The sequence below is a fragment of the Micromonospora matsumotoense genome (assembly GCF_050951065.1).
Lineage (GTDB): Bacteria > Actinomycetota > Actinomycetes > Mycobacteriales > Micromonosporaceae > Micromonospora > Micromonospora matsumotoensis.
This window is the reverse complement of the sequence record NZ_CP192025.1, coordinates 3,997,433-4,228,118: the sequence shown is the minus strand read 5'-3', so window position 1 is coordinate 4,228,118 and position 230,686 is coordinate 3,997,433. Positions and strand designations below refer to the sequence as shown.

Annotated in this window: 190 protein-coding genes and 1 pseudogene (2 of these 191 cut by a window edge); 97 read left to right on the top strand and 94 right to left on the bottom strand. The window is 73.1% G+C overall.

The window, feature by feature from the left end; genetic code table 11:
• The 11 genes from aroA to ACQP1S_RS18520 form a co-directional block, all read left to right on the top strand.
• Positions 1-671, top strand: partial view of a 3-phosphoshikimate 1-carboxyvinyltransferase gene (gene aroA / locus ACQP1S_RS18570; protein ID WP_432896955.1) — the end only. The gene continues 2,647 nt to the left of window position 1, outside the view; 671 of the gene's 3,318 nt are visible here — the last part of the coding sequence; its start codon lies off the left edge, out of view; it ends in the stop codon at positions 669-671.
• Entirely contained in the window at positions 668-1,816 is a 1,149-nt protein-coding gene (locus ACQP1S_RS18565) for an acyl-CoA dehydrogenase family protein (protein ID WP_432896952.1), read from the top strand. Before aroA ends, ACQP1S_RS18565 begins: the two co-directional genes overlap by 4 nt.
• The gene (locus ACQP1S_RS18560; protein ID WP_432896950.1) at positions 1,813-2,607 is read left to right on the top strand and encodes an SDR family oxidoreductase; all 795 of its coding nucleotides are present in this window, start codon (positions 1,813-1,815) and stop codon (positions 2,605-2,607) included. Before ACQP1S_RS18565 ends, ACQP1S_RS18560 begins: the two co-directional genes overlap by 4 nt.
• The gene (locus ACQP1S_RS18555) at positions 2,604-4,715 is read left to right on the top strand and encodes an FAD-dependent oxidoreductase (protein WP_432896948.1); all 2,112 of its coding nucleotides are present in this window, start codon (positions 2,604-2,606) and stop codon (positions 4,713-4,715) included. The genes ACQP1S_RS18560 and ACQP1S_RS18555 overlap by 4 nt, the downstream gene beginning before the upstream one ends.
• Positions 4,712-6,721 (top strand): ABC transporter ATP-binding protein, encoded by a 2,010-nt coding sequence (locus ACQP1S_RS18550; protein ID WP_432896941.1) that lies wholly within the window; start codon positions 4,712-4,714, stop codon positions 6,719-6,721. Before ACQP1S_RS18555 ends, ACQP1S_RS18550 begins: the two co-directional genes overlap by 4 nt.
• A complete protein-coding gene (locus ACQP1S_RS18545) occupies positions 6,718-8,613 on the top strand; it encodes an ABC transporter ATP-binding protein (protein ID WP_432896938.1) in 1,896 nt (631 codons plus the stop codon). Before ACQP1S_RS18550 ends, ACQP1S_RS18545 begins: the two co-directional genes overlap by 4 nt.
• Before the next feature lie 31 nt (positions 8,614-8,644).
• Entirely contained in the window at positions 8,645-9,901 is a 1,257-nt protein-coding gene (locus ACQP1S_RS18540; RefSeq protein WP_432896934.1) for a cytochrome P450, read from the top strand.
• Between the two features lie 32 nt (positions 9,902-9,933).
• On the top strand, positions 9,934-11,661 hold the full coding sequence (locus ACQP1S_RS18535; RefSeq protein WP_432896931.1) for a condensation domain-containing protein: 1,728 nt from the start codon (positions 9,934-9,936) through the stop codon (positions 11,659-11,661).
• 141 nt (positions 11,662-11,802) lie between these two features.
• Entirely contained in the window at positions 11,803-13,083 is a 1,281-nt protein-coding gene (gene fabF / locus ACQP1S_RS18530) for a beta-ketoacyl-ACP synthase II (protein ID WP_432896928.1), read from the top strand.
• Positions 13,080-14,165, top strand: coding sequence for a branched-chain amino acid aminotransferase (locus tag ACQP1S_RS18525; protein ID WP_432896925.1), 1,086 nt, complete (start codon positions 13,080-13,082; stop codon positions 14,163-14,165). Before fabF ends, ACQP1S_RS18525 begins: the two co-directional genes overlap by 4 nt.
• Positions 14,165-15,778 carry a polyketide synthase gene (locus ACQP1S_RS18520; RefSeq protein ID WP_432896922.1) on the top strand — a complete coding sequence of 538 codons (1,614 nt, stop codon included), beginning with the start codon at positions 14,165-14,167 and terminating at the stop codon, positions 15,776-15,778. Before ACQP1S_RS18525 ends, ACQP1S_RS18520 begins: the two co-directional genes overlap by 1 nt.
• 109 nt (positions 15,779-15,887) lie before the next feature.
• On the opposite strand, the gene ACQP1S_RS18515 is transcribed toward ACQP1S_RS18520, so the two are convergent.
• From ACQP1S_RS18515 to ACQP1S_RS18490, 6 genes are all read right to left on the bottom strand, one after another.
• Positions 15,888-16,352 carry a PaaI family thioesterase gene (locus ACQP1S_RS18515; protein WP_432896919.1) on the bottom strand — a complete coding sequence of 155 codons (465 nt, stop codon included), beginning with the start codon at positions 16,350-16,352 and terminating at the stop codon, positions 15,888-15,890.
• A 115-nt stretch (positions 16,353-16,467) separates the two neighbouring features.
• Positions 16,468-18,003, bottom strand: coding sequence for a family 43 glycosylhydrolase (locus tag ACQP1S_RS18510; protein ID WP_432896916.1), 1,536 nt, complete (start codon positions 18,001-18,003; stop codon positions 16,468-16,470).
• Between the two features lie 90 nt (positions 18,004-18,093).
• Positions 18,094-20,139: a family 43 glycosylhydrolase gene (locus tag ACQP1S_RS18505; RefSeq protein WP_432896913.1), complete on the bottom strand. Its 2,046-nt coding sequence runs from the start codon at positions 20,137-20,139 to the stop codon at positions 18,094-18,096.
• 86 nt (positions 20,140-20,225) lie between these two features.
• Complete coding sequence (locus ACQP1S_RS18500; RefSeq protein WP_432908129.1) at positions 20,226-21,338, bottom strand: cellulose binding domain-containing protein; 1,113 nt, start codon at positions 21,336-21,338, stop codon at positions 20,226-20,228.
• 525 nt (positions 21,339-21,863) lie between these two features.
• Entirely contained in the window at positions 21,864-22,862 is a 999-nt protein-coding gene (locus ACQP1S_RS18495) for an acetylxylan esterase (protein ID WP_432896910.1), read from the bottom strand.
• A 15-nt stretch (positions 22,863-22,877) separates the two neighbouring features.
• Positions 22,878-23,915, bottom strand: a complete 1,038-nt coding sequence (locus ACQP1S_RS18490; RefSeq protein WP_432896907.1) for a LacI family DNA-binding transcriptional regulator — start codon at positions 23,913-23,915, stop codon at positions 22,878-22,880.
• Between the two features lie 281 nt (positions 23,916-24,196).
• Here ACQP1S_RS18490 and ACQP1S_RS18485 point away from each other — a divergent pair, with 281 nt between their 5' ends.
• The 9 genes from ACQP1S_RS18485 to ACQP1S_RS18445 all read left to right on the top strand — a co-directional run bounded on the left by ACQP1S_RS18485 (position 24,197) and on the right by ACQP1S_RS18445 (position 35,699).
• Positions 24,197-26,581 carry a glycoside hydrolase family 3 N-terminal domain-containing protein gene (locus tag ACQP1S_RS18485; protein ID WP_432896904.1) on the top strand — a complete coding sequence of 795 codons (2,385 nt, stop codon included), beginning with the start codon at positions 24,197-24,199 and terminating at the stop codon, positions 26,579-26,581.
• Between the two features lie 10 nt (positions 26,582-26,591).
• Positions 26,592-27,578: an ABC transporter permease gene (locus ACQP1S_RS18480; protein ID WP_432896901.1), complete on the top strand. Its 987-nt coding sequence runs from the start codon at positions 26,592-26,594 to the stop codon at positions 27,576-27,578.
• A gap of 89 nt (positions 27,579-27,667) precedes the next feature.
• Complete coding sequence (locus ACQP1S_RS18475; protein WP_432896898.1) at positions 27,668-28,516, top strand: carbohydrate ABC transporter permease; 849 nt, start codon at positions 27,668-27,670, stop codon at positions 28,514-28,516.
• A 58-nt stretch (positions 28,517-28,574) separates the two neighbouring features.
• Complete coding sequence (locus ACQP1S_RS18470; protein ID WP_432896895.1) at positions 28,575-30,212, top strand: ABC transporter substrate-binding protein; 1,638 nt, start codon at positions 28,575-28,577, stop codon at positions 30,210-30,212.
• An 85-nt stretch (positions 30,213-30,297) separates the two neighbouring features.
• Positions 30,298-31,851, top strand: coding sequence for a GH39 family glycosyl hydrolase (locus ACQP1S_RS18465; RefSeq protein WP_432896892.1), 1,554 nt, complete (start codon positions 30,298-30,300; stop codon positions 31,849-31,851).
• Positions 31,848-32,531, top strand: coding sequence for a hypothetical protein (locus ACQP1S_RS18460; protein WP_432896889.1), 684 nt, complete (start codon positions 31,848-31,850; stop codon positions 32,529-32,531). The genes ACQP1S_RS18465 and ACQP1S_RS18460 overlap by 4 nt, the downstream gene beginning before the upstream one ends.
• Positions 32,528-34,663, top strand: coding sequence for an alpha-glucuronidase (locus tag ACQP1S_RS18455; protein ID WP_432896886.1), 2,136 nt, complete (start codon positions 32,528-32,530; stop codon positions 34,661-34,663). Before ACQP1S_RS18460 ends, ACQP1S_RS18455 begins: the two co-directional genes overlap by 4 nt.
• A 171-nt stretch (positions 34,664-34,834) precedes the next feature.
• On the top strand, positions 34,835-35,278 hold the full coding sequence (locus ACQP1S_RS18450; protein ID WP_091243186.1) for a helix-turn-helix transcriptional regulator: 444 nt from the start codon (positions 34,835-34,837) through the stop codon (positions 35,276-35,278).
• Positions 35,279-35,288: 10 nt separating this feature from the next.
• On the top strand, positions 35,289-35,699 hold the full coding sequence (locus ACQP1S_RS18445) for a VOC family protein (protein ID WP_432896883.1): 411 nt from the start codon (positions 35,289-35,291) through the stop codon (positions 35,697-35,699).
• A gap of 15 nt (positions 35,700-35,714) precedes the next feature.
• On the opposite strand, the gene manD is transcribed toward ACQP1S_RS18445, so the two are convergent.
• Positions 35,715-36,923 (bottom strand): D-mannonate dehydratase ManD, encoded by a 1,209-nt coding sequence (manD, locus tag ACQP1S_RS18440; protein WP_091243182.1) that lies wholly within the window; start codon positions 36,921-36,923, stop codon positions 35,715-35,717.
• Positions 36,924-37,306: 383 nt separating this feature from the next.
• On the opposite strand from manD, the gene araB reads away from it, so the two are divergent.
• The 12 genes from araB to ACQP1S_RS18380 all read left to right on the top strand — a co-directional run bounded on the left by araB (position 37,307) and on the right by ACQP1S_RS18380 (position 51,986).
• The gene (gene araB / locus ACQP1S_RS18435) at positions 37,307-39,004 is read left to right on the top strand and encodes a ribulokinase (RefSeq protein WP_432896880.1); all 1,698 of its coding nucleotides are present in this window, start codon (positions 37,307-37,309) and stop codon (positions 39,002-39,004) included.
• Complete coding sequence (locus tag ACQP1S_RS18430; protein WP_091243175.1) at positions 39,001-39,678, top strand: L-ribulose-5-phosphate 4-epimerase; 678 nt, start codon at positions 39,001-39,003, stop codon at positions 39,676-39,678. The genes araB and ACQP1S_RS18430 overlap by 4 nt, the downstream gene beginning before the upstream one ends.
• Positions 39,679-39,850: 172 nt before the next feature.
• Positions 39,851-40,864, top strand: coding sequence for an ABC transporter substrate-binding protein (locus tag ACQP1S_RS18425; RefSeq protein WP_432896877.1), 1,014 nt, complete (start codon positions 39,851-39,853; stop codon positions 40,862-40,864).
• Between the two features lie 62 nt (positions 40,865-40,926).
• Positions 40,927-42,474 (top strand): sugar ABC transporter ATP-binding protein, encoded by a 1,548-nt coding sequence (locus ACQP1S_RS18420; RefSeq protein WP_091243171.1) that lies wholly within the window; start codon positions 40,927-40,929, stop codon positions 42,472-42,474.
• A complete protein-coding gene (locus tag ACQP1S_RS18415) occupies positions 42,471-43,541 on the top strand; it encodes an ABC transporter permease (protein WP_091243167.1) in 1,071 nt (356 codons plus the stop codon). Before ACQP1S_RS18420 ends, ACQP1S_RS18415 begins: the two co-directional genes overlap by 4 nt.
• Complete coding sequence (yjfF, locus tag ACQP1S_RS18410) at positions 43,538-44,530, top strand: galactofuranose ABC transporter, permease protein YjfF (RefSeq protein ID WP_432896873.1); 993 nt, start codon at positions 43,538-43,540, stop codon at positions 44,528-44,530. The genes ACQP1S_RS18415 and yjfF overlap by 4 nt, the downstream gene beginning before the upstream one ends.
• Before the next feature lie 31 nt (positions 44,531-44,561).
• Positions 44,562-46,067: an L-arabinose isomerase gene (gene araA / locus ACQP1S_RS18405; RefSeq protein WP_432896870.1), complete on the top strand. Its 1,506-nt coding sequence runs from the start codon at positions 44,562-44,564 to the stop codon at positions 46,065-46,067.
• Between the two features lie 6 nt (positions 46,068-46,073).
• Positions 46,074-47,096: a LacI family DNA-binding transcriptional regulator gene (locus tag ACQP1S_RS18400; RefSeq protein WP_432896867.1), complete on the top strand. Its 1,023-nt coding sequence runs from the start codon at positions 46,074-46,076 to the stop codon at positions 47,094-47,096.
• Between the two features lie 310 nt (positions 47,097-47,406).
• Positions 47,407-49,674, top strand: coding sequence for an FAD-dependent monooxygenase (locus ACQP1S_RS18395; RefSeq protein ID WP_432896864.1), 2,268 nt, complete (start codon positions 47,407-47,409; stop codon positions 49,672-49,674).
• A complete protein-coding gene (locus ACQP1S_RS18390; RefSeq protein ID WP_091243149.1) occupies positions 49,671-49,991 on the top strand; it encodes a putative quinol monooxygenase in 321 nt (106 codons plus the stop codon). Before ACQP1S_RS18395 ends, ACQP1S_RS18390 begins: the two co-directional genes overlap by 4 nt.
• Positions 49,988-51,277, top strand: a complete 1,290-nt coding sequence (locus tag ACQP1S_RS18385; RefSeq protein ID WP_432896860.1) for a cytochrome P450 family protein — start codon at positions 49,988-49,990, stop codon at positions 51,275-51,277. The genes ACQP1S_RS18390 and ACQP1S_RS18385 overlap by 4 nt, the downstream gene beginning before the upstream one ends.
• 16 nt (positions 51,278-51,293) lie before the next feature.
• Complete coding sequence (locus ACQP1S_RS18380; protein WP_432896857.1) at positions 51,294-51,986, top strand: TcmI family type II polyketide cyclase; 693 nt, start codon at positions 51,294-51,296, stop codon at positions 51,984-51,986.
• A gap of 57 nt (positions 51,987-52,043) precedes the next feature.
• Here ACQP1S_RS18380 and ACQP1S_RS18375 read toward each other — a convergent pair whose 3' ends face one another.
• Together ACQP1S_RS18375 and ACQP1S_RS18370 are read right to left on the bottom strand one after the other, a co-directional pair.
• Entirely contained in the window at positions 52,044-54,479 is a 2,436-nt protein-coding gene (locus tag ACQP1S_RS18375; RefSeq protein ID WP_432896854.1) for a M14 family metallopeptidase, read from the bottom strand.
• 384 nt (positions 54,480-54,863) lie between these two features.
• A complete protein-coding gene (locus tag ACQP1S_RS18370) occupies positions 54,864-56,096 on the bottom strand; it encodes a PucR family transcriptional regulator (protein WP_432896851.1) in 1,233 nt (410 codons plus the stop codon).
• A gap of 222 nt (positions 56,097-56,318) precedes the next feature.
• Between ACQP1S_RS18370 and ACQP1S_RS18365 the strand changes: the two genes are divergently transcribed.
• The 11 genes and pseudogenes from ACQP1S_RS18365 (at position 56,319) to ACQP1S_RS18315 (ending at position 72,509) form a co-directional block, all read left to right on the top strand.
• Positions 56,319-57,236 (top strand): dihydrodipicolinate synthase family protein, encoded by a 918-nt coding sequence (locus ACQP1S_RS18365; RefSeq protein ID WP_432896848.1) that lies wholly within the window; start codon positions 56,319-56,321, stop codon positions 57,234-57,236.
• A 297-nt stretch (positions 57,237-57,533) separates the two neighbouring features.
• Positions 57,534-59,537 carry a M6 family metalloprotease domain-containing protein gene (locus tag ACQP1S_RS18360; protein ID WP_432896845.1) on the top strand — a complete coding sequence of 668 codons (2,004 nt, stop codon included), beginning with the start codon at positions 57,534-57,536 and terminating at the stop codon, positions 59,535-59,537.
• Positions 59,538-59,613: 76 nt separating this feature from the next.
• A complete protein-coding gene (locus ACQP1S_RS18355; RefSeq protein WP_432896842.1) occupies positions 59,614-60,066 on the top strand; it encodes a hypothetical protein in 453 nt (150 codons plus the stop codon).
• A complete protein-coding gene (locus tag ACQP1S_RS18350) occupies positions 60,063-60,641 on the top strand; it encodes a TlpA family protein disulfide reductase (RefSeq protein ID WP_432896840.1) in 579 nt (192 codons plus the stop codon). The genes ACQP1S_RS18355 and ACQP1S_RS18350 overlap by 4 nt, the downstream gene beginning before the upstream one ends.
• A gap of 460 nt (positions 60,642-61,101) precedes the next feature.
• Positions 61,102-62,214 (top strand): sugar phosphate isomerase/epimerase family protein, encoded by a 1,113-nt coding sequence (locus ACQP1S_RS18345; RefSeq protein WP_432896837.1) that lies wholly within the window; start codon positions 61,102-61,104, stop codon positions 62,212-62,214.
• 453 nt (positions 62,215-62,667) lie between these two features.
• Positions 62,668-65,886: a ThuA domain-containing protein gene (locus ACQP1S_RS18340; RefSeq protein WP_432896834.1), complete on the top strand. Its 3,219-nt coding sequence runs from the start codon at positions 62,668-62,670 to the stop codon at positions 65,884-65,886.
• 237 nt (positions 65,887-66,123) lie between these two features.
• Positions 66,124-67,413, top strand: a complete 1,290-nt coding sequence (locus ACQP1S_RS18335) for a glycosyltransferase family 4 protein (protein ID WP_432896831.1) — start codon at positions 66,124-66,126, stop codon at positions 67,411-67,413.
• A gap of 65 nt (positions 67,414-67,478) precedes the next feature.
• The gene (locus tag ACQP1S_RS18330) at positions 67,479-68,978 is read left to right on the top strand and encodes an O-antigen ligase family protein (protein ID WP_091243124.1); all 1,500 of its coding nucleotides are present in this window, start codon (positions 67,479-67,481) and stop codon (positions 68,976-68,978) included.
• 11 nt (positions 68,979-68,989) lie between these two features.
• Entirely contained in the window at positions 68,990-70,066 is a 1,077-nt protein-coding gene (locus ACQP1S_RS18325; RefSeq protein ID WP_432896828.1) for a Wzz/FepE/Etk N-terminal domain-containing protein, read from the top strand.
• Between the two features lie 78 nt (positions 70,067-70,144).
• Positions 70,145-71,482: pseudogene (locus ACQP1S_RS18320) on the top strand (oligosaccharide flippase family protein); the annotation flags it as partial.
• Positions 71,483-71,663: 181 nt separating this feature from the next.
• Positions 71,664-72,509, top strand: coding sequence for a sulfotransferase family protein (locus tag ACQP1S_RS18315; protein WP_432896825.1), 846 nt, complete (start codon positions 71,664-71,666; stop codon positions 72,507-72,509).
• Positions 72,510-72,569: 60 nt separating this feature from the next.
• Here ACQP1S_RS18315 and ACQP1S_RS18310 read toward each other — a convergent pair whose 3' ends face one another.
• From ACQP1S_RS18310 to ACQP1S_RS18300, 3 genes are read right to left on the bottom strand one after another with little or no spacing between them, the layout of a single operon-like run.
• Positions 72,570-74,072 (bottom strand): hypothetical protein, encoded by a 1,503-nt coding sequence (locus ACQP1S_RS18310; RefSeq protein WP_432896822.1) that lies wholly within the window; start codon positions 74,070-74,072, stop codon positions 72,570-72,572.
• Positions 74,069-74,977: a sulfotransferase gene (locus ACQP1S_RS18305; protein WP_432896819.1), complete on the bottom strand. Its 909-nt coding sequence runs from the start codon at positions 74,975-74,977 to the stop codon at positions 74,069-74,071. Before ACQP1S_RS18305 ends, ACQP1S_RS18310 begins: the two co-directional genes overlap by 4 nt.
• Positions 74,970-75,905: a hypothetical protein gene (locus ACQP1S_RS18300; protein WP_432896816.1), complete on the bottom strand. Its 936-nt coding sequence runs from the start codon at positions 75,903-75,905 to the stop codon at positions 74,970-74,972. The genes ACQP1S_RS18305 and ACQP1S_RS18300 overlap by 8 nt, the downstream gene beginning before the upstream one ends.
• Positions 75,906-76,144: 239 nt before the next feature.
• On the opposite strand from ACQP1S_RS18300, the gene ACQP1S_RS18295 reads away from it, so the two are divergent.
• From ACQP1S_RS18295 to ACQP1S_RS18280, 4 genes are all read left to right on the top strand, one after another.
• Positions 76,145-77,389: a glycosyltransferase gene (locus ACQP1S_RS18295; protein ID WP_432896813.1), complete on the top strand. Its 1,245-nt coding sequence runs from the start codon at positions 76,145-76,147 to the stop codon at positions 77,387-77,389.
• Positions 77,386-78,390 (top strand): sulfotransferase family protein, encoded by a 1,005-nt coding sequence (locus tag ACQP1S_RS18290; protein WP_432896810.1) that lies wholly within the window; start codon positions 77,386-77,388, stop codon positions 78,388-78,390. Before ACQP1S_RS18295 ends, ACQP1S_RS18290 begins: the two co-directional genes overlap by 4 nt.
• 3 nt (positions 78,391-78,393) lie before the next feature.
• Positions 78,394-79,305: a sulfotransferase family protein gene (locus ACQP1S_RS18285; protein WP_432896807.1), complete on the top strand. Its 912-nt coding sequence runs from the start codon at positions 78,394-78,396 to the stop codon at positions 79,303-79,305.
• A 160-nt stretch (positions 79,306-79,465) separates the two neighbouring features.
• Entirely contained in the window at positions 79,466-81,361 is a 1,896-nt protein-coding gene (locus tag ACQP1S_RS18280) for a CocE/NonD family hydrolase (RefSeq protein WP_432896804.1), read from the top strand.
• 158 nt (positions 81,362-81,519) lie between these two features.
• Here the strand turns inward: ACQP1S_RS18280 and ACQP1S_RS18275 are convergent, their stop codons facing one another.
• From ACQP1S_RS18275 to ACQP1S_RS18260, 4 genes are all read right to left on the bottom strand, one after another.
• On the bottom strand, positions 81,520-83,616 hold the full coding sequence (locus ACQP1S_RS18275; RefSeq protein ID WP_432896801.1) for a cellulose binding domain-containing protein: 2,097 nt from the start codon (positions 83,614-83,616) through the stop codon (positions 81,520-81,522).
• 280 nt (positions 83,617-83,896) lie between these two features.
• The gene (locus ACQP1S_RS18270) at positions 83,897-84,595 is read right to left on the bottom strand and encodes an SDR family NAD(P)-dependent oxidoreductase (RefSeq protein WP_432896798.1); all 699 of its coding nucleotides are present in this window, start codon (positions 84,593-84,595) and stop codon (positions 83,897-83,899) included.
• A gap of 268 nt (positions 84,596-84,863) precedes the next feature.
• Entirely contained in the window at positions 84,864-85,946 is a 1,083-nt protein-coding gene (locus tag ACQP1S_RS18265) for a hypothetical protein (protein ID WP_432896795.1), read from the bottom strand.
• Positions 85,947-86,373: 427 nt separating this feature from the next.
• Complete coding sequence (locus ACQP1S_RS18260; protein ID WP_432896792.1) at positions 86,374-87,732, bottom strand: extracellular catalytic domain type 1 short-chain-length polyhydroxyalkanoate depolymerase; 1,359 nt, start codon at positions 87,730-87,732, stop codon at positions 86,374-86,376.
• Between the two features lie 222 nt (positions 87,733-87,954).
• On the opposite strand from ACQP1S_RS18260, the gene ACQP1S_RS18255 reads away from it, so the two are divergent.
• Entirely contained in the window at positions 87,955-88,941 is a 987-nt protein-coding gene (locus tag ACQP1S_RS18255; protein ID WP_432896789.1) for a LacI family DNA-binding transcriptional regulator, read from the top strand.
• A 170-nt stretch (positions 88,942-89,111) separates the two neighbouring features.
• Here ACQP1S_RS18255 and ACQP1S_RS18250 read toward each other — a convergent pair whose 3' ends face one another.
• Together ACQP1S_RS18250 and ACQP1S_RS18245 are read right to left on the bottom strand one after the other, a co-directional pair.
• The gene (locus tag ACQP1S_RS18250) at positions 89,112-90,071 is read right to left on the bottom strand and encodes a hypothetical protein (RefSeq protein ID WP_091243075.1); all 960 of its coding nucleotides are present in this window, start codon (positions 90,069-90,071) and stop codon (positions 89,112-89,114) included.
• A 174-nt stretch (positions 90,072-90,245) separates the two neighbouring features.
• Positions 90,246-91,613 carry an FAD-dependent oxidoreductase gene (locus ACQP1S_RS18245; RefSeq protein ID WP_432896786.1) on the bottom strand — a complete coding sequence of 456 codons (1,368 nt, stop codon included), beginning with the start codon at positions 91,611-91,613 and terminating at the stop codon, positions 90,246-90,248.
• A 285-nt stretch (positions 91,614-91,898) separates the two neighbouring features.
• On the opposite strand from ACQP1S_RS18245, the gene ACQP1S_RS18240 reads away from it, so the two are divergent.
• The gene (locus ACQP1S_RS18240) at positions 91,899-92,897 is read left to right on the top strand and encodes an alpha/beta fold hydrolase (protein WP_432896783.1); all 999 of its coding nucleotides are present in this window, start codon (positions 91,899-91,901) and stop codon (positions 92,895-92,897) included.
• A gap of 167 nt (positions 92,898-93,064) precedes the next feature.
• Here the strand turns inward: ACQP1S_RS18240 and ACQP1S_RS18235 are convergent, their stop codons facing one another.
• The 9 genes from ACQP1S_RS18235 to ACQP1S_RS18195 form a co-directional block, all read right to left on the bottom strand.
• On the bottom strand, positions 93,065-93,997 hold the full coding sequence (locus ACQP1S_RS18235; RefSeq protein WP_432896780.1) for an aldo/keto reductase: 933 nt from the start codon (positions 93,995-93,997) through the stop codon (positions 93,065-93,067).
• A 254-nt stretch (positions 93,998-94,251) separates the two neighbouring features.
• Entirely contained in the window at positions 94,252-94,626 is a 375-nt protein-coding gene (locus tag ACQP1S_RS18230; RefSeq protein ID WP_432896777.1) for a DUF4260 family protein, read from the bottom strand.
• Positions 94,623-95,192, bottom strand: a complete 570-nt coding sequence (locus tag ACQP1S_RS18225) for a TetR/AcrR family transcriptional regulator (protein WP_432896774.1) — start codon at positions 95,190-95,192, stop codon at positions 94,623-94,625. The genes ACQP1S_RS18230 and ACQP1S_RS18225 overlap by 4 nt, the downstream gene beginning before the upstream one ends.
• Entirely contained in the window at positions 95,185-96,021 is an 837-nt protein-coding gene (locus tag ACQP1S_RS18220) for an alpha/beta fold hydrolase (RefSeq protein ID WP_432896771.1), read from the bottom strand. Before ACQP1S_RS18220 ends, ACQP1S_RS18225 begins: the two co-directional genes overlap by 8 nt.
• Before the next feature lie 259 nt (positions 96,022-96,280).
• Positions 96,281-97,027 carry an SDR family NAD(P)-dependent oxidoreductase gene (locus ACQP1S_RS18215; protein ID WP_432896768.1) on the bottom strand — a complete coding sequence of 249 codons (747 nt, stop codon included), beginning with the start codon at positions 97,025-97,027 and terminating at the stop codon, positions 96,281-96,283.
• Positions 97,027-97,266 carry a ferredoxin gene (locus tag ACQP1S_RS18210; protein ID WP_091243062.1) on the bottom strand — a complete coding sequence of 80 codons (240 nt, stop codon included), beginning with the start codon at positions 97,264-97,266 and terminating at the stop codon, positions 97,027-97,029. Before ACQP1S_RS18210 ends, ACQP1S_RS18215 begins: the two co-directional genes overlap by 1 nt.
• Positions 97,267-97,316: 50 nt before the next feature.
• Positions 97,317-98,558, bottom strand: coding sequence for a cytochrome P450 (locus ACQP1S_RS18205; RefSeq protein ID WP_091243060.1), 1,242 nt, complete (start codon positions 98,556-98,558; stop codon positions 97,317-97,319).
• Between the two features lie 112 nt (positions 98,559-98,670).
• On the bottom strand, positions 98,671-99,498 hold the full coding sequence (locus ACQP1S_RS18200) for an alpha/beta fold hydrolase (RefSeq protein WP_218108181.1): 828 nt from the start codon (positions 99,496-99,498) through the stop codon (positions 98,671-98,673).
• 8 nt (positions 99,499-99,506) lie between these two features.
• The gene (locus tag ACQP1S_RS18195; protein WP_363668025.1) at positions 99,507-100,796 is read right to left on the bottom strand and encodes a nucleotide disphospho-sugar-binding domain-containing protein; all 1,290 of its coding nucleotides are present in this window, start codon (positions 100,794-100,796) and stop codon (positions 99,507-99,509) included.
• A 404-nt stretch (positions 100,797-101,200) separates the two neighbouring features.
• Here ACQP1S_RS18195 and ACQP1S_RS18190 point away from each other — a divergent pair, with 404 nt between their 5' ends.
• Entirely contained in the window at positions 101,201-101,620 is a 420-nt protein-coding gene (locus ACQP1S_RS18190) for an SCP2 sterol-binding domain-containing protein (RefSeq protein ID WP_245722413.1), read from the top strand.
• A gap of 145 nt (positions 101,621-101,765) precedes the next feature.
• On the opposite strand, the gene ACQP1S_RS18185 is transcribed toward ACQP1S_RS18190, so the two are convergent.
• Positions 101,766-103,433 (bottom strand): (2,3-dihydroxybenzoyl)adenylate synthase, encoded by a 1,668-nt coding sequence (locus tag ACQP1S_RS18185; protein WP_363668027.1) that lies wholly within the window; start codon positions 103,431-103,433, stop codon positions 101,766-101,768.
• A 368-nt stretch (positions 103,434-103,801) separates the two neighbouring features.
• Between ACQP1S_RS18185 and ACQP1S_RS18180 the strand changes: the two genes are divergently transcribed.
• The 6 genes from ACQP1S_RS18180 to ACQP1S_RS18155 all read left to right on the top strand — a co-directional run bounded on the left by ACQP1S_RS18180 (position 103,802) and on the right by ACQP1S_RS18155 (position 114,067).
• Positions 103,802-109,240 carry a type I polyketide synthase gene (locus tag ACQP1S_RS18180; RefSeq protein ID WP_432896762.1) on the top strand — a complete coding sequence of 1,813 codons (5,439 nt, stop codon included), beginning with the start codon at positions 103,802-103,804 and terminating at the stop codon, positions 109,238-109,240.
• 225 nt (positions 109,241-109,465) lie between these two features.
• The gene (locus ACQP1S_RS18175) at positions 109,466-109,948 is read left to right on the top strand and encodes an SgcJ/EcaC family oxidoreductase (RefSeq protein ID WP_357897437.1); all 483 of its coding nucleotides are present in this window, start codon (positions 109,466-109,468) and stop codon (positions 109,946-109,948) included.
• 31 nt (positions 109,949-109,979) lie between these two features.
• Positions 109,980-110,435 carry an SgcJ/EcaC family oxidoreductase gene (locus tag ACQP1S_RS18170; RefSeq protein WP_363668031.1) on the top strand — a complete coding sequence of 152 codons (456 nt, stop codon included), beginning with the start codon at positions 109,980-109,982 and terminating at the stop codon, positions 110,433-110,435.
• Positions 110,436-110,562: 127 nt separating this feature from the next.
• Positions 110,563-111,045, top strand: coding sequence for an SgcJ/EcaC family oxidoreductase (locus ACQP1S_RS18165; protein WP_091243030.1), 483 nt, complete (start codon positions 110,563-110,565; stop codon positions 111,043-111,045).
• A 171-nt stretch (positions 111,046-111,216) separates the two neighbouring features.
• Positions 111,217-112,794 carry a GMC family oxidoreductase gene (locus tag ACQP1S_RS18160; protein WP_091243890.1) on the top strand — a complete coding sequence of 526 codons (1,578 nt, stop codon included), beginning with the start codon at positions 111,217-111,219 and terminating at the stop codon, positions 112,792-112,794.
• An 85-nt stretch (positions 112,795-112,879) separates the two neighbouring features.
• Entirely contained in the window at positions 112,880-114,067 is a 1,188-nt protein-coding gene (locus tag ACQP1S_RS18155; protein ID WP_091243026.1) for an acyl-CoA dehydrogenase family protein, read from the top strand.
• 89 nt (positions 114,068-114,156) lie between these two features.
• Here ACQP1S_RS18155 and ACQP1S_RS18150 read toward each other — a convergent pair whose 3' ends face one another.
• The gene (locus ACQP1S_RS18150) at positions 114,157-114,528 is read right to left on the bottom strand and encodes a YciI family protein (RefSeq protein ID WP_091243022.1); all 372 of its coding nucleotides are present in this window, start codon (positions 114,526-114,528) and stop codon (positions 114,157-114,159) included.
• A gap of 114 nt (positions 114,529-114,642) precedes the next feature.
• Between ACQP1S_RS18150 and ACQP1S_RS18145 the strand changes: the two genes are divergently transcribed.
• Entirely contained in the window at positions 114,643-116,220 is a 1,578-nt protein-coding gene (locus ACQP1S_RS18145; RefSeq protein ID WP_432896754.1) for a DHA2 family efflux MFS transporter permease subunit, read from the top strand.
• A gap of 282 nt (positions 116,221-116,502) precedes the next feature.
• Here ACQP1S_RS18145 and ACQP1S_RS18140 read toward each other — a convergent pair whose 3' ends face one another.
• The 12 genes from ACQP1S_RS18140 to ACQP1S_RS18085 all read right to left on the bottom strand — a co-directional run bounded on the left by ACQP1S_RS18140 (position 116,503) and on the right by ACQP1S_RS18085 (position 131,576).
• Positions 116,503-117,738: an acyltransferase family protein gene (locus tag ACQP1S_RS18140; RefSeq protein ID WP_432896751.1), complete on the bottom strand. Its 1,236-nt coding sequence runs from the start codon at positions 117,736-117,738 to the stop codon at positions 116,503-116,505.
• 322 nt (positions 117,739-118,060) lie between these two features.
• Complete coding sequence (locus ACQP1S_RS18135; protein WP_432896748.1) at positions 118,061-119,278, bottom strand: RNA polymerase sigma factor; 1,218 nt, start codon at positions 119,276-119,278, stop codon at positions 118,061-118,063.
• Complete coding sequence (locus tag ACQP1S_RS18130; protein ID WP_091243009.1) at positions 119,275-119,646, bottom strand: YciI family protein; 372 nt, start codon at positions 119,644-119,646, stop codon at positions 119,275-119,277. Before ACQP1S_RS18130 ends, ACQP1S_RS18135 begins: the two co-directional genes overlap by 4 nt.
• 216 nt (positions 119,647-119,862) lie before the next feature.
• Positions 119,863-121,167, bottom strand: a complete 1,305-nt coding sequence (rfbH, locus tag ACQP1S_RS18125) for a lipopolysaccharide biosynthesis protein RfbH (RefSeq protein WP_432896745.1) — start codon at positions 121,165-121,167, stop codon at positions 119,863-119,865.
• A gap of 20 nt (positions 121,168-121,187) precedes the next feature.
• Positions 121,188-122,456, bottom strand: a complete 1,269-nt coding sequence (locus tag ACQP1S_RS18120; RefSeq protein ID WP_432896742.1) for a nucleotide disphospho-sugar-binding domain-containing protein — start codon at positions 122,454-122,456, stop codon at positions 121,188-121,190.
• Between the two features lie 159 nt (positions 122,457-122,615).
• Positions 122,616-124,187 (bottom strand): ABC transporter substrate-binding protein, encoded by a 1,572-nt coding sequence (locus tag ACQP1S_RS18115; RefSeq protein ID WP_363668050.1) that lies wholly within the window; start codon positions 124,185-124,187, stop codon positions 122,616-122,618.
• A gap of 48 nt (positions 124,188-124,235) precedes the next feature.
• A complete protein-coding gene (locus ACQP1S_RS18110; protein WP_432896739.1) occupies positions 124,236-125,093 on the bottom strand; it encodes an oligopeptide/dipeptide ABC transporter ATP-binding protein in 858 nt (285 codons plus the stop codon).
• Positions 125,090-127,102, bottom strand: coding sequence for an oligopeptide/dipeptide ABC transporter ATP-binding protein (locus ACQP1S_RS18105; RefSeq protein ID WP_432896736.1), 2,013 nt, complete (start codon positions 127,100-127,102; stop codon positions 125,090-125,092). The genes ACQP1S_RS18110 and ACQP1S_RS18105 overlap by 4 nt, the downstream gene beginning before the upstream one ends.
• Entirely contained in the window at positions 127,099-128,040 is a 942-nt protein-coding gene (locus tag ACQP1S_RS18100; protein WP_363668056.1) for an ABC transporter permease, read from the bottom strand. The genes ACQP1S_RS18105 and ACQP1S_RS18100 overlap by 4 nt, the downstream gene beginning before the upstream one ends.
• A gap of 215 nt (positions 128,041-128,255) precedes the next feature.
• Entirely contained in the window at positions 128,256-129,182 is a 927-nt protein-coding gene (locus ACQP1S_RS18095; protein WP_432896732.1) for an alpha/beta fold hydrolase, read from the bottom strand.
• Between the two features lie 111 nt (positions 129,183-129,293).
• Positions 129,294-131,297, bottom strand: a complete 2,004-nt coding sequence (locus ACQP1S_RS18090) for an acyltransferase family protein (protein WP_432896729.1) — start codon at positions 131,295-131,297, stop codon at positions 129,294-129,296.
• A 99-nt stretch (positions 131,298-131,396) separates the two neighbouring features.
• Entirely contained in the window at positions 131,397-131,576 is a 180-nt protein-coding gene (locus ACQP1S_RS18085) for a hypothetical protein (RefSeq protein ID WP_357775574.1), read from the bottom strand.
• 426 nt (positions 131,577-132,002) lie between these two features.
• Here ACQP1S_RS18085 and ACQP1S_RS18080 point away from each other — a divergent pair, with 426 nt between their 5' ends.
• On the top strand, positions 132,003-133,523 hold the full coding sequence (locus tag ACQP1S_RS18080) for an FAD-dependent oxidoreductase (protein ID WP_432896726.1): 1,521 nt from the start codon (positions 132,003-132,005) through the stop codon (positions 133,521-133,523).
• A gap of 467 nt (positions 133,524-133,990) precedes the next feature.
• On the opposite strand, the gene ACQP1S_RS18075 is transcribed toward ACQP1S_RS18080, so the two are convergent.
• The 3 genes from ACQP1S_RS18075 to ACQP1S_RS18065 all read right to left on the bottom strand — a co-directional run bounded on the left by ACQP1S_RS18075 (position 133,991) and on the right by ACQP1S_RS18065 (position 137,326).
• Positions 133,991-135,061: a carboxymuconolactone decarboxylase family protein gene (locus ACQP1S_RS18075; RefSeq protein ID WP_432896723.1), complete on the bottom strand. Its 1,071-nt coding sequence runs from the start codon at positions 135,059-135,061 to the stop codon at positions 133,991-133,993.
• A gap of 61 nt (positions 135,062-135,122) precedes the next feature.
• Complete coding sequence (locus ACQP1S_RS18070; RefSeq protein WP_357775567.1) at positions 135,123-136,760, bottom strand: GMC family oxidoreductase; 1,638 nt, start codon at positions 136,758-136,760, stop codon at positions 135,123-135,125.
• Positions 136,757-137,326, bottom strand: a complete 570-nt coding sequence (locus ACQP1S_RS18065) for a DUF5987 family protein (RefSeq protein ID WP_425413146.1) — start codon at positions 137,324-137,326, stop codon at positions 136,757-136,759. The genes ACQP1S_RS18070 and ACQP1S_RS18065 overlap by 4 nt, the downstream gene beginning before the upstream one ends.
• Before the next feature lie 427 nt (positions 137,327-137,753).
• On the opposite strand from ACQP1S_RS18065, the gene ACQP1S_RS18060 reads away from it, so the two are divergent.
• Positions 137,754-138,749: a DUF1702 family protein gene (locus tag ACQP1S_RS18060; protein WP_091242967.1), complete on the top strand. Its 996-nt coding sequence runs from the start codon at positions 137,754-137,756 to the stop codon at positions 138,747-138,749.
• Between the two features lie 58 nt (positions 138,750-138,807).
• Here ACQP1S_RS18060 and ACQP1S_RS18055 read toward each other — a convergent pair whose 3' ends face one another.
• Positions 138,808-139,554, bottom strand: coding sequence for a TIGR03084 family metal-binding protein (locus ACQP1S_RS18055; RefSeq protein WP_245722445.1), 747 nt, complete (start codon positions 139,552-139,554; stop codon positions 138,808-138,810).
• Between the two features lie 466 nt (positions 139,555-140,020).
• Here ACQP1S_RS18055 and ACQP1S_RS18050 point away from each other — a divergent pair, with 466 nt between their 5' ends.
• The 9 genes from ACQP1S_RS18050 (at position 140,021) to ACQP1S_RS18010 (ending at position 152,787) form a co-directional block, all read left to right on the top strand.
• Positions 140,021-141,076: a carboxymuconolactone decarboxylase family protein gene (locus ACQP1S_RS18050; protein ID WP_432896718.1), complete on the top strand. Its 1,056-nt coding sequence runs from the start codon at positions 140,021-140,023 to the stop codon at positions 141,074-141,076.
• A 135-nt stretch (positions 141,077-141,211) separates the two neighbouring features.
• Complete coding sequence (locus tag ACQP1S_RS18045) at positions 141,212-142,186, top strand: DUF1702 family protein (protein WP_432896715.1); 975 nt, start codon at positions 141,212-141,214, stop codon at positions 142,184-142,186.
• Positions 142,187-142,353: 167 nt separating this feature from the next.
• Entirely contained in the window at positions 142,354-148,113 is a 5,760-nt protein-coding gene (locus tag ACQP1S_RS18040; protein ID WP_432896712.1) for an SDR family NAD(P)-dependent oxidoreductase, read from the top strand.
• A gap of 2 nt (positions 148,114-148,115) precedes the next feature.
• A complete protein-coding gene (locus ACQP1S_RS18035; protein ID WP_091242950.1) occupies positions 148,116-148,559 on the top strand; it encodes an acyl-CoA thioesterase in 444 nt (147 codons plus the stop codon).
• Positions 148,560-148,575: 16 nt separating this feature from the next.
• Positions 148,576-149,112 (top strand): flavin reductase family protein, encoded by a 537-nt coding sequence (locus ACQP1S_RS18030; protein ID WP_091242946.1) that lies wholly within the window; start codon positions 148,576-148,578, stop codon positions 149,110-149,112.
• Positions 149,109-150,467 carry a cytochrome P450 gene (locus ACQP1S_RS18025; RefSeq protein WP_432896707.1) on the top strand — a complete coding sequence of 453 codons (1,359 nt, stop codon included), beginning with the start codon at positions 149,109-149,111 and terminating at the stop codon, positions 150,465-150,467. Before ACQP1S_RS18030 ends, ACQP1S_RS18025 begins: the two co-directional genes overlap by 4 nt.
• 378 nt (positions 150,468-150,845) lie before the next feature.
• Positions 150,846-151,481: a MerR family transcriptional regulator gene (locus tag ACQP1S_RS18020; protein WP_432896704.1), complete on the top strand. Its 636-nt coding sequence runs from the start codon at positions 150,846-150,848 to the stop codon at positions 151,479-151,481.
• A gap of 140 nt (positions 151,482-151,621) precedes the next feature.
• Positions 151,622-152,203, top strand: coding sequence for a hypothetical protein (locus ACQP1S_RS18015; protein WP_091242936.1), 582 nt, complete (start codon positions 151,622-151,624; stop codon positions 152,201-152,203).
• Positions 152,200-152,787: a copper resistance CopC family protein gene (locus ACQP1S_RS18010; RefSeq protein WP_432896700.1), complete on the top strand. Its 588-nt coding sequence runs from the start codon at positions 152,200-152,202 to the stop codon at positions 152,785-152,787. Before ACQP1S_RS18015 ends, ACQP1S_RS18010 begins: the two co-directional genes overlap by 4 nt.
• Positions 152,788-153,208: 421 nt before the next feature.
• Here ACQP1S_RS18010 and ACQP1S_RS18005 read toward each other — a convergent pair whose 3' ends face one another.
• Positions 153,209-153,994, bottom strand: coding sequence for a helix-turn-helix domain-containing protein (locus ACQP1S_RS18005; RefSeq protein WP_432896697.1), 786 nt, complete (start codon positions 153,992-153,994; stop codon positions 153,209-153,211).
• 838 nt (positions 153,995-154,832) lie between these two features.
• Between ACQP1S_RS18005 and ACQP1S_RS18000 the strand changes: the two genes are divergently transcribed.
• On the top strand, positions 154,833-156,740 hold the full coding sequence (locus ACQP1S_RS18000) for a CRTAC1 family protein (RefSeq protein ID WP_432896694.1): 1,908 nt from the start codon (positions 154,833-154,835) through the stop codon (positions 156,738-156,740).
• The gene (locus tag ACQP1S_RS17995; protein WP_432896691.1) at positions 156,737-157,774 is read left to right on the top strand and encodes an enediyne biosynthesis protein; all 1,038 of its coding nucleotides are present in this window, start codon (positions 156,737-156,739) and stop codon (positions 157,772-157,774) included. Before ACQP1S_RS18000 ends, ACQP1S_RS17995 begins: the two co-directional genes overlap by 4 nt.
• 341 nt (positions 157,775-158,115) lie before the next feature.
• Here the strand turns inward: ACQP1S_RS17995 and ACQP1S_RS17990 are convergent, their stop codons facing one another.
• Positions 158,116-158,790, bottom strand: coding sequence for a helix-turn-helix transcriptional regulator (locus ACQP1S_RS17990; RefSeq protein WP_245722410.1), 675 nt, complete (start codon positions 158,788-158,790; stop codon positions 158,116-158,118).
• Between the two features lie 527 nt (positions 158,791-159,317).
• Between ACQP1S_RS17990 and ACQP1S_RS17985 the strand changes: the two genes are divergently transcribed.
• Together ACQP1S_RS17985 and rfbA are read left to right on the top strand one after the other, a co-directional pair.
• Complete coding sequence (locus ACQP1S_RS17985; protein ID WP_432896688.1) at positions 159,318-159,500, top strand: hypothetical protein; 183 nt, start codon at positions 159,318-159,320, stop codon at positions 159,498-159,500.
• Between the two features lie 54 nt (positions 159,501-159,554).
• On the top strand, positions 159,555-160,430 hold the full coding sequence (gene rfbA, locus ACQP1S_RS17980) for a glucose-1-phosphate thymidylyltransferase RfbA (protein WP_091242917.1): 876 nt from the start codon (positions 159,555-159,557) through the stop codon (positions 160,428-160,430).
• On the opposite strand, the gene ACQP1S_RS17975 is transcribed toward rfbA, so the two are convergent.
• The 10 genes from ACQP1S_RS17975 to ACQP1S_RS17930 all read right to left on the bottom strand — a co-directional run bounded on the left by ACQP1S_RS17975 (position 160,385) and on the right by ACQP1S_RS17930 (position 169,027).
• The gene (locus tag ACQP1S_RS17975; protein ID WP_432896684.1) at positions 160,385-161,494 is read right to left on the bottom strand and encodes a sensor histidine kinase; all 1,110 of its coding nucleotides are present in this window, start codon (positions 161,492-161,494) and stop codon (positions 160,385-160,387) included. The genes rfbA and ACQP1S_RS17975 overlap by 46 nt on opposite strands.
• Complete coding sequence (locus ACQP1S_RS17970) at positions 161,487-162,182, bottom strand: response regulator transcription factor (RefSeq protein ID WP_363668096.1); 696 nt, start codon at positions 162,180-162,182, stop codon at positions 161,487-161,489. Before ACQP1S_RS17970 ends, ACQP1S_RS17975 begins: the two co-directional genes overlap by 8 nt.
• Before the next feature lie 80 nt (positions 162,183-162,262).
• Positions 162,263-163,000, bottom strand: a complete 738-nt coding sequence (locus tag ACQP1S_RS17965) for a zf-HC2 domain-containing protein (protein ID WP_091243877.1) — start codon at positions 162,998-163,000, stop codon at positions 162,263-162,265.
• Positions 163,001-163,116: 116 nt separating this feature from the next.
• Positions 163,117-163,854 carry a RibD family protein gene (locus ACQP1S_RS17960; RefSeq protein WP_432896681.1) on the bottom strand — a complete coding sequence of 246 codons (738 nt, stop codon included), beginning with the start codon at positions 163,852-163,854 and terminating at the stop codon, positions 163,117-163,119.
• On the bottom strand, positions 163,854-164,510 hold the full coding sequence (locus ACQP1S_RS17955) for a GTP cyclohydrolase II (RefSeq protein ID WP_432896678.1): 657 nt from the start codon (positions 164,508-164,510) through the stop codon (positions 163,854-163,856). The genes ACQP1S_RS17960 and ACQP1S_RS17955 overlap by 1 nt, the downstream gene beginning before the upstream one ends.
• Positions 164,511-164,522: 12 nt before the next feature.
• Positions 164,523-165,494, bottom strand: a complete 972-nt coding sequence (locus ACQP1S_RS17950; protein WP_432908125.1) for a lysylphosphatidylglycerol synthase domain-containing protein — start codon at positions 165,492-165,494, stop codon at positions 164,523-164,525.
• A 136-nt stretch (positions 165,495-165,630) separates the two neighbouring features.
• Positions 165,631-166,611: a class I SAM-dependent methyltransferase gene (locus ACQP1S_RS17945; protein ID WP_432896675.1), complete on the bottom strand. Its 981-nt coding sequence runs from the start codon at positions 166,609-166,611 to the stop codon at positions 165,631-165,633.
• The gene (locus ACQP1S_RS17940) at positions 166,608-167,642 is read right to left on the bottom strand and encodes a glycosyltransferase family 4 protein (protein WP_432896672.1); all 1,035 of its coding nucleotides are present in this window, start codon (positions 167,640-167,642) and stop codon (positions 166,608-166,610) included. Before ACQP1S_RS17940 ends, ACQP1S_RS17945 begins: the two co-directional genes overlap by 4 nt.
• Before the next feature lie 3 nt (positions 167,643-167,645).
• The gene (locus ACQP1S_RS17935; RefSeq protein ID WP_432896669.1) at positions 167,646-168,044 is read right to left on the bottom strand and encodes a 6-pyruvoyl trahydropterin synthase family protein; all 399 of its coding nucleotides are present in this window, start codon (positions 168,042-168,044) and stop codon (positions 167,646-167,648) included.
• The gene (locus ACQP1S_RS17930; RefSeq protein WP_432896666.1) at positions 168,032-169,027 is read right to left on the bottom strand and encodes a zinc-dependent alcohol dehydrogenase; all 996 of its coding nucleotides are present in this window, start codon (positions 169,025-169,027) and stop codon (positions 168,032-168,034) included. The genes ACQP1S_RS17935 and ACQP1S_RS17930 overlap by 13 nt, the downstream gene beginning before the upstream one ends.
• Before the next feature lie 93 nt (positions 169,028-169,120).
• Here ACQP1S_RS17930 and ACQP1S_RS17925 point away from each other — a divergent pair, with 93 nt between their 5' ends.
• Both ACQP1S_RS17925 and ACQP1S_RS17920 read left to right on the top strand, forming a co-directional pair.
• Positions 169,121-169,960 carry a CDP-alcohol phosphatidyltransferase family protein gene (locus tag ACQP1S_RS17925; RefSeq protein ID WP_432896663.1) on the top strand — a complete coding sequence of 280 codons (840 nt, stop codon included), beginning with the start codon at positions 169,121-169,123 and terminating at the stop codon, positions 169,958-169,960.
• A gap of 62 nt (positions 169,961-170,022) precedes the next feature.
• Positions 170,023-171,792: a sulfatase-like hydrolase/transferase gene (locus tag ACQP1S_RS17920; protein ID WP_432896660.1), complete on the top strand. Its 1,770-nt coding sequence runs from the start codon at positions 170,023-170,025 to the stop codon at positions 171,790-171,792.
• Between the two features lie 62 nt (positions 171,793-171,854).
• On the opposite strand, the gene ACQP1S_RS17915 is transcribed toward ACQP1S_RS17920, so the two are convergent.
• From ACQP1S_RS17915 to ACQP1S_RS17900, 4 genes are all read right to left on the bottom strand, one after another.
• Positions 171,855-172,142, bottom strand: a complete 288-nt coding sequence (locus tag ACQP1S_RS17915) for a BON domain-containing protein (protein ID WP_432896657.1) — start codon at positions 172,140-172,142, stop codon at positions 171,855-171,857.
• On the bottom strand, positions 172,136-172,744 hold the full coding sequence (locus ACQP1S_RS17910) for an STAS domain-containing protein (RefSeq protein WP_432896654.1): 609 nt from the start codon (positions 172,742-172,744) through the stop codon (positions 172,136-172,138). The genes ACQP1S_RS17915 and ACQP1S_RS17910 overlap by 7 nt, the downstream gene beginning before the upstream one ends.
• A gap of 106 nt (positions 172,745-172,850) precedes the next feature.
• On the bottom strand, positions 172,851-173,120 hold the full coding sequence (locus ACQP1S_RS17905) for a GlsB/YeaQ/YmgE family stress response membrane protein (protein WP_432896651.1): 270 nt from the start codon (positions 173,118-173,120) through the stop codon (positions 172,851-172,853).
• Positions 173,117-173,515 carry an STAS domain-containing protein gene (locus tag ACQP1S_RS17900; protein WP_432896649.1) on the bottom strand — a complete coding sequence of 133 codons (399 nt, stop codon included), beginning with the start codon at positions 173,513-173,515 and terminating at the stop codon, positions 173,117-173,119. Before ACQP1S_RS17900 ends, ACQP1S_RS17905 begins: the two co-directional genes overlap by 4 nt.
• 149 nt (positions 173,516-173,664) lie before the next feature.
• Between ACQP1S_RS17900 and ACQP1S_RS17895 the strand changes: the two genes are divergently transcribed.
• From ACQP1S_RS17895 to ACQP1S_RS17885, 3 genes are read left to right on the top strand one after another with little or no spacing between them, the layout of a single operon-like run.
• Positions 173,665-174,351 carry a response regulator transcription factor gene (locus ACQP1S_RS17895; RefSeq protein WP_091242866.1) on the top strand — a complete coding sequence of 229 codons (687 nt, stop codon included), beginning with the start codon at positions 173,665-173,667 and terminating at the stop codon, positions 174,349-174,351.
• Positions 174,348-175,703 (top strand): sensor histidine kinase, encoded by a 1,356-nt coding sequence (locus ACQP1S_RS17890; RefSeq protein WP_432896646.1) that lies wholly within the window; start codon positions 174,348-174,350, stop codon positions 175,701-175,703. The genes ACQP1S_RS17895 and ACQP1S_RS17890 overlap by 4 nt, the downstream gene beginning before the upstream one ends.
• A 23-nt stretch (positions 175,704-175,726) precedes the next feature.
• Positions 175,727-176,302, top strand: coding sequence for a GerMN domain-containing protein (locus ACQP1S_RS17885; protein ID WP_432896643.1), 576 nt, complete (start codon positions 175,727-175,729; stop codon positions 176,300-176,302).
• Here the strand turns inward: ACQP1S_RS17885 and ACQP1S_RS17880 are convergent.
• Genes ACQP1S_RS17880 through ACQP1S_RS17870 form a run of 3 tightly spaced genes read right to left on the bottom strand, consistent with a single transcriptional unit; the run spans position 176,275 to position 179,247 of the window.
• Positions 176,275-177,063 carry an ABC transporter ATP-binding protein gene (locus ACQP1S_RS17880; protein ID WP_218108179.1) on the bottom strand — a complete coding sequence of 263 codons (789 nt, stop codon included), beginning with the start codon at positions 177,061-177,063 and terminating at the stop codon, positions 176,275-176,277. The two genes, ACQP1S_RS17885 and ACQP1S_RS17880, sit on opposite strands and share 28 nt — an antisense overlap.
• Positions 177,064-177,106: 43 nt before the next feature.
• The gene (locus ACQP1S_RS17875) at positions 177,107-178,177 is read right to left on the bottom strand and encodes a FecCD family ABC transporter permease (RefSeq protein WP_432896640.1); all 1,071 of its coding nucleotides are present in this window, start codon (positions 178,175-178,177) and stop codon (positions 177,107-177,109) included.
• Positions 178,174-179,247, bottom strand: a complete 1,074-nt coding sequence (locus tag ACQP1S_RS17870) for a FecCD family ABC transporter permease (RefSeq protein WP_432908122.1) — start codon at positions 179,245-179,247, stop codon at positions 178,174-178,176. Before ACQP1S_RS17870 ends, ACQP1S_RS17875 begins: the two co-directional genes overlap by 4 nt.
• Positions 179,248-179,318: 71 nt before the next feature.
• Here ACQP1S_RS17870 and ACQP1S_RS17865 point away from each other — a divergent pair, with 71 nt between their 5' ends.
• Positions 179,319-180,353 carry an ABC transporter substrate-binding protein gene (locus ACQP1S_RS17865; RefSeq protein WP_432896637.1) on the top strand — a complete coding sequence of 345 codons (1,035 nt, stop codon included), beginning with the start codon at positions 179,319-179,321 and terminating at the stop codon, positions 180,351-180,353.
• Positions 180,354-180,532: 179 nt separating this feature from the next.
• Here ACQP1S_RS17865 and ACQP1S_RS17860 read toward each other — a convergent pair whose 3' ends face one another.
• Complete coding sequence (locus tag ACQP1S_RS17860) at positions 180,533-180,751, bottom strand: hypothetical protein (RefSeq protein WP_245722405.1); 219 nt, start codon at positions 180,749-180,751, stop codon at positions 180,533-180,535.
• A gap of 202 nt (positions 180,752-180,953) precedes the next feature.
• Between ACQP1S_RS17860 and ACQP1S_RS17855 the strand changes: the two genes are divergently transcribed.
• The 3 genes from ACQP1S_RS17855 to ACQP1S_RS17845 all read left to right on the top strand — a co-directional run bounded on the left by ACQP1S_RS17855 (position 180,954) and on the right by ACQP1S_RS17845 (position 184,427).
• Positions 180,954-181,505 carry a PadR family transcriptional regulator gene (locus ACQP1S_RS17855; RefSeq protein ID WP_091242844.1) on the top strand — a complete coding sequence of 184 codons (552 nt, stop codon included), beginning with the start codon at positions 180,954-180,956 and terminating at the stop codon, positions 181,503-181,505.
• Between the two features lie 53 nt (positions 181,506-181,558).
• Complete coding sequence (locus ACQP1S_RS17850) at positions 181,559-183,280, top strand: acyl-CoA dehydrogenase (RefSeq protein WP_432896633.1); 1,722 nt, start codon at positions 181,559-181,561, stop codon at positions 183,278-183,280.
• Positions 183,281-183,587: 307 nt separating this feature from the next.
• Positions 183,588-184,427: an ATP-grasp domain-containing protein gene (locus ACQP1S_RS17845; protein WP_432896630.1), complete on the top strand. Its 840-nt coding sequence runs from the start codon at positions 183,588-183,590 to the stop codon at positions 184,425-184,427.
• Here ACQP1S_RS17845 and ACQP1S_RS17840 read toward each other — a convergent pair.
• From ACQP1S_RS17840 to pgi, 4 genes are all read right to left on the bottom strand, one after another.
• On the bottom strand, positions 184,420-185,043 hold the full coding sequence (locus ACQP1S_RS17840; protein WP_432896627.1) for a lysoplasmalogenase: 624 nt from the start codon (positions 185,041-185,043) through the stop codon (positions 184,420-184,422). The genes ACQP1S_RS17845 and ACQP1S_RS17840 overlap by 8 nt on opposite strands.
• A 191-nt stretch (positions 185,044-185,234) precedes the next feature.
• Entirely contained in the window at positions 185,235-186,062 is an 828-nt protein-coding gene (locus ACQP1S_RS17835; RefSeq protein WP_432896624.1) for a sterol desaturase family protein, read from the bottom strand.
• A gap of 187 nt (positions 186,063-186,249) precedes the next feature.
• The gene (locus ACQP1S_RS17830) at positions 186,250-186,951 is read right to left on the bottom strand and encodes a FadR/GntR family transcriptional regulator (protein WP_432896621.1); all 702 of its coding nucleotides are present in this window, start codon (positions 186,949-186,951) and stop codon (positions 186,250-186,252) included.
• A gap of 151 nt (positions 186,952-187,102) precedes the next feature.
• Positions 187,103-188,740: a glucose-6-phosphate isomerase gene (pgi, locus tag ACQP1S_RS17825; RefSeq protein ID WP_432896618.1), complete on the bottom strand. Its 1,638-nt coding sequence runs from the start codon at positions 188,738-188,740 to the stop codon at positions 187,103-187,105.
• Positions 188,741-188,978: 238 nt separating this feature from the next.
• Between pgi and ACQP1S_RS17820 the strand changes: the two genes are divergently transcribed.
• Together ACQP1S_RS17820 and ACQP1S_RS17815 are read left to right on the top strand one after the other, a co-directional pair.
• Positions 188,979-190,919 carry an ABC transporter ATP-binding protein gene (locus tag ACQP1S_RS17820; protein ID WP_432896615.1) on the top strand — a complete coding sequence of 647 codons (1,941 nt, stop codon included), beginning with the start codon at positions 188,979-188,981 and terminating at the stop codon, positions 190,917-190,919.
• 238 nt (positions 190,920-191,157) lie between these two features.
• Positions 191,158-192,528, top strand: a complete 1,371-nt coding sequence (locus ACQP1S_RS17815; RefSeq protein ID WP_432896612.1) for an endo-1,4-beta-xylanase — start codon at positions 191,158-191,160, stop codon at positions 192,526-192,528.
• A gap of 69 nt (positions 192,529-192,597) precedes the next feature.
• On the opposite strand, the gene ACQP1S_RS17810 is transcribed toward ACQP1S_RS17815, so the two are convergent.
• The 6 genes from ACQP1S_RS17810 to ACQP1S_RS17785 are packed head-to-tail and all read right to left on the bottom strand — an operon-like array spanning position 192,598 to position 197,347.
• Positions 192,598-192,732: a hypothetical protein gene (locus ACQP1S_RS17810; protein WP_432896609.1), complete on the bottom strand. Its 135-nt coding sequence runs from the start codon at positions 192,730-192,732 to the stop codon at positions 192,598-192,600.
• Positions 192,733-192,757: 25 nt separating this feature from the next.
• A complete protein-coding gene (locus ACQP1S_RS17805; RefSeq protein WP_432896606.1) occupies positions 192,758-193,393 on the bottom strand; it encodes a hypothetical protein in 636 nt (211 codons plus the stop codon).
• A complete protein-coding gene (locus ACQP1S_RS17800; protein WP_432896603.1) occupies positions 193,390-194,808 on the bottom strand; it encodes a selenium-binding family protein in 1,419 nt (472 codons plus the stop codon). The genes ACQP1S_RS17805 and ACQP1S_RS17800 overlap by 4 nt, the downstream gene beginning before the upstream one ends.
• A 15-nt stretch (positions 194,809-194,823) precedes the next feature.
• Positions 194,824-195,576 carry an ABC transporter ATP-binding protein gene (locus ACQP1S_RS17795; RefSeq protein ID WP_091242805.1) on the bottom strand — a complete coding sequence of 251 codons (753 nt, stop codon included), beginning with the start codon at positions 195,574-195,576 and terminating at the stop codon, positions 194,824-194,826.
• Positions 195,549-196,382, bottom strand: coding sequence for an ABC transporter permease (locus ACQP1S_RS17790; protein WP_091242801.1), 834 nt, complete (start codon positions 196,380-196,382; stop codon positions 195,549-195,551). The genes ACQP1S_RS17795 and ACQP1S_RS17790 overlap by 28 nt, the downstream gene beginning before the upstream one ends.
• Entirely contained in the window at positions 196,379-197,347 is a 969-nt protein-coding gene (locus tag ACQP1S_RS17785) for an aliphatic sulfonate ABC transporter substrate-binding protein (protein ID WP_091242798.1), read from the bottom strand. The genes ACQP1S_RS17790 and ACQP1S_RS17785 overlap by 4 nt, the downstream gene beginning before the upstream one ends.
• Positions 197,348-197,476: 129 nt before the next feature.
• Here ACQP1S_RS17785 and ACQP1S_RS17780 point away from each other — a divergent pair, with 129 nt between their 5' ends.
• A complete protein-coding gene (locus tag ACQP1S_RS17780; RefSeq protein WP_432896598.1) occupies positions 197,477-198,637 on the top strand; it encodes an LLM class flavin-dependent oxidoreductase in 1,161 nt (386 codons plus the stop codon).
• Between the two features lie 108 nt (positions 198,638-198,745).
• Here the strand turns inward: ACQP1S_RS17780 and ACQP1S_RS17775 are convergent, their stop codons facing one another.
• The 7 genes from ACQP1S_RS17775 to ACQP1S_RS17745 all read right to left on the bottom strand — a co-directional run bounded on the left by ACQP1S_RS17775 (position 198,746) and on the right by ACQP1S_RS17745 (position 204,310).
• Positions 198,746-199,255, bottom strand: coding sequence for an NUDIX domain-containing protein (locus ACQP1S_RS17775; protein WP_091242791.1), 510 nt, complete (start codon positions 199,253-199,255; stop codon positions 198,746-198,748).
• A gap of 11 nt (positions 199,256-199,266) precedes the next feature.
• Entirely contained in the window at positions 199,267-199,881 is a 615-nt protein-coding gene (locus ACQP1S_RS17770; RefSeq protein ID WP_432896594.1) for an NADAR family protein, read from the bottom strand.
• Between the two features lie 80 nt (positions 199,882-199,961).
• The gene (locus ACQP1S_RS17765; RefSeq protein WP_432896591.1) at positions 199,962-200,603 is read right to left on the bottom strand and encodes an SRPBCC family protein; all 642 of its coding nucleotides are present in this window, start codon (positions 200,601-200,603) and stop codon (positions 199,962-199,964) included.
• On the bottom strand, positions 200,600-200,971 hold the full coding sequence (locus ACQP1S_RS17760) for an ArsR/SmtB family transcription factor (protein ID WP_091242777.1): 372 nt from the start codon (positions 200,969-200,971) through the stop codon (positions 200,600-200,602). The genes ACQP1S_RS17765 and ACQP1S_RS17760 overlap by 4 nt, the downstream gene beginning before the upstream one ends.
• A 36-nt stretch (positions 200,972-201,007) precedes the next feature.
• Positions 201,008-201,730, bottom strand: a complete 723-nt coding sequence (locus ACQP1S_RS17755; protein WP_432896588.1) for a peptidoglycan recognition protein family protein — start codon at positions 201,728-201,730, stop codon at positions 201,008-201,010.
• 33 nt (positions 201,731-201,763) lie between these two features.
• Positions 201,764-202,540, bottom strand: a complete 777-nt coding sequence (locus ACQP1S_RS17750; RefSeq protein ID WP_432896585.1) for a lysozyme — start codon at positions 202,538-202,540, stop codon at positions 201,764-201,766.
• Positions 202,541-202,972: 432 nt separating this feature from the next.
• Positions 202,973-204,310, bottom strand: a complete 1,338-nt coding sequence (locus tag ACQP1S_RS17745; protein ID WP_432896582.1) for a flavin monoamine oxidase family protein — start codon at positions 204,308-204,310, stop codon at positions 202,973-202,975.
• An 811-nt stretch (positions 204,311-205,121) separates the two neighbouring features.
• Here ACQP1S_RS17745 and ACQP1S_RS17740 point away from each other — a divergent pair.
• Positions 205,122-205,952 (top strand): DUF559 domain-containing protein, encoded by an 831-nt coding sequence (locus ACQP1S_RS17740; protein ID WP_432896579.1) that lies wholly within the window; start codon positions 205,122-205,124, stop codon positions 205,950-205,952.
• 434 nt (positions 205,953-206,386) lie between these two features.
• On the opposite strand, the gene ACQP1S_RS17735 is transcribed toward ACQP1S_RS17740, so the two are convergent.
• Positions 206,387-206,770 (bottom strand): MarR family winged helix-turn-helix transcriptional regulator, encoded by a 384-nt coding sequence (locus ACQP1S_RS17735; RefSeq protein WP_432908118.1) that lies wholly within the window; start codon positions 206,768-206,770, stop codon positions 206,387-206,389.
• A 327-nt stretch (positions 206,771-207,097) separates the two neighbouring features.
• On the opposite strand from ACQP1S_RS17735, the gene ACQP1S_RS17730 reads away from it, so the two are divergent.
• Complete coding sequence (locus tag ACQP1S_RS17730; protein ID WP_432896576.1) at positions 207,098-208,900, top strand: ABC transporter ATP-binding protein; 1,803 nt, start codon at positions 207,098-207,100, stop codon at positions 208,898-208,900.
• Positions 208,901-209,030: 130 nt separating this feature from the next.
• Positions 209,031-209,732, top strand: coding sequence for a VOC family protein (locus ACQP1S_RS17725; protein WP_432896573.1), 702 nt, complete (start codon positions 209,031-209,033; stop codon positions 209,730-209,732).
• Between the two features lie 29 nt (positions 209,733-209,761).
• On the opposite strand, the gene ACQP1S_RS17720 is transcribed toward ACQP1S_RS17725, so the two are convergent.
• Positions 209,762-210,184 (bottom strand): hypothetical protein, encoded by a 423-nt coding sequence (locus tag ACQP1S_RS17720; protein WP_432896570.1) that lies wholly within the window; start codon positions 210,182-210,184, stop codon positions 209,762-209,764.
• Positions 210,181-210,450, bottom strand: coding sequence for a DivIVA domain-containing protein (locus ACQP1S_RS17715; RefSeq protein ID WP_363668160.1), 270 nt, complete (start codon positions 210,448-210,450; stop codon positions 210,181-210,183). Before ACQP1S_RS17715 ends, ACQP1S_RS17720 begins: the two co-directional genes overlap by 4 nt.
• 313 nt (positions 210,451-210,763) lie before the next feature.
• Here ACQP1S_RS17715 and ACQP1S_RS17710 point away from each other — a divergent pair, with 313 nt between their 5' ends.
• From ACQP1S_RS17710 to ACQP1S_RS17690, 5 genes are all read left to right on the top strand, one after another.
• Positions 210,764-211,003: a winged helix-turn-helix domain-containing protein gene (locus ACQP1S_RS17710; protein ID WP_432896566.1), complete on the top strand. Its 240-nt coding sequence runs from the start codon at positions 210,764-210,766 to the stop codon at positions 211,001-211,003.
• Between the two features lie 325 nt (positions 211,004-211,328).
• The gene (locus ACQP1S_RS17705) at positions 211,329-212,183 is read left to right on the top strand and encodes a hypothetical protein (RefSeq protein WP_432896563.1); all 855 of its coding nucleotides are present in this window, start codon (positions 211,329-211,331) and stop codon (positions 212,181-212,183) included.
• Between the two features lie 441 nt (positions 212,184-212,624).
• Positions 212,625-213,848: a cellulose-binding domain-containing protein gene (locus ACQP1S_RS17700; protein WP_432896560.1), complete on the top strand. Its 1,224-nt coding sequence runs from the start codon at positions 212,625-212,627 to the stop codon at positions 213,846-213,848.
• Positions 213,849-214,063: 215 nt separating this feature from the next.
• A complete protein-coding gene (locus ACQP1S_RS17695) occupies positions 214,064-214,543 on the top strand; it encodes a ribonuclease domain-containing protein (RefSeq protein ID WP_432896557.1) in 480 nt (159 codons plus the stop codon).
• Positions 214,544-214,604: 61 nt separating this feature from the next.
• Positions 214,605-215,045 (top strand): barstar family protein, encoded by a 441-nt coding sequence (locus ACQP1S_RS17690; RefSeq protein WP_432896554.1) that lies wholly within the window; start codon positions 214,605-214,607, stop codon positions 215,043-215,045.
• A 139-nt stretch (positions 215,046-215,184) separates the two neighbouring features.
• On the opposite strand, the gene ACQP1S_RS17685 is transcribed toward ACQP1S_RS17690, so the two are convergent.
• The 3 genes from ACQP1S_RS17685 to ACQP1S_RS17675 all read right to left on the bottom strand — a co-directional run bounded on the left by ACQP1S_RS17685 (position 215,185) and on the right by ACQP1S_RS17675 (position 217,025).
• A complete protein-coding gene (locus ACQP1S_RS17685; RefSeq protein ID WP_432896551.1) occupies positions 215,185-215,901 on the bottom strand; it encodes an HD domain-containing protein in 717 nt (238 codons plus the stop codon).
• 60 nt (positions 215,902-215,961) lie between these two features.
• Entirely contained in the window at positions 215,962-216,465 is a 504-nt protein-coding gene (locus ACQP1S_RS17680) for an ATP-binding protein (protein ID WP_432896548.1), read from the bottom strand.
• A 257-nt stretch (positions 216,466-216,722) separates the two neighbouring features.
• Entirely contained in the window at positions 216,723-217,025 is a 303-nt protein-coding gene (locus ACQP1S_RS17675; RefSeq protein WP_091251114.1) for a helix-turn-helix domain-containing protein, read from the bottom strand.
• Positions 217,026-217,091: 66 nt separating this feature from the next.
• Here ACQP1S_RS17675 and map point away from each other — a divergent pair, with 66 nt between their 5' ends.
• A complete protein-coding gene (gene map / locus ACQP1S_RS17670) occupies positions 217,092-217,862 on the top strand; it encodes a type I methionyl aminopeptidase (RefSeq protein WP_432896544.1) in 771 nt (256 codons plus the stop codon).
• Between the two features lie 124 nt (positions 217,863-217,986).
• On the opposite strand, the gene ACQP1S_RS17665 is transcribed toward map, so the two are convergent.
• The 6 genes from ACQP1S_RS17665 to ACQP1S_RS17640 form a co-directional block, all read right to left on the bottom strand.
• Positions 217,987-218,919 carry a pectate lyase family protein gene (locus ACQP1S_RS17665; protein ID WP_432908115.1) on the bottom strand — a complete coding sequence of 311 codons (933 nt, stop codon included), beginning with the start codon at positions 218,917-218,919 and terminating at the stop codon, positions 217,987-217,989.
• 449 nt (positions 218,920-219,368) lie between these two features.
• Positions 219,369-220,640, bottom strand: coding sequence for a Gfo/Idh/MocA family protein (locus tag ACQP1S_RS17660; protein WP_432896541.1), 1,272 nt, complete (start codon positions 220,638-220,640; stop codon positions 219,369-219,371).
• Entirely contained in the window at positions 220,637-222,127 is a 1,491-nt protein-coding gene (locus tag ACQP1S_RS17655) for a mannitol dehydrogenase family protein (RefSeq protein WP_432896538.1), read from the bottom strand. Before ACQP1S_RS17655 ends, ACQP1S_RS17660 begins: the two co-directional genes overlap by 4 nt.
• Positions 222,118-223,422 (bottom strand): enolase C-terminal domain-like protein, encoded by a 1,305-nt coding sequence (locus ACQP1S_RS17650; protein WP_432896535.1) that lies wholly within the window; start codon positions 223,420-223,422, stop codon positions 222,118-222,120. Before ACQP1S_RS17650 ends, ACQP1S_RS17655 begins: the two co-directional genes overlap by 10 nt.
• The gene (gene uxaC / locus ACQP1S_RS17645; protein WP_432896532.1) at positions 223,419-224,843 is read right to left on the bottom strand and encodes a glucuronate isomerase; all 1,425 of its coding nucleotides are present in this window, start codon (positions 224,841-224,843) and stop codon (positions 223,419-223,421) included. Before uxaC ends, ACQP1S_RS17650 begins: the two co-directional genes overlap by 4 nt.
• 138 nt (positions 224,844-224,981) lie before the next feature.
• Positions 224,982-226,310 carry a Gfo/Idh/MocA family protein gene (locus ACQP1S_RS17640; protein WP_432896529.1) on the bottom strand — a complete coding sequence of 443 codons (1,329 nt, stop codon included), beginning with the start codon at positions 226,308-226,310 and terminating at the stop codon, positions 224,982-224,984.
• Between the two features lie 240 nt (positions 226,311-226,550).
• On the opposite strand from ACQP1S_RS17640, the gene ACQP1S_RS17635 reads away from it, so the two are divergent.
• The 4 genes in view from ACQP1S_RS17635 to ACQP1S_RS17620 are tightly spaced (at most 35 nt apart) and all read left to right on the top strand, a layout consistent with a single transcriptional unit that may run on beyond the window.
• Positions 226,551-227,669 (top strand): LacI family DNA-binding transcriptional regulator, encoded by a 1,119-nt coding sequence (locus ACQP1S_RS17635; protein WP_091251128.1) that lies wholly within the window; start codon positions 226,551-226,553, stop codon positions 227,667-227,669.
• A 16-nt stretch (positions 227,670-227,685) separates the two neighbouring features.
• Complete coding sequence (locus tag ACQP1S_RS17630; protein WP_432896524.1) at positions 227,686-229,026, top strand: ABC transporter substrate-binding protein; 1,341 nt, start codon at positions 227,686-227,688, stop codon at positions 229,024-229,026.
• 35 nt (positions 229,027-229,061) lie between these two features.
• Positions 229,062-230,039 (top strand): carbohydrate ABC transporter permease, encoded by a 978-nt coding sequence (locus ACQP1S_RS17625; protein WP_091251132.1) that lies wholly within the window; start codon positions 229,062-229,064, stop codon positions 230,037-230,039.
• Positions 230,039-230,686, top strand: partial view of a carbohydrate ABC transporter permease gene (locus tag ACQP1S_RS17620; RefSeq protein ID WP_432896520.1) — the 5' portion only. It continues 234 nt past the right edge of the window; only the first 648 of its 882 coding nucleotides appear in the window; its start codon is at positions 230,039-230,041; its stop codon lies off the right edge, out of view. Before ACQP1S_RS17625 ends, ACQP1S_RS17620 begins: the two co-directional genes overlap by 1 nt.

The following is a 230,686-nucleotide window of genomic DNA, read 5'->3' as shown; positions in this document are numbered from 1 at the left end:
CCGAGCACGCCACCCGGACCCTGGACGCCGCCGTCTGCGGCGCGTGGGGCTCCACCGAATCCTGCCTCGGCACGCTGTCCGCGCCGACCGACGAACCGGCCCGGGCCTGGGGCACCGACGGGCGGGCGGTGCAGGGGGTCCGGATCAGGATCACCGACGACGCCGGGACCGTGCTCGGCCCCGGTGCCGAGGGCAACTTCGAGGTGACCGGGGACTGTCTGTTCGCCGGCTACCTCGACCGCCCGGACCTGACGGCGGCGGCCCTCACCCCGGACGGCTGGTACCGCAGCGGTGACCTGGCCACCATCGACGACGCCGGGTACCTGCGGATCACCGGCCGGGTGACCGACGTGGTCAACCGGGGTGGCGAGAAGATCCCGGTGGCGGAGGTGGAGCAGCTGCTGCACACCCATCCCGCCGTCCGCGAGGTGGCGATCGTGGCGATGCCCGACCCCCGCCTCGGCGAACGGGCCTGCGCGTACGTGGTGACCCGGGAGGCGTTCACCTTCGCCGAGATGCAGCGGTTCCTCGACGCCCAGAAGCTCGCCAAGCAGTACTGGCCCGAGCGGCTGGAGATCGTGGCCGCGCTGCCCCGCAACGTGGTCGGCAAGGTGCAGAAGTTCGTGTTGCGTGACCAGATCAGCGCAACGATCGGCGAGGAGGCAGAGTGACCCAGGCCGATGGCACGTCGTTCGCGACGTTGGCCCGTGAGGTCGAGGCGTTCGTCCGTGGCCCCGGCGAGGCGTACGCGACGGCGATCGAACGTGACCGCAGCGTCCCCGCGCAGCTCTGGACGGACCTGCGTGATCGGGGCTACCTGCGGCTCGCCGCGCCGGTCGACTACGGCGGTGCCGGCCTGTCCTTCACCCAGTACCTGCACCTGCTCGAACTGTTCTCCATGTCGCACGCGTCGCTGCGGATGATCGTGCACGTGTGCAACGGGGTGTGGCGCTCCATCGACCAGTTCGCCTCCGACGAGCAGCGCAAGAAGTTCGTGCTGCCGCAGGTCGCCGGGGACCTGCGGGTCGCGTTCACGCTCACCGAACCGACCGCCGGCACCGGCGCGGACCTGCGCGCCAGCGTGACCCGCGACGGCGACACCTACCTGCTCAGCGGTGAGAAGCACCTGATCACCTTCGGGGTGAGCTGCGACTACTGGCTGCTGTTCGCCCGGTGCGAGGGCAGCACCGGCAAGGACGGCACGGTGGCGCTGATGGTGGACCGGCACGTCGACGGCGTCCGGGTCACACCGATGCCCGACACCATGGGCGTACGCGGCACCGACCACGCGCACCTGACCTTCGACCGGGCGCCGGTGCCGGTGGCCAACCGGCTCGGCGGGGAGGGCGACGGACTGACCGTCGCCCTCGGCGGCTTCCTCACCCCGAGCCGGATCGGGGTCGCGATGACCTGCGTGGGGCTGGCCCGTCGGGCCCAGGAGCTGGCGGTCGAGCACGCGGGCAACCGGGTCACCTTCGGCAGGCCGCTGGCCGCCCGGCAGGCGGTCGCGTTCGCGCTCGCCGAGAACGCCGCCGACATCGAGGCCGCCCGGCAGCTCACCCTGCACGCGGCCCGCCGGTGGGAGGCGGGCGAGAGCGACGCCGGGGCGCTGTCCTCGATGGCCAAACTGGTGGCGGTGGACATGCTCACCCGGGTCACCGACAAGGCGCTCCAGGTGCACGGCGGCATCGGCTACTGGGAGGGCAGCACCATCGAACGGGTCTACCGCGACGCCCGCGCGCAGCGCTTCGAGGAGGGCACCAACGAGATCCAGAAGACCGTGATCGCCCGGGAGATCCTGGCGGCCGGCCGATGACCGGCTACCAGGGGCGTACCGCCCTGATCACCGGCAGCTCGCGGGGCATCGGCCGGGCGCTGGCGCTCACCCTGGCCCGGGGCGGCGGCTCGGTGGTGGTCAACTACAAGAAGAACGCCGAACTCGCCGAGCAGGTCCGCAAGGAGATCGAGCAACTCGGGGGCCGGGCCGTCGCGGTCGCCGCCGACGTGGAGCAGCCGGAGGAGATCGAACGGCTCTTCGCGGTGGTCGCGCAGGAGTTCGGCACCCTCGACTACTTCGTGTGCAACGCGGCGGCCAGCTCGTTCAAGAACATCATGGACCTCAAGCCGCACCACCTGGACCGCTCGTACGCGATGAACATGCGCGCGTTCGTGCTCGGCGCGCAGCAGGCGGTGCGGCTGATGCCCGACGGCGGCCGGATCGTCGCGTTGTCCAGCTACGGCAGCATCCGGGCCTATCCGACGTACGCGAACCTGGGCGCCGCCAAGGCCGCGATCGAGGCGTGGGTGCGCTACATGGCCGTCGAGTTCGCCAGCCGGGGCATCAACGTCAACGCGGTCAACGGCGGCATCATCGAGACCGAGTCGTCCGGCTACTTCTACGACGTGCCCGGCATGGCACCGCTGTCCGGGGTGCTGCCGCTGATCCCCAAGCAGCGGATGGGCACCGCCCAGGAGGTCGCCGACGTGGTCGCCTTCCTGCTCTCCCCGGCCGCCGAGTACATCACCGGACAGACCCTGGTGGTGGACGGCGGTCTGTCGATCGTCGCGCCACCGTTCACCCGGGACCTGAGTGGTCCGCTGGCATGACGACCGGACTGGAACGGGTGCTGCGTCCCGGCCGGATCGGTCGGCTGCCGCTGCCGCACCGGATCGTGATGGGGGCGATGCACCTGGGCTGGGAGAACCGGGACGACGACGGCCGGGCGCTGGCCGCGTTCTACCTGGCCCGGGTCACCGGCGGCGCCGGGCTGATGGTCACCGGCGGCGCGGCGGTCAGCGCGGCCGGTGCCGACGTACCCGGCTACGGGGTGCTCGACGACGCCGCCTTCCGGGCCCGGCTGCGTCGGGTCGCCGGGGAGGTCGGCGTGGCCGGTGGCCTGCTCGCCCTCCAGCTCTTCCACGCCGGCCGGTACGCCCGGCCGGCAGCCGGCGGCCCCCGCCCGGTCGCCCCGTCGGCGGTGCCCAGCCCGATCTCCCGGCTCACCCCGGACACGTTGTCCGCCGCGGGGGTCAGCCGGATCGTCGAGGACTTCGCCCGGGGCGCGCACCATGCCCGTGAACTGGGCTTCAGCGCGGTGGAGATCATGGGCTCCGAGGGCTACCTGATCGACCAGTTCCTCTCCCCGCTGACCAACCGGCGCGACGACGAGTGGGGCGGCGATCCGCAGCGCCGGATGCGGTTCGGGGTGGCCGTGGTGCGGGCGGTCCGCGCGGCCGTGGGCACCGACTTCCCGGTGGTGATGCGGATGACCGGCGACGACCTGCTGCCCGGCGGCACCGACCGGGACACGGTGGCGGAGTACGCCCGCGCGCTCGCCGCCGCCGGCGCCGACGCGTTGAACGTCGGGGTCGGCTGGCACGAGTCACCGACCCCGACGGTGCAGGCGGTGGTGCCGCCGGGGCACTGGGTGCCGGTGGCGTCGGCGGTCAAGGCCGCGGTGGGCGCGCTGCCCGTACTGGCCAGCAACCGGATCAACCGGCTGGCGCAGGCCGAGGCGATCCTGGCCGGCACCCCGCTGGACCTGATCTCGATGGCCCGACCGTTCCTGGCGGACCCGGCGCTGATCGAGCGCAGCCGTGCGGGCCGGCCGGTGAACATCTGTGTGGCCTGCAACCAGGCCTGCATCGACCGGTCGCTGGTCGGTGCGGCGGTGTCCTGCATGGTCAACCCGCTCGTCGGCCGGGAAGCCGACCCGGAGTTCGAGGCTGAGCGGGAAGACCGGGCCGCGCCGCCGGCCCGGGCCGCGCCGGCGACTCAGGCCGAGCCCGGCGTCCGGGCCGCGCCGTCGGGGCAGGTCGGATCGGTGGTGCGGGTCGGGCCCGTGGCGGTGCGGGAGCCCCGGACGGTGGCCGTGGTCGGTGCCGGTCCCGCCGGGCTGCGCGCCGCTCGCGACCTGGCCCTGGCCGGGCACCGGGTCACCGTCTACGAGGCGGACCGGGAACCCGGCGGGCAGTTCCGGCTGGCCTGCCGGGTGCCCGGCAAGGCCGACTACGCCGAGACGATCCGGTTCCTCACCGCCGAGCTGACCCGGCTCGGCGTGGTGCTGCACACCGGCCGGCCGGTCGCCGGGGCCGACGAGGGTCTGCTGCGCCGCTACGACGGGGTCATCGTCGCCACCGGGGTGGTGCCGAGGCGGGTGGACCTGCCCGGCGGCGCGCTGCCGCACGTCCGGGACTACGGCTCGGCCTTCACCGACGACGCGCTCGGGCCACGGGTCGCCGTGATCGGTGGCGGCGGCATCGCCGTGGACCTGGCCCACCTGGCCAGCCAGCCGGACGCCGGCCCACCCCGGCAGGTCACCGTCCTGCTGCGGGGTGAGCGGCTCGGCCCCCGGATGGGGCGTTCCACCCGGTGGGCGGTGCTGGCCGAGTTGCGCCGCCGGCAGGTGGCGGTGGTGTCGGGCGTCCGGGACCTGCGCATCGACACCGACGCCGTGCACCTGGTCGACGGCACCGGCGCGGCCCGGTCCGTACCCGCCGACACGGTGGTGATCGCCGCCGGTCAGCTGCCCGCCGACGGGCTGGTGCGGACGGTACGCCGGGCCGGGGTCTGGCACCGGGTGGTGGGCGGTGCCCGGGACACCACCGGGTTGGACGCGGTCCGGGCGTTCGCCGAGGGGCACGCCGCCGCGCTGGCGTTCCAGCGGGCCGCCCAGGGCGCCGGCCGGACCCTGCGGGTGGGGGAGCCGGCATGAGCGCCGACGGGACGGCCCCCGACACCGTGGCCGGTGTGCTGCGGCGGACCGCCGAGGACCGGTGGCGCATCGTCGGGTTGCTGCCCCGGGCGGGTGGCCCGGCGGTGTGCGCCGCCGTCGTGGTCAACCTGCTGCTCGCCGCCGCGCCGGTGCTGTTCGTCGTCGCGACGAGCCGGATGATCGGGTGGCTGCCGCCGGCGGTACGCGACGGCGTCGACTCGCCGGCCTTCGGGCACCTGGTGACCGCCTTCGTGGTGGCGGCAGCGGCGCTCAGCGCCCAGCAGTTGCTGGCCCAGCTCCAGGTCGCCACGGGTCTGCTGGTGCAGCGGCGGATCGACGGGTGGGTGGCCGACGAACTGATGACGGCCGCACTGGGCAGCGTCAGCACCACCCCGCTGGAGGATCAGGCGCTGCTCGAACAGCTCACCGAGGCGTCCCGCGAGGTCGAGCACGGCATCCAGAGTCCGGGGGCGGCGGGCGCCGGGATGCTGGCGCTGCTCGCCCGCTACGGGCAACTCCTCGGGTACGCGGTGCTCGTCGGGCTGGCCTTCGCCTGGTGGGCGGGGCTGGGTCTGCTCGTCGCCGTGCTGGCCTTCCGGCACGGGCAACGCGGCGGCCTGCGCCGGTACGCGGCGATCTACGGTGCGGTGGTCGCCCGGGTCCGTCGGCTGACCTACTTCCGGGGCGTGGCGATGGGCCGGCCCGCGGCCAAGGAGATCCGCATCTTCGGCCTGCTGCCGTGGCTGCGCGAGCAGTACCGGGAGGCGTACCTGAACTGGATGCGCCCGGTGTGGGCGCAGCGGCGGCGGGTCTACCTCAAGCCGTACTTCCTCTACACGGCCGTCGGGCTGACGGCGCTCGTCGCGGTGCTCGCCGCGCTGGGCCTGGCCGGTGGCGACGGGCAGGTCGGGCTGACCCGGCTGGCGCTGGTGATCCAGGCCGTGCTCGCGGCGGTCCAGCTCGGGGAGTTCTATCCCGAGGCCGACGTGCAGACCCAGTTCGGCATGAACGCCTACCGGGCGGTCGGCGAGTTCCGGACCGGGATGCGCGAGCGCACGTCCACCGGGGACGTGGCGACCGGCCCCACGGTCGCGCCCCCGCCGGGGCGGGTCGTCGACCGGCCGGCCGGCCCGGCGGACATCCGCTTCGAGGCGGTGTCCTTCCGTTATCCGCACCGCACGGCGCCGGTCTTCACCGATCTGGACCTCACCCTGCCGGCCGGTGCGTGCACCGCGATCGTCGGGCTCAACGGCGCCGGCAAGACCACCCTGGTCAAGCTGCTGGCCCGGCTGGCGCTGCCCGACGCGGGCCGGATCACCGTCGGCGTCACCCCGATCGACGACCTCCCGCCGGCCGACTGGCGACGTCACCTGGCGGTCATCTTCCAGGACTACCTGCGGTACGAGACCAGCGCCGCCGACAACATCGCGCTGGGCGCGATCGCGCACGCCGACGACCGGGACGGCATCCGTGCCGCCGCCGACGCCGCGGGCATCCTCGACGCCCTCGACGCGCTGCCGCTCGGGCTGGACACCCCGCTGACCGGTCAGCTGCGCGGCGGGGTGGACCTGTCCGGCGGGCAGTGGCAGCGGGTGGCGATCGCGCGGGCGTTGTTCGCCATCCGGCACGGCGCGTCGGTGCTGGTGCTCGACGAGCCGACGGCCAGCCTGGACGTCCGGGCCGAGGCACGGTTCTTCGACGAGATCATCGCCGCCACCACGGGGGTCACCACGGTGCTGATCTCGCACCGGTTCGCCACCGTCCGTCGGGCGGACCACATCGTCGTACTGGCGCAGGGGCGGGTGGTCGAGCAGGGCTCGCATGCGGAGCTGCTCAGCCTGGGCGGCCGGTACGCCCGGCTGTTCTCCCTCCAGGCGCAGCGCTTCGCCACCCGCTCCGACACCGACCTGTCGGACGGCGACCTGTCGGACACCGACCTCGGCGGCGGTCCGGTGGATGCCGACGGCATGCCGGTGGACGTCGGGTCGCCGCGGAGCGCCCGATGAGCCGCGGCCTGCTCTCCGCCGGGTGGTCGCTGTGGCGGACCTCGCTGCGCCAGGATCGGCGCAAGGCGCTGACCGCGCTGGTCCTGGTCGTCGCCGGGGCGGTGGCGTGGCCCCTGGTGGCGGTGCTGCTGCGGGTACTCTTCGACGCCGTCAACGCCGGCCGGCCGGTCACCGCGAGCCTCGCCGGGGTCGCCGTGGCCGTCGGATTGATCGCCGGGCTGACCTTCGGTCACTTCGCCCACATCGCCTACTTCGAACTCGCCGAACTCGACGTCCTGCACGTGCACCAGGAGCTGATGGAGGCCACCAACGGGTCGTCCGGGATGGCGCACTTCGAGCGGTCCGAGTTCGCCGACAAGATCACCGTGCTGGAGCAGGACGTCGAACAGCTCCGGGTCGGCCTCCAGGCCGTGCTGACCGGCGTCGGCCTGGCCGTGGCGATGACGCTGACGACGGTGGTGCTGGCCGTACTCCATCCGTTGTTGTTGCTGTTGCCGTTGGCCGCCGTGCCGCCGCTGCTGGCCGGGCGGTGGGCGGAGCGGATGGTGAACCGGGCGCGGGAGGCGGGCGCCGAGTCCACCCGGCGTGCCGTCGGGCTGTTCCGGCTCAGCACCGACGCCGCCGCCGGCAAGGAGCTGCGGATCTTCGGCCTGACCGACGAGGTACGGCGGCGGCACCGCAGGCACTGGCAGGACGCCACCCGCCGGTTGTGGCGGGCCCAGCTGGTGGCGAGCCTGGTGCGGATGACCGGGCAGTTGGCGTTCGCGGCCGGTTACATCGGGGCGGTCCTGGTGATCCTGCGCGACGCCGTCGCCGGCCGGCGCGGGGTGGGCGACGTCATCCTGGTCGTCACCATCGCGGCGCAGGTCAACCAGCAGGTGGCGGCGGCGGTCGGGGTGTTGCAGGACCTCCAGCGGCTGCGCAGCGTCTACCGCCGGCTCGACGAGGTGCACGACCTGGTCGGCGTCGCCGACCGTCCCGCGTCCCCCGGTCACCGCACCCCGGTCGACCGTCCCACGTCGGTCGACGCCCCGCTGGCTGCGGCCGGCGACCCGGGGTCCTCCGTCGAGGCCGCCGACCGGCCCACCGGGGGCGGTGGTGTGCCGCCGGCCCGGCTGCGTGAGGGCATCCGGCTGGCCGGGGTCGCGCTGCGCTACCCCGGCGGGTCGCGACCGGTGGTCACCGGCCTCGACCTGCACCTGCCGGCGGGCACCACGGTCGCCGTCGTCGGCGAGAACGGCGCCGGCAAGACCACGGTGGTCAAACTGCTCTGCGGCCTGCTGGCACCGACGTCCGGCCGGATCCTCGTCGACGGTGTCGCGCTGGGTGAGCTGTCCCTGCCGCGTTGGCGCGAGCGGATCGCCGCCGGCTTCCAGGACTTCGTCCGGTTCGAGCTGCCGGCCCGGCACACCGTCGGCATCGGTGACCTGCCCCGCCACGACGACGACCCGGCGGTACGGGCGGCGCTGGGCCGGGCCGGGGCGGAGGACCTGGTCGGGCAGCTCGACGAGGGGCTGGACACCCCGCTCGGGCGCAGCCACACCGACGGGGCGGAGCTGTCCGGCGGTCAGTGGCAGAAGCTCGCCCTCGGCCGGGCGTTCATGCGCGACGACCCGCTGCTGGTGGTGCTGGACGAGCCGACCGCCGCCCTCGACGCGGAGGCCGAGCACGCGTTGTTCGCCCGCTACCGCGACCAGGCGCGTGAGGTGGCCGCCCGGACCGGCGCGGTGAGCGTGTTCGTGTCCCACCGGTTCTCCACCGTGCAACTGGCCGACCTGATCGTGGTGCTCGCCGACGGCGGCGTCGCCGAGGTCGGCAGCCATGCCGACCTGCTCGCCGCCGGCGGCCGATACGCCGAGATGTTCGCACTCCAGGCCAGGGCGTACCGGTGACCGGCCCCCATCGATTCCGGAGGACATGGCAGTGACCAGCGCGACGCGTACCGAAGAGTTCGATCCCTTCTCGCCCGAGTCCATGGACGACCCGTACCCCGCCTACGCGGACCTGCTCCGCGCGGAGGAACCGCTCTACCTGGCACAGCGCGACATGTGGTTGGTGATCCGGTACGACCACGTCCGGCTGGCGGCGAAGAACCACACCGGACTCTCGTCGGCCGACGGGATCGCCTACCACCGTTCCAAGCTGCCGGTGCTCTTCGGGCTCGACCAACCGGACCACACCCGGCTGCGCGCCCTGATCCGGCACGACTTCTCCCCGCGCGGGGTGCAGTTCTGGCGGCCGTTCATCGAGCAGGTCTGCGGCGAACTGCTCGACGAGGCCGTCGCCACCGGCGACATCGACCTCGTCCAGCAGGCGATCATCCTGCAACCGGTGAAGGTGATCACCACCATCGTCGGGGTGCCCGACGACAACCTCGCCAAGCTCAAGCTCACCGCCGGTGTGCTGGAGAGCTTCATCGCCAACGCGAAGGTCGGTGAGGACGCCCCGGAGGACCCGGCCGAGAACGCGCTGCGGTTGCAGGCCGCCAAGGCCGCCCTGTCGTCGATCGCCGGCCTCTCCGGCTACCTGGGCAACCTGCTCACCCGGCGGCGGACCGAACCGGCCCGCGACGACGTGGTGTCGAAGTTGTTCGCCGCGGCGGCCTCCGGCGGGGTGACCGCGAACGAGATCCTCTGGCTGTGCCTCACCCTGCTGGTGGGCGGGCAGGAGACGATGACCCACTTCCTGGGCAACATGCTCGACGCGCTGCTCAACCACCCCGACCAGCTCCGGCTGGTGCGGGAGCGGCCCGAGCTGATCGCGTCGACGATCGAGGAGACCGCCCGGTTCTACCCGCCGGTGCAGAACGTCTTCCGCACCGCCACGACCGACGTCGTCGTCGGCAACACCACCATCCCGCAGGGCGCCCGGGTGGAGTTGTCCTTCGCCGCCGGCAACCGGGACCCGCGCAAGTTCCCCGACCCCAACGCCTACCGGATCGACCGGGTGACCGACGGCCACCTCGGTTTCGGGGCGGGCATCCACACCTGCGTCGGCGCGCACCTGGCCCGCCTCCAGGCCACCACCTTCCTGCGGATGCTCATCGAGCGCACCGACGACATCGCACTCATCGGCGAACTGGTCAAGGTGCAGAGCCCGGCCTTCCGGGGGCTCGACCACCTGCCGCTGCGGCTGACCCCGAGGTCGTCCGGTCCGCTCGCGTCGGCGCAGCGCGCGTAGTGCGTACCGACGATCGTCCGGAGGGGGACCGGGTGAGTGACGCGACCACCGACGTCGGCACGGTCAGCCTGCCGTTCGCCACGGGTGAGGCCGCGGCCGGGCCGCTGACCTGGGCGCAGAGCGTGATGTGGGGGCCGATGCAGTGGTTCGGCAAGGAGGCGAACCAGTTCAACATCGGCGAGGCCCTGGTGCTCCCCGCACCGGTCGCGCCGGCCCGACTGCACGCCGTCCTGCGGACCCTGATCGAGGCGCACCAGACCCTGCGGACCCGGTACGTCGACCGTGCCGACCAGCCGCAGCAGCAGGTCGCCGCCGCCGGGGCGTACGACATCGTGGTGGTCGACGACCACGGCGACCCGGCACGGGTCGGTGCGGAACTCGTCGCCACGTTGACCGCTGCGGCGTTCGACCACGAGGCCGAGTGGCCGCTACGGGTCGGCTGCGTCCGGGACCGGGCCGGCCGGATCAGCGCGGTCGCCCTCGTCGGCTCCCACCTGGCGTTCGACGGCTGGGCCTTCAACACCCTCACCGCGCTGCTGCGCGGCCGGCTCACCGACGCGCCGTCGCCGCAGGAGACGCCGACCGCCGGGAGCGGGGCGCAGCCGTTGGCACAGGCCGCCTTCCAACAGTCGACGGCCGGCCGGCAGCAGAGCCGGCTGGGGCTGCGGCACTGGGAGCAGGGGTTGTCGGCCGCCCCGCCCTCGATGTTCGACCTGCCGCGCGCGGCGACCGGCGACCAGCCCATCGAACGGCACCTGCTGGACTCCACGGCGGTCACCGCGGCGGCGACGGCGCTGGCCACCCGGACCCGTACCTCCTTCTCGACCGTGCTGCTCTGCCTGACCACGCTGGTCCTGACCGCCTACAACGGGCACCGCACCGGGGTGTTCAAGCTGATCGCCGGCAACCGCCTGGACCGGGACAGTCGTGACCTGATCGCCCTGAACACGTTGGACGCCCTGCTGGTGCACCGGGTCGACGAGGACGCCGACCTGCTCACCGCCATCCGGCAGCTGCACCGGCCCGCGTTCGACGCGTACCGCCGAGCCCCGTGCGACCCGGCCGGGGTGCGCACGGTGGTCGAACAGGTCGGCCGGCGGCGCGGGGTGGCGTTCGACCTGTCCGCCTACTTCAACAACGGGCACCGGGGCAGCGACTGGGCCACGGCCGACCCGGACCCGGGATCGGAGCGCCTCGCCGTGCTGCGCCGGGACTCCCGATACTCGCGGCTGGAGCCACTGTCCAAGAGCGACATGCGGTTCTATGTCGCGGCCAGCAACCTGGGTGACGGTCGGTGCCGGCTCGGGCTGCTGGTCGACACGGCCTACCTCCCCGGAGGGCTCGGCGAGACCATCATCCGGGGGATCGAGACGCTGCTGTGCCAGGCGGTCACCGGCGCGGTCCGGGTCGCCGAGATCGCCGACCGGATCGGCCTGACCCCGGCCCACCGGGGCCCCGACTGGGTGTCCACCCCGGCCGGTTGGGTCCGTCCGCACACGGTGGCGGAGCTGGTCGGCGAGGTCGCCGGGGCGGCGGCCTTCGCCGAGCCGTCGGCCGACGGCGGGGTCACCGCCTACGTGTCCGGTTCCTGCTCGCCCGAGGAGTTGCACCGGCGGGTCCTCGACGCGCTGCCCGGCCGACCGGGGCTCGTCGCGCCGACCGAGTACGTGATCTGCGGGTCGGCGCCGCCCACCGGGGCCGGGGCCGACGCGTGGCGTGCCGGGCCCGTGCTCGCCCGGGGGACGGGGCGCGATGCGTAGGGCGCTGCGGCCGGTCGACGGGATCGACCAGGGCGGCCGTCCGCGCGCGGCACGCGGTGCGGTGGACGGCTGCCGGACGTCGATGGTGACTGATAGTGTTCTATCGGTCGTTCAGTGGCGGGAGAGCGGAGCCATGGCGGGATGCTGGGGGGCGACGGCGAGATGGTGACCGACGACGTCGTCATCACCGGCATCGGCGCCGTCACGCCGCTCGGTCTCGACCGCGACAGCACCTGGCAGGGCCTGCTGGCCGGCAAGTCGGGCGTCGGCCCGGTCACCGCCTTCGATGCCGCCGCGCTGCCCACCCGGATCGCCGCCGAGGTGCGGGGCTTCGCGCCGGCCGAACACTTCACCGGCAAACAGCTGCGACGGATGGCCCGGTTCAGCCAGTTCGCGGTGGTCGCCACCCGCGAGGCGGTCGCCGACGCCGGGCTCACCGTCGACGCCGGCAACGCCGCCCGGGTCGGCGTGGTCGTCAACGCCGCCGTCGCCGGCTTCGACACCGTCGAGGCCACCGTACGCGGGCTGCTCGCCCCCGACCCGACCGCGCCCCTCTCGCACTTCGTGCCCTCCTCCCTGACCAACATGCCGGCCTGCGAGGTGGCCATCGAGGTGGGCGCGCACGGGCCGGTCAACGCCAGTGCGCTGGCCTGCGCCAGCGGCGCGTACGCGCTGCTCGACGCCCGCCGGCTGATCCTGGCCGGCGAGGCCGACGTGGTCATCTGCGGCGGCACCGACGCGGCGATCACCCCGGCCATGTTCGCCGGCCTGGTCAGCATGGGGGCGATGTCCCAGCGCAACGACGACCCGACCGGCGCGAGCCGGCCGTTCTCCGCCGACCGGGACGGCTTCGTCTTCGGTGAGGGCGCGGTGATCCTGGTGCTGGAGTCCGCCGCGCACGCCCGTCGCCGGGGCGTCACCCCCTACGCCACCGTCGCCGGTGGCGCGTTGACCAGCGACGCGTTCCACGTGAGCGCGCCCCGCCCCGGCGGGGTCTACGCGGCCGAGGCCATCCGGCAGGCGCTGGACCGCGCCGGGGTGCGCCCCGACGACGTCGACTACGTCTGCGCCCACGGCACCTCGACGAAGGCCAACGACCTGACCGAGACGGTGGCGATCCGGGCGGCGCTCGGCGCGGCGGCCGACCGGGTCGCGGTCAGCGCGCCGAAGTCGATGCTCGGCCACCTGATCGGCGCGGCGGGCGCCCTCGGCGCGATGGTGTGCGCGATGGCGATCCGCGACGGCGTCGTCCCGCCGACGGTCAACCTGCACCAGCCCGATCCGGACTGCGACCTGGACTACGTGCCCCACCAGGCCCGGGAGATGCCGGTGCGGGCGGCGCTCACCAACGCCTTCGGCTTCGGCGGGCAGAACTGCGTCGTCGTGTTCACCGAAACCCCGTCGCGAGGAGAGCCCGGATGACCGCGCAGTTCCCGTTGGTCCCCACCGACCACCCGACCCCGCCGCAGACCCGGGAGGAGATCCTCGCCGACCCGGGATTCGGCCGGCACTTCACCGACCACATGGCGACCGCCGTGTGGTCGCCGGACGCCGGTTGGCACGACCAGCGGGTGGGCGCGCTGGCGCCGTTCACGATGCACCCCGGCGCGGCGGTCCTGCACTACGCGCAGGAGATCCTGGAGGGGCTCAAGGCGTTCCGGCACGCCGACGGCAGTGTCTGGCTGTTCCGCCCGGAACTCAACGCCCGCCGGTTCGCCGCCTCGGCCCGCCGGATGGTCCTGCCCGAGCTGGACGAGGAGACCTTCGTCGAGAGCGTGGCCGCGCTGGTCCGCGCCGACGAGGCCTGGGTGCCGCCGTACGGGGGTGAGCAGAGCCTCTACCTGCGACCGTTCATGTTCGCCTCGGAGGCGTTCCTCGGGGTGCGTCCCGCCCAGCAGGTCACCTACTGCGTGCTGGCCTGCCCGGCCGGGTCGTACTTCCCCAACGGGGTCACCGGTGTGACGCTCTGGGTCAGCACCACCTACAGCCGGGCGTCGATCGGTGGCACCGGCGCGGCCAAGTGCGGCGGCAACTACGCGGCCAGCCTGGCCCCGCAGCGGGAGGCCCTCGGGCACGGTTGCGAGCAGGTGCTCTACCTGGGCGGCGAGGGGCGGCGCAGCATCGACGAGTCGGGCACCATGAACGTCTTCTTCGTGACCCGCGACCACCAACTGCTCACCCCCGGGTTGGGCACCATCCTGGACGGGGTGACCCGGGACAGCGTGCTGACCCTCGCCGCCGAGCACGGGCTGGAGCCGGTGCAGCGCACGATCGACCTGGACGAGATGCGGGACGGGTTCGCCGACGGGTCGATGACCGAGGCGTTCGCCGCCGGCACGGCGGCGGTGATCACCCCGATCATCGGGCTCAAGAGCGACGACTTCGCCCTGACCATCGGCGACGGGGCGCCGGGCAAGTACACCCAGCAGTTCCGGGAGCGGCTGCTCGACATCCAGTCCGGCCGGGCTGCCGACACCCACGGCTGGATGCGTCGGGTGCTGTAGTGCCCACCCCGATCGCGGTCGTCGGGATGGCGGTCCGCGCACCCGGCGGGGTGTCGAGTCTCGACGCGTACTGGTCGGCGATCCTGGCCGGCCGGGACCTCACCGGCGAGCTGCCCGACGACCGCCGGGCCGGGTTCGGCGCCCAGTGGGACGGCATGGTGACCCGGGGCGGCTACTGCGACGCGGTGTTCGACTTCGACCCGAAGTTCTTCGGCATCTCACCCCGGGAGGCGCGGGTCCTCGACCCGCAGCACCGGCTGCTGCTCGAGGTGGTGTGGGAGGCGTTCGAGCACGCCGCGATCCCGGTCGCCGCCGTCGCCGGGGCGACCGGTGTCTTCGTCGGGGTGACCGGGCGGGACTACCGGCAGTGGCTGACCGGCGATCCGAACTCGTACTGGACGATCGGCAACGGGCACAGCTTCACCGCCGGCCGGATCGCGTACACGCTGGGGTTGCAGGGGCCGGTCTTCGCGCTGGACACCGCCTGTTCGTCGTCGCTGGTGGCGGTGCACACGGCGGGTCGGGCGTTGGCGGCCGGTGACTGCGACACGGCGGTCGCCGGCGGGGTCAACCTGATCCTCGCGCCGAGCACCACCCGGTCGGTGGCGCAGACCGGCGCGTTGTCGCCGGACGGCCGGTCGCGTCCCTTCGACGCCGAGGCGAACGGGTTCGTCCGGGGCGAGGGCTGCGCGATGCTGGTGCTGAAGCGGTTGGCCGACGCGCACCGCGACGGTGACCGGGTGCTCGCGGTGCTGCGCGGCACCGGGATCAACCACGACGGGCGGACGGCGACGTTCACCACGCCGAACGTGTCGGCCCAGTCGAGGCTGATCGACGCGGTGCTGGCCGCCGCCGGGATCGCCGTCCGGGACGTCGGTTACCACGAGGCGCACGGCACCGGCACCCCGCTCGGCGACCCGGCCGAGATGGCGGCGATCGTGGCGGCGCTGGGTCGCGCCGACGGCCCGCCGCTGTACGTGGCCTCGGTCAAGGGCAACCTCGGCCACACCGAGTCCGCCGCGGGGGTGCTCGGGCTGGTGAAGGCGGTGCTCTGCCTGCAACGGCGCACCATCGCGCCGCAGGCCAACTTCCGGACGTTGAACCCCCGGATCGATCTCACCGGCACCGGCGTCGACATCCCGGTCGCCCCGGTGCCCTGGGACGACCGGCTCGGGGCCTGCGCCTCGACCAGCTCGTACGGGATGAGCGGCACGAACGCCTTCGCGGTGCTGTCACCCGCCCCGCCGGTCGCGTCGTCTGCGTTGCCGGCGGCGGACGGGTTCCCGGTGTCGGCGGCCACCGGGCCGGCGCTGGCCGTGCTGGCCCGGCACTACGCCGACCGGCTGGCGGTGCTGCCGGCGGCGGACTATCCGGCGTTCGCCACCACCGCCGCCGGGGGGCGTACCCGGCTCGCGCACGCGGTGTGGGTGCGGGCGTCCGGCCCGGCGGACGCGGTGGCGGCGTTGCGCGCGGTGGCGGCCGGCACCGCCCACCCGGACGTGCGGGTGCTCGGCCCGGACGAGCCGGTGCCGACGCCGTCGGGCCGTGCGGTGGTCGACCTGCCGACCTATCCATGGCAGCGGCGCACCTGTGTGGTGGACCGCCCGCAGTGAGCCGGCGCGGTGACCCGCGTCGCCGGGTGACCCGGTGGTCGGGTGACCCGGTGGTCGGGTGAGCCCGTCGTCGGGTGAGCCCGTCGGCGGCCCGGCCCGGCCGGGTGGGTCAGCTGCTGGCCTGGGCGGCGTGCTCGGCGCGCAGGGCCGCCCGGGCGGCCCGGGACGGCAGGGCGAAGTGCAGGGTGGCTGCGGCGACCAGACACCCCCGGTGGTCACTGGCCCGGGCGTCCACCACGGCCGACCGGCTGGCCAACTTGATCACCTCGGCGGTGACCCGTAGCGCGCCGGGTTCGGCGGGTTCGAGGAAGCTGATGCTGCTGTGTGCCAGGACCATCGCGGGCGCCGGACCGATCAGCACGGTGACCGCGACGAAGCCGGTCAGGTCCATCGCCCAGAACATGGCCGGCCCGGAGATCGTGCCGTCGAGGCGGAGCTCCAGGCAGTCGGGGCCGGCGACCGCCACCACCTGAGCGCCGTCCACGGACTCCAGGCGCAGCCGGTCGGCACCGGAGATGACCTCGGCGAGCCAGGCCCGCGCCTCATCGACCGACATCACCGCTCGGCTAGCCATGGAGGCTACTATAGGCCATGATCGGGTAGCGCTCCGTCCCTGAACGGTCGTCGTCGATCACGGGTGCCGACCGGCCTGCCGGGCCACCCGTGCGGGCGGCCCGGCAGGCGTGGGGTCACTCCAGGACGAAGGTGGCGTCGGCGTTGCCGGTGGCGTCGGTGACGGTCCGCAGATAGAGCAGGCCGCCGCTGTGCCGCAGGTACTGGCCGGGATAGTTGATCGCCTCGAACGACACCCCGACGGAGTTCGACAGGCCGGTCCGTTGCGCGAAGCTGGCATCGGCGCGGTACGTCGAGGAGGCGTCGTCGCGCTCGACCCACACCTCCCAGTTGCGGTGCCGCAGGTAGTAGCCGGGGAAGTTGGTGGACTCCAGGGAGACCGTGTTGCCGCCGGCCAGGCCGGGCACCAGGCGGAACTGCGAGTCGGCCAGGTTCGTCACGTTCGCCTCCAGCCGGGCCCGGTACTCCCAGTGCCGGACGAACCGGTCGGGCTGGTTGTCCGACCGCAGCCGGACCGGGGTGACGCCGTCGGGCACCGGGATGCCGAAGTTCGGGGTGCCGTCGGCGTTCCAGTAGACCTTCTGGACCCGGGTCCGCCGGTTGGGGTCGCGCAGCGGGTCCCCGCTGATGTCCCGGTAGTTGCGGTCGTGGTAGACGAGGATGTCGCTGAGCCCGTCCTCGGAGACGGTGAACGAGTTGTGCCCCGGCCCCCACTGACCGGTCGCGGCGTTGCTGGTGAAGACCGGTTGCGGCGACTTCACCCAGGACGACGCCTGGAGCAGGTCACTGCCGGCCGACGCGGTGAGCAGGCCGAGGCAGTAGTTGGCGTCGGTGGCGCTGGCCGAGTAGGTGAGGAAGATCCGGCCGTTGCGTTGCAGCACGGTCGGCCCCTCGTTGACCTTGACCCCGCCGCGCATCTCCCACTCCAGGGTGGGCACGGCGATCCGGGTCGGGGTGCCGCTGAGCGTCCACGGGTTCGCCATCCGGGCGATGTAGAGGTTGGAGTTGGTGGCGATGCCCGGCTCCCCCTGCGCCCAGATCAGGTAGCGCACGCCGTTGGTGACGAACGTCGACGCGTCCAGGGCGAAGGTCTCCCAGGGGGTACGGATCTGACCCTTCTCCGCCCAGCTCGCGGTCAGCGGGTTGGCCCCGGTGCCCTCCAGGACGTACATCCGGATCGCCCAGACGTTGTCGGTGGCCCCGGCGGCGAAGTAGACGTACCACCGGCCGTCGATGAAGTGGATCTCCGGGGCCCAGATGTGCGCGCCCATGATCCCGCTGCTGTGCCGCCGCCAGATGACGGTCTCCGGGGCGGTGGACAGGCCCTGCAGGGTGGTGGCCCGGCGCAGCACGATCCGGTCGTACTCGGGGGCGGTGGCGGTCATGTAGTAGTAGCCGTCGGTGTGCCGGACGATGTGCGGGTCGGCGCGCTGCGCGACCAGCGGGTTGGTGGCCCGGACGGCGGGGGCCGCCTGGGCCGGGGTCGCGGCGGTCAGCATGCTGGCCAGCATCGTCAGGACCAGCAGCACCGCCGTCCGGGTCCGGCCGGCGCGGGGCCCGGCCGGGGCGGCCGTGGCGTGCGCCGGCAGGCCGGTGCGGGGTGTGGACGGGTGAGGTGGGACGGTGGCCCATCGGGTGTGTGAGGCGGGCACGGTGAGGCTCCTTGCGCGGGGTGGTGGGTGGGACGCGGTCCGCCGCCCGAGCACCCGGAGGCGGTCGGACGGCGGACCGGGAACGGGGGCCTACGACTTGGCGAGGTCGAACTTCTTGACGGTCACCGCGCCACCGAGGGAACTGGTGGCGTAGTTGAACATGGCGAACCGGTAGCCCATGAAGAACTGCCAGGCGTTGTTGAGGGTGAAGGCCGGGCCGAGCGAGGTGAAGGTGACCCCGTCGGTGCTGTAGGAGAAGCGGGCCTGCCGACCGGAGCCAGGGCTGATGTCCGCGTTGATCCGCAGCCAGATCTTGCCGCCGGAGATGCCGGCCCCGGCGACCTCGGTGCCGGTGTTGGTGGTGTTCCAGTTGCTGTCCATGGTCAGGTTGTTGACCACGGCGACCCGGGTCGCGCCGTTGTCGCGGCGCACGCCGATCCAGGCCGACTGGTCCCGTAGCATCGCCAGGCCGCTGCGGTCACCGTCGCGCATGGTGGAGTAGTCGAGTTCGATGGTCGCGGTCGACCGGGGACCCTGGATGCGGTGGGTCAGCGTGTTGCGGGCGTTGTAGAGATCGTTGGTCACCGTGGCGGTCTGCAACCGCAGGCCGTCGTTGACCGACCACTTGGTGTTGTCCGGGTTGTGGTTCCACTCGTACTGCGGGCCGAGGGTGGTGCCGGCGAAGGTGTCGGTGCCGGTCATCGGTTTGACGGTCCGTGGTGGTCGCGGCACGTTCGGGTACGGGTACGAGCCGCCCCAGGTGTTGTTGACCGTCTGCAGGACGGGCCAGCCGCTGGAGTTCCAGGTGACCGGGGCGAGCACGGGCACCCGGCCGCCGGGGTAGGCGTCCACGAACCCCATGTAGTACCAGTCACCGTTCTGCGTCTGCACCATGCCGCCCTGGTGCGGCACACCACCGCCGGCGATGGGTCCGGGCAGGTTCAGCAGCACCTGTTGCATGGTGTACGGCCCGAACGGGTTCGACGCCTTCAGGATGTACTGACCGTTGGCCGGCCGGGTGAGGAAGATGTAGTAGCTGCCGTTGCGCTTGTAGAACCGGGCCCCCTCCAGGGTGCCCACGCTCGACGGGGTGCTGAACACCTGCTGCGACCGGACCTGGGTCTTCCCGTCAGCCGACAGTTGGGCCACGCTGATCTGCGTGTTGCCGTACGCGACGTACATGGTGTCGTTGTCGTCGACCAGCAGGCCGGCGTCGTAGTAGCACTGGTCGAGCGTGGTGTGCCTGGTCCACGGTCCCTCGGCCGACGGGGCGGTGTAGATGTAGGTCTTGTTGAAGTCGATGCAGCCGCCCCAGTAGAACGTCTTGTTGCTCTTGCGGTAGCCCAGGAACGACGCCCAGATGCCCCGGACGTAGCCACGCCCGCCGGTCATGTCGTACTTCTGGCCGAAGTCCAGCTTGGGCACCGAGTGACCGGCGAACTCCCAGTTGACCAGGTCGTAGGAGCGCAGCACCGGCGCGCCGGGGGAGTAGTGCATGGTCGACGCCGAGTAGTAGTAGGTGTCGTCCACCCGAAGGATGTCGATGTCCGCGAAGTCCTGCCAGAGCACCGGGTTGGCGAAGGTGGACGACGGCGGCCACTGTCCCGGCGGGGTGGTCGGCGGCGGCGTCGTGGGCGGCGGGGTGGTCGGCGGCGGCGTCGTCGGTGGCGGCGTGGTCGGTGGCGGCGTCGTCGGCGGGGGTGTGGTGGGCGGCGGGGTGGTCGTGCCGCCGGTGCAGGTGACGCCGTTGAGGGTGAAGCTCGTCGGCTTCGGGTTGCTGCCGTTCCACGAGCCGTTGAACCCGAACGACACGTTGGCCCCGGTGCCGATGGCGCCGTTGTAGCTGACGTTGCGGGCGGTCACCTGGGCGCCGGACTGGGTGACGGTGGCGTTCCATGCCTGGGTGACCTGCTGCCCGGCCCCGTACGACCAGGTCAGGGTCCAGCCGTCGATCGGGTCGCCCAGGTTGGTGATGGCCACGTTCGCGCCGAAGCCACCGCCCCACTCGGACGAGACGGTGTAGTCGACCGTGCAGCCGGCGGCCGCGGCCTCGGCCGGCAGGGCGACCGCTGTTCCGGCGGCGATCAGACCGGCGGCCAGGACCAGCCGTGCCGGCAACTTTCTGGTGAGTGGCATGCGGTACTCCTACTGGGGGTGGTGGGAGTCGGGTGGTCGGGAGGCGTCCGGCACCGGTGCGCACGCACACCGGTGCCGGACGGCGGTCAGGCGACCGTGCAGGCGGTGCCGTTGAGCGTGAACGAGGCCGGTCGGGCCGTGTTGCCGGTGTGCGTGGCCTGGAAGCCGACGTCGACCGAGGTGTTCGGCGCGATCGTGCCGTTGTAGGAGACGTTGCGGGCGGTCACCGCCCCGCTGGTCGGCGCGTAGCTGGCGTTCCAGCCGCTGGTGATGGTCTGCCCGCCGGGCAGGGTGAACGCCAGCGCCCAGCCGTCGACCGCCGTGCCGCTGGTGTTGGTGACGCTGATGGAGGCGGTGAGACCGGCGTTCCAGGCACTGACCGTGTACCCGACCCGGCAGCCGGCCGAGGGCGGCGGGGTGGTCGGCGGCGGGGTGGTCGGCGGCGGCGTGGTCGGCGGCGGCGTGGTGGGCGGGGCGGTGGTCGGCGGGGTGGTCGGCGTGTTGCCACCGAGGCTGCCGGGCACCGCCCGCAGGGCGTTGTACCAGGTGTTGGCCATCTTGCGATAGCCGGTGGCGTTCGGGTGGAGGCCGTCGGCCAGGTCGGCCGTGCCCACCGCGCTGAACATGTCCACCAGGTGCACCCGCTTGCCGGCGCTGACCTTGCTCTGCACGATGCCGGGGATCGCCGCGTTGAACGTGCGTACCGCCGACTCGGTGCCGTTGCGCGGGATGATGGTGGCGACGAAGACGTCCGCGTTCGGTGCGGTGTTGGTGATCTTGTCGATCAGGGTGGAGAGCCGGGCCGGGGCGCCGGAGGCGTTGTACATGTCGTTGGTGCCGATGTGCAGCAGCACCGTCCGGGGGGTCGTCGTCCGCAGCCAGTTCACCACGTTGGCGTCGACCTGGGAGATGGTCCACCCGGAGTGGCCCTCGTGGTCGTGGTCGCCCAGGTTGGACGGGCCGTTGAACATCGAGCCGACGAAGTCGACCCGGTAGCCGTCGGCGACCAGCCGCTGCCACAGCTCGATCCGGTAGCCGCCGGGGACGTTGAAGCCGTCGGTGATCGAGTCGCCGAGGGGCATCACCCGTACCCCGCCGTTGGACTCGGCGCTGGCGGGTGCGGTCACCACCGACCCGGTGGCGACCACGGCCACCAGGGCGGCGGTGGCCAGGCCCAGCAGGCGCAGCCCCCGGCGCATGGTGGGCAGCCGTCGCCCGGCGGGGGTGGTGTCGACGAGGCGTTGGCGGTCGGACGGGGGTGGCCCGGCATTCGGGCAGCTCGTGCCGCTCATGGAGACTCCCTGGGGTGGCGGTGCGGACCGGTGCGGCGCGGCGACCGTCCCGGGAGGTCGCCGCCTCGTCCGGTGGGTGGACGAAGAGGTGCGTCGGCACGCCACCCGGACGTCGGCTCGCGGGCGACCGAGCACCGCTTACCGGCGGGTTTCCCTGAGGTGATGGGCGGACGGTGCGCCACGCGCAACGACCAGGAAGCCGGACTCGTCACTGGTCGTGGACGCCGTGCGGTGCCGGTGGTCACCGACCCCGAAGTGGACGAACCGGTGATCCACAGCCGGAGCGTGCCCTGCGCTCCCGCCGGGATGCACCATATCGTGTTATCGCTAACATCGGCAACATCGGTGAGCGACGATGCCCAGGTGACCTGCCGGACGGACGACCCACCGGGAGCACGAATGGGGACCGGAGTCGACCCTGCCGGCCGCGAGTCACCCCACCGCCTGGTCGGTGGCCGGTCGCAGCAGCGCGTCGAGCCAGCGCAACTGCCGCGCGACCTGCCAGGCCTCGCCACCCTCGTGGCCGTTGAACGGGTAGGTGTGCAGGTGCCGGGAGGGTGCCTCGGGGCGGCCGTTCGCCGCGCCGTACTGGTTGTAGGCGGCGAAGCCGGTGCTCGGGGGGCAGACGTTGTCGCGCAGGCCGATGCCGAAGTGCGCGGGCGCGATGGCCCGCCGGGCGAAGGTCACCCCGTCGACATAGGACAGCGTGTGCCGGACGGCCTCCTCGACCTGCCGGTGCACCGCCAGGTACCGGGCGATCTCGCCGTACGGGGCGGCATCGGTCAGTTCGATCCCGCGTTGGACGTCGCAGAGGAACGGCGCGGTGGTCAGCAGCGCCGCGAGGTCGTCGCGCAGCCCGGCGACCGCCAGGGCGAGTCCGCCACCCTGGCTGTTGCCGACGGCGGCGACCCGGGCCGGGTCCACCCCGGGCAGGGCGTGGACGGCCTCGACCGCCCGGACCGCGTCGGTGATCAGCCGGCGGTAGTGGTAGTCGTGCGGGTCGAGGATGCCCCAGGTGGCGGGCCACGGCCCACCGGAGACCCCGTGCGGGTCGGGGGTGTCGCCCGCGCCGTGCAGGCCGGACTGACCGCGGTTGTCCATCAGCAGGTGCGCGTACCCGGCCACCGGCCAGGTCAGCCGCTCGTGCGGCAGGCCCCGGCCGCGCCCGTAGCCGGCGTACTCGACCACGGCGGGCAGTGGGGCGTCGACCCCCGCCGGGCGGGTGTACCAGGCCCGCACCGGGTCACCGTCGAAACCGGCGAAGGTGACGTCCCAGGTGTCGACCAGGCGCAGGTCGGTCGGGTGCGGGCGGACGTCGACCAGCACCGGCCGGGTGCGCGCCCCGTCGAGGGTGGTACGCCAGAACGCATCGAAGTCGACGGGCTCGACGACGGTCGGCGTGTACCGCCGCAGGTCTTCGGTGGCAGCCATGGGTTCCTCGGGGGGTCAGGGGCGGGTGGTGGGTGGCGCGGTGCTCTCCCGGACGACCAGTTCGGTCACCAGGTCGATCCGGCTGGTCGCCACGGCGCCGCCCCGGGCCAGTTCCAGCAGTATCTGGGTGGCGGTGCCGGCCATGTCCCGCAGCGGCTGGTGCACGGTGGTCAGCGGCGGGTCGGTCCAGCCGGCGACCGGCAGGTCGTCGTACCCGATCACCGAGAGGTCCTCGGGCACCCGCAGGCCGAGCTGGCGGGCGGCCCGGAGCACGCCGATGGCCTGGAGGTCGGAGCCGGCGAAGATCGCGGTGGGCCGGTCGGGCCCGGTCAGCAGCTCCAGCCCGTGGGCGTGCCCGCCGTCGACGTAGAAACTGCCGTAGCGCACCAGGTCGGCGTCCAGGGTCAGCCCGACCTCGTCGTGCGCGGAGCGGAAGCCGGCGGCGCGGGCCTGGCTGCACAGCACGTCCCGGGGCCCGGAGATGACGGCGATCCGCCGGTGCCCCAACTCCATCAGGTGTCGGGTGGCCAGCAGGCCGCCGTTCCAGTTGTTCGAGCCGACGGTCGGCACCGAGGCCGAGGTCGCGCTGTCGGTGTCGACCACCACGAACGGGATGCGGTGCTCGGTCAGCAGGAGCTGCTGCGGCGGGGTCGGGTGGCAGAGCACGAAGAGCAGGCCCAGCGGCCGGCGGGCGATGAGGGCGTCCAGCCGGCGCGGTGCGGGTCGGTGCTCCCCGTCGAGCTGGGAGATGGCGATGCCGAGCCCGGCGGCGGTGGCCACCGCCTCCACCCCGCTCATGATCTCCATCGCCCAGCCCGAGTTGAACTCGTGGAAGACCACGTCGATCTGGTCGATGCCGAGCGACTGCCGACGGATGCGGCGACGGTACCGGTGGCGTTCGAGGCTCTCCTCGACCCGCGCCCGGGTCTCGGCGGCGACGTCCGCGCGCCCGTTGAGCACCTTCGAGACGGTCGCCACGGAGACGCCGACCTCCTCGGCGATGGTGGCGATGGTGGCCGAGGACTGTGGGGTGATCGGGCGGGACGCGGTCATCGAAGCCTCACCAGGCACTTCCGAAAGTTTCGGAGGACTCTAGCACGTCCGCTGCGAAACGGGGATCGACATCGATACGGTATTTCGACAGGGGTGAATGCGCCTTGCGAGAAGAGTGTTAATGTATATCCCATTTGGGACCCTTGACATGTCCCGTGGATGCCTCCTAAGTTGCCCGAAAAAGGTAACCCGCTGTTTACGAAATTTTCGAACCCTCCGCCGATACACCGCGTCGATCCGTGCGGCGCGGGTGGGGGAGCGGTCGAGGTGAGAGGTGTGGCATGAGAAGTCAGGTGCCCGTCGACGACGGCCCGGCGCCCCAGGACACCCAGCCGTGGCGGGACCCTCGACGCTCACCCGCGCAACGGGCCGACGCGTTGGTCCCGGTCATGTCGCTGGAGGAGAAGATCGCCCAGCTCGTCGGGGTCTGGGTTGGCGCGGAAGCCTCCGGCGAAGGGGTCGCCCCGCACCAGTCCGACATGATCGACGGTGCCCCGCCGTGGAGCACCATCATCCGGCACGGGCTCGGCCAACTGACCCGACCGTTCGGCACCGCGCCGGTCGACCCGGTCGTCGGCGCCCGCTCGCTGGCCGCCTCCCAGGCGCAGATCGCCGCGGCGAGCCGGTTCGGCATCCCCGCCCAGGTGCACGAGGAGTGCCTCACCGGCTTCGCCGCCTGGCGGGCCACGGTCTATCCGACCCCGTTGGGCTGGGGCGCGTCCTTCGACCCCCCGCTGGTCGAGGAGATGGCCGGTCGGATCGGCCGGTCGATGCGGGCCGCCGGCGTCCACCAGGGACTGGCCCCGGTGCTCGACGTCACCCGGGACTACCGGTGGGGGCGCACCGAGGAGACCATCGGCGAGGACCCCTACCTGGTCGGGACGACCGGAGCGGCGTACGTGCGGGGCCTGGAACGGGCCGGCATCGTCGCCACCCTCAAGCACTTCGCGGGCTACTCCGCCTCCCGGGGCGGCCGGAACCTCGCCCCGGTGTCGATGGGCCGCCGGGAGCTGGCCGACGTCATCCTGCCGCCGTTCGAGATGGCGCTGCGCCTCGGCGGGGCCCGCTCGGTGATGCACTCGTACGCCGAGATCGACGGCCTGCCCGTCGCCGCCGACGAGGAACTGCTGACCGGCCTGCTGCGCGACGAGTGGGGCTTCACCGGCACCCTCGTCGCCGACTACTTCGCGGTGCGGTTCCTGGAGACCCTGCACGGGGTGGCCGCCGACGCCGCCGACGCCGCCCGGCTCGCCCTGCGCGCCGGCATCGACGTGGAACTGCCCACCGTGGACGCCTTCGGCGCGCCGCTGGTGGCGGCGGTCCGGGCCGGCGAGGTCGACGAGGCGCTGATCGACCGCGCGCTGCGCCGGGTGCTGATTCAGAAGATCGAACTGGGGCTGCTCGACGAGGGCTGGCAGGAGCTGCCCGAGGACGTGGCGAACCTGCGGCTCGACGACGAGACCAGCCGGGACGTCGCCGTACGGCTGGCCCGCGAGTCGGTGGTGCTGCTGCGCAACGACGGCGTGCTGCCGCTCGCCCCCGACCTGCGGGTCGCGCTGGTCGGTCCGGTCGCCGACGACCCGATGGCCCTGCTCGGCTGCTACTCCTTCCCCAACCACGTCGGCGTCCGCCATCCCGAGCACGGGCTGGGCCTGGAGCTACCCACGCTGCGCGACGAACTCGCCCGACGGGTCCCGGGACTCGTGCACGAGCCGGGCTGCGCCATCACCGACGGGGACACCTCGGGCATCCCGGCGGCGGTCGCCGCGGCGGCGGGGGCCGACGTGTGCGTGCTCGCCGTCGGTGACCGCGCCGGCATGTTCGGTCGGGGCACCTCCGGCGAGGGCTGCGACGCCGACGACCTGCGGCTGCCCGGCGCCCAGGCCGAACTGGTCCGGGCCGTGCTCGACACCGGCACGCCGGTGGTCCTGGTGCTGATGACCGGCCGGCCCTACGCGCTCGGCCCCGAGTACGACGGCGCCGCCGCCGTCGTCCAGGCGTTCTTCCTCGGCCAGCGTGGCGGGCAGGCGCTCGCCGAGGTGCTCACCGGCGCGGTGAACCCGTCCGGGCGGCTGCCGGTCAGCGTCCCCCGCGACGCGGGCGGCCTGCCGGGCACCTACCTGACGCCGCCGCTGGGTCGACGCTCCGAGGTCTCCTCGATCGACCCCACCGCGGCGTACCCGTTCGGCCACGGGTTGAGCTACACCACCTTCGCGTGGACCGACCCGGTGGCGTCGGGCACCGGGGAGTCCGGCGGGCCGCCGGCCTGGCCGGTCGACGGCGAGGCGACGGTACGGATCACCGTGCGCAACACCGGGCAGCGGGCCGGCACCGAGGTGGTCCAGCTCTATCTGCACGACCCGGTCGCGCAGACCACCCGACCCGTGGTCCGGCTGGTCGGCTTCGCCCGGGTGCCGCTGGACCCCGGTGCGGCGGCGCACGTCAGCTTCACCGTGCCGGCCGACCTCACCTCGTTCACCGGGCGCGACGGCCGGCGCATCGTCGAACCCGGCGAGGTCGAACTGCGGTTCGGCCGGTCCAGCGGCGAACCGGCGGCCACCCTGCCGCTGCGACTGACCGGCGTGGAACGCCAGGTCGGCGTCCGCCGGCACCTGCTCACGTCGGTACGGGTCGAGCCCGCCGCGACCGGCCCGCACGCCGGATAGGAGGCCGAGAATGACATCCGAGACGCTACGGCCGCCCCCACCGGCGCCGGGGCGGGCTGCGGCGGCCCCCGCCCCGACACCGCGCCGACGTCGCCGGCATCCCTGGCGGCGGGCCCTGAGCCGGGACTGGCAGCTCTATTCGCTGGCCGTCCTGCCGCTGCTGTTCTTCCTGGTCTTCCGGTATCTGCCGATGATCGGCAACGTGATCGCGTTCCGCCGGTTCAGCCCCGGCGGGAGCGTCTTCGGCGAGTACTGGGTGGGCCTGCGGTACTTCCGGCTGTTCCTCGCCGACCCGACCTTCTGGCAGGTGTTCACCAACACCCTGGTGCTGGGCACGCTGACCCTGCTGTTCTGCTTCCCGCTGCCGATCGTGCTGGCGCTGCTGCTCAACGAGGTCCGGGCCCGCCGGCTCAAGCGGTTCGTCCAGTCGGTGTCCTACCTGCCGCACTTCCTGTCCATCGTGATCGTGGCGGCGATGGTGATGCAGTTGCTGTCGATGGACGGCTCGGTCAACCAGGTGGTCCGGGGCATCGGCGGGGACGGCGTGGCGTTCCTGCAACAGCCGGGCTGGTTCCGGGCCGTCTACGTCTCCTCGGAGGTCTGGCAGACCGTCGGCTGGGGGACGATCCTCTATCTGGCGGCGCTCACCACCATCGACGAGAACCTGTACGAGGCGGCCCGGATCGACGGTGCCAACCGCTGGCGGCAGACCTGGCACGTCACGTTGCCGGGCATCCGGCCGACGATGGTGACCCTGCTGATCCTCAACATCGGCACCTTCATGGCCGTCGGGTTCGAGAAGATCCTGCTGCTGTACAACCCGTTGACGTACCCGACCGCCGACGTGATCTCCACGTACCTGTTCCGGTTGGGCTTCGAGTCCAGCAACTTCAGCTACGCCGCCGCCATCGGCCTGTTCGAGGCGGTGATCGGGCTGGTCCTGGTCCTCGGGGCGAACACCATCTCCCGGCGCACGGTCGGGACGAGCCTGTGGTGACCGTGGCCCCCGGCACGGCCGGCCCGAAGACGACGGATCCCGTGCGGGCCCGCCGGCCGCGGGGAATCCGACCCACCCGAGGCTACCGGGTGTTCCAGGCGGTCAACGGGGTCGTGCTGACCCTCGTGGTGATCGTGACGCTCTACCCGTTCGTCAACATCGTGGCCCGGTCGCTCAGCGACGAGGCGCCGATCATCGCGGGCAAGGTCAACCTCGTCCCGCAGGGCTTCAACCTCACCGCCTACCGGTTGGTGATGTCCGACCCGATGTTCTGGACGAACTACCGCAACACCGTGGTCTACACCGTCGTGGCCACCGCCATCTCGATCGTGTTGACCACCTGCTACGCGTACGTGTTGTCGAAGCACCAGCTCAGAGGGCGTGGGGTGCTCGTCGGGATCGCCGTGTTCACCATGTTCTTCTCCGGCGGGCTGATCCCCAACTACGTGCTGATCACCAGCCTGGGGATGAAGAACAGCATCTGGGCGGTGGTCCTGCCCAACGCGATCAACGTGTTCAACCTGCTGGTGATGAAGGCGTTCTTCGAGAGCCTGCCGGTCGAGCTGGAGGAGGCCGCCGCGGTCGACGGGCTGAGCACGTACGGCACCCTGCTGCGGATCGTGCTGCCGCTGTCCAAGGCGATCATCGCCACGATGCTGCTGTTCTACGCGGTGTCCTTCTGGAACTCCTGGTTCACCGCGTTCCTCTACCTCGACCAGCAGGATCTGCTCCCGGTCACGGTCTACCTGCGCAACCTCATCGCCGGGGCGACCGGGGCGCAGTCGGCCGGTGGTGTCGCCGAGTCCGACGCGGTGCAGGCGGCGGCCACCATCCAGGCCGTGACCATCGTGCTCACCACGCTGCCGATCCTCGCGGTCTACCCCTTCGTCCAACGGTTCTTCGTGTCCGGCGTGATGCTCGGCGCGGTCAAGGGGTAGCCCGGCCGACCGCTCCACCCCACTGCACCCCCACACCACCTGATCGAAAGGACGAGCCATGTTGCACAGGACGTGGCGCCGCGTGGCGATAGCCGCTGCCGGGCTGCTCACCCTCACCCTCGTCGGGGCCTGCTCCGAGGAGGCCCCGGAGGCCAAGAACCTCGACGGCAACCGGGCCGGCGCGATGGCCGACTACGGGATCGACACGCAGTTCAAGGCGACCGAGCCGCTCTCCTTCCCCATCCTCTACAACAACCACCCGAACTATCCGCTCAAGGACGACTGGCTGTTCTGGTCGGAGCTGACCAAGCGGACCAACGTCAAGCTCGCACCGGTGGCCGTGCCGCTGAGCGACTACGAGCAGAAGCGCAGCCTGCTGATCGGTGCCGGCGATGCGCCGCTGATCATCCCGAAGACCTACCACCCGCAGGAGAACGCCTTCGTCTCCTCCGGCGCGATCCTCCCGGTGAGCGACTACCTGGACCTGATGCCCCACCTCAAGGACAAGATCGCCAAGTGGAACCTCCAACCGGAGTTCGACACGCTGCGACAGTCCGACGGCAAGTTCTACCTGCTCCCCGGCCTGCACGAGAAGCCGTGGGCGGAGTACTCGATCGCGATGCGCACCGACATCCTCCAGCAGCTCAACCTCCAGATCCCCAAGACCTGGGACGAGCTGTACACCGTGCTCAAGGCGATGAAGGCGCGCTACCCCGACACGTACCCGTACTCGGACCGGTGGAGCAAGCCGAACCCGGGCGGGGAACTGCTGAGCATCGTCGGCGCCGCGCACGGCCTGCGGACCGGTTGGAGCTGGAACCCCGCCACCTGGGACCCGGCGGCGAAGAAGTTCGTCTACACCGGTGCCACCGAGCAGTACAAGCAGGTGATCGTTTACCTCAACAAGCTGGTGGCCGAGAAGTTGCTCGACCCGGAGAGCTTCACCCAGACCGATGACCAGGCCCGGCAGAAGCTCGCCAACGGCAAGTCCTTCGTCATCGGCAGCAACGCCCAGACCCTCATCAACGACTACCGCCCCGACCTGGCCAAGACCCAGCCGAACGCCAAGCTGACGAAGATCCCGCTGCTGGTCGGCCCGGCCGGCGAGATCAACCCGGCCAGCCGGCTGGAGAACGGCATCATGATCTCCAAGAAGGCCCGGGACAGCAAGAACTTCGTGGCGCTGATGCAGTTCATCGACTGGGTGTACTACTCCGACGCCGGCCAGGAGTTCGCCAAGTGGGGCGTCGAGGGGACCACCTTCACCAAGGACGCCGCCGGCAAGTACACCCTGAATCCCGACGTCGACATGATCGGGCTCAACCCCAAGGGCAGCAAGCACCTGCAGAAGGACTTCGGCTTCGGCAACGGGGTGTTCTCCTACGGCGGCAAGCTCGACCTGGTGCAGTCCTTCTTCTCCCCGGAGGAGATGGAGTTCCAGAAGGTGATGAACGCCCGGACGCCGTTGCCGGTGGACCCGCCGGCCCCGCTCACCGACGAGGAACGGGAGCAGGCGTCGCTCTGGGAGACCCCGCTGAAGGACCACGTCGTCCAGAACACGCTGAAGTTCATCCTCGGCCAGCGGCCCCTCACCGAGTGGGACGCCTACCTCGGTGAGCTGAAGGCCAAGAACGCCGACCAGTACATCGGACTGGTCAACAAGGCGCACGAGCGGTTCGAGAAGGACAACGGCTGACCGACCCGGTCCGGCCGGGCCCCGCCACGGGCCCGGCCGGACCGGTCACCGGCACCGGCACGGCGACCACCGGAGGACGACGACGATGCGGATCACCGTTCCCGCCCAGCCCGTGGGGCGGCTCACCGATGCCTGGCGGCACTGCGTCGGCACCGGGCGCTTCGAACTGGCCCTGCGCCGCGACTACCAGGACTCGCTGGCCCTGATCCAGCGGGACATCGGCTTCCGGCACATCCGCGGGCACGGCCTGCTCAGCGACGGCGTCGGCGTCCACCGCCCCTACCAGCACCAGGGCGAACGCCGGGTGCACCACGCCTTCACCTACGTCGACCAGGTGATCGACGCCTACCTCCGGCTGGGTGTCCGACCCTTCGTGGAGCTGGGCTTCATGCCCTCCGGGCTGGCCTCCGGCGACCAGACGGTGTTCTGGTGGCAGGGCAACGTCACCCCGCCCCGCTGCTGGTCGGAGTGGGCCGACCTGGTCCGCGCCACGGTGGCCCACCTGGTCGACCGGTACGGTCTCGACGAGGTACGGGGCTGGCCGATCGAGGTGTGGAACGAACCCAACCTGACCGACTTCTGGCAGGGCGCGGACCGGGACGCCTACCACCGGCTCTACGAGGTCACCGCGCACGCCGTCAAGGAGGTCGACGCCGGGTTGCAGGTCGGCGGCCCGGCCATCTCGCCCGGCGCGGACGACTGGCTGGAACCCTTCGCCGACTTCGTCACCGCACACGACGTGCCGGTCGACTTCGTCAGCCGGCACGCCTACACCTCCGGCCCTGCCCAGCACGTACCCTTCGGCACCCACCAGACGCTGGCCCCGGCGTCGTCGCTGCTGGAGCAGTTCGCCGCGCCCCGGCGGCACCTGTTCGGCACCGCCCTGGCGGAGTTGCCGGTGCACATCACCGAGTTCAACTCCTCCTACCGGCCGGACAACCCGATCCACGACACGGCCTTCCACGCCGCGTACCTCGCCCCGGTGCTGGCGGCCGGCGGTGACCTGGTCGACTCCTTCTCGTACTGGACGTTCAGCGACATGTTCGAGGAGACGGGGGTGCCGACGGCGCTGTTCCACGGCGGGTTCGGCCTGCTCACCCACCACCAGATCAAGAAACCCACCTACCACCTGTACGCCTTCATGGCCCGCCTCGGCGACGAGGTGCTGGCGCGCGGCGCGGACCACCTGGTCACCCGGTATCCCGACGGCCGGGTCGCCGTGCTGGCCTGGGCGCCGGTGGACGTGACCGGCCATGCGCCGGTGCCCGATCGGCACCCGGTGGCCCTGTCGGTGCCGGTGGGCCCGCCCGGCGCCTCGTCGGTGTTCCTGCTCCGCTCGTCGGTCAGCGAGGAGGCCGGCAACGCCTGGGCCGCCTGGAGCGAGATGGGCCGCCCCCGGTCCCCCCGACCCGACCAGCTCGACACCCTGCGGGAGGCCGCCGAACCGGCCCGCTCCCACCGCGCCCTGCCGGTCACCGCCGGCCGGGTCGACCTCGACCTCACCCTGGCCCGGCACGAGGTCACCCTGGTCGAGTTGGCGGCGGTACGGGACGAGACCCCGCCGTGGTGGGACGAGGCCCGGCTGCTCGGCGGCCCCACCGAGCGCACCCCGTCGCCCGACCGGGACGAGCGGTCGTGAGCGCGCAGCCCTGGCGGGAGTTCGGCGACGGCCCACTGTCGCGGGCCGCCGCATCGGTGTACACGGTGCTCGTCGTCGGGCTGCTGCTGGCCCTGGTCACCCTGCCCGGACTGGTCCCGCTGCTCCTGCTCGGCCGGGACGCCAGCAACCTGCCGCTGGTCGCGGTCTGCCTGCTCCCGGTCGGCCCGGGGGTCTCCGCCGCCCTGTACGCCCTGCACCACCAACGCCCCGACCTGACCGACCTGCGACCCGCCGCCCGGTTCCGGCAGGGCTACCGGGCCAACCTGCCGCAGGTGCTGCGGATCTGGGTGCCGCTGCTGCTGTGGCTGACCGTCATCGGGGTCAACCTCACCCACCTGGCCACTGCGGGCGTCCCGCCCGGCTGGGCGGTGCCGCTGGTCGGACTCGGCGTGGCGCTCGTGCTGGTCGGCGGCAACGCCCTGGTGATCGCCTCGCTGTTCACCTTCCGCACCCGCGACGTGCTCCGGCTGGCGGTGCACTTCCTGATCCGCACCCCCGGCGTCACCGTCGGCAACCTGCTGTTGCTGGCCGCTGCCACCGCGCTCACCGTGCTCTCCTCCGAGGCGCTGCTGGCGTTGCTGGCCGTGCTGTTCGTCCTGGCGTACCTGCGGGTCGCCACCCCGATGACCGATATCGTGCGGAAGGACTTCACCGGATGACCAGACCCGCCACCCTCCCGGCCGGAGCGACCGACGACGGGGAAAGCCCGCCGCACCCCGCCTGGCTCCCGGCGGAGGCGTTCCGGGCCCTCGGTACGCGCCGGGTGCTGGTGCACGGCGACGGTCCGCTGGTCGACACGGTATTCGCCGAGGTGGCGCGGGCCTGCGCCGCACACGGCGGACGGGCCGGACGGACCGGCACGGGTGCGACCTCGGGTGACGCACTGCCCGTCGGCCCCGTCGACGTGGCGCTCGCCCTGCGCACCACGGGCGGGCTGCCGTCGGCGGTGCCGGCCGGCGCGTCGGCGGTCCCGGGCCCCGACGACGGGCCGCTCGGCGACGAGGGGTTCCTGCTGACCCGGGTCGACGACGTGACCGTGGTGCTGGCCGACGCCCCGGCCGGGCTGTTGTACGGCCTGTTCCACCTGGTCCGGCTCGGCGCGTCCGCGTACGCCGGGGAGCATCCGGCGCGGGCGCACCGACCCGCGCTGCGCCGCCGGATGCTCGACCACTGGGACAACGTGGCCGTGCACCCGGTGATGGGTCAGGTGGAGCGCGGCTACGCGGGCGGCTCGATCTTCTGGCGCGACGGCGCTCCCCACGGTGACCGGGACCGGCTGCGGGCGTACGGGCGGCTGCTCGCCTCCATGGGGGTCAACGCGATCTCGGTGAACAACGTCAACGTCGGCCTGACCGAGGCGCGGTTGCTGACCGACCGGCTCGACGACGTGGTCGACCTCGCCGACCTGCTGCGCCCGTACGGCATCCGGGTGCACCTGTCGGTGACCTTCGCCGCCCCCGTCGTCCTCGGTGGCCTGCCCACCGCCGACCCCCTCGACGACCGGGTGCGGGACTGGTGGGAGAGCGCCACCCGCCGGGTCTACGCGCGCATCCCCGACTTCGGCGGGTACGTGGTGAAGGCCGACTCGGAGGGACAGCCCGGCCCGTTCAGCTACGGGCGCGACCACGCCGACGGGGCGAACCTGCTCGCCGCCGCGCTCGCCCCGCACGGGGGAGTGGTGCACTGGCGGGCGTTCGTCTACGACCACCGGCAGGACTGGCGGGACCGGACCACCGACCGGGCCCGTGCCGCGTACGACCACTTCGCCCCGTTGGACGGGCGGTTCGCCGACAACGTCGTCCTCCAGGTGAAGTTCGGCCCGGTCGACTTCCAACCCCGGGAGCCGGTCTCGCCGGTGATCGCGGCCATGCCGGCCACCCGGCTGGCGGTGGAGTTGCAGGTGACCCAGGAGTACACCGGCCAGCAGTGGCACGCCTGCTACCTCGCCCCCTGGTGGCGTGAGGTGCTGGCCTTCCGGCCGTGGGGGGCGGCGGAGCGCAGTGTCGCCGACGTGCTGGCGGACGTGCCCGGCCCGGGGCCGCGGCGGGGCGGCGACCTGGTCGCCGTGGCCAACGTGGGGGACGATCCGTTCTGGTGCGGGCACCCGCTGGCCCAGGCCAACCTGTACGCCTTCGGGCGGCTGGCCTGGGATCCGGGCCTGGACCCGGGCGCGCTCCTCGACGAGTGGATCGACCTGACCTTCCCGGCGTCGACGGTCGGTGACCCGGCGTTGGTGCGCGAGACGCTGCACGCGGTGCTGGACGACTCCTGGCGCACCTACGAGCGCTACACCGCCCCGTTGGGTGTCGGCTTCATGGTCAATCCGGCCGGCCACTACGGGCCGGGGGTGGACGGCTACGAGTACAGCCGGTGGGGCACCTACCACTTCGCCGACCGCGACGGCGTCGGCGTGGACCGGACCTGCGCGACCGGCACCGGCTTCGCCGGCCAGTACCCGCAGCCCTGGTCCCAGGTGTACGAGTCGCTCGAGCGGTGCCCGGACGAACTGCTGCTCTTCTTCCACCACGTGCCCTACTCCCACGTCCTGCACAGCGGCGTCCCGGTCATCCAGCACATCTACGACACCCACTTCGCCGGGGTGGAAGAGGTGGTGGCGATGCGGGACCGGTGGACCCGGCTCGCCGGGGTGATCGACCGGGCCGTGTACGACCGGGTCGTCGAGCGCCTCGACGAGCAACTGCGCTGCGCCACCGAGTGGCGGGACCAGGTCAACACGTACTTCTTCCGCAAGTCCGGGGTGCCCGACGCGAAGGGCCGCCACATCTACTGACCGCGCCCGGCGGCACCGCCGGACGACGGCCGGTGCCGCCGCACGCCGGTGCCCGGCCGGCCGGGCTGAGGTCGCCGCCCGCCGACCGGGACGGGCCGCGTGGGGACGGGCCGCGTGGGGACGGGCCGCGTCGGGGTGGGGCGACCCGGCGGGACGTGGCACGATCACGGGATGACCAGCAGATCCGCCCCGGAGCAGCAGTTGCGCGACCTGGCCCGGCTGCGCCGGGTGCGGGACCGCATCGACCGGGAGTACGCCCGGCCGCTGGACGTCGAGGCGTTGGCCCGGGGCGTGCACATGTCGGCCGGGCACCTCAGCCGGCAGTTCCGCCGCGCCTACGGCGAGTCACCGTACGCCTATCTGATGACCCGGCGGATCGAGCGGGCGATGGCGCTGCTGCGCCGGGGCGACCTCAGCGTCACCGCGGTCTGCTTCGCGGTGGGCTGCGCGTCGCTGGGCACCTTCAGCACCCGCTTCACCGAGCTGGTCGGCGTTCCGCCGAGCAGCTACCGGGCGTCGTCGACGCCCGGGTCGGCGGAGCCGCCGCCGTGCCTGACCAAACAGCTGACCCGGCCGGTCAGGAATCGAGAAGCACCCGCCCCGATCCTCACCTAGCGTGAGCGGCATGGATCTCACCATCGACACCTGTTTCCTGCCGCACGACGACCCGGACGCCTCGCTGGCCTTCTACCGCGACATCCTCGGTTTCGAGGTCCGCAACGACGTCGGGTCGGGCAGGATGCGCTGGATCACCCTCGGCCCGGTCGGTCAGCCCGGCACGTCGATCCTGCTGGCGCCGCCGGCCGTCGACCCGGGCGTCACCGACGAGGAGCGCCGGACCATCGCCGAGATGATGGCCAAGGGCACCTACGGCTGGCTCATGCTGGCCACCCCGGACCTCGACGGCACCTTCGAGAGGGTGCAGGCCAGCACCGCCGAGGTGGTCCAGGAGCCGATCGACCAGCCGTACGGGGTGCGCGACTGCGCCTTCCGCGACCCGGCGGGCAACCTGATCCGCGTCAAGGAGCTGCGCTGACCTTGGCGGCCCGGCTCACCAGGGGTGGACGGTGCCGTCCTCCAGCCGGTTGACCGGCAGGTACGCCGGGGCGTACGGGTAGCGGGCCGCCGCCTCCTCGTCGATGTCCACCCCGAGGCCGGGGGTCTCCGCCGGGTGCAGGTAGCCGTCGGCGTAGCGGTAGCCGTGCGGGAAGACCTCGTCGGTGGCGTCGGTGTGCCGCATGTACTCCTGCAGGCCGAAGTTGGGGATGGCCAGGTCGAGGTGGAGGGCGGCGGCCATGCAGACGGGGGAGAGGTCGGTGGCCCCGTGTGAGCCGCTGCGCACGTGGTGCAGCGCCGCCAGGTCGAAGATGCGCCGCAGGTGGGTGATCCCGCCGGCGTGCACCACCGTGGTACGGATGTAGTCGATGAGCTGTTCCCGGATGAGCTGGGCGGCGTCCCAGATGGTGTTGAACACCTCGCCGACGGCGACCGGGGTGGTGGTGTGCTGGCGGATCAGCCGGAAGCCCTCCGGCAGTTCGGCGGGGACCGGGTCCTCCATCCAGGTCAGCGCGTGCGGTTCCAGGCTCTTGCCGAGCCGGGCCGCCTCGATCGGGCTGAGCCGGTGGTGCACGTCGTGCAGCAGCCGCAGGGTCGGGCCGAACTCGTCGCGTACCCGGGCGAAGACCGTCGGGACGTGCGCCAGGTACCGCGCGGTGGACCAGGTCGCCTCGCTGGGCAGGGCCGCGTCGGCCGGTTCGTAGAACAGCTTGTCCGCGCTGACCCCGTAGGTCCTCGGCAACCCCGGCACACCGCACTGCACCCGGATCGCCCGGTAGCCGAGGTCGACGTAGCGGGCGACCTCGACCAGCACGTCCTCGACCGTCTCGCCGTTGGCGTGCCCGTAGACGGTGACCCCGTCGCGGGACCGACCGCCGAGCAGTTGGTAGACGGGCAGGTTGGCGACCTTGCCCTTGATGTCCCACAGCGCGGTGTCCACGGCGGCGATCGCGCTCATCGTCACCGGCCCGCGCCGCCAGTAGGCCCCCTGGTAGAGGTACTGCCAGGTGTCCTCGATCCGGGCCGGGTCCCGCCCGATCAGCAGCGGCACCACGTGGTCGCGCAGGTATGACGCGACGGCCAGCTCGCGGCCGTTGAGGGTGGCGTCCCCGACGCCGGTGACCCCCTCGTCGGTGACGATCTTCAGGGTGACGAAGTTGCGGCCCGGACAGGTCACGATGACCCGGGCGTCGACGATCCGCACACGGCCTCCTTCGGGTGGCGACGAAGGCCGTGTGGTCCGCCGCGCGGACGAAGGCCGTGGTCCGTCCCGCGCGTGCGGCCGGTGGGCAGGGGGTGACGTCGGTGGACCCGTCGTCGCCCGTCCGGCCCGGCTTCCGGCCCGCGGCGCGGTCGCCCCGAAGTCTGGAACCGCCCGTCCAGGCGTGTCAAGGGCCCGCCCGGCCGAACGGATGTGACCGCTCACCTGTTCGTCGTATGCGACCTACTCGATGGCTGGTCGGAGCGGTGTTGATGGATGCCGTGCCGGGGCCGCTCAGGATGGTTACGGCAGTGTTACATGGATGCGCCTTGACGGATTCCATGTGAGCGCTAACACTTGCCCCCAACGATTGAACGGAGAACGGCATGGATGCAGGCGCAAAGCCGCAGGACCGGTACGTCGTCGGCGTCGACTACGGCACGCTGTCGGGTCGGGCGCTGGTGGTGCGGGTCGGCGACGGCGCCGAGCTGGGCACGGCGGTGCACGAGTACCGCCACGCGGTGATGGACACGACGCTCGCCGCCGACGGCCAGCCCCTGCCGGCCGACTGGGCGTTGCAGGACCCGGACGACTACCGCGACGTGCTGCGCGAGGCGGTGCCTGCGGCGTTGGCCGCGAGCGGCGTCGACCCGGCCCAGGTGGTCGCCGTCGGTATCGACTTCACCGCCTGCACCGTGCTGCCCACCCTGGCCGACGGCACCCCGCTGTGCGAGCTGCCCGACCTGCGTACCCGCCCGCACGCCTGGGTGAAGCTGTGGAAGCACCACGCCGCCCAGCCGCAGGCCGACCGGATCAACGCGCTGGCCCATGCCCGGGGCGAGTCCTGGATCGGCCGGTACGGCGGCAAGATCTCCGCCGAGTGGCAGTACGCCAAGGGGCTGCAACTGCTGGAGGAGGACCCGGAGGTCTACGCCCGTGCGGAGCGCTGGATCGAGGCCGCCGACTGGATCGTCTGGCAGCTCTGCGGCGTCGAGACCCGCAACGTCTGCACCGCCGGTTACAAGGGGCTGCTCCAGGACGGCCACTACCCGTCCCCGGCCTACCTGTCCGCGTTGAACCCCGGCTTCGCCGACTTCGTCGCCAAGATCGACGGGCCGTTGGCGCAGCTCGGCACCCGGGCCGGCGGGCTGACCGCGCAGGCCGCCGCCTGGACCGGGCTGCCGGAGGGGATCGCGGTGGCCGTCGGCAACGTCGACGCCCACGTCACCGCCGCCGCCGCGCAGGCCCTGACCCCCGGCCGGCTGGTCGCCATCATGGGCACCTCCACCTGCCACGTGGTCAACGGTACCGAGCGGGCCGAGGTGGCCGGCATGTGCGGGGTGGTCGAGGGCGGGATCAGCGCGGGCTCCTGGGGCTACGAGGCCGGCCAGAGCGGCGTCGGCGACATCTTCGGCTGGTACGTCACGCACGCCGCCCCCGCCGGGTTCGCCTCCCACGAGGAGTTGACCGCCGCGGCCGCCGCGCAGCCCGTCGGCGGGCACGGCCTGGTGGCGTTGGACTGGTGGAACGGCAACCGGTCGCTGCTGGTCAACCACGACCTCAGCGGGGTGCTCGTCGGGCTCACCCTGGCCACCCGCCCGCCGGACGTCTACCGTGCGCTGCTGGAGTCCACCGCGTACGGCACCCGCATGATCATCGAGGCGTTCGCCGAGGCGGGCGTCCCGGTCGACGAGCTGATCGTGGCCGGCGGGCTCACCAACAACAGCCTGCTGATGCAGATCTACGCCGACGTGACCCGACGGCCGCTGGGCATCATCGGCTCGGCGCAGGGCCCGGCCCTGGGCTCCGCGATCCACGCGGCGGTCGCGGCCGGCGCGTACCCCGACGTGCCGACCGCCTCGGCGGCGATGGGCCGGGTGGACCGCGAGGTCTACCGGCCCGACCCGGAGCGCGCCGACGCCTACGACGCGCTCTACGCCGAGTACCGCCGGCTGCACGACCACTTCGGCCGGGGCGGCGACGACGTGCTGCTGCGGCTGCGGGCCATCCGCAACGCCGCCCGCCGTCCGGCCGTCGCGCCGCCGGTCGACGCGACCACCGACCCCCTGGAGGTGCCGGCATGACCCTCGACCTCGACGCCGAGGTGGCCCGGCTGCGCGCGCAGGTGGCCACCCTGCACGGCGAGCTGGTGCGCTACAACCTGGTGGCCTGGACGGCCGGAAACGTCTCGGCCCGGGTGCCCGGCCGGGAGCTGATGGTGATCAAGCCGAGCGGGGTGTCCTACGACGACCTGCGGGCCGACAACATGATCGTCTGCGACCTGGAGGGGGTGGTGGTCGACGGTGACCTCTCGCCGTCCAGCGACACCGCCGCCCACGCCTACGTCTACCGGGCGATGCCCGAGGTCGGCGGGGTGGTGCACACCCACAGCGGGTACGCCACCGCCTGGGCCGCCTGCGGCGAGGCGATCCCGTGCCACCTCACCGCGCAGGCCGACGAGTTCGGCGGTGAGATCCCGGTCGGTCCGTTCGCGCTGATCGGCGGCGACGACATCGGCAAGGGCATCGTGGCGACCCTGTCCGGTCACCGCTCACCGGCGGTGCTGATGCGCAACCACGGCGTCTTCACCATCGGCCGGGACGCCCGCGCGGCGGTGAAGGCCGCCGTGATGTGCGAGGACGTGGCCCGGACCGCCCACCTGACCCGGACCCTCGGCACCCCGGTGCCGATGGCCCAGACGGACATCGACTCGCTCTATCACCGCTACCAGAACGTCTACGGGCAACCGGGGCCGTAACCGCTACGACCCCGCCCGTCCTCGCCACCGGCCCGCCCCGTGCGGCCCGGTCGATCCACCGCAACCCGATGCACCACCCCTGGAGGGTCCGGCTCGTCCGGCGTGCCGTGCCGGCCGGTCCTTCCCGCAGTAGCACCATCCCCCACCTCATCCCCATACAAGGAGTCTTCACATGGCGAAGACCGGTATTACCCTCACCCGACGCGGCCTCGGCGCGATGCTCGCCGTCGGCCTGCTGGCCGGCGGACTCGCCGGCTGTGGCAACAGCGACACCGGCGGCGACAGCGACAGCAGCGGCGGCGGCAACAGCAAGCTGGTCATCGGCTTCTCGCAGGTCGGCGCGGAGAGCGGCTGGCGCACGGCGAACACCAACTCGATCAAGGAAGCCGCCACCACGGCCGGCTACGAGCTGAAGTTCGACGACGCGCAGGGCAAGCAGGAGAACCAGATCAAGGCGATCCGCAACTTCATCCAGCAGAAGGTGGACGTGATCGCCTTCTCGCCGGTGGTGGAGTCGGGTTGGGACACCGTGCTCAAGGAGGCCAAGGACGCCAAGATCCCGGTGATCCTGACCGACCGGGCCGTCGACTCGGCCGACAAGAGCCTCTACAAGACCTTCATCGGCTCGGACTTCGTCAAGGAGGGCAAGCTCGCCGGCGAGTGGCTGGTCAAGGAGAAGTCGGCCGCGACCGGCCCGGTGAACATCGTCGAGCTGCAGGGCACCACCGGCGCGGCGCCGGCCAACGACCGCAAGAAGGGCTTCGCCGAGGCGATCGCCGCCAACCCCAACCTGAAGGTCGTCGCCTCGCAGAGCGGTGACTTCACCCGGGCCGGCGGCAAGCAGGTCATGGAGCAGTTCCTCAGGGCCAACCCGAAGATCGACGTGCTCTTCGCGCACAACGACGACATGGGCCTGGGCGCGCTGGAGGCGATCACCGCGGCGGGCAAGACGCCCGGCAAGGACATCACCATCATCACCGTCGACGCGGTCAAGGACGGCATGCAGGCACTGGCCGACGGGAAGTTCAACTTCATCGCCGAGTGCAGCCCGCTGCTCGGCCCGCAGCTGATGGACCTGGCCAAGAAGGTCAAGGCTGGCGAAGAGGTCCCGGCCCGGGTCGAGACCGAGGAGACCACCTTCACCCAGGAGCAGGCCAAGACTGCTCTGCCCAACCGGAAGTACTGATCCGACCGGAGGCCGCCGCGTTCGGCGCGGCGGCCTCCGCCTCCGAGGAAAGGTTCGGTGGGATGTCGGATAGGCATCCGGTCCTGACGATGACCGCGATCAGCAAGCTCTTCCCCGGGGTCCGCGCCCTCGACGGCGTCGACCTCCGGCTCTTTCCCGGTGAGGTGCACGCCCTGATGGGCGAGAACGGCGCCGGGAAGTCCACCCTCATCAAAGTGCTGACCGGCGTCTACGGCACCGATTCCGGCACCATCGCCCTCGACGGCGCAGAGGTCTCCTTCTCCGGCCCGATGCAGGCCACCGCCGCCGGGGTGAGCACCGTCTACCAGGAGGTCAACCTCCTGCCCAACCTGTCGGTGGCGGAAAACATCTACATCGGCCGGGAGCCGCGCCGGCTCGGTGCGGTCAACTGGCGCGAGATGCGCCGCCGGGCGCAGGAGCTGCTGGCCCGCATCGACCTGAACATCGACGTCACCGAGCTGCTGGGCAGCTACTCGCTGGCCGTGCAGCAGATGGTGGCGATCGCCCGCGCGGTCGACATCCGGGCCCGGGTGCTGATCCTCGACGAGCCCACCTCCAGCCTGGACGCCGACGAGGTGGCCCAGCTGATGCGGATCATGCGGCAGCTGCGCGACGACGGCATCGCGATCATCTTCGTCACCCACTTCCTCGACCAGGTGTACGCCATCGCCGACCGGATCACCGTGCTGCGCAACGGCCGGCTCGTCGGCGAGTACCTGACCAGCGAACTGCCGCAGATCGCGCTGGTGGAGAAGATGATCGGCAAGGAGCTGGACGCCCTGGAGCGCCTCGACGAGGCCACCAGCGGCGACGACCGGGCGGCCCTCGAACAGGGCACCCCCCTGGTGGCTGCCGACGGCCTCGGCCGGTCCGGTTCCGTCGCGCCGTTCAGCCTCACCATCCACCAGGGCGAGGTGGTCGGCCTGGCCGGGCTGCTCGGGTCGGGACGTACCGAGGTGGCCCGGTTGTTCTTCGGCGCGGACCGCGCCGATGCCGGCCGGCTCGCCGTGGACGGCACCCCCGTGACGATCCGCAACCCGGTGGCCGCCATCGACCGGGACATCGCGTTCTGCTCCGAGAACCGCCGCACCGAGGGTCTGGTCGGCGAGCTGTCGGTGCGGGAGAACATCATCCTGGCCATGCAGGCGTCCCGGGGCTGGCTGCGGCCGGTGCCCCGCCGCCGGCAGGACGAGCTGGTCCAACACTGGATCAAGGCGTTGAGCATCCGGCCGGCCGATCCGGAGATGCCGGTGCGCAACCTCTCCGGCGGCAATCAGCAGAAGGTGCTGCTGGCCCGGTGGCTGATCACCGAACCCCGGCTGCTGATCCTGGACGAACCGACCCGGGGCATCGACATCGGTGCCAAGACCGAGATCCAGCGCCTGGTGGCGCAGCTCTCCGACGGCGGGATGGCGGTGCTGTTCATCTCCGCCGAGCTGGAGGAGGTGCTCCGGCTCAGCCACAAGGTCGCCGTGATGCGCGACCGGCAGCTGGTCAGCGAGCTCACCAACGACGACACCCTCGACGCGGCCCGCATCATGCAGGCCATCGCCAGCGGCAGTTCGCAGGAAGGGACGGTGCCGGCATGAGCACCGCACGGGCCCGCCTCGCGGGCGTCACCGGTCACCGGCTCTTCTGGCCGCTGGTCGTGCTGCTGCTGCTGCTGGTGGCGAACGTCATCTACCGGCCGAGCTTCCTGTCGGTCGAGTTGAAGAACGGCCACCTCTACGGCAGCCTCGTCGACATCGTCCGGCTCAGCGCCCCGCTGATCCTGGTCGCCCTGGGGATGTCCCTGGTGATCGCCACCGGCGGCATCGACCTCTCGGTGGGTGCGGTGGCCGCCGTCAGCGGCGCAGTGGCCTGCCTCTACATCAGCAAGCAGCCCGACCAGAACAGCCTGGCCGTGGTGCTCACCGCGGTGGCGCTCGGCTTCGGGGTGGCCCTGCTGCTCGGCGTGTGGAACGGCATCCTGGTGGCCGGGATCGGCATCCAACCGATCATCGCCACGCTGATCCTCATGGTGGCCGGCCGGGGCCTGGCCCAGCTGATCGCCGAGGGACAGATCATCACCATCAACAGCGATCCCTACAAGGTGATCGGGGTGGGGCACCTGCTGACCCTGCCGTTCGCGATCGTCATCGCGCTCGCGGTGACCCTGCTGGTGGCGGTGCTGACCCGGCGTACCGCGCTCGGGATGATCATCGAGTCGGTCGGCGGGAACGCCGAGGCGAGCCGGCTGGCCGGCATCCGCTCCCGCCGGATCACCTTCCTGGTGTACGTGGTGAGCGCCGCCTGCGCGGCGATCGCCGGGTTCATGATGACGGCGAACGTCTCCAGCGCCGACGGCAACGCGGTCGGGCTCTGGGTCGAGCTGGACGCCATCCTGGCCGTGGTCATCGGCGGCACCGCGCTGGCCGGCGGCCGGTTCTACCTCGGTGGCAGCGTGATCGGCGCGTTGCTCATCCAGACCCTGACCACCTCGGTGTACGCCATGAACATCGACCCGCAGACCTCACTGCTGTTCAAGGCGGTCGTGGTGATCGTGGTCTGTCTCATCCAGGCCCCGGCCTTCCGGGCGCGGTTCCGCCGTCGGCGCAGTGTCCCGGTGACTCCGGTGGAGCCGGTCGGCACAGAGAAGGAGCAGGTTCCGGCATGACCACGACCCCGTTGGCCGCCCGTCCGGGCCGTGCCTGGTGGCGGGTGCCACCCCGGCACGTGCCGGTGCTCGCCACCGCAGCCCTGCTGCTGGTGATGTACGCCGTCGGTGTTTCGCAGTACCAGGCGTTCTCCAACATCCAGGTCGTCTTCAACGTCTTCATCGACAACGGCTTCCTGCTGGTCGTCGCGGTCGGGATGACCTTCGTGATCCTCACCGGCGGCATCGACCTGTCGGTCGGGTCGGTGGTGGCGATGACCGCGATGGTGTCGGCCTCCCTGTTGGGCGACGGCCTGCACCCCGCCCTGGTGTTGCTGATCGCCCTGCTGCTCGGCCCGACCCTCGGCTTCGCCATGGGCTGCGTGATCCACTTCTTCGACATCCAACCGTTCATCGTCACCCTGGCCGGGATGTTCTTCGCCCGGGGCATGTGCACCTGGATCAGCACCACCTCGATCCCGATCACCGACGGCTTCTGGACCACCGCCGCCCAGCACCGGATCCATCTCGGTGAGAACTTCGTCTCGATCAGCGTGCTGATCGCCCTCGCGGTGCTGGCGATCGGGGCGGCCGTGCTGGCGTACACCCGGCTGGGTCGCAACGTGTACGCCATCGGCGGCAACCAGCAGTCCGCGCTGCTGATGGGCCTGCCGGTGGGCCGTACGAAGATCGCGGTCTACACGATCAGCGGGCTCTGTTCGGCGATCGGCGGCATCCTGCTGTCCTTCTACACCCTGTCCGGCGCCCCGCTGATCGCGGTGGGCATGGAGCTGGACGTGATCGCGGCGGTCGTCATCGGCGGCACCCTGCTCACCGGCGGCTCCGGTTACGTCTTCGGCACCCTGCTCGGGGTGCTGGTGCTCAGCATCATCCAGACGCTGATCACCTTTGACGGCACGCTCAACTCGTGGTGGACCAAGATCGTCATTGGTGGCCTGCTGTTCGTGTTCATCCTGCTCCAACGCCTCGTCGGCATCCGTACCAAGTGACCCTCGCCAGTCCCACCGGAAGGCAACGCCCATGACCAACCCATCCCCGGTCGCCGAGGTCTGGTTCCTCACCGGCAGTCAGGGCCTGTACGGCCCGGAGACCCTGCGTCAGGTGGCCGAGCAGTCCCGGCGGATCGCCGAACGGCTCGACGCCGACGCGGCCGTCCCGGCCCGGGTGGTCTGGAAGCCGGTGCTGACCTCCAGCGCCGAGATCCTGGCCGTCTGCCGCGACGCCGCGGTGCAGGGCGCGGTCGGCGTGATCGCGTGGATGCACACCTTCTCGCCGGCCAAGATGTGGATCTCGGGGCTGGACGCGCTGCGTACCCCGCTGCTGCACCTGCACACCCAGGCCAACGTGGAACTGCCCTGGTCCGAGATCGACATGGACTTCATGAACCTCAACCAGGCCGCCCACGGCGACCGGGAGTTCGGGTACGTCCAGACCCGGCTCGGCGTCGCCCGCAAGACCGTCGCCGGGCACGTCAGCGACCCCCGGGTCGCCGCCCGGATCGGCGCCTGGACCCGGGCCGCGATCGGGCACGCCGAGATGCGGTCGCTGCGGCTGGCCCGCTTCGGCGACAACATGCGCGACGTCGCGGTGACCGAGGGGGACAAGGTCGAGGCCGAGCTGCGCTTCGGCGTCTCGGTGAACACCTACGGGGTCAACGACCTGGTCGAGGCCGTCGACGCCGTCGCCGACGCCCGCATCGACGACCTGGTCAAGGAGTACGACGACAGCTACCGCCTGGTCGCCGAGCTGCGCTCGGGCGGCGACCGGCACGACTCGCTGCGCTACGCCGCCCGGATCGAGGCGGGGCTGCGCGACTTCCTCGACGCCGGTGGGTTCCGCGCCTTCACCACCAACTTCGAGGACCTGGGCGGGCTGCGGCAGCTGCCCGGCCTCGCGGTGCAGCGGCTGATGGCCGACGGGTACGGCTTCGGCGGCGAGGGCGACTGGAAGACCTCCGTGCTGGTGCGCACGCTCAAGTCGATGTCCGTCGGCACCACCGGCGGCACCTCGTTCATGGAGGACTACACCTACGACCTCACCCCCGGCCGGGAGTTGGTGCTCGGGGCGCACATGCTGGAGGTCTGCCCCACCATCGCGTCGGCCACCCCGAACGTCGAGATCCACCCGCTGGGCATCGGCGGCCGGGAGGACCCGGTACGGATGGTCTTCGACGCCCAGCCCGGCCCGGCGGTGGTGCTCGGCCTGGCCGACATGGGGGAGCGGTTCCGGCTGGTCGCCAACGAGATCGACGTGGTCGCCCCGCCGTACCCGCTGCCGAAGCTGCCGGTGGCCCGGGCGGTGTGGCGGCCCCGACCGGACCTGGCCGCCTCGGCGGAGGCCTGGCTCACCGCCGGCGCCCCGCACCACACGGTGCTGTCCCAGGCCGTCGGGGTCGAGGAGCTGCACGACCTCGCCGAGATGGTCAGCACCGAACTGGTCGTCATCGACGCCGACACGACCCCCCGGCGGCTGGCCGACGAGCTGCGGTGGAACCAGGCCTACTACCGCCTGGCCCGGGGTTTCTGACCCGCCATGGGCCAGCAGCGGCCCGAACGCGCCGCGGTGATGAGCGACGTCGCGCAACTCGCCGGGGTGTCGCACCAGACCGTGTCCCGGGTGCTCAACAACCACCCCAGCGTTCGGCCGGAGACCCGGGAGCGGGTGCTGCGTGCCGTGCACCAGCTCAACTACCGGCCGAACGCCCTGGCCCGGGGGTTGGCCGGCCGACGCTCCCGGGTGATCGGGGTGGTCAGCTTCGACACCATCCTGTTCGGGCCGGCGGCTACCCTGCTGGGCATCGAGCGGGCCGCCCGGGCCGCCGGGTACGGCATCAGCATCGTCACCCTGGAGCGGCTGGACCGTAGCGGGATGCGCTCGGCCATCGACGCGCTGACCGAGCAGTCGGTGGCCGGCGTCGTCGTCATCACCCCGATGATGACGGCGTCGGTCGCCGTGCACGGCCTGCCCACCGGGGTACCCGCGGTGGTGGTGGAGGCCAGCGGGGAGCGCGGCGAACTGCCCAGCATCTCCGTCGACCAGGTGGCCGGCGCCCGGCTGGCGGTGCGGCACCTGCTCGACCTGGGACACGAGACGGTGTGGCACATCGCCGGGCCCCGGGACTGGCTGGAGGCCCGGGACCGGGTCGACGGGTGGCGGCAGACCCTGGAGCAGGCGGGCCGCCGGGTGCCCCCGGTCATCGTCGGCGACTGGAGCCCCCGGGCCGGCTACGAGCTGGGCCAGTCCCTGGTCGAACGCCCCGACGTGACGGCGGTGTTCTGCGCCAACGACCACCAGGCGCTCGGTCTGCTGCGCGCCCTGCACCAGCGGGGGGCCCGGATCCCCGAGGACGTCAGCGTGGTCGGTTTCGACGACATTCCCGAGGCCGAATACCTCTCACCGCCGCTGACCACCGTGCGGCAGGACTTCGACGAGGTCGGCCGCCGGTGCGTGGCCGCGCTGCTGGAACTCTTCGACGGCGCGGGCGGGGACGCGCCCCGGCCCCAGGTCGAACCGGTCCTCGTCGTCCGCGCGAGCAGCGGCAACCGCCGCTCCTGAGTCCCGCGCGCGGCGACCGCCGCTCCTGAGCCACGCCCGGTGACCGTCGGTCCTGAGCTGCGTGCGCCGCCCCGACCGGTCCCGCAGTGGGCGTGCGGTGGCGGCCGTCGGTCTGGGTCCGGCGGCGGAGACGGTCCGGGTGGGTGGGCCGTCCCGGCGGCGTCAACGGGGGGCGACCCGGGTCGGCTCCCCGGTGACGGCGGGGTGACGCGCGCTGCGACAGGGTCGAACGACGACGCGCCGGTGCAGGTTCCCGGCGGTCGGACCCTCGTCCGGGCAGGCCGTCAAGGGAGACCTCATGATCAGGACAATGCTCCGGATCCGCGCGCGTCCCGGTGCCGAACAGGCCGTCCGGTCGGCCTGGCGCACGGCTGCGGCACAGATCGGTGCACTGCCCGGCAACCTGCGCCGGGACCTGTTCGTGGACGCGCACGACCCCCGCACGTTCGTCATCGCCACCGAGTGGGTCGACGACGCGGCCCTGCGCGACTACGAGGACGGCGCGGTGGCCGCCGACCTCGCCGACGCCCTGCGCGCCGGGTGCGCGCCACCCACCGCCGACGACCAGCGGGTGATGCGCGACCGGCCCGGCGAGCACCCGACGATCCTGGTGGACGTCGAGGTCACCGTGCCGACCGCCCGGCTCGCCGAGTTCCACCGGGGCCACGCCGAGGTGACCGCCCGGATGGCCGGGGTCCCCGGCTACCTGCGCGAGGACCTGCTGCGCGAGCCCGGCACGGACGTCCACCACATCTTCGCCGAGTGGCGCACCGAGGCGGAGTTCCACCGCTGGGTCGCCAACCCGGCGCACGCGCGGGAGGAGGCCGGGCCGATCGCGCCGTTCCTGCTCGACTTCCGCCGCCGACTGTTCCACCTCGCGGCTCATCCCGGCACCGACCGGGCAGCCACCACCGGTAGGGAGACCGACGTGCACACGACAACGGACGTACTCATCGTCGGGGCGGGGCCGACCGGGCTGACCGCCGCCGTCGAGCTGGCCCGGCGCGGCGTCGACTGCCGGGTGGTGGACAAGCTGGTCGCCCCGCCCGCCCAGGCGGACAAGGCGATCGGCGTGCACTGCCGCACCATGGAGATCTGGGCGGAGCAGGGCATCGTGCGGGAGGCGATGGACGCCGGCACCTGGCTCACCGGCAACGTGGTGTTCGTCAACGGCACCCAGACCCACCGGATGAGCTGGGAGCTGCCCGACCTGCCGTACGCGCACCTCGGCCTGCCCCAGTACGAGACCGAGCGCATCCTCACCGACCGGCTGGCCACCCTCGGCGTACGGCCGCAGCGCGGCGCGGAGCTGACCGGGTTCACCCAGGGCGCGGACGGCGTGCTGGCCACCCTGGCGCTCGCCGGTGGCGGCACCCAGACGGTGCGGGCGCAGTACCTCATCGGCGCCGACGGTGCGCACAGCCGGGTCCGTGACCTGCTCGGGCTGACCTTCTCGGGTGGGCTGGGCCGGTTCCCGCAGCTGTTCATGCTCGCCGACGTCGACGTGAACTGGGACATGCCGGACGGGCACCTGCTGCGGTTCCTGCACCAGACCGACGGCCAGATGGACGGCATGCTGGTCTGCGTCCCACTGCGCGGTGCGGGCCGGTACCGGATCGCGACCCTCGCGCCGCCCCGGTTCTTCGCCCAGACCGGCGGCCGGGACGCCCCGCCCGGGTTCAGCGAGGAGCTGGCCGAGCCGAGCCTCGACGACGTGCAGGCCGCCCTGGACCGGCTGGCCCCACCGGGCACCCGGGCGGCGAACCTGCGCTGGTCGTCGGTGTTCCGGATCAGTCACGGCATCGTCGACCGGTACGGCCACGGCCGGGTCTTCGTGGCCGGTGACGCGGCCCACCTGCACCCACCCGCCGGTGGGCAGGGGATGAACACCGGCATCCAGGACGCCTGGAACCTGGCCTGGAAGGTGGCCCTGGCGGCGCGGGGGCTGGCCGCTCCCGGACTGCTCGACAGCTACGAGGCCGAACGCCGCCCGGAGGGGGAGGAGATCGTCGGCCGGGCGGTGCGGATGGCGTTCACCGACGAACTGGACCGCGCCGACCTGGAGCGGCAGTTCCGCCAGGAGATGTCCCTGCTGCTCAGCTATGCCGACAGCCCGCTGGTCGGGGAGTGCGTGACCGATCCCGAGGCGCTGCGCGCCGGCCCGCGTCCCGGTGACCGCGCGCCCGACCTGGGAGGGTTGGCCCGGCAGGGGGTCGGGCATCCGCTGCGGTTGCGCGATCTGACCGGCGGCACCCGGCACACCCTGCTGGTCTACGCCGACCGGTCGGCGCAGCCGGCGGCGGTGGCCGCCGTGGCGGGGCTCGCTGCCGACGTCCGCGCCCTGAGCCGGGGTGAGATCGACGTCTACCTGCTGCTCAGCCCGGACGCCGAGGAGCCGGGGCTGCTCGCGCCGCCGGTGGTGCGCGACACCGGGGGCGAGTTCCGGGCCCGGTACGGGGTGGCCGGCACCGCGCTCTACCTGATCCGCCCGGACGGTCACGTCGGCTTCCGCAGCCAGCCGATCGACGCCGACGCGCTGCGCAAGAACCTGCACCTGGTCTTCGGGGGTGCGCGATGACGGCGGTGCGCACCGTGCTCGCCATGCGGACCCGCGAGGGCTGCGCGGAGCGGTTCGAGGCGGAGTGGCTCTCGGCGGCGGCACAGATCCGGCTGCTCGACGGGTGCCTGCGGCAGGATCTCGTCCGCGACGCCGACGACCCGCGCAGCTACCTGATCATCAGCGACTGGGCGGACCGGGAACGGTTGGACGCCTTCGGCCGCAGCGAACACCGCGACCGGCTGCTGCGGGTGGTGCGTGACCTGCGGGAATCCGCCGAACGACACACCTACCAGGTGCTGCACAGCATGCCCAGCAGGGCGGAGGAGACCAGATGACCGAGCCGGTGCCCGCGTCGCAGCTCTACACCGAACAGTTCGCCGCCGACCCCTACCCGTCCTTCGCCCGGCTGCGCGCGGACGCGCCGGTCTGTCCGGTCAGCTCGCCCCGGTTCGACTCGTACCTGCTCACCCGGTTCGACGACGCGCGGGCGGCGCTGACCGACCCCCGGTTGTCCAAGGACCTCTACGGCCCCGGCCAGCACTACCTCCAGCTCTTCGGCCCGAACTCCGAGGCGTTGAACCGCAACATGCTCAACTCGGACCCGCCGGAGCACACCCGGTTGCGCCGGATGGTGTCGCAGGCGTTCGCGCCGCGCCGGATCGAGGCGCTGCGACCCCGGGTGCGGCAGATCGTCGACGGCCTGATCGACGGGTTCGTCGCGCAGGGCCGGGCCGAGCTGATGCACGACTTCGCGATCCCGTTGCCGATGGTGGTGATCTGTGAGCTGCTCGGGGTGCCCCGGGCCGACCAGGACCGGGTGCTGGACTGGACCCAGGTGATCCGGACCTCCGGGTCGTCGCGGCGACCCCCGGCGGAGGAACGGGCGGCGGTGGGCGAGGCGCAGGTCCGGCTGCACCACTACCTGGCGGAGCTGGTGGCCGCCAAGCGGGCCGCGCCGGCCGACGACATCATCAGCGCGTTGATCGAGGGCTGCGACCAGGACGGCCGGCTGTCCGAGGCGGAACTGGTCACCACCAGCTTCCTGCTGCTGTTCGCCGGGCACCAGACCACCGCGGACTTCCTGGGCAACGCGACGGTGGCCCTGCTGACCCACCCCGACCAGCTCGACCTGCTGCGCGACACCCCGGATCTGTTGCCCTCGGCGATCGAGGAGCTGCTGCGCTTCGACGGTCCGCTGCCGGTGGCCAGCCCCCGGGTCGCCACCGAGGACGTCGAGTACCAGGGGGTACGCATCCCGGCCGGGTCGATCGTCGGCGTGGTGCTCAACGCGGCCAACCACGATCCGGCGCACTTCGTCGACCCGGACCGGCTGGACCTGCGCCGGGTCCGCGGGCCGCACCTCGGCTTCGGCCACGGCGTGCACTACTGCCTCGGGGTCTCGCTGGCCCGGATGGAGGCCCAGATCGCTCTGGCGGCGTTGCTGCGCCGGTTGCCCGGGTTGCGCCTCGGGGTGCCGGCCGCCGCGCTGCGTCGGTTGCCGGCCGCGTCACCGTTCCGGGGCCTGCTGGAGCTGCCGGTCCGGTTCACCGCCTCCGCCCCGCCGGTGTCGTACCCGCCGGCCAGTCGCCCCCGCCCCACCGAGCCGACCCGTACCGTCTGATCTCCGAGGAGTTTCCATGACCTTCCGCAACGTGATCGTCTGCCGCATGGTGCCGGGCAGCGAGCAGACCGTCGCCGACGTGTTCGGGTATTACGACCGGACCACCAGGCCGCAGGACCTGGGCGTGGTCGGGCGGACCCTGCTGTCCTTCCACGGCCTCTACATCCACCTGATCGAACGGGACGCGGACCCGAAGGTGACCGGGCAGACCCGGGGGCTGCCCGCCTTCCAGCAGATCGCCGAGAAGATCGGCCCGTACGTGACGCCCTACCCCCGGGACTGGAAGAACCCGTCGGACTCGGTGGCCAAGGAGTTCTACCGGTGGGCGCCGACCGCCCCGCCGACCGAGGGTGCCGGGTTGCCGGCCGACGCGGGCGAGCCGAGCCGGACGGTCATCGTGGCCCGGATCAAGCCCGGTGCGGAACCCACCGTCGCGCAGATCTTCGCCGAGTCCGACGCCGGCCCGCTGCCCGGCATGATGGGGGTCACCGGACGGTGGCTGTACTCGATCGACGACGTCTACCTGCACGTGCTGGAGCGCGTCGGCGAACCGTTCGACGGCGCCGTGGAGCAACGCCACGACCAGCCGGTCTTCGCCAAGATCATGGACGATCTCAGCCCGTACATCAGCCCGTTCGACCCGGAGACCTGGGGCAGCCCGCTGGACGCGGTGGCGACGGAGTTCTACCGGTGGCGGGCCGAGGACTGAGCCCGGTCGACCAGCGGGGGTCCGGCGGCGCGGACCCCCGCTGGCGCATTCCGGACCTCAGCCGGTGGGCAGGGTCGCCCAGCCCCGGTTGAAGGTCAAGCTGGCGTCGTCCGGCCGGTAGTTACGTTCGATGTTGCCGGCGGCGTCCACCGAGAACCAGTGGACCTTGGCGCCGACCGGGACGGTCAGCGTCTCGCCCCCCTCCCGGATGCCCCCGGAGGCGTACAGGGTGGAGTCGAACGTCGGCCGGCTGCCGTCGAGGGTGTAGAACACCGCCGCCGGCTCGCTGACGTCGAACCGGACGCTGACCGTGCCCTCGGTCGGGCCCGGCGCGACCGACAGGGTGCTGGTCGGGCGCTTCTTGTCCTTGTCGAAGTCCCGGGCCACCCGCAGCAGCTCGACCAGGCCGTTGCTGAACTCCATGGCCTCCTGGTGCGCCTCGTCCCAGGTGGGCTGGAAGCTGGTGCCGACCTCGAAGTTCCAGGCGTAGATGCCGTACTTGTACCACAGCATGTCGCCGGAGTTGCCGGCCGCCGAGTAGAGCACGTCGGAGATCGGGCCGGTCCGGGCCGGGGTGACCGCCATGTTGCGGTGCCGCTTGATGGCGGTGAGGATCCGCGACGACGCGCCCCAGAAGAACGACTCGTCGGCCAGCGTCGGCCGGGGCGCGGAGATCCGTCCCGGGGTGGCGTATGCGCCCGGCGACCACATGAAGTAGTTGCCGGAGGAGTGCAGGTTCATCGAGAACTTCATGTTGGGCCGCTGGGCCAGCCAGTCGACGTTGCGGTTCTCCGGCTCGGAAAGCTCGCTCGGCCCGGCGTACGTGTCGCCGGTGCAGCTCGCCGACGCCCCCGAGTAGCCGTCGAAGAGGCTGTACTCGGTGTAGTTGCGGTTGTTGTCCACCCCCCACGAGTTGCGGGCCAGCGCGTCGGTGGCGCCGCCCGGGGCACAGTGGTTGGTCATGTTGCGCCGCTGCGAGGCGTAGTCGTAGAACGAGTAGTGCCCGCCGTCCGGGTTGATCGACGGGACGATCCAGATGTCCAGGGTGCGCAGCAGCTGCTTGGTGTTCTCGTCGGTGGCGTGGTTGCGCAGCAGCCGCTCGGCGGTCTCGATGGTCACCAGCGGCGGGACCCACTCCCGGGCGTGTTCCTGGGCGTACGCGAGCACGCCGGTGCGGGAGCCGTCGCGGTACTTGCCGATCCGGATGGCGTACACCGGATGCGGGTCGTGGGACACCCCGGCCGGGGCCTTCAGGTTGTCCGTCAGCGGCGTCGGCGCGACCGGCGCGACCACCCCGGCACCGGCGTCACCCCGATAGGTGTACGCCGTGACCAGCGCACCCGCCTCGGCGGTCAGCGCCGCGGCGACCTGGGCGGCGGTGCTGGTCACCGCCCCGGCGGCGTCGGTAGCCAGGCTGACCCGGATGTCCTTGCCGGTCACCGTGACCGCGAGCGGCCGGTCGGCCGCGCCCGGGTCGGCCAGCGCGACGGTGATGTCGTTGCCGCCCTCGTGCCCCCAGGCGAGCGAGTCCACCGCGACCCGGGTGGCGTTGGTCCCGCCGAGCACCACCTGCGCCTTACGCCGGTACCCGTTGGTCTGGTACGGCAGCTTCACCACCTCGGCGAGCTGCGGGTAGGCGTCGGCCAGCCGCTTGATCCGGTCGTACAGCTCGGTCGGGGTGAGGTAGCTGGTGACGAAGTCCTTCTGGTAGCCGGGCCCCTCCGGGCTGTCAGCCGGGATCGGCAGCCACTCGGAGACCTCGGCGACCGCCACGTCCCCGGTGGGGCTGGTGATCTGGATGCGTTGCGGCCGGGCGGTGACGGCGGCGGCGCCCCGGTGGTAGAGGTAGACCCCGGCGTCGACGAACCGGGAGATGTTCTGGGTGCCGCCGGAGCCGATCTCGGTGCCGGGGCCGCTGTCCCGGGCCACGGTCAGCGCGCTGGTGGAGGTCTGCCCCTGGGCCCACTTGGCCTCGACCGAGAGCACCTGGTTGGTGCCGGAGGTGTAGTAGTCGGCCCGGATGATCTTCACGTCCGAGGCGGCGGCGCTGCGCGCCAGGGTCGCCGTGTACGCCCGGTTCTCGGCCTGGTGGGCGGCGATCGTCGTGTCCCGCTCGCTGACCCGCTGCGCGGAGTCGGCGGCGTCGTGCAGCACGGCGCCGACCCGGTAGCCCATCCGCGTGAGCGCGGCGACCTCGGTGGGGGTGACCACGGCGTGCACCACGATGCCCGCCTCGGTGCGGGTGACGTGGTGGTCGAGGTCGACCCCGGTGGCGACCAGCTCGTCCAGCCGGGCGGTGTGGTCGACCACCACCTCCACCACGTCGGCCTGCTCGTCGGCGGAGCGTTCGAGCACGATCGGGGCGTCGGCCTCCCGGTCGGGCGGAGCGGCGGTGCCGGCGGTCGCCGGGCCGGCGAGCAGCAGCAGCGCCACACCGGCGGCCGTCGCGGCGGGTAGCCGCCGCCAGCGGCGGGGGAGTGCGGAACGGGACATCTCGGGCCACCTTTCCTGGGGGTGCGAGACGGGCCGACGGCGCGCGGCAGCGCCCGCCGTCGGGCGGGGGTGCGGTAACAGGGAGGTCGGACGCCGACAGTCGGGCGACGGTGGGTGACCGATCACGACGTCGACCCACCGGACGACGGGAGACACGGGTGTCTCCCGGACGCGCGGCGGCGTCGGACCGGCGCCGATCCGGTCTGCGTGACGGGCGGGGGGACGTACCTGGTTACGGTCGGTCGTGGGGGCATTGCCGATCGGTGCGCCCATCCTGGCCGTACCCGCTCGGATCTGTCAATGATCTGTCCGGCCGGACACGGGCTGTCACAGCGCGGCGGCGCGAACGTCCTCTCCCGACGGTCGCCGGAGCGGCCGGGGCGGTCAGGACGGGGCCCGGTAGTGGCCGGTCAGCCGACCCAGTTTCATCGCCAGGTGCAGGCACAGCCGCTCGTTGCCGTCCTTGAGGTCGGTGTCGGCGAGCTGCTCGACCCGTTGCAGCCGGTAGTAGAGGGTGGTCCGGTGCAGCCGCAGTTTCTCGGCGGTCGCGTGGGCGTTGCCGGCCAGGTCGAGATAGGCCTCCAGGGTCTCCAGCAGCACTTGGTGGGCGTCGTCGCGCAGCAGCCGCTCCAACCCGGGGTGCACCCCGGCGACGTCCAGGTGCCGGCCGTCCAACTGGGACAACACCCGGTAGATGCCGAGGCCGGCCCAGGAGACCACCCGCCCGAGCGCCGGCAGCTGGACACCGACCCGGGCGGCCTGCACCGCCTCCCGGTACGACTGCACCGCGTCGACCAGCCCCGGGCGGGACTGACCGATGCCGGTCACCGTCCGCTCCACCGAGGACAGCCCCCGGGTGGCCTGACCCAGCGCCTCGTCCAGGTGCCCGGCGGTGGCCGCCGGGGTGGGCCGGCCGGCGATCCGGCCACCGCAGATCAGCAGCACCCCGTGGTCGGGCCAGACCATGTGCAGCGACTCCCGCACGCCGAGCCACCGGCGGGTCGCCACCAACGCCTGTTCCAGCGCGATCCGGGCCACCTCGTCGGGGTGCCGCCCGGTGGCGGGGGCGAGTTGGGCCACCACCGCCGTGGTCGTGCCGTCGCCGGCGACCGTGCCCTCCTCCAGCAGCGCCCGCACGGCGTGCGCACGGGCCTGGGGACTCTCCACCAGCAGGGTCCGGGTGGCCTCGGCCTCCCGCTGCGAGGCCAGCTCGCCGAGCAGGTTCTCCCGGTAGAGCGCCAGCGACAGGTCGGTGAAGGCGCCGGTCGCGGTGGCGATGTCGGCGTCGGTCATCGACCCGTCGTCGTCGATGAACCAGACGAACCCGAGCAGCAGGTCGTCGTGCCAGATCGGCACGCAGACCCGGGGGAGCAGGTCGAGGTCGACGTCGGCGGGGGTACGCACCGGCTCGCGGGCGGTCAGCACACCCATCCGGCGGAACCAGGCGATCACCTCCGGGGTGGTCTGCCGGCGCAGGATCGACATCCGGCGCACCTCGTCCATCGGCCCGTCGTGTTCGCTGTAGACGACCACCCGCTGCCGCCGGTCCTCGATGAGGGCGGGACGCCCCACCCGGGCGGCGACGGCGTCGACTATGCGCTGAAGCTCACCGTGCATGGATCTCCCCTGGTTGGCTGCGCGGCAGGGGTGCGACAGCCGGTGCCCTACCCTCTGCGGCCGGTGGGCCTGTGCGCAAGGTCCACCACGGATCTACCGACAAAAGGACGGCCCCCACGGCGACTGTTCCGGCAATTGTCCGAAGAGCCACGGCGATCGACGATCGTAGGGTTCCTCCTGCGGTGGGCAGCGGGCCGCCGCCGCGCAGGAGGGAACGCCCGAGTGACAGCTGGTAGGCCCTGGCGTGGCGTCCTGGTCGCCATCACCACGCCGTTCCGCGACGACCTCGGCGTCGACTTCGACCGGCTCCAGGAGCACGTGCGCTGGCTGGCCGAGGCGGGTTGCCACGGGGTGACCCCGTGCGCTTCGGTGGGGGAGTACCGGGCCCTGTCCGACGACGAACGGGCCGACGTGGTGCGGGCGACGGTGCAGGCCGCGCCGCCGGGCTGCGCGGTGCTGCCCGGCGTCGGCGGCTACGGCAGCCGGCAGTCCCGCCGCTGGGCGGAGCAGGCCGCGGCCGCCGGCGCCCACGGGGTGCTCGCCCCACCCCCGGACGGCTACCCCGCCGGGGACGCCGACGTGGTCGCCCACTACCGGGAGGTGACCGCCGTCGGCCTGCCGGTGGTCGCCCACAACGACCCGTACGACACCCGGGTGGACCTGACGCCCGAGCTGCTCGCCCGGGTCGCCGAGACCGACGGCATCGTCGCGGTCGAGGAGTTCTCCGGCGACGTGCGGCGGGTGCACCGGATCAGGGACCTCTGCCCGCACGTGGACGTGCTGGCCGGGGCCGACGACATGCTGCTCGAACTGGTGCTGTGCGGGGCCCGGGGCTGGGTCGCCGGCCTGTCCAACGCGCTGCCCCGCCAGGCCCTGCGGCTCTACGACCTCTGTGTCGCCGGGGACCTGGCGCGGGCGCTGCCGCTCTATGCCGAGTTGCACCCGGCCTTCGGCTGGCGCTCCCGGCCGGAGGCCGTACAGGCGATCAAGCTGGCGATGGACTGCGCCGGGCGGTTCGGTGGCCGGTGCCGCCCGCCGCGCGGTCCGCTGGCCGGGCCGGCCGCCGCCCGGCTGCGCCGGGACCTGGTGCGGGCCCTGTCGACCACCGTCGATCCGGTCACCGACGGTCGGCCCCGGTGAACCATGCCGGCCGGTCCGGCCCGGTCGACCGACGGCGCGGCGTTGCGCCCGGGCCGGGGGTGGGCGGCCCGCCGGGCCCCGGCGTCGGTCCTTCAGGTGTCGGAAGCCGCCGGTCCACCTGCCGACATCTGCACGGTGACCGGCCCCGGCCCGTCCTCCTAGATTCGCTGCGCGGCCCAGTGACAGGTGTCCCGGCAGCCACCCCTCGCCGACACCGGACCGGACGCCGTGTCCCTCCCGACGAGAGGTGAAGCTGTGCACCGTGCTACCCGCAACAGACCCCGACTGAGGCGCTCCGTGTTGGCCGCGGTCCTGGCCGGCACCCTCGTGGTGACCGGCGCGGCGCAGGCCGCCGCGGCCCCGGCCAATCCGGCCGGCGGCACCGCGCCGTTCCAGGTCCTCGACCCGCAGGCCTGGCAGAACCCCGACACCATGACCTGGGACGACTACCAGGCGGTGCCGGGTAAGAACTGGGCCGACCCGAGCGTGCGGGGCGCGGTCCGCAACTTCAAGATCGCCCTGGTCGCGCTCGACTATCCGGACCAGACGTTCGCGGTCTCCCAGCGGGCCCGCTCGACGGTCTTCGGCAACCCCCAGTCGGTCGCGGCCAACATCCCCCGCGCCGACGTGCCGAAGTTCTACCAGGACTTCCTCAACACCCCGAACACCCTGAACAAGGGGCACACCCTGCACGAGTACTGGATGCAGGACTCCAACGGGCGCTACGGCGTGGACCTGGCCGGGTTCGGGCCGTACCAGTTGCCGGCGAAGTCGTACCAGTACGGGCTGGACAACAGCTTCAACCCTGGGGCCTGCCCGAGCGGGGACACCTGCAACAAGAACATCCGCACCGACGGGTTGGGCGCCTGGCGGGCGGCGGTCGGTGACGCGGTCGCCGACCAGTACGAGCTGGTCTTCATCCTCAGCGCCGGGCAGGACGAGTCGTCCACCTGGCAGGAGTTCGGGCAGATGATCTTCCAGAACAAGGAGGACGTGCCGGACGCCTGGGGCCCGCCGGACCCCAACCTGCCGAACTGGGCCAAGACCCGCTATGTGGAGTGGACGTCGTGGAAGGCGGCGGCGACGTTGTGGCCCAACGCCGGCTCCGGCTCGTCCACCCAGGGCGAGAGCTCCGGCATGGGGGTGTACGCCCACGAGCTGACCCACCTGCTCGGCATCGGCGACAACTACAACAACCCGTACGGCGAGCCGTTACGGCGGGCGTACACCGGCATCTGGAGCATGATGTCGCGCGGCTCGTTCAACGGCCCCGGCGGCCCGCACACCCGCTGGCAGATCCCGCCGACCAACGGCGGCTCGATGGGGTCGCTGCACACGGTGCGGGACAAGCTCAAGATCGGCCTGCTCGGTGAGGAGCACGTGCTGCGGCTGTCCCGGGAGGCGCTGGCCTCCTCCGGGCTGGTCGTCGCCCAGGTGACCGCCCGCGCGGTCGACGCCGGCCCGAAGGGGTTGACCGGCGTGAACATCGCCCTGAACAAGGACCTCTCGCCGGCCTGCACGGTCGCCACGAACCCGTTGTGCGACGGCGGGAGCTTCCACAACTACACCGTCGAGGTCGTCGACCGGATGGGCGCGGACTCGTTCACCCCGGACCGGGGTGTGCTGCTGAGCAAGACCAAGAACGCCGACAGCGCACCGTTCCAGTGGGTGGTGGACGCCAACCCGCAGGACATCGACATGATCGACTTCTACCGGCCGGACGGCACCCCGCAGAAGATCACCATGGGTGACTACCGGCAGCTCTCCGACGCGCTGTTCCACGCCGGAGCGGACACCGGCAGCCAGTACGAGTACGTCGACGAGGCCAACCGGCTGCACTTCTACATCATCGACCTCAAGCGGGACGCCGCCGGCTCGCTGTCGTACACGGTGGCGGTGAAGTCGCTGGACGGCACCGGGGGGCCGAGCAGCCACGGGGTGGCCCTGGCCAAGGGCGAGGTGACCAGCACCGGCAAGCCGACGAACCGGGGTGTGACCTGCGCGTTCGAGCTGACCAACACCGGCACCTACTCGGCCGGTGGGCAGCAGCACCCGGAGAACGTGACCGCCTACCTCAAGTCGGACGTCTACCGCCTCTCGGCGGAGGTGGCCGGCGCGGGCTGGCGGACCTGGCTGCCCAACCCGATCGCCACCGCCCAGTTCGGCAAGTCCACCACGGTCCGGGTCTCGGTGGGGGCCACCGCCGCCGCCGCGGACACCGGCTTCGTCAAGCTCACCGCGACCTCGGAGAGCGACCCGTCCAAGACCGTGACGAAGCAGTGCCGGGTGGAGAAGTCCTGACCGGTATCGATGGTCGCGCCGGGTCCGTGGCGGCACCCGTCGGCACGGACCCGGCGCGCGGGTGGGAGGAGACGACGTGCGGCTGACCACGGGCACCCGGCGCGGCACCGGCGCGCTGGCGATCCTGCTGCTGGCCGGGACGACCGGCTGCGGCGCCCCCGACCCGGGGCCGGAGGCGGTCACCCCGACCACCGTCCGGGTCCTGGTCCGCGACATCAACATCAGGGCCGAGGGCGTGGACTGCGCCGGCACCGGGCCGTACCTCTATTTCCACCACAGGGCACCGTTCCGGTTGCTCGACCCGGACGGCGCGGCCCTGGTCACCGGGAAGCTGCCGGCGGGCACGGCGGTGGCCGCCTTCGCCGAGGACCTGGCGGTGGAGCGGGTGCCGACCTACTGCGAGTTCGCGGTGCCGGTGCAGGTGCCGCAGCGGACCGGGTACCGGCTGGAGGTGGCCGGCCGGCCCGCGCTCGACCTGACCCCGGACAGTAGCGAGGGGCCGGCGCTGGTGGCGGTGGTGCCGGCATGAGGCGGCTGCTCGCGCCGTTGCTGGCGGTGCTGGTGCTGGCCGGCTGCACCGCCCGCCCGCCCGGGGAGCCCGCACCGGCGCTCGCCGGGGGCGCCTCGACGATGCCGGGGCCGGTCCCCGCCGATCTGGCGCTGCGCCCGGTGCCCGGCACCGCGCCGGCCGCCCCGGCGTTCACCGGCGGGCTCACCGACGGCACCCCGCTCACCGCCGCCCGGCTGTGGGCGGACCGACCGGTGGTGTTCACCTTCTTCAGCTCCTGGTGCACCACCTGCGTCGCCCGCCAGGACGCGCTCAGCGACCTCGCCCGCCGGCACCGGGACCGGGTGGTCTTCGTCGGGGTGGCCGGCGCGGACCAGGCCGAGGAGTTGCAGGACTACCTGCGCACGCACCGGGTGGAGTACCCCGTCGTGGTCGACGAGCAGCAGACCATCTGGCGGTCGTACGCGGTGCGGGAACCACCGGCCGTCGTGCTGGTCGCCAAGGGCGGTGCGTTGCTGCGGGGCTGGCCGGGCGGCCTGGACGCGGCGGCGCTGGAGCAGCGGCTGGGGGAACTGGTGCTGGCGGGTTCCGGGTAGCGGACCGGAGCACCGGACGGCGGGCCAGCGCCCGGCCGGCCCCGCCCGGCGGTGGACCGGTCCGCGGCGACGCGTCGGGCGTGGTGTCGATTCGATCGTGGGTCGACATCGCGCCCCGCGTCGCGTCCACGTGCCCGCGTCCCGGTCGCCGTCGCTGTTCGTGCTGGTGAGGGCCGGGGAATCGACCGGGAAGCCGGGTCTGGGCGACCGTTCGGGCATTGGCTCCGACCATCGAGAACTTTTGTTCGCGCGAACAAAAGTTTCTCCGTTCGAGGTCTATCTTTAGCCGTCAGCCACCGTTAGTGTCCGGTTCACGGACGTAACACGGCTGACACACCCCCTTGATCGACCAGTCATCCACCGGGCCACGCGTATTCGGCGGCGCAGGTCCTTACCGATCCTCCCAGCAGGACTCGCACGTCTCCGTGGCCCGCAGGGCCACCCTCGAAAGGTGGAAATTGTGAACGAGGAAAAGCGCCGTTTGGCCGCCGACCCGCAGTACCGCGCCCAGGTCACCCGTCGTCGGCTGCTCGCCGCGTCGGCCGGCGCCGCCGCCGTCCTCGGCGCGGCCGGGCTGCCGGTGCTCCAGACCAACGGCCCGGCCCGCGCGGACGGCAAGTGGCGGGTCGACCCGCTGATCCCGGTGCAGAACCGGGGCATCATCCTCTACAGCGTCCGGGACCGGATCGCTGCCGCCCCGGACGACAGCGGTGTGCCCTACGGCTTCGAGCGGGTGCTCGCCAGCCTGGCCCAGATGGGCTACAAGGAGATCGAGTTCGCCGGTTACAACCAGCACACCTCGATCCTGGGCCGGCAGATCACCCCGACCGAGATCCGCAAGATCCTGGACGACAACGGCCTGGTCGCCAACGGCACCCACGCGTCGATCAACGCGGCGACCTTCCAGCAGCAGCTGGACGTCGCCGAGGAACTCGGCATGAAGAACATCGGCACCGGCAGCGACCCGAGCAACAGCGCCTACCAGTCCGACTGGGACGCCGCCGCCGACCTGTGGAACGAGCTGGGCCGGCAGGCCAAGGAGCGCAAGATGCGCCTCTACACCCACAACCACGACGTGGCCTACTCGTTCCTGCTCGACAGCGGCCCGCTGGACGCCAACGGCAAGCCGACCCGCTCCTCCGGCGTGCGCCGGCTGGAGTACTTCTTCGCCAAGACCGACCCGAAGTACGTCTTCTTCGAGCTGGACATCTACTGGGCGTACGTGGCGCGGCACAAGCACACCAAGTACATCAACTCGGCCGGCCAGGAGAAGACCTCGCTGTTCGACCCGATCCTGAACGTGGCGCGCCGCACCAAGCGGTTCCCGCTGTTCCACGCCAAGGACGGCAACCGCAACACCACGCTGCCCAACGGCTACGAGATGATCCCGCTCGGTGAGGGCGACATCAACTTCCAGCAGTTCTTCCAGACCATCGGCGAGTCCGACTTCCACCACGCCAACTGGGAGATGGACACCGCCCCCGGCGGCACCGCCGCCCCGGGCCAGTCGCTGGACTTCGCCCGGCTCAGCTACGCCAACATGGCCGACCTGACCACGTACCACAACGACTGACCGCTCCGACGGCCGTACCCCGGCCGCAGCTGGGCACCGACCGGCGGTCGCACCCCCGTCGGCGGTACCCCCGGGTGGCGGTCGCGTCTCCTGACGCGACCGCCACCGCCCGGACGCCGTCGCCGTCCGGCCGTCGCCACCCGGCCCCGCCCCGTAGACCCGGGCGGCCGGCTGAACGATCCACGGGCGTTCCGCCCCCGGCGGGCCTCGGGCCCGCGCACCGCGTCACCTCTTCCGACCCGTACCCCCGCGGGCCGTGCTGGCGCATGCCCGCAACACGGGCCTGCGACCCCACGCCCCGCCCGGCAGCTCACCGGTCGGCGAACCACCTCGGGGCCGGGACGGCGTCGTCCCGCCCCCACCGGAGAGCGAGGCGCAGCACCGCCACACCCCCGGGTGGCCCCGGCACCCACCCGGAGCAGGTAGCACATCGTCCCCCACCGGAGGAACCAGATGGCAAGATCGGTACACCGATGGCTCGCCGCGATCGCAGGGGTCGGGATCGTCGTCCCGCTCGCCGCGACCGCCCCGGCGTTGGCCCAGCCGGCCCAGGACAAGACCAGTGTCCTGGTGTTCACCAAGACCGACGGTGAGCGGCACCCGTCCATCGACAAGGGTGTCAACGCGATCCGCACCCTGGGCAACGGCAACGGCTTCACCGTCGACGTCACCCAGAACTCCACCGCCTTCTCCGACGACAACCTCGCCAGCTACGGCGCGGTCGTCTTCCTCAACACCACCGGCGACGTGCTCAACGGCGGCCAGGAGGCGGCCTTCGAGCGCTACATCCGCAACGGTGGTGGCTACCTCGGCGTGCACGCCGCGGTCGAGGCCGAGCCATCGTGGACGTTCTACCGCGACATCGTCGGCACCACCGCGGCCGGCACGGCGTCGAGCGGGTCGGCGACCATCGACGTGGCCGACCGGGTCCACCCGGCGAGCAAGCCGCTCGCCCGGCAGCTCAGCCTGAACGACCAGTGGTACAACTTCACCACCAACGTGCGGGGCACCGCGCACGTGCTGGCCACGGTGGACGAGAAGACCTTCACCGGCGGCACCATGGGCTACGACCACCCGGTCTCCTGGTGCAAGGACTTCCAGGGCGGCCGGTCGTTCTACACCGGACTCGGCGACTCCGCCGACACGTACGCCAACGGCACCTTCCGCAAGCACCTGCTCGGCGCGATCCAGTGGTCGGCCGGCATGGTCCAGGGCGACTGCGGGGCGACGGTCAAGGCCAACTACGAGAAGGTCATCCTCAACGACGAGCCGGGCGAGCCGATGACCCTGTCGGTCCTGCCCGACGGCCGGGTGCTGCACAACACCCGGGCCGGCGAGATCCGGCTGTACGACCCGAAGACCGGCGCCAGCCCGGTCGTCACCACCCTCCCCGTCTACCAGCACGACGAGGACGGCCTCCAGTCGATCACCGTCGGCCCGGACTTCGCCACCGACAAGTGGGTCTACGTCTACTACGCCCCGAAGCTGGACACCCCGATCACCGACGCGCCGGTGACCAGCACCGACCCGACCGCGTGGGACGCCTACAAGGGGCACAACCAGCTCTCCCGGTTCAAGTGGGTCGAGGAGCCGACGCCGCACCTGGACCTGGCCAGCGAGCAGAAGATCATGAAGGTCGACACCGACCGGGGTGTCTGCTGCCACGTCGCCGGTGAGGTCAAGTTCGACGGCAAGGGGCTGCTCTACCTGGTCACCGGTGACGACACCAACGCCGGTGGCTCGGACGGCTACACCCCGATCAACGAGTCGCCGACCCAGGGCCCGGGCTACGACGCCCAGCGTTCCGCCGGCAACACCAACGACCTGCGGGGCAAGGTGCTGCGGATCAAGGTGAAGGCCGACGGGTCGTACAGCGTCCCGGCCGGCAACCTCTTCCCCGAGGCCGAGGACCGGGACGACAAGACCCGTCCGGAGATCTTCCTGATGGGGCTGCGCAACCCGTTCCGCTTCGACGTGGACTCCCGGGGTTTCGTCTACATCGGTGACTACTCGCCGGACTCGCAGGTGCCGAACGCGGCCCGGGGGCCGGAGGGCACCGGACGGTGGATCGCCGCCAACAAGGCCGGCAACTACGGCTGGCCGTACTGCTACTCGCCGACCCTGCCGTACATCGACTACGACTTCGTGACCAAGCAGTCGAAGGGGGCGTTCAACTGCGCCGCGCCGGTGAACGACTCGCCGCGCAACACCGGCCGTCGGGTCCTCCCGCCGGTGCAGGACCCGCAGCTCAACTACACCTTCCGGGCCACCACCACCTGCGCCGAGGCGTACCTGAACACGCCGCCCGGCACCTGTGAGTTCCAGTGGCCGGTGCTCGGCACCGGTGGCGTCGGCCCGATGGGCGGCCCGGTCTACAAGTACGACGCCGCGCTGGCCTCCGAGACCAAGTTCCCGGAGTACTACCACGACGCGGTGGTCTTCGGGGAGTTCACCCGGGACAAGATCTACATGATGCGCACCAACGGCAGCGGCAAGCTGGTCGGGGTGGAGCAGTTCCTGCCGGGCGTCGTCTTCGACAACCCGATGGACATGGAGTTCGGCCCGGACGGCAACCTCTACCTGCTGGAGTACGGCGACGGCTTCTTCCGGGCCAACCCGGACGCCGCCCTGTCGGTGATCCGCTACGCCAAGGGCACCCGGGCGCCGGTGGCGGAGTTGAAGGCCAGCCCCACCTCCGGGCAGGCGCCGTTGACCGTGCAGTTCTCCGCCGAGGGCTCCTATGACGCGGACCCGGGCGAGACCATCACCTACGCCTGGGACTTCGACGGCAACGGCACCACCGACGCGACCGACCGGGACGCGTCGCACACCTACACCACCAACGGCGTCTTCACCGCCAAGCTGACGGTGACCGACACCAGCGGCAAGACGGCGGTGCTCACCCGCGAGATCACCGTGGGCAACACCGCACCCACCGTGAAGGTCACCTCGCCGCTGTCCGGCACCTTCTTCAACTGGGGTGACACCGTGCCGTGGACGGTCACCGTGACCGACCCCGAGGACGGTCCGATCGACTGCAGCCGGGTGACGGTCTCCTTCGTCCTGGGTCACGACACGCACGGGCACGGCATGAGCGACGCCAACGGCTGCTCGGGCTCGTTCGAGACCCCGGCCGACGGTGCCGACCACGCCGGTGGCTACCTGTACGGCGCGATCAGCGCCACCTACACCGACAAGGGCGCCAACGGCCAGCCGGCGCTGTCCGCCCTCGACCAGATCGTCCTGCAGACCTTCCGGCAGCAGGCCGAGTTCGCCCAGGTGCAGCAGGGCGTCACCCTGGCGAACACCACCGACGCCGGTGGCGGCCAGCACGTGGCCGGCATCGACAACGGCGACCACATCGCGCTCGACCCGATCAACCTGGGCGGGATCGACAAGATCACCTTCCGGTACGCCGGTGGCTCCACGGCCACCGTCGGGACCCCGCGCGGCATCGTCGAGCTGCGGCTCGACTCGCCGACCGGGACGCTGGTGACCAGCGCGACGCTCGACGCCACCGCCGGCACCAGCACCTGGGCCAGCCAGACCTTCCCGGTCAGCCAGGCGGCCGGCACCCACGCGCTCTACCTGGTCTTCAAGCCCGCCTCCGGCGGACCCACGACCAGTCTGTTCAACCTCAACTGGGTGGAGTTCGGCGGCCCGACCGCCTGACGTCACCCTCCGGTCGCCGGGAGGACGGAGACTCCGTCCTCCCGGCGTCGTAACGGCACCGGGCGGCCACCGTCGGTCGGCCGGTCGGCACCGTCGGTGTCCGGCCCGGCCGGAGCCGTCGGTGTCCGGCCAGGTCTGACTGACCGGCCAGTGGTCGGCCGATCATCGATGATCTAGCGTCCCGTGCGCCGGGGGCAGCGCCATCGCCCCGGTGAGAAGCAGAAACGAGGGGGGACAGTGCCGTTCCGTGACGATGCCGCCGATCGGGGCGAGCAGCTCCGCCCCGACCGTTCGGGGCCGACAGTGACCTGCCCGCCGGGTTGGCGCCCGCTGCGGGTGGCGATGATCGGTCAGAAGGGCGTGCCGGCCACCCACGGGGGGATCGAACGGCACGTGGAGGAGATGGCCAGCCGGCTGGCCGGGCTCGGCCACGAGGTCACCGTCTACTGCCGGGACAGCTACGGCGCGGTGGAGGCCACCTGGCACCGGGGCATCCGGCTCCGGCGGACGCGCACCGTGCCCAGCAAGCACCTCGACGCCATCGTGCACTCGGCCACCTCGACGCTGGCCGCGCTGACCGAGCGCCCCGACATCGTGCACTACCACGGTCTCGGCCCGGTGCTGACCGCGCCGCTGGTCCGCTACGCCTCCCGGGCCCGGGTGGTGCTCACCGTGCACGGGCTGGACAACCAGCGCGACAAGTGGGGCCGGACGGCGCGGGCCGTGCTCGGCACCGCGTACCGGCTCAGCGGGCACCTGCCGGACGCCCGGGTGACCGTGTCGCAGGGCCTGGCGGCGCACTACACCAGCCGGTTCGGCCGACCGGCCCGCTACATCCCCAACGGGGTGGCCGCCCCCACCCACCGGCCGCCCCGGGAACTGTCCCGGTTCGGCCTGCGCCCCGGTGGCTACCTGCTGCTGGTCGGCCGGCTCGTCCCGGAGAAGGCCGCCGACCTGCTCGTCCGGGCGTTCCGACGGCTGCCGACCGACCTGCGGCTGGCCATCGTCGGCGGCTCGGCCTTCACCGACGAGTACGTCGCCCGGCTGCGTCAGGCCGCCGGCGACGACCCGCGCATCGTGTTCACCGACTTCGTCTACGGCGACGTGCTGGCCGAGTTGTACTCGCACGCGGCGGCGTTCGTGCAGCCGTCCCGCCTGGAGGGGTTGCCGCTGACCCTGCTGGAGGCCGCCTCGTACGGGCTGCCGGTGGTGGCCAGCGACATCGAACCCCACCTCGAGGTGCTGGACCACGACGGTCCGGGGCAACGGCTGTTCCGCGACGGCGACGTCGACGACCTGCTGCGGGCGCTGGCCACGGTGACGGCTGACAGACCGGCCGAACGGGCCGGCGCCGCGCTGTTGCGCGACCGGGTACTCGCCGAGTACAGCTGGGACGCGGCAGCCCGCGAGTTGGAACGGCTCTACTTCTCGCTGGCCCTGCGGGTGCCCCGCCCGGTTCGGGACGTTAAGTCGCCAACGGTCGACGTAACGGCCCATGTCCCGGCCCGCCGGCGACCGTTAGATTAGGCCGTTCTCCCGGCCGTCGGCGGCGACCGGCAACACAATCTGCGGAAACGAGTGGTCGGCGAGCGGTGGACGGACAGCGACACGGCACGGAGGTCGACCTCGCGCTGCCCGCGGAGAGACGCCGACGGTGGTCCGTCGGTGACCCGACCGCGCGCCTGCTGACCGGCGGCGCGGCGCTGCTCTGCGCCGTGGTCGCGGTCGGCGCCGGGCTGGTCGCGACCGGTGGCGGCCGGATCGGCGCGGTGCTGCCCCTGGTGATCCTCGCCGGGCTGGCCGTCGGGGTGCTCGCGCTGACCCGCTTCTCGGCGTACGTGCTGCTGATGCTGGCGGTCCGGTCCTGCGTCGACCTGTTCAAGCTCAGCGGCCCGACGGCCGGCCGGGCCGACGGTGCCGGGGCGACCCGCACGATGGACCCCTCGACCATCCTGGCGGTGCTGTTCCTGCTCGCCGCCGGCCTCTGGCTCGCCGCCCAGCTACGGCAGCGGGGCCGGCTGCGCGGCTCCCCGCTCGGCGTGGCGATGCTGCTGGTCGGGGCCACCTCGCTGGTCAGCGCGGCCGGCGCCGCCCAGCCGGTGCCCAGCGCCCTGGAGGCGCTGCGGATCGGCACCGTGGTGGTGATGTTCGTGGTCCTGGAACAGCTGATGCCGGACCTGCCGGCGGTCCGCCGGGTGCTGCTCGCCGCGTACGTCTCGCTGGCGCTGGCGGTCGGCTACACCGTCGTGCTGTCCCTGCTCGGCCACCCACCGGCCGAGGTCAAGGGGGACTTCACCCGGATCAGCGGACCGTTCAGCCAGTCCACCACGTTCGGCCGCTACCTGATGTTCATGGTGATCTTCGGGTTCGGCATCCACCGCTACCTGAGCCGCCGACTGCGGCTCGGCCTCGGCGCGCTGCTCGCCGCGTCGCTGCTGTTCCTGCTGCTCACCAACACCCGCAGCGCGATCCTCGGGGCGGGGCTGGGCCTGCTGGTGGTGGCGGTGCTGCACCGCAGCCGGCGGATGCTGGTGGCGCTCTGCCTGGTCGCGGTGGCCGGGGTGGCCCTGCTGCCGAGCGTCGCGCACCGCTTCGGGCAACTCGCCGACAGCAGCGCCGTGGGCGGCGGCCCGACCGGCAACACCCTCGCCTGGCGGGTCGGCTACTGGGCGGAGATCGTGTCGCTGGCCAACCGCAACCCGGTCACCGGGATCGGCCCCAACATGACCAAGTTCGAGGCCGACGAGGCGAAGAAGCCGCACAACGACTTCCTGCGGGCGTACGTGGAGACCGGGCTGGCCGGGCTGCTGGCGTACCTGGCGATGATGGCGCTGTGCCTGCACACCGGGCTGAACGCGCTGCGCCGGGCCCCACCGGGCACCCTCGGTCGGGGCATCGCGATCGGGTTCCTGGGCTGCGCGGTCGCCTTCGTCGCGGTCAGCGCGGCCTCCAACGTGATCTCGAACGTGGTGACCCTGTGGTATTTCGCGGCGTTCGCCGCGGCAGCCGGCGCGGTCGCCCGCGGGCTACCGGACGACCTGTCCCGGCCGGCGTCGCTCCGACCGGTGACGACCGGCCGGCCCAACCGATGAACCGTCAAGCAGTGGGGAGCACCAGGGTGGAGATCGTCGACTATCTGCGGGTCGCGCGGCGTCGACTCTGGCTGCTGGTGGGCATTCCGCTGGTGGCCGGGGTGGCAGCCGCGCTGATCGTCCTGCTCGGCCCGCAGCAGTACGCCGCCACCTCCTACGTCGCCGCGCCCGCCCTGGTCGGTGGCAGCGCGTCCCAGCAGTACACCGGCACCCAGGCCGCCAACCAGTTCGCGGCGGCCTTCGCCGCGGCGGTGACCTCCCCGCAGGTGGTCGACCAGGTGGCCGCCGACACCGGGGTCCCCGCCGACACGCTGCGCGACGGGCTCGCGGTCAAGCAGGTCGGCGCGAGCAGCCAGCTCACCGTGACCTACACCGCCGACGACCGGTCCACGGTCGCCCCGGTGCTCACCGCCACCGGCCGGCGCGCGCTGGCGTTCCTGTTCACCAGCCAGGTCAACATCGCCACCGACGAGGTGAAGGCGGCCACCGACGAGCTGACCACCGCCACCCGGGCGATCAACGACTGGGAGAAGACCAACAAGGTCAGCCAGCCGGACAAGCTCTACCAGTCGACCCTCCAGGAGATCGCCAGCCTGCGGCAGCAGCAGTTGCAGATGCAGGCGGTCGGCAACAGCCGGGGCGCCGACGCCGCCGCCGAGTCGATCAGCGCCGGGCAGAAACGCCTCGACGGCCTCGGCCCGAAGCTGCCCGACTACCAGGCGCTGATCGCGCAGCGCGACAGCGCCACCAGCGCGCTGGCCTCGGCCCGGCAGGGCCTGCAACAGGCCCGCGCCCAGTCCCAGGCGGCCGACCCGGACAAGGTCACCAGCGTCGGCGAGGTGCAGCCGGTGTCCCGGATGAAGGCGCTGGTCGCGCTGGTGCTCCCGGTGTCCGGTGCCGGCCTGCTGCTGGCCGTGCTGCTGGTGGCGGTGCTGGAGTGGCTGGCGCGCAGCCGCCGGGCCGGACAGCCGGCGGCGGTCGGCCGGGCGACCCCGGCCCCGACCGGTGGGCGGCGCAGCAGTGACGACACGGTGGTGTTGCCGGCGGTGCCGGCGACCGTGCCCGAGCAGCACTCCCGGCGTCGGTAGGTGAGGGTGCCCGCAGCGTCCACACGGGGCGACCAGCCCGCCCGGGAAGCGGCGCGGGGCGACCAGCATGTCCGGGGGATGGCCCGGGGCGGTGGGCTCAACCTGCTCGGCGCCCTGCTCAGCCAGGCGGCGGTCTTCCTGATCATGCTGCTGCTGGCCCGGGTGCTGGGCATCCGGGAGGTCGGCCGGTACGCCCAGTGCTACGCGGTGCTGTCGCTGGCCGGGCTGCTGTCGCTGTCCGGGTTCCGGGCCGGGCTGACCCGGTTCGTGGCGGTGCACCTGGCCGACGACGACGCCCCGGCGCTGCGCGGCACCGTCCGGTTGGGGCTGGCCGTCTCGGCCGGCTCGTCGGTCGTCCTGGCCGGGGCGTTGGCCTGGGGCGCACCGTGGCTCGCCGACCGGCTGCACGATCCGGGGCTGGTCACCGGCCTGCGGCTGGTCGCGTTGACCCTGCCCGCCTCGACGATCTGCGAGGCGGCCCTGGCGGCGACCCGGGGTTGGCGTACCCAGCGGCCGTTCACCTTCATCGGCCAGCTCTACGAGCCGGGCACCCGGCTGCTGCTCACCGTGCTCGCCCTGGTCACCGGGGCCGGGCTGACCGGGGCGTTCTGGGCGCTGGTGGCGGCCGGCTGGTCGGCGGCCCTGCTCGCCCTGCTGGCGCTGGCCCGGCTGGTGCGCCGGGTGCCGCCGGCCCGTCCGGTGCACCGGCCGGGGGAGCTGTTCCGTTTCTCCACTGTCAGTTGGGTGTCGTCGCTGTCGTCGACCGGGCTGATCTGGGTGGACACCCTGCTGCTCGGCTTCTTCGCCAACCCGGAGATCGGCGTCTACAACGTCGCCACCCGGCTGGTCACCGTGGCCATCTTCGTCCTCGCGCCGGTCAACGCGGCGTTCGGTCCGTACCTGGCACACCTCTACCACCGGGGGGATCTCGACGACGTCCGCCGGGTCTACGCGGTGGCCACCGGCTGGGTGGTCCGGTTGTCGCTGCCGGCGTTCGTGGCGCTGCTGGTCCTCCCCGGCGACCTGCTGCGCGTCTTCGGCGGCGAGGTAGCCACCGGCGCGGCGGTGACCGTGATCCTGGCCCTCGGCCAGCTCGTCAACGCGGCGACCGGCCCGTGCGGCACGGTGCTGAACATGTCCGGCCGGGTGGCGCTCAACATGGCCGACAACCTGGTCGCCCTGGTGCTCAACGTGCTGCTCAACCTGTGGCTCATCCCCGCGTACGGGATCGTCGGCGCGGCGGCGGCGTGGAGCGCCTCGCTGATCGTGGTCAACATCGCCCGGGTGGTGCAGGTCCGCCACCTGACCGGCGCGTTGCCGTTCACCGTCGGGATGGCCAAGGGGCTGGCCGCCGGGGTGGCCGCGCTGGCCGCCGGGCTGCTGGTGCGCTGGCTGGTGCCGGGCTGGCCGTGGCGGCCGGCGGCCGGGCTGACCGCGATCGTGGCGGTCTACCTGGGGACCGTGCTGGCGCTGGGGCTCAGCCGGGAGGATCTGATGGTGCTGCGCACCCTGGCCCGCCGCCGCCGTCGCGGCGACCCGCCCGACACCGCGCGGGCCGACCCCCGGGTGTCGACCGGCGCGACCGGGCGGTGTCGCGGTGAGCGCGGGGCCGCGCCGGGCCGCCGTGGACCGGCTCCGTCGGGTGGTACGCGGCACCCGCGCCTGGGGGCGCGCGGTGTGGCCCGGCCCGGTCGGCGCGCTGCCCGACTTCCTGATCATCGGTGGGCAGCGCTGCGGCACCACCTCACTGCACCACTACCTCGCCGCGCACCCCGACGTGCGGGCCGCCACCGGCAAGGAACTCCAGTTCTTCAGTCTGCACTTCGGGCGGGGGACCCGCTGGTACCGGGCGCACTTCCCACCGGCCGCCGCCGGTCGGCGCAGCTTCGAGGCCAGCCCCTACTACCTGTTCCACCCCGGCGTCCCGGCCCGGGTGGCGGCGACGCTGCCGCAGGCCCGGTTCGTGGCGCTGCTGCGCGACCCGGTCGAGCGGGCCTACTCGCACTACCTGCACACCCGCGCGTACGGGGTCGAGCCGTTGGGCTTCGCCGAGGCGCTCGCCGCCGAACCGGGCCGGCTGGCCGGGGCGCTGGCCGACGGGGCGGACACCCCGGCGGCCCACCACGCGCTGCGCAACTTCTCCTACGCCGCCCGGGGCCGCTACGCCGAGCAACTCGACCGCTGGTACGCCCACCTGCCCCCGGAGCGGCTGCACGTGATCCGCAGCGAGGACCTGTACGCCGACCCGGCGGCCACCTACGCGGGCGTGCTGCGCTTCCTCGGGCTGGCCCCGTTCACCCCGGCGGAGTTCGCCCGGCACACCCGTCGGGCGGACACCGGCCCGTCCCAGCTCACCCCCGCACTACGGGCCGCGTTGGCCGCCGAGTTCGCCCCGCACAACGCCCGCCTCGCCGACCTGCTCGGCTGGCCGCGTACCTGGTGAACGGCCGCCGGGCCGCCGACGCCGCCCGCCGCCCACCCCCTGGTCGGGGCGGCACACCGGTCAGCGGATCGGGGCGAGGACCGTGGCCGGGTCGTCCTTGGCCCGCAGCAGCACCGGGCTGGGGCCGATCGGCAGCGCGCCGGTGCGGGCGGTCGGATCGACGCCGACCGGGCCGCCGGTCAGACCCGCCGTGGCCGGCAGCGACACGGTGCCGGTCGAGGTCGACCAGACCACCAACGTGCTCTCCGCGCCCCGCCGGAACGCCACCCCGGTCAGGCCCTTGCCGTTCACCGGCTCGACGGTCGCGTCCCGGGCCGCCGCCGCCAGGGCGGCCATCATCGCGCCGGCCTGCCGTTGGGTGCCGTCCGGGTCGAGCAGGCCGTAGCGGACCTCCGCGCCGGCCCGGTTGTTCGGGTTGTACGCCAGTGGCAGCCAGAGCACCTCGTGGATGCCCCCGGCGACCAGCAGGCTGACCACCTTGACCATCTCGTCGCCCCGGGCCGCGGCGTCGTCGCCGCCGTCCTTCCAGAACTGGCCGACCTCCCACGCCTGCACCGGCACACCGGACGGCGTCTCGGCCCGGAGGTAGTCCAGCAGCGCCGGCACCCCGGAGAAGTGCTCGTAGAAGTGCAGTTGCCGGACGTCGACCACCCGGTCGTCGAGCAGCTTCTCGGTGACCGCGAGGTAGGCCAGGTTGCGGGCGTTCGGCGCGTTGTCCAGCGCGGCACGCAACGCCGTCGGGTCGTTCACCGCAGGGATCAGCCGACCCCGGGTGCCGATCCGCCGCTGGAAGTACGCCTGGTAGGCGGCGACGGCCTGGTCGGGCTGACCGGCCCGCAGCAGCCGGTCGGCGACCCCCATCCCGTACGCCACGCTGCTCATGCCCGAGTCGACCACCTTGGCCTTCGGGTCGGCCGACCGGATCGCCTCGGCGGCGGCGGTGACCAGCCGGCGGTAGTCCTCCGGGCTGCCCGCCCAGTACTGCTGCGCGTTGACCTCGTTCTCGATGGCGTACTCGCCGACGCCGTAGGGCGCGTACCGCTTCACCAGCTCGCGGACGAAGTTCTGGTAGGTGGCCAGGTCCGTCGGCATCGCCGACTCGGTCTTGTTGGCCTGGCCCCGGGTGAACTTCGCCGTCCCGCCGGTCGCCCAGCACACCCCGGTACGGATCTTCAGGTGCAGGGTGATGCCGAGCTTGCGGCTGCGTTCGGCGATCTGGTCCACCGCCGAGAAGTCCGGGCTGCCCTGGGTCTTCTCGATGTCACACCAGCTCAGCTCGTGGTAGGTCGTCGAGCCGGAGAGTTTCTCCAGGTACGGCACGAACTGGTCGTGCCGGGTGAAGTCCCAGTGCGCGCCGAACGGGTTGCGGACCGGTGCACCGGCCGGCAGCGGCGTGCCGCTGGCACCGGCCGACGGACCGGTCGCCGACGGGGCGGGCCGGGGAGCAGGAGCGGGATCGTCGGAACAGGCCGCCCCGGCGACCAGGGCGAACAGCAGCGCGCCGGCGATCAGCGTCCGCCGCCCGGCCCGGCGGGCCACCGACGACCCGTTCCGGCGGTTCACCGGTAGCCCAGTTCGCGCAGGGTGGCACCGGAGAAGACCCGGACCAGCACCCGCAGGAAGGGGTCCAGCTCCCGGCGGTAGGTGCCGACCCGGGAGCCGTAGATCGGGGCGTCGGTGCCGGCGGCGGCCCGCCGTCGGTCCGCCTCGGCGGTGTACTTGCCCGCCACGTCGTGTTGCTTGCCGTCGTAGTCGAGCACGCCAGCCTCCCAGGGTTCGCCGAGGAACTCGAACAGGCCGCGCATGGCCTTCTCCGGGTCGGTGACCGTCTCCTCGTAACGCAGTTCGTGGTAGCGGTCGGCCGGCAGCCGGGCCCCGGCGGCGCGGGCGATCCGGATGTAGCGCGGCCACTTCACCACGCACTTGACCGCCGACCAGTAGCCGAACCGCTTGCGGTGCGACACCACCACGTCCCGGCCGTCCCGCACGACGTGCACGAACTGCGCGTCGGGGAATACCTCGGCCAGGAAGTCGATGGAGAGCGCGTACAGCGGTGTCTTGTCGGCCCAGCGGGTCTTGCCCCGGGACCGGGCGTAGTCGGCCTGGATGCCGCCGAAGAAGTCGCCGATGCGGCCCAGCCAGTACTCCCGGGGGAACCCGAAGCGGGACAGCCGTTCCCAGTCCCGCCCGACGATGCGTTGCATGTCGGCCAGGAACCGGGTCTCCGGGCCGCAGCTGACCCGGGAGTGCGAGTCGAGCACCAGGCGCAGCATGGTGGTGCCGGACCGCTGGCACCCGACCAGGAAGATCGGCCCCTGCGCACGACCCACCCCGGCCGACGCGTGCGGTGCGGGGCTGGTCGCAAGTGCGGGCCGGGCCTGCGGGTCCGGTGCGGCGTCGGCCGTTGGTGCGGGCCGGGCCTGCGGGTCGGGTACGGGGTGCGGGATCGGGTCGGCGGGGTCAGCCATGTTCCACCGCCTCGGGTCGGCCGGCCAGCGCGTCCAACCGGCCGGTCAGCGCGGTGCACAGCGCCCGTACCCGGGGGTCGATCTCCAGCCGGGGTCGCGGCGTGCTGCGCGCGCCGACGTGCGCGTGCAGCACCGGGTCGTACGGCAGGTCGAGGAACGCGCACAGCCGCCGGGTGTGCCCGGCCGGGTCGGCGACCAGCGCGTCGTACGAGCAGAGCAGGGTGTCCGGGCGGTCGGCCAGGCCCAGGGAGAAGTACAGCGAGTTGCGGACGTACCAGAACAGGGCGGCGGCGGTGTGCGGGGTCATCCGGTCGTGGTCGAAGCCGGCGATCAGCTCCCGGACCGACGGGTCCAGGCGTTGCCCCTGCCAGCGGTCACCGATCGTGCCGTCGGCGATCGCCCGCAGCGCCCGCAGGTTGGCGTCACCGAACTTCGCCACCTCGGAGCGGGCCCGGTCGTCGACGTCCCGGTACGCCCACAGCGCCCGCCCCGGCGCGACCCCGGCCAGGCCGAGCAGTTCGTCCACCCGGTGCGTGTCGCACAGCGGCTTGACCAGCACGAACCGGTGCCGGCTGCGCCGGATGGCGGCGGTCAGCACGGGGTCGGGGCGCAACCGGAAGCGGTGGAACACCGCGCGGTCGTTCTCGTTGCGCACCTCGACCGACGGGTCCGCGTCCAGCCCTCGGGTGAGCATGTTGGTGCCGGAGCGTTGCAGGCCCACCAGGTAGACCGGGACGGCCCGGCCGGGCGGCCCGGGATGCGCCCGCCGCCACCGCCGTTTGGCCAGCGCGGTGCGGGCCCGCTCGACCGGGTCGAGCCGGTCCTCCTCGACCAGCCGCCGGACGCCCTCGGTGCGGATCCAGCGCAGGTGCCGGCGGACCCGGCGGGCGGTGTACGCCAGCGCCGAGGGTTCGTCGGGGTGGGGCACCGGGTCCTCCTCGGGCACGTCGGGCGGGGTGGGGCACACGGTACCGGCAGATCATCGCGGCTGGCCACGTGGCCGTGTGGTCAGCCGGTGATGGGCCGTGTGGCTACTTGGGGATCATGAACTGGACTCACGACACCGGTGTTGCATACGGTGGGGCCCCTGGTCACCGCTGCTGTCCGGGGCGACCACCCCACCCCCCGACCCCAGTGGGCCGCAGCAGCCACCCCCGGAGCAGGCCGATGCGTGTCCTCCACGTCAACAAGTTCCTCTACCGGCGCGGCGGCGCCGAGGGCTACCTGCTCGACGTCGCCGAGCTGCAACGGGGCGACGGCGACGAGGTGGCCTTCTTCGGCATGACCCACCCGGACAACGACGCCCCGACCCCGTACGCCCGGCACTTCCCGTCTCTGGTGGAGCTGGACCCGGCGCCGCGCGGCGCGGGACCCCGCGCGGCGGCGGCGGCCCGGATGATCTGGTCGCCGGCCAGCCGGCGGGGCCTGGCCCGGGTGCTCGACGAGTTCCGGCCCGACGTGGTCCACCTGCACAACATCTACCACCAGCTCTCGCCGTCGGTGCTGGCCGCGGTGCGGGCCGCCCGGGTGCCGGCGGTGATGACCCTGCACGACTACAAGCTGGCCTGCCCCAGTTACCAGATGCTCGACCGGGGCACGGTCTGTGACGCCTGCGTGACCGGGGGGCCGTTGCGCGCCGCCCGTCGCCGCTGCAAGGACGGTTCGCTCGGGGCCAGCTCGCTGCTCGCCGTCGAGTCCTGGCTGCACCGCTCCACCCGGGCGTACGGGCCGGTGCAGGCATTCGTCAGCCCCAGCCGGTTCCTGGCCGACGTGATGCGCCGGGCGGGTGTCTTCCCCGACCGGATGCACGTGGTGTCCCACTTCGTCGACGTCGCCGCGACGGCGGTCAAGGCGGCACCCGGCGGGCCGGTGGTCTTCGCCGGTCGACTCGCCCCGGAGAAGGGCGTCGACGTGCTGATCGAGGCGCTCACCCGACTGCCCGACGACGTCGTGCTGGAGGTGGCCGGGGACGGTCCGGCCCGGGACGGGCTGACCGCACTGGCGCGGCGGCGGGCCCCCGGCCGGGTCCGGTTCCACGGGCGGCTGGACAAGGCCCGGCTGCACGAGCTGGTCCGCTCGGCCACGGTGGTGGCGGTGCCGTCGCGGTGGAACGAGAACCAGCCGATGGCGGTGCTGGAGGCGTACGGCTGCGGGGTGCCGGTGGTCGCCTCCGACCTGGGTGGGCTGCCGGAACTGGTCACCCCGGGGGTGGACGGCGAGGTGGTGCCCGCCGACGATCCGGCCGCGCTGGCCGTCGGGCTGGGACGTGTGCTGGCCGACCCGCAGCGGGCGTACCGGATGGGGCTGGCCGGCCGGGCACGGGTGGAGCGGGACTTCTCCCCGCAGACGCACCTGGCCCGGCTGCGGGAGGTCTACGCGACCGCCGCCCGGACCGTGCGGGAGCCGGTGTGAACCCGCCGGTGCGGGTGCTCTACCTGGCCGGCAGCGGACGCAGCGGCAGCACTCTGGTCACCACCGTGCTCGGCCAGTACGACGGGGTCTTCGCCGCCGGTGAGCTGCGCTACCTGTGGCAGCGCGGCGAGCTGGAGAACCGGCCCTGCGGCTGCGGCCGGCCGCTACGGGACTGCCCGCTGTGGCGGGAGGTGCGCCGGGACCTGCCGACCGACCGGGCCGCCGCGATCGCCGCCGGGCTGCGCGGCCGGCTGCGGATGCGCGGGCTGCCCGCGCTGCTGCGCCGGCACCGGCGCGGTCGGCGGCCGGTGCCCGCGCACCCCGATGACGCGGCGCTGACCGACCTGTACGCGGCCGTGGCCCGGCACACCGGGGCGCGGGTGGTGGTCGACTCGTCGAAGCTGCCCCCGTACGGCGCGCTGCTCGGCGCGCTGCCGGGCATCGAGCTGCGGGTACTGCACCTGGTCCGTGACCCCCGGGCCACCGCCTTCTCCTGGCGTCGCCGCCGGGGCCTCGACGGTGACACCGACCCGGAGCTGATGAGCCGGCCGCCGGTGTGGAAGGCGGCCCTGCTCTGGTTGGTCTGGAACACCGTGACCGTCCGGCTGTGGGGTGGCGGTGCCCCGGAGAGCTACCTGCGGGTGCGCTACGAGGACCTGACCGCCGACCCGGAGGCGACGCTGCGCCGGATCGCCGGATTCGCGGGCGTCGACGCCGACAGCGGCCCGTTCACCGGCCCGGCGACCGTGCGGTTGGTGCCGACGCACTCGGTGGCCGGCAACCCGTCGCGGCATCGGACCGGACCGGTGCCGATCACCGCCGACGTGCAGTGGCGGCGCGACCTGTCCCGCTGGTCGTACGCGCTGGTCACCGGGCTGACCGCACCGGGCCTGCGCCGGTTCGGCTACCCGTGGCGTCGGGGCGTCCCGGCACCCGCACGGCCGGCCGGGCAGCCGGTGGAGGTCTGGCAGTCGGCGTCGGCCGGGCAAGAGGAGGACTGAGGGATGTTGTCGGTGGTGGTGGGCACCGGGCGGTGCGGCTCGACGCTGGTGCAGGAGTTGTTGTCCCGGCACCCCGGGGTCGGGTTCGTCTCCGGCGTCGACGACAAGCTGTCCCGGCTCAACCTCGCCGGCCGGCTCAACGGGCCGCTGTACCGGCGGTCGGCGCCCCGCCCGGCGGGCATGACCTCGCTGCGGCACAGCCGGCGGCTGCTGGAGAAGGGTCGGCTGCGGGTCGCCCCGTCGGAGGCGTACGACCTGCTGGACCGGCACGTGGTGGCCGGCTTCTCCCGCCCGTGCCGGGACCTGACCGCCGAGGATCTCACCCCCTACCTGCGGCGGCGGCTGCGCGCCTTCTTCGACGCCCGGATCGAACGGCAGGGCTGCCGGCTGCTGCTGCACCACGTGACCGGGTGGCCGCGCACCGGTTTCCTGCGGGCCGGCTACCCCGGGCTGCGGGTGGTCAACGTGGTCCGCGACGGGCGCGCGGTGACCAACTCCTGGCTCCAGATGGGTTGGTGGGACGGCTGGCGTGGGCCGGACAACTGGTTCCTCGGGCCGTTGCCGACCGACCTGCGCCGGGAGTGGGAGGAGTACGACCGGTCGTTCCCGGTGCTCGCCGCCCTGGGATGGAAGATGCTGATGGACCGGTTCGCCGAGGCACGCGCCGCGCACCCCGAGGGGCAGTGGCTCGACGTGCGCTACGAGGACCTGCTGGCCGACCCGCGCGCCGAGGTGGCCCGGATGCTCGACTTCCTCGACCTGGACTGGTCACCGGCGTTCGAGAAGGGGTTCGGGCGGTACCGGTTCCACGCCGGGCGGCGGGCGGCGTACCAGGACGAGTTGGGCGTGGACCAGCTCGCCGCCGTCGAACGGGTGCTGGACAAGCCGCTGCGGCAGTGGAGCTACCGGGACTGACCGGCGCGGGCCGGTCCGGCCCGGTCACGGCGTGCCGTCGTCGGGGCGCGGACGGGCGGGGTGCCGGACCGGGTGGGGGCAAAGTTCCTACACGTGCAGATGGTCGGGACGGTCGGTCGGCCCATAACGTGCGCGGTCTCGGGAGATTCAAGGAGACCGCATGGCTGGAATGGGAACACCCCTCCGCGCCGGGGTGGCCGCACTGTCCGCGATGGTGCTCGCCGCCCTGGGGGCGGCACCGCAGGCGGTGGCGGCGCCGGACGTACCGACGATCGTGGTCCAGGACGGGGTCACCCAGCCGGTGTTCGGCTACGCCGACGCCATCCGGGAGCGCCTGTTCATCGACTCCACCTTCGACAGCGACAACGACGGTCTGCGCGACATCATCGCGTTCGACCTGATGCGGCCGGCGGCCACCGCGAACGGGCTCAAGGTCCCGGTGATCATGGACGCCAGCCCGTACTACTCGACGGTCTGCCGGGGCAACGAGTCCGAGTGCAAGGCCGACCTGGACGGCGACGGCCTGCTCGACAAGTGGCCGCTGTTCTACGACAACTACTTCGTGCCGCGCGGCTACGCGGTGATCCTGCTGGACATGGTGGGCACCAACAACTCCACCGGCTGCCCGACCACCAACGCCAACCAGGACAATCTCAGCGCCAAGCAGGCGATCAACTGGCTCAACGGCCGGGCCACCGCCCGCAACGCCGCCGGGCAGGTGGTCACCGCCGACTGGCACAACGGCAGGTCGGGCATGATCGGCAAGTCGTACGACGGCTCGCTGGCCATGGCGACGGCGGTGACCGGCGTCAAGGGCCTGACCACCGTGGTGCCGATCAGCGGTCCCAGCGAGTACTACGACTACGTGCGCAGCAACGGGGTGGTCACCCGGGGCAACAGCTACGTGTCGTCGCTGGCCAACACGGTCACCAACCCGGAGCGGCGGGAGTACTGCAAGCCGGTGCGCGACGCGATGGGTGCCGCCGACGGTGACGAGCACGGCGACTACACCGCCTTCTGGAACGAGCGCAGCTACGTCAAGAAGGTCCCCAACATGACCGCCAGCGTGCTGCTCTACCACGGTCTCAACGACGACAACGTCCGCCCGGACCACTTCAGCAAGTTCTGGTACGCCCTGGCGGAGAACAACGTCCCGCGCAAGCTGTGGCTGTCCCAGGAGGGGCACGTCGACCCGTTCGACTCGCGGCGCGCGGTCTGGGTGTCCACCCTGCACCGGTGGTTCGACTTCTGGCTGCACGGGGTGGCCAACGGCATCACCGACGAGCCCCGGGTCGACCTGGAGCGGGCCGCCGACGTGTGGGAGACCCACGCCGACTGGCCGATCCCCGGCAAGGCCGACACCGAGGTGTTCCTACAGCCGGGCACCACCGGGGCGGGCGGTCTGGACCTGGTGCCGACCGCCAAGCCGGCGACCGGCGCATTCCAGGACAGCCGTACCCAGACCCAGAACACCATGATCCTCAACCCGGACGCGGTGCAGCCCCACCGGCTGGCGTTCCTGTCCGCGCCGCTGACCGCGCCCCTGCACATCTCGGGTACGCCGACCGTGCAGCTGCGGGCCTCGGCCGACCAGACCGACACCAACTTCGGGGCGATCCTGGTCGACTACGGCACCGATGAGCGGGTGGCGCACCGGGCCTCCGGCGAGGGCATCATCACCCTGACCACCGAGGACTGCTGGGGGCTGAGCAGCCCGACCGACGACGGCTGCTACAGGCAGACCGCCAAGCGGGTCGCCACCGCCGACTACGAGCTGGTCACCAAGGGCATCATGGACGCCCAGAACCGGCAGTCGATCCGTACGGCCGTGCCGCTGGTGGTGGGGGATTCCTACCACTTCAGCTTCCCGCTGCTGCCGGAGGACTACGTCTTCACGCCGGGCCACCGGATCGGCGTGATCATCGTGGCCAGCTACCCGCAGTACTCCAGCCAGGCGGACACCACCGCCGCGAACATCAGGGTGGCCCTGAAGAGCAGCAAGATCGTTCTTCCGGTGGTCGGCGGCACCACCGCCGCGCACGCCGCCGGTCTCTGACCGGTCCCCGGCGGTCGTCTGCCGGTCGGCACCACCGGGGGTGGCCGCTGGCGCAGCGCTGCTGCGCCAGCGGCCACCGTCGGTGCGCCCGGGCCGCGTCGGGCCTCAGCCGGGATCGGATCGCCCGGGTGGTCGGCGTGGCGGCCACCCGGCCCCGGTCACCCGACCGTGCAGGGGGTGCCGTTGAGGACGAAGCCGGTGGGCGGGACGTTCGGGCCGCTGTAGGCCCCGACGAAACCGGCGCTGGCGCTGCCCCCGGCGGCGATCCGCCGGTTGTCGTCGGTGCTGGCGACCGTCACCGTGCGCCCGGTCTGCGTCCAGGTGGCGCTCCAGCCGCTGCTCACCTGCTGCCAACTGGTCGGCCAGCTCCAGGTCAACGTCCAGCCGTCGACGGGGTTCGCCCCGTTGTTGACGATCTCGACGTTGCCGACCCAGCCGTTGCCCCAGTCGCTGGCGGTGCTGAGCCGGACGGTGCAGGCGCTGTCGGCCGGGCCGGCGGTGGTGAAGGTGACCGGCGACGACGACCAGGAGACCTTCCCGGCGGTGTCCCGGGTCAGCACGTTGAGCGTGTACCGGGTGCCGGGGACGAGGTTGTCGACGGTGAACGAGGTGCCGGCCGTCTCGCCGAGCTGCTCGCTGACCGTGCCGTTCTGGCGGTACACCTCGTACTTGGCGATCGGGGCGCCCTTCGGCGGGGCCGGCGACCAGGAGATCGTCGCCGACCGGTCGGTGACCCCGCCGGCGGTCGGCTGCCCCGGCGGGGCCGGGTGGGCGGTGACCGGGGACGAGGGCCGCAGCACCAGCGTGGTCAGCGAGTACGGCGGCAGCGTCCGGCTGTCCGCGCTGCCCGACTGGCCGGTGACGACGCCGGCCGCCCCGTTGGTCAACGAGTACGTCGTCGGCGCGGCGTCCGACGGGGTGAAGCCGGCGTAGTCGAGGGTGACCGGGCGGGCGTTGTCCGGGTCCTTGTTGACCAGCAGCACCGCGAGATCCCCGTCGGCCCGCCGGACGGCGTGCGCGGTGACCAGCGGCTGGTCGGTGGTGGCGCGGACGAACTGGTCACCCGGCCGGGCGAACAGGTTCATCATGGACAGCGCGTGGTACGGGGCGAACGGGGTGTTCAGCGGCGGCTCGCAGACCGAGTTGTCGGCGGTGCAGGTGCCGCTGGACAGCAGCCCGAAGTCGCCGTAGTCGGTCTGCCCGCCCACCTGCGACACGGTGCCGATGCCGTTGTGCACGTTCCACCACTGGACCGTGAAGACGCCGTTCTCCAGCAGGTCGCTGTAGGCGTCGGCGAGGAACAGTGCGCCGGGCTGGGTGTTCTGGCCGGTACCGACGTTCAGCTCGGTGAAGCTGATGCCGATCCGGGCGGCGTTCGGGCCCGCGTACCGGGCGAGTTGGTCGCGCAGCAGGTGGGCCGCCTCGTCGATGTGGGCGGTACGGGCCAGCGACTCGGCCGCGCTGCCACCCGGGTACCAGTGCACGTCCACGAAGTCGATCTTCGGGCCGGCGATCGAGAGCACGGTCCGGTTCCACGGTCCCGGGTCACTGCCGGCGGTGATCCCGTCCGGCCAGTTCCCCGGCATGGTCAGCACCGCGCCGACCTTGATGCTGGGATCGACCGCCTTCATCGCGTCGGCGTACTCGACGACCAGCCGGGCGTACTGGCTGGCGCTCTTGTCGGGGTGGTCGTCGGCCTCCCAGGCCGAACCGTAGTGGCCGTTGCCGTAGTTCTCGTTGCCGACCGTCCACCACTTCGCGCCGTACCCCTTGGTGACGTTGGCGTAGCGGACCCAGTCGGCGGCCTCGGCGGGGGAGCCGGTGCCGTAGTTCGCGATGATCATCGGCTGTGCGCCGACCCGCCGGGCGGCGGCCATGAAGGTGTCGAAGTCGGTGTTCGGCGCGACGTACCCGCCGGGCGCGGTGTGGTCGCGCCAGTGGTAGATGTCGGCGTACGAGCCGCCCGGATAGCGCATCATCCGCACACCGGCGGCCTTGAGCAGGTCCGACGTCTCGGCCGTGCCGAGCTGGGAGTCCCAGATGGCATGGTTGACGCCCAGCGCGGTGTCCGGCACGGTGGCCAGCCCGGCGTTGGCGTTGACGGTCACGGCCACCGGGTCCGACGCCGCGTCGGCGGGCGACGGACCGGTCACGGCGAGCCCACCGGTGGCGAGCAGCAGGCTCGCGGTGAGCGCCGTCCAGCGCCCCCGGCCGTGCCGCGACGGGCGCGACGGTGGGGCGGAATCTCTGTTCATGCGGGTTCCTTCGTGGGTCACCACAGCGCACCGCCCGGCCGGTGGGGGTTGCGTCGCCCACGAGGGCGTCGAGACGGCGGGCGGGGACTGATGGACGGAGTGCTGGCGTCGTTCCGTCGTGCTTGTCGCCGTCCCCCGGAAACCCAGCGGCTCCCGGTTGCCCTTGGACGACTGTCAGCCCCGCGCGCGGCAAGTCATCGACGCATCAGAATCCCACGACGATCGTGGCGAGTTCAAGGCGGCGCGCCGGCCCCACCCCACCCCGCCGTGCCGGTACGGCTCACCGCCGGGCGGCCACCGTCGCGGCGATCCCGGCCGCCCGGGCCAGCGCGGCCATCCGACGGGGCCGGGAAACGACCGCCGGCCCGGTACGCAGGCAGTCGCGCACCAGGCCGGCGGCCCGCTCCACGCTGAGCAGCAGGGGCTTCACCGGCGGCCTGGCCATCTTGGTGTCGACGAACCCGAACCGGACGACGGTCACCCGTACCCGGTGGGGACGGAGCGCCCCCCGCAGCCCGAGCAGGTAGGACGTCAACCCCGCCTTGGACGCGGCGTAGCCGGGGGCCTGGGTCGACGGTCCGACGTCGGCGAGGCTGGACAGGCCCACCAGGTGACCGCCACCGCCGGCCACCATCGCCGGCACGACCACCTCCACGGTGCGCGCCGCACCGATCAGGTTGACCTCCAGCGCCCTGGTCTGCGCCGCCAGGTCACCGACGTCGAAGAGCTCACCGACCCCCGCCGCGTAGACACACACGTCCACCCCGCCGAGCCGGTCGACCACCCCGGCCAGCACCGTGCGGTAGGCGTCGCCGGTGACGTCGGCGACGTGGTGGGCGTACCCGGGGGCGGCCAGGTCGCTGGCGCTGCGGGACAGCCCGGCGACGGTCCAGCCGGCTGCCACCAGTTGCCGGGTGAGCGCCAGCCCGACACCGTCGCTGTTGCCCACCACGATCGCCCGCCGGCCCTGTGCGCCCATGCCGGGACTCTAGGACAACGTCGACGCCGCCCGGCGCGGCGCTGCCCTGCCCATCGCCCCCGTCCACCGGTGCGGCGCTGCCCTGCCCTCCGGTGCGGCGCTGCCCTGCCCTGCGGCGTGACGCTGCCCTGCCCTCCGGCGCGGCGCTGCGCTGCCCTGCGGCGTGACGCTGCGCTGCCCTGCGGCGTGACGCTGCTCCCGCCCGCCCGGTGCGACGCTGCCCCGCCTCCGGGTCGATGGTGGGCGGGGCAGCGTCGGGGCGTTGCCGCTAGGGCTGGCCCTGGTGGACCTCATCGTCGGCGCCCCGGACGAAGAGCCGCACCAGACCGCCGTAGACGCTTCCCGCCGGAGTGGAGATCGCCCCGCCGGGGCCGTCGACCGTGCTCCAGCTCGACCACGCGCCGGTGTCCTGGAGGTACCAGGTGGTGCGCAGGTCGTCGCTGGCGTCACGGACGAACAGGTGCAACCCGCCGCCGTAGACCATGACCCCGGGCGTCGACGTCGCACCCGCGCTGCCGGGCACGTCGCTCCACCCCGACCAGGCGCCGGTGGACAGCGCGTACCGGTCGGTGCGTACGTTGCCGTTCGTGCCCCGGACGAACACGTGCAGGTAACCGCCGTAGATGGTGGTCGCCGGAGCCGAGTTCGCGCCGGTCGGCCCGGCGAGAGTGGTCCAGCCGGACCAGGCGGCGGTGTCCAGCGCGTACCGGTTGGTGCGGACCTTGCCGTTCGCCCCCCGGACGAACAGGTGCAACTGCCCGCCGTAGACGGTGGCGGCCGGGGCCGACGACGCGGCCGTGGTGCCGGGGATCGTGCTCCAGCCGGACCAGGTGCCGGTGTCCAGGGAGTAGCGGTTGGTGCGGACCTTCTGGTCGGCCTGCACGAACAGGTGCAGCTCCCCGCCGTAGACGGTCGCCGCGGGTGCCGAGGTGGCCGCCGCGTCACCGGGGACGGTGGCCCAGCCGGACCAGGAGTCGGTGTTCGCGTCGTACCGGTTGGCCCGGACCTGCCCGCCCGGGCCCTGCACGAACACGTGCAGGTCACCGCCGTAGGTGGCGGTGGCCGGCGCGGACCGGGCCTGCGCCGTGCCCGGCACCGCCGTCCAGCCGGCAGCGCGTACGGCATCGCCTGCCACGGTCTTCCCCGCCGCGGGGTCCCGCATGACGGTGTTGCCCGGGAGGAGGTCTGCGGAGCTGGTGCTCGCGGTGGGGTTCGCCGGTTTTCCGGCTGCCGTGTCGCCGCTTCCCGGGACGGCGGCTGCGGGGGTGGCGATCAGGGTGACCGCGCCCAGGCCGAGGGCGAGCGCCGGCAGCCGCCGCCCCACCAGTTTCAACGATCGACTCAGACGCATAGACGCTCCCTTGTGGACGATTGGCGGTGATGGCGGCTCGGTCAGCTTGTGGCTGGTCCGCAGGGCTCGACACCCGCCTGTCCCCGGGCGGCCAGCAACCTCGGCAAACCCCCGTCCCCGCCACCCTATCGACCCACCCCCACCCCCCACATCCACCAACCACCCCCCGTCCATCCCCCTCCCCCTCGCCCTTCACCGGCGGTGATCAAGAGATTTAGGCCACCACGTTCGGCTCTGGTGACCCAAACCTCTTGATCACCGGGGACAGCCGCTGCTGAGGAGCGGTGACCAAGAGGTTTGGGTCAGGGCGTCGGGGATCGGTGACGTAAAGCTCTTGATCACCAGGGGTGGGCGGGGGCGGGGGAGGGGAGAGGGGAGGGAGGTGGGTGGGGTGCGGGCACCGGGGGTGCCGGTGCCCGCACGGGGGTCAGGCGACGGAGCAGGGGGAGCTGTTGAGGGTGAAGGAGGACGGCTTCCCGGCATCGCCGGTGTGGTTGGCCTGGAAGCCGATGCTGACCGAGGCGCCCGGCCCGATCGTGCCGTTGTAGGAGACGTTGCGGGCGGTGACCGCTCCGCTGGTCGGCGAGTAGGTCGCGTTCCAGCCGCTGGTGATGGTCTGCCCGGCGGGCAGGGTGAATGCCAGGTTCCAGCCGACGACCCCGGTGTCGTTGTACGTGGTGATCTTGATGGCGGTGGTCAGCCCGGTGCCCCAGGCGTTGACGGTGTACTCGACCCGGCACAGCGGCCCCGGCCCCGGCGTGGTGGGCGGGGGCGGCGTGGTCGGCGGGGCCGGCGTGGTGGGCGTGGGCGGATACGGGGTCGGCGGCGTGGTCGGCGGAGCCGTGGGCGGGGCGGTGGTGGGCGGCGGGGCGTCCAGGCCGAAGAAGCGGATCGCCTGGGCGGCGTCGACCGGCAGGTTGTGCGTGACGCCCTGCATGCTGATCGCCTCGACCTGCGCGGTGCCGCCGCTACCGCCGTAGCGGGTGCGGGTGTAGCCGGCCTGCGGGGTGTCGGTGAAGGTCGGCGTCTGGCTCAGCCCGTGCACGTTGGTCCACTGCTTGACCTCCTCACCGAAGTTCGGATAGCGCAGGGTCTCGTCGTTGGTGCCGTGCCACACCTGCATCCGGGGCCGCTTGCCGGTGTACCCGGGGTAGGCGTTGCGGACCAGGTCGCCCCACTGCTGCGCGGTCTTCGTGACCTGACCGTTGGCGCACTGGCTGTTCCACTCCGACCCGTCGGTGGTGGCGAAGCAGCCGAACGGCACCCCGGCGAAGGCGGCCCCCGCCGCGAACACGTCCGGGTAGTCGCCGAGCAGCACGTTGGTCATCATCGCCCCGGAAGAGGTGCCGGTGGCGAAGATCCGGTTCGGGTCGACGGCGTACCGGGACCGGACATAGTCGACCATCGACTTGATGCCTACCGGGTCGCTGCCCCCGTCGCGGCGCAGCGCCTGCGGGGAGGAGACGTCGAAGCACTTGCTGCTGCGGGTCACCGACGGGTAGATGACGATGTAGCCGTACCGGTCGGCCAGTGCCGCGTACTGGGTACCGGAGTAGAACGCCGGGCCGCTGCCGGTGCAGTAGTGCACCGCCACGAGCAGGCCCGGGCGGGCCGCCACGGTGTTCGGCACGTACAGGTACATCTGGAGGTTGCTGGGGTTGGCGCCGAAGCTCGTCACCTGGGTCAGCGTCGCCGCCGAGGCCGGGGTGGGGGCGGCGATCGCGGCCAGCGCGGTGAGCGCGGCGGCGACCAGGGCGGTGCCGAGCAGTTTGATCCTGGGTCTCATGGGACAGGTTCCTCCGGAGGATCGCGGACATGCGACTGTGTCGATCGAGGCTGCCCGGCGCTCGATCATGTCCGGCTCAGGAACATCCATGAGTATTGTTAGCCTGCGGACGGCTTGGCAAGCCGCGTCGGCCCACCGGAACTTCCGGTCGCCGACGGGCGTGGGCACCGGCGACCGGTGGGACCGCGCCGGTGGATAATGGCCCCCATGCGTGGTCCTGCGATGACGGACGTCGCCCGCCTGGCGGGAGTCTCCCACCAGACGGTTTCCCGGGTGCTCAACGACCATCCGAACGTCCGGGAACAGACCCGGGTACGGGTCCGCGCGGCGATCGCCGAGCTGGGCTACCGACCGAACGGGGCGGCACGGGCGCTGGTCACCGGCCGGTCCCAGCTGATCGGGGTGGTCGCCCAGAACAGCACCCTGTATGGTCCGGCGTCGCTGCTGGCGGCCCTGGAGCAGGCTGCCGCGTCGGCCGGCTTCGCGGTCAGCGTCGGTAGCGTCAGCACCCTCGACCGGCGGTCCATCTCCGCCGCCGTGGAGCGGCACCTCGACCACCGGGTCGCCGGCATCGTGGTGATCGCCCCGGTGGCCTCGGCCGACGAGGCGCTCGACCACCTGCCGCACGGCGTGCCGCTGGTCACCGTCGACGGTGATCCGGCCCGGGAGGCGGCACTGGTCACCGTCGACCAGGCGGCGGGGGCCGGGCTGGCGACCCGGCACCTGTTGGACGCCGGGCACCGTACCGTCTGGCACGTCTCCGGCCCGGCGGACTGGTTCGACAGCGCCGGGCGGGTCGAGGGCTGGCGGGCGGCGTTGCGGGCGGCCGGTGCGGAGGTGCCGCCGGTGTTGTCGGCCGACTGGAGCGCGGCGTCCGGCTACCGTTGCGGGCAGATGTTGGCCCGGATGCCGGAGGTGACGGCGGTCTTCGCGGCCAACGACCACCTCGCGCTGGGGGTGCTGCGGGCGTTGAGCGAGCGCGGGCGTCGGGTGCCGGAGGAGATCAGCGTGGTCGGCTTCGACGACGTGCCGGAGGCGGCGTACTTCATCCCGCCGTTGACCACCGTGCGGCCCGATTTCGACGCGGTGGCCCGCGCCGGCCTGGCGATGCTGCTGCGGCAGATCGAGGCCGGCCCGGGCGTGGCCGAACGGCACACCATCGCCCCCACCCTGGTCCACCGGGCCAGCGTCGCCCCCCCACCCCCCTGACCCCCCACCCCCTGCCCCCACCCCCCACCCAGCCCCGCCCCACCCACCCCGCCGCCCTGCCCGTCGATCAAGAAGTTTGCGTCAGAGTTGATCTCCAATGTGACGCAAACCTCTTGATCAACAGGGTCGGCAGGCAGGGGGCCAGGGGGGTTGGGGGAACTGGGAGGGGGTCAGTTGTAGGGCATGGTGGGGAACCAGCCGACGCCGAAGATCGCCGGTACCCGGAGGTCCCAGTAGACGACGGTGAAGACGCCGAGGGCGACCAGCAGGGCGCCGGTCACCAGCGCCGATCGTGTCGGGTCGGTCATCCAGCGCAGGAAGCCTCCCCGGGTGACCAGCACGACGACGACGAAGAGCAGCGTCACGATGACGATGTTGCCCAGCGACTGGAGGGTGAACGCCGCCGCCCCGTACAGCGGGTTGCCGGTCTCCACCGCCCAGTGGAAGAGCTTGTTGAACAGCGGGTACGGCCGGCCGATCAGGAAACCGCCGATCAGCGCGCCGATGAGCACCACCCGGGCCACCGGCCGGCGGGCGAACACGTCGGGCACCAGCCCGAGGGCGCCCAGCCCGAGCAGGGCGAGCACCAGGCCGATCACCCCGAAGACCACCGACGACTGGATCAGCCGGACCGGCATGCCGCCGACCGTCTCGGTGGACAGTTGCGGCAGGCTGTCGCCGATCAGCACCCCCACCGCGCCGTACGTCGCGGAGACCGCGATCATCCCCAGCGCCAGCCAGCCCACCGGGCGGACCAGCGTGCGCAGTTGGTGGCGCAGCCGCGTGGACGACCCGGCCTGGCTCAGCGGCCCCACCGACGCGACCATCGCGATGTTGCAGGCGGTGAAGGTGCCGGCGAACCCGGACACGAAGGCGAACAGCAGCCCCGCGCCGGTGCCGCCGATCGCGGTCGCCTTCGCGTCGTGGCCGAGCAGGTTGTTGGCCACCGTGTCACCGATGACCGAGTCGACGAACTCGAACGACCAGAGCACCGCCAGCAGCACCCCGGCGGCGGCGCTGACCAGCGCGGCGGTGCCGTGCCGGGTGGGTGCCGGTGAGACCGGTCCCACCGGCGTCGGCGACACCGGCCGGCGGGGGGCCGGGGACTCGGGACTTTCTCGTAGGGCCATCGTGCCTCGTCTCTGCCGATCCGGGCGGGCCCACGGCCGACCGACAGCGACCCGACCCGGCAGGCGCCCGGCCCACGGGACCCCGGGCCCTGACGGGTGACGCCGTACGCCGTCGCACCCGCCGGGCAGCGACCGCTGCCCGCTCACAGCATGCCGACGCGTACCGGTGCGGTCTTATCCGTGCGTGCTGACTTCGGCCGGCCCGTCGGGCCGACGGGCCGCGACACCGGACCCGGTCAGCACCCGTGCCGCCACCGCCGGCACGAGCAGCCGGCCCGGCGGGTCGACCAGGTTGAGTACCCGGAGGAACGCCGCACCCAGCGCCGGATCGGCGGTGGCGGCGGCGTGCAGCCGGTGCACGTAGGCGTTGGTCAACCGGACCCGGAGCGACCGGGGGCCGGGGACCTCGGCGAACCGCAGGTCGGTGCCGACCGCGATGGCCCACGGCACGTCGATCACCCGGGCCGCGCGACGGAAGAACCGTCGGGCCAGCCCATCGGGTGCGGCGCGCAGCAGCCGGGCCAGTTCCGAGGCCTGCAACGCCGCCGCCGTGATGCCCTGCCCGTAGAGGGGGTTGAAGCTGCACAACGCGTCGCCGAAGACCAGGTATCCGGCGGGGAAGCGCCGCAGCCGCTCGTACCGCCGGCGGACGCTGGCCGGGAAGCGCATCCGGGCCGGCTCGCCGAGCGGGCGGGCCTGCCGCATCAACGCGCCGATCTCCGGTGCCGGCAGACTCTCCGCGTACGCGATCAGGCCGGCGTCGTCGGTCGGCGGTTCCTCGCCGAACATCCCGTTGAGCGCCACCGCGAACCGGTCGTGCTCCTGCACCGCCACGATCCCGCCCCGGGGCCGGCCGGGCACCGCGTTGGTGAAGACGCCGAGCAACCCGTCGAGGTGCTGCGGTTGCCGCTCGTAGAGCCGGGTCACATAGGTCAGCCCCACGGTCACCTGCTCCTCGGGTGCGGGCGGATAGCCGAGCGCGGGAAGCCACACCGGACTCCGGGTGCCCCGGCCACCGGCGTCGACCACCAGGTCGGCGGGATGCTCCACGGCGGCCGAGGGGCCGTCGGCGCGACGATGCACCCGTACGCCGGTCACCCGTCGCCGGTCCGGTGTGGCGGTCAGGCCGGCGACCTCGTGTCCGGGTAGGACGGTCACCCCGGGCAGTGCGCCGATCCGGTTGCGGACGACCTGCTCCAGCAGGGGGCGGCTCACCCCGATCGCCCGCAGCGGTGACGCCGCCGGGCGCATCCGGTAGCCGTCGTTGTACCAGCGCACCTGACCCTGGAGGTCCACCAGCGGCGCACCGAGCGCGGTCAGCTCGTCGCCCACCCCCGGCAACAGCTCCTCCAGCACCTGGCGGCCCCGGTCCAGCAGCACGTGCAGTTGCCGGCCCTGCGGCACCCCGCGTCGGCTGGTGGCCTGCTCGGGGAGGGGATCGCGGTCGACCAGGGTGACCCGGGCGTACGTCTCGCTGAGGGCACGGGCGGCCAACAACCCGCCGATGCCCGCGCCGACCACCACGGCGCTGTCGGTCGCCATGGACCGATGCTAGGCGGACATCGACGGTCCTGTCGTCTCGCAACGTGCGCACCATCGACCATTGACGCGGTCACCGTGCTGGGCAAGGGTGACAGGGTGCGACGGCGCGAATCCCATCGGTCGTCGCACGACACGTTGTGGGACAGCCGTACCGACCCGTCGGGCCACGACCCCGCCCGACGGCGTCGGGCCCGTCCCGCCCGTCGCCATCCGACAGTGCTGACCCGGACGAAAGGACTCCTCGTGCGCCGCTTCCCGCGAACGTCCGTAGCCCCCGGTGACCCGATGCCGCGCCGCCACCCCTGGCGTCGGGTCGTCGCCGCCGTGGCCGGACTCGTGCTCCTGCTGGTCGCCGCGCCCGGCGCGGTCGCCGGTCCGCCCGGCCCGGCCGGAGCCGGCGACCGGGCCCTGCCGGCCGGTTTCCGGCACGGCTGGGTCGAGGTCGAGGGGACCAGGCTGCACTACGTACGCGGGGGCAGCGGGCCGGCCCTGGTGCTGCTGCACGGTTGGCCGCAGACCTGGCAGGCGTGGCGGCCGGTGCTGCCCGCGCTGCGTGCCGGCCGGACGGTCGTCGCGTTCGACCTGCCCGGCCTGGGGGACTCCGCCGCGCCGGCCGGCGGCTACGACAAGGCCACCACGGCCCGCCGGCTGCACGCCGCGACCGAGCAGCTCGGCCTCGGCCGGGTGGAGCTGCTCGGCCACGACGTCGGCGCGCTGGTGGCCTACCCGTGGGCGCGGGACTACCCGGCCGACGTGTCCCGGATGATCGTGATCGAGACCGCGCTCTCCGGGTTCGGCCTGGAGGACCTGTACAGCCGCAGCTGGCACTTCCTGTTCAACGCCACCCCGGCGCCGACGCCCGAGCTGCTCATCGACAACTCGGACGTCGAGGTCTACCTGGACCGGATCTTCGACTTCTCGTCCCAGCACGACACCATCGACCGGCCGGTCTACTACCGCGCCTACCGCGACCCGGCCGACCGGACGGCCGGCTACGAGTACTACCGCGCGTTCAACACCGACATCGCCGACAACCGGGCGCAGGCCCCGGCCAAGCCGGTGACCGTGCCGGTGGTGGCGATGGGCGCGGCGTTCTCGTTCGGCCCCGGCGTCGCCGCCTCCTACCGGCAGGTCGCCACGGACGTCCGGCAGGTCGTCGTGCCGGACTCGGGCCACTGGGTCCCGGAGGAGAACCCGCAGTTCCTCATCGACTGCACCCGGTTGTTCCTCGGCCTGCCCGGGGCCCCGGCCCCGACCCCGGCGCTGGCCGGTTGCGCCGCCTGATCCCACCCCCGCAGCCCACCCCCGGTGCCCCGCAGCCCACCCCCGGTGCCCCGCAGCCCACCTGCGGGGCACCGCCTGGCTGGCGGCGCGGACCGCCTGGTCCGGGTCGGGTCGCCCGGTAATGGCCGACAGCCCGCCGGCCGGGCGCAGGTGGCCGGCGGACCGGGTCAGGCCAGCGCGTCGAGCGCGGCGCGGTCCGCCGGGGTCAGGCGCAGCCGGGCGGCGGCCATGTTCTCCTCGAGGTGCCGCACCGAGCTGGTGCCGGGGATGACCAGGATCGCCGGCGAGTACGCCAGCAGCCACGCGATGGCGACCTGCGCGCGGGTGGCGTCGTGCCCGTCGGCGACCCCGTCGACGGTACGCCGTTGCGCGGCGCTGAAGTCCGGCCCGAACGGCAGCTGCGACCGCCCGGTACGCGCGCCGAGCAACCCCGCCCCCAGCGGGAAGTACGGCACGAAGGCGATGCTCTCCTCGGTGCACCGGCGCAGCACGTCCAGGCAGTCCCGGTCGAGCAGGTGGAAGCGGTTCTGCACGGCGGCGATCGGGATCGTCGCCCGGGCCTGGTCCAGCTGTTTGAGGGTGACCCCGCTGAGCCCGACGTCGCCGATCAGGCCCTCCTCCCGCAGCCGCGCCATCATCGCGAACGACTCGGAGAACCGGACGTCGCCCGGGCGCAGCAGCCCGTCCCCGCCGACCCGCAGATAGACCAGCTCCAACCGGTCCCGACCCAGCCGGCGCAGGTTCTCGTGCACCTGCCGCCGCAACTGGTCGGGTGCCCCGGCGGGCACGAAGTCGCCCCAGTTGTCGCGTACCACCCCGATCTTGGTGCCGATCACCAGGTCGTCGGGGTAGGGGTGGAGGGCCTCGCGGATCAGGTCGTTGGCCACGTGCGGGCCGTAGAAGTCGCTGGTGTCGAGGTAGTTCACCCCCAGCTCGACCGCCCTGCGCAGCACCGCCAGCGCGCCCGCGTGGTCGTCCGGGGGGCCGAAGGAGCCGGGGCCGGGCAGTTGCATGGTGCCGAAGCCCAACCGGTTGACGCTCAACTCGTCGCCCAGCCGGAGCCGGCCGGCCTCCGGTGCGAGCTTGTCCGACAGTGTCACCCTTGCTCCCCTCGGGGGACGCCGCACGAGGCGACGCCCGTGTGTGCGGGCCTGCGCGGGCGGCGGGAGCCGGCGGGACGCCCGCCACCCGTCGGCCATCCTTCCGGACAACCGGGACACCATCCCGCAGGTCGGCGCAGCGTGTCGTGCATCGGGTCACCCTGAGTGAGTGCGGTGGGGGTGTGGCGCGGTGCGCGCCGGTCGGGACGCGCCGGGTGCGGTGCGGGCGCTGTCGAGCTGTCGGCGTCGACGGATCAGTGCAGGGGCCGCGGCCCGAAGCCCAGGGCCCGGTCGACGCCGATGTGGAAGAACCAGCAGGCGGCCACGAGCGCGAGCAGCGACCCTCGGGTCGAGTCGAGGGCGAGCGCGAGGCCGTACCCGGCGAGCAGGACGAAGGGGGCGACGTAGGTGTGCCCCAGGTTGTAGGCGATCGCGCCGACCCGGTGGTCGACGGCGTAGCCGAGCATCGAGAGGTCGAAGACGAGGAACAGGGCGAACAGCCACCACCAGGCGAAGCCGGTCAGCACGACGAGGACGACGGCCGCCCCGGCGACGGCCGCGCCCTCGACGCGGTAGAGGGCCGGTACCGGGGTGGCCGGTGGGGTGCTGCGGTCGGGCGCGGCGGTCACTGGTGTTTCCAGTTCTCCAGAGCGGTCACCACGCTGGTGACGGTCTTGTCGTAGCTGCGTTCGAGGTCGGCGGCGAGGGTGAACGCGCCGGCGGTCTCCAGGCTGACGAAGCCGTGGATGACCGCGCGCAGGAACCGGGTGGCGTCGATCGCGTCGTCGCCGAGGAGGTGGTAACCGGCGAGCACGCGGTAGACCACCTGGAGGCTGGCATCGCTCGCCTGCTGGTCCTCGACGTCGTCGGGGTCGGGTGCCCGGACGGTCATCGGGTACTGCGCCGGGTGTTGCCGGGCCCACGTCCGGTAGGCGGCGGCCAGGCTGCGGACCGCGTCGTCGCGGGCCCGGCCGACGCACGCCTCGACGAGCGCCGCCGACAGGTTCACCTTCGCGCGCAGCATGATCCCACGGCGGAGCCCGGGTAGGCCGTCGATGTGCTTGTAGAGCGACGGGACGCGGACGCCGAGGCTCGTGGCGAGCGAGGCGAGGGTCAGCTCGTCGGTGGGGTGCGCTTCGAGCAGCTGCGCGCCGCGGGCGATGACGATGTCGGCGGTGAGGCCGGCCCTAGGCACTGGTGTGCACCCTGCTGAGGAAGTCGAGCACCGCACTGGCGGTGAGTTCGGGCTGCTGGGACTGCGGGTAGTGGCCGGCGTCGGGCACCATGACGACCTCGCCGCGCAGGGTCTCGCCGATCCAGGTCGCCTCGGCCGCCGGGTCCGTGAAGTCGGGGTCGCGCTCGCCCATGACGACGAGCACGGAGGTGTCCACCTCGGCGAGACGCGCCTCGGCGAGACGGTGGTCGGTCTGCCGTGCGGTACGGGAGAACGCCCTGCCGTAGCCGGGCTGCCGGAGCTTGGCGACGACGGCCGCCCGGTATGCGGCGAAGTCGGCCGGCTTGACGCCGGCGTAGAGGGTGGGCAGGTAGGCCTTCCAGACGCCGGCCACCCAGAGCGGCGACATCATCAGGTGGAAGAGGCTCCGCATGCCGGGCGGCTGCCGGGGGTTGCGCACGAACGGTCCGACGAGCACGAGGCCGGCGACCTGCGCGGGGTGCTCGGCTGCGACGATGACTCCGGCCCCGGCGGCCAGGGAGTTGCCGACGATGACCGCCGGCCGGCCGAGCTCGTCGATCAGGGCGCTGATGTCGGCGGCCGTCTCGGGGTCGCCGTAGGAGGCGAAGGTGGTGTCGCTGTCGCCGTGACCGCGCAGGTCGGTGCTGGCCACGGTGTAACCGGCGGCGACCAGGGCCGGGGCGAGGAACCGGTACGACGAGCGCAGCTCCGCCATCCCGGGCACGAGCACCACGAGCGGGCCGCTGCCCTGGACGTCGTAGGCGATGCGGCCTTCCGCGCGGTGCAGGTAGCGGGTCGGTGACGGTGTGGTGTTCCGGGCGTCGGTCATGAGGCTAGCGTAGCTAGGCAGAAAGCTAACCACAATAGCTTTCAGGTTCCGGCCCGGCCGCCGGCCGCCACCAGGTCAGCGCACCACACTCACCGGGCCGCAGTGCCCGCTTTTCGAGGACCGGGGCACCCGCCGGACCCGGCCGCCCCCGACACCGTTCGCCACCCGGCCGGAACCGCCCGGACGGGGAGATACCACCGGTGGTCCCGCCCGGGCACCCCGGACCGGGCGGCGGGACCGCCGACGTGGTGACCCGGGGTCACAGCCGGACCAGACCACCGTCGGCCATGATGGTCTGCCCGGTGACGAAGGCGGCGTCGTCGCTGGCCAGGAACGCCACCGTGCCGACCACGTCCTGCGCCTCGCCGGGGCGCTTGATGGCCTGCATCGCCGCGACGTGCTCCTGGGCCGCGCCGGCCATCGGGCTCTCCGCGAGACCCGGGGTACGCGACAGGGTCGGCCCGACCGCGTTGACCGTGATGCCGTACGAGGCGACGTCGCTGGCCAGCGCCCGGGTGAACCCGATCACCCCCATCTTGCTGGCCATGTAGTGGGTGAAACCGGGCAGGGCCAGACCGACGGAGTTGGAGGTGAGGTTGACGATCCGCCCCCAGCGCGCCGCACACATGTGGTGCAGTACCGCCTTGGTCATCAGGAACTGCGAGTCGAGGTTGACCGCCAGCACCCTGCGCCACGCCTCGTACTCCAGCTTGAAGATGTTCTTCGCCGGATAGATGCCGGCGTTGTTGACCAGGACGTGGCAGCCCCCCATCCCGGCGGTGATCTCCGCGCCGATCCGGGCGACGTCGTCGGGGTCCGAGACGTCCCCGGTGACGCCGAGGGCCTTGCGCCCCTCGGCCTCCACCAGCGCCACCGTCTCGATCGGGTCGACCAGGTCCACCGCCGCCACGTCCATGCCACGCCGGGCCAGGCCCTGGCAGATCGCCTGCCCGATGCCCCGCCCCCCGCCGGTCACCACCGCGATCCGGATACCCGTGTCGGTCATCAGCCCCACCCCTTCGTCGCTGCGTCGCGGTCGGGGACGACCGGCCGGGATCGCGTGTCGTCGGTCAGCCGCAGTGCGCCCGAGGGACAGAGGTCGACCGCGGCGCGGCCCTCGTCGGCGTCGACCGGTCGCCGACGCAGCAGCACCCGGCCGTCCTCGCTCTGGTCGAACAGCTCCGGCGTGGACAGCACACACTGCCCGGCGCCGATGCACAGGTCACGGTTCACCACCAGGGTCATGGTCGGTCCTCCTCCGCCCACCGGGTCGTCCCCACCCACCGGCCCCTCGCTCACCAGGTCACCGGCAGCCGGTCCAGGCCGTAGATGTTCGACTCCTTGCGGAACGGCAGGCCGTCCAGCTCCTCGGCCAGCCGTAGCCCGGGGATGCGGGTGAACAGGGTGCGGAACACGATCTCCAGCTCGGCGCGGGCCAGGTTCTGCCCGATGCACTGGTGGATGCCGTAGCCGAAGGCCATGTGGTGGCGCGCACCCCGGCGGACGTCCAGCTCCCCGGCGTCGGCGAAGACGTCGGTGTCCCAGTTGGCGGAGGCGAACGACAGCAGCAGCCCGTCGCCGGCCCGCACGGTCACCCCGCCGACCTCGATGTCGGCGGTGGCGACCCGGGGCAGCGCGTCCACCACGGTGAAGTAGCGCAGCAGCTCCTCCACCGCCAGGCCCATCGCGGCCGGGTCACCGGTGACCACGGCGAGCTGCTCGGGGTTCTCCAACAGCCCGGCCACCCCCAGGGAGATCATGCTGGCGGTGGTCTCGAAGCCGGCCACCAGCAGCAGCATCGCCAGCCCGACGAGCATGTCGTGGTCGAACAGCGGGGTCTGCCGGTTCTGCACCACCAGCCGGCCGAGCAGGTCGTCGGTCGGCTCCGCCTCCTTCGCGGTGACCAACCGGTCGACGTAGGCCCGCAGCTCGCTGCTGGTCTGCTGGCGCTGCTCGGCGGAGACCGTCCGGCGCAGCTGCGCGTCGGCGCTGCGGACGATCAGGTCGCGGTCCTCGTACGGCATGCCGAGCAGTTTGGTGATCATCGAGGCGGGCACCGGCAGCGCCAACGCGGCGACCAGGTCCACCGGCTTCGGCCCGGCCAGGATCGCGTCGACGCACTCGTCGACGGTGCGCTGGATGTGCGGGCGCATCTCCTGCGCCCGGCGCAGCGTGAAGTCGCCGATCAGCATCCGCCGCTGCGGGCCGTGCTCCGGCTGGTCGAGCCCGATCAGCGACCGGCCGACGGCGGCGATGTTCCGCCGGGTCTGCGGGGTCACCGGCTCGGTCAACGGCAGGTTCGGGTGGAACCGGTTGGCGCTCACCCGGGGGTCGGTCAGCAACCGCCGGACGTCGGCGTAGCGGGTGACCAGCCAGGCCAGCTGCCCGTCGGGCACCCGGACCTGGCTGACCGGCGCCTCGGCGCGCAGCCCGACGTACTCGGGGGCGGGGGCGAAGGGGCAGGTGCGGGGCATCGGGAAGTCGGGCGCCTCCCCGGAGGGCGCCGCGTCGGGGGCGTACGTGCTGTTCGCGGTCATCACGATCCTCTCGGTGGGTGGGTCGGTGGGCCCGGACGGCGTCGACCCGGCGTGCGGTGCCGACGGGGGACCCGGCGTCGACCCGGGGTGCGGCGAAGCGACGGTGCTGGGCTCATCCGGGGTGTCGGGCGAGGTGGGCGAGCAGCGCCGCCGAGAGCTGGTCGGGGGCCTCCTCGGGCACCCAGTGCGACACCCCGTCGAGGGTGAGGAACTCGTACGGGCCCTTCACCCAGTCGCCGGTGCCGTGCGCGGCGACCGGGCCGACGCCGATGTCGGCGCTGCCCCAGACATAGAGCGTCGGCACGTCGACCGGCCCGGCCTCGACGTCCTCCGGCCGGGTGGCCCGGTACCAGTTCAGGGCGGCGGTCAGCGCGCCCGGCGCGGTCAACCGGTCCAGATAGGTCGCCAGCCTCGCCGGCCCCGCCGCGCCCAGCATCCGGCGCAGGAACGCGGCGTCGTCGGCCAGCAGCATCCCCTCGGCCTGCCCCGGCTGACGGAACATTGCCAGGTACGCGGAGCGGCGCTGCTGGTCCTCGTCGCCGGCCAGCGCGTCGGCGAACGGCCGGGGATGCGGCACCGACACGGCGGTGAAGGTGCGCAGCAGCGCCGGGTGCCGGTCGGCCACCGCCCAGCCGATCGCCGCGCCCCAGTCGTGGCCGACCAGGTCGAACCGGTCCCAGCCGAGCTGCCCGGCGAGGGCGACGACGTCGGCGACCAGGGCGTCCATCCGGTACGCGTCGACGTCGTCGGGCCGTACCCCGGGGGAGTAGCCGCGCTGGTCCGGCGCGACGGCGTGGTGGCCGGCGGCGCCCAGCGCGGCGAGCTGGTGCTCCCACTCGACGGCCCCCTCGGGAAAGCCGTGCAGCAGCAGCACGCCCCGGCCGTCGGCAGGGCCGGCGGTCAGCGCGTCGAAGGTGCCGGCGTCGGTGGTCAACCGCAGCGGCGTGGTCACGACGGCCGCCCGGCCCGTGCGGCGGCGACGTCGCGGTACTGGTCGACCAGCCGGTGCAGCGCCGGGACCAGGTCGTTGGGGGTGGGCAGGCCGGCCACCTGGGTCCGCAGCCGTTCGGCGTTCGCCTTGAACGACGGGTCCTTGAGCACCCGGGCCAGATCCTCGGCGAGCGCCTCGGAGGTGAGGTGGTCGGCGTCGGCGACGAACCGACCGGCCCCCTGCTGTTGCAGGCCGTTGGCGTGGGCCAGTGGCCCCCACCACTGGAACCCCCAGTGCGTCCCCGGAATGATCAACTGCGGTACGGCGTGCTCGACGGCGGTGGCGAAGGTGCCCGCCCCACCGTGGTGCACGATCGCCGCGCAGCTCGGCAGCAACATGGCCAGCGGCACGAAGTCGACCACCCGGACGTTGTCCGGCAGCACCGGGATGGTGGCGAGCTGCTTGGCGTTGAAGGTGGCGATCACCTCGGCGTCGAGACCGCTCACCGCGTCCAGCAGATCGGCGGCGGGGGCCTCGGTGCCGCGCCCGTTGCGGTGCGACTCGCCGAGGGTGAGGCAGATCCGGGGCCGCTGCTGCTCCTCCCGCAGCCAGTCCGGAATCCGGGCCGGGGGGTTCACCGCGATGTGCCGCACCGGCACCAGGTGCAGCCCGTCGGGCTGGTACTGCCACGGCGGCATCGGGTCGATGGTGAAGTGGCCGGTGGCGACGTCCTCGTCGAACCGGGCGCCGTAACCACCCAGCACCCGGTCCAGCCAGTCGCGCAGCGGATCACCCTCGTCCCGGGCGGCCCGCCGGAGCTGGGTGATCCCGTCCGGGCCCATCATCATCCGGGCGTGCGGCACCCCGCAGACGGTGGCCGCGGCCGGTGCGGCGTACACCATGGAGTCCCAGACCACCAGGTCCGGCCGCCATGAGTCGATCAACGCGATCAGGTCGGCGATCATCTCGTCGGTGGAGAACAGCGCGAAACCCCAGGAGGCCCGGGACAGCTTCTCCAACGGGTTGTCCCGCGGGAAGTCCTGCTGCAACGGCATCTCCTGGCGCTCACCGGGGGCCATCACCACCGGCGGCGCCTCGCCGGGGCGTACCCCCGGATAGAAGGCGGGCATCTCCGTGCGGGTCCGACCCACCTCGACCGGGACGAACCCGGACGCGATGATGGCGTCGGCGATCTCGGGCTGGCTGGCGACGCGGACGTCGTGTCCGGCCGTACGCAGCGCCCACGCCAACGGCGTCATGATGTGCAGGTGCGCCTTGTTGGCGTGCGGCACGAAGAGCACTCTCATCCGGTCTCCTCAGCTCGGTGTCCGTGGCTCGGCAGGGCGGCGGCCGGAGGGCTGCCACCACGCGGGCACGGTGCCTCGCCCCCCGGCGACCTCCGCCCCACCATGATCTCGGCCCGGCCGTCCTCCGGACATCTCCATACATGCCCTTTCACCGTCGTCGACCGGGCATCGTCGAAGTAGGCACCCACCGTCGACCTCTCCATACTCGACGGACAGGCGGGCTCACCCGGCGGTCCGACGCCATGCGGGTCGGGTGCCCGACACCGGCCGGACCGCCGGCCCGCCGTCGCGGTCGCGTCGCGCCCGGCCGCCCGGCCCGACTCCCGGATCAACCTCCCGCGCGGCCCCTGCCTGCCCGTACGACGAAAGGGACGCCCATGTTCGCCGACGCCGACCCTGCCCTGATGGAACCCCGAGACTTCGCCCGGCTGGTCACCGCCACCCCGGTCGACGAACTGCGCCGGGTGATGGGGGGCCCGCACCGCCGCACCATCCTGGACGGCATCTTCGTCCGGATGCCCACCCTGTTCCGCGCCGACCGGGCCGGGACCACCGAGGCGGTCCTGCACTGGAGCGTCGGCGACCGACGTGAGGGGACCGTGGACACCTACGAGATGGTGATCGCCGGGGGTGAGTGTGTGCTGTCGGCGCGGCCGGACCGGGAGCCCCGGCTCACCCTGACCCTCAGCGACATCGACTTCCTCAAGCTGGTCAGCAGCAACGCCAACCCGGTCACCATGTTCGTGCTGGGCCGGATGAAGGCCAAGGGCGACCGGGGGCTGGCCATGCGCATCCCCACCCTGTTCGACATCCCGAAACCCTGACCACGCGCGTACGCGGGGGCGGCATCCGGTGCCGCCCCCGCGCCGCGTCCTGCCCCCGTGCCCCGGCCGGCGTGGGCCGCGCGGGGTGTCCCGGTTCCGTCGCCGGCCCGCCCGCCGCCCCGGGCGCTGCGGGCCGGCCTGCGGATCAGCCGGTCAACCGGCGGCTGATGTCCGCCCGGAGCTGCTTCTTGTTCACCTTGCCCACCGCCGTGTACGGCAGTTCGTCGACGGTCACCAGCCGCTCCGGCAGCTTGAACGCGGCCACCCCGGCCCGCTGCATCACCGCCCGGACCTCGTCCAGGCCCACCGCACGGCCCGGCTGCGGCACCACGTAGAGGCAGACCCGTTCGCCCAGCTCGGCGTCCGGCATGGCGACCGCGGCGGCCAGGCTCACCGCGTCGAGCTGGTAGGCGAAGTTCTCCACCTCCTCGGCGGAGATCTTCTCGCCACCCCGGTTGATCAGGTCCTTGTCCCGCCCCTCGATGACCAGGTTCCCGTCGGGCCGCAGCCGGACGATGTCCCCGGTGTTGTACCAGCCGTCGACGAAGGCCCGGGCGGTCAGCTCCGGCGACCGGTAGTAGCCACGCGGCGTGTACGGCCCCCGGGTCAGCAGCACCCCCGCCTCGCCCGGCGGCACCGGCCGGCCGTCCTCGTCGACCAGCCGCAACTCGTCGTCGGGGCAGATCGGCCGCCCCTGGCTGTGGCACACCACGTCCTGCGGGTCGGCCGGGCGGGTGAGGCAGAGCAGCCCCTCCGCCATCCCGTACACCTGCTGCAACTCGCAGCCGAGGACCGGCGTCACCCGCTGGGCCACCTGGTCGGCCAGCCGGGAGCCGGCCACCTGGACCCGGCGCAGCGAGCCGAGGTCCCGGTCCGGGTCCTTGTCCCGGTATTCCAGCCAGCGTTGCACGGCGGCGGGCACCAGCGAGGTGAAGGTGACCCGTTCCCGCTGCACCGCCTCGAACGCCCGCTCCGGTGCCGGGGACGGCAGGATCACCACCCGGCCGCCGGCCAGCAGCGTGCCCAGCAGGCCCGGCCCGGCCATCGGGTAGCCGTGCGCCAGCGGCAGCACCGCGAGGTAGACCGTCGTCGCGTCCACCTCGGACAGCTCGGCGGCCCGACGCATCATGTAGCCGTAGTCGTCGTGGGTCCGGGCGATCAGCTTCGGCACGCCGGTGGTGCCGCCGGAGAGCAGGAACAGGGCGACCGCCGAGCCGGCGGGCGCGGCGGCGTCGAGCGCGCGCCGGGCCGCCACCGGGTCGTCGGCCGGCCGGCACAGCTGGCGCAGGTCGACGCTGTCCGGCCGGACGTCCGCGCCGGCCACCAGCACGTGCCGCAGGGTCGGCGCGTCGGCGGCCACCTCGTGCGCCAGCGCCTGGTGGTCGAAGTCCTTCCACCCGTCCGGTACGACCAGCGCCCGCGCCCCGGTCAGCGCCACGATCGCGGCGATCTCCTGTCGGCGGTGCGCCGGCAGGGCCATCACCGGGACCGCGCCCAGCCGGAAGCAGGCCACCGTCAGTACGACGAACTCCCAGCAGTTGGGCAGCTGCACCACCACCCGGTCGTCGGGGCGTATCCCGAGCGCGCGCAGGCGGACGGCGGCGCCGTCGGCGCGGGCGGTCAGCTCGGCGAAGGTGAGCCGTACCGGGCCGTCGACCAGGCACGTCGCGGTGGGGTCGGCGTCGGCGGCGGCGTACAGGTACGCCCCCAGCGGCCGGTGGGTCCAGTACCCCCGCTCGGTGTACCGCGCCACCAGCTCCGGCGGCCACGGCACGGTCCCGTCGAGGGTAGGTCGGGTCGCTTCTGCGGACATGTGGGTCCTCCCGATCCGAGTGGTCGACGCGGCGCACCGGCGTCGGGGCCCGCGCGGCGCGACCGAGGAATTCGCGTGTCGAACTCGCGGGGAAACCGTACGGACGCGCGCCGCCGAGTTCCTTCTCCCGCATTGCGCTATTGCGCGCCCGGGCATTAGCGGAGGTCACGGCGGATGCCGGTGGGTGGCCGTCGGCCGCAGACGATCGCACTCAGGAAGGTGCCCCTGTGATCGGTGGGGGAACAGGATGTGTCGCAGTTGAGGTCAGCGTCCGGACCTGACCGTCACCGCGACATTTCCGAAGGACAGCGACCACCGCATCCGGCTGTGTTCCGGATGCGGTCGGCGATGTGGAGAGGAGCCTGGACGTGAGCCAGGATGGGGAATTTTCTGAGGCCGTGGCCATTGTCGGTATGAGCTGCCGGTTCGCCCCTGACCTTGACTCGTTGGAGAAGTTCTGGGCATTTCTCATCGGTGGTCGACATGCCGTGAGTGCCATGCCCGACAAGCGGTGGGAACCGTACGCCTCGACCAGCCCCCAGGCCACCGCGATCCTGCGGAAGACGACCCGGCTGGGCTCATTCCTCGACGACATCGAGGGATTCGACGCGGACTTCTTCGGCATCTCTCCCCGGGAGGCGGACTTCCTCGACCCGCAGCAGCGGATCGTGTTGGAGTTGGCCTGGGAGGCGCTGGGCAACGCGGGTGTGCCGCCGTTGTCGCTGCGCGGTTCGGACGCCGGTGTCTTCGTGGCGGCCAATTCCAACGACTACGGCCGCCGCCTGCTGGAGGACATTCCGCGGACCGGTGCCTGGGCGGTCAACGGCACCACCTACTACGGCATCGCCAACCGCATCTCGTACTTCCTGGACCTGCGGGGGCCCAGCATGGCGGTGGACACCGCCTGCGCCGGTTCCCTCACCGCGCTGCACCTGGCCTGCCAGAGCCTGCGCGAGGGGGAGATCCCGCTGGCCGTCGTGGGTGGGGTCAACATCATGGCCAGCCCGACCCTGTTCGTGGCCCTGGACGCGGCCGGGGCGACCGCCCCGGACGGGCGCAGCAAGGCGTTCGCCGCCGACGCCGACGGCTACGGCCGGGGCGAGGGCGCCGGGGTGGTGGTGCTCAAGCGGTTGGCCGACGCCCGCCGCGACGGCGACGAGGTGCTCGCCCTGATCCCCGGCAGCGGGGTGTTCCAGGACGGCCGCTCCGACGGCATGATGGCGCCCAACGGCTCGGCCCAGGAGCACATGCTGCGGGTGGCCTACGCGCGCGCCGGCATCGCCCCGGAGACGGTGCACTACGTCGAGGCGCACGGCACCGGCACCCCGGTCGGTGACCGGGAGGAGGCCAAGGCGCTGGCCGCGGTCTTCGGCGCCGGCCGGACCCCCGACGAGCCCTGCCTGATCGGCTCGGTGAAGCCGAACATCGGTCACGTCGAGGCGGGCTCGGGCATCGCCGGTGTGATCAAGGCGGTGTTGGCGCTGCGGCATGCGGAGATCCCGCCGAGCCTGCACCGCGAGCCGAACCCGGACTTCGACTGGGCCGGCTCCGGGTTGCGGCTGATCGGCGAGCGGTCCCCGTGGCCGGCCGGCGACTCACCGCGCCGGGCCGGCGTGTCCAGCTACGGCGTCGGCGGTTCCATCTCGCACGTCATCCTCCAGGAGGCGCCGCCCGCCCCGACCGCGTCGGCCGGGGACACCACCGCCGAGGCGGCGGCCACCACGGTGCCGGCCACCACGGTGCCGGCCACCACGGTGCCGGCCACCACGGTGCCGGCCACCACGGTGCCGGCCACCACGGTGCCGGCCGAGGTCACCACCGGGACACGACCGTCGGTGTTCCCGCTCTCGGCGATGTCCGAGGCCGGGGTGGCGGCGCTGGCCACCCGCACCGCCGACTGGCTGGTGGAGCACCCCGGGGCGTCCCTGCCGTCGGTGGGGCACACCCTGGCGCAGCGCCGTTCGCACCTGCCGCAGCGGGCGGCCGTGCTGGCCGCCTCGCCCGGGGAACTCGTCGAGCGGCTGCGGGAGGTGGCCGACGGCAAGTCCACCCCGCAGGTCGCCCGGGGCCGGACGGTGGCCGACCCGGCCCCGGTGGTCTGGGTCTTCTCCGGGCACGGCGCGCAGTGGGCGGGCATGGGCCGGCAACTGCTGCGCGACGAGCCGGTCTTCGCCGCCGCCGTCGACGCGCTCGCCGAGGTGTTCCGCGAGGAGTTGGGCTGGACGCCCCGCGAGGCGTTGACCGCCGGCGGCCCGTGGAGCGGCGTCGAGGTGCAGGCGTTGACCTTCGCCACCCAGGTCGCCCTGGCGCAGACCTGGCGGGCCCGGGGGCTCACCCCGGCTGCGGTGATCGGGCACTCGGTGGGGGAGATCGCCGCCGCCGCCGTCGCCGGCAGCCTGGACGTACTGGCCGCCGCCCGGTTCGCCTGCCAGCGGGCGCGTGCCCTGGAACGCCTCCAGGGCGCGGGCGGGATGGCCATGGTCGGGCTCGGGTTCGACGAGGCCCGGCAGCGGCTCGCCGGCCAGCTCGGCGTGGTCGCCGCTATTTCGGCCAGCCCCACCTCCACCGTGCTCTCCGGTGACCGGGAGGCCGTCGAGCAGATCGTGACGCACTGGCGCGAGGAGGGGGTGGCGGTGTGGCGGGTCGACACCGACATCGCGTTCCACAGCCCGCACGTCGACGCGGCGGTGGCCGAGGTCGCCGCGGCGGCCGGCGCGCTGCGCCCCGGGACGCCCCGGACCACCCTCTACAGCACCGCGCTGACCGACCCCCGGTCGACCGCCCCGCGGGACGGCGCGTACTGGGTGGCGAACCTGCGCGAGCCGGTGCGGTTCACCGACGCCGTGACGGCGGCCGTCGCCGACGGGCACCGGGTCTTCCTGGAGGTCTCCACCCACCCGGTGGTCACCCACTCCATCGGGGAGACCCTCGCCCACCTCGGCGTCGAGGACGCCACCGTCGTGCACAGTCTGCGCCGCGACACCGACGAGGTACGCGCGCTGCTGGCCGGCCTGGCCCGGCTGCACTGCGCGGGCGCGGCGGTGGACTGGGGGCGGCTGCACCCGACCGGATCGCTGCTGCCGATGCCCTCGGTGGCCTGGCAGCACCGGCCGTACTGGATCTTCCCCGAGTCGCGGGCCGAGTCCGGCCCCGGCGGCGGTCACGACCCGGAGCGGCACAGCCTGCTCGGCGGCCGGATGACGGTCTCCGGCGCGCCGCCCCGGCAGGTGTGGCAGACCTACCTGGACATGTCGTCGCGGCCCTACCCGCTCGACCACGAGGTGGTCGACGTCGAGATCACCCCGGCCGCCGTCCTGATCAACAGCTTCGCCCTGGCCGCCGGGGAGGACGGCCGGCTGCCGGCGCTGGCCGACATCGTGCTGCGCACCCCGCTGGCCGTCGCGCCGCCCCGGGTGGTGCAGATCGTGCTCTCGGAGAACACCGCCCGGCTGGCCACCCGGGTCGCCCCGCAGGACGGCGGGCCCGTCGTCGACGACGAGGAGTACGAGTGGATCACCCACTCGACGGCGACCATCGACTGGAGCACCGAGCTGGTCGACGGCGGGCTCGACGCCGACGAGGTGCGGGCCCGCTGCCCCCAGGAGTGGTCCTGGCAGCGGGTCGACGAGATGTTCCGCCGGATGGGCGTCGGCGGTTACGCGTTCCCCTGGGACGTGGTCGAGCTGCGCCGCAACGACGAGGAGCAGTTGGCCGACATCGTCATCGTGCCGCCACCGGCGCAGACGGCCACCAGTTGGGCGCACGTCATCGACGGCGCGCTGACCATCAGCGCGGTGCTGGTCACCCCGGAGTACGCCCGGCACCAGTGGATGTCCTCGCACATCGAATCGGTGGTCTTCAAGGGGGAACCACCGGCGCACATCACCGTCCACTCGGTGCGCTCGCCGAGGTCGCCGCAGGACACCGTGGACGTGCAGGTGGCCAACGAGCGCGGGGAGGTCGTGTGCCAGGTACGCGGCCTGCGGTTCTCCGCCATCTCGGACACCGACAGCGCGGTGGCCGCCCCCCGCGAGCTGGTGCACGAGGTGGTCTGGCGGCCCCTGGACCTCACCGTCGACGGGGTCCCCACCGAGCTGTCCCGGGTGGTCGTGGTCGGTGCCGACCCGGCCGCCGGTGACCTGGCCGGGGCGCTGGCCGGCACCGGACTGCGTACCGTCCGGGTGGACGGCCCGGACGAGCTGGCCACGGTGGGTCTCACCCCGCGCGACGCGGTCCTGGTCGCGCCGGGCTTCGGCGACGCCGACGAGTCGGCCGAGCAGGCCGCCGAACGGTGCGGCTGGGCGTTGATCCACAGCGCGCAGGCGCTGATCGAGGCGCAGGCGGCCGGGGGTGACCCGGCGGCCGCCCAGCCCCGGCTCTGGTGCCTGACCCGGGGTGTCCGGCAGGCGGTGGGGGAGCGGTCGCTGGCCCACGCCCCGCTGTGGGGCATCGCCCGGATCATCGCCGGGGAACACCCGGACCTGTGGGGCGGGGTCGTCGACCTCGCCGACGACGCCGACATCCCCGCCGAGACCGTCGCGACGGTGCTGCGCCGGCTCACCGGCGACGAGGACATCGTCTCGGTCACCGGCGGCGAGGTGGCGGTGCAGCGGCTCGGTCAGGTCGAACGGCCCGCCGACGGCACCGCGTTGCAGTGCCGGCCGACCGACACCTACCTGATCACCGGTGGTCTCGGGTCGCTCGGACTGATGGTGGCCCGGTGGCTGGCCGACCGGGGGGCCCGGCGGATCCTGCTCGCCGGCCGCCGGGGCCTGCCCCCGCGCGCCGAGTGGGACGGCGACCACGACGTGCGGACCCGCCGGCAGATCGACGGGGTGCTCGAACTGGAGGCGCTCGGGGTGACCGTCCGGACCCTGGCGTTGGACATCACCGACCCGGTGGAGGTCGCGGCGGCGCTCGACCCGGCCACCCACGGCATGCCGGCGGTACGCGGCATCGTGCACGCCGCCGGGGTGGTCCGCGACGCGATGGTGGACAAGGTGGACCGGGAGGGGCTGCACGACGTCCTCGGGCCGAAGGTCAACGGGGCGATGGTGCTGCACCGCCTCTTCCCCCCGGGCACGCTGGACTTCTTTGTGATGTTCTCGTCCTGCGGGCAGTTCACCCGGCTGACCGGGCAGACCACCTACGCGGCGGCCAACTCGTTCCTGGACGCCCTCGCGGCGCACCGGCACGCCGACGGCCACACCGAGACGACCAGCCTCGGCTGGACGTCCTGGCGCGGGGTGGGCATGTCCGAGTCGATCTCGTCGACCATGCTGGAGGCCAACTCGCGCGGCCTGGACGCGATCTCGGTGACCGAGGCGTTCCGGGCCTGGGCCTTCGCCGACCGGTTCCACAGCCCGTACCACGCGATCCTGCGGGTGCTGGCGCCGACCACCAACGCCCCCCGGCTGCCGATGCTGCGGGAGCTGACCGCGACCCGGTCGACCACCGAGGGCGGCACCGGTCAGGCGTTCAGCGTCGACTGGGTCGACACCCCGGAGCAGGAGCTGCGGGAGTTGGTCACCGCCGACGTCCGGGAGCAGGCCGCCGCCGAGCTGAGCCTGGCCGCCGAGGATCTGGAGCTGCGCCGGCCGCTGGTCGAGCTGGGCGTGGACTCGGTGATGACGGTGGCGCTGCGGGTGCGGTTGCAGGGCCGGTACGGCCTGGAGCTGCCGCCGAACATCCTGTGGAACAAGCCGACCATCGCCGCCCTGGCCGACCACATCGTCGACAGTCTCCGTCCCGCGGAGCCCGCCGACGACGACCCGGCCGACGACCCGGCCGCGCTGCGGGTGGGCTGACCCCCACCCCGGCGATCCCGCCGTACCCCGGCCGGTGCACCCACCGGCCGGGGTACGGCAATTCGCCGTCCTGCTCCGGAAACGGATTCTCGGAAACGGCCTTCGACATCGCAATCGCGGAGATGTCAGCGGTGCCGGACCGCCGGAGGATAGGGGGACGGACGGACCGTTCGGGGGTGAATGTGTCCACTGTCCGCAGTAGTCACAGGAGAGGAAGCGACCACGATGTCCACTGGTACCCAGGTGGCTCCGGCCATTGACGGAGAAAAGGCGCTCGACGCGTATTACGGGTCGTTCACCAGCGACCAGGAAAAGGAGGTCCTCACCGTTCCGTTGCGGCTGGTGGAGGCATGGTCCCGCAACGACGCCGCCGGGGTGGCGAATTCGTTCACCGAGGACGGCGTGATGATCCTGCCCGGGGACGTGTTCAAGAAGGGTCGGGACGAGATCCACTCGTTCATGGCCGCCGCGTACGCCGGACCGTTCAAGGGCACCGGGGTCACCGGCCGCCCGGTCGACGTCCGGATCATCTCCGACGACGCCGCCCTGATCCGCACCCACGGCGGCATCCTCGCCGCCGGCCAGACGGAGATCGCGGAGGAGTTGGCCGTGCGCTCCACCTGGGTCGTCGTCAAGCGGGACGGCCAGTGGCAGCTCGCCGGCTACCAGAACAGCCCGCGCGGCGCCGGCGCGACGCTGCGCTGGTGACCGGGCAGCGACGCGGACAGGAGGAGACAGCATGAGCACGGACGCCGCATCGCTCGTGGCCGGCGCCAAGCAGTGGGCCTCGTACTACGGCGACTTCCCCAACGGAGTGGAAGGGGCGGTGCTGACCGCGCCGCTGCGCTGCCGGGCCGCCTGGGACGCCAACGACGCCGAGGGCTTCGCCTCCCTCTTCGTCGACAACGGCAGCATGCTGGTCGGTGACAACCAGCTGATGAGCCGGGACGAGATCCGGTCGTACCTCGGTGAGCTGTTCGCCGGCCCGTACAAGGGCTCCCGGCTGACCCTGGAGTTCAGCGAGATCCAGGTCGTGTCGGAGTCGACGGCGCTGGCGGTCAGCGTCGGCGGGGTCGTCTACGCCGACGCCGCCGCCCTCGCCCCGGCCGACAACATCCGCACCATGTGGGTGGTCGTCAAGCAGGACGGCGACTGGCGGATCGCCTCCTACCAGAGCAGCCCGATCACCGGCTGAACCGGCCCCGGCCAGCGCCGGGGGCGACGAGCGCCCCGGTACGCGCCGGGTGACCAGCGGGCCGGCCAGGGCCGGGGCGACGAACGGGTCGACCCGGCCCTGGACGACGAGAGGAGAAGAGGGACCGATGACCACGACCATGGCACCCTGGGGAGACGCCTCGGCGCTGCTGGCCGCCGCGGGTGTCCCCGAGGACCCGTCCTACTACCGGGGGTACACCGAGGCCGACGAGCGGGCGGCGCTGACGGTGGCGATGCGCATCCAGGCGGCGTGGGCGGCCAACGACGCCGACATGTTCGCCGACGTGTTCACCGCCGACGGCAGCCTGCTGATGCGCGACGAGCAGCTCACCAGCCGGGAGGAGATCCGGGCGTACATGTCCCGGGGCTTCGCCGGGCCGCTGCGGGGCGCCCGGGTGAAGGGTTGGCCGGTCGAGGTCGCCTTCCTCACCGACGACGTCGCCTTGGTGGTGACCGAGGGCGGCATCATCATGGCCGGCCAGGACGACATCGCGCCGGAGAACTTCATCCGGGCCACCTGGGTGATGCTGCGCCAGCCCGACGGCCAGCTCCGGCTGGTCTCGCACCAGAGCAGCCCGATCCGGGGCTGACCGAGCGCGGTCGACGACGACCGCCCGACTGCCGGGGTCGTGGTGACGACGGGAAGCCGTCCGCGGGTCACCACGGCCTCGGGGCACGCCCGACGGGGACCGTCCGGTCCCCGTCGGTGGCGCGGTGACCCGCGACCGACAACCGAGAACCTGACCTTGGAGGGTGCAGTGGTGTACGACTACGTCATCGTCGGCGCGGGATCAGCGGGGTGTGTCCTGGCCGCCCGGCTCACCGAGGACCCCGACGTCACGGTGTGCCTGATCGAGGCGGGTCCCCGGGACACCGCCGACAGCATCCACGTCCCGGTGGCCTTCGGCACCCTGTTCCGCACCCAGCTGGACTGGGACTACGACACCCACGAGGAGCCGGCCCTGGGCCGGCGGCGGGTCTACCTGCCCCGGGGTCGGGTGCTGGGCGGCACCAGCTCGATCAACACGATGGTCTACATCCGGGGCGCGCGCGGCGACTTCGACGGCTGGGCCCAGCCCGGCTGGGACTTCGACGACCTGCTGCCGTACTTCAAGCGTTCCGAGGACAACGAGCGCGGGGCGTCGACCTACCACGGGGTCGGCGGGCCGATGGCGGTCTCCGAGGGGCGGGCCAACAACCCGATGTCGTCGGCGTTCGTGGAGGCGGCCGGCGAGGCCGGCTACGGGGTCAACGACGACTTCAACGGCGCGGGCCAGGAGGGCTTCGGCTTCTTCCAGCTGACCCAGCGCGACGGCCGCCGGGAGAGCACCGCGACCGCGTTCCTGCACCCCGCCCTCGACCGGCCCAACCTGACCGTGGAGACCAACGTCCACGTGCACCGGGTGCTGATCGAGAACGGACGGGCGGTCGGGGTGACCGGGACCCGGCTGGACGACACGCTGACCGTCACCGCGTCCCGGGAGGTCATCCTCGCCGCCGGGGCGTACAACTCGCCGCAGTTGCTGATGCTCTCCGGGGTCGGCCCGGCCGGGCTGCTGGGCGCCCTCGGCGTGCCGGTGCTGCTGGACCAGCCGCAGGTGGGGCAGAACCTCCAGGACCACGCACTGATCCCGCTGGTCTACACCCACTCGCAGCCGATCAGCCTGCTCGCCGCCAACCAGCCCGAGCACCTGCAGCGCTTCCTGGCCGAGGGCCGTGGCCCGATGACGGCCAACGGGCCGGAGGCGGGCGGCTTCGTGCGCACCCGCGACGACCTGACCGCCCCGGACGCGGAGTTCCTGGCCGCGCCGGTGATGTTCGCCGACAGCGGGCTGGGCACCCCCACCCACCATTCGATCTCGTACGGCCCGTCGATGGTGGCCCCGCGCAGCCGGGGGTACGTGCTGCTGGCCTCGGCCGACCCGACCGCCAAGCCGAAGATCGTGCACAACTACTTCCAGGACGAGCGTGACCTCGACGACGCGGTCGCGGCGACCCGGATCGGCATCCGGATCGCGGAGCAGAAGGCGCTGGCCCCGTACACCGAGGGGCAGTTCGCCCCGCCGGCCTCGGACTCCGACGAGGACCTGCGGCACTACGTCCGGCAGTACGCCCACTCGATCTTCCACCCGGCGGGCACCTGCGCGATGGGTGCCGTGGTGGACGAGCAGCTGCGGGTCAACGGGCTGGAGGGGCTGCGGGTGGTCGACGCCAGCGTCATGCCCACCCTGGTCCGGGGCAACCCGAACGCCGCCGTGATCGCCATCGCGGAGAAGGCGGCGGACCTGATCGCCGGCGTCGCGCCGCTGCCCCGGCAGGCCGAGGCGGTCGCCCGGTGACCCACCGGCCGCCCGCCGACCCGTCCGTCCCGGTGGACGGCGTCCCGTCCGCCGACCCGACCCGTGACCGCACAGGAGGAGTGAGATGACCAGCGCGACCGAGGCCCCCCCGAGGGACGAACTGGTACGCCGCGCCAGCGAGCTGGTGCCGCTGCTGCGTCAGCACGCCGGCTGGCAGGAGGAGAACCGGCGGCTGCACGACGAGACGGTGGAGGCGCTGGCCGACGCCGGCCTGTTCCGGATGCGGGTGCCGCGCCGCTACGGCGGCTACGAGTCGGACACCCGCACCCTGCACGAGGTGATGGTGGAGCTGGGCCGGGGTGACGGCTCGGTGGCCTGGACGGCGTCGGTGTGGGCGATCCCCGGCTGGATGGTGGGGATGTTCCCCGACGAGGTGCAGGACGAGGTCTACGCCACCCCCGACGTGCGGATCTGCGGGACGTTGAGCCCGTCGGCCAGCGGCACCCCGAAGCCCGGCGGCGGCATGCTGCTCAACGGCAGCTGGAGTTTCATCAGTGGCGCGCTGCACAGCCACTGGCAGGAGGTCATCGCGATGGCCCCGGCACCGGACGGGGTGAACCAGTGGCCGGTGATGGCCCTGGTGCCGCTGTCCGACCTGGAGATCGTCGACGACTGGTACACCGCCGGCCTGCAGGGTTCGGGCAGCATCACCACGGTGGCCCGGGACGTCTTCGTGCCGCAGGAGCGGATCGTGCCGATGCCCGCCGTGCTCCAGGGGCAGAGCGCCTCGGCGCTCAACCGGGACCTGCCGATGTACCGCAACCCGCTGCTCGGGGTCGCGAACGCCTCCTCGGCCGGCACGGTGATCGGCCTGGCCCGGGCGGCCCGGGAGTTCTTCCTGGAGCGGCTCGACCGGAAGATCACCTACACCGACTACGCCACCCAGCGGGAGGCCCCGGTCACCCACCTCCAGCTCGCCGAGGCGACCATGAAGATCGACGAGGCCGAGTTCCACGCCCAGCGGATCACCGACCTGGTCGACACCAAGGGCGTCAGCGGTGAGCCGTGGACGCTGGAGGAGCGGGCCCGGACCCGGGCCGACATCGGGGCGGTCTGCCAGCTCGGCAGGGCCGCCGTCGACCTGCTCGGGATGGCCAGCGGTGGCTCGTCGATCCTGCGGCAGGCTCCGATGCAGCGGGTGGTGCGGGACATGTACGCGGTCAACCTGCACGCGCTGATGGTCCCGTCGACGAACCTCGAACTCTATGGCCGGGTGCTCTGCGGGCTGGAGCCCAACTCGCCGTACATCTGAGTTCGCCCGTCCACCGGGTGGACGGCCCGACCAAAGAAGTGGACCCGCGGCACCGGTCGGTGCCGCGGGTCCGCCGCGTGTGCGGGTCGTCACATGTCGGGGCCACCGGCACCGAGCACCGGACGGACCTCGACCAGGCCGAAGTTGGCCTCGGGGATCCGGGCGGCGTGCCCGACCGCCTGCTCGATGGTGTCGCACTCGATCAGGTAGATCCCGGCGACGTACTCCTTGACCTCGGGGAACGGGCCGTCGGTGGTCGTCACCTGGCCGTCGCTGACCAGGACCTTCTTGGCCTGCCCCTGGTCGGCGAGCGCCTCGGACACGATCAGCTCGCCCGACTCGGACAGATCCTCCACCAGCGACATGTGCGCCTTGAAACCCAGCTCGCGCTCGGTGTCGGACATGTTCTGCCAGGCGTCCCGGGTCTGCTGGTTGTGGCTGATCATGATCAGGTACTTCATGGGTGCCTCCTGAAGGCTCGAACTATTTGCTTACCCGTATGTCGAAACCAACGAGCCAGCTTCGACATCCAGGCAGAAGCGCACGTGACGTGCGCCGATGTCGAGGAGGGCACCATGAGCACCGGTACCACACCGAGTTCGGACGAGGCGCTGGACGCGTCCGCGGACCGGCCGGACCCCCGTCGGTGGAAGGCGCTGGCGCTGCTCGGCTTCGTCCAGTTCATGTTCGTCATCGACATGACCGTGGTCAGCGTCGCGCTGCCGCGAATCCAGGGCGAACTCGACATGTCCCGGACCGGGCTGGCCTGGGTCGTCAACGGCTACGTCCTGATGGCCGGTGGTCTGCTGCTGTTCGGCGGCCGGCTCGCCGACCTGTTCGGCCGGCGGCGGATCTTCATCACCGGCGTGGTCATCTTCGCCATCGCCTCGGTCATCTCCGGGGCCGCCATGAACCCCGAGATGCTCATCTACAGCCGCTTCCTCCAGGGCGTCGGTGAGGCCCTGGCCGCCCCGGCCGCGCTGGGCATCGTCTTCCTGCTCTTCTCGGCCCCGGCCGACCGGGTCAAGGCGGTCGGTATCTGGGGTGGACTGTCCGGCCTGGCCGGCACGCTCGGGCCGGTCGTCGGTGGTCTCATCGTGGCCGACGCCAGCTGGCGCTGGATCTTCTATGTCAACGTTCCGGTCGCGGTGATCGCGCTGGCCCTGGTGGGCCGGCTGGTCGGTGAGACCCGGATGGAGCGCACCGGGCAGAAGTTCAACTTCACCGGTGTGCTGACCGCCACGGCGGGTCTGGTCGCCATCGTCTACGGCCTGCTCCAGGCCGCCGAGCGGTCCTGGCTGTCGACGCAGGTGCTGCTGCCGCTCTTCGGTGGGCTGGCGTTGATCGGGCTGATGCTGCTGATCGAGTCGCGGGCCGCCGCACCGCTGATCCCGCTGCGCTTCTTCACCAATCGCACCCGCGCGGTGGGTTACCTGGTCGGCCTGGCCCTCTCCTGCGCCTTCTTCGGGTTCACCTTCCTGACCACCCTCTTCGAGCAGCAGGTGCTCGGATACTCGCCGCTCAAGGGCGGTCTCTCCTTCATCCCGGTGGGCCTCGGCATCGCCTTCGGCGTCGGGCTGTCCACCGGCATGATCCCGAAGTTCGGCGTCAAGCCGGTGATCATCGTGGGTCTGCTCGGGGTCACCGGCGGCCTGCTGTTGCTCAGCGGGATCTCCGTCGACACCCACTACGCCAGCGGCATCCTGCCCGGGATGCTGGTGCTGGGTGTCTTCTTCGGCCTGGCGATGCCCGGCACCGCCAACACCGCGCTCTACAAGGTGGGCACCCAGGACACCGGGCTCGCCTCCGCCATGCAGAACGTGATGCAGCAGGTCGGCGGTGCGCTCGGCCTGTCGGTCCTGGTGGCGTTGGCCCTGCGGCTGGGCGGGGACCGGCTCGCCGAGGGGGCGAACCCGAGGGCCGCGGCCACCGAGGGCTACGTGTTGTCCTACCGGGTGTCCGCGGTGCTGCTCCTGGTCGTCGCCCTCGTCGTGCTCCTGCTGCTGGAGAAGATCGGCATCCAGGGCGACTGGGCCACCCCGGACGACAAGACCCCGGCCGACGCCCCGTTGGCCGGCACTGCCGGCGCCGACACCCCGTCGGATGCCCCGACCACCGCCGACGACCGGACCGGCGCTCCGCCCGGACGTTGACCGGTCGACGTCCGGGTGGTTGCCGCCGCCCGGACGTCGTTCCCGTCCCGCACTGACCCACCCCCCGGGTCAGTGCGGGACGCGCCGGCCGGCCCTCCCACCGGGCCGGCCGGCACCCCGGCACCGGTCCCACCGTGCCACCCGGACCGTCCCCCCGGTCCGGGCCGGAGAACCTGCCGTCCCCCCGGCAGGCGTCAGCCCCGCCGGATCCCCCTTCCGGCGGGGCTGACTCGGCCCGGCGCGACCACCCAGCTTGGCGCGGCGCGGCGATCCGGGGTGCGGTCAGTGTGCGGCGGTCTGCGGCACGGCCGGCTCGGCCGGCGCCACGCTCCGGCGACGCCGACCGTTGAGCAGGGCCCCGATGAACGTGTACCGGACCAGGTAGCGGTAGCTGAGCAGGGTGAGCGGATAGGTGACCAGCAGGATGGCCGGGAACTTGACGAACCACGGCACCGCCACCTGTGACACGGCCGCCTGCAGCGCCATCACCAGCGGGAGGTGGACGACATAGACCCAGTACGACGCGTCGGCCACGTACCGGATCGACGGGTTCGGCCGGGACAGGTGCCGCATCGCCGCCCCGATCAGACCCATCGTCCAGGCCCAGACGGCCAGCGTGTAGACGACCGCGTAGCCGACCTTGTGCCAGCCCAGCCCCTCGGGTTCGGTGTCCGGGGTGAGCCCCACCATGGCCAGTGCGATCCCGGTGAGCACGACCGCCGCCACCAGGTTGCGGGGGTACCGCCGCTCCCACACCCGGATCACCTCGACCTGGCGGTTGAGCAGCCAGCCGAAGCCGAACGCGCAGCCGTAGGCGACCAGCCCCACGGGGTTGGGGATCAGCCCGTTCTCGGCCGGCGGTACCCCGTACCAGAGCAGCCAGTCCTGCTTGAGCAGGAAGGCGACGCAGAGCGGGGCGCCGACGACCAGCGGGGTGAGGTCACGGGCGACGACGGTCCGGACGATCGGGTCGACGAGCCCGCGGCGCCGGGTGCCGTCGGGGTCGAGCAGGTTGACCACCGCGCGGACGGCCAGCGCCAGCACGTAAAGGACCAGCAGCCAGTAGAGGAACCACAGGTGGGTCAGCGGGAAGGTGCGCAGGGTCATCGGGGTGGCCCCGGGAACCTCCTCGCCGGCCAGATTCGCCGCGATGATGATCGCCACCACCGTGGAGACCATCACGAGCGGCCAGAAGATCGCCAGGGGCGCGAGGATGCGTACGGCCCGGTTGCGGACGAAGCCGCCGGTGCCGCGCCGGTGCAGCAGCAGCCGGGCGAAGAAGCCGGCGATCAGGAAGAACAGCGTCATCCGGAACACGTGGATGACGAAGTAGGTGCCGTTCATCACCGGGCTCGTCGACACGTCCCCCACCACCCAGGTGCGAGGTTCCAGGAAGGACAGTGTCGTGTGCAGGACGACGCCGAGGAGCAGGGCTCCCGCGCGTACCGCGTCGAGGGCGTGCAGTCGTTCGGAGGCGCTCGTGGCGGCGCCGGGGACAGGGGTCGAGGGGATGGCCATGTTCTGCTCTCCACTACCCGCGGTTTCGGGTCCGTCCCGATTCCACGCGTTCGTCGGGCGTCGGGAATAGGCGGCGCCGGTAGCCCCGGAAAGGGTGCTGCGTGCTCCGGGCCGACCGGACGGACGGCACTGAGGGAGTTGCCGTCGACCGCTACGGGGAGGCTATAAAACATAGACAATCATGGTCATCCGCGCTTGCGTCAAAATTGTTTCATCTTTCGGTTGCCGGCATCGGCCTTTCGGCCTTTCCGGCCTATTCGTCGTTGTTCCGCGCCGCTCGCGGGTCGACGCCCGGGGGTATGCCGCCCGGTGTCCCGCCGGGTCAGGTCCGCTGGGTTGCGCGCAGTCGCAGGAAACGCTGCTCCGGGACGCTGAGCGTCGCCTGGGCGGCCAGCAGGTAGTACCGCCGGGCCTCCGCCCGGTCGCCGAGCAGGTCGAGCAGGTGCGCCCGGACGGCGTGCACCCGGTGGTTGCCGGCGAGCACCGGATCGGCCTGGGCGGCGGTCAGCTCCGCGAGCGCGGCACCCGGCCCGTCCACCATCGCCACCGCCACGATCCGGTTGAGCGTGACCATCGGACCGGGCGCGATGCGCCGCAACAGGTTGTAGAGCCCGAGAATCTGCGGCCAGTCGGTGTCCTCGGCGCGGGGCGCCTCGTCGTGCACCGCGGCGATCGCCGCCTGCACCTGGTAGGGCCCGACCGGCGCACTCGCCAGGGTCCTGGTGATCAGCGCGACGCCCTCGGCGATGGCCCGCCCGTCCCACCGGGACCGGTCCTGCTCGGCCAGCGGAATGAGCGCACCGTCCGGCCCGGTTCGCGCCGGCCGCCGGGCGTCGGTGAGCAGCATCAGCGCCAGCAGGCCGGTGACCTCCGGGTCGTCGGGCAGGTGCTCGTGCAGCTGCCGGGTCAGCCGGATCGCCTCGGCGGTGAGTTCGATCCGGTTGAGCGCCGGCCCCGAACTGGCCGTGTAGCCCTCGTTGAAGATCAGGTAGAGGACCTCCATCACGGCGGCCACCCGGGCCGGACGATCCTCGGGTGCCGGCATCCGGAACTCGGCGCCACTGGTCCGGATGCGCTGCTTGGCCCGGCTGATCCGCTGGGCGACGGTGGACTCCGGCACCAGGAACGCCCGGGCGATCTCGGCGGTGCTCAGCCCACCGACCGCCCGCAGGGTGAGCGCCACCTGGGAGACCCGGGTCAGCGCCGGATGGCAGCAGAGCATCAGCAGGGTCAGCGTGTCGTCCACGGCGGAGACCGGGCCGGACTCCGGGCCGGTCAGGGCGGCCACCGCGCGTTCCCGGCGTCGGCGGGCGGCGTCGTTGCGCCACAGTTCCGTCCAACGGCGGGAGGCGACCGTCGTCAGCCAGCCCCGGGGGTTGGCCGGCAGCCCCTCCTCCGGCCACTGCACGGCCGCTGCCAGCAGGGCTTCCTGGACGGCGTCCTCGCAGGTGTCGAAGCCGCCGTGCAGGCGTACCAGGGTGGAGAGCACCTGCGGCGCGTGTTCGCGCAGCAGGTCCTCGACGTCCGTGGTAACGGTCACGCGTCCGGCCGGGCGGCGTCGAGGACCGGGCGCACCTCGACCAGGCCGAACTGCGCCTCGGGCACCCGGGCAGCGTGCGCCACCGCCTGCGCGATGGTGTCGCACTCCACCAGGTAGAAGCCGGCGAGATACTCCTTCACCTCGGGGAAGGGGCCGTCGGTGGCGATCGTGCGCCCCCGGTCGACCCGGACCCGACGGGCGGTGGCCGGGTCGGCCAACGCCTCGGAGACGATCAGTTCGCCGGTTGCGGCCAGCTCCTCGACGAGGGCGGTGTGGGCCTTGACGCCCAACTGCCGTTCGGTGTCGGACATGCCCTGCCACGCATCACGAGCCTGCTCGTTGTGGCTGATCAGGATCAGGTATTTCACCGCACCTCCAAGGTCGGAGATGATTGTCCCACCAGTAGGTCAAAACCGGCACCGCCGCATCGACACGATACAGAACCGCAGCTCAGGATGGGGTAAGTCGGCGCGGCGGTAGGGTGCCGCGTCGTTTTCGCGGTGGGGTCGGCGACATCGGGTCAGCTGGTCGGCGAGGGCAGCCGAAAGGGAATTCGTCATCTCGTCTTCGGGCGTTTCCCGCCCTCATCCCCGGCCGGCGACGAACTCCAAGATCGACGTCCCGACATAGTCGATCATCTCATCGGTGAGCGCCGGATAGACGCCGACCCAGAGGGTCTGCTCGGTGATGATGTCGCTGTTGGTCAGCTCACCGACCACCCGGTAGCGCTGGTGGAGGTAGGCCGGGTGCCGGGTCAGGTTGCCGGCGAACAACTGCCGGGTCCCGATCCGCCGGTCCTCCAGGAACGCCACCAGCTCGGAGCGGGTGAACGGCGCCGCTGGGTCGACGGTGACGACGAACCCGAACCAGCTCGGCTCGCTGTTCGGGGTGGCCTCCGGCAGCAGCAGGTGCGGCACCCCGTCGAGCCGCTCACGCAGCCGCCGCCAGTTGCGCCGGCGCAGCGCGGTGAACTCGTCCAACTTGGCCAACTGGGTCAGCCCCAGCGCCGCCTGCAGGTCGGTCGCCTTCAGGTTGTAGCCGACGTGCGAGTAGATGTACTTGTGGTCGTACCCCTGTGGAAGCGTGCCCAGCTGGTACTTGAACCGCTTGAGGCAGGTGTTCGACTCGCCCGGCGGGCACCAGCAGTCCCGTCCCCAGTCGCGCAGCGACTCGACGATCCGGGCCAGCGCCAGGTTCGAGGTGAGCACGCAGCCACCCTCACCCATCGTCAGATGGTGGGCCGGATAGAAACTCACCGTGGACAGGTCGCCGAAGGTGCCGGTCAGGTCACCGTCGTAGGTGGAGCCCACCGCGTCGCAGTTGTCCTCCACGAAGAACAGGTCGTGTGCGTCGGCCAGCTCGGCCATCTCCCGCGCCGGGTAGGGGTTGCCCAGCGTGTGGGCCAGGATGATGGCCCGGGTCCGCGGGCCGATCGCCGCGGCCACCCGCTCCACGGTGGTGTTGTAGGTGCCCAGGTCGACGTCGACGAAGACCGGCACCAGGCCGTTCTGCAGGATCGGGTTGACCGTGGTGGGGAAGCCGGCCGCCACCGTGATCACCTCGTCGCCGGGGCGCAGCTGCCGGTCCTCCAGCAGGTCCGAGGTGAGCGCGCCCACCGCCAGCAGGTTCGCCGACGAACCGGAGTTGGTCAGGTGCGCCTTGCGGCGGTGCAGTTTGCGGGCGAACTCCGACTCGAACCTGCGGGCCAGCGGGCCAGCCGCGATCCGCATGTCGAGCGCGGCCTCCACCAGCGCCACCCGGTCCTCGGCGTCGAGCAGCGCCCCGGAGGGCCAGATCTCGGTCACCCCCGGGATGAAGGGCTGGTTGGGCTGCGCGTCCTGGTGGAACTTACGGACCTCGTCGAGCAGCAGCGCTCTACGGTCACTCATGCCCGGACTCCTTCTCGTGATCACGACAGGTGTGCGTACCGGTGGCGGGGCCGGACCGGTCGCGGGTCGGGCCGGGCGCCAGCGGGTGCCCGTGGCGGCGGCCGGGGGCCGTCACCGCCACCCCCGGCGCCCGACCCGCCGGCCGGCGAGGCGTCGGCGGTGTCCCGCCCGGCCAGGCGTTCCAACGCCCGGACGGTCTCGGCCGGGGACGGCTGCGCCGCGATCTCCCCGGCCACCGCCCCGGCCGTGACCGCGAACCGGGACTGGCCCAGCACCAGCGCCGCCGCGTCGGCCACCCCGCGCGGGGTGGCCACGTCGAGGCGGACGGCCAACCCCACCCCCGCCGCGGCGATCGCCTCCGCGTTCTCCAACGCGTCGTCGAACTTGGGCAGCACGATCTGCGGACAACCCGCGGCCAGGGCGGTCAGGGCGGACCCCTGGCCGCCGTGGTGGATCAGCAACCGGCAGGTCGCCACCAGCTCCGACAGCGGGATCCGGCCCGCGTACCGGACGGCCGACGGCAGCGGTGGCAGTTGACGGGCGGCCTCGTCGTCGATGGCCAGGACCAGCTCGGCGTCGAGGGTCGCCAACTCCTCGACCAGCCCGGTGAGCAGTCCACCCATCCCGCCGTCGGTCAGCTGGGGCAGCACGGTCCCCATGGTCAGGCCGATCCGGGGCCGCGCCGGCGGGTCGAGCAACCAGTCCGGCACCCGGGCGACGCCGTTGTACGGCACCGCCCGCAGCCCGACGTGCGTCCGGGCGTGCGGCTGCCGCAGGCTCGGCGGCCACGGGTCGAGCACCAGGTCGGCCCGGGGCAGCCGGGTCAACCCGAGGCGGTGCAGGTCACCCCGGAGCACCGTCTCGGCGGCCGCCCGGTACTCGACGAGTTCCGCGACACCCCAGTGCAGTTCGACGTACGGGACGCCCTCGGCGCGCGCGGCCACCGGGCCGGCGTACTCGGAACGCTCGGCGAGCACCAGGTCCGGTCGCCAGGACCGGACGGTGGCCAGGGTGCCGGCGAGGTTTCGCGACGCCATTGTCGCGAAGACCTCGCCGTGTCCATAGGGGTCGTCCTCGATGCCGTGCGGCGAATCCGGCCGCATCAGCTCGCGGATGTCCATCCCCGGCCCGCTGGAGATCGCGGGCAACCCGGCCTGCGTCACGGTCGGTACGAAGTGCTCGGTGCACGCGACCAGCACCTCGTGCCCCGCTGCCCGCAGCGCCCAGGCGAGCGGCACCAGCGGGAAGAGGTGACCGTGCATGGGTGCGCTGGTGATCAGCACGCGCATCTGCGGCTCCGACGGCTGAGGGGCGCCGCCGGAACTGCGCGGCGACGGATACCGGTAGTGACCATTACCAATAGATCGTGGCAGAGGCCGGGAGGTCAGACACCTCCCAGCGTGCCGTCGTACCCGGTCCCGCACCGACCACTGTGGATCTGTTTCTGGTCAGCCCGCCGGGCGGACCGTCACCACGCTCGGCAGGCCGTTGTCGGCGGCGGCCTCCAGCGGGGCGACCCGGGTGCCGGTCACCGCGATGCCGTCCATCCGCACCACCGGCGCGAACCAGGCCAGGTCGGTGAGACGGGCCACCGCCTGCTGGAACAACCCCGCCTGGGTGGTCGGGTCCGGCTCGGCGACCGCCCGCTCCAACGACTGCCGCAGCTGCGCGTCGTTGGTGGCGTACGGGTTGAACGGGTTGGCCACCGGCCGCATGAAGTCCAACGAGGACAGGTAGGTCGGCAGGTTGCCGTAGCCGAACGCGGTCACCGGGAACTTGCGCGACATCACGTGCTCCAGCCACTGCGGCACCTGGGTGTCGGTGGTCAGCTCCACGGTCACCCCGATCTTCTTCCACTGCCCGGCCACCACCTGCGCGACGGCGGCGATGCCGGGGGTGTGCGCCTCCGCCTTGACGGTGAAGCCGTTCGGGTAACCCGCCTCGGCGAGCAGCGCCTTCGCCCGGTCCGGGTCGTACGGGTAGCGGTCGTCCAGGGCCGCCTGGTAGCCGTCGAAGCCGGGGGCGGCGATCTGGCTGGTCGGGTGGGCGAACTCGCCGAAGATCGTCTTGGCGATCGTGGCCCGGTCGATGGCGTGGTTCAGCGCCTGGCGTACCCGCACGTCGCGCAGGGGCGCGGCGACGGTGCCGTCGCGGTCGGCGAGCACCATGCCGAGCACCGCCACGCTCGCCGTGATGTGCTTGAGCCCGGCGGCGACGACCGCCGGCCCGGCGTCGGCGTTCAGCGCGGCATAGTCGATCTGCCCGGCCTGGATGGCCTGCACCGTGGCGTTCGAGTCCGGCAGCACCCGGACCACGACCTTCTTCCAGTGCTGCCCCTCCTTGTTCCAGTACCGGGGGTTGGGCAGGTAGGTGTAGTGGTCGCCGGCGACGGTGCCGGCCGGGTCGAGCTGGTACGGGCCGGCGCCGAAGGTGCGCTGCGCCAACTGGCCCGGGTCGGTCAGCCCGGCGGGGGAGACGACCGAACCGGAGAGGATCGCCTGGCTGAACAGTTGCCGCATCACCGGGTTCGGGGTGCTGTTGGTGACCACCACCGTGCCGGCGTCCGGCGCGGTGATGCTGGCGATGGTGGCCGCCCAGGTCTTCGCCTTCGGGCTGACCGTCCGCATGTACTCCAGCGACCGGACCACCGCCGGGGCGTCCAGCGGGGTGCCGTCGGCGAAGGTCACCCCCGGGCGCAGCTTGAGCTGGAAGACCTTGTTCTGCCGGTCGACGTAGCCGAACGACTCGGCCAGTTCCCCGGTGAACGTCCGGTCGGCGTTCATCCGGATCAGCGGGGCGTACGCCAGCGCCACCGTCGGAATGTTGTTCAGGTCGATGTTGGCCTTGTACGGGTCGAGCGTCGGCGGGGCCGCCACCGCCAGGGTCAGGGTGGCGTCGTCGGTGGCGCCGCCCTCCTCGGCGGTGCCGGAACAGGCGGTCAGCGAGCCGACCGTGAGCAGCGCGGCGGCGACCAGGACTCGTACCTGGTGGACGCTCCGGCGCGGACGATGCGCGAACATGGCCATCCTTTCCCGGCGGACGCCGGTGTCGAGGGGGAGGGGGTCTGGTCAGGAGGTCGAACAGCGGCCGGGCGCCGGCCCGGCCTGGGGCGGCTGCCGGGCGAAGCCGGCCAGCGCGGCGCGGGCCCGGCCGGGGTCCGGCACCGGCACGGCGGCCAGCAGCGCCCGGGTGTACGGGTGCGCGGGCCGCCGGTACACCTCCTCGGCGTCACCGGACTCGACCACCCGTCCCTGGTGGAGCACCACCATCCGGTGCGACAGGTGCCGCACCACCGCCAGGTCGTGGGCGATGAACAGGTGACCGAACCCCAGCTCGGCCTGGAGGTCGGCGAGCAGGTTGATGATCTGGGCGCGGACGGACAGGTCCAGCGCGGACACCGGCTCGTCGGTGACCAGCAGGCGGGGGGTGCCCACCAGGGCCCGCGCCAGGGCGATGCGCTGCCGCTGCCCGCCGGAGAACTGCCCCGGATACCGGTGCACCGCCTCGGCCGGCAGGCCCACCCGACCGAGCGCCTCGGCGACCAGCGTGCGCCGTCGCACCGGGTCGACGCCACGCCGGTTGAGCAGGGGCTCGACCAGGGAGTCGCCGATCCGGCGGGCCGGGTTGAGCGAGCTGAACGGGTCCTGGAACACCAACTGCACGTCGCGGCTGAGCGCCCGGCGTTGCCGCCGGCCGGCGTGCGTGACGTCCACCCCGTCGATCGCGATCCGGCCGCCGGTGACCGGGGTCAGGCCCAGGATCGCGCGGGCGATCGTCGACTTGCCGGAGCCGGACTCGCCGACCAGGCCGACCGTCTCGCCGGCGGCCACCGTCAGGCTCACCCGGTCCACCGCACGTGTCGCCGTCCGTCGCCGCCCGAGGTCGACCACCAGGTCGTGCACCGCCAGCAACGGCTGCCCCGTCACGCCGCCACCCGGTCCTCGTCGGGCCGTACGCACCGGACGACGTGCCCGGGGCCGAGCCGGTCCAGCGGCACCGGGGCGCGTCGGCAGGGATCCCCGGCCAGCGGGCAGCGCGGCGCGAAGCGGCACCCGGTCGGCCAGTCCCCGGGGGCCGGCACCGTGCCGCTGATCGTGGGCAGCGGGCCCGCCCGGGACGCCCGGTGCGGATCGGCCGCCAGCAACCCCCGGGTGTACGGGTGCCGGGGGCGGGCGAACAGCTCGGTCACCGGGCAGGACTCGACGACCTGACCGGCGTACATCACCACCGCCCGGTCGCAGAGCGCGGCCACCACCCCCAGGTCGTGGGTCACCAGCAGCACGGCCATCCGCCGTTCCCGGCTGGTGCGGGCGAGCAGGGCCAGGATCTCGGCCTGCCGGGTGACGTCCAACGCGGTGGTCGGTTCGTCGGCGATCAGCAGGTCCGGGTCGCCGGCCAGCGCGAACGCGATCGCCACCCGCTGGGCCATCCCACCGGACAACTGGTGCGGGTACCGCCGTGCGGCGGTCTCCGGCGCGGGCAGGCCGACGTCGCGCAGCAGCGCCAGCACCCGTGCGCGGGCCGGACGCCGACCCAGCCCGGTGTGCCGGCGGACCGCCTCGGCGAGTTGGACGCCGACGCGCAGGGTCGGGTCCAGACTGACCATCGGGTCCTGGGCGACGTACCCGATCCGGCGGCCCCGGACCGTGCGCCACTGCCGGTCGGTGGCCCCGACCAGGTCGACGCCGGCGAAGTGGCAGCTGCCGGTGATCCGGCCGTCGCCCGGGGGCAGCCCGAGGATGCTCAGCGCGGTGACCGTCTTGCCGCAGCCGGACTCGCCGACCAGACCGACGATCTCGCCCGGACCGACGTCGAGGTCGACGTCGCTGACCACGGTGGTGCCGGTCCGCGCCCCCCGGCCGGGACGGGCCGGGAGCTGGACCGACAGCTGGCGTACCGACAGCAGCGTGTCGGCGTGGCGGGGCGTGCCGGCCGGCGGCGGTGCGACGGAGTGGGCCGGGGTGGACAGCACGGGGTGGGCGGGTGCGGACCCCAGGGGGTGGGCGGGTGCGGACCCCGTGGGGTGAGCCGGTGCGGGTGCCGTGGTGCGGGCGACGCCCGCACCGGGTGACCGGCGTCGGCGGCGGGCCAGCTTCGTCGCCGACCAGGCGGCGGTCGCGCCGTCGCGGGCGGCGTCGCCGAGCAGCACGAAGGAGAGCACGGTCAACGCGACCGCCAGCCCCGGCGGGACCAGGGCCCACGGATGCCGGACGATGACCGCCCGTGCCTCGTCGATCATGCCGCCCCAGCTCGGCTCCGGCGGCGGTGGCCCGAAGCCGAGGAACGCCAGGCTCGCCTGCATCACCAGGGCGACCGCCGCGACCAGCGACGCCTGGACGATGACCAGGCCGCGCAGCCGGGGCAGCACGTGCCGGCGCAGGATCTGCGGCGTGGAGAGCCCGGCCAGCCGGGCGGCCGCGATGAACAGCTCCTCCCGGGTCGACCGGGTGGCGGCCCGGACCACCCGGATCAGGCCGGAGGAGAGCAGCAACCCGAAGGTCAGCATGGCGATCGTGACGTCACCCGGGAAGACGGCCACCACCACCAGCAGGATCACGATGGCCGGCAACGCGAACAGCAGGTCGGCCAGCCGGCCGACCAGCGCGTCGACCAGCCCGCCGAGGTAGCCGGCGAGCAACCCCAGACCCACCCCGACCACGGTGGCGGTCAGCACCGCCACCAGCACCCCCCACAGGGTGTCCGCCGCGCCGTACGCCAGCCGGCTGAGCAGATCCTGGCCGAGCCGGTCGGTGCCGAGCGGGTGCGCGGCCGACGGCCCGCTCAGGGCGGCGGGCAGGTCCTGGTCGACCGGGTCCCGACCGGTCACCAGCTCCGGGTGCAGGGCACACACCAGCACCAGCGCCAGCCACAGCAGGGCGAGCAGCACCAGCGGGCGACGCAGCAACCGCGCCGACGCCCGGCCGGGCCCGCTCACCGGGCCCCCACCCGGGGGTCGAGCCACGCCTGGGCCAGGTCGGCGAGCAGCCCGATCGCCACGACGATGAGGGTGTAGCAGACCACCGCGCCCTGGAGCACCGGGATGTCGTGCTGGGCGGCGGCGAGGGCGGCCCCGGAACCCAGGCCGGGCAGGCCGAAGATGTTCTCGATCAGGACCGTCGCGCCGAGCAGGCTGGCGGAGATCACTCCGAGCAGGGCGACCACCGGCACCGCCGCGGTCCGCAGCGCGTGCCGGTAGACGATCGACCGGGTGGACAACCCGTTGGCCTGCATCACCCGGACGAAGTCCCGGCTCAGCACGTCCAGCATGGCATCGCGGGTCTGCTTGGCCACGGCGGTGACCGCCGCCAGCGAGGTCGCGGTCACCGGCAGGGCCAGCGACCGCAGCCAGCCCACCGGGGACTCCCCGAACGGGACGTAGCCGGTCGCCGGGAACAGCCGCCACCGCACCGCCAGCCAGGTGATCAGGACCAGGGCCAGCCAGAATCCGGGTACGGCGAGCCCCACCACGGAGGCCACGTCGACCAGCCGGCCGAGCGGTCCACCCCGGACGGCGCTGAGTACACCGAGGGCGGTGCCGACCACGCCCACGGTCAGCGTGGCCAGCAGGATCAGCGAGACCGTCGGCGTCAGCCGGCTGGCGATCAGCGGGGCCACCGCCGTCCCGGTGCTCACCGAGCGGCCCAGGTCGCCGTGCACGGCGTCGGCCAGCCAGCTCAGATACTGCACGGTCAGCGGCCGGTCCAGCCCCATCTGCCGGTGCAGCGCCTCGACCTGTTCGGGTGGGGCCAGCGGGCCGAGCACCGTGCGGGCCGGGTCACCGGGCACCAGCGAGATGAGCAGGAAGCAGAGGACCGAGACGACGAAGAGCAACGGCCCGGTCCAGGCCAGTCGGCGCAGGACTAGCCGGACCATGGCCACCGGTGGCCGTCCGCACCGGCATCCGCACGGACGCCGATCCCCCCTGTGGTCGTACGGCCGGCCGGGTCGCCGGCATGGTCGAGTCTGATGGCGTCACGCTCCAGCCGTCGGCGGTCAGGGTCGACCCACCGACGGACGTGATCAGCGGCGCGTCGGGGGCCGTGTCCACGCTGGCAGAGCGGAGGTGCGGTTGTCTTCCGCAGACGTGCTCACCCGGTGGGCATCCCGCGCCCTTCACCGGTGTGCGCCAGGACTGCCGGCACGAGCACGTCCCACGTCGCGCGGGGCGGCATCTGGTGCCCCACCCCGGGCAACGGCAGCAGCCGGGCGACCGGCAGTTCGGCGGCCAACGCCTCCCCGTGCCCGTACGGGAAGAGCGGGTCCTCGGTGCCGTGCACCACCAGGGCCGGTGCGGTGATCCCGCCCAGCGCGTCCCGGTATTCGGCGCCGCCGTCGATGGACCAGTGGTTGGCCAGGCTGGCCCGGATGTCGACGGTGCGCGCCACCGCCCGCGCCACGAGTTCCCGCAGCTCCGCCCCGGCCAGCGGGACGGTTCCGGTCAGCGGTCGCTGGCCGGCGGCGATGTGGTCGACGACGGCGTCCGGGTCGGCCCAGTCCGGGTCAGGACGGGACTCGCCGAAGCTGGCCATCAGCGCCTTCGACATCGGCGGCAGGTCGTCGTAGGGGCGCTCGCCGATCCGCAGGGCGGGACTGGTCGAACTCAACGTCAGCGAGGCGACCCGCCGGGGATGCTCGACGGCGAGCCGCTGGGCGATCGCGCCGCCCATCGAGATGCCCCAGACGTGGGCGGCCCCCAGGTCGAGCTGTTCGACCAGGGCGGCGGCGTCGGCGACCAGGTCGTCGAAGTGGTAGTCGGGGTCGCCGGCCGGCCAGCCGGTGGACCGGCCGGTGTCGCGGTGGTCGTAGCGCACCACGTACCGGCCGCCGTCGGCGAGTCGCCGGCACAGCTCGTCGGCCCACCAGTCCATCGAGTTGGACGCCCCGCTGACCAGCAGTACGGCCGGGTGGTCCGGCGAGCCGAAGGTGCCGACGCAGAGCTGCACGCCGTTGGCGGGGACGTGTCGTTCCGTCCCCGCCAACAGGTCCTCGTCGCCAACGGTCCGATGTGTACTCAAGACGGTCTCCTCATGCCCTCGGACCACGCGCGGGAATTCCGCGACCACCGCCGGTCATCGTGCGGGATGATTATCCGCCCCACCGCCTGAGCAAACCGCGTAAAACGCCGGCTATGCCACGAGATGTTCCAGCGTGCCGAGAAGGTCGTCGAGGTCGTCGGTGACCACCGCCCCGTCCCGCCACCGGGCCAACGGGTCCGTCCGCACCGCCGTGCGCAGCCGGTCGGCCTGGCGCACCGCCGGCTCCGGGTCCGCCCCGTCGGCATCGGCCCGGTGGGCCAGTGCCGCGTCGATCCGGTCCAGCCGCGCCCCGGCGGTCTCCCACACCGCCTCCGCCGCGGTCACCACCTCGGCGACCCCCCGGAACAGCTCGTCCATCCGGGCCACCGCCGCCGCGACGGTCAGCTCCACCCGGCCGTCGTCGGTGATCCGCCGCCGCGACAGCGGCGGGGGTGGGCCGGTGACCACCACCGACGCCTGGTCGAGCAGGGCACTGACCCGGGCCAGTTCCGCCCCGGACGGTTGGCCGGGACCGGCGAACGGCCGGACCGCCTCGTCGATCACCGCCGAGTAGGCGTGGTAGACGGTCCACAGCTGCGCCAGATCCGCCCGCGCGGCGGCCCACCGGCGGGCCGACTCCCCGGTCAGCTCGGCGGCGGCCAGCAGGTGCCGGTCCAGGTGCCGTTCCAGGTCCACCAGGTTGGCCTGGATGGCGTCCCGGTCGGTGACCGCCGCCGCCACGGCCGCCCCGGCCTCCGGCGGGGCCAGCACGTCGACCGTGGCGGTGGTCAGCAACGGAGCCCGCCGTAGCGCCGGTGGTCGCGGCGTCGGCCGCCGTCGCCGGACCAGCGCGGCGTCCACCAGGGCGGCGAGCGGCTGCTCGAACAGCCGGTGGCTGAGCGTGGCCAGCAGCACCGCGCCGAGCAGGGTCACCGTCTCCAGTTCCCAGAACCCGGCCGTGCCGTACAGCTCGCGGATCGGGCGGACGGTGCCGCTGAACACCGCCCCCGGCTGGAGGTAGAAGTGCATCACCGCGAAGTGCCACAGGTAGACGCCGTAGGAGACCTTGCCGAGGTGGACCACCGGCCGGGCGGTCAGCACCGCGTCCACCGCCCGGGTCCGGGCCGCCCCCGGGGACACCAGCGGCAGCGACGCGAACAGCCCGAACAGGGCCACCATCAGGTACGTCATGAACAGGCCGCTGGTCGAGTAGATCGCGTCCATCCCGATCACGCTGAACGGGCGGGCGCAGTTGACCAGGTAGACCGCGATCGCGGCGACCCAGAACAGCCCCGGGCGTACGGCGGCGAGCCGGAGCAGCCGGGGGGTGTCACCGGGCGACACCTGGGACAGCGCCAGCAGCACGGCCAGACCCAGACCGATGCCGATGGTCGGCGCGAAGCCCTGCGGCCACCAGAACACCATCCGGTTGTCCCAGCCGTTGCCCTTGACGAAGAAGAGCCAGCCGACGCCGATGCCGATCAGCACCGGCACCGGCAGCAGCAACCGGCGGGCCCGGGCCACCGGGGTCGCGCCCCGGGCGGCGAACCGGTGGCTCGCCCAGGCGATCAGCGGCAGCGCCAGGTACCACTGCACCATGCTCGGCACCGTCCAGCTGACCTCCATCCCGTTGATGAAGTGCGGCGCGAACGGGCTCGGCGAGTAGATCTGCAACAGCAGCAACGGACGCAGCACGTACCAGGGGCCGTCGATGGCGTCCCGGTTCAGCGCCACCAGCACCACCAGATACATCAGGTAGTACGCCGGGAGCAGCCGCATCAGCCGGCGGACCATCGTCGCGCCCTGCGGCGGGCGGGGCCGCCCGGCGATGATCGCCCGCGCCAACGGCAGGTAGAGGTAGAGCGCGGGCAGGACGAAGAACACCCCGATGAACGACGGCAGCCCGCTGACGAAGAACGCGCCGAGGAAGTTGCTCGGCGGTCGGGGCGTACCCAGGGCCTTGGTGCCCAACAGCCCGGAGAACATCGCCACGTGCACCGTCAGCAGCGCCAACGCCGCCAACCCGCGAATCCCGAAGATCGCCGGGTCCCGGTCGCCGCCCGCCCTGCCCGTGGGGGCCGGGGCCCCGCCGCTGTCCCTGCTCGTCACGCTCACGTACTCGTCCTTTCGGTCCGGCCGGCGGGGCGTCGACCGGGAGCCGGCCGGGCCCACGGCACGCGGGATGGTCGTCGCCGGCGTCCAGCGGGCCGGTGGTCAGCGGATGACGGACCGCACGAACCGCAGCGTCGTACGGACCTCGGGGCTCTCCGCCAGCTCCAGTGCCCGCTTCAACTCGGGGACCCGGTCGAGGACCACGTCCCGCAGCCGGCGCAGCTCGGCGGAGTTGATGCTGAAGGTCGTGGTCCCGTCCTCGTTCTCGGTCACCTGCGGCACGTGTCCGCCTCCTCGTCTCGACCGTCCGTGTGGTGCCGGGCGCCGGCACCGCACCGCCGGGGCCGCGACTGTCGGCGGCACCCGTCGTACCGGTTCGAGGATGGATCCGGCGAGGTGGGAGGTCATCTCCGAGCGTGCTCAGCCCCGTCGGTCGACCCCGTCGGGCCGGCCACCGCCGCCCCCACCGGCACCGCCGACCGGCCGGAGGTGACCGTCCGCATTGGGCACGTACGAGGACGTGCGACCCCCTCGTCCTCTGCTTGCATGGGCAGCACACCTGGCGAGCCGCACGCCCGGCGGTGTGCGCGGCGGGGCGTTCCCGTCCCCGCCCCGCGTGGGCCGCCGACCGAGTTCAGGGAGGCACCGCAGATGGGCGACCATGTCGCAGCGAGCAGGACCGCGCGAAGCGGTGGGATGATGGACCGGATGCGCGCCGCGTTCGGCGGCCGGCAGTCGACACCGGGAGCGCCACGAATCCTGGGGGACCGGGCGGTGGTGGCCGGCGGCAGCATCGCCGGCACGCTGGCCGCCCGGGTGCTGTCCGACTGGTACCGCGAGGTCGTCGTGGTGGACCGGGACGAGGTGCTCGGGGTCACCGGCATGCGTAAGGGCGCGTCCCACGCCGTACACGCGCACGGGCTGCACGCCCGGGGCTACCTGATCCTGTCCGACCTCTTTCCCGGCCTGCTCGACGACGCCAAGGAACTGGGCCTGCCGGTACGCGACTTCGGGCTGATGCGGTGGTATTTCAACGCCCGCCCGATCGCCCGCACCGAGACCGGGCTGCTCTCCGTCGCCGGCAACCGGCCGGTGCTGGAGAACTACCTGCGCTCCCGGGTGGCCGGGTTACCCAACGTGACCTACCGGCAGCACACCGACGTGCTGGGGCTGGTGGCCACCGCGGACCGGGGCCGGGTCACCGGGGTCCGGATCCAGGAGCGTACGCCGGGCAGCCCCGAGCAGCGGCTCGACGCGGACCTGGTGGTCGACGCCACCGGTCGGGGCTCCCGGCTGCCCGTCTGGCTGGCCGAGCTGGGTTACGAGCGGCCGGTCGAGGAGCGGATGACGATCGGGCTGGCGTACACCACCCGCACCTACCGGCGGCGGCCCGGCACCTTCGACGGGCCGGTGGCGATCAACCCGGTGGCCTCGCCCGAGCACCCCCGGGGGGCGTTCTTCGGGCAGACCGCCACCGGCGACTTCCGGCTCAGCCTGACCGGCATCCTCGGCGACCACCCGCCGACCGATCCGGCAGGTTTCGAGGAGTACGTCCGGACCCTGCCGGTGGCCGACATCCACCAAGCGGTACGCGACGCCGACCCGACCGGGGACGCGGTCTCCTTCACCTTCCCGGCCAGTGTCTGGCGGCACTACGAGCGGCTGACCCGGTTCCCCGCCGGGCTGGCGGTGCTGGGCGACGCGGTGTGCAGTTTCAACCCGGTCTACGGCCAGGGGATGACCGCCGCGGCGATGCAGGTGACCGCGCTGCGCCGGTTCCTCGACGGGCAGGCCGCCGCCGACGGTCGCTCCTACCTGCGGGACGTGGCCCGGCAGATGCGCCACCCGTGGCAGCTGTCCACCCGCACCGACCTGGACTTCCCCGGGGTGGGGCCGCGGTCGTTGCCGATCCGGCTGCACAACGCCTACCTGGTCCGACTCCAGTACGCGATGACCAAGGACCCGGAGGTCACCCGGGCGTACATGCGGGTCGCCGGGCTGGTCGACCCGCCGCGCACGCTGTGGCGGCTGCCGTTGCTGGTGCGGGTGCTCCGGCTGGCCCGGGACATGCCGGCCACCTCGCCGGTCCCTGCGCCCGCGCCGGTCTCCCCGACGGTCGCCGCGTCGGCACCGTCGTCGGTTCCGGCGGCGTCGGTGCGCCCGCCGGCCACCGGGGCGGGGGACGAGCCGGCGGGCCCGGTGGACGCCGGGCAGCGGGCGGGGTCCTGACCGGCCCAGGGACAGCAGCCGGAGCCGGCGCGGGAACCGGCTCCGGCTGCACCCTGCCTACCCACCCTGCCTACCCACCCTGCCCAACCACCCTGCCTACCGGGCCGTCCTGTCGGGGCACCGTCCTGTCGGAGCCGGTGAACGCGGGGAGGGCGGCGCTCCGGCCGGCCACCACGCGGGTGCCGGAGCGGTCGACGGTGGCGCGCCGTCCTGCCGGGAGGCGGGCCGAACGAGGTGAGTCAGGGGAGCCGCTGGTGCGGGAAGGCATGGTGTGCCGGATAGGTGGTATGCCCCTGCGTCATGAATATGACTGGGTGGCATAAGCGCAGCGGGGAAGGTGGTCCCACCGGGAGCGGTACTCACCGCCCCGCCCCGCGCCCCAGCTCACCGCAGCCCAGGCTCCGCGCCGTGCCCAGGCTCCGCGCCGCGCGTCGCCCCCGACCCACGGTCGGGGACCAGGGCGGGGGTCAGCCGGTCGGTTCCGTCACGCCCGGGCCGCCGGCCAGCGCGGGACCGTAGCGCCGGGCCGCCGTCAGGGCCGCCCAGGCGGTGAGCGTGACCAGGGCGTCGTCACCGGGGTGGTGCGCGCGGAAGTCCGCCACCACGGCGTCGGTCACCTGGTACGAGGCGAACGCGGTGAGCAGGGCGAGCCGTCCCGCCGGACGCTCCACCGGGGACAGGCCGGCGACGGCGTCCTCCACCCAGGGGCGGGCGCTGATGCCGGCCGGACCGTCCTGCGGGTCGGCGCAGCGGGCGGCGACCAGCTCCCGTACCCCGGCGGGAACGATCTGCCGGCCGCCGTCTTCGATCGCGGCGTAGCCCCGGGCCAGCCCGTCGGCGAGCACCGTCGCCCCCGCCCAGGCCAGGTCGGCCGGGGGCGGGGCGGCCGCGAGCAGCTCCAACGCCGCCCCCGGCGGGCAGGGACGGCGGGCCAGCGCACCCATCACCCGGGCCGCCGTCCGCTGCACCACACCCCGGGCCAGCGACGGGGTGTCGGGCAGCGGGGAGTCCCGCAGGAAGACGTTGACCATCCGATTCAGGTAGTGGAAGACCACCGCCACCCCGACCAGCTCCGGGACCTGCGCCGCCGGGGCGGGCGGCGGCCCGGCCGGGCCGTGCGGGGACGGCCGGCCGGCCCACCGGGCCAGCGGGCCCCACGGCCCGTCGTCGAGCCGGTCCACCGCCGGGCCGGCCCCGTCGCCGCCGGGGAACAACCCGACCAGGGCGGCCCCGTGCACGTCGACGCAGTACGGGCAGCGGTTCGCCGCAGAGACCGCCGCCGCCACCGCCTCCTTCGCCGCCCGGCCGGCCGGACCGGTGGCCACCAGGGTCTCCCGCAGCATCGTCCAGCTCGCCGCCAGCACGTCCGGGGCGGGGGAATGCAACGCCATCGGTGGGGCCAGCATGCCGAAATCCCGCTCGACCTGCCCGTACACCCGGGCGACGAGTCCGTCCGCCCGATGCGGGGCGACCGGTCGGACGTGCCGGACGTGGGCGAGCACGGTGCGCCGGGTGGCGCGGGCCAACAGGGTCGCCACGGTCATCCCCTTCCAGATCGGCGCGGTCCCCCGGCCGGATGCCGGGGGACCGCGGTCGAGGTCAGCGAGTCTGGAGCACGGCGCGGCGGCCGGCGGTCGCGCCGTCCGGCGCGGGAGCGCCGTAGGTGACCGCGACCCCGCGCGCCTGGGCGGCCCGGACGATGCCCGGGACGGCCCGTTCGGCCAGCGCGCTGATCGTCAGGGCCGGATTGACCGTGAGGGCGCCGGGCACCGCCGAACCGTCGGTGACGAAGATGCCCGGGTGACCGCGCAACTCGTGCCGGTCGTCCAGGGCCGAGGTCGCCGGGTCGTCACCGATCCGGCAGGACGCCAGCGGGTGCACGGTGTACGCGCCCACCAGGTCGTTGGTCCACGGCATCACCTTCGCCAGGCCGTCGCGTTCGACGATGTCCTTGACGTCGGCGTCGGACAGGTTCCAGCCCCGCCAGGTGTTGGCGGTGGGCTGGTACCGCAGCGGGCCGTGCCCCAGCATCTGCTGGGAGAACCGGTGCGCGTTGCCGGTCTCCGGTGGCGGCCCGAACACGCCCTCGTTGTCGTCCTCGGACATGGTGAAGACGGTCAGCCACGACTTGAAGTGCCGCATCAGCTCCTTCTTCTCCACCCCGAACCAGCTCGGGCCGGTCGCGTCGGGCACCTGGGCGAGGATGGTGCCCAGGCCGGGCGGGAAGTAGAGCTGCTCCAGCGAGTACCGCTCGTACTCGGGCAGGTTGGCGTCGAGCTTGTCCCAGCTGGCCACCGTCGGCCCCCGACCGATCTGGTACGACTCGTAGGCGACCCCGTCGCCCCGGTCCAGGCCCAGCACCTCGCGGACCCGGTCCTCGTCGAACACGGCGGTGTTGAGCCGCTCCCCGTTGCCGGAGAAGTAGCGTCCGACCGCCGACGGCATCTTGCCCAGCGTCGGCTCGGAGCGTTGCAGGATGACCGGGGTGGCCCCGGCGCCGGCCGCGACGATCACGATCTTCGCGTCGATGGTGCCCGCGTCGTGCAGGATCCGGTAGTCCTCGTCGTCGACGACCCGGTAGTGCACCCGGTAGCCGCCGTCGTCGGTGCGGGACAGGTGCTGCACCTCGTGCAACGGCCGGATCGTCGCGCCGTGGGCCAGCGCCGCCGGCAGGTAGTTCAGCAGCAGCGACCGCTTGGCGTCGAACCGGCAGCCGGCCATCATCCAGTTGCAGTTGGTGCACTTGTCCAGGTCGATCGCCGACGGCACCGGGTTGGCCGTGCGGCCCGCGTGCGCGCAGGCCGCCGCCCACAGCCCACCGGGGTACGGCACCTGGTCCCAGCTCTGGCCGGTCACCGGCAGGGCCTCGACCACCCGGTCGTACCACGGGTCCAGGGTGTCCCGGTTGATCGCGGCCGGCCACATCCGCCGGCCGATCGACCCCTGGCGTTCGAAGACGAACCGGGGCGCCCGGGGCATGGTGGCGAAGTAGACGACGCTGCCACCACCCACGCAGTTGCCGCTGAGCACGCTCATCCCGTCCCCGACGACGAAGTCGAACGCCCGGGTGTACGACGAGCCGAGCTCGAAGTCGTGGTCGAAGTCCTGGCCGGACAGCCACGGCCCGCGCTCCAGGATCACCACCTTCGCGCCGCCGGCGGCCAGGTGGTATGCGGTGATCGCGCCGCCGAAGCCACTGCCGATGATCAGGACGTCGGTGCTCTCGGTGCTGCTCATGCCGGGCTCCCGGTGGGGGTCGTGTCGGGGTGCAGGGGTGCCAGTGGGCGGCCGTAGGAGTAGTTCGGGTACCGCCACAACCCGTCGGCGTCCGGCCGGTGGTAGCCGAGGTGCAGCAGACCGGGGTGCCCTTCGGCGAGCGCCGTCACGGTGGACCGGTGCGCCGCGCTGTCGAAGGCCATGTTGCTGAACAGCGCCAGGCCCACCCACATCTGCTTCTCCGGGTGCTCCGGGTCGGTCAGCCGGCGTACCAGCTCGGTGCGGTGCGCGAACGGCAGGGCGACGAACGCCGGCAGCGCCGGGTCCAGGGCGACCCCCTGCTCGGCGGCGTACTCGCCGGCGTGCATGTCGAGGGTGAGGGCCAGCCCGTCGAGCGACTCGGCCAGGCCGCCGGCCGGCAACTCCAGCAACTCCAGCGCCCCGGCGGCGACCGCGCCGCCACCGGGGGCGGCACCGGCCACGGCCGGGTCGTCCGGGCTTCTCTTCTCACCCGGAACAATGGTGTCGGCAAAGGCCTCGATGGTCATTGTCCGCGCTGTGTCTGCGTCGGTGATACTGGGCTGCACGGCGACGCCTCCTGTCCGGTGCGACATTGTTCCGGGCGGTTCCGGGATACTCTTTTCTGCGTTCACCACGGTGTGCGTGAATGTCGGCGTCGGCCGGGTCCGGGGGAATCCGGCCCCGGTTCCGCGCGATTCCGCTGCCGCACATCGTGCACGCATCGACCGCACCGAAACACCTTCCGAAGTGCGGTGGGTGCCGCGGCCCGACATCGGTGCCGCCGTCACCGGCCCGGCGGCCCGCCACCGGGGCCCCGGTCCGCCGCGTCGGGGCCCGTCCCGGGCGGACACCTGCGCACGTCGGGAGAAGCGGGGAAACCGGTCCGGCCCGGACGATGAGTGCACCCGTGACCGGCGTGCGCCCCGAGGTGCCCCGGCGGGTCCCGACCGTTGCCGACGGACCGACCGTCCGGCGTACCCCAGGGAGATGTCCATGCCGACCACCCTCGGTTCGATCCGCAGGCTGCTGCTCACCCCGTCGCTGGCCGAGGTGACCTTCGCCCGGCGCGGCTTCCCCGTCGCCGAGTCGGCGGTCACCCGGCGGCTGGAGGCCATCCCACAGGCGGTGATCTGCGGGTTCGAGTGGGCGATCGACGCCCGCGACCAGTGGGAGGTGGAACGTCGCCTGGAGTTGGTCGACGTCGAGCTGCGCGGGTTCGCCTACGAGGGGGCGACGATGGCCTGCACGGTGCGCGACGCGATGGCCGGCGGGCGTGGCCACCGGGCCCGGGACCTGCTGCGGGGCCGGGCCGAGCGGCACACCTTCCTCACCTACATCGGGATCGGCTTCGCGATGGCCCGGCTGCCGCGTCCGCTGTGGCGACGGGTGCTGCCCGACCTGACCGGCATGCGGTACTACCCGACGATGAGCTGGCTGGCCGTCGACGGGTACGGCTTCGACCGGGCCTACTTCGACACCGACCGCTGGGTGGGCGGGCAGTTCCGCCCCTCGCCGTACCCGTGGCAGGGGCACCCCGACTACTTCGCCCGCGCCTGCGACCAGGGCGTCGGCCGGGCGCTGTGGTTCATCCACGGTGCGCAGCCGACCCAGGTGGCCACGGCAGTGGAGCGGTTCGACCGGTCCCGGCGGGCCGACCTGTGGAGCGGGGTCGGACTGGCGGCCACCTTCGCCGGTGGCTGCGACGCGGACGGGTTGGCCCTGCTGGCCCGGCTCAGCGGCGTCGACCGGCCCCACCTGGGCCAGGGCGCGGTGTTCGCCGCGAAGGCCCGCGACTACTCGGGCCACATCCCGGCGCACACCGGGGTGGCGCTGCACGCCCTCGCCGGAATGACGGTGGAGCACGCCTCCGTACTGGCCGACGACGTCGCGGTGGACGCCGCCGCCGGGCCGGACCTGCCGGCGTACGAGCTGTGGCGGGCCCGGGTGCGCGACCGGGTGCCGGCCGCCGACCCGGCGACCCCCGCCTGACCCCCGCCGGTGGACAGCCGGCGGCCCCCGTCCCGCCCGGGACGGGGCCGCCGACGCGTCAGGCCGACACGGTGCTGAACTGGCCCGGGGTGCGGCCGGGGCCGGCCGGGCCCCGGTATGCCTGCGCCAGGTCCAGCCAGCGGTCGGCCTCCGCCCCGACGGCGGTGAGCGCCAGGTCGGCGCGGTGCCGGCGGCGGGTGACCAGCAGGCACAGGTCGGCCGCCGGGCCGCTGATCCGCTCGGTGGCGTCCGCCGGCCCGAACTCCCAGACCTGCCCGCCGGAGGGCGCGGTGATCTCGAACCGGAACTCGACGTCCGGCGTGTCCAGCTGCCGGGCCTGGTAACCGAAGTCCCAGGTCCGCACGGCGAAGTCGACCAGGTGCCGGAGCCGGTCGGTGCGCTCGGGGCGCAGGCCGAGCGCGTCGGCGATGTCCTGCCCGTGACCGAACAGCTCCATCATGCCGGCGGCGGCCAGCACCGGCGCGGGCAGCGGTCGGACCAGCCAGGGCACCGGCTGTCCGGCCGGCACCGCCACCAGGGCCTGCTCGGCGGTGGCCCGTTCCTCACGCCACTTGGCCAGCAGCGCCGGTGGCGGCGCGGACAGGTAGGGCGAGAGCGCGGTCCGCACGTTGCGGTTGAAGTCGGGCCCGAACTGCCCGGCGAGCGCGACGAACCCCGCCGGGTCCGCCGCGGCCAGGCCCGCCAGCCGGAAGGTCGCCGCCAGGTGGGCGATCTGGTGGGCGATGGTCCACTCCGGCGCGGGGGTTTCCCGCGCCCACTGCGCCTCGTCGAGGTCGGCCACCATCCGGTCGACGGCGTCACCCTCCAGGGCCAGGTCGACGAAGACGTCGTTTCGTGCGCTCACGCGTCTGTCCTCTCGCTCGTCAGCTGTGGCGAGCGTGGCCCGGCGCGTCCGAGGGCGCCGGTTGCCACGCACGACGCCGATCCCGTCGCCGCCGCGCGTCGGGGCGGCCGGTGGCCGGGCCCCACGCCGACGGCGTCACGTCAGCACCAGCAGCATGCGGGCCGGGCGCGGGCGCTGTCTTCTCTCGTCATGCGCAGCGGCAGCCCGCCGTCGCTGCCGCTCGGGCCGGCGCTCGCGGTCGATTGTGCGGGCCGGTCGACCGGGGCGCATCCGTGCCCGTGCGCCGGGTTGCGCACCGTGGAAGAACCGCCGGCCGGGCCGTCCGGCGCATGCTGACCACGATGGGCCCGGCCGTCGACGTCCGGCCAACTCCGGCACGCCGGCGGGCCCGCCAGGGGGAGGGACCATGGTCGCCGCACGGGTCGCGTCATCGGTGGTACGCCGCCAGGTCAGGTATGTCGCGCCGGTGCCGGCCGGCGTGGCCCGGGGCCTGGTGGCCGAGGTCTACGCCCAGGCGCAGGACGAGCAGAAGCTGGTGGTGCCGCCGGTGCTGCTGCACTCCCCGGCGCCGCCGGTGCTCGCCGCGTACTGGATGTTGATGCGGGAGCCGCTGCTCGCGGGCCGGGCGGTGGACCGACGCACCAAGGAGGCGGTGGCCGCCGGGGTCTCCGTGGCCAACACCTGTCCGTACTGCGTGGACATGCACAGCATCAGCCTGTACGACCTGGCCACCGAGGACGACGCGGAGGCGGTCGCCGACGACCGGCTGGCCGACCTGGGCGACCCGGTGGTCCGGTCGGTGGCGAGCTGGGCCCGGCAGGCCCACACCGGCACGACGCCGGCCCCGTTCCCGGCCGCCCACGGCCCGGAGTTGGTCGGCGTGGTGGTGGCCTTCCACTACCTGGCCCGGGTGGTCAACGTCTTCCTGCCCGACCATCTGCTGCCGGCCGGGTTGTCCGGTGCCGCCCGTCGACGGTTCAAGCGGGCCGTCGGTCGGCTGCTGCGGCCCACCCTGCGGGCCGCGCCCCGGCCGGGGCGGTCGCTGGCGTTGCTGCCGGCGGCGGCGTTGCCGGTCGACGCCGGGTGGGCCGCCGCCGATCCGGTGATCGCCGAGGCGACGGCCCGCGCCTACCGGGCGTTCGACCGGGCCGGCGAGGAGGCGGTGCCGCCGTCGGTACGGACCCTGGTGCGCGGCCGGCTCGACCGTTGGGACGGGGAGCCACCCGGCCCCGGCCGGCGCTGGTGCGACGAGGCCGTCGGGGAGTTGCCGGCGGCGGACCGGGCGGCCGGTCGACTGGTGCTGCTGACCGCGTTCGCCTCCCATCTGGTGGACGACGGGGTGGTCGCGGGGTTCCGCCGGGCCGCCCCGACCGACCGGGAGCTGGTGCAGGCGGTGGCCTGGGGGGCGTACGCGGCGGCGCGGGAGGTCGGCCGACGCGGTGCCGCGCCGGCCCCCCGGTGACCCTGCCGATCAATTTCGGGGCCATCGGGTAATGCGCCGGTGTCGCACCTTTGAAGTAGACGATCTGTTTCGTCGCTGAAAACATAACTTCAGGAGGCATCCCTCCTGACGTGCGAGAAGATAGGGGGACGCCAGGTGTCGAATACATTCCGGAGATTGCGGCAACGCATTCTCACGCCCTCGTTGTCGGAGACCAAACTGGATGTTCGCGGTTTCCACCGCAAGAATCCGGCCGCCGTCGAACTGTTGGAAACCGTCGGCGAGTCATTTCTGACCGGGTATGCGGCGGCGGCCGAGGCCCGGCACCCCGCCGACGCCGAGCCGACGCTGGAGGCGGTGCGTCCGCAGTTCCGCGGCTTCGCCTACGAGGGGGCCGCGATGGGCTTCGCCGTGCTGGACGCCCTGCCGGGCGGCCGGTCGGACCGGGTGGCGACGTTCCTGGCCGGACGGGGGGCCGACCACATCTACATGGCCTACGTCGGGGTCGGCTGGGCGATGGCCCGGGTGCCCCGGTTCCGCTGGTCGAAGCTGTCCGCCCCGGACCCGCTGCTGCGCTGGCTGGTGCTCGACGGCTACGGCTTCCACCAGGCGTACTTCCACACCCGCCGGTACGTGCACGAGCAGTACCAGGAGCCGGACTTCCCGTGGCCGGCCGACGGCCCCCGCTGGTACGCCCAGCGCGCCATCGACCAGGGTATCGGCCGGGCGATGTGGTTCGTCGGCGGCACCGACACCACGGTGATCGCCGACCTGATCGACAGGTTCCCGGCCGAGCGCCGGGCCGACCTCTACGGCGGCGCCGGCCTGGCCGCCACGTACGCCGGTGGCGTCGACTCCGACGAGCTGCGTCTGTTCCTCGACCGGGCCGGCGTACACCGCGCCCAGGTCGCCCAGGGCAGCGCGTTCGCCGCGACCGCCCGGCTGACGGCCGGCCTGGAGACCCCGCACACGGGCCGGGCGACGGCGGTGCTGGCCGGCACCACCCCGGCGGAGGCGGACCGGATCTGCGACGCGCAGCGGCCGACCGACGGCGACAGCCCGCTGGAGCCCGCCTACGAGATCTGGCGTCGCGCCATCGCCGCCGAACTACGGGTACGCGGAAGGCACTGACCGGGACGTCCCGTCCCCGTCCCTGTTCCCGTCCCGCCGCCGCCGGGTGGTCCCGGCGAAGCCTCCCCACACCTGCTCACGCCTCGGCAGGCGCCACACCTGCCCACGCCTCGGCAGGCGCCTCGCCACGCCCGTGGCGACCCGAACGGTAAGGAGATCGTGCCCGCATGACCAGGATCGCCATCGTTGGCATGGCGTGCCGATACCCGGACGCCACCTCGCCCCGAGAACTGTGGGAGAACGCCCTCGCCGGTCGCCGGGCCTTCCGCGCGCTGCCCGACGTCCGCATGCGGTTGGCGGACTACTGGGACGCCGAGCCGAGCACCCCGGACCGGTTCTACGCCCGCACCGCCGCCGTCATCGAGGGGTACGAGTTCGACCGGCTCGCCTACAAGATCGCCGGCAGCACGTACCGCTCCACCGACCTGACCCACTGGCTCGCCCTGGACATGGCCACCAAGGCGTTGGGCGACGCCGGCTTCCCGCTGGGGGAGGGGCTGCCCCGCGACCGCACCGGTGTGATCGTGGGCAACACCCTCACCGGTGAGTTCGCCCGCGCCAACGTCATGCGGCTGCGCTGGCCGTTCGTCCGCCGTACGGTCGCCACCGCGCTGCAACAGCAGGGCTGGGACGACGACCGGTTGGCGACCTTCCTCGACGGGCTGGAGGAGCAGTACAAGGCACCCTTCCCGGCGATCGACGAGGACACCCTCGCCGGTGGCCTGTCCAACACCATCGCCGGCCGGATCTGCAACTACTTCGACCTCAACGGCGGCGGGTACACCGTCGACGGCGCCTGTTCCTCGTCGTTGCTGTCGGTCGCCACCGCCTGCCGGGCCCTGCTCGACGATGACCTCGACGTCGCGGTGGCCGGTGGGGTGGACCTGTCGATCGACCCGTTCGAGATCGTCGGTTTCGCCAAGACCGGCGCGTTGGCCCGCGACGAGATGCGGGTCTACGACCGGCACTCCAACGGCTTCTGGCCGGGGGAGGGGTGCGGGATGGTGGTGCTGATGCGCGAGGCGGACGCGCTCGCCGCCGGCCACCGCAGCTACGCCACCATCGCCGGCTGGGGCATCTCCTCCGACGGCAAGGGCGGCATCACCCGTCCCGAGGTCAACGGCTACCAGCTCGCCCTGCGCCGGGCGTACGAGCGGGCCGGGTTCGGCATCGAGTCGGTGCCGTTGTTCGAGGGGCACGGCACCGGCACGGCGGTCGGGGACGCCACCGAGTTGACCGCCCTGTCGGAGGCCCGGCGACAGGCCGATCCGACCGCCCCGCCCGCCGTGATCACCTCGATCAAGGGCATGATCGGGCACACCAAGGCGGCGGCCGGCGTGGCCGGCCTGATCAAGGCGGCGCTGGCCGTGCACCACCAGGTGCTGCCGCCCGCGCTCGGCTGCGTCGACCCGCACGAACTGCTCACCCGCGACGACGCGACACTGCGGGTGCTGCGGACGGCCGAACCGTGGCCGGACGGTCAGCCGGTGCGCGCCGGCATCACCGCGATGGGGTTCGGCGGCATCAACACCCATGTCGTGCTGGAGCGGGCCGGGACGGCCCGCCGGGTCGCCTTCGACACCCGGACCGCCCGACTCGCCACCTCCGTGCAGGACGCGGAGCTGTTCCTGGTCGACGGGTCCTCGCGGGACGAGCTGCGCGACCGGTTGCGGGAACTGCGCGACTACGTGCCGACCCTGGCCCAGGGGCAGCTCGCCGACGTGGCGGCCACCCTGCACGACCAGTTGGCCGACCGGCCGTACCGGGCGGCGGTGGTGGTCTCCTCGCCCACCGACGCGCAGCAGCGGCTGCGGCGGCTCTGCGAGCTGCTCGACTCCGGCGAGACCCGGCTGGTCGACGGCGACGGCCGCAGCTTCCTCGGCCACGTCGGCGGCGCCGGCCGGCTCGGCTACCTCTTCCCCGGCCAGGGCGCCGGCCGCGGGACCAGCGGCGGGGCGCTGCGCCGCCGGCTGACCGAGGTGGACCAGGTGTTCCGCCGGGCCGACCTGCCGGTCACCGGGGACATGGTGGCCACCGCGCTGGCCCAGCCGCGCATCGTCACCGGGTCGCGGGCCGGCCTGGCCGCCCTGGACCTGCTGGGGCTGGACGCGACCGTCGCGGTCGGGCACAGCCTCGGTGAGCTGTCCGCCCTGCACTGGGCCGGCGCGATGGACGACGAGACCCTGCTGCGGGTGACCCGCGCCCGCGGCCGGACGATGACCGAGCACAGCTCCTCCGGGGTGATGGCGAGCGTCAACGCCGGACCGGAGCGGGTGTCCGCGCTGGTGGCCGGCGTACCCGTGGTGATCGCCGGTTACAACGGGCCGGAGCAGACCGTGGTGGCCGGCACCGAGGAGGCGGTCCAGGCCGCCCTCGGCCTGGCCGCCGAGGCCGGGATCGGCGCGTCCCTGCTGCGGGTCTCGCACGCCTTCCACTCGCCGCTGGTGGCGCCGGCGGCGGACGCGTTCGCCGGGCACCTGACCCGGGAGTCCTTCGGCCCGGTCCGTCGGCGGGTGGTCTCCACCGTGACCGGTGAGACCCTGCCGGCCGAGACCGACCTGCGGGCGCTGCTGCGCCGCCAGATCACCGACCCGGTGCTGTTCGCGCAGGCGGTGGCGCTGGCCGCCAAGGACATCGACCTCTTCGTGGAGGTCGGCCCGGGTCGCATCCTCAGCGGCCTGGCCGGGGGGATCACCGACGTGCCGGCGGTGGCCCTGGACACCGACGACGAGTCGCTGCGCGGGCTGCTCCGGGTGGCCGCCGCGGCGTTCGTGGTGGGTGCCGCCCACGACTATCCGGCGCTCTTCGACGACCGGCTCCGCCGGCCGCTGGTCATCGGGGCCGAGCAGCACTTCTTTGCCAGCCCCTGTGAGCAGGCGCCGCTGGTGGACCTGCCGGTGGCGGCCCGCGCGGACCGGCCCGCCCCGGCGGACGCCGACGGGCCGGTCGACGGCGAGTCCACGGTGCAGATGCTGCGCCGGCTGGCCGCCGAGCGCGCCGAGCTGCCGTTGGCCATGGTGCACGGCGAGAGTCGGCTCCTCGACGACCTGCACCTCAGCTCGATCACCGTCGGGCAGATCATCAACGAGGCGTCCCGGTTGGTGAACGTGCCGCCGGCCCAGGCCCCGACCAACTTCGCCACCGCCACCGTCGAGGAGTTGGCAGTGGCGCTGGACGAACTCTCCGCCACCGGCCAGTCCGGTGACCACGACCGGTCGCCGGCCGTCACCGGCGCGGCGACCTGGACCCGGGCCTTCACCGTCGACCGGGAGCCGGCCGCAGCGCCGGTGCCGGTGGGCGGCGGCGCACCCGGCCGGTGGCAGGTCTTCGCCACCGAGGGGCACCCGTTGGCCGCGCCGCTGCGGCACGCCCTGGAGCGGGCCGGCGTCGACTCCGGTGTGCTGGTGTGCCTGCCGCCGGAGTGCGCCGAGGAAGACCTCGAACTGGCCCTGGCCGGGGCGAAGCAGGCCCTGGCCGGGCCGGCCGGCACCCGGTTCGTGCTGGTGCAGGGGGGCCGGGGCGCGACCGGGCTGGCCAAGACGTTGCGCCTGGAGGCGCCGCAGCTGCGGGTGACGGTGGTGGACACCCCGGCGGTGCCCGGGGCCGTCGACCGGGTGGTCGCCGAGGTCGGTGCCACCACCGGCTACCAGGAGAGCCACTACGACGACGCCGGTACGCGACGGCTGCCCGTGTTGCGGGCGTTGCCGGTGCGGGCGTCCCGGACCCGGCCCGCCCTCGACGACACCGACGTGCTGCTGGTCACCGGTGGCGGCAAGGGCATCACCGCCGAGTGCGCCCTGGCGGTGGCGGAGCAGACCGGGGCCCGACTCGGGCTGGTCGGCCGCTCCGACCCGGCCGAGGACACCGAGCTGGCGGAGAACCTGCGGCGGATGGCCGCCCGGGGGGTGACCCTGCACTACACCCGGGCCGACGTCACCGACGCCGGGCAGGTCGCCGACGCGGTGGCGGAGGTGCGGGCGGCGCTGGGGCCGGTGACCGCGGTGCTGCACGGCGCGGGGCGCAACGAGCCGGCCGCGTTGACCGCGCTGGACGCGGCGGCGGTCCGGCGGACCTTCGCCCCCAAGCTGGACGGTCTGCGGGCGGTGCTCGCCGCGGTCGACCCCGGGCAACTGCGCCTGCTGGTCACCTTCGGCAGCATCATCGGCCGGGCCGGCCTGCGTGGCGAGGCGCACTACGCCATCGCGAACGACTGGCTGGCCGGGCTGACCGAGGAGACCGGCCGGCGGTTCCCCCGCTGCCGGGCGCTCTGTCTGGAGTGGTCGGTCTGGTCCGGGGTGGGGATGGGTGAACGGCTGTCGGTGGTGGAGTCGCTCAGCCGGGAAGGGGTCGTCCCGATCAGCCCCGACCAGGGCGTCGAGGTGCTGCTGCGGCTGCTCGCCGACCCGGACGTGCCGCCCGTGGTGGTGGTCAGCGGCCGGGCCGAGGGGATGGACACCCTGCGGTACGACCGCCCGCCGCTGCCGCTGCTGCGGTTCGTGGACAAACCGCTGGCGTACTACCCGGGTGTCGAACTGGTCAGCGAGGTCGAGCTGACCGCCGGCACCGACCGCTACCTCGCCGACCACCTGCTCGACGGCAACCTGCTCTTTCCGGCGGTCTTCGGGATGGAGGCGATGACGCAGGTGGCGGTCGCCGTCACCGGCCGGTCCACCGTGCCGGTCGTCGAGCAGGTGGAGTTCCCCCGACCGATCGTGGTGCCGCCCGACGGCAGCACGGTCATCCGGGTGGCGGCCACCGTCACCGACGACGCCGTCGTCCAGGTGGCGATCCGCAGCGCGGAGACCGGGTATGCCACCGACCACTTCCGGGCCCGGCTGCGGTTCACCGACACCGCCGTCCCCGACGGCCCGCCCGGACGCACCGACCCGGGTCTGCCGCCGGTGCCGCTGGCACCCGAGCGGGACCTCTACGGCGAGTGGCTGTTCCAGGGCGGCCGGTTCCAGCGGCTGCGCCGGTTCCACCGGGCCGCCGCCCGGGACGTGGACGCCGAGGTGGCGGTGGGCGGCGGTGACGCCTGGTTCGCCGGCTTCCTCCCCGGTGACCTGCTGCTCGGTGACCCCGGCACCCGGGACGCCTTCATGCACGGCAACCAGGTCTGCGTACCGGACGCCACCCTGCTGCCGGTCGGCGTGGAGCGGATCTGGCCGGCCGGAGCGCGGATGTCCGGCACCGGCACGGTGCGCTGCTGCGCCACCGAACGCAGCCGGGACGGCGACACCTACGTGTACGACATCGCGGTGCGCGACGAGTCCGGGGTGGTCGTCGAACGCTGGGAGGGCCTGCGGTTGCAGGCGGTCCGGCACCGGGGCGGCCGGGGACCGTGGTTGCCGGTGCTGCTCGGCTCGCACCTGGAACGGGGACTGGGCGACGTGCTCGACGCCCGGATCGCGGTCGCGGTGGAACCCGACGGCGCGGGGGACGTCCCCCGCCGGGACCGCACCGCGGTCGCCGTCGGCCGGGCCCTCGGTGCCCGGCACGAGGTGCGCTACCGCCCGGACGGCCGACCGGAGGTCGACGGCGACCGCCGGGTCTCGGCGGCGCACGGTGCCGGGATCACCCTCGCGGTCGCGGCGACCGGGACGGTCGGCTGCGACGTCGAGCCGGTGGCCGAGCGCTCCCCGGCGGACTGGGCGGGCCTGCTGGGCGTCCACGCCGGTCTCGCCGCGCTGATCGCCGGGGACCGCGACGAGAGCACGCACACCGCGTCGACCCGGGTGTGGGGCGCGGTCGAGTGCCTGCGCAAGGTCGGCCTGCCGGCGGACTCTCCGCTGACCCTGACGCCCGGCGGCCCCGACGGCTGGGTGGTCCTGGCCTCGGGTCCGCTGCGTGTCGCCACGTTCGCCACGAGCCTGGTGGACATCCCGGAACCGGTGGTGTTCGCCGTGCTCACCGACGGGTGGAGTTGAGCATGGACAAGTACTTCGAGTATCCGCACACGGTCGGTTTCGAGGAGACCAACATCGTCGGCAACGTCTACTACGTGAACTACCTGCGCTGGCAGGGACGGTGCCGGGAGATGTTCCTCAAGCAGCACGCCCCGGACGTGCTGGCCGACCTCCAGGACGACCTGAAGCTGTTCACCCTGAAGGTCGACTGCGAGTTCTTCGCCGAGATCACCGCCTTCGACGAGCTGTCGATCCGGATGCGCCTGGTCGACCTGGTGCAGACCCAGTTGGAGTTCAGCTTCGACTACGTACGCCTCGACCCGGGCGGCGGCGAGACCCTGGTCGCCCGGGGGCGGCAGCGGGTGGCCTGCATGCGCGGGCCCAACAACCGGACCGCGCCGACCCGGGTGCCGGAGGCGCTGACCCGGGCGCTGGCGCCCTACACGGCCACCGTCCGGGCCCAGTGACGGCGAGGAGACCACGATGGACATCTCTGCGGGCGTCGACGACGCGGTGGTCGACCCGGCCGCGCTGCGGCGGGCCTTCGCCGCCTTCGCCACCGGCGTCACGGTGGTCACCGTCGGGGGACGTACCCCGCACGGGATGACCGCGAACGCCTTCACGTCGGTGTCGCTGGACCCGCCGCTGCTGCTGGTCTGCGTGGACCGGGAGGCGGTCATGCACCGCCACCTGGTGGCCGCCGGCAGCTTCGCGGTGTCGGTGCTCGCCGCCGACCAGGAGCACGTGGCGCGGCACTTCGCCGACCGCCGCCGGCCGCTCGGCGCCGCCCAGTTCGACGTCGTCGACTGGCGGCCCGGCCGGCTCACCGGAGCGCCGCTGATCACCGGCGCGCTGGCCTCCTTCGAGTGCGCGCTGTGGCGCGACTACGAGGGCGGCGACCACACCATCTTCGTCGGCCGGTTGTTGTCGGCCGAGAAACTCCACGAGGAGGACGCGGTGCTTTTCCTGCACGGGCGGTTCCGGCAGATCACCCCCATGCCGAGCGGGGTGGTCCGATGACCCCGGTCGCGCCCCGGGTCGTCCCCCGGGGCCCGACCGGGGTGGCGATGCTCGGCACGCTGTGGAAGCTGGGCCGCGACCGGCTCGGCCTGATGCGCTCCGCCGCCGAGACCTACGGCGACGCGGTACGGCTGGGCCCGGGGCGGGGGCTGCACTTCTTCAACCACCCCGACCACGCCAAGCACGTGCTGGCGGACAACAGCCAGAACTACCACAAGGGGATCGGGCTGATGCACGCCCGGCGGGCCCTCGGCGACGGGCTACTGACCAGCGAGGGTGAGCTGTGGCGGGAACAGCGTCGGGTGATCCAGCCGGTGTTCCAGGCCCGCCGCATCGCCCAGCAGGCCGGGATCGTCGCCGAGGAGGCCGGCCGCCTGGTCGACCGCCTCGAGACGCACGCCGGTGGTGAGCCGGTCGACATGATGCGGGAGATGACCGGGCTCACCCTCGGGGTGCTGGGCCGTACCCTGCTCGACGCCGACCTGAGTGGCTTCCGGTCGCTCGGGTCGGCCTTCGAGGCGATGCAGGACCAGGCGATGTTCGAGATGGCGTCGATGAACCTGGTGCCGATGTGGGTGCCGCTGCCGCAGCAGATGCGGTTCCGGCGGGCCCGCCGCGAGCTGGAGGAGATCGTCGACGAGCTGGCCGCGCGGCGGCGTTCCCGGCCCGGCCACGAGGACCACGACGACGCGCTGTCCCGGCTGCTCGAGTCGACCCGTCGGGAAGCTGACCCCGCGGTCGGCCGGCGGCGGCTGCAGGACGAACTGACCACCCTGCTGCTGGCCGGACACGAGACCACCGCCAGCACCCTCGGCTGGACCTTCCACCTGCTCGACCGGCACCCGCAGGTGTGGGAGCGGGTGCGGGCCGAGGCGGTGGCGGTGCTCGGCGACCGGCCGCCGACCTACGAGGACCTGCCCCGGTTGACCTACATCGGGATGGTGCTCAGCGAGGCGATGCGCCTCTACCCGCCGGTGTGGATGCTGTCCCGGCGGGCGCAGGAGGCCGACGAGGTGGGCGGCTACCGGGTGCCGGCCGGCACCGACGTGCTGATCTGCCCGTACACCCTGCACCGGCACCGGGCCTACTGGGACGACCCGGACCGGTTCGACCCGGAGCGGTTCTCGCCGTCGGCGTCGGCCGACCGGCCCCGCTACGCGTACGTGCCGTTCGGCGCCGGGCCGCGGTTCTGCGTCGGCAACCACCTCGGTCTGATGGAGGCGGTCTTCGTGGTGGCCATGGTGAGCCGCCGACTGCGGCTGCACACCCCCGACGGGCACCGGGTGGTGCCGGAACCCATGCTGTCGCTGCGGATCCGGGGCGGGCTGCCGATGACGGTGCGGGCCCTGACGTGACCGGCGGACCACGGCCAGGAAGTGTGGTTCAGCAACATCGAATAACCGGCACGCAGGCCACACTGGTTACTATTGCGCTGAGCAACTCTCAGGTTGCTCATCGTGCTGGGGGAGGTGCGATGAGTCCCGGATGCGCGGCGACCACCCCGGCCGGTACGGCCCGAGGTGCCCGCCCTGTCCCAGGAGCCGCCGTCGCACCGACGGGCGGCTCCACCGCCGTCATCGCGAGCGCGCCGACGGCCTTCACCCGCCGTGCTGCCCGGCGCCCGCTGTCCGCGGCGGCGTCACCGCCGATACGTTCGGACCGGCCGCTGCCGGGCGGCGGAGCCCCGCCGTGGGCGGCGTCCGGCGGTGGCCACCGGGACCCTGGGGGGACGGATGCGCATCTCAGATCTGGCCAGGATCAGTGGTGTTCCACTTCCGACGATCAAGTTCTACATCCGGGAGCGACTGCTCCCACCGGGCCGACCCACCGCGCGTAACCAGGCGGAGTACGGCGAGGAGCACCTCGCCCGGCTCCAGCTGATCCGGGTGCTGGCCGGCATCGGGCGACTGAGCCTGTCCTCGGTCCGCCGGGTGCTGGCCGCCCTCGACGACAAGGGGCTCACCCTGGGCGCCCAGTGCCGGGCCACCATCTGGGCGCTCTTCCCGGATCAGCCCGAGGAGGACGCCCCGGACGTCGGGCCGGCCCGCGTCCAGGTCGACGACTTCATCGACCGGCTCGGCTGGGCGGTCGACGCCGCCTCACCGGGCCGGGACACCCTCGCCCACGTGCTGACCGCGTTGCAGCGGCTCGACGCCGACTGCGACATCGACGTGTTCAGCGAGCACGCCGAGAGCGCGGCACGGATCGTGACGCACGAGTTCCGGCACGAGTCGGCGCACTCCGCCACCGCCATGGCGGTCTGGAACGTGCTGTCCGAGGTGGCCTTCGAGGCGATGCGCCGGATGGCGCAGGAGAGCCACCTGGCCGGCTGCTGCGCCGCCTCCGCCGAACGGCCGGCGGGAGCCTGAGCCGATCGGCCACAGTAGATTGTTGGCACGTTCGAAGACGACACCGGGCCCCGCGGGTCGCAGCCTGAAGAGGCGGCGTGCTGCCGTCCCCCGGCCCGCTGCGGTGCCGGTGTCCGTCGACCAGGGGGAGACCACCCGACATGTCGAACCAAGCCGTACCCCGCCACTCCCGATCGGGCCCGCTCGGCCTGCTCAACGGTCCCTACCACCGGACGGCGTTGAACCTGTACATGGTCGTGGTGCTGGCCCACTGGGCCGAGCACCTCGTCCAGGCGTTCCAGATCTGGGTGCTGGGCTGGCCGGTGCCGCAGTCCCGGGGCGTCCTCGGGCTGGCCGTGCCCTGGCTGGTCACCTCGGAGTGGCTGCACTACGGGTACGCCATCGTGATGCTCATCGGGCTGGCCCTGCTGCGGCCCGGCTTCGTCGGCCGTGCGCGTACCTGGTGGACGGTGGCGCTGGCCATCCAGTTCTGGCACCACATCGAGCACCTGTTGCTGCTGCTCCAAGCGCAGACGGGGCACTTCCTGTTCGACCGTCCCGTGCCGACGAGCGTGCTGCAACTGGTCTTCGCCCGGGTGGAACTGCACCTGTTCTACAACACGATCGTCTTCCTGCCGATGGTGGTGGCGATGTACCTGCACCTGCGACCCACCCCCGCCGAGCAGGCGATGATGGCCTGCACCTGCGCCCCCCGTTCGGTCAGGGCGCTCACGCCGGCATGACCGCCGCCGGACAGGACGGCCGCCACCGTGGCTTCGGGCCGCGTACGGCGGCCGTCGCCGTGGTGCTGGTGACCGTGGTGACCGCGCTGTGGCTGCGTTCGCCGAGCCCGCCCGGGCCGGCCGCGACGGTTGCCGCCGCCGTCGTGCCCGCGGACGGCAGCCGGCTGGACACCGGGCCGACCGAGGTACGACTGCGGCTGGCGGGGACGCCGGACACCGACGAGGCGCACGTGTCGTTGACGCCGGCGGACGGCCCGCAGGTGCCCACCGGCGCCTCCCGACGCGACGGCACCGACCTGGTGGTGTCGGTGCCCGCCCTGCCGCAGGGCAGCTACACGGTCGCCTACCACGTGTGGCTCACCGACGGGCGGCAGAGCACCGGGCGCAGCGTGTTCGCCGTGGGCGCCGCACCACTGCTGCCGCCGGCAGCTGTCGTGCCCGAGACCGGGCACCAGCATGTCGGCACCGATCCCCTGGACGGTCTGCTGCTGGTGCTGGATCTGGCGTTGCTGATCGCGCTGTCCGTGATCCTGCTGCGCCGGCCCCGGGTGGCCACCGATCCGGAGGATCTGCCGGGCCGCTGATCTGCCGGGCCGCTGATCTGCCGGCCCGCTGATCTGCCGGCCCGCTGATCTGCCGGGCCGGCGTCCGGGTCCGGCGTCCGGGTCCGGCGTCCGGGTCCGGCGCGACCGCCTGGTGGTCCCGGCGGTCGCGCCGCGCCCCGTACAGGCTCCTCGACCCCCGGCGGCCCGGGGCCCGGGTGGCCGGCCCGTGGTCACCTCGACCGCCCGTGGTCCGGCCCGCCGCGCCCGTGGTCCGGCCCGCCGCGACCGGGGGCCGGCCCGCCGACCGATCTGCCGGGCCGGGTCCGGGTCGACCGTGAGCCGTCCGGCCCGGACGCGGCCCGACGCGGTCCGGTTCGTCCGGCCGACACGGCGATGCGGCGCATCCCACCTTCCGTGGGATGCGCCGCTGGCTCCGGTCGGTTCGCGGTCCGACCCGCCGTCAGGCCGCTTCGACCCGGTAGCCGACCTGGTCCAGTGCCATCCGGCGGATGTCGAGCAGCGCGAGCAGCACCGGCGGGTCGATGGACCGGGCCGGCTTGAGGCTCATGTCGATCGGGGGGACGGCCTGGTCGCGCCGGACGATGATCGGCCCGTGCGAGCCGACGAAGATGTCCTCGGGGTCCAGGTCGTGGGCGTCCGTCGGGGAGCCGTCGGTGCGCACCGACTGGACGAGCAGGTACCAGTGCCCCTCGGGGACCGTCTCCAGCTCGAACGCGCCAGCGCCGTTGAGCACCGCACAGCGGACCGGACGACCCTCGGGCAGCGGGTCGGGGAAGAGTCCGACGAAGACGAAACCGAGGTCTTCCTGGTCCGGCCCGGTGACGGTCCCCTGCACCGTCGAGGTGCGTCCGGCCGAGCTGCCCCTGGTCTCGTCCACCGGAATGCGTGAGCTGAAGCCGCGGTAGCGCCGGTAGGCGGTGGGGGACATGCCGACGCTGCGGGTGAACCGCGAACTGAAGGTGCCGACGCTGTTGTAGCCGACCCGGAGACTGATGTCGGCGACGTTCAGAGTGGTGGAGACGAGCAGGTGCTTCGCCTCCTGGAGACGGATGGCGGAGAGGAAGCGTCCGGGCGAGACGCCGGTGACCCGGCGGAAGATCCTTGAGAAGTGGAACTTGCTGAACATCGCGGCGCGGGCCATGTCGTCGATGGTCAGCGGCTCGGCGATGTTGTCCCGCATCGTGACGATGGCCCGCTCCACCGCCCGTTCAATGACGTCTTCCACGGTCTCCCCCAGGTGTTCGATTCGTCGGTCGGTGGCATCCCCGGGCACAGCTGTGGCGACTGCGTGCGTACGGTGTCTATGCCGGCTGATTGACGGAGCCTTAAGCCTCGATCAATGCATAAACGCGGATGCGGCCGTCGAAATTGCCTTTGGCCGTTGGGGCCGTGTTGATGCTAGCGCGACCAAAGATAGGCGGCAATGAGCGCCGATGCCGGCGGGATGGATAGCTGTGCTATCGATTCCGGCCGTATTTGCCAGCGAAGATCCTCGCTATCCGTCCGACCGTCCCCGATGTCGTCCGCGCAGCGTACGGCCATTGTTGCGGAAGGCGGACCTGATGGCTCGGGGGGTGGTGCGAGTGGATTCGTCCGATCTGGTGGGTGGGTCGAGGATGCCTCCTGTCGGTGGGCATGAAGCCGGCAATAGCCCTACCCTGGGAGATATCCCTGCGCCCTTCTCGCGATCTGGCTGATGTTGAGGAGAGCAAAGTCAGAGAACTTTGACGCATCGCGACCGGCGGCGGACTCGCTGTGATGGCGCGTTCGGTCCTCGATCGTCCGGCCCGCTCCGGCGGGAGAGCACGCTCTGAGAAGACTCCATTGGCCTTCTGGCTGACGATGTTCGTGGCCCCTGAAAGGGCGAGAGTCATCTGATGGACGGCTAATCGGTTGGTTATTCACCCCGCCGCGGAGGGTGGTAATCATCAGTATCTCCGCCCCGGTCGATGGCACTTCCAAGCGATCCGTCAACGGGCGAACGACGCGCCCACGAAAACGTAGGGGGACTGTTGCCGTCTCAATCTGCCGGCTTCCTTCGCCGCGCAACTCCCGCAGCATTTGTGCTCGTTCTGCTGAGCATTCTCTTCGTCGTGGCACAGCGCCCGGAGGCGTCCGCGGCCGAGCGGTCGGAGCTGGCCGCACGGTTCCAGTTCGCCGAACGGCCCATCGCGTTGCCACCCCTACCCGCCGCCCGTGCGGTCCGCGAGGTCAATCCGGAGTACGAGCACATCAAGTCCTGGGTCTCCTCGGTCGGGGCGGCGATCGCCCTCAACGACCTGGACGGCAACGGGGTGGCCGACGACCTCTGCCTGGTCGACACCCGCAGTGACAGCGCCGTGGTGACCCCGGCACCCGACAGCGGGGCCCGCTACCAGCCCTTCGTCCTCGATCCCCGCCCACTGCCCACCGACACCACCATGGCCCCGATGGGCTGCGTGCCCGGCGACTACAACCTCGACGGCCGCACCGACCTGCTGGTCTACTACTGGGGTCGGACGCCGGTGCTGTTCCTGCACCGGGCCAGCGCCACCGACCTGCGGCTGGGCAGCTACGCCCCGACCGAGCTGATTCCCACCCAGCCCGGTCCGGGCAACCGCTACCAGGGCGCGCTGTGGAACACCAACGCGGTGGCGGTCGCCGACTTCGACGGCGACGGTCGTCCGGACATCGGCGTGTTCAACTACTTCCCCGAGACCCAGGTGCTCGACCCGGACGGGCAGCCGAACGTCCAGATGAACGCGTCCATGTCGCACGCCCGCAACTCCGGCGGGGCGCACGTGCTGCGGTGGGACGCGGCCACCGGCGGCGACCAGCCCTCGATCCGGTACGTCGAGCAGAAGGCGGTGCCCGGTCCGGTCTCCACCGGCTGGACCCTCGGTGCGGCCTCCGCCGACATCGACGGTGACCTGCTGCCCGAGCTGTACCTGGCCAACGACTTCGGCCACGACCACCTGCTGCACAACGTCTCGACCCCGGGCCGGATCAGGTTCGCCCAGACGCAGGGCCGCCGGGGCGCGTTCACCCCGAAGTCCATGGTGCTCGGTCAGGACTCCTTCAAGGGCATGTCGATCGACTTCGGCGACCTCGACAGCCGGGGCAGGTTCGACATGTTCGTCAGCAACATCACCAGCTCCTGGGGTCTGGAGGAGAGCAACTTCGTCTGGATGAACAACGCCGGCAGCCCTCAGGACGCGCGCGCCAAGCTGACCCGTGGGGTGGCGCCGTACGACAACAAGGCGTCCTCGTTGAACATGGCCTGGACCGGCTGGGGCTGGGACGCCAAGATGGCCGACTTCGACAACAACGGCTCGCTGGAGGTGGTCCAGGCCGACGGGTTCATCAAGGGCACCACCAGCCGGTGGGCCTGGCTCCAGGAGCTGGCGATGTCCAACGACCTGATGCTGCGCAACCCGGCGATGTGGCCGAAGGCGGAGCCGGGCGACGACATCGCCGGCAACGACAAGCTGGCGTTCTGGGTGCGGCAGGGCAAGACGTTCGTCAACCTCAACGCCGAGTTGGGCCTCGACGTGCCCATCCCGACCCGGGGCGTCGCGGTGGCCGACACCAACGCCGACGGCGTGCAGGACTTCGCCGTCGCCCGCCAGTGGGGGCCGCCGGCCTTCTACCGCAACACCGCCGCGTCCCCCGGCGGCTTCCTCGGGCTGCGCCTGCACCGGCCGACGGTGGGCGGCGCGGCCGACGCCCGGACGCCGGCCTACGGCGCCCAGGTCAAGATCCGTACCGCCGACGGGCTGACCCAGGTCGCCCAGCTCGACGGCGGCGGCGGTCACTCGGGCAAGCGCAGCTTCGACGTCTTCTTCGGGCTCGGCTCCGCCGGGGACCGTCCGGTGTCGGCCGAGGTGTGCTGGCGTGACCTGACCGGCGCGACCCACCGACAGACCCTCTCGCTCACCGCCGGTTGGCACGACCTGATGCTGACCACCGACGCCCAGGAGATCACCCGATGACTGACGTCAGACAGGAAGACGCGACCGACGCCGCGGTGCGGACGGCCCCGGGTGGGGCCCGGCCCGTCGACGCGGCGACCCCGCCCACGGCGCGACCGGCGGTCCCCCGGGTGGACGCGAAGGACCCGCGTTACCTGGCGCTGCGCAACTTCGCGATGTCGATGTCGATCTTCAACATCATCGGCTACACCCTGCTCGGCTTCGAGCAGCCGTGGACCTGGCCGCTGTTCGCCCTGCTGGTCGGCTACACCGCCGAGATCGGGATCGAGATGGTGGCGGCGTGGGCCGGCAAGCGGCGGCCCGCCTTCGCCGGCAACGGGGCCTGGGGGATGTACACCTTCCTGCTGCCCACCCACATCACCGCGCTGGCGGCGAACATGCTGCTCTACGCCAACGACCGGTTCTGGCCGGTGGCGTTCGCCGTCGTCGTCGCGATCGGGGCCAAGACCGCCCTGCGGGCGCCGGTCAACGGCCGGATGCGGCACTTCATGAACCCCTCGAACTTCGGGATCACGGTGACGCTGTTGGCCTTCTCCTGGGTCAACATCGCGCCGCCCTACCAGTTCACCGAGAACGTGCCGGACGCGATCAGCATCATGGTCCCGCTGGTCATCATCACCGCCGGCACGGTGCTCAACGCCATGCTCACCCGCAAGGTGCTGCTGATCGTCGGCTGGCTCGGCGGCTTCGTCATCCAGGCGGTGGTCCGGGCGCTGGTGCTGGACGTGGCGATCTGGGCCGCGTTGGTGCCGATGACCGGGGTGGCCTTCGTCCTGTTCACCAACTACATGATCACCGACCCGGGCACGACGCCGTCCCGGGGCCGCAACCAGTTCATGTTCGGGTCCGCCGTGGCGACGGTCTACGGGGTGCTGGTCGCGTTCAACGTGGTCTACACCCTCTTCTTCGCCGTCACCATCGTCTGCGCCGTCCGCGGCCTGATGTGGTGGGGCATCTGGTGGCGCGACCGTGGTCGCGAGCGCGCTCGGGGGTCGGTGCCGGTCAGTCCGGCGACACCGGCGCTGGCTCGCTGATCCGGTCCGCGACCACGTGGGGCCGTCCCGCCGGGACGGCCCCACGTCCGTGCCCGGGACGGCCCCGACGCGGCCGTGCGGCGACCGTGCGGTCGCTGACCGGCGGCGCGGACGGGCGGACGGCGGACGTGCGGTGCGACCGTGCGGCGCGACCGTGCGGCGCGACCGTGCGGCGCGACCGTGCGGCGCGACCGTGCGGCGCGACCGTGCGGCGCGACCGTGCGGCGCGGACGGGCGGCGCGGACGGGCGGTGCGACGACCGCGTCCGGTCGGTGACCGGCGGCGCGGGACCCGGCTGTCGCCCGTCCCGGCCGTCGGGGGGCGATGACGGTCAACCGCGGTCAGCCGGTGCGCAGCAGTGGCGGCAGGCCGGCCGCGTGCACCACGGGCGGATCGAAGGTGCGCATGGGGCGCAGGGTGAGGTCGGCCCGGATCGACCGGGACGGGCAGCCGACCGTCACCGGCCCGTGGTGGCCGACCAGCAGCGGCCGTGCTCCGGTGGCCGACCGGCGGCGGTGCACCGCATGGGCCAGGACGAACCAGGTGCCCGGCGGCACCGGGCCCAGCAGGTACGGGCCGGGGCCGGGTAGGACCGTGGAGCTGACCGGCTTGCCCTGCTGGATCCGCTCCGGGAACAGTCCCACGAAGATCCAGTCGGGTGCCTCGCCGGGGAGCGCCCGGATCTGCCCCCGGACGGTCGGGCCGGTGGCTTCGGCCGGGTCGGGCCGGCTCGGACAGGGCGGCCGGTACGGCAACTCCCGCCCCAGGGTGCGACCGAGCCGGCGGAAGGTCGAGGGGGAGAGGCCGACGCTGCTGCTGAACCGGGCGCTGAACGTGCCGACGCTGGTGTAACCGACCTGGTGACTGATGTCGGTGACGGTCCAGGAGGTGGCCAGCAGCAGGTGCTTGGCCCGCTGGAATCGGATTGCCGACAGAAAGCGCCCCGGTGACACTCCGGTTACCCGATGGAACACCCGGCAGAAGTGGTACTTGCTCAGCAGGGCGGTTCGCGCCATTTCGTCCACGCTGAATTGCTTCCCCAGATTCTGGTGCATTTCGGCGATGACCCGCCGGACCGCTCTGCTGCTGTGGTCTTCCATCGTGCCCCCGGCGAGCGTAATGGTGGGTGCTGGTCTGTACGACGTGGATCGTCTGGTTGGGCTGCGACGATGCAGCGTCGTTCCGGTTCCGCGACGTCCCCCGGGGCGGAATCGGCAAATGGCGGTTGGCACCGACAAAAGGGGTTTGTCGGTTTTGTCGAATCAGCTGACCTCAATGCTAGGGCACCCTCAAAGCATGGTCAACGGCGCGGAATCCGAATGGCGCTAACAGGTGTCTTTTCCGGATGCGTACCCCCTGTCTATCCGGTGATGATTGCCGCCATGGCCCGATGCGTCCGGCTCAACGATTGATGTCGGAAAAGCACCGCCCGGCGGATCGCCCGTCGCCGGGCGGCGATTCGACCGTTGACCTGGGCAACGAGGAAGGTGCGTCCGGCCCGGTGCCGGCGTCACGATGGGAGGCGTCCGGAATGGGGAACGCGATGACCGACAACTCCGACGACGACGAGGCCCGCCCCCGCCTCGGCCGACCCCGTACCGCCCGGCCGGCCGAGGCGGACCGCACGCCCTCCGCCCTGGACGCCTGGGCCCGGGCGAACCGGCGCGGACAGTGCGACTGGTCCGACCCGGAGACCGAACCGCACCTGATCCGCGGTCTCGACTGAACCGGCCCCACCGCGCCCCGCCCGGCGGCGCCGACGTCTGGAGGAGGAAGGACCGTGAAGGGAATCGTCCTGGCCGGAGGGTCGGGCACCCGGCTCTACCCGATGACCGTGCCGGTGTCCAAGCAACTCCTGCCCGTCGGCGACAAGCCCATGATCTACTACCCGCTGTCGGTGCTCATGCTGGCCGGCGTCCGGGACATCCTGGTCATCGCCAAGCCGGCCGACCTGCCGCAGTTCCGACTGCTGCTCGGCGACGGCGCGCACCTGGGGCTGGACATCTCCTACGCCGCGCAGCCCGAGCCGCGCGGCATCGCCGAGGCGTTCCTGATCGGCGCCGACCACATCGGCGGGGAGCCCAGCGCGCTGATCCTCGGCGACAACATCTTCCACGGCACCGCGTTCTCCCGGCTGCTGCGGCAGGAGACCGGGGCGGTGACCGGCTGCACCCTGTTCGGCTACCCGGTCCACGACCCCGAGCGGTACGGCGTCGGCGTCACCGGCCCGGACGGCACCCTGCGCGACATCGAGGAGAAGCCCTCCCAGCCGCACTCCAACCGGGCGATCACCGGCCTCTACCTCTATGACCACGAGGTCGTCGACATCGTCAAGAACATCCGGCCGTCCCGGCGCGGCGAGCTGGAGATCACCGACGTCAACCGGGTGTACGTCGCCCGGGGGCGGGCCCGCCTGGTCGACCTCGGGCGCGGGTTCGCCTGGCTGGACGCCGGCACCCCGGAGGCGCTGCTCCAGGCCAGCCTCTACGTACGGACCATGGAGGAGCGGCAGGGCGTCCGGATCGCCTGCCTGGAGGAGACGGCGCTGCGGATGGGCTACATCGACGCGGCGGCCTGCCACCGGCTGGGTGCCGCCATGGCCGGCTCCGACTACGGCCGGTACGTGATGGACATCGCCGAGGAGTTCGGGGCCTGACCGACCGGCGTGCGCCAGCCGCCGGCGGTGGACCGGACGCCGCCGGCCAGCGGCAGCCGCACGACGAACCGGCAGCCCTCGGCGACGTTGTGCACGTCCACCCGACCGCCGTGCGCCTCGACCAGCCCGCGCACGATGGCCAGCCCCAGCCCGCCGGAGCCCGCGATCGGGTCGGTGCCCGCGTGCGGGGTACGGGCCGGCTCGCCCCGGAACGCCACGTCGAACAGCCGGGGCAGGTCGGCCTCGGGGATGCCGCCGCAGGTGTCGGCGACGGCCAGCCAGGCGACGTCACCGTCGCGCCCGGCGTCGACCCAGACGGTGCCGTCGGCCGGCGTGTAGCGCACCGCGTTGAGCAGCAGGTTGCCCACCACCCGGCTCAGCTCGGGCTCGCTGGCGGTCACCGTGGGCCAGCCCGACTCGGCCGACAGCAGCCGGATGCGGCGGGCGGCGGCCAGTGGCGCGGTGCCGGCCAGGGCATCGGAGACCACGTCACCCAGCGGCACCGCCGACAGCGACAGCCGCAGCGCCCCGGCGTTGATCCGGGACAGCTCGAACAGATCGTCGACCAGCCGCGTCATCCGGTCGGTCTCGACCCGGATCCGGCGGTGGTACTCGTCCACCGTCACCGGGTCGGCGACCACCCGGTCCTCCAGCGCCTCCGCCATCGCCCGCAACCCGGCCAGCGGGGTCCGCAGGTCGTGCGAGACCCAGGCGACCAGGTCCCGACGACCCTTCTCGACCTGCCGTTCCCGGGCCCGCGCCTGGTCGGCCCAGACCGCCGCGGTGGCGAGCCGGCGGGCGAAGAGCCAACCGACCGCGAGGCTGACCAGGGCCGCCGCCGAAACGGTGATCAGCACCACCTCCAGGTCGTGCGGAGAGAGGAACATCGCCTCGGCGATCACCGCCACCCCGGCCACCACCGCGCTCACCGTCATGGCCAGCAGCACCGTGACGTGCACGGTGATGGACCGCCCGCGCAGCAGCCGCAGCACCCCCGCGCCGAGCAGCCCCACCCCGCCCGCCGCGGCCAGCGCCGCCCCGAAGATCAGTGCCAGGTCAGTCATCGGCCGGCTCGTACCGGTAGCCGACGCCCCAGACCGTGACGATGCGGCGCGGGTTGGCCGGATCGTCCTCGATCTTCTCGCGCAGTCGTCGGACGTGCACGGTCACCGTGGACTGGTCGCCGAACCGCCAACCCCAGACCCGTTCCAGCAGCTCGGCCCGTGACAGCGCCCGGGCGGGGTGCCCCATCAGGTGGGCGAGCAGGTCGAACTCGCGCAGGGTGAGGGCCAGGTCGCGGCCGTGCAACCGGGCCACCCGGGGGCCGGTCAGCACGGTCAGCCCCCCGTCGGTGAGCACCTGCGCCGTCGCCGCGACCGGCTCACCGCCGGCCCGGCGCAGCACCGAGCGGACCCGCAGCACCAGCTCCCGGGGGGAGAACGGCTTGCTCAGATAATCGTCCGCGCCCAGTTGCAGGCCGAGGATCCGGTCCGCCTCGTCGCCCCGGGCGGTCAGCATCACGATGGGTACGCCGTCCGGTCGCTGCCGCAGCCGTCGGCACACCTCCAGCCCGTCCAGCACCGGCAGCATCACGTCCAGAACCACCAGTTGGGGTGGCGCGGCGGCCACGGCGGCGAGCGCGGCGGCCCCGTCCCCCACATGGTCCACCTGATAGCCGGCGTGCTCCAGATATCGGCACACCACGTCGCTGACCGTCCGGTCGTCGTCGACCACCAGCACCCGTTGCGCCACCGGCACCTCCCTCTCGTGTCGGCCAGCGTAACGGCGCGACGGGCCGGCGTACCTTGCCAGGTGCTTACGGTGTGCGCTGCTCAGGCCGCCCGGCGGTCCCGGGCCTGCGCGCCGTACGGCGGCGTCGCCATCCGGCGGGGCTCGTCGAGCTCGTCGAGCCGCAACCGCCACCCGGACCGGCCGGTCCGCCGTCCCTGCGGTGGGCCGGTCGGGCGGGGGCCCAGCCGGAACAACAGCACCGTGATCAGGTAGCCGCCGACCAGGAACCCGTGGCTGACCAGCCGGGGCACCGCCACCTGCGCGGTGACCAGGTCGTTGACCGACAGCAGGACCAGGGTCGCGACGAAGGCGCTCAGCATCGGCAACAACCCGGCCGGCGGGGTACGGCGCAGCGCGACGAAGAGGAAACCGGCACCCACCGCCACGTTCCACGCCGCCGACTCGTGCCACAGGTGCTGCCCGGTCGGGTGCAGGTGCTCAGCGTTGACGCCCTGTCCCACCTGGGCCAGGCCGAGAGCGAGCTGGACCGCCCCGAGCAGGCCCAGGGCCAACCGCAGCCCGTTGGTCAGCCCACCCCGCCACCGGTCGACCCGCCGTCGGGGCGGCGGGGGCACGGCGGCGAGGATCGACTCGGTCAGGTCGGGCACCGCCGACACCACCCGGGTCCGGGCCCGTCGGGTCACCATGGCGGCGACCTCGTGCCAGGCGCGGCAGTCCGCGCATCCGTCGAGGTGCGCCTGGACCGCGCCCCGCTCCTCGGCGGTCTCCTCCCCGTCGAGCTGGGCCGACAGGATCTCCCGCCATGACTCGCACCGCATCCGGGGATGGTCGCTCATCCCGCCACTCCTCGTCCGTACCGTCGGCCGCTACCACGCAGCGTAGTGAACCGGACGGTCCCTCGTTCGCATGGTACGGACCGGACCCGTCGGCCGGTTCACCCGTCGGGGCAACGCTCCGAGAGGGCGTAGCGGACCAGCACCACGTCGCCGATCTGGCGTACCTCGGCGACCCTGGCCCGGCGGCCCGGGTGCCACGGGAACGTGCCGTCGCCGACGAACCGGGGGGCCCGGCGGTCGCCGACGAAGAACGGGGCGACCACCAGGTGCAGTTCGTCGGCGAGCCCGGCGGTGAGGAACTGGGCGTGCACCGCCGCGCCGCCCTCCACCATCAGCCGCTGCACCCCCCGGCCGGCCAGGTCCGCCAGGGCGCGGGCCGGGTCCAACGGGTCACCCGCGTCGACCACGGTGGCCGACCCGGCGAGCAGCTCGGCGGTCTTGTCCACCACCGGCCCGGCGCAGTAGACGATCTTCTCGGCGTCACCGACGGTGAAGAACCGGGCCGCCGGGTCCAGCAGCCCCCGGGCGGTCAACGTCACCTTCACCGGTGACGGCGGCAACCCGGCGGACTGTCGGGCGGCCCGCAGCCGCGCCGAGCGGACCACCAGCCGGGGGTCGTCCGCCCGGATCGTGCCCGCGCCGACCAGGATGGCGTCACAGCTGGCCCGCACGGCGTCGATCCGGTCCATGTCCTCCGCGTTGGACAGCAGCAGCCGCTGTTCGGTGGCGTCGTCGATGTAACCGTCGATCGAGGTGGCGCAGCTGAGCAGCACGTACGGCCGCCCGGTCGCCACCGGGACGGCGGCGGCCGCCGCACCGGCCGGTACGACGCCCATCAGTTCAACGACGGCAGGTCGACGGACCGGGCCGCGGCCCGGCTCGCCTTCGCCGCCAGGTAGTCGGCGTTGGCAGGGGACAGGAACACCCCGGTCGGCACCACCTCGGCCACCGCCACGCCCAGCCGGGTCAACTGCTCGGCCTTCTCCGGGTTGCTGCTCAGCAGCACCAGCTCCGGCACGCCGAGCACCGCCAGCATCTGCGCGGCGACCCGGTAGTCCCGCTCGTCCTCGTCGTGCCCGAGCGCCACGTTCGCCTCGTAGGTGTCCAACCCGGCGTCCTGCAGGGCGTACGCGTCCAGTTTCGGGTAGAGGCCGATGCCGCGTCCCTCCTGGCGCAGGTAGAGCAGGAAACCGCCGGCCTCGGTGATCCGCTGGACCGCCTCGCGCAGCTGCGGGCCACAGTCGCAGCGCTGGCTGCCGAAGACGTCCCCGGTCAGGCACTCGCTGTGCGGGCGGACCAGCGGCGCCGCCCCGCCCGCCGCGTGCCGGCGCAGCGCGCCCGACCAGTCGCCCAACCCGAACGCCAGGTGCTCCCGGCCGTCCACCAGCCCGTCGAACGAGAAGACCCGGGCCGTGGTGGCGTACCCGTCGGAGAACCGCAGCGGGACCGTGACCTGTGTCCGGACCGTCGCCGCCGGCAGTGCGTCGTACATGTGTCTCCTCTGTCAGGCGCTGCCGGCCAGCCCGGCAGCGGGTACCGGTGAGGAACCACCCTGAGTTCCCACCGTAAGGTCACCCGCGCGTTCCCGCAGCGCGGACGGGCGGCCCCGCAGCAGCAGCACGGCGGCGCCCGGCAGGGCGGCCACCAGCACCAGCGCCCCGTACACCAGGGCGGTGGCCACCCCCTCGGCGGCGCCCAGGCCGGCGGCCCCGAACGCCCAGGCCGCGACGCCCTCGCGGGGGCCGAACCCCGCCATGTTGGCGGGCAGCCCCATCGCCAACAATGCCAGCAGGGTCAGCGGCACCAGCACCGACAGCGGCACGGTGATCCCGGCCACCCGGGCCGCCAGCACGAACGTCGCCAGGTGACAGCCGACCACCACGGTCGAGGCGACCAGCACGCCCGGCCCGGTGCGCCGGCCCAGCAGTCCGACCCGCACGTCGGCGGTGGCGGCGCGCACCGCCCGGGCCCGCCGCGACGGCCCCGACCGGGGCAGCGCCCGGACCAACACCACCAGCACCAGGCCGACCGCCACCGCCACCGCCGTCACCATCGGCAGGTACGGCCGCACCGGCGACGGCAGGGCCAGCAGCAGCACCGCCGCGAGCACCACCTGGACCACCTGCCCGGCGGTCCGCTCCCAGACCACCGCCCGTACGGCCCGACCCAGGTCACCGGCCTCCCGGCCGTGCCGTACCGCCCGGTGCACGTCGCCGAGCACCCCGCCGGGCAGCGTCGCGTTGAGGAAGACCGCCCGGTAGCAGTCGGCCACCGCCGTGCCCAGCGGCAGCCGGATGCCGAGCGCCTCGGCGACCAGCCGCCACCGCCACGCGCAGCCGACCGTGGCCAGCGCGCCCAGCGCCAGCGCGGTCAGCACCGCCGGGGCGTCGATCCGGCGCAGCCCGGCCAGGGCCGGGCCGGTGCCCAACCACCACAGCAGCACGCCGACCAGACCCACCCCGCCCAGGTTGCTCAGCCAGGCCCAGGCCGACGAGCCCCGGGCCGGGCGGGGGGACGGGGTACGGGCGGGAGCGGTGCCGGTGGTGTCCGGTGACACGCGGTTCCTCCTCGGAAGATCTTGTCCCTTCTCACGTGCCGGCCGGTCAACCGGTTCATTCCACCCCGGCGAGCAGGTCGTCGTGACCGACCGTGACGGTGAGTCGACCGGCCCGCGCCTCGGCCCGCCGCCACCGGGCGTAGGCGGCGGTCCGGTCGGCCAGCTCGGGGCGCTGCGCGACGGCCGCGTCGCGCCAGCCGTCGAACCACTCGACGAGCAGCGCCGCCCGCTCCGGCCCGAGCCGCCACGGGCTCGGCCGCACGGTCACCGGCATCCCGTGCCGGCCGAACTCCGCGACGGTCGCCGCCGCGGCGTCCGGCCCGAGCAGGTCCCGGCCGTCGACGGTACGCCGCTGGTGGGCGTCGAAGGCGGCGGCGATCTCGGCGTCCAGCGGGTCGGCCGGATCGAACACCACCCGACCGACCACGGAGAGCACGAACAGGCTCGGGCAGCCGACGCCGGCGCAGGCGGCTACCACCCGGGTGATCTCCTCGGCGCTGAACATGTCCAGCAGCGCCGACGCGGTGACCAGGTCGGCGTCGGCGAGGTCGGCGGCGGTCAACCGGGTGAGGTCGCCCTGCCGGGTGGTCACCTCGACCGGGCTGCCGTCGGCGGCGACCGGCACCGCCGTGCCGGCCCGGACCAGCAACCCCGGGTCCCGGTCGTGCAACACCCAGCGCTGCGGGCCGGGCAGCAGCGGGGCCAGCCAGCGCAGCATCGACCCGGTGCCGCTGCCCAGGTCGTGCACCACCCACGGGCGGTCCCCGCGCAGCGGCGTGACGGACCCGGCACCGGCCACCAGCATCCCGGGCCCCCCCTCACCGGCCGGCGACAGGCCGGCCGCACCGCCGGTTGCCGTACCCGGGCCACCGGCGGCGGTCGTCGGCACGCCGGAACCACCGGCACCCGCCGCCGTGCCGGTGCCGGTGAGCCGGGCGCGGAGCAGGTCGACCAGCTCCCCGCTGCGGGCGTCGGCGTCGGCGGGTTCCCGCAGCCGCAGCCAGTCGGCGAACGGGTCGGTGGCGTACGCGGTCATGTCCTCACTCCGTCCAGCACCTGGGAGATCACGGTCGTGGTGGCCGGCCAGCCGGGCAGGTCGGCCCGCCGGTCCCGGGCCGCCCGGCGCAGCCGCCCGCGCAGGTCGGCCGAGTGCAGCCAACGGCGCAGCCCACCGGCCAGGGCCACCGGATCGCCGGGGGGCACCAGCGTCCCGGGCGGGGTGCCGTCGGCGGTCCGGCCCAGCGCCTCGGGCACCCCACCGACGGTGGTGCCCAGCACCGGCAGGCCCCGGGCCAGGGCCTCGACCACCACCATCCCGTACGTCTCGGCGCGGGAGGGCAGCACCAGCAGATCCGCCCCCGCGTACGCCGCGTCCAGCGCCGGCCCGGTCAGCGGTCCGTGCCACCGCACCCGCCCGGCCAGCCCGTCCCGGTCGGCCCGCTGGCGTAGCGCGGCCACGAAGGTCGGGTCGCGGTCCAGCGCGCCGACACAGTCCAGCGTCCACTGCCGGTCGGCGAGCCCGGTCAACGCGTCGAGCAGCACGTCGTGCCCCTTGACCGGGGTGACCGCCGCGACGCAGAGCAGCATCGTGCCGGTGGCCGTGCCGGGCGCGAGGTCGGCCGGGTCGACACCGGGGACGGCCACCGTCACCCGGGCCGGATCGAGTGGATGCCGGGCCAACAGCAGGTCCCGGGTCCAGCCACTGGTGGTGACGAGCGCGTCGGCGTGCGGCAGCGCGCGCGCCTCCGCGTCGTCACCGAGCGGCATGTGCACCAGCACCACCTGACGCAGCCGGCCGGCCTGCGCCGCCAGCAGCTCCGGCACGGTCGAGGCGACCAGCCCGTCGTACAGGACCGGGGTGCCGTCCGGCAGGGCCGCGAGCAGCCCGGCCAGCCGGGCCCGCGCCGCCTCGTCGGGGTGCGGCCAGTCCCCGGGCACCCCGTGCTCGCGCACCGTCCACCCGGCCGCCGTGAGCCCGGCGCAGACCCGCCGGTCGTACGCGTTGCCGCCGCTGGGCGTGGCCGGATCGTCGATGTCCCCGGGGAGGACGACGTGCACCGCCGGCACGGGCTACAACGACCGCTCGTAGCTGGCCCAGGCGATGTGTGACTCGTGCAGGGTGACGGTGATCCCGGCCAGTTCCCGGGCGCCCGCGCCGAGCCCACCGGCCTGCACCCGGTCGGCGAGCCGGTCGGCGATGGCCCGGCACAGCACCTCGGTGGTGGTGTTCTGCCCGGCGAACGCCGGCTCGTCGTCCAGGTTGCGGTACGTCAGGTCGGCCAGCACCGCCTTCAGCTCGTCGATCGCCCGGCCGATGTCCACCACGATCCCGTCGTCGTCCAGCTCGGGGCGGCGGAAGGTCGCGTCGACGACGAAGGTCGCCCCGTGCAGCTTCTGCGCCGGCCCGAACACCTCGCCCCGGAAGCTGTGGGCGATCATGATGTGGTCCCGAACGGTCACGCTGAACACGGCGTCTCCTCGTCGTAGGTGATCAGATGGCAGAGCGCGGGGAGTTCCCCCGAGGCCAGGCGGTCGAGCACCCCGGGCAGCTCCGCGAAGCGGGACCGGCCGGTCAGCAGCGCGTCGAACACCGGGTCGGCGAGCAGTTCCAGGGCGAGCGCCAGCCGGTCGGCGAAGCCGCGCCGGGACGCCCGCGCCGGGGAGACCGTGCCGACCTGACTGCTGCGGACGGTCAACCGGCCGGCGTGGAACGCCCCACCCAGCGACAGCTCCACCGGCCGGTCGCCGTACCAGCTCAGCTCGACCACGGTGGCCTCCGGGGCGAGCAGGTCCAGGCTGCGTTGCAAGCCGGCGGCGGTGGCGCTGGCGTGCACCACCAGATCCCGCCCACCGGTCGCCGCCTGCGGCAGGGCGAAGTCGACCCCCAACGCCGAGGCGACCGCCGCCCGCGCCGGGTCGGCGTCGACCAGTTCGACCCGGACCCCGGGGAAGCGGGCCAGCAGGGCAGCCACGCTGCACCCCACCATCCCGCCGCCGACCACGCTGACCCGGTCACCGACCAGCGGCGCGGCGTCCCACAGCGCGTTGACCGCCGTCTCCACCGTGCCGGCCAGCACCGCGCGGGCCGCCGGCACGTCGTCCGGCACCGGGGTCACCGCCGACGCGGGCACCACGTACGCGCTCTGGTGCGGGTGCAGGCAGAACACCGTCCGACCGCGCAACGCCGCCGGACCGGCCTCGACCACCCCGACGCTGAGGTAGCCGTACTTGACCGGGGCGGGGAAGTCGCCCTCCTGGAACGGGGCGCGCATCGCCGTGTACTGGCTCTCCGGCACGCTACCGGTGAAGACCAACGTCTCGGTGCCGCGGCTCACCCCGGAGTAGACGCTGCGGACCAGCACGTCGTCGGGGCCGGGAGTGGGCAGGGTCACCGTCCTCAGCTCGCCGACGCCGGGGGAGCGGAGCCAGAAGGCCCGGGCATCGCGGATCACGCGGTTTTCTCCTCATCTGCCGGGGAACCGAACGAAACGACGGCGTTCTGCGTACCCACTACCGAGGTCGTCGATCATAAACACGGAGGCAGGGTGTCCAGGGTTCGAACCGGTCCGGTGCTCGGCCTGACCGTACAGACAGTCCTGCTGGCCGGGCTGGCCGTGACCGTCGGGCTCGACGTCGCCGGTTGGCTGGCCGGCCTCGCGTACGGCGTGGTCACCTGCGTCGCGCTGCGGCGTGGCCTGCGTCGTCGCGACGCCGACCGGCTCGGGCCGGCGGACCAGGTGACGCTGGCCCGGGGGGTGCTGGTCGGCGGGGTGACCGCCCTGGTCGTCTCCGCCCTGGACGGCTCGGCCCCGCTGGGGGTGCTGGTGCCGATGACCGCGGTGGCGCTGGCGCTGGACGCGGTGGACGGCTGGGTGGCCCGGCGCACCCGCACGGTCAGCGCGCTCGGCGCCCGCTTCGACATGGAGGTCGACGCGTTCCTCATCCTGGTGCTCAGCGTCCAGGTGGCACCGGCGGTGGGTCCGTGGGTGCTCGCCATCGGTGGCCTGCGCTACGCCTTCGTCGCCGCCGGTTGGCTGCTGCCCTGGATGCGGGGCTCGTTGCCGCCGCGCTTCTGGCGCAAGGTGGTCGCCGCCGCACAGGGCGTGCTGCTGCTCGTGGTCGCCGCCGACCTGCTGGTCCGGCCGGTGACGGCCGTGCTGGCCGCGGTGGCGCTGGCGCTGCTGGTCGAGTCGTTCGGTCACGACGTGGGCTGGCTCTGGTGGCACCGGTCGACCCGGCCCGCCCGGCCCGCCGCGCCGACGCCCGCCACGTCGATCTCCGTCCCGCTGGTGCCGTCGGTCGTGGTGCTGCCGTCCGTACCATCGGTGCGGCCCCGGGTGGAAGCCGTCACCGACCGGCCGTTCGTCGCCCACCAGCCGGTCTGAGCCGGACCGTCGACCCTCCCCGGCCCCGCCGCCGGGGCCCTCCCCAGGAAGGATCTTCCGGAGTGTCGTTGTTGTCACGTCTGCGTCGCCCGAGCACGGCAGCCGGGGAGGCCCCCATCCCGGCCGACCGGTCCGCCCCGACCGCCGAGTCCACCGGCGGCACGCCGACCCCGACGGACGACACCGCGCCGACGCCGGAGCGGGCCCGGTGGCGGACCGTCGCGGCCCGGGTGACCACCGTGCTGGCCGCCCTGCTGATCCTGGTGGTGCTGACCGCACCGGACCGGCTCGACCTGGTGACCCCGGTCGCGTTCCTGCGGGTGCCGATCGAGGGCCTGGTCGCCGCCGCCCTGCTGCTGGCGCTGCCCGGCCGGGCGCGTCGGCTGGTCGCGGTGCCGCTCGGGGCGGCGCTGGGGCTGGTCGCCGTCGTCAAGGTGCTCGACCTCGGCATGTCGGCCAGCTTCGCCCGCCCGTTCGACCTGGTCCTCGACTGGGTGCTGCTGGACGACGGCTACGCCTTCGTCGCCGACTCGGTGGGCACCGGCGGCGCGGTCGCCGCCGCCGTCGGGCTGGTCGTCCTGGTGGTCGCCCTGCTGGTGCTCACCACCCGGTCGGTGTTGCGGCTGACCCGGGTGGCGGTCGGGCACCACCGGGCCGCCACCCGGGTGGTCGCCGGCCTCACCGCCCTCTGGGTGGCCGCCGCGACACTCGGCGTCCCGGTCGCCGACTCCGGTACGGCGACCCTGGTCGGGCAGCACGTCGGCCAGGTCGGCGCGGGGTTGCGGGACCGGCGGGAGTTCGCCGCCCAGGTCGCCCAGGACGCTTTCCGCGACACCCCCGGCGACCAGTTGCTCACCGCGCTGCGCGGCAAGGACGTGGTGCTGGCCTTCGTGGAGAGCTACGGCCGGGACGCGGTCGAGGACCCGGAGTTCGCCGGGCAGGTCGGTGCGGTGCTCGACGGCGGCACCAAGCGACTGGCTGCCGCCGGGTTCACCGCCCGCAGCGGTTTCCTGACCTCGCCCACCGCCGGCGGGGGGAGCTGGCTGGCCCACGACACCCTGCTGTCCGGGCTGTGGATCGACAACCAGCAACGGCACGACAGCCTGCTGGCCAGCGACCGGCTGACCCTCAACGGGACGTTCCGCCGGGCCGGCTGGCAGACGGTCGGGGTGATACCGGCGGCCACCTCGCCCTGGCCGGAGGGGGCGTTCTTCGGCTACGACCGCTACTACGACGCGGCCGGGCTGGACTACCGGGGCCCGCAGTTCAGCTACGCGCCGATGCCCGACCAGTACACCCTGTCCACCTTCCAGCGCCGGGAGCGGGCCACCCCCGGCCACGCCCCGGTCATGGCGCAGATCCCGCTCATCTCCAGCCACTCCCCGTGGGCGGCGATCCCCCGGATGCTCGACTGGGAGCACGTCGGGGACGGTTCGATCTATCGTCGGCCGACGTCGGTGGCGTTCAACCCGAAGGACGTGGTGGGACGGAGCACCACCGAGGTGCGCACCGGTTACCGCCGGTCGATCGAGTACTCGCTGAACAGCCTGATCTCCTACGTCCAGACGTACGGCGACGACGACCTGGTGCTGGTCTTCCTCGGTGACCACCAACCGTCCCCGCTGGTCACCGGGCCGAACGCCAGCCGGGACGTGCCGATCACCGTGGTCGCCCGCGATCCGGCGGTGCTGGCCCGGGTGGGCGGCTGGGGCTGGCAGGAGGGGCTGCGCCCCGGCCCGGACGCGCCGGTGTGGCCGATGGACACCTTCCGGGACCGGTTCCTCACCGCGTTCGGTCCGCAGCCGCCGGCCCACGTCGCCGCGCCGCGCTGACCCCCGGCGTCCTGCTGCCGACCTTGCGTCCCGCCGGTCCCCGGTGTCGCTGACGCCGGGGATCAGCGCTTCGCGGACAGCCGCAGCGCGTTGCAGACGTCGGCCACGCCGGGCACCTGCCAGGCGACCTCACCGGCGAGCTTGCGGGCCTCGACGTCGGGGACGACGCCACCGAGGATCACCACCCGGTGCTGTGCGGTGACCGTGATCCGTCGGGCCCGCAGACCCACCCCGCCCACGATCCGGTACGCCACCTCGGCGGCCAGCCGGACGTCGTCGCCGGGCGGGCCGGGCGGCTCGGGCTCGGGGCGGAACCAGATGTCGTCGGGGAGCGGCCACGGCATCACCATGCCGCACTCCTCTCCCGGGGCCGGTCGGCCGTGCCGGCCCGGGACCAGTCCACCGCGTCCCGGCGGTTGTCGAAGACCGGGAAGACCCGGTCGAGCCGCATGGTGTGCAGCACGGTGCGGACGTACCGGGACGGCCCGGCGAGGCTGAGTCGCCGGCCGCGTTGCCGGGCGTCCTGCCGGGCCCGGACCAGCACTCCGAGGGCGGTGGAGTCGATCAGGTGCACCCGGACCAGGTCGACCACCACGTGCCGGTCGGCGTCGACCGCCTCTGACAACGCGCCGTGCAGGTCGTCGCCGGTGGCGATGTCCAGGTCACCGGCGGCGGTGACGATCGCCACCTCATCCAGGTGCTCGACGCCGAGCACACCGAGGGTGTCGGCGCGGCGGGGCGCGCGGGCCGGCACCGGGGCCGGTCCGGGGACCAGTTCGCAGCGGGGGCAGCGGTGCGGGCCGGTGGCGAACGGCGAACCGGTCCAGCCCTGCTCGGCGACGAACGTCCAGACCACCTCGGCGTCGGGCAGGACGCAGGCCGGGCCGCTCGCCACCGTCCCGCAGCTGTCACAGATCAGCGTCATCATCGTCTCGTCCGGTACGACGGTCATCGGTCTCCTCCTTCGGGAGCGAAGCCGGCGGGCCCGGCGGTCGTGGCCCGGTGCGCGGTGGCCGACCGGACACCCCGCGCGCCGGACCACGGCCGGATCCGGTGGGTCAGGTCTCGGTGCGGCCGCCGGCGGTGCCGACGACCAGCGCCACGGCGACCCCGGCCAGGCCGACCTGCACGATCAGCTGCCGCAGGGTGTAGCCGTCGTTGTCGATGCCGACCAGCCGGCTCAGGATGGTGCCGAGCAGCGCGGCGACCAGCCCGACGGCGAGGGTGAGCCAGACCGGGATCTGCGTGCGGCCGGGGACGATGAGTCGACCCAGCGCGCCGATCACGAGCCCGACGACGACGGCGGCGATGATGCCCGGCACGCTCATCGGCTGTGCTCCCGGACCCGGGGCAGGGTGGGCTGCCGGTGGACGGCGGCAGGGACCAGCCCGCCGTCCACCGGCAGAGCCCTGGGGGTGGTGACCATGGGCAGCACCCGGGACACCCGGGCGGCGCTCAGCACGCGCAACGCGCGGGGGCTGGGGTCCCGCAGGGTCAGCACGCCGCCGTGCCGGGCCAGTTGCCGGTGCACGTCGAGCAGCAGCCCGACGGCGGCGGCGTCGAGGTGCCGGCATTCGGAGAGGTCCACCACCACGTGCGCCGGGCGCAGCGCGACGAGCCGGTCGAAGACCTGCCGGGACCGGGCCAGCGCGGCCAGGTCCAGGTCGTCGGTGACGCGCACCTCCACCAGCGGTACGGTGCACTCCGGGCGGGATGCTCCCACGATCGGCCTCCTTCCGGCTCGCTGTCCGGACCCCAGCCTGCGAGCCGGGGTTGGCGAGCGCCGCGCGAACGTATGTCAGTTGCGTGACAAATTTCGCGGACACCGCAGCCGGTTCGTCATCGTCGGCGCGCACCGGGCACGATTCCCCGATGGCGGGCGTACTGGTGATCGAGGACGACGACCGGATCCGTCTGGCGCTGCTGCTGGCCCTGGAGGACGAGGGCTACCTGGCGCGCGGGGCGGCCACGGCGGAGGAGGGGCTGCGGACCCAGCGGCAGGAGGCCGCCGACTACGTGCTGGTGGACCTGATGCTGCCCGGCCTCGACGGCTTCGAGTGCATCCGGCAGTTGCGCCGCGACGACGACGTGCCGATCGTGGTGGTCAGCGCCCGCGACGACACCCACGACATCGTCGCCGCGCTGGAGGCGGGCGCGGACGACTACCTGGTGAAGCCGGTCGCCATCAAGGAACTCTCGGCCCGGCTGCGGGCGCTGCGCCGGCGCGGTCGTACGGCCGCCTCGGTGTCCTCGGCGGCGGTGCCGGTGCTGGCGTTCGGCCCGTTGGAGATCAGCCCGGAGGCCGGCGAGGTGCGCCGGGCCGGCCAACCGGTGCCGGTGACCCGCACCGAGTTCCGGCTGCTCTGCGAGCTGGCCGAGCACGCCGGCCGGGTGCTGTCCCGGCAGCAGCTGCTCAGCCGGGTGTGGGGCTACGAGACCGGCGACGAGCGGCTGGTCGACGTGCACGTGGGAAGGCTGCGGCAGAAGATCGAGGCCGATCCCGCCAACCCCCGGCACCTGGTGACCCTGCGGGGCCTCGGCTACAAGCTGCAACGATGAGGCGTCTCGGCCTGCGGGCCCGGGTCACCGCCGCCTTCGCGATCGGGGCGCTGCTGCTGTCGGCGCTGATGGCGCTGATCTCGTACGAGCTGGTGCGCCGCTCGCTGCTCGACGAGCGGGAGCGGACCGCGCTGCGGGCGGCGTACTTCGACGCGGCGGTGGTCCGGGCCGGCCTGGACACCGACACCCCGGACGTCTACGAGGTGCTGCGCACCCTGGACACCGGTGGCACCCGCCGGGCGCTGGTGCACCGCGACGGCCGCTGGTACGCCCGGACCGCCGACGAGGGCCCGTCCGGCGCGGTGCCGGCGGCGCTGCTGGCGATGGTCGCCGACGGTGAGCCGGCGGTGCAGCGGGTCCGGGTCGACGGGCAGCCCGCGCTGCTGGTCGGGGTGCCACTGGCCGACTCCACCGGCTACTACGAGATCACCTCGCTGCGGGAGTTGGAGCAGACGTTCCAGGTGCTGGCGTTGGCGCTGACCGTGGTGGCGGTCACCGTGGCGGGCTCCGGCGCGGCGTTGGGCTGGTACGCCACCCGGCACGGGTTGCGCCCGTTGACGGCGGTGGCCGACGCGGCGGAGAAGATCGCGGCGGGGGACGTCACCGCCCGGCTCGCCCCGGGCACCGACCCGGACCTGGCCCGGCTCTCCACCTCGTTCAACCGGATGGCCGACGAGGTGGCGGTACGCATCGAACGGGACCGCCGGTTCGCCGCCGACGTCGCCCACGAGCTGCGCTCGCCCCTGCAGACGCTGTCGGCGGCGGCCAGCGTGTTGTCCCGGCGTCGCGACGGGCTGGACGACCGGACGGCCACCGCCGCCGGCCTGGTCAGCGAGGAGATCTCCCGGTTCCAGCGGTTGGTCAACGACCTGATCGAGCTGGCCCGCAGCGACCGGCCGGTGCAGCGGGAGGACGTCGACGTGGTGGCGCTGGCCCGGGGGGCGTGCCGGGGGCGGGGGCTGCCCGAGTCGCTGGTCGGTGCCGGCCCTCCCGCGCCGGGGCGCTGGTCGGTGGACCCCCGGCGGGTGGAGCAGGTGCTGGTCAACCTGTTGGACAACGCGGTCCGCTACGGCGGAGGCCCGGTCGCGGTGCGGTTGTGGGTCTCCGACGGGGTCGGGGTGGTGGAGGTCGACGACGAGGGTCCGGGGGTGCCGGTGGCCGACCGGGAGGTGGTCTTCGACCGGTTCGTCCGGGGGCGGGCCGCGCACGACCGGGCCGGCGGGGACGGCACCGGGCTGGGGTTGGCGCTGGTCGCCCAGCACGCCGCCGCCCACGGCGGCCGGGCCTCGGTCAGCGACCGGCCCGGCGGCGGCGCCCGGTTCCGGGTGGAGTTGCCGGGGGCCCGGCCGTGACCCGGCGGCGGCGTTCCCCGGCCGTGACCCGGCGGGTGTCGTCGTCGGGGCGGTGGTTGCTGCCGCCGGTGGTGGCCCTGCTGCTGCTCGCCGGCTGCGGGGTGCCGGCCGACGAACAGCCCCGGGCCGTCGAGCCGCCGTTCGGGCCGCCGGCCGCTCCGGCGGCGAGCAGCGCGCCGGGCCGGGTGGAACAGGCGTTCTGCCTGGTCCGGGCCGGCCGACTGGTCCGGGTGCTCCGGCAGGTCGACGCGGCCGGTGGGGTGGACGGGCACCTGCGTCGGCTGCTGGCCGGCCCCGACAACGCCGAGCGGGTGGCCGGCTTCGGCACCGCCCTGCCCGGTGCGGTGCACGTGCTGGGGGCCCGGCTGGTCGACGGGCGGGCCCAGGTGGAGGTGGAGCCGCTGGGGGAGGAGTCCGGTCGCAGCGACGAGGTGCTGGCCTACGGTCAGATCGTCTGCACCCTGGACGGCCGGGCGGACGTCGCCGGGGTGTCGTTCCTGCTGCGGGGCCGACCGCTGGAGGTGCCCCGGGCCGACGGTTCGCTGTCGTCGGGCCCGTTGACCGCCGCCGACTATCCGGCGGTCACCGGACCGGACTGACGGCCCCGCCGGGCCCGGGGCACGACCAGCGGGGTGCCGGTCTCCGGGTCCTCGACGATCCGGCAGGGCAGCCCGAACACCTCCTCGACGAGCGCGGCGGTGACCACCTCGCGCGGGTCTCCCTGGGCCACCACCCGGCCGTCGCGCATGGCGATCAGGTGGGTGGCGTACCGGGCCGCGTGGTGCAGGTCGTGCAGCACCGCGACCAGGGTGCGGCCCTGCTCCTCGTGCAGCCGGGCGCACAGGTCGAGCACCTCGATCTGGTGCGCGACGTCGAGGTAGGTGGTCGGTTCGTCGAGCAGCAGCAGGGAGGTCTGCTGGGCCAGCGCCATCGCGATCCAGACCCGCTGCCGCTGTCCGCCGGAGAGTTCGTCGACGGGCCGGTCGGCCAGCTCACCGACGCCGGTGGCGGCCATCGACCCGGTGACCACCCGCTCGTCCTCGGTGGACCACTGGCGCAGCAGGCCCTGGTGCGGGTAGCGGCCCCGGGCCACCAGGTCGGCCACGGTGATGCCCTCCGGCGCGACCGACGACTGGGGCAGCAGACCGAGGGTACGGGCCACCTCCCGCGAGCGCAGCGAGTGGATGTCCCGGCCGTCGAGCAGCACCGTGCCGGCGGCCGGCCGCAGCGTCCGGGCCAGGGCACGCAGCAGGGTGGACTTGCCGCACGCGTTGGGGCCGATCACCACCGTGAACGACCGGTCGGGCACGGCCACCGACAGGTCCCGGGCCACCACCCGCCGATCGTAGGCCAGGGTCAGCCCGACCCCGCCCAGCCGACTCTCCTGGGTCACCGCGTCCTCCTCAGATCCGGGCCGCGCGTCGTCGCGCGGCGAGCAACCACACCAGGTAGGCCCCGCCGATCAGCCCGGTGACCACCCCGACGGGGAGCTGGTGACCGTCGATCGCCCGCTGCGCGGCCAGGTCGGCGGCGAGCAGCAGCACCGCCCCGATCCCGGCGGCGCCGGCCAAGTTCGGGCCGGGTGCCCGGGTGAGCCGGCGGGCCAGGTGCGGCGCGACCAGGGCGACGAACGAGACCGGACCGGCGGCGGCGGCCGCCCCGGCGGCGAGCAGCACCGCCGCCCCGAGCAGCAGTTGCCGGACCAGGGACACCGGCACGCCGAGCGCGGTGGCGGTGTCGTCACCCAGCTCGATCAGGGACAACGCCCGGGCGGTCCCGACCACCACCGGCGTCAGCAGCGCCAGCAGGCCGAGCAGCGGGACGGCCTGCGCCCAGCCCCGCCCGTCGAGGCTGCCGGTGAGCCAGAGCACGGCCCGGGCCGCGTCCATCAGTGGGGCCCGGGTGAGCAGCCAACCGTTGACGCCGGTCAGGATCGCCGTGGTGCCGATGCCGACCAGCACCAGCCGGTGACCGTGCAGGCCGTGCCGGCCGGCCACCGCCCACAGCAGCAGGCCGGTGGCGAGCCCGCCGAGCAGCGCCGCGCCGGAGAGCAGCAGGGTGCCGCCCCCGGCCACCACCACGATCAGCGCGCCGGTCGCCGCGCCCTGGGTGACGCCGAGCACGTCGGGGCTGCCCAGCGGATTGCGTACCAGCGACTGGAGGATCGCGCCGGACAGTGCCAGGGCGGCGCCGACAGCGAGCGCGGTCACCAGCCGGGGCAGTCGCAGCTCGCCGACGATGAAGTCCTCGGCGGGGCTGCCGCCGCCGGTGAGGGTACGCAGCACGTCGGCGGGGCTCATCGGGTAGTCGCCGCCGCCGATCGCGAGCACCCCGAGGACGACGGCCAGGGCGGTGGCCCCGAGTCCGACCACCAGGGACCGGCCCCGCCAGCGCACCGAGCGTCCCCCGCACCGGAGCACCCGCGCCGCCGGGCGGGTGCGGGGGGACGGGTCGACCGGCCGGGTGAGCTTCATCGGCGGGCCACCAGACGCAGGAACAGCGGCCCGCCGAGCACAGCGGTGACCAGGCCGACCTGGAGTTCCCCGGGTCGGCCGAGGACCCGGCCGAGCACGTCGGCGCCGAGCAGCAGCACCGGGGCGAGCACCGCCGAGTAGGGCAGCAACCAGCGCAGGTCAGGGCCGGTCAGCGCGCGTACCAGGTGGGGGACGAGCAGGCCGACGAAGACGATCGGGCCGCAGGCGGCGGTGGCCGCGCCGCAGAGCAGGGTGACCGCGGTGACGGTGCCGGCCCGGACCAGGGCGGGGCGGGCGCCGAGTGCGCGGGCCGCGTCGTCGCCGAGGGCCAGGGCGTTGAGCGGACGGGCCCCGGCCAGCCCGACCAGCAGGCCGGCCAGGATGAACGGGGCCACCGTGGCGACGGTGGTGAAGTCGGCGGTGGCCAGCGAGCCGACGGTCCAGAACCGCAGCCGGTCCAGCGAGGCCGCGTCGAGCAGCATCACCGCGCTGACGTACGAGTAGAGCACCGCGTTGAGGGCGGCCCCGGCCAGCGCCAGCCGTTCCGGGGTGGCCTGCCGACCGCCGCCGACCGCGTGAACCGCCACCGTGACGACCACCGCCCCGAGCAGGGCGAACCAGATCCACCCCCGCACCGTGGCGACGCCGAGCAGCGCGGTGGCGGTGGCCACGGCGGCGGACGCGCCGGCGTTGATGCCGAGCAGGCCGGGGTCGGCGAGCGGGTTGCGGGTGAGCGCCTGCATGAGGGCGCCGGCCACTCCGAGGGCGGCACCGGCGAGCAGGCCGAGCAGGGTACGGGGCAGCCGCATCTGCTGCACCACCGCGTGCTCGGGGGAGGTGGTGGAGATCAGGCCGTGCCACACCTCGACGAGGGTGAGCTGCTTCGCGCCGACGGCGATGCTGAGCGCCGCCACCGCGACGAGCAGCAGCAGGCCCGTGCCGAGCCCGACGGCCCGGACGCCGGTGCGCCGGCGGTTCGGCGCCGCCCCCGGCGGGGTGGCGGGTGGGGCGAGGGTGGCGGACAGGGTCGGCTCCAGGAGGGGAGAGCGGCGCGCGGCGGCTGTTGGCAGCGGTTCAGGTTGGCTACCGTAATTGTGCCGTCGCGGACCGTCGCGGTCCGGGCCTGATCGAAAGACGTCACATGTTGCCTTTCTCGTCCGCACCCCGACTCTCCCGCCGGGGTCTGCTCGCCGCCGGCGGCGGCGCGGCCCTGACCGCCCTCCTCGCCGCCTGCGGCGGGGGCGACGACCCGGCGAAGCCCGCCGCCGGCGGCTCCGCCGGCCCGTGGAGCTTCACCGACGACCGGCAGCGCAAGGTCGACGCGCCCACCGCGCCGACCCGGGTGGTCGCCTTCACCGGGGTGGCCGCCGCGCTCGTCGACTTCGGACTCGACTCCCCGCTGGTCGGCGTGTTCGGCGAGACCACCCGGACCGACGGCTCCCGTGAGCCGCAGGCCGGTGACCTCGACGTCGACCAGGTCACCGTGCTGGGCAACGTCTGGGGCGAGTTCAACGTGGAGAAGTACGCCGCGCTGCGCCCCGAGCTGCTGGTCACCCACATGTACGACCCGGACGCCCTCTGGTACGTCCCGGACGAGAGCCGCGACAAGATCCTCAAGCTCGCGCCGAGCGTGGCGATCGCTACCGCGCGGACCCCGATGACCCGCCCGATCGAGCGCTACGCCGAGCTGGCCCGCTCGCTCGGCGCGGACCTGTCGGCCACGAAGGTCACCGACGCCAAGGCCCGCTTCGAGGCCGCCGCCGAGCAGGTGCGGGCGGCGGTCAAGGCCAACCCGGGCGTCCGGGTGATGGCCTCCTCGGGCAGCCCCGACCTGTTCTACGTCTCCAACCCCAAGGTCAGCACCGACCTGATGTACTTCGCCGAGCTGGGCGTGGAGATCGTGGTGCCGACCAAGCTCGAAGCCGGCGACTACTTCGAGGCGCTGAGCTGGGAGAACGCCGGCAAGTTCCCGGCCGACCTGATCCTGCTCGACAACCGTTCCACCGCCCTGCAGCCCAAGGACCTCGCGGCCAAGCCCACCTGGGCGCAGCTGCCGGCCGTCAAGGCCAACCAGGTGACCCCGTGGGACGCGGTGCCCCGCTTCTCGTACGCGGGCGCGGCCCCGCTGCTGGAGAACCTGGCCACCGCGATCCGCTCCGCCAAGCGCCTCGGCTGACGCCGACGCCGACCGGCGTGACCCGGTGGCAGGGGGGTGTCCGGGTGTGGACCCCACCGCCGGCCACCGGGTGTCACCGCACCGCACCGCACCGCTGTCGTCGGTCGGGTGTCGCCGATCTCCGCCTCGCCGCTCCGGTGCGCCAGCCGCCGGGGAGTGAGGGGGACGACGAGGCCGGTTCAGGCCGCTTCGACGGTACGCGCGCGCCGCGTGGGCCGACCGGGCTGCTCCCGTACGGTGCGTCGGTCGTCGACGACGGTCGTCACGTCGCCGGCCATGGTCAGCGCCCGGTGGGCGTTGCGGGCGGCGTCGCAGGGCCACTCCTGGTGTTCGCAGAGCAGGTTGTCGCAACGCCCGCCCTGGTCGGGATGGTGCGCGTCGATCACATCGAGAGCCATTCGCCACAGGAGTGGATCGGTCACCCCGGCAGGCACGGTGGCTCGGGTATGTCGCTGTGGGCGGTCGGTGTCGGGCATGGTCTCCCCCTTTGTCGGTACCGAAGAAGAGTCTCCACCGGGCCGGGGGGCAAAACCAAGCGACCTTGGTGGGGATCACCACTCCTCCCTTGCTGTGCAACTCGTTGCATAGCAGGATGCCGGCATGGCGCTCGAACACGCGATCCTCGTCTCGCTGCTGGAGCAGCCGGGCTCCGGCTACGAGCTGGCGCACCGCTTCGACCGCTCCATCGGTCGTTTCTGGACCGCCACCCACCAGCAGATCTACCGGGTGCTCGGGCGGATGGGGGCGGACGGCTGGATCACCGCCGAACAGGTCGACCAGCGCGGCCGGCCCGACAAACGACGCTGGTCGGTCACCGACCCGGGCCGGGCCGTGCTCACCGACTGGCTCCGTGAGGAGGTCCAGCCGGAGGCGGTGCGCCACGAACTCGCCGTCAAGGTCCGGGGGGCCGCCTTCACCGACCGGGCCGGCCAGGTCGCCCTGCTCGTCGAGGTCGCGCGGTACCGCGCCGACCACGAGGCGGTGCTCGCCCGTTACCTGGCCGGCGAGCGCCGCGACTTCCCCGGGACCGTCCCCGCCGACGACCGCGCCGCCCTCCAGCACGTCGTGCTGCGCGGCGGCATCGCGTACGAGCGGATGGTGCTGGCCTGGCTGGACGACGTCCTGGCCACCCTGCGCGGTCTGGACCACTGACCCACCCGCGCGCGCGGACCGCTGACCAGCTCCGGAGAAGGGACCACCTCGCGATGGCCGACAACCTGCTGCTCGACCCGCACCGCTACGACCCCGACCATCTGGACGAGGAGTCCCGCCGGCTGTTGCGGGCGACTGTCGACTTCTTCGAACAGCGCGGCAAGAAGGCGCTGGTCGACAGCTACAACGACCACACCTGGTACGCCGACTTCCTGGACTTCGTCGCCAAGCAGGGGCTGTTCGCGGCGTTCTGCACCCCGGCCGCCGACGGTGGCGGCGACCCGGCCAAACGCTGGGACACCGCGCGCAACGCCGCGCTCAGCGAGGTGCTCGGCTTCTACGGTCTCGGCTACTGGTACACCTGGCAGGTCACCGTCCTCGGCCTCGGCCCGGTCTGGCAGAGCGACAACGCCACCGCCCGGACCCGTGCGGCGGCCTTGCTCGACGACGGGCACGTGATGGCGTTCGGCCTCTCCGAACGGGCGCACGGCGCCGACATCTACTCCACCGACATGCTGCTCACCCCCGACGGCGCGGACGGCTTCCGGGCCACCGGCGGCAAGTACTACATCGGCAACGGCAACGTCGCCGGCCTGGTCTCGGTCTTCGGCCGCCGCGCCGACGTCGAGGGGCCCGACGGCTACGTCTTCTTCGCCGCCGACAGCCGGCATCCGGCCTACCGGCTGGTCCGCAACGTGGTCAACGCGCAGATGTACGTCAGTGAGTTCCGGCTGGAGGACTACCCGGTGCGCGCGCAGGACGTGCTGCACACCGGCCGGGCCGCCTTCGACGCCGCGTTGAACACGGTCAACGTCGGCAAGTTCAACCTCTGCACCGCCAGCATCGGCATCTGCGAACACGCCATGTACGAGGCGGTCACCCACGCCCACCGCCGGGTGCTCTACGGCCGGCGGGTCACCGACTTCCCGCACGTCCGCCGGGAGTTGACCGACGCGTACGCCCGGCTGGTCGCGATGAAGCTGTTCAGCGACCGGGCGGTGGACTACTTCCGCTCGGCCGGCCCCGACGACCGGCGTTACCTGCTGTTCAACCCGATGACCAAGATGAAGGTGACCACCGAGGGCGAGCGGGTGATCGATCTGCTCTGGGACGTCATCGCCGCCAAGGGGTTCGAGGCGGACACCTACTTCGACAAGGCCGCCCGGGACATCCGGGGGCTGCCCAAGCTCGAAGGCACCGTGCACGTCAACCTGGCGCTGATCCTCAAGTTCATGACGAACTACTTCTTCGCCCCGGCCGAGTTCCCCGGGGTGCCCACCCGGCACGATCCGGCCGACGACGGGTTCCTGTTCCGGCAGGGCCCGGCGCGCGGGTTGGGGGCGATCCGGTTCCACGACTGGCGGGCCGCGTACGCCGCCCGGGCCGAGGTGCCGAACGTGGCCCGGTTCACCGCCCAGGCCGACGGGTTGCGCGAATTGCTCGCCACCCACCCGCCCGGCGAGGAGCAGCAGGGTGACCTCGACTTCCTGCTCGCCCTCGGGCAGCTCTTCGCGCTGGTCGTCTATGGCCAGCTCATCCTGGAGCAGGCCGGGGCGACCGGGCTGGACGCCGACCTGCTCGACCAGATCTTCGACATCCTGGTCCGCGACTTCGCCGGCCACGCCACCGAACTGCACGGCAAACCGACCGCCACGGACGCCCAGGCAGCCTGGGCGTTGACCCAGATCCGTCGCCCGGTCGCCGACGCGGCCCGCGCCGGCAGGGTCTGGTCCCGGGTGGAGGCCCTCGCCGGCCGCTACGAGATGACCCCCTGATCCCGCCCCGCTCCGTCCCGTGATCGGGTGCGAGCGGGCGACGACCCGTCGGCAGGGCCAGTCCCGGCACGCCGGCTTTGGCCCGGGCACCGAGGACGGCTTCGCCGTGCGGTGTCGGCTGACCGCCATCCGTCCCACCGGCGGTGACCGACCGGCACCGGCCGTGACCCGGCCCTGTGCGCGGCACCGGCCACGACCGACGCGCCGCCGGCTCCGCCACCACCGGCATCGACTCCACCCCGACCCCCGGACTGCACCGCCCGGGGCGTGCGGTCCGGGGGTGGCGCGGCTGGGGGAGGATGCGGGCATGCTGTTGATCGTCCCCGCCGACCCGATGCGCCCCCGTCGACCGGACCCGCACTTCGCGCCGGAGGCGCAGGCCGCCCGCGAGGCCGGCCACCAGGTGGCGGTGGTCGACCACGACGCGCTCGCGGCGGGCCGCGACCCGGGGCGGGCGGTCGCCGCCGTGCCGGCCGCCGACGACGCGGTCTACCGGGGCTGGATGCTGGCCGCCGCCGGCTACGCGGCGTTCGCCGCGGCGCTGGGCGCCCGGCAGGTGACCCTGCGGACCGACCCCGACCAGTACCGTCGCGCCCACGAGCTGCCCGGTTGGTACGCCACGGCGGCGGCGCTCACCCCCGAGTCCCGCTGGACGGTCGGCGTCGACCGGACCGACTTCGACCGGGTGCGCACCGGGCTGGGTGCCGGCCCGGCCGTGCTGCGCGACTGGACCAAGTCCGCCAAGCACCACTGGCACGAGGCGTGCTTCGTCCCCGAGCTGGCCGACGCGGAGGCCGCCTGGCGGATCGCGACCCGGCTGCGCGAACTGCGCGACGACGACTTCACCGGTGGTTTCGTGCTGCGCCGCTTCGAGCCGCTGTCCGGTGTCGAGGTGCGCACCTGGTGGGTCGCCGGCCGGTGCGTGCTCACCGGCCCGCACCCGGACACCCCCGGGGAGTTTCCCGACGCCCCGGTGGACACCGCGCCGCTGACCCCCGTGCTGGCCGCGCTCGGTCTGCCGTTCGTCACCGCCGACCTGGCACGGCATGCCGACGGTCGGTGGCGGCTGGTGGAGATCGGCGACGGCCAGGTCAGCGACCGCCCGTCCACCATGGCACCGGAAGCCCTGATCGCCGCCCTCACCTGACGGCGGTCGGCGGTGGGCGGTCGGCCCAGCCGGTGGTGATCAGCAGCAGCGCGGCCAGGTAGGTGGTCATCACCCACAGCCCGTGACCGGGCAGCTCGGCACCGGTCGCGCCCACCCCGATCAGCAGGTCGGACAGGAGGAACAGCGCGCCTCCGGCGGCCACCCGCCGGGACACCCCCCAGCCGGCGGCGGCCATCAGGCTCAGCGCCAGGCTGTAGCCGAGCACCGGCAGCCGCAGGTCGCCCAGCCGGCCCCAGAGCAGCGCGTTCCCCACCGCCCACAGGGCCAGATACCCGGCGACCGCCACCGCCGGCGGCCGCCGGCGGTGGCGCAGGAACGCCACCAGGAACGCCGCCTGGGTGCCGAGGAAACACCCCATCCCGATCAGGAACGCGGTGGTGCCGGGCACCAGCAGCGCCACGTCACCCGCCGTCGCACAGACCAGCCCGGTCGCCACCGGGTCCCACCGTCGGCGTACGGCGAGCAGCCAGCCGAGCAGCAGCGGGGCGAGCAGCGGCTTGGCCGCCCACTGCATGGCTGTCGAGTCGAACGCGACCCCGCTCAGCTCCACGGCGGCGACCAGCCCGAACAACCCGAGCCACCACCGTCCCGCCACCCCGACGGACCGTGGCGTCCGGGCGGGCTCTGGCGTCCGGGCCGGCTGTGGCGTCCGGGCCGGCTGGTTCGCCCCGGTCGGCTGTGGCACCCCGGTCGGTGGTGGCGGCGCCGGCACTCCCGCCGGCGACCACCCGCCCCCGGGCTGGTACGGCCCGGGGCGGCCGGGTGGGCGGTCGGGTCGGGAGCGGCTCATCGGGCGGGCTGCCAGCCGGGCCGGCCGAGGACGTGACCGAGCCGGTGCCGCCACGAGCCGGCCCGCCGGACGTCGGCCCAGATCGCGGCATACTCGTGGGTGGCCACCCGCAGCGGGTTGTAGGTGCCGATGTTCGTCGTCAGCCCGTACCGGACGGGGGTGTGTTCCGGGGCGAAGCTGCCGAAGAGCCGGTCCCAGACGATCAGGATGCCGCCGTAGTTGCGGTCCAGGTACTCGCGGTTCGCGCCGTGGTGCACCCGGTGGTGCGACGGGGTGTTGAAGACCCACTCGACCGGTCGGGGCAGCCGGTCGATCCGCTCGGTGTGCAGGAAGAACTGGTAGAGCAGGCTGACCGACTGCTGGAGGAAGATCATCCAGGGCGGGATGCCGAGCAGCGCCAGCGGCAGCCAGAACGGCAGCGAGGTCATCGGCGTCCAGCTCTGCCGCAGCGCGGTGGACAGGTTGAAGTGCGTGCTGGAGTGGTGCACCACGTGGCTGGCCCAGAACAGGCGTACCTCGTGGTGGGTGCGGTGGAACCAGTAGTAGGCCAGGTCGTCGGCGAAGAACAGCAGCACCCAGGTCCCGACGCTGGTGGGGGAGAGCTGCACCGGCGCGACACTCCACAGCGCGACGTAGAGACCGATGGTGAGCAGTTTCCACGGGAAGCCGACCAGTTGGCTGCCGGCGCCCATGGTGAGGCTGGTGGTGGTGTCCCGCCGCTCGTAGCCGCGTTCGTCGTCGTCCGGAGCGAACCGGTACGACCACGCCTCGACGGCGATGAGCAGCAGAAAAGCCGGTACGGCGTAGAGCACGGCGGGGATCATGCGCGAGGCGTGCCTTCCGGGAGGCGGGCGGCGGGGGCGGACGCCCGGGACGGGGTCGGTGGGGTGGGGTGAGCGGGGTCGGCGGGCCGGATGGCGGTCAGTTGGCGGGGTGGACGACGATCGGCCGGTCGGGCCGGCGGTCAGCCCGGTGGAGTGGCTGGCGGTCGGCCGGTGAACCGGGTGGCGGTCAGCCGGCGGGGGCGGTGAGGGAGGCGGTGAGCAGGGTGTGTGCCTCGGCGGCGGCGTCGTCGCCCCGGCCGTCGGCGATCGCGGCGGCCAGCCGGCGGTGCCCGGCCACGTCCAGCAACTCGGTCGCGCGTCGCTGCGGCGGCACCTCGCCGACGGCCAGCGCCCCGGCCACCAGGCTGTTGAAGGAGAGCAGGTAGGCGGTGTTGCCGCTGCCGGTGACGATGTGCCGCCACAGCGCGATGTTGGCCTCGGCCATGGCGGTCAGGTCGGGCGCGAGCGCGGCGAACCGCTCCACGGTGTCGACGACGACCCGCCCTACCGCCCCGCCGGCCCGGAAGGCGCAGCGCCGGGCCGCGTCGACCCCGACGCAGGCGCGCATCTCCAGCATGTCCCGGACCAGGTGCTCCACCGGCAGCACGTCGCCGGACTGGACGAGGGACAGGGCCAGGTCGAGGCCGGCGTGCACCCGCCAGTCCAGCACCCGGGTGACGCCGCCCTGGCTGACCCGCAGCAGTCCGAGTTGTTGGAGCCGGCGCAGCGCCTCGCGTACGGCGTGCCGGTTGACGGCGAAGGCGGCGGCCAGCTCGCGTTCACCGGGCAGCGGGTCGCCCGGCCGGTGCCGCCCGCTGACGATGGCGTCGCGGAGCTGGGCGAAGACGTGGTCGGAGACGGAGCTGCGGGGCACGGGGACGAAGGCCACGGCAGCAGTGTGCCGGCGTACCCATCAACCCGTCAACTGGTTGGACCAGTCGTACCGAAAGAAACGGCGGCCGGGTCGGGTGACCCGGCCGCCGTCCCGATGGACCTCACGGTGGCCGTTGCCGGGGTGCCCGGGAACGGCCGTGCGGACCTCAGGCCCGGCCGCGCTCCCGGCGGTAGCGGCGGATCAGCGCCGCCGTGGAGGAGTCGACGTCGGACAGGTCCGGCGCGTCGCCGGCCAGCTTCGGCGCGAGCTGGTTGGCCATCACCTTGCCCAGCTCCACCCCCCACTGGTCGAACGGGTTGATGTCCCAGACCGCGCCGCAGGTGAACACGATGTGCTCGTAGAGCGCGATGAGCTGGCCCAGCGTCGACGGGGTGAGCTTCGGCGCGATGATCGAGGTGGTCGGGTGGTTGCCCGGCATCACCCGGTGCGGCACCACGTCGGCGGGCGTGCCCTCCGCCTCGACCTGCTCCTTGGTCCGGCCGAAGGCCAGCGCGGCGGTCTGCGCGAAGAAGTTCGACATGAACAGGTCGTGCATCTCGCCCAGGTCGTGATTGGGCTGGCTGAACGCGATGAAGTCCGCCGGGATCAGCAGGGTGCCCTGGTGGATCAGCTGATAGAAGGCGTGCTGGCCGTTGGTGCCCGGCTCGCCCCAGAAGATCTCCCCGGTCGGGTGGTCCACCGGCGTGCCGTCCAGGGTCACCGACTTGCCGTTGCTCTCCATGGTGAGCTGTTGCAGGTACGCCGGGAACCGGTGCAGGTACTGCGAGTAGGGCAGCACGGCGTGGGTCTGCGCGCCGAGGAAGTCGACGTACCAGACGTTGAGCAGCCCCAGCAGCGCCGGCAGGTTCCGCTCCACCGGCGCGGTGCGGAAGTGCTCGTCGACGGCGTGGTAGCCGGCCAGCAGCTCGCGGAACCGGTCCGGCCCGACCGACAGCATCACCGACAGCCCGACCGCCGACGGCAGCGAGTACCGGCCACCCACCCAGTCCCAGAAGCCGAACATGTTCGCCGGGTCGATGCCGAAGTCGGCAACCCGGCCCGCGTTGGTGCTCACCGCCACGAAGTGCTTCGCGATCGCCGCGTCGTCGTCGGCGTCCAGGCCCGACAACAGCCAGGTCTTGGCCTGCTCGGCGTTGGCCAGCGTCTCCTGGGTGGAGAAGGTCTTCGACACCACCACGAACAGGGTGGTCGCCGGGTCGAGGTCGTGGGTCTTGTCGTGGATGTCGGTCGGATCGATGTTGGAGACGAACCGGCAGTTGATCCCCGCGTCCCGGTACGCCTTGAGCGCCTCGTAGGCCATTACCGGGCCGAGGTCGGAGCCGCCGATGCCGATGTTGACCACCGTGCTGATCCGCTCGCCGGTGTGCCCGCGCCACTGCCCGGAGCGGACCCGCTCGCTGAACGCGGCCATCCGGTCCAGCACCCGGTGCACGTCGGTCACCACGTCCTGACCGTCCACGGTCAGCGCGGCGTCGCGCGGCAGCCGCAGCGCGGTGTGCAGCACCGCCCGGTCCTCGGTGGAGTTGATGTGCTCCCCGGCGAACATGGCGGCGATCCGGTCGGTCAGCCGGACCCGCCCGGCCAGCGCGGTGAGCAGCCCGATCGTCTCGTCGGTGACGAGGTTCTTGCTGTAGTCGACGTGCAGGTCGGCGACCTCGCCGGTGAGCCGCTCACCCCGTTGCCGGTCGGCCGCGAACAGCTCCCGCAGGTGGGTGCCGCGCATCGTCTCGGCGTGCTTGCGCAGCGCCTGCCATTCGTCGGTGGTGGTCACACTCGCAGCCATCGGGTCGATCTTCTCCTTCACGACGGTCGTCGGCGTCCCGCATGGTGCGCCGACGGTTCGCGTCCCAGCCTGCCACCCGGGACGCGGCCACGCGACGCGACCCGGCGCAGCCGGCGGCCCGGCGTGCCCGACGACACGCCAATGCGACAGGTGTACGACACGCCGCCACGGCGAGACAGCTCGTCGTCGCTGACAGTAGGCTCGCCCTGCCCCGCCCCCCTTCGGCCCGGGAGGAACCATGGCGACGGTGATCGGCCCCCGCCGTCCGGCCGGCGCGGACGAGCCCGACGAGTCCGCCGCCGATGCCGGGCTGGACCTGCCGGAGCTGGCGGACGGCGGCTGGATGCACCACGCCACCGAGTTCGCGCACACCAGCTTCCGTGCGGTGGCCCGTCGGCTGCCCCGGCTGGTGCGCGAGGCCATCGCGTTGGCCTGGGCGACCAACCGGCGCGACACCCTGGTCGCGATCGGCCTCAACCTCGCCGCCGGGGTGATGACCACGCTCGGCCTGCTCGCCACCACCGGCGTGCTGCGCGAGCTGTTCGCCGCCGGCCCGACGCCGGACCGGGTCCGCGCCGCGCTGCCCGCGCTGGTGCTGGCCGCGGCGGCGGTGACCGTGAAGGGCACGCTGACCGTCACCGCCGGCTGGGCGCAGGCCCGGCTGATTCCGCAGATCAACTACGCGGTGGAGCTGCGGCTGTTCGAGACCACCACGGCGGTCGAACTGGCCGCCTTCGACGACGCCGGCTTCGCCGAGGAGATGGACCGGGTCCGCGACCGGGGGATGGCCGAGGCGGCGTCGATCGTGGACCACACCGTCAACCTGATCACGGGGGTGGTGGGGGTGCTGGCCACCGCCGCCGCGGTGACCGTGATCCAACCGGTGCTGCTGCCGTGCCTGCTGCTCGCCGCGGTGCCCGAGGCGGTCACCGCGGTCAGGATGGCCCGCCGGCAGTACCTCGACATGCTGGCCCGGATCAACCGTCGTCGCCGGATGTGGATGCTGGCCCACCTGATGGCCAACCGGCACACCGCCGCCGAGGTCCGGGCCTACCAGATGCGGGACTTCCTGCTCACCGAGTTCCGGCGGATGATGACCGTCGAGACCGCCGCGCTGCTGCGGCTGGCCCGGGCGCAGAGCCGGACCCGGGCCGTCGGGATGTCCGTCGGCGGGATCGCCGCCTTCGCGATCTACGCCGTGCTCGGCGGCCTGCTGCTCACCGGCGTGGTCGCGTTGGCCGCGGCGGCGACCGCCCTGCTCGCGCTCCAGTCGGCGCGCAGCAGCCTCGCGCTCGCCGTCTATGCCACCAACAACCTCTACGAGGACGCCCTCTACTACCAGGACTACCGGGACTTCCTTGACCGGGCCGACAGCCGCACCGCCGCCGGGCAGGGGCGGCCCGCCGCCGGCTTCGAGTGTATCGAGCTGGACCGGGTCAGCCTCCGCTATCCGGACACCGACGCCCCGGCGGTGGACGAGGTCAGCCTGACCGTCCGGCGGGGTGAGGTGATCGCCCTGGTCGGCGAGAACGGCTCCGGCAAGACCACCCTGGCCAAGCTGATCGCCGGTCTCTACCGGCCCACCGGCGGGGTGATCCGGTGGGACGGGGTGGACGTCGCGGAGCTGGACCCGGCGGCGACCGCCGCCCAGGTGGCGGTGATGACCCAGGAGTGGTGGAAGTTCCCCTTCACCGCCGCGCAGAACATCCGCATCGGCCGGCACGACCGGTCCCCGGACGCGGCCGGTCCGACCGTCGAGGACGCCGCCCGGTCGGCCGCCGCGCACGACATGATCGCCGGTCTGCCGTTCGGCTACGACACCCTGCTGGCCCGGGAGTTCAAGAACGGCCACGACCTCTCCGGTGGGCAGTGGCAGCGGCTGGTGGCCGCCCGGGGCCTCTACCGCGACGCCCGGTTGCTGATCTGCGACGAGCCGTCGGCGGCCCTCGACGCCCGCGCCGAGCACGCGCTCTTCCAGCACCTGCGTCGACGGCCCGACCGGACGGTCGTGCTGATCACCCACCGGTTGGCCAACGTCCGGCACGCCGACCAGATCTTCGTGATGGACCACGGTCGCCTGGTGCAGCAGGGCAACCACGACGCGTTGATGGCCGCCGACGGACCCTACCGGGAGCTGTTCGAGTTGCAGGCGAGCGGCTACCTCGCCGCCTCCGAGTAGCGGCGGCTCCGGCGTCACCGGGCCGAGTGGTGGCGGCTCCGGCATCGACGTTCGTTGAACTTTCGGAGGTGTTTCGATAGCGTCAACCGGGTAACCTCTCGACCTCGGCGGTGGCGGCTGAGCGACGGCACAGGCGGGCGTGGCCTCCGGGCGACCACCCCGCCTCCCCAGGCCGGCCACCGCACTCGGGCGAAAGGTCGGGACGGTGCACCCCTCACCGTCTTGAAAGGCCACTGCCATGAACCATGTGTCCGCCCGCAGCAGCGGGCGTCGGACGACACCACCGCGGCTGCGTGCCGCACTGGCCTCGATCGCCATCGGCGTGGTCGCCGTCGGCACCACCCTCGCCCTCGCCTCCAGTGCCAGCGCCGGCACCACCCTCGGCGTCACCGCCGCCGAGACGGGCCGCTACTTCGGCGCCGCGGTGGCGGTGAACAAGCTCTCCGACTCCGTCTACGTCGGCATCCTGAACCGTGAGTTCACCATGGTGACCGCCGAGAACGAGATGAAGTGGGACGCCACCGAGCCCAACCCGAACCAGTTCACCTACACCGGCGGCGACCGGCTGGTCAGCCACGCCCAGGCCAACGGGATGCGGGTCCGCGGTCACGCGCTGGCCTGGCACCAGCAGCAACCGCGCTGGACGTCGGTCCTGTCCGGCAGTGCCCTGCGCAGCGCGATGATCAACCACGTCACCCAGGTCGCCACCCACTTCCGGGGCAAGATCTACGCGTGGGACGTGGTGAACGAGGCGTTCGCCGACGGTGGTGGCGGCGGGCGGCGTGACTCCAACCTGCAGCGCACCGGTGACGACTGGATCGAGGCGGCGTTCCGGGCCGCCCGGGCCGCCGATCCGGGCGCGAAGCTCTGCTACAGCGACTACTACACCGACGGGCAGAACGCGAAGAGCAACGGCGTGTACGCCATGGTCCAGGACTTCAAGGCCCGGGGCGTGCCGATCGACTGCGTCGGCTTCCAGTCGCACTTCACCGGTCAGTCGCCGGTGCCGTCGGACCACCAGGCCAACCTCCAGCGTTTCGTCGACCTCGGCGTCGAGGTGCAGATCACCGAGCTGGACATCGAGGGCTCCGGCAGCTCCCAGGCCGACAGCTACTCCCGCGTGGTCAGGGCCTGCCTGGCGATCTCCCGCTGCACCGGCATCACCGTCTCCGGCATCCGGGACACCGACTCGTGGCGGGCCAGCGCCACCCCGCTGCTCTTCGACGGCAACGGCAACAAGAAGGCCGCGTACACCTCCACGCTGAACGCACTCAACGCGGGCGGTACCACCGTTCCGTCGACCCCGCCGCCCGCTGACGGTGACTGCACCGCGTCGGTGTCGCTCAACTCCTGGCCCGGCGGCTTCGTGGCCACCGTGAAGGTCATCGCCGGTGCGGCGGGGCTCAACGGTTGGGTGGTCAGCCTGAGCCTGCCGTCGGGGGCCACCGTCACCGACGCCTGGAGCGCGCAGAACACCGGCACCTCCGGTGCCGTCAGCTTCCGCAACGTCAGCTACAACGGCGGCGTCGGTGCGGGGGCCAGCACCGAGTTCGGTTTCCAGGGCACCGGCAACGGTCCCACCGGCACGGCGACCTGCGCCCGCGCCTGACCCCACCCGCACCGGGTCGATCCCGGGCCGCACCCCGGCGCGACGGCAACCGCCGTCGCGCCGGGCTGGTCAGGACGTCAGCACCGGGCACCGGACCTCCCCGGCGCAGCGGTGGCACCGGGTCGCCACCGCCACCACGCTTGCCACGGCCCAGTTCGTCACCACCTCGGCGTCGTTCGCGGCGACGAAGGCCGGGTGGGCCACCGGTCGACGGCGGTGGGGCGTCCGGTCAGATCGCGGCGGCCAACGTCACCACCCCGGCCGCGACCAGCACCCCGGCCCAGAGCCGGTCCACGTTGAACCAGACCCGACGCAGCACCCCGACCCCCAGCACCTCGTACACCACCAGCGCGACGGTCAGCGCGACGCCCAGCATGGCAAGGGTGTGCACGCCGGCCGCGACCAGTCCGGACAGCGCGCCGGCCGACGCCGCCGCCAGGTGTCCGGCGTGCCCGCCGGCCGGCGGTGGATCGGCCAGCAGCACCGGCAGCAGCATCAACCCGGCGCCGTGCGCCGACGACATCAGGAACGACCAGCCGGCCACCTGCGCCGCCGACAGCCGCATCCCGGCCCACCGGAAGTGCCGCTGCGACAGCAGCCGCCACAGCCCGAAGCCGACGAGCACCGCCCCGCCGGTCACCGTCAGCGCGGTGCTGGCGGTGACCGAGCGGGTGGCGGTGACCAGCGCGGCGACCACCGCCACCGAGGCCAGGTGACCCGCCGCGATCGGGGGCAGCGCGGCCAGCAGCGCCGTCCGGCGGCGCTGCTGCAACCCCCGGGCGACCGCGAAGAGCCACCCCATCGCCGGGTTCAACCCGTGGAACGCGCCGAGCGCCGCCAACGCCAGCAGGGTCCGCCCGGTCACGGGAAGCAGTACGAGTCGGAGCTGGCGTCGCCACCCTGCAACCGGGTCTGGTGCACCCGCAGCCCCCGGAACTCCTCGCCGTGCGGGAAGAACCGCTCGTCCGGGGTGAGGCCGCCGCGCTCCGGGTCGACGTCCAGCTTGGCCAGCCAGGCGCCCACCCCGTCGGGATAGAACTGGTCGTCCCAGGAGCCGTAGAGCGAGTTGCTGACATAGACCCGCCGACCGTCCCGACTGATCTCCACCATCTGCGGGCCGCCGGCGAGCGGCTCGTCCGGCGCGGCCGGATGGGCGGTGCGGGCCACGATGCCCCCGAGCCGCACCGAGCCGACCAGCACCGGGTGGAACGGGTCGCTGACGTCGTACTGGCGCAGCTCCCCGGTGCCCCAGCAGGAGACGTAGAGGAACCGGTCGTCCACCGACAGGTCGATGTCGGTGACCAGCGGTGGCACCGCGCCGAACGGCTTGAGCAGGTCCGGCAGGTCGGCCGGATCGGCGGGTTCCGCCGGGATGTCGATCACCCGGGTCACCGCCCACGGGGCGTCCGCGCCCGCGCCGTCGCGGTGCCACAACCAGACCGACGCCGACAGGTCCTCGACGCTGATCACCACCCCCACGAAGCCGTACGACCGGGTCGGGTCGTGCGCGGGGCGCAGTTCGAGCGGCATCTGGTACTGGTCGCCGAGGTCGACCCGCTGCACGTGCCGGCGCTTCGCGAGGTCCCAGAAGTGGATCGCGTGCCCGTATCTCCGCCCCAGCAGCAGCTCACCGACGATGCCGTCCTCGATCATCGACGGGGTGCCCCACTCGCTGGTGACCAGCACGTCCTGGGTGAGGTGCCACCACACGTCGTACGCCAGGAACTGCGGGCCCCGGTCGGCCTCCCAGGCACCCCGGACGGCGAACGTGGTGTGGTCGAGCACGGCGATGCCGCCGGGACCCTCGGCACCGTCGACGCCGCCGAGCGCCGACAGGTAGATGCCGTCCGGGCCGCAGTGCACGGTGTGCGGGCGGGAGTAGCCCGACTTCTCGGCCAGCTCCTGCGCGCCGATCACCTTCACCAGTTGCGGGGCGCGCGGGTCCGGACGGGTGTCGAACACGTGGATGCGGGACGACCGCAGCCCCGGCACGATCAGGTAGCGCCGCTCAACGTGCGGGTGCGGGGCGGTCGGGCAGAGCGCGCTGCTGCACGCGTTCCACCCGAAGTGGTGCAGCTCGTCGCCGGTGTGCGGCAGGTCGGTCCAGCCGACCACCCGGCCGTAGTCGGCGGATTCCGGATCGGTGTCGAGCACGACGATCGCGTCCGGCCGCTGCGCCGTGCGGTCGAACGCGGCGACGTAGGCCAGCTTCTCGGCGGGCGCGGTGGCCGCCTCGCGGGGGGAGGGATAGAAGCTCGGGTCGGGTGTCCAGCGGGTCATCGGAATCTCCGGTGGTCAGGCGGCGGGTACGCCGAGGCGGTCGAGCAGGCGGCGACGCAACGCGCCGAAGGCGGGCTGGTCGGGGGAGCGGGCGGGGTCCAGGTCGACGGGGATCTCCTCGGCGATGACGCCCCCGTCGAGCAGCAGGATCCGGTCGGCGAGCAGCAGCGCCTCCTCCACGTCGTGGGTGACCAGCAGGGCGGCGAAGCCGTGCTCGGCGCGCAGCCGACGCAGCAGGGACTGCATCCGCAGCCGGGTCAGCGCGTCGAGCGCCCCGAACGGCTCGTCGAGCAGCAGCAGGTCCGGCCCCCGGACCAGGGCACGGGCCACCGCGACGCGTTGCGCCTGACCACCGGAGAGCTCGGCCGGCCAGGCCCGGCGTCGATCGGCCAGCCCCACCTCGGCCAGCGCCCGGTCCACCCGGGCGCGTACGTCGGGCCCGGTCAACCCGAGCGCGACGTTGTCGCCCACCCGCTTCCAGGGCAGCAGCCGGTGCTCCTGGAAGACCACGGCGGCGGTGCCGCGCAGCCCGGTCCGACCGGTGGCCTCGGCGTCCAGGCCGGCGAGGACCCGCAGCAGGGTGCTCTTGCCGGAGCCGCTCCCGCCGAGCAGCGCCACCACCTCACCGGCGGCGATGGACAGGTCGACCCCGGCGAGCACCGGCCGGCCGTCGAAGGCCCGCCGCACCCCGTGGGCGGTGAGCACCGCCGCCGCGTCGCCGGTCCCGCCCGTCGGGCCGGTCAGGTTGCCCGTAGTCCGCGTCGCCATGTCAGCGTCCTCCTCTCCCACACCCGCAGGGCGACGTCGGACAGCAGCCCGAGCAGCGCGTAGATGACCAGGCCGAGCACCACCACGTCGGTCTGGCTGAACTCCCGGGCCTCCATCATCAGGAAGCCGATGCCGGTCTGGGCGTTGACCTGCTCGCCGACGACGAGGCTGAGCCAGGCCGCCCCGATCGCCAGCCGCAGCCCGAGGAACAGCGACGGCAGTGCCCCGGGCAGCACCACGTGCCGCAGCCGGGCGGCGGGACCGAGTCCGCAGGTACGGGCCGCCTCGACGAGCCGCTCGTCGATGTCCCGGATGCCGGCGTAGGTGTTGAAGTAGATCGGGAAGAACACCCCGAGCGCGACCAGGGTGACCTTCAGCGACTCACCGATCCCCACCCAGATGATCAGCAGCGGAACGAGCCCCAGGTGGGGCAGCATCCGGGCCATCTGCACCGGCGGGTCCACCAGGTCGTCGCCGAGCCGGAGCAGGCCGGCGGCGACGCCGAGCAGCAGGGCCAGCACCCCGCCGACGAGCAACCCGACGCCCGCCCGGGTGAGCGAGTCGAGCAGGTGGACGCCGAGGGTTCCGTCGCCGGCCAGCCGTACGCCGGTGCTGAGCACCTGGCTCGGCGCGGGCAGCTTCTCCGGCGGGAGCAGTCCGGCGCGGGCGGCGGCCTCCCAGCCGGCGACGAGCACGACCGGGCTGACCAGCCGCCGCCAGCGCCGGCCGGCACGTCGTCGCCGGCCGGCGTCCGGTGTGGCCGCGACGGCGGTCGGCGGCGCGGTGGCCAGCACGGTGCTGCTCACTGGAACACCGCGCTGAACCGGTCGTCCACCCGACCGGAGATGTCGACCGGGCCGGGGACCAGGTCGAGGGTGGTGAAGCCGTCCGCGATGGCCTGGAGCTCGGCGCCGACGGCGGGGGTGACCGGGGCCAGCGGACGGGCGCTGCGGGCCAGGGCCCGGGTGGTGACGTCCAGCGGGATCTTCAGCTCGGGGGCGAGCACCGTGGCGCGTTCCTGCGGGTTGGCGATCCCCCAGTCGGTGACCGTGCGGTAGGTGGTGAGGAACGCGCGGACGTCGTCGGTGCGGTCCCGCACCACCTCGGGGGAGGCCAGCACGTACTCCCGGTTGCTGGCCAGGCCGGTGGCGTCGGCGAGGACCTTCACCCCGGGCTGCTCGGCGAGGGCGAAGTACGGGTCCCAGATGATCCAGGCGTCGACCTGACCGTTGTCGAACGCGGGCCGTCCCTCGGCCGGCTTGAGGTACTTGACGTTGATGTCCTTCAGCGTCATGTTGTTCGCGGCCAGCAGCCGGACCAGCAGCCAGTGCACGTTGCTGCCCTTGTTCAGCGCCACCGTCCGGCCGCGCAGGTCGGCGAAGGTCTTCAGGCCGCTGCTCTCCTTGACCAGCACCGCCTCACCCTGGGGGATCGGGGCCGAGGTGCCGACCACCGAGAAGGGGATCTTCGCGGCGGCGGCGAAGATCGGGGGCGCCTCGCCGACCTGCCCGATGTCGATCGCGCCGGCCTTGAGCGCCTCGGTCAGCGCGGGACCGCTCTCGAACAGCGACCACTGCGCGTCCGGTGCGGCGTTGCGGGCCTTGACCAGGCTCAGCCCGCCGAAGCGCTGGTAACCGATGCGCAGCGGACCGGTGCCGCCGCCCGCGTCGGCGTCGTCGGCGCAGCCGGCGACCCCGCCGACGGCGACCAGCGACAGGGCGGTGAACAGGGCGGTGGCCAGGCGGCGTACGCCCCTCGGCGGGGTGGGCATGTCGGCTCCTCGGGAGTGGACGATGTGCTCGCGACGCCGGAGGTCGGCGGCGGGCAGTAACCTACCAAGCCGATAGGTTTTATGGGTAGCCTGTCGTGGTTCCCGTCCCATCCCTCAGGAGGACCTTCGATGCCGCTGACCTTCCACTGGTTCCTGCCCACCTACGGCGACAGCCGCGACATCGTCGGTGGTGGTCACGGCGTCGCGGTCGGCACCGCAGGCGGGGCCCGCCCCGCCACCGTCGCCTATCTCGGGCAGATCGCCCGCACCGCCGAGCAGCTCGGCTTCGTCGGCGCGCTCACCCCGACCGGGGCGTGGTGCGAGGACGCCTGGCTGGCCACCGCCATGCTGTCCGAGGTCACCGAACGGCTGAAGTTCCTGGTGGCGTTCCGTCCCGGCCTGCTCTCACCCACCCTCGCCGCCCAGATGGCCGCCACCTTCCAGCGGCTCTCCGGTGGCCGGCTGCTGCTCAACGTGGTCACCGGCGGGGAGGCCGCCGAACAACGCTCCTACGGTGACTTCCTCGACAAGGGCGCCCGGTACGCCCGTACCGACGAGTTCCTCCACATCGTCCGGGCGCTCTGGCGGGGGGAGACCGTCGACCACACCGGGGCGCACCTGCGGGTCGAGGGCGCCCGGCTGGCCCGGGTGCCCGACCCGGTGCCCCCGGTCTACTTCGGTGGCTCGTCCGCCGCCGCCGGCCCGGTCGCCGCCCGGCACAGCGACGTCTACCTGACCTGGGGCGAACCGCCCGCCCAGGTGGCCGAGAAACTCGACCGGATCCGCGCCGTCGCGGCCGAGGGCGGTCGGGAGTTGCGCTTCGGCATCCGGCTGCACGTCATCGCCCGGGACACCGCCGAACAGGCCTGGGCGCAGGCCGACCGGCTGCTCGACGGCATCGGTGCCGCCGACGTCCGGGCCGCCCAGGAGGGGCTGCGGCGCAGCGAGTCCGAGGGGCAACGCCGGATGCTGGCCCTGCACGGCGGCCGCCGTGACGCGCTGGAGGTCGCCCCCAACCTCTGGGCCGGCTTCGGGCTGGTCCGGGGCGGGGCGGGCACCGCCCTGGTGGGCAGCCACACCGAGGTCGCCGACCGGATCGACGAGTACCACGCGCTCGGCATCGACGAGTTCATCCTCTCCGGCCACCCGCACCTGGAGGAGGCGTACTGGTTCGGTGAGGGGGTGCTGCCGATCCTGCGTGCCCGGGGGTTGTGGCGGCATCCGGCGGGCGACCCGGTGACCGAAGCGTCGGCGAGCATCCCGTTCGCCCCCCGACCGGCCCGGGTCTGACCACCGACTGCGCCCCACCCGCCCCGCCGGCCGGGGGTTGGGCCAGCGCCGGCCGGCGGGGCGGTGGGCCCGCGTCGGCTGGTTCGGCGGGTGGGGTGGTGCAGTGGGTCAGCGGTGGCCCGCGAAGAAGTCGGCCAGCACCCGGGTGTGGGTGGAGAAGGCCAGCTCGACCGGCTCGGTGAGGACCAGCCACTCGGTGGCCTCCTCGGTGGACGTCGACGGGGGCAGCCCCGAGGTCGCCCGCTCCGGCAGTACTCCGAAGATCATCATGGTGCCGCCGTGCGGGGAACCGTGCACCGCGAACAACCGCGCCCGCTCCGCCTCGCCGACCAGGCCGGTCTCCTCGCGCAGCTCCCGGACCAGCGCCTCGGACCAGTCCTCGCCGTACTCGACGAAACCGCCGGGCAGGGCGAGCAGGCCGCGGGCCGGCTCGATGTCCCGGCGGACCACCACCACGCCGAGGCCGGCGTCGGTGCGGACCGGCAGCAGCGCGACCGCGACCGGCGTGGGGTTGCGCCAGACCGTCTCCCCGCAGGTCGCGCAGAGCCGGGGCCAGCCGGCGTCCGCCGGATAGGCCGCGCCGCAGTAGTGGCAGTGGGCGTACGGGAGGACGGTCATGCCGCCGCACGTTACCGCCCCGGCTGCTGCCCGCCGGGGGCAGGTCGACCATCCGGATCCGCCGCCGTCGACCGGTCGTCACGCAGCAGGTCGCGGGCCTCCATCAGGGCGAAGCCGAGCAGGTTGAGCCCCCGCCAGCGGGCCGGGTCCTCGGCGCGCGGGTCGTCGGCGGCCAACCCCACCCCCCACACCCGGTCGACCGGGCTGGCCTCCACCAGCACCCGGTCCCCGGTGCCGAGCAGGTATGCCCGCAGGTCGGCGTGCTGGCCGAACTTGGCCAGGCTGCCGGCCAGCACGATGGGGTACCGCTCGGCCTCCCACACCGCCGGGTCGAAGCGGCGGACCTCCCGGCCGATCGCCTTGGCCTGGTGCGGATGGGCGGCGGCGAGCACCCGCTCCCCGGCCCCGGTGTCGTCGAAGAGCAGCGCCTTGCGCCACATCATCCAGTGCTCGGCGGTGGCGAAGCGCCGCCCGTCCACGGTGAACGCCGCCGGCCACCACTGGCTCAGGCAGCTCTGGCCGACGGTGCCGTCCCGCCGGGGCCGGTGCCCCCAGAAGCAGAGGTATCTCACCCGCTGCCCGGCGTGGTGCAGGGCGAGGACGTCTTCGGCGCGGCGCATCGACATCCGCCCAGTCTGACCGCCGGCTCCGACAACACGCACGCGGGTTTGCACCGGGCCGGGCGACCCGGCGCAAACCCGCACCCTCAGGCCGGCGGCGCGCCGGTGTACGCGGCGACGGTCCGGGCGGCGGCGGCCCGCGCGGCCTGCGGGTCGGCGCCCCCGGCGATGTCGGCCTCGGCCCAGGCTTCGCCGCTGAGCGTCATGAACAACCGCCCGTCCTCGGAGCCGATCCAGGTGGCGGCCTGGTCGGGGGTGATCCCCCCACCGTCGGCGTCCAGGTGGCTGGCGAGGCCGAGCAGGCCGGAGTCCCAGCCGACGCCGACCGCGCCGGGGCCGTACTCGGTCCACCGCTGGTCGTCGACGTGGGCGACGTGTTCCAGGGTGAACCGGGTCCGCTCGTCGCTCTCCGGGGTGAGGTGGACCTCGATCCAGCTGACCTCGTCGCCCATCTCCCAGGTGGCGGCGAAGCTCTTCGGCGGGTCGCAGCGTTCCACCACGCCGCCGGCGTTGCCCTCGAACTGGTAGCGGCCGTGCAGCCGCAGGTCACCGGAGATCGGCAGGAACCAGCGGGGGATGCGGTCGATGGTGGTGCAGGCGTCCCAGAGGTCCTCCAGCGTCGCCCGGTAGGTCTGGCTGATGGTCAGCACGCGCGCCTCACCCGCCTCCAGGGTGCGGCTGCCCACGGTGCGTCGTACGGCGCTGATCTGGTGGCTGGTCTCGATCATGATGTGCTCCGGTGCTCGGTCGGGTCGTCCGTCGTGGTGTGCGACCGCCGTTCGCGTCGGCCCCGGGCCAGCTCGGTGGCCAGGGCGTCCAGTGCCGGTGTCCAGAACCGACGGAACCCGTCCAGCCACTGGTCGACCTCCCGCAGCGGGGCGGGATCGACTGCGTAGAGCCGCCGGGCACCCTGCGGGCGCACGGTGGCGAAGCCGTTGTCCCGCAGCACCTTGAGGTGCTGCGAGACGGCGGGCTGGGTGATCCCGAACTCCTCCTGGATGACCGCGCAGACCCCGCCGGCGCTCCGCTCACCCTGCGCGAGCAGTTCGAGGATGCGTCGGCGCACCGGGTCGCCGAGGACGTCGAAGGCGTGCACGGTCCCCTTTGTATCAGGCATGACTTATATAAGCAATCAGTCTAGGTAGCCGGCGACGGCCGTCCGTAGTTCGGGCAACCGGTCGTGCAGCAGGCCGGGGCACTGGGTGCTGGCGAAGTCCTTGTGGCCGTAGATCTGACTGGCCGGGATGCCGTACTGCTGGCAGGTGAACGCGCAGAAGACCACCAGGCTGTCCCACAGCGCCCGGGGTGGCTGCACGTCGACGTAGATCCCGTCGTTCTCGATGCCGATGGCCTGGCTGTTCTGCCCCACGCAGTGCGCGCCCTGCACCATGGTCTGCCCGTGCAGCAGCGCGTACAGGCTGCCGTGCCGGCCCTCGGTGAGGTGGCCGCCCCGGCTGTTGGTGAAGTGCTGACCCGAGTCGAGCCAGCCGTTGCCGTCCATGTGCAGGTTCTGGATCTCGCGCGAGTTGGCGTACGCGTGGGCCAGGCTGTAGTCGGTCGAGTTCGGAAACGCCGTGTGGTGCACGATGATCTTGTTGGGTCGGCTGCCGACCACGCTCACCGGCGACGACGGCGGCCGGGCCCCCCAGGTGGCGCAGTTGGCGATCACCGGCTGGTCGACCCGGCCGGCGGCGAAGGCTTGGCTGGTGACGGAGGCTCGGCCGGTGGTGGCGGCTCGGCCGGTGGTGGCGGCGCGGGCGGCCGGCCCGTCGAGCAGGGCCGGCGCGATCGCCCCGGCGGTGCCGAGCAGGACCGCGCCGCGCAGCACGCTGCGCCGGGACACGGGAACGTTCATGGCGGGCTCCTCGCGGGTGTCGGGGCGGTCGGGTCAGCAGGGGCCGTTGCAGGCCAGCACCCGGAGCCGGTCGAGGGTGCCGTTCCAGACGTTCTGGTCGCCCGGGAAGGTGCCCGACGACGCCCACTGCCAGAAGGAGTACGTGGACCAGCCGGCCGGCAGGGCGCCCACCGTGCCGGCGTAGCGGGCGAGCCAGAGCGGGTTGGTGGCGGCGAAGCCGCTGTAGTTGCCGGTGCAGGTGGTCCACCAGTCGGTGGTGGTGTAGATCGTCGCCCAGCGCCCGGTGCGGGCCTGGTACTGGTTGACGAAGGACGCGATCCAGGTGCGCATGGCGCTCTGGCTCAGCCCGTAACAGGTCGCGCCGTAGGGGTTGTACTCGATGTCGAGCGCGCCGGGCAGCGTCCGGCCGTCCTTCGACCAGCCGCCGCCGTGGTCGACGAAGTAGTTGGCCTGGGCGGCGCCCGTCGTGGTGTCCGGCCGGGCGAAGTGGTACGAACCCCGGATCATCCCGACGGTGTACGAGCCGTTGTACTGCTGGGCGAAGGACGGGTTGGTGTAGTAGGTGCCCTCGGTGGCCTTCACGTAGGCGAACCGGGCACCGTTGTTCCAGGCGCCGGACCAGTTGACGGTGCCCTGGTAGCTGGAGACGTCCATACCGGGCAGGCCGGCCGGGGCGGCGGCGGCCGGGGTGACGACGTCGCGGGTGGCAGTGGTGGGGGCGGCGGCGGCGGGGGTGGCGACGCCGAGGGTGGCGGCGACCAGGGTGGCGGTCGCCAGCAGCGGGCCCGCGATTGCGCGGAGACGGTTCATCTTTCCTCCCTGAGGGATGCCGCATGGGTACGGCGGGAGCGACGAAAGGAACTGTCAGGTATTAGGTCACGCCTGGAGATAGGTTTCAATAGATGTAGTCAAGATCGTCGATCCTTGCCGGTGCTGGATCGGCGCGGGACGCGACGGTCGAGGTGCGGCCGGACCGGATCGGCCAAGGTTCTTGTGGCGGGGCGGAGTCCACGCGGTCGGCCGGAGTTCAGCGGCCGGCTGGTGCCTCAGCGGTCGGCCGGAGTTCAGCGGCCGGCTGGTGCCTCAGCGGTCGGCCGGTGCCTCAGCGGTCGGCCGGGCTCGATGGTCGGCCCAGGCTCGGCGGTCGGCCGGGGTTCAGGTGGTGGCGGGGCTCGGCGGTCGACCGGGGCTCGGCGGTCACTGGGGCTCGCGGTCTGCTGGGGCTCGATGGTCGGGCGGGGTTCAGGTGGTCGGGCGGGCGAGGATCTCGGCTGCCGCCCGCTCGCCGGCCAGCACCGCCCCCTCCAGGTAACCGGTCCAGCGGGTCGCCGTCTCGGTGCCGGCCCAGTGCACCCGTCCGACCGGTTGCCGCAGCGCGGGCCCGTAGTCCCGCCAGGAGCCCGGCGTCAGCGACCCGCAGAAGCAACCCCGGGTCCACTCGTCGGCCGACCAGTCGTACTCGATGAGATCGTCGGGCTCGGCGGCGGCCGGGCCGACCAACTCCACCAGCGCTGCCAGCACCGCCGCCTGTCGCCGGCCCGGCGACAGGCGGCGCAGCTCACGGGCCTGCCGACCGTAGCTGAACGCGGTCAGCACCCCGCGCGTCGACCCCGGGGTGGAGTTGTCCACCGTCTCGGTCACCGGCCCCTCCGCGGAGGTGGTCACCCCGGAGCGCCCAGCGGCCCGCCAGAACGGCGTCGGGTAGACCGCGTGCAGCTTCAGCGCCGAGCCCATCGGCATCCGCTGGGTCAGCCCGTCACGCAGGACGGGCAACGCCGGGGAGTACGCGATCCGGCCCGCGAGCGCCGGGGCCATCGCCACCACGACCGCCTCCGCCGGGTACGCCCCGTCGTCGGTGTACGCCACCACCTTGAGATCGTCCTGGTGGATGGCCCGCACCGGGGCCCCGGGCCGCACGGTGCCCGCGGGCAGGGCCGCCGCCATCCGTTCTGCCAGAGCCGGTGGACCGCCCACGATCCGATCCTGCTGGGCACCCCCGGCCATTCCCAGCAGCAGTGCACTTCCGCCGCCGCTGCGCAGGTAGAACAGCACCTGCAACAGCGACACCTCGTCCGGGTCCGCCGCCAGCAACCCACCGGCGAGCAGTCGACCGACATGCCGGGCGGTCACCGGATCGGGCGCGACGGTGGCCAACCAGCCGCCGAAGGTGAGCCGATCCCACTCGTCCGCGCGCGCCGCCCGCCACGGCACGGCCGGGTCCACCTCGGCGGCGAGGCGGTCCAGCAGGTCCACCAGCCGCCGTGCCGACTCCGGCGGGGCTTCCCGTAGCCGCCCGTCCCAGCGCACCGCCGTCCTGCCGTGGGCGGCCGACGGGAAGGTGTCCAGCCCGTACCCGGCGACCAGGGCGGCCATCCGCTCCTGGGTCGGCCCGATCCACTGCGCGCCCAGATCCAGCGCGGTGCCGTCGTCCAGCCGCCGGGTGAGCACCCGCCCCCCGATCCGCTCCCGGGCCTCCAGCACCCGCACCCGTGCCCCACCCCGACACAACACCGCCGCAGCGGCGAGCCCCGAAAACCCCCCACCGACCACCACCACCCGCATCGCCCGCGCATACCCCACCCACCCGCCGCTACGCCCACCCACCCCCGCGTCCCGCCCCCGCCCCGGCCCCCGCGTCCCGCCCCCGCGTCCCGCCCCCGCGTCCCGCCCCCGCGTCCCGCCCCCGCGTCCCGCCCCCGCCCCCGCCCCGGCCCCGCGTCCCGCCCCCGCGTCGTGCTGCACTGGTGATCAGAGTGCCGAAAAGTAGACGACACGCCGGGGAAAGTGCTCGTAATTGCAATCTGATCTTGAGCGCACCCGGTAGCCCGGCCAGGGATGCCTTGGTTCCTTAGCAGATCTCGTTGACGAGTGGGGTGTTGTCCACAGCGGTGGTGGGTGTCCACAGGGCGGTAGCGGAGTGTTGCTGCGGTACGCCTGCCGGAGGCAGCCTTCGGGCATGCACCCGGTGTTGCGAGCGTTGGTGGAGCGGGACGATGGGGTGGTGACGCGCCGGGCAGTGGTGCAGGTGGTGCCGGCCTGGGTGCTCACCCGTGCCCATCGCGTGGGCCAACTCCGGCGGGTCCTGCCCGGCGTCTACGTCGACGCCGCCCTCATCACCCCCTCCGCCTTCACTGTCTCCGTTACCCCCACTTCTTCCCCCTCCGGCTCTTCCCCCTCCGGCTCTTTCGCCTCCGGCTCCCTGGCCGCCGTTGACCTCTGTGCTTCCGCTGCCGCCCGCGCCTTCCCTGCTGCCGACAGTGCCTCCTCCGCTGCCGCCCGCGCGGCCTCCGCTGTCGACAGTGCCGGCGTCGCTGGGCGTACCCCTGTCTCCGCCGCTGCGTCGAGGGCTTCGGCCACCTTCGGTCGTGCCGCGCCGGGTTCCGTTGCCGGGGTGGGAGCCGTCGGACCCGATGGTGACGAGGCGTTCCGGCTGCTGGACGTCACCCGCCGTCACCGGGCGGCGCTCGCCTGGGCCGACGGGCGTGCGGCGCTGGGCAGTGTCACCGCCCTCGCCGTCTGGGGAGTACGCAGGCAGCCGGACGGGGAGCCGGTGCGCCTGGACGTGATGGCGGGTTCCGGCCTCAGGAGCCGATCGCACCTCGTGATCCACCGCCGGGACGACCTCTCCCTCGCCCCACCCGGGGTGCTGACCCGGCGTGGTCTTGCGGTGGTGCGGTTGGAACGGGCACTGGTCGACGCCTGGTCGGTGTTGCCCCCGCAGGATCGCCCCGCTCCGGTGATCAAAGCCGTCAACGACCGGCTCACCACCCCGGGCCGGATCGCCCCAGTGCTTACCGCCGTGCCGAGGCTGACCGGCCGGGCGCAGTTGCGCACCCTGCTCGACCGGCTTGCCGCCGGCTGCCGTAGCCCGCTGGAGATCTGGGGGCACGACCACGTCTTCACCGGCCCGGGAATGCCCGTCTTCCGCCGGCAGGCCCGGATCGCCGTCGGTCGGCGCACCATCTACCTCGACGTGTACGCCGAGCGGGAGCGCGTCGACTTCGAACTCGACGGCGCGACGACCCACGGTGATCCCCGCGAGCGGGAGATCGACCTGCGCCGGGACGCGCTGCTCGCCACCGTCGGCATCCTGGTGGTGCGCTTCGCCCGCCACCGCCTGGTCCACGAGCCCGATGCGGTCCGTCGCGAGGTGCACGCGATCCTCGCCACCCGACGCGCAGACACGTTGGTCGGTCGAGACACTGCCTTCCCACCGCCATGAACACCTGCAGGACTGACACTCACAAGCAGTGGGGCAGCACGGGGCAGCGCGGCACGGTGGTGTGACGCCGCACGGCGCATCGTGGGGGCAGGACGGTACGGGGCAGCGAGGAACGGCGTGATGCGACGCCGCACGGGATGGCGGGGGGCCGGGCGGTGCGGGGCAGCGAGGAACGATGTGGCGCGAGGCCGCACGGCGCAGCGTGGGGCAGCGCGGCACGGTGTGATGCGACGCCGCACGGGACGGCGGGACGGCGGGACGGCGGGACGGCGGGACGGCGTGGGGCAGGGCGGTGCGGGGCAGCGCGGCACGGCTGGTGCGGCGCTGCACGGGACAGCGCGGCGCGGCATGTCGGACCTCGGTGTGGCTCTCCAGGTGCGAGGTGCGAGGTGCGAGGTGCCAGGTGCCAGGTGCCAGGTGGCCGGCGGGTGGGGTCAGTCGCGGAGGGTGCGGAGGATGCGGGTGAGGTCGGTGTGGTCGGTGGGGGAGAGGTGGCCGAAGAAGCGTTCCGCCTCGGCGCTGCGGGCCGTCCGGATGGCCGCGCCGACGCGCGTACCCTCGTCGGTCGGCGCGACCAGGGTCGCCCGCCGGTCGGCCGGGTCGGGCCGGCGTGCGACGAGCCCGCGTTCCTCCAGGCCGTCGACGACCTCGGTGGTGGAGCGGGGTGCGATGTGCAGGTGCTCGGCGAGGGCGCTGAGCCGCATTGCGCCGTGCCGGGTCAGCACCGCGAGGGCGCGGGCGTGTCCGGGGTTGACGTCCCAGGGTTCGAGGGTACGCCGGGACTGGTGGCGCAGCCGTCGGGCCACCGCCCAGAACAACTCCGCGAGGCTCTCCTCGGCCGGCTCGGTCGACGGCTCGACGGAGCAGGTGGCCGGCGCTTCAGTAACGCGCGCTGCCGGTGGAGGGGCGGAGCGCGCGGCCGGCGGTTCAGCAACGCGCTCGGCTGGCGGAGAGCCGGAGCGCGCGGCCGGTTCGGCTGGCGGGTCGGATGTCGCACCGGTCACCGGAATACGGTAGCAGGAGTCGCTGTTGCTACCTCATGATGAGGTAACCTCAGCATTACCCGAACCCGTGAAACCCCCGACCGGGAGCACCAACCCCGGTGACAACACGAAGCACGCACCCCCGGACGAAAGAAGGAACCCTTGGATACCACCCAAACCCACCGGGAGGGCCGCGGCGGCGCCCCCCGGACCGTCAGTGCCGCCGAGAAGTCCCAGGCCCGTGCCGTCTCGCTGCGCCGGATCGGTCGGCTGTTCACCGCGTACCGTGGGCAGTTGGCCGTGGTCACCGCGATCATCGTGGTGTCGTCGATGGTCGCGATGGCCTCGCCCTTCCTGCTGCGGGCGGTGATCGACCGCGCGTTGCCGGAACGCGACCTGACCCTGCTGGTCTGGCTGGTCGTCGGCATGATCGCCGTGGCGGCGGTGACCGCCGTGCTCGGCGTGGCGCAGACCTGGATCTCCACCCGGGTCGGGCAGCTGGTGATGCACCGGCTGCGCACCGACGTCTTCGCCCATCTGCACCGGCAGTCGATCGCGTTCTTCACCCGCACCCGCACCGGCGAGGTGCAGTCGCGGATCACCAACGACATCGGCGGCATGCAGGCCGTGGTCACCTCCACCGCCACGTCGATCGCGTCCAACCTGACCACCGTGGTGGCCACCCTGGTCGCCATGGTGGCGCTGTCCTGGCGGCTCACCCTGGTCTCGTTGGTGGTGCTGCCGCCGGCCATCTGGCTGACCCGCCGGGTCGCCGCGATGCGCCGCGAGATCACCGCCCAGCGCCAGCGGGAGCTGGCCGACCTCAACGTCACCATCGAGGAGGGGCTGTCGATCAGCGGCGTGCAGCTCAGCAAGACCCTCGGCGCGGGTGGCGCGCTGATCGACCGGTTCACCACCAGCTCGGCCCGCCTGGTCGACCTGGAGCTGCGCTCGGAGCTGGCCGGCCGCTGGCGGATGGCCACCATGACGATCATCTTCGCCGCCATCCCGGCGGTGATCTACCTCGGCGCGGGGCTGCCCGGCACCGCCGGCACGCTCAGCATCGGCACCCTGGTCGCCTTCACCGCCCTACAGGGTGGGCTGTTCCGGCCGCTGATGGGGCTGCTCAACGTGGGCGTCACGCTGACCGCCTCGCTGGCGCTGTTCGCCCGGATCTTCGAGTACCTCGACCTGCCGGTGGAGGTGGACGACCCGGCCCGGCCGGTGCCGCTCGACCCGACCCGGGTGCGCGGGCACCTGCGCGTCGAGGACGTCACCTTCAGCTACCCCGGCAGCGACACCGCCGCCGTCGCCGGCATCAGCCTGGACGTCCCGGCGGGCACCAGCCTCGCCCTGGTCGGCGAGACCGGCTCCGGCAAGAGCACCCTCGCCGCCCTGGTCAGCCGCCTGCACGACCCGGACGCCGGCCGGATCACCATCGACGGTGTCGACCTGCGCGACCTGCGCCTCACCGACCTGGCCGCCGTCGTGGGCGTGGTCAGCCAGGAGACCTACCTGCTGCACACCACCATCCGGGAGAATCTGCGGTACGCGCGCCCCGACGCCACCGACGCCCAGTTGGCCGACGCCGCCCGCGCCGCGCAGATCCACGACCTGATCGCCGCCCTTCCCGACGGGTACGACACGGTCGTCGGCTCCCGGGGCCACCGCTTCTCCGGCGGCGAGAAGCAGCGTCTGGCGATCGCCCGTACGCTGCTGCGCGACCCCCGGGTGCTGGTGCTGGACGAGGCGACCAGCGCGCTGGACACCGAGACCGAACGCGCCGTGCAACGGGCCTTCGACACCCTCGCCGAGGGGCGCACGGTGATCACCATCGCGCACCGGCTCTCCACCGTGCGGCACGCCGACCAGATCGCGGTGCTCGACCACGGTCGGATCGTCGAGTCCGGCACCCACGAGACGCTGGTGGCCCGCGCCGGCCGGTACGCCACCCTGGCCACCTGACCGACGAGCCGTCCCGCCGCCCCGCGCCCCGACCGCTCCCGGCGGGGCCGTGAACAGGGGCGATGGCGCGGGATCGAAAACCCGAACTGTGAGACGTGAGTTCCCGATCGGCAGTGGCTAGAGTGACGCCGTGCAAAGTGGTGTGCGGGCCCAGGTGCCGGTGCTGTACGTGGCGGACGCCGACGCGGCCCGACGGTTCTACGAGATCTTCGGCTACACCGAGATCCGGGCCGGCGGCGACGGCGGATCACGCTGGTCGTACCTGCGGTGCGGGGAGTTGACGCTGCTGCTGGCGGCGGTCACCCCCCGCCTGGTCACCGTCGAGCTGCCCCTGCTCGTCTACCTGTACGTCGACGACCTGACCGCGACCGCCGAGCGGCTCACCGCCGCCGGGCACCCGGTCGAGAAGGCCGGCTACCCGGAGCACGCCCCCGGGGGCGAGTGCCGGGTCACCGACCCCGACGGCAACGTGGTCGCCTTCGGGCAGCGGCAGGCCGTACCGCCGCAGGAGCGGGACCCGCAGGCGGGCGGTGAGGTGCGGTTCTCGCTGATCCGGGAGGCCGCCGAGGCGGTCGGTCGGCGCGGCGGCGCACCCGCCCGGTGCCAGATCGGCGGCCCGCGCGGCGAGCCGTGCCCCGAGCCGGCAGAGGTCAAGCTCGCCGACTCGTGGGGCGACACGGCGTGGGGTTGCATGACGCACGCCGACGAGACGCTGCTCACCGCGCGCGGCGCGTTCCTGGCCACCGAGGACGGAATGGGCCTCGGCCCGTTCCTGCGCGCCCGCCAGGGCCAACCCGATCGCCACCCCACCGAGGAGACTCCGGTGCCCTGAACCGCCCGGCACGGTTCAGCTCGGCCGGTTCACCCGGAACCGGTGCCGGCCCGGCGGGCCTGGTGCTGTCGGTCGCGCACCGGTGTTGCCGGCTCAGTGCGGCGGGCAGACGCTGCCGGCCGCGCACCGGCGGAACCGACTCGGGGCGGCGGGGTCGGCGCTGGTGATCGCGCGGCGTTGCCCCGGTCGGCCCGGGTCGGTGGGGCCGCTGGCGGGGCCGGGCGCAGGCCGTCGAGCCGGACGAATATCTCCCGCCTGGACACCGCCCGGTCGTGCCGATCCAGGACGTACCCGGTGAGCCAGAGCCAGGCCCGATAGGGCACGGTCTCGCCCACCGACACGACCCGGAACCGCAGGGCGCGTTCCCCGGCGAACTGCACCGAGGCGGCCCGGTCGATGATCAGCAGCTCACCGGGGCGGGGTGGCGCGACGGCCGGTGTCCCGCCGCTCACCAGGGCCCGCCGTTGCGCGGTCGGCACTGCCGGGCCTGCCAGTCGCGCAGGGCCCGCCTCAGCCGGTCGTTCTCCTGGGCCAGGACGCGGATCTCCTGGTACAACGCGGCGAGTTCGTCGGCGAGTCGGGCCTGGAACCGGTGTACCTCGACGGGGTCGACGCCGCGTCGGCGTGGCGGAAACTCGTGGGTGCGTACCTCGTGGGGGGTCAGTAGCGCCGGGCGGCCGGTCCCGTAGGGCTGGCCACCCCGATACACCTGGGCCACGGGGGTCCTTTCCGGTGCGGGGGAGGGTGGAAGGGTCCTATCGGTGGTGCTGGAAGGCGGGTCGTCCGCCGCCGGCTGCGGACGACCCGCCGGCCCGGCCGTCGCAGCCCACATCGGCGGTACGACAGCAGGGCAGCCGGATGGGGTCGGGACGGGCACCCGCACCCGCCCCGACCAGGGGAAAGCCGTTCTCGTTGCCACGCGAGGAGCGGCTCACGCTCAACACTAACGGCTTAGTCGTTTAAGTCAACCACTGAGTGTTGTCGCCCGTGGGCGATTCGTGATCGAATTGGCGTGCCACGCAAGGAGCGCCATGCCTACGACACCCGACTACATCCGTATCGCTGACGACGTCATCGCCGGCGTGAGGGCCAAGAAGCTCAAGCCAGAGGATAAGCTGCCCTCGATCGCGGAGATGGCGGCCGATTACAAGGTCGGCACGTCGACGATCCAGATGGTCTACGTGCGGCTGGAGGCACTGCGCGTCATTCGCCGACACCAGGGCAAGGGCGTCTTCATCGCCGACCCGAAGCTCTGGATGCGCGAACCCTGACCCGTTGACCCCCCTCACCCCGCCTCACGCGGCGATCTGCCTGGTGATCAAGAGGTTTACGTCAACTTTGATTTCCCCGATGACGCAAACTCCTTGATCACCAGGCGCATGGCAGGCTCTGCGCCCTGCGTCTCCGCTCCACCTCGCCCGCGCCCCACGCCGAGCGCCCCGCCCCGGTGATCAAGAGGTTTGTGTCATTCAGAAGATCAACCTTGACGTAAACCTCTTGATCACCGGGCGGGGTGGGGTGGGGTGGGAGCGGGAGGTGGGGTGGGGGTGGGGAAAGTGGGGGGAGCCGTGGGGGGTCTGGGTGCGTCCAAGGGGTATGACGAGTTTTCGAGGCATGTGGGTGGCGGTCGTTCCGCTGCTCCTGCTCACGGCTGCCTGCGCGGGGCAGGGTGAGCCGACCGGTGCATCCGAGGATGCCACGCCTACCTTTCCGGCCGATGTGCCGGTGCTCCGGATCGACCACACGGGCGGCTTCGTGCGGCCCGAGACGAACCTCACCCGGCTGCCGGCCGTCAGCGTCTACGGTGACGGCCGGGTGATCACCCAGGGGCCGACGGTCCTGAGCTATCCCGGGCCGGCGCTGCCCAACATCCAGGTCCGCACGATCAGCGCGGCCGAGGTGGCGAAGCTGGTCGAGCAGGCCCGCGCCGCCGGGGTGGGCAGCTCCGTCGACGTGGGCACCCCGTCGATCACCGACGTGGCCACCACCCGCTTCACCATCCGGGGGTCGGTCGGCACCGAGCAGTTGGAGGTCTACGCGCTGGGCGAGGCGACCGGCCCGCAGTCCGGCCTGACCGCCGCCCAGCAGGCCGCCCGCGACAAACTGCGGGCGTTCGCCGACAAGGTGACCGACCCGGCGGGCGCGGCGACGCAGCCGTACCAGCCGACCGCCATCGCGGCGGTGGCCGGGCCGTGGGTCGCCACCCCGGAGACGGCGAAGCAGCCCAGGGTGGAGTGGCTCGGCCCGACGTTGCCCGGTGCCAGCCTCGGCGAGGGCCTCAACCTGGGCTGTGTGACGGTCACCGGCACCGCCGTGCAACAACTGATCGCCACCGCCGGCAAGGCCAACGCCGCGACCCCGTGGACCTCCGGCGGGAAGCGGTGGACGGTGACCCTCCGCCCGCTGCTGCCTGACGAGACCGACTGCGCCAGCCTCACCGCTGGCCGCTGAGCCGCCCTCGGCCGGTCGACCCGATCACGTGTCGACCGGCCGAGGCGGCCGCTCGGATCTGTGCGCTGTCGATACCGGAGCTGGCCGTCCGGTTGGGGGGCGATCCCGCCTGGGCAGATGTCGGTGATCGGCCGGGGCGAGCGGGACGACGTTCGTGCTCATGGTTGCCCTGGGCCTGTCGAGCCGCCGGATCGCCCCGATGCTGGTTCGCCTGTCTGCGGGTCGACGACGCACTTGTTTCCATAGGCAACCATCACTACATTGGGTCCGGGTGCCGCCGAGTTGCCGGGCGGCTGTTCAGCCTGAGCCGGGCTGTTGTCCATGTGCCGAGAAGGCACGTCGACGCGCGAGCGATGTCACTGCTCCCGTGCCGTCGGTCCACACCGACGGCCAGCCGGAAGGACCCCTGTGAGGATTTCCCGTACCCGTATCACCGCCGCCGTGGCTGCCACCGTCACGGTGGCGGCGGCCGTCACCACCGTGCTCGCCGGCACCGCCTCGGCGGCCCAGGGCTGCCGGATCGACTACCAGCCCAACGAGTGGACCGGCGGCTTCACCGCCAACGTCCGGGTCTCCCCGGGCGACACCGCCCTGAGCAGTTGGACCGTCACCTGGTCCTACCCGGGCGGCCAGCGGATCACCGGTGGCTGGAACGCCCAGGTCAGTCAGGCCGGCACGACGGTCACCGCCCGTAACGTCGCCTGGAACGGCAGTGTCCCGGCCGGCGGCTCGACCGAGTTCGGCGTCCAGGGCACCAGCACCTCGGGGGCCACCGCGCCGACCGGGTTCGCGCTCAACGGCGTACCGTGCAACGGCGGTCCGCCGCCGACCACCACGCCGGTGCCTCCGACCACCACGCCGGTGCCGCCGACGACCCCGCCCCCGACCACGCCGCCCCCGACGACCCCGCCGCCGACCACGCCGCCCCCGACCACCCCGCCGCCCACGACTCCTCCGCCGACCACGCCGCCGCCGGCCGGGTGTGCCGGCGCGGTGCTCTGTGACGGATTCGAGAACCAGACCGGCACCACGCCGGCCGGCGACTGGAGCGTGGTCAACCCGGACTGCTCCGGGGCGGGCCGGGCGGCGGTGGACACGACCACCACGCACAGCGGTAGCCGCTCGCTGCGGATCGACGGCGCGGCCGGTTACTGCAACCACGTCTTCGTCCGGTCCAACAAGGACCTCAGCGCCGTGGGCACCGTCCGGTACGGCCGGATCTGGCTGCGCCACACCACCGCCCTGCCGACCCAGCACGTCACCATGACGGCGATGACCGACACCGCCGACGGCAACAAGGACCTGCGGATGGGCGGCCAGAACGGCGCGTTGCAGTGGAACCGGGCCTCCGACGACGCGACCCTGCCCGAGCAGAGCCCGGCCGGGGTGGCGTTGAGCGTGCCGCTGCCCACCGGGCGCTGGACGTGCCTGGAGTTCATGGTCGACGGCAACCAGGGACAGTTGCGTACCTGGCTCGACGGCACCGCCATCACCGGGCTGACCGCCGACGGGGTGGCCACCCACGACGTCGACGGCCAGTGGTACAACCGCACCTGGCGGCCCCGGCTGACCGACCTGAAGCTGGGCTGGGAGAGCTACGGCGAGGGCGCGGACACCATCTGGTACGACGACGTCGCCCTGGGCAGCAGTCGGATCGGCTGCTGACCCGCTCCGGGGCCGGGCGGCCGACGGGGCTGCCCGGTCCCGGCCGGGCCGACTGACCATTCAGCCGGCGGTGGGGTGCCGATCATGGTGCGTTCATCCACGATTGCCAGGCTGACCTCTGGTCGGCGGGGTTCGCCTCCCGCCAGAATGTGGCTGACCGAGATAACCATCTCGGTCGATGCATTCCTGTCGGCCCCCGCGACCCGGAGGACCCGTTGCGCACTCCCGCGAACCCCGTCACCGCCCCGACCCCTGCCACCCCCGCTCCGCACCCCGTCACCCGACCGCGTCGCCTGCTGGGCACGCTCGCCCTGCTGACGGCCATGGTCGCGGCGGTGCTGGTCGGACCGTCCGTGGTGACCCCGAGACTGACCGACTCCGCGTCGGCGGCGGTCTACGGCTCCTGCACGATGTCCCGCTGCGCGGACGCCCGTACCGCCCGCTCCGGCTGGTCGGCCAAGAGCTTCCCCACCAGCCGGGGCTGGTACGCCTGGAGCGGCGGCCTGTCGAACTTCGCCGGCGGCCAGTTCCACAACTACGAGGGGCAACTCCCCGCCGGGGCCACCTACTACGAGTACGACGTCTATCCGCGGGTCTCCGGCGCGGCGCGGGACGCGTACCGCATCGTGGTGAACAGGAGCACCGGGGCGACCTGGTTCTCGCCCGACCACTACGCGAACTTCTACCGGATCTGAGCCAGGACCATCGGGGTGGGCCGGTCCGCCGGCCCGCCCCGGGCGAGCAGGAGGATGCACGATGACCGGACAGCGTCAGCCGGGGTGGCTGCGGGTGACCGACGAGGCCCGGCCGCCGGGGCACCCGACGCCGTCGGCCACCGTGTCCGGCGCGGCGGCCCGTACCCGCCCCGCGCTGTTCGACACCCTCGCCGACGCCCTCGACCTGCCCGGACACTTCGGCCGCAACTGGGACGCGCTCGCCGACGTGCTGGCCGACCGGCTCGACGTCGGGCCGGTCACCCTGGAGGTGACCGACGCCGGTCTGCTGCTCGCCGACGAGCCGCCCGGGCAGCTCGGCACGCTGCTCGACGTGGTCGGCGGGGTGTCGGCGGGTGCCCGGGAGCCGGTCCGGCTGGTGCTGCGGGACACCCCGCAGCGGCTGCCCGCCCTGCGGCTGCGGCTCTCCGCCGTCCTCGGCGGCTGCGGCGTGGCCGCCCCGCCGGGCGGCGTGGCGCACTGAGGCGTGGCGCACTGAGCCGTCTTCTGCCGCTGGCCCGGCGCGCCGCGCTGTTCCTGCCCGCCGGCCACGCCCGGCGTGCTGAGCCGGCCCCCTTGCCCGGTCGGTGGGGGACGGGCAGCGCCGGTGCCGGGGGCCGTGGTCAGTTGGGGTGGTCGAGGATCGCGCTGAACCGCTCCTCGGCCAGGTCGAGCTGGGCGAAGATGTGCCGCTTCACCGGTGCCGACAGCGGGGTGTCCGGCCGGGCGATCAGATCACGGAAGACCGGCACCAGTGGACGGTACTTCGCCGCCGAGCGGGCCACCTTGGGCCCGACGGCGTAGACCACCCCCACGCCGTTGTCGGTGAAGTCGCTGACCTTGATGACCCGGGCCCACGGCTCCCGGTCCAGGCTGGCCGCGACGTGCTCGCGGTACTGCACGTGCGGGTCCCGGTCCGGGTCGTACACCGGGTTGGTGACCGCGCCGACGAGCCGGGCCACCCGCGCCCCGAACCGGTCGGCCAGCGTGGCCAGCGCCCCCGCGGTCGGATCGACGGCCTCCGCGCCGGCCAACTCCCGGGGGTGGTCCTCCACCGCGTCGTGCAGCAGGCCGGCGACGATCACGTCGACGTCGCGCACCTGGTAGTGGTGCATCATCCGGATCGACACCCGCAGCAGGTGGTTGAGGTAGGGCTCCCGGGAGCGGCGGTCGTCGCGGTGCAGCTCGGCGGCGAGGTCCAGGGCGGCGGTCAGCCGGTCCCGGTCGGCCGCCGCGAAGGCCGGCAGCTCCAACCGGAACCGGGCCAGCAGGCCCGGCTCGCCGTGCAGCTCGGTGATCGCGTGCATCGGCATGGTGGCGAGGTACGGCGGGAACTCCATCGCCTACTTATAGCCGATCTTCACTGTCCAGCGGACCCCGTCGTCGGGCATGTGACCGGGTCACCTCCTGCCGGAAAGGTGCTTGACCAGGCGTACCGTCGTCCCGCCGGGGGTGCCGTCGAGCTGTGCCTCGTCCATCAACCGGGCCATGATCAGTCGCCCCCGACCCCGGTCCCGCCCGTCGGAGGGGCCCTCCCGCCAGCCGCCGGTGTCGGACACCTCGATCTCCAGTCGGCCGGCGTGCAGCCCGGCCCGTACCGTGACGGTGGCCTCGGACGCGAAGCGGCAACCGTGCTCGATGGCATTGGCGCACGCCTCGCCGACGGCGATCAGCACCACCTCCAGGTCCGCCTCGTCCACCCCGGCCCAGGTCAGCCACGACCGCAGCGCCTCCCGGGTGGGGGAGAGTTGGGCCGGGTCGGCGGCCAGCGCGGCGCGGAACACCACCGGCGCGTCCCGGACCATCGGGCCGGCCGGCGACGGCATGCCGGGCGGGTCGTCCGCCGGGCGGCGTCCGGCCGTCGGGTCGGGGCAGCTCGCGCCGACGTCGCGTCCACCCGTCACCCGCGTCCACCTCCCGCTGATCCTTGCCGCCGGGGTCGAGGCAGGTCGACTACCAACAGGCCGACCGGTGCCGGCGAGCCCCGATCGTCGTCCCCGGGCCATTCTGCCTGTCCCGGCCCGCCGCCGGGTGCCGCCCCCGGGGGCGGGGCCTCCCGGCGGGTGATGCCGGCCATGCGGGGTGGCGATCCCGGCCGGCGGGAGTGGGCGGATGCTGTCGCGCCCCGGCCGGACCGGGGCGACCCGGCGGTCGGCGGCGGCTACGAGGCCAACCGCTCGCCCGGGTCGGGCACCGGGTCGGCGAGACCGATGCCGCCGTCGGACCGCCTTATCTCCGCCCAGACCGCGTCGAGCGAGAGGCCCAGGACGTCGGCGAGCACCGCGATGGTCGGGAAGGCGGGGGTGGCCACCCGGCCGGACTCGATCTTGCGGAGGGTCTCCGGTGAGAGCCCTGCGGCCAGCGCGGTGCCGAGCATCGAACGCTGCCCCCGGGCGCGGCGCAGCAGTGCGCCGAGACGTTGTCCGCGTTCGACCTCGGCGGGAGTGAGCGGCAACCTGACCATGGCTGCGATTCTAGTACCGGGATAACATGGCCGGGATATTTATTGGTGGTCCGAGGAAGGCACCGCATGATCGAGATCCTGAACCCCGCCGACCTGGTGCGTGCGCGGGACACCGGCGCTCTGGTCGCCGACATCCTGCGGACACTGAAGAGTCGCAGCACGGTCGGCACCAACCTGCTGGAGATAGACCAGTGGGCGCAGGACATGATCGTCGAGGCCGGTGCGCAGTCCTGCTACGTCGACTACGAGCCGTCCTTCGGACGCGGGCCGTTCGGCCACTACATCTGCACCTCGGTCAACGACGCGGTGCTGCACGGCCTGCCGTACGACTATCCGCTCGCCGACGGTGACCTGCTCTCGCTCGACCTCGCGGTCTGTCTCGGCGGCGTGGTCGCCGACTCGGCCGTCAGCTTCGTCGTGGGCGACGCGCCGTCCCCGGAGAGCGTCGCCCTGATCGACGCGACCGAGCGCGCGCTGGCCGCCGGGATCGCCGCCGCCGGCCCCGGCGCGCGCGTGGGTGACATCTCGTACGCCATCGGCAGCGTCCTCGACGCGGCGGGATACCGGATCAACACCGAGTTCGGCGGCCACGGCGTCGGCTCGACCATGCACCAGGACCCGCACGTGTCCAACACCGGCCGGCCCGGTCGCGGCTACCGGCTGCGCCCCGGGCTGCTGCTGGCCCTGGAGCCCTGGGTGATGGCGGACACCGCCGAACTCGTCACCGACGCCGACGGCTGGACGCTGCGCAGCGTGACCGGCTGCCGGACGGCACACAGCGAACACACCATCGCCATCACCCCCGACGGCGCCGAGGTGATGACCCTGCCGCGGTGACCCGGCACCGACCGCCGGCACCCCGACCGGTGCCGGCCCGTCGTCGCGCGGGCCGCCGGCGAGGGGCGCGACGATCGCCCCGGTCGGGCCGCACCTGGGACGGCGCGGCCCGACCGGGGGCGGGTCACAGGGGCAGTCGGCCGGCCCCGGCGAGCGGCCCCACCACGAGCGGCACCAGCGGCGCGGGCACCGCCGGCGACGCGCGCAGGGTCGGCGTCCAGCCGGCGTCACCGCCCAGGTCCGGGTCGTGGGTCGCGTTGTAGGCGGCCACCAGGTCGACCGGTCGGGGCAGCGCCCGGTCGGCGTCCACCCAGTTGCCCCGGGTGGTGACCGCGGTGCCACCCCAGTCGTACAGCAGGTCGCCGGAGGCGACGCCGACGCCGAGGGTGAAGAAGTTGTTCTCCACGTACGCGGCGGACTGCACGCCCACGCCGATCGCGTACGCGAAGTCGTCGCCGGCCAGCCGGTACCAGTTGTTGTAGACGTCGACCTGGCCGAAGCGGACCCGGGGCAGCCGCTGGAGCACCCGGTCGAACAGGTTGTGGTGCAGCGTCACCTTCAACCGGCCGACGTCCGGCCCGACCGTGTTGGACGAGCCGATCAGCATCAGCTTGTCCCTTCCGGTGAACCGGTTGTACGAGGCGGTCACCAGGCTGGCGGTGTGGGTGATGTCCAACGATCCGTCGTGCACCTGGTACGGCCGGCCGAAGTACACCGGTTGGGCGCTGTCCGGATTGTCGCCGTCGGTGAAGGTGTTGTGGTCGACCCAGACGTGCTCGCTGCGGCGTACCGAGATCTGGTCGTACTGGGAGTTCCAGTTGCCGGTCGCGCCGTCGGTGGGCGACCAGGCCGGGAAGCAGTCCCGGGTGTCGTCGAAGGTCAGGTTGCGGACGATCACGTTGTCGGCCCCGTCGACCATCAGGGTCAGTCCGGTGAGGACCGCCCCGTGTCGGCCGACGATCGTGGTGTTCGGGCCGACGTTGATCTGCGTCTGCCGGGTCTGGTTGGCCACCGAGCGGACCCGGGCGGCCTCCAGTGCCCCGGTCGGCGGCACCATGCCCCACACCGCCGGGTCGTACGCGGCCAGGTAGGCCGGCAGGCGGTACTCCGGGTCGGCCAGGTCGGCACAGCTGCGCAGGCTGCCGTCGTCGGCGGCGAACCCGTCCACAGTGCCGTCCACGACGATCACCTTCGGGGTGGCGTTGCTCCGGTTGGTGGCGTTGTCGCCGCCCAGCGCGCGGACCAGGCCGGCCCGGCTGCGTACCAGGTGGACCTGGTCCGGGCCGGCCGCCGCGCCGCCGGTGGTGCCGGGGCCGTCGGCCGCCCAGCCGTCACCGGCCGGCAGGGTCTGCCGGGCGATCCGCTCGACGGCCCGGGGCGGCCCGTCGGGTGGCGCGGCGTACGCGGCGGTGCCCGAGGTCAGCAGGAGGGAGAGGGCGACCAGGGCCGCCCCGGTGGTGCGTGGACGCATAGGACTCTCCGGAGGGTGTGGTGGTGGGTGGTGGGTCAGTCGTCCTGCGCCGCCAGGGCGGTGCGCACCGGCGGCACCGCCCACGGCACCGCCAGCTCCGACAGCAGCGCCCCCTGCTCGGCGGCCCGGCGCAGCACCGCGTTGATCCCGCGCACCGTCACCGCCCGCTCCGGTCCGCTGCCGGTCACCGTGACCAGGTCGCCGCCGAGCATGGTCGGCTCGGGAGCGCGCTGCACCTGTTCCAGCACGGCGGTGAACGGGGCGGTCCGGGCCAGCGGGGCGATCAGCGGGGTGCCGGCCGGGTCGGCGCGGTGGGCGAGCAGGTTCTCCAGCAGCCCCCGCCGCCCCGGCACCACCCGGGGTTGCGGGTCACCGGGCAGCAGCAGCCGGTCGGTCGGGTACTCCAGCACCGCCCGCCCGGCGGTGCCGGTCACGATCACCTCACCGGCGACGAAGTCCTCCCCGGCCAGCGTCACCGCCACCACGATCGGCGGCCCGCCGGCGACGACGATCCGCAGCGCGGCGGTGTCGTCCACCTCGATCGGCCGGACCCGGTAGCGTTCCAGCTCGATCTCCGACGGCCGGACCGGCGCGCCGGTCACCGTCTCGGCCACCGCCAGGCACTGCATCACCGCGTGCGCGAGCGGGTTCACCAACGCCCCGTCCAGCACCGGCCGACCGTGCAGGGTGCGTCGGCCGGCCCACGGGGAGCGGGCGAAGTAGCCGTCCGGTCGTTGCCAGGCGGCGACCGTGCCGATGCCGGTGACGGTGCCCAGCCGGCCCTGCCCGACGGCGGCCGACAACTGCGCCAGCGCCGCCGACCCGAGCGCCTGAAAGCCGACCTGGCAGGCCCGGCCGGTCGCGGTCAGCGCCCCGGCCAGCGTCCGGTGTTCGGCGGTGGACAGCACCGGTGGCTTCTCCAGCAGCAGGTCCGCACCGGCGGCGAGGACGTCGAGGGCGATCGGCAGGTGGGTGTGCGGCGGGGTGCAGACGATCACCACGTCCGGCCGGGTGGCGGCGAGCATCTCCCGGTGGTCGGTGTGCACGGTGGCCCCGGCCGGCACGGGCGCGGCCGGCTCGTCCTCGATCGGCCGCACGTCCACCAGCGCCACCAGCTGCAACCGTCCCGCCGCGTGCAGCGGGGCCACCGTCCGCCGGTGCCATTTGCCGTGCCCGTTCGCGCCGACGATCGCCACCCGGGGTACGGCGACCCCGGTGCCGGTCGGCGTTGCGGTGGCGTCGCGGGTGGCCGGCGCGCCCTGGGCGGCCAGCCCACCGGCGGCGGCCGGCGGCACCGGGGCGGTCACGCCGCGCCCGCCAGGACCGCCGCCACCCCGTGGGTACGCAGCGCGCCGAGCCACCCGGCGACGTCGGCGCGGAACCCGTCGTCGTCGGCGAGCGCGGCCGGGAAGACCTCCGGCAGGGCGAACAGCGCCTCGACCGTGCCGGCGGGGGTGTCCCCGGCGGTGGCGAGCGCGGCGGTGATCCGGTCGGCCAGCGGGTCGTCCAGCGGCAGCACGGTGCCGTCGTCGGCCCGCCCGTCGAGGAACCGCAGCCAGGCCGCCACGACCAGCGCCGACCAGTACGCCGGCCGACCCTGCGCGCGCAGATCGACGGCGGTGTGCAGGACCCGCTGCGGCAGCTTCTGCGACCCGTCCATCGCCACCTGGAGGGTGCGGTGCCGGATCGCCGGGTTGGCGAAGCGGGCCAGCGCCTCGTCGCCGTACCCGGTGACCCGTACCCCGTCGGGCGGGGTGAAGCTGGCGGCCACGTCGTCGGCGACGAACCGGCGCAGCACGTCGGTCAGGCCGGGCAGGGTCAGCGCCTCGGCGATCGTCTCGCGGCCGGCCACCGCCCCCAGGTAGGCCACCGCGGAGTGCACGCCGTTGAGGCCGCGCAGCTTCAGCCGCTCCCACGGCCCGGCGTCGGTGGTGAGCACCGCGCCGGCCTGCTCCCACCGGGGCCGGCCGCCGGGGAAGTCGTCCTCCAGCACCCACTGGGTGTACGGCTCGGCGGCCACCGCCGCCAGGTCGGCCACCCCCAGCGCGGCGCGGGCGTCCGCCAGCGTCCCGTCGGTGCTGGCCGGGACGATCCGGTCCACCATCGTGCCGGGGAAGCTCACCTGCCCGGCGAGGGCGTCCCGCACGGCGTCCGGCACCCCGGCCAGGGTCAGCGACTGCTGCACCAGGCCGCGCAGCCGACGCCCGTTGGACGGCAGGTTGTCGCAGCTGACCAGCGCGATCGGGCCCGCCTGCGCGGCGGCACGGGCGAGCAGCCCGCGTACCAGCAGGCCGGGCACGGTGACCGGCAGCCGGTCGGTGGTCAGGTCGAGGGTCAGCTCCGGGTCGGCCCGCAGCACCCCGGAGACCGGGTCCAGGTGGTACGCCTTCTCGGTCACCGTCAGCGTCACCACCCGGATCGCCGGGTCGGCCAGCAGCGCGACCACCGCCGCCGGGTCGCTGGCCGCGTGGCGTACCCCGGCCAGCGCGCCGACCACCCGGGTCTCGGACCGGTCGGCGGCCAGCGTGGTGACGCTGAACAGCGCGTCCTGCGCCGCGAGGGCCTCGACCAGCGCGGTGCTGCGCGGGGCGACCCCGATGATGCCCCAGTCGCCGCCGGCCGCACTGATCGCCGCCTCGGTGAAGACCGCCTGGTGGGCCCGGTGGAACGCGCCCAGTCCCAGGTGGACGATGCCGGCCGGCACGGTGCCCGGCCGGATCAGCGGTCGGCTCTGCGCGGGCACCCGGCGCAGGGTGGCCAGGCCCAGCCGTTCGGTGCCCCCGTTCACCGCCATGCCGGGCCGTCCGGGAAGCGGAACCGGGCGATCGACTCGGGGCGCATGGTGGCGCTGTAGCCGGGGGCGGTGGGCAGCAGGTACCGGCCGCCCCGGGTGCGGACCGGGTCGACGAAGTGCTCGTGCAGGTGGTCGACGTACTCGACCATCCGCCCGTCCAGGCTGGCCCCGACCCGCAGGTAGTCGAAGATCGCCAGGTGCTGCACGTACTCGCAGAGGCCGACGCCACCGGCGTGCGGGCAGATCGGCACCCCGAACTTGGCCGCCAGCAGGATCTCCGCCAGCACCTCGTTGACCCCGCCGACCCGGCAGGCGTCGATCTGCATCACCCCGATCGCCTCGGCCTGGAGCAGCTGCTTGAAGATCACCCGGTTGGCGGCCACCTCGCCGGTGGCGACCCGGCACCGGCCGTCGGTCAGCGCGGTCACGGCGCGGGCGATCCGGGCGTGCCCGAGGATGTCGTCCGCGTGCGTCGGCTCCTCGATCCAGTACGGGTCGACCTCGGCCAGCGCGGTCATGGCGGTGATCGCCTCGTCGACGTCCCAGACCTGGTTGGCGTCCATCATCAGCAGCGCGTCCGGGCCGATCTCGGCCCGGATGATCCGCGCCCGGCGCAGGTCGTCGGCCGGCGGACCGCCGACCTTCATCTTCATCGCCCGCCACCCCTGGGCGTACGCCTCGCGGGTCAGCGCCCGCACCTTCTCGTCCGGATACCCCAACCACCCGACCGAGGTGGTGTACGACGGAAAACCACCCTGCTCGAGTTCCGCGAGCCGTTCCGCCGCGCCGACCAGTCCCTTGTCGAGGATGGTGGCGGCCTCGTCGGGGGTGAGCGCGTCGGTGATGTGGTGGAAGTCGATGTTGGCGACCAGCTCGTCGGTGGGCAGCTCGGCGAGGTAGCGCCACATCGGCTTGCCGGCCAGCTTGGCCCGCAGGTCCCAGACCGCGTTGACCAGCGCGCCGGCGGCCATGTGGATGACCCCCTTCTCCGGCCCCAGCCAGCGCAGCTGCACGTCGGCGGTGAGCGAACGCCAGAACGCCACCGGCTCGGCCGCGATCTCCTCCACGGTGCGCCCACGGACGTGGTGGGCGAGGGCCTCGATCGCCGCGCAGGTGATCTCGTTGCCCCGGCCGTTGGTGAAGGTGAACCCGGCGCCGGTCGGACCGGTGTCGGTGCGCAGCTCCACGTAGCTGGCCGAGTAGTCACCCCGGTTGATCGCGTCCGAGCCGTCGCCGGCCGCCGCGGTGGGGAACCGGACGTCGTGCACGTCGACGTCGGTGATCCTGGTGCTCATGCGGACCCTCCGAACCTGAAGACCTTCTTGGGCAACCGGTACGCCAGGTCGACGACCGTCTCGGCGGCCTCGTCCTCGGTCAGCCGGTGCTCGGCGACGAGGCGGGCCAGGAACCCGGCGTCGATCCGGCGGGCCACGTCGTGGCGGACCGGGATGGAGCAGAACGCACGGGTGTCGTCGACGAACCCGGCGGTGTTGTAGAACCCGGCGGACTCGGTGACCGCCTCCCGGAACCGGCGCAGCACCTCCGGGGAGTCCAGGAACCACCAGGGCGCGCCGAGGTAGAGCGCGGCGTAGCCGCCCGCCAGCGGGGCCAGCTCCCGGGTGAAGGTGTACTCGTCGAGGGTGTAGAGCACCACCCGCAGCCGCGGGTCGTTGCCGTACGCGTCGAGCAGCGGGGCCAGCGCGTGCACGTACTCGGTGGCCTGCGGGACGTCGCCGCCGACGTCGCGGCCGTGGCTGGCGTACAGCCGGCGGTTGTGGTTGCGGACCGCGCCGGGGTGCAGTTGCAGCACCAGCCCGTCGTCGAGGGACATCCGGGCGAACTCCACCAGCATGTGCGCCCGGAACGCCTCGGCGTCGGCGGCGTCGGCCAGCCCGCGCCGGCCCCTGTCGAAGAGCTTCGCCGCCTCGTCGGCGGTCAGCGCCAGGGTCCGCGCGGTGGGGTGGCCGTGGTCGGAGGAGGTCGCGCCGGCCGCGATGAACGCCGCCCGGCGGGCCCGCAGCGCGTCCAGGTAGCCGGCGTACGTGCCGGTGTCGACGCCGGCCACCTCGCCGAGCCGGGCCACGTTGTCGGCCCAGCCGTCGAACTCCATGTCGACCACGTTGTCCGGGCGGAACGTGGTGACCACCCGGCCGCCCGGGCCGCCCCAGCCGTCGGCGGCGAGCTTGGCGTGCCGGCCGAGGTCGTCCAGGGGCGACTCGGTGGTGGCCAGCACCTCGATGCGGAACCGTTCGAACAGCGCCCGGGGCCGGTACTCCGGCTCGGCCAGCCGGGCGGCCAGCTCGTCGTAGACGGCGTCGGCGGTGTCCGGGGTCAGCGCGGTGTCCACCCCGAACACCTCGCTGAAGGTGCGGGTCAGCCACAGCCGGGACGGGGTGCCCCGGAACAGGTGCCAGTGCGCGGCGAAGCGCCGCCAGATCGTCCGGCCGTCGGTCTCCACCGGGCTGCCGTCGACGCTGGGCACGCCCAGCTCGGCCGGGGGGACGCCCTGGCTGAGCAGCATCCGGGTGAGGTAGTGGTCGGGCACGATGAGCAGCCGGGCCGGGTCGGGGAAGGGCTGGTCCTCGGCCAGCAGCGCCGGGTCGACGTGCCCGTGCGGCGAGATGATCGGCTGCGGCCCGGCCAGGGCGTACAGCTCGCGGGCGATGGCCCGGACGCCCGGGTCGGTCGGCAGGAGCAGGTCAGGAGAGGTCGGCACGTCGGGGGACTCCTCGGGTACGGGCGGCGGGTCGGCGGATCAGGGCGGGGGCGGTGGTGGCGTGGGCCGCAGCGGCCGGGGTGGGCCGGTGGGTGGGCCGCAACGGGTCAGGGTGGGTGCAGGGTCGGCCGGCAGCGGTCAGGGCAGGGTGAGCAGGTCGGCCACCCGGACCGGATCGCCGGTGGCGAAGGAACGGTTGGCGGCCAACCCGGTGAGCAGGGCCAGCGCCCCGTCACGGGCGGTGGCGGCCCGGTCCAGCGGGTCCGGCTCGCCACCGAAGATCACCCGGGTCATCCGGGCGTCCGCGCCACCGTGGCCCTGCCGGGTGTAGCCCTCGACCGGCACCCGGGTGGGCGGGGCCCAGAACGGGCGCAGGGTCAGGGTGGCCGCGCCGTGTTCGGCGGCGGCCTCGTCGCCGTGCAGGGCCGCGCCCTTGAGCGCGCCGGCGGCCCCCGGGCTGACGAAGTCGCTCTCGGTGACCTCCAGTTCGAGGCGGCCCCGGCTGCCGTTGACCATCACCCGGTAACCCTCCCAGGGCGCGTACGCGGTGAGGTGGTAGGTCATCGTCGCGCCGGTGGAGTAGCGGGCCAGCACCGCCATGTCGTCCTCGATGCTCACCCCGGGGGCGAAGACGTTGCGGTCGCGGTGGTAGCCGTCCTCTCCCTCGGCGTCGAGGTACAGCTCCCGCAGCCGGGGGTGGTCGGCCAGCCGCAGGGCGAACGGGTCGTCGGCGGCGGCGGGGGAGTCGTGCGCCCGGTCGTAGTCGCGGGCGTAGCCGTGCCGGCGGCCGTCGGCGCCGTAGAAGAACAGCCGGCCGGCCGCGTACACCTCGACCGGGGTGGCGTCGAGCCACCAGTTGACCAGGTCGAAGTGGTGGCTGGCCTTGTGCACCATCAGCCCGCCCGAGCTGCCCTTGTCCCGGTGCCAGCGGCGGAAGTAGTCCGCGCCGTGCCGCACGTCGAGCAGCCACTCGAAGTGCACCGAGCCGATCTCGCCGACCGCGCCGTCGGCGAGCAGCCGCCGGACCTGCTCGTGCAACGGGTTGTAGCGGTAGTTGAAGGCGACGGTGACCTGCCGGCCGGTCTCGGCGACCGCGTCGAGGATGCGTCGGCAGCGGGCCGCGTCGACGGTCATCGGCTTCTCGGTGACCACGTCGCAGCCGGCCCGCAGGGCCGCCACGATGTACTCGTCGTGGGTGACGTCGACGCTGGTCACCAGGACCACGTCGACCCGTTCCCGGTCGAGCATGGCGGCGAAGTCGCCGGCCCGGTAGGTCGGCACGGCCGGGTGGCCCAGCTCGGCCAGCCACCGGTTGTGCGCGTCCATCCGGGTCTGGTTGACGTCGGCGAAGGCGACCAGCTGGGCGGTGTCGGCGTGCTCGGTGACCAGGGCGCGGACGAACATCTCGGCCCGCGCCCCGGTGCCGACCAGGGCATGCCGTCGACGCGGCGTGGCGGGTGGTGACATCGGGTGGACCTCCCCGGTCGCTGCAAAGGTTTGCAGTGAAGAAACCACGACGATGAAGAGCACGTCAACGATCGATGCCAATCCCGTGGTATAGATACCCTTTTGTGGGCTTAAGGGGGCATGGTGAGAGCGCCCCCGCAATCGACCTGTAACAAACTCCCGTTGACAGTGGAGCAACCGTTTGCATTAATTGGCGGCACCCACGTGACCCCGACCACACCATCGACGAGAGGGCCGCCCGTGCCAGCCACCATCCGCGACGTCGCGCGGGCCTCGGGCGTGCACATCTCCACGGTGTCCCGCACCTTCTCGGCGCCGCACCTGGTCAACCCGGAGACCCGGGTCCGGGTGCTGGCCTGCGCCGAGGAGCTCGGCTACCGGCCCAACCGGGCCGCCCGCGCCCTGATCACCGGCCGGACCCACAACATCGGCCTGATCATCGCGGACATCGCCAACCCGTTCTTCCCGCCGCTGATCAAGGCGGCCGAGGGGCAGGCCCGGCACCGCGACTACCACGTCTTCGTGGCCGACACCAATGAGGACCCGGCCGCCGAGGAGGAGCTGGTCCACGCGCTGGCCAAGCAGGTGGACGGGGTGCTGCTGTGCAGCCCCCGGATGAGCAACGCCCTGATCGAGCAGGTCAGCCGGGAAGTCCCGGTGGTGGTGATAAACCGCCAGGTGACCGGTCTGCCCTGCGTGATGATGGACGTCGGTCAGGGCGCCCGCGCCGCGATCGAGCACCTGCTGGGCCTCGGCCACCGGCAGCTCGCCCTGCTCGGCGGCCCGCGCGGCTCCTGGACCAACCAGCAGATGCGCCGGGCGGCCGGGGCCGCCGCCCGCTCCGGTGGGGCCGAGCTGACCGTGCTCGGCCCGAACCCGCCCACCGAGACCGGCGGCAGCGCGCTGGCCACCCAGGTACGCGACAGCGGCGTCAGCGCCGTGCTCGCCTACAACGACCTGATGGCGATCGGGCTGATCGAGGGGCTCGACCACCTCGGCATCCGGGTGCCGCAGGACGTCAGCGTGGTCGGGGTCGACGACATCGCGCTGAGCCGACTCACCCGCCCCAAGTTGACGACGGTGGCCACCCCAACCGCGGCCGCCGGCCGGACGGCCGTCGACATGCTGCTGCAGCACGACTCCGAACTCCGCCCGCGCGGCGGGGGACGGGCAGCGGCCGTCGGCGACCGACGCACCACCGCACAGGTAATGCTCCAGACCGAACTGGTCATTCGCGACTCGACCGGACCCGTACCCGGTCGATCCCGTCCCGGATCCGTTCCGGATGGCCCGGGCCCGCATCGCCTTGCGGACCCGGGCAGCCCGACCGTGACCACCGGTGGCGTCGTCGCCTCCTAGCCCGAGGAGTGAGCGCATGCACCCCGCAACGTCCCCCACCGCCGGTACGCCGGCCGAACCGCACCACCGTACCCTCGCACCCCGTCGTCGATTCCTGCGCGGCCTGGTCGCCGCCGCCGTCGCCGTACCGCTGATGTTCGGCGCGGCGGCCTGCGGCGACGACGACGCCGGTGCCGACGGACAGGTCAAGCTCTCGGTCTTCTGGTGGGGCGGTGAGGCGCGGGCCAAGCTCACCGAGGACGCCCTCGCCCTCTATACCAAGAAGCACCCGAACGTGACGTTCGAGAAGACCTGGCAGGCCAACCAGGGCTACTTCGACAAGCTGGCCACCCTCACCGCCGGCGGCAACCCGCCGGACCTGTTCCAGATCGACGACAACTACCTGTCCGAGTACGCCGGCCGCAGCACCGTGCTCGACCTCAAGAGCTACCAGGACTCCGGCAAGCTCGACGTGTCCAAGTTCCCCAAGAGCCTGCTGGAGTACGGCGTCGTCGACGGCAAGCTGGCCGGGGTGGCCTCCGGCGAGAACACCCAGGGCCTGGTCTACAACAAGACCCTGCTGACCAGCAACGGCCTCCCGGAGCCGACCACCGGCCAGAGCTGGGAGGAGCACATCGCCTGGGCCGAGCAGGTGGCCAGGAAGACCAAGATTCCGGGCACCCAGGACCCGAGCGCCGACTACAAGGCGTTCTGGGTCTGGCTGCGCCAGCAGGGCAAGGACCTCTACAACGGCAAGGACCTGGGCTTCACCGCCGAGGACGTGACGAAGTGGTTCGAGTTGTGGAAGGGCGCCCGGGACCGGGGCGCCACCCCCACCCCCGACGTGATCCACGAGGGCAACGCCAGCGACGTGACCAAGCAGCTCGTGGTCACCGGCAAGGCCGCCACCTCCTGGGTCTGGGTCAACCAGATGCCGGACCTGAAGAAGAACACCAAGGACGAGCTGGGCGTCGTGGCGTACCCGGGTGACCCGAGCGCCCAGTGGGCCCGCGCCTCGATGTACTGGTCGGTGTTCAAGAGCAGCAAGCACCGCGACACCGCCGTCGACGTGATCAACTTCCTGGCCAACGACCCAGAGGCGGCGGCGCTGCTCGGCACCGACCGGGGGCTGCCGTCGAACATGGACCTGCGGGCCAAGGTCAGCGAGTCGGTGACCGACCCGGCGATGAAGCAGTCCATCCAGGTCGAGTCCGAGCTGGCGCAGAAGTTCGGCCAGTCGCCGCAGGTGCCGATCAAGGGACACAGCAAGGTCAAGTCCGAGCTGATCAAGGCCGCCGAGAACGTCCAGTACAAGCGGGCCAGCCCGGCCCAGGCGGCGGAGCAGTTCATCACCGCCTGCAAGTCCGCGATCGCCTGATCGACCCGTCGCGGTCGACGAAAGGAGCCGGCCCCGTGGCCCTCACCACGGCCCCCGGCCGGACCGGACGCACCGGTTCCGCCCGCCCCCACGCCAACCGGCGTCGGGTCGGGCGGGACCGGCACGCCGAAGGACTGGCGGGTTACGTATTCCTCTCGCCCTGGCTCATCGGACTGATGGGCGTCACGGCGATCCCCATGCTGCTCTCGCTCTGGCTGAGCTTCACCAACTACGACATCCTCACCCCGCTGTCCGAGGTGCAGTGGGTCGGGCTGGCCAACTACGAGCGGATGTTCACCGCCGACCCGTCGTACTGGCACGCGGTCCGGGTCACGTTGACCTTCGCCCTGGTGGCCGTGCCGCTGAAGCTGGCCGCCGCGCTCGGCGTGGCGTTGCTGCTCAACAAGGCGTGGCGCGGGGTGGGCCTGTTCCGGGCGCTGTTCTACCTGCCGTCACTGCTCGGCGGCAGCGTGGCGCTGGCCATCGTCTGGGTCAACATGTTCAACCGGGACGGCGCGTTCAACTCGTTCCTCGCGCTGTTCGGCATCGAGGGGCTGCCCTGGGTCAGCGACCCGGACTGGGCGCTGCAGACCCTGATGGTGCTGGCGATCTGGCAGTTCGGGGCCCCGATGGTGATCTTCCTGGCCGGGCTCAAGCAGGTGCCCACCGAGCTGTACGAGGCCGCCTCCGTCGACGGCGCCAGCCGGTGGTCGCAGTTCTGGCACGTCACCCTGCCGATGCTCTCCCCGGTCATCTTCTTCAACCTGGTGCTGGAGACCATCAACGGGTTCCAGGGTTTCACCGCCGCCTTCGTGCTCAGCAACGGCACCGGCGGCCCGGTCGACTCCACCCTGATGTACACCCTGAAGCTCTACATCTCCGGCTTCACCGACCTGGAGATGGGCTACGCCTCCGCGATGGCCTGGGTCTTCCTGATCGCGATCGGCCTGATCACCGCGATCTTCTTCAGCACCGGGCGGTTCTGGGTGCACTACTCCGACGGGGAGAAGTGATGGTGGCGGTGACCTCGACGGCGCGTCCACGCAGCAGCCGCAAGTCGGGCGGCCGGCAGGCGGTACGCCTGCTCATCCTGATCGTGATCGTGGCGGTGGTGCTCTATCCGCTGCTGTGGATGCTGGGCACCTCGGTCAAGTCGCCGGAAGAGATCGTCAGCAACGTCGGCCTGCTGCCCGAGACGTTCACCCCGGGCAACTTCACCGCCGGCTGGGGCAACTTCGACCTCAGCTTCGGCACGTTCTTCCTCAACAGCGCGATGGTCAGCCTGCTGACCGTGGTCGGCAACGCGGTCTCCTGCCTGCTGGCCGCGTACGCCTTCGCCCGGCTGCGGTTCCGGCTGCGGGGGATCTGGTTCGCCGTCATGATCGGCACCCTGCTGCTCCCCGGCCACGTGCTGATCGTGCCGCAGTACATCCTGTTCCGCAGCCTGGGTCTGGTCGGCGGGGAGTGGCCCTACCTGCCGCTGCTCATCCCGCAGTTCCTCGCCACCGAGGCGTTCTTCGTGTTCCTGATGGTGCAGTTCATGCGGGGCATCCCGCGCGAGCTGGACGAGGCAGCCAAGATCGACGGTGCCAGCCCGTACGGCATCTTCCGGCACGTCATCCTGCCGCTGAGCCGGCCGGCGCTGGTCACCACCGCGATC

Bases quoted from the DNA above. Each gene is read 5' to 3' on its own strand.
- ACQP1S_RS17650 (WP_432896535.1), bottom strand. From the start codon at position 223,422: ATGAGCACCAGGATCACCGACGTCGACGTGCACGACGTCCGGTTCCCC.
- ACQP1S_RS17955 (WP_432896678.1), bottom strand. From the start codon at position 164,510: ATGTACGACGCACTGCCGGCGGCGACGGTCCGGACACAGGTCACGGTC.
- ACQP1S_RS18140 (WP_432896751.1), bottom strand. From the start codon at position 117,738: ATGGCCATCCCCTCGACCCCTGTCCCCGGCGCCGCCACGAGCGCCTCC.
- ACQP1S_RS17815 (WP_432896612.1), top strand. From the start codon at position 191,158: ATGAACCATGTGTCCGCCCGCAGCAGCGGGCGTCGGACGACACCACCG.
- ACQP1S_RS18205 (WP_091243060.1), bottom strand. From the start codon at position 98,558: ATGACCGCGAACAGCACGTACGCCCCCGACGCGGCGCCCTCCGGGGAG.
- ACQP1S_RS18060 (WP_091242967.1), top strand. From the start codon at position 137,754: ATGCCGACCACCCTCGGTTCGATCCGCAGGCTGCTGCTCACCCCGTCG.
- ACQP1S_RS17630 (WP_432896524.1), top strand. From the start codon at position 227,686: ATGCACCCCGCAACGTCCCCCACCGCCGGTACGCCGGCCGAACCGCAC.
- ACQP1S_RS18270 (WP_432896798.1), bottom strand. From the start codon at position 84,595: ATGGGCGCACAGGGCCGGCGGGCGATCGTGGTGGGCAACAGCGACGGT.
- ACQP1S_RS18145 (WP_432896754.1), top strand. From the start codon at position 114,643: ATGAGCACCGGTACCACACCGAGTTCGGACGAGGCGCTGGACGCGTCC.
- ACQP1S_RS18015 (WP_091242936.1), top strand. From the start codon at position 151,622: ATGTCGAACCAAGCCGTACCCCGCCACTCCCGATCGGGCCCGCTCGGC.
- ACQP1S_RS17750 (WP_432896585.1), bottom strand. From the start codon at position 202,540: ATGAACCGTCTCCGCGCAATCGCGGGCCCGCTGCTGGCGACCGCCACC.
- ACQP1S_RS18035 (WP_091242950.1), top strand. From the start codon at position 148,116: ATGGACAAGTACTTCGAGTATCCGCACACGGTCGGTTTCGAGGAGACC.
- map (WP_432896544.1), top strand. From the start codon at position 217,092: ATGATCGAGATCCTGAACCCCGCCGACCTGGTGCGTGCGCGGGACACC.
- ACQP1S_RS18220 (WP_432896771.1), bottom strand. From the start codon at position 96,021: ATGACCGACGCCCGGAACACCACACCGTCACCGACCCGCTACCTGCAC.
- ACQP1S_RS18025 (WP_432896707.1), top strand. From the start codon at position 149,109: ATGACCCCGGTCGCGCCCCGGGTCGTCCCCCGGGGCCCGACCGGGGTG.
- ACQP1S_RS18465 (WP_432896892.1), top strand. From the start codon at position 30,298: ATGCGGATCACCGTTCCCGCCCAGCCCGTGGGGCGGCTCACCGATGCC.
- ACQP1S_RS17675 (WP_091251114.1), bottom strand. From the start codon at position 217,025: ATGGTCAGGTTGCCGCTCACTCCCGCCGAGGTCGAACGCGGACAACGT.
- ACQP1S_RS18545 (WP_432896938.1), top strand. From the start codon at position 6,718: ATGAGCCGCGGCCTGCTCTCCGCCGGGTGGTCGCTGTGGCGGACCTCG.
- ACQP1S_RS17710 (WP_432896566.1), top strand. From the start codon at position 210,764: ATGCCTACGACACCCGACTACATCCGTATCGCTGACGACGTCATCGCC.
- ACQP1S_RS18215 (WP_432896768.1), bottom strand. From the start codon at position 97,027: ATGACCGACACGGGTATCCGGATCGCGGTGGTGACCGGCGGGGGGCGG.
- ACQP1S_RS18010 (WP_432896700.1), top strand. From the start codon at position 152,200: ATGACCGCCGCCGGACAGGACGGCCGCCACCGTGGCTTCGGGCCGCGT.
- ACQP1S_RS18400 (WP_432896867.1), top strand. From the start codon at position 46,074: ATGGGCCAGCAGCGGCCCGAACGCGCCGCGGTGATGAGCGACGTCGCG.
- ACQP1S_RS17910 (WP_432896654.1), bottom strand. From the start codon at position 172,744: ATGACCGTCGTACCGGACGAGACGATGATGACGCTGATCTGTGACAGC.
- ACQP1S_RS18305 (WP_432896819.1), bottom strand. From the start codon at position 74,977: ATGGCTGACCCCGCCGACCCGATCCCGCACCCCGTACCCGACCCGCAG.
- ACQP1S_RS18255 (WP_432896789.1), top strand. From the start codon at position 87,955: ATGACGGACGTCGCCCGCCTGGCGGGAGTCTCCCACCAGACGGTTTCC.
- ACQP1S_RS18055 (WP_245722445.1), bottom strand. From the start codon at position 139,554: ATGGTGGCCGACCTCGACGAGGCGCAGTGGGCGCGGGAAACCCCCGCG.
- ACQP1S_RS18150 (WP_091243022.1), bottom strand. From the start codon at position 114,528: ATGAAGTACCTGATCATGATCAGCCACAACCAGCAGACCCGGGACGCC.
- ACQP1S_RS18420 (WP_091243171.1), top strand. From the start codon at position 40,927: ATGTCGGATAGGCATCCGGTCCTGACGATGACCGCGATCAGCAAGCTC.
- ACQP1S_RS17945 (WP_432896675.1), bottom strand. From the start codon at position 166,611: ATGACCGCGTACGCCACCGACCCGTTCGCCGACTGGCTGCGGCTGCGG.
- ACQP1S_RS18245 (WP_432896786.1), bottom strand. From the start codon at position 91,613: ATGGCGACCGACAGCGCCGTGGTGGTCGGCGCGGGCATCGGCGGGTTG.
- ACQP1S_RS18265 (WP_432896795.1), bottom strand. From the start codon at position 85,946: ATGCGTCTGAGTCGATCGTTGAAACTGGTGGGGCGGCGGCTGCCGGCG.
- ACQP1S_RS18455 (WP_432896886.1), top strand. From the start codon at position 32,528: ATGACCAGACCCGCCACCCTCCCGGCCGGAGCGACCGACGACGGGGAA.
- ACQP1S_RS17655 (WP_432896538.1), bottom strand. From the start codon at position 222,127: ATGGCGGTGAACGGGGGCACCGAACGGCTGGGCCTGGCCACCCTGCGC.
- ACQP1S_RS17705 (WP_432896563.1), top strand. From the start codon at position 211,329: ATGACGAGTTTTCGAGGCATGTGGGTGGCGGTCGTTCCGCTGCTCCTG.
- ACQP1S_RS18020 (WP_432896704.1), top strand. From the start codon at position 150,846: ATGCGCATCTCAGATCTGGCCAGGATCAGTGGTGTTCCACTTCCGACG.
- yjfF (WP_432896873.1), top strand. From the start codon at position 43,538: ATGACCACGACCCCGTTGGCCGCCCGTCCGGGCCGTGCCTGGTGGCGG.
- ACQP1S_RS18295 (WP_432896813.1), top strand. From the start codon at position 76,145: ATGCGTGTCCTCCACGTCAACAAGTTCCTCTACCGGCGCGGCGGCGCC.
- ACQP1S_RS18040 (WP_432896712.1), top strand. From the start codon at position 142,354: ATGACCAGGATCGCCATCGTTGGCATGGCGTGCCGATACCCGGACGCC.
- ACQP1S_RS18280 (WP_432896804.1), top strand. From the start codon at position 79,466: ATGGCTGGAATGGGAACACCCCTCCGCGCCGGGGTGGCCGCACTGTCC.
- pgi (WP_432896618.1), bottom strand. From the start codon at position 188,740: ATGGCTGCGAGTGTGACCACCACCGACGAATGGCAGGCGCTGCGCAAG.
- ACQP1S_RS17755 (WP_432896588.1), bottom strand. From the start codon at position 201,730: ATGAACGTTCCCGTGTCCCGGCGCAGCGTGCTGCGCGGCGCGGTCCTG.
- ACQP1S_RS17915 (WP_432896657.1), bottom strand. From the start codon at position 172,142: ATGGTGATGCCGTGGCCGCTCCCCGACGACATCTGGTTCCGCCCCGAG.
- ACQP1S_RS18080 (WP_432896726.1), top strand. From the start codon at position 132,003: ATGCGCGCCGCGTTCGGCGGCCGGCAGTCGACACCGGGAGCGCCACGA.
- ACQP1S_RS17850 (WP_432896633.1), top strand. From the start codon at position 181,559: ATGGCCGACAACCTGCTGCTCGACCCGCACCGCTACGACCCCGACCAT.
- fabF (WP_432896928.1), top strand. From the start codon at position 11,803: ATGCTGGGGGGCGACGGCGAGATGGTGACCGACGACGTCGTCATCACC.
- ACQP1S_RS17685 (WP_432896551.1), bottom strand. From the start codon at position 215,901: ATGGAGTTCCCGCCGTACCTCGCCACCATGCCGATGCACGCGATCACC.
- ACQP1S_RS18175 (WP_357897437.1), top strand. From the start codon at position 109,466: ATGTCCACTGGTACCCAGGTGGCTCCGGCCATTGACGGAGAAAAGGCG.
- ACQP1S_RS17770 (WP_432896594.1), bottom strand. From the start codon at position 199,881: ATGTCGATGCGCCGCGCCGAAGACGTCCTCGCCCTGCACCACGCCGGG.
- ACQP1S_RS18285 (WP_432896807.1), top strand. From the start codon at position 78,394: ATGTTGTCGGTGGTGGTGGGCACCGGGCGGTGCGGCTCGACGCTGGTG.
- ACQP1S_RS17860 (WP_245722405.1), bottom strand. From the start codon at position 180,751: ATGGCTCTCGATGTGATCGACGCGCACCATCCCGACCAGGGCGGGCGT.
- ACQP1S_RS17905 (WP_432896651.1), bottom strand. From the start codon at position 173,120: ATGAGCGTGCCGGGCATCATCGCCGCCGTCGTCGTCGGGCTCGTGATC.
- ACQP1S_RS18490 (WP_432896907.1), bottom strand. From the start codon at position 23,915: ATGACCGCGTCCCGCCCGATCACCCCACAGTCCTCGGCCACCATCGCC.
- ACQP1S_RS17960 (WP_432896681.1), bottom strand. From the start codon at position 163,854: ATGGGCGTCGTACCGGCCGGTGCGGCGGCCGCCGCCGTCCCGGTGGCG.
- ACQP1S_RS17895 (WP_091242866.1), top strand. From the start codon at position 173,665: ATGGCGGGCGTACTGGTGATCGAGGACGACGACCGGATCCGTCTGGCG.
- ACQP1S_RS18050 (WP_432896718.1), top strand. From the start codon at position 140,021: ATGGTCGCCGCACGGGTCGCGTCATCGGTGGTACGCCGCCAGGTCAGG.
- ACQP1S_RS18515 (WP_432896919.1), bottom strand. From the start codon at position 16,352: ATGGCTAGCCGAGCGGTGATGTCGGTCGATGAGGCGCGGGCCTGGCTC.
- ACQP1S_RS18480 (WP_432896901.1), top strand. From the start codon at position 26,592: ATGACATCCGAGACGCTACGGCCGCCCCCACCGGCGCCGGGGCGGGCT.
- ACQP1S_RS18190 (WP_245722413.1), top strand. From the start codon at position 101,201: ATGGAACCCCGAGACTTCGCCCGGCTGGTCACCGCCACCCCGGTCGAC.
- ACQP1S_RS17640 (WP_432896529.1), bottom strand. From the start codon at position 226,310: ATGTCACCACCCGCCACGCCGCGTCGACGGCATGCCCTGGTCGGCACC.
- ACQP1S_RS17780 (WP_432896598.1), top strand. From the start codon at position 197,477: ATGCCGCTGACCTTCCACTGGTTCCTGCCCACCTACGGCGACAGCCGC.
- ACQP1S_RS18340 (WP_432896834.1), top strand. From the start codon at position 62,668: ATGGCAAGATCGGTACACCGATGGCTCGCCGCGATCGCAGGGGTCGGG.
- ACQP1S_RS18450 (WP_091243186.1), top strand. From the start codon at position 34,835: ATGACCAGCAGATCCGCCCCGGAGCAGCAGTTGCGCGACCTGGCCCGG.
- ACQP1S_RS18380 (WP_432896857.1), top strand. From the start codon at position 51,294: ATGACCTTCCGCAACGTGATCGTCTGCCGCATGGTGCCGGGCAGCGAG.
- ACQP1S_RS18415 (WP_091243167.1), top strand. From the start codon at position 42,471: ATGAGCACCGCACGGGCCCGCCTCGCGGGCGTCACCGGTCACCGGCTC.
- ACQP1S_RS18430 (WP_091243175.1), top strand. From the start codon at position 39,001: ATGACCCTCGACCTCGACGCCGAGGTGGCCCGGCTGCGCGCGCAGGTG.
- ACQP1S_RS17835 (WP_432896624.1), bottom strand. From the start codon at position 186,062: ATGATCCCCGCCGTGCTCTACGCCGTACCGGCTTTTCTGCTGCTCATC.
- ACQP1S_RS18275 (WP_432896801.1), bottom strand. From the start codon at position 83,616: ATGAACAGAGATTCCGCCCCACCGTCGCGCCCGTCGCGGCACGGCCGG.
- ACQP1S_RS18070 (WP_357775567.1), bottom strand. From the start codon at position 136,760: ATGAGCAGCACCGAGAGCACCGACGTCCTGATCATCGGCAGTGGCTTC.
- ACQP1S_RS18195 (WP_363668025.1), bottom strand. From the start codon at position 100,796: ATGAGAGTGCTCTTCGTGCCGCACGCCAACAAGGCGCACCTGCACATC.
- ACQP1S_RS18485 (WP_432896904.1), top strand. From the start codon at position 24,197: ATGAGAAGTCAGGTGCCCGTCGACGACGGCCCGGCGCCCCAGGACACC.
- ACQP1S_RS17820 (WP_432896615.1), top strand. From the start codon at position 188,979: ATGGCGACGGTGATCGGCCCCCGCCGTCCGGCCGGCGCGGACGAGCCC.
- ACQP1S_RS17865 (WP_432896637.1), top strand. From the start codon at position 179,319: ATGTTGCCTTTCTCGTCCGCACCCCGACTCTCCCGCCGGGGTCTGCTC.
- ACQP1S_RS18250 (WP_091243075.1), bottom strand. From the start codon at position 90,071: ATGGCCCTACGAGAAAGTCCCGAGTCCCCGGCCCCCCGCCGGCCGGTG.
- ACQP1S_RS17855 (WP_091242844.1), top strand. From the start codon at position 180,954: ATGGCGCTCGAACACGCGATCCTCGTCTCGCTGCTGGAGCAGCCGGGC.
- ACQP1S_RS18445 (WP_432896883.1), top strand. From the start codon at position 35,289: ATGGATCTCACCATCGACACCTGTTTCCTGCCGCACGACGACCCGGAC.
- ACQP1S_RS18260 (WP_432896792.1), bottom strand. From the start codon at position 87,732: ATGAGACCCAGGATCAAACTGCTCGGCACCGCCCTGGTCGCCGCCGCG.
- ACQP1S_RS17875 (WP_432896640.1), bottom strand. From the start codon at position 178,177: ATGAAGCTCACCCGGCCGGTCGACCCGTCCCCCCGCACCCGCCCGGCG.
- ACQP1S_RS18115 (WP_363668050.1), bottom strand. From the start codon at position 124,187: ATGTTCGCGCATCGTCCGCGCCGGAGCGTCCACCAGGTACGAGTCCTG.
- ACQP1S_RS17890 (WP_432896646.1), top strand. From the start codon at position 174,348: ATGAGGCGTCTCGGCCTGCGGGCCCGGGTCACCGCCGCCTTCGCGATC.
- ACQP1S_RS17765 (WP_432896591.1), bottom strand. From the start codon at position 200,603: ATGATCGAGACCAGCCACCAGATCAGCGCCGTACGACGCACCGTGGGC.
- ACQP1S_RS17965 (WP_091243877.1), bottom strand. From the start codon at position 163,000: ATGCGGTGCGAGTCATGGCGGGAGATCCTGTCGGCCCAGCTCGACGGG.
- ACQP1S_RS18470 (WP_432896895.1), top strand. From the start codon at position 28,575: ATGTTGCACAGGACGTGGCGCCGCGTGGCGATAGCCGCTGCCGGGCTG.
- ACQP1S_RS17795 (WP_091242805.1), bottom strand. From the start codon at position 195,576: ATGGCGACGCGGACTACGGGCAACCTGACCGGCCCGACGGGCGGGACC.
- ACQP1S_RS18375 (WP_432896854.1), bottom strand. From the start codon at position 54,479: ATGTCCCGTTCCGCACTCCCCCGCCGCTGGCGGCGGCTACCCGCCGCG.
- ACQP1S_RS17990 (WP_245722410.1), bottom strand. From the start codon at position 158,790: ATGGCGCGAACCGCCCTGCTGAGCAAGTACCACTTCTGCCGGGTGTTC.
- ACQP1S_RS18500 (WP_432908129.1), bottom strand. From the start codon at position 21,338: ATGCGCCGGGGGCTGCGCCTGCTGGGCCTGGCCACCGCCGCCCTGGTG.
- ACQP1S_RS18155 (WP_091243026.1), top strand. From the start codon at position 112,880: ATGACCAGCGCGACCGAGGCCCCCCCGAGGGACGAACTGGTACGCCGC.
- ACQP1S_RS18350 (WP_432896840.1), top strand. From the start codon at position 60,063: ATGAGGCGGCTGCTCGCGCCGTTGCTGGCGGTGCTGGTGCTGGCCGGC.
- ACQP1S_RS17800 (WP_432896603.1), bottom strand. From the start codon at position 194,808: ATGACCCGCTGGACACCCGACCCGAGCTTCTATCCCTCCCCCCGCGAG.
- araA (WP_432896870.1), top strand. From the start codon at position 44,562: ATGACCAACCCATCCCCGGTCGCCGAGGTCTGGTTCCTCACCGGCAGT.
- ACQP1S_RS18385 (WP_432896860.1), top strand. From the start codon at position 49,988: ATGACCGAGCCGGTGCCCGCGTCGCAGCTCTACACCGAACAGTTCGCC.
- ACQP1S_RS17775 (WP_091242791.1), bottom strand. From the start codon at position 199,255: ATGACCGTCCTCCCGTACGCCCACTGCCACTACTGCGGCGCGGCCTAT.
- ACQP1S_RS17995 (WP_432896691.1), top strand. From the start codon at position 156,737: ATGACTGACGTCAGACAGGAAGACGCGACCGACGCCGCGGTGCGGACG.
- ACQP1S_RS18185 (WP_363668027.1), bottom strand. From the start codon at position 103,433: ATGTCCGCAGAAGCGACCCGACCTACCCTCGACGGGACCGTGCCGTGG.
- ACQP1S_RS18550 (WP_432896941.1), top strand. From the start codon at position 4,712: ATGAGCGCCGACGGGACGGCCCCCGACACCGTGGCCGGTGTGCTGCGG.
- araB (WP_432896880.1), top strand. From the start codon at position 37,307: ATGGATGCAGGCGCAAAGCCGCAGGACCGGTACGTCGTCGGCGTCGAC.
- ACQP1S_RS18425 (WP_432896877.1), top strand. From the start codon at position 39,851: ATGGCGAAGACCGGTATTACCCTCACCCGACGCGGCCTCGGCGCGATG.
- ACQP1S_RS18390 (WP_091243149.1), top strand. From the start codon at position 49,671: ATGACGGCGGTGCGCACCGTGCTCGCCATGCGGACCCGCGAGGGCTGC.
- ACQP1S_RS18555 (WP_432896948.1), top strand. From the start codon at position 2,604: ATGACGACCGGACTGGAACGGGTGCTGCGTCCCGGCCGGATCGGTCGG.
- ACQP1S_RS18395 (WP_432896864.1), top strand. From the start codon at position 47,407: ATGCTCCGGATCCGCGCGCGTCCCGGTGCCGAACAGGCCGTCCGGTCG.
- ACQP1S_RS17690 (WP_432896554.1), top strand. From the start codon at position 214,605: ATGACCGGACAGCGTCAGCCGGGGTGGCTGCGGGTGACCGACGAGGCC.
- ACQP1S_RS18240 (WP_432896783.1), top strand. From the start codon at position 91,899: ATGCCGCGCCGCCACCCCTGGCGTCGGGTCGTCGCCGCCGTGGCCGGA.
- ACQP1S_RS18525 (WP_432896925.1), top strand. From the start codon at position 13,080: ATGACCGCGCAGTTCCCGTTGGTCCCCACCGACCACCCGACCCCGCCG.
- ACQP1S_RS18210 (WP_091243062.1), bottom strand. From the start codon at position 97,266: ATGACCCTGGTGGTGAACCGTGACCTGTGCATCGGCGCCGGGCAGTGT.
- ACQP1S_RS18030 (WP_091242946.1), top strand. From the start codon at position 148,576: ATGGACATCTCTGCGGGCGTCGACGACGCGGTGGTCGACCCGGCCGCG.
- ACQP1S_RS18165 (WP_091243030.1), top strand. From the start codon at position 110,563: ATGACCACGACCATGGCACCCTGGGGAGACGCCTCGGCGCTGCTGGCC.
- ACQP1S_RS17975 (WP_432896684.1), bottom strand. From the start codon at position 161,494: ATGACTGACCTGGCACTGATCTTCGGGGCGGCGCTGGCCGCGGCGGGC.
- rfbH (WP_432896745.1), bottom strand. From the start codon at position 121,167: ATGAGTGACCGTAGAGCGCTGCTGCTCGACGAGGTCCGTAAGTTCCAC.
- ACQP1S_RS18505 (WP_432896913.1), bottom strand. From the start codon at position 20,139: ATGCCACTCACCAGAAAGTTGCCGGCACGGCTGGTCCTGGCCGCCGGT.
- ACQP1S_RS18370 (WP_432896851.1), bottom strand. From the start codon at position 56,096: ATGCACGGTGAGCTTCAGCGCATAGTCGACGCCGTCGCCGCCCGGGTG.
- ACQP1S_RS18560 (WP_432896950.1), top strand. From the start codon at position 1,813: ATGACCGGCTACCAGGGGCGTACCGCCCTGATCACCGGCAGCTCGCGG.
- ACQP1S_RS17785 (WP_091242798.1), bottom strand. From the start codon at position 197,347: ATGCCCACCCCGCCGAGGGGCGTACGCCGCCTGGCCACCGCCCTGTTC.
- ACQP1S_RS17985 (WP_432896688.1), top strand. From the start codon at position 159,318: ATGACCGACAACTCCGACGACGACGAGGCCCGCCCCCGCCTCGGCCGA.
- ACQP1S_RS18495 (WP_432896910.1), bottom strand. From the start codon at position 22,862: ATGGCTGCCACCGAAGACCTGCGGCGGTACACGCCGACCGTCGTCGAG.
- ACQP1S_RS18170 (WP_363668031.1), top strand. From the start codon at position 109,980: ATGAGCACGGACGCCGCATCGCTCGTGGCCGGCGCCAAGCAGTGGGCC.
- ACQP1S_RS17845 (WP_432896630.1), top strand. From the start codon at position 183,588: ATGCTGTTGATCGTCCCCGCCGACCCGATGCGCCCCCGTCGACCGGAC.
- ACQP1S_RS17665 (WP_432908115.1), bottom strand. From the start codon at position 218,919: ATGGTGCCGCCGACCGGGGCACTGGAGGCCGCCCGGGTCCGCTCGGTG.
- ACQP1S_RS18120 (WP_432896742.1), bottom strand. From the start codon at position 122,456: ATGCGCGTGCTGATCACCAGCGCACCCATGCACGGTCACCTCTTCCCG.
- ACQP1S_RS18100 (WP_363668056.1), bottom strand. From the start codon at position 128,040: ATGGTCCGGCTAGTCCTGCGCCGACTGGCCTGGACCGGGCCGTTGCTC.